This is a genomic window from Mesorhizobium sp. LCM 4577 (assembly GCF_001854795.2).
GTDB classification, from domain to species: domain Bacteria; phylum Pseudomonadota; class Alphaproteobacteria; order Rhizobiales; family Rhizobiaceae; genus Mesorhizobium; species Mesorhizobium plurifarium.
This window is the reverse complement of the sequence record NZ_MDDU01000005.1, coordinates 1-194,707: the sequence shown is the minus strand read 5'-3', so window position 1 is coordinate 194,707 and position 194,707 is coordinate 1. Positions and strand designations below refer to the sequence as shown.

Annotated in this window: 178 protein-coding genes, 1 tRNA gene and 6 pseudogenes; 86 read left to right on the top strand and 99 right to left on the bottom strand. The window is 62.2% G+C overall.

The features are described from left to right. A pseudogene (locus LCM4577_RS10590) lies at positions 1–152 on the top strand (cupin); the annotation flags it as partial. A gap of 640 nt (positions 153–792) precedes the next feature. Here LCM4577_RS10590 and LCM4577_RS10585 read toward each other — a convergent pair. The 8 genes from LCM4577_RS10585 to LCM4577_RS10550 all read right to left on the bottom strand — a co-directional run bounded on the left by LCM4577_RS10585 (position 793) and on the right by LCM4577_RS10550 (position 6,040). Next, positions 793–1,074, bottom strand: a complete 282-nt coding sequence (locus LCM4577_RS10585) for a hypothetical protein (RefSeq protein WP_131803451.1) — start codon at positions 1,072–1,074, stop codon at positions 793–795. 56 nt (positions 1,075–1,130) lie between these two features. Next, entirely contained in the window at positions 1,131–1,442 is a 312-nt protein-coding gene (locus LCM4577_RS10580; protein ID WP_041002680.1) for a hypothetical protein, read from the bottom strand. 177 nt (positions 1,443–1,619) lie between these two features. Continuing rightward, the gene (locus tag LCM4577_RS10575) at positions 1,620–2,315 is read right to left on the bottom strand and encodes an NAD(P)H-dependent oxidoreductase (RefSeq protein ID WP_198541034.1); all 696 of its coding nucleotides are present in this window, start codon (positions 2,313–2,315) and stop codon (positions 1,620–1,622) included. A gap of 26 nt (positions 2,316–2,341) precedes the next feature. Continuing rightward, positions 2,342–2,818: a DoxX family protein gene (locus LCM4577_RS10570; protein ID WP_041002678.1), complete on the bottom strand. Its 477-nt coding sequence runs from the start codon at positions 2,816–2,818 to the stop codon at positions 2,342–2,344. Next, positions 2,815–3,612 (bottom strand): DNA-binding domain-containing protein, encoded by a 798-nt coding sequence (locus LCM4577_RS10565; protein ID WP_041002676.1) that lies wholly within the window; start codon positions 3,610–3,612, stop codon positions 2,815–2,817. Before LCM4577_RS10565 ends, LCM4577_RS10570 begins: the two co-directional genes overlap by 4 nt. Next, a complete protein-coding gene (locus tag LCM4577_RS10560) occupies positions 3,599–4,624 on the bottom strand; it encodes a DUF692 domain-containing protein (protein ID WP_371410040.1) in 1,026 nt (341 codons plus the stop codon). The genes LCM4577_RS10565 and LCM4577_RS10560 overlap by 14 nt, the downstream gene beginning before the upstream one ends. Before the next feature lie 54 nt (positions 4,625–4,678). After that, on the bottom strand, positions 4,679–4,948 hold the full coding sequence (locus LCM4577_RS10555) for a DUF2282 domain-containing protein (protein WP_052467677.1): 270 nt from the start codon (positions 4,946–4,948) through the stop codon (positions 4,679–4,681). A 234-nt stretch (positions 4,949–5,182) separates the two neighbouring features. Further along, on the bottom strand, positions 5,183–6,040 hold the full coding sequence (locus LCM4577_RS10550; RefSeq protein WP_041002674.1) for a patatin-like phospholipase family protein: 858 nt from the start codon (positions 6,038–6,040) through the stop codon (positions 5,183–5,185). A gap of 203 nt (positions 6,041–6,243) precedes the next feature. On the opposite strand from LCM4577_RS10550, the gene LCM4577_RS10545 reads away from it, so the two are divergent. The 6 genes from LCM4577_RS10545 (at position 6,244) to LCM4577_RS10520 (ending at position 10,572) form a co-directional block, all read left to right on the top strand. After that, a complete protein-coding gene (locus LCM4577_RS10545; protein ID WP_041002672.1) occupies positions 6,244–6,519 on the top strand; it encodes a hypothetical protein in 276 nt (91 codons plus the stop codon). 189 nt (positions 6,520–6,708) lie between these two features. Beyond that, positions 6,709–6,984, top strand: coding sequence for a hypothetical protein (locus tag LCM4577_RS10540; protein ID WP_041002670.1), 276 nt, complete (start codon positions 6,709–6,711; stop codon positions 6,982–6,984). Positions 6,985–7,182: 198 nt separating this feature from the next. Then, a complete protein-coding gene (locus LCM4577_RS10535) occupies positions 7,183–8,097 on the top strand; it encodes a LysR family transcriptional regulator (RefSeq protein ID WP_041002773.1) in 915 nt (304 codons plus the stop codon). Between the two features lie 190 nt (positions 8,098–8,287). Beyond that, positions 8,288–8,770, top strand: a complete 483-nt coding sequence (locus tag LCM4577_RS10530) for a cupin (RefSeq protein WP_041002668.1) — start codon at positions 8,288–8,290, stop codon at positions 8,768–8,770. Positions 8,771–8,862: 92 nt separating this feature from the next. Next, a complete protein-coding gene (locus tag LCM4577_RS10525; protein ID WP_041002772.1) occupies positions 8,863–10,065 on the top strand; it encodes an MFS transporter in 1,203 nt (400 codons plus the stop codon). Between the two features lie 42 nt (positions 10,066–10,107). After that, positions 10,108–10,572 carry a DUF302 domain-containing protein gene (locus LCM4577_RS10520; RefSeq protein ID WP_041002666.1) on the top strand — a complete coding sequence of 155 codons (465 nt, stop codon included), beginning with the start codon at positions 10,108–10,110 and terminating at the stop codon, positions 10,570–10,572. A 56-nt stretch (positions 10,573–10,628) separates the two neighbouring features. Here the strand turns inward: LCM4577_RS10520 and LCM4577_RS10515 are convergent, their stop codons facing one another. After that, positions 10,629–11,540 (bottom strand): LysR family transcriptional regulator, encoded by a 912-nt coding sequence (locus LCM4577_RS10515; protein WP_041002664.1) that lies wholly within the window; start codon positions 11,538–11,540, stop codon positions 10,629–10,631. 252 nt (positions 11,541–11,792) lie between these two features. Here LCM4577_RS10515 and LCM4577_RS10510 point away from each other — a divergent pair, with 252 nt between their 5' ends. The 5 genes from LCM4577_RS10510 (at position 11,793) to LCM4577_RS10490 (ending at position 17,387) form a co-directional block, all read left to right on the top strand. Continuing rightward, complete coding sequence (locus LCM4577_RS10510) at positions 11,793–12,575, top strand: 3-hydroxybutyrate dehydrogenase (protein WP_041002662.1); 783 nt, start codon at positions 11,793–11,795, stop codon at positions 12,573–12,575. Positions 12,576–12,597: 22 nt separating this feature from the next. Next, positions 12,598–13,749: a patatin-like phospholipase family protein gene (locus LCM4577_RS10505; protein WP_041002660.1), complete on the top strand. Its 1,152-nt coding sequence runs from the start codon at positions 12,598–12,600 to the stop codon at positions 13,747–13,749. Between the two features lie 32 nt (positions 13,750–13,781). Continuing rightward, on the top strand, positions 13,782–15,176 hold the full coding sequence (locus LCM4577_RS10500; protein ID WP_244508282.1) for an NAD(P)/FAD-dependent oxidoreductase: 1,395 nt from the start codon (positions 13,782–13,784) through the stop codon (positions 15,174–15,176). Between the two features lie 19 nt (positions 15,177–15,195). Beyond that, positions 15,196–16,542, top strand: coding sequence for an NAD(P)/FAD-dependent oxidoreductase (locus LCM4577_RS10495; RefSeq protein ID WP_041002658.1), 1,347 nt, complete (start codon positions 15,196–15,198; stop codon positions 16,540–16,542). Between the two features lie 140 nt (positions 16,543–16,682). Further along, on the top strand, positions 16,683–17,387 hold the full coding sequence (locus LCM4577_RS10490; protein ID WP_052468674.1) for a peroxiredoxin-like family protein: 705 nt from the start codon (positions 16,683–16,685) through the stop codon (positions 17,385–17,387). Here LCM4577_RS10490 and LCM4577_RS10485 read toward each other — a convergent pair. Both LCM4577_RS10485 and LCM4577_RS10480 read right to left on the bottom strand, forming a co-directional pair. Beyond that, complete coding sequence (locus LCM4577_RS10485; protein WP_041002656.1) at positions 17,371–18,276, bottom strand: LysR family transcriptional regulator; 906 nt, start codon at positions 18,274–18,276, stop codon at positions 17,371–17,373. The genes LCM4577_RS10490 and LCM4577_RS10485 overlap by 17 nt on opposite strands. Before the next feature lie 136 nt (positions 18,277–18,412). Beyond that, positions 18,413–19,303 carry a LysR family transcriptional regulator gene (locus tag LCM4577_RS10480; protein WP_041002654.1) on the bottom strand — a complete coding sequence of 297 codons (891 nt, stop codon included), beginning with the start codon at positions 19,301–19,303 and terminating at the stop codon, positions 18,413–18,415. 105 nt (positions 19,304–19,408) lie between these two features. On the opposite strand from LCM4577_RS10480, the gene LCM4577_RS10475 reads away from it, so the two are divergent. Both LCM4577_RS10475 and LCM4577_RS10470 read left to right on the top strand, forming a co-directional pair. Then, entirely contained in the window at positions 19,409–20,071 is a 663-nt protein-coding gene (locus tag LCM4577_RS10475) for a peroxiredoxin-like family protein (protein ID WP_071071060.1), read from the top strand. Then, on the top strand, positions 20,061–21,323 hold the full coding sequence (locus LCM4577_RS10470; protein WP_244508281.1) for an MFS transporter: 1,263 nt from the start codon (positions 20,061–20,063) through the stop codon (positions 21,321–21,323). Before LCM4577_RS10475 ends, LCM4577_RS10470 begins: the two co-directional genes overlap by 11 nt. A gap of 1,036 nt (positions 21,324–22,359) precedes the next feature. On the opposite strand, the gene LCM4577_RS10465 is transcribed toward LCM4577_RS10470, so the two are convergent. Further along, the gene (locus LCM4577_RS10465; protein ID WP_371410042.1) at positions 22,360–22,653 is read right to left on the bottom strand and encodes a cupin domain-containing protein; all 294 of its coding nucleotides are present in this window, start codon (positions 22,651–22,653) and stop codon (positions 22,360–22,362) included. A gap of 231 nt (positions 22,654–22,884) precedes the next feature. Between LCM4577_RS10465 and LCM4577_RS10460 the strand changes: the two are divergent. From LCM4577_RS10460 to LCM4577_RS10450, 3 genes and pseudogenes are all read left to right on the top strand, one after another. Continuing rightward, a pseudogene (locus tag LCM4577_RS10460) lies at positions 22,885–23,283 on the top strand (LysR family transcriptional regulator); the annotation flags it as partial. 70 nt (positions 23,284–23,353) lie between these two features. Continuing rightward, entirely contained in the window at positions 23,354–23,773 is a 420-nt protein-coding gene (locus LCM4577_RS10455; RefSeq protein WP_083354689.1) for a LysR substrate-binding domain-containing protein, read from the top strand. 315 nt (positions 23,774–24,088) lie between these two features. Next, entirely contained in the window at positions 24,089–26,293 is a 2,205-nt protein-coding gene (locus LCM4577_RS10450; protein WP_052468671.1) for a glycogen debranching N-terminal domain-containing protein, read from the top strand. A 245-nt stretch (positions 26,294–26,538) separates the two neighbouring features. Here LCM4577_RS10450 and LCM4577_RS10445 read toward each other — a convergent pair whose 3' ends face one another. Together LCM4577_RS10445 and LCM4577_RS10440 are read right to left on the bottom strand one after the other, a co-directional pair. Then, positions 26,539–27,033 carry an RES family NAD+ phosphorylase gene (locus LCM4577_RS10445; protein ID WP_041002648.1) on the bottom strand — a complete coding sequence of 165 codons (495 nt, stop codon included), beginning with the start codon at positions 27,031–27,033 and terminating at the stop codon, positions 26,539–26,541. Between the two features lie 11 nt (positions 27,034–27,044). Further along, positions 27,045–27,395 (bottom strand): antitoxin Xre/MbcA/ParS toxin-binding domain-containing protein, encoded by a 351-nt coding sequence (locus LCM4577_RS10440; RefSeq protein ID WP_041002646.1) that lies wholly within the window; start codon positions 27,393–27,395, stop codon positions 27,045–27,047. Between the two features lie 223 nt (positions 27,396–27,618). On the opposite strand from LCM4577_RS10440, the gene LCM4577_RS10435 reads away from it, so the two are divergent. Further along, positions 27,619–28,287 (top strand): DUF1236 domain-containing protein, encoded by a 669-nt coding sequence (locus LCM4577_RS10435; RefSeq protein ID WP_041002644.1) that lies wholly within the window; start codon positions 27,619–27,621, stop codon positions 28,285–28,287. A gap of 1,235 nt (positions 28,288–29,522) precedes the next feature. Here the strand turns inward: LCM4577_RS10435 and hxsA are convergent. Genes hxsA through LCM4577_RS10415 form a run of 4 tightly spaced genes read right to left on the bottom strand, consistent with a single transcriptional unit; the run spans position 29,523 to position 32,861 of the window. Continuing rightward, positions 29,523–30,077 carry a His-Xaa-Ser repeat protein HxsA gene (hxsA, locus tag LCM4577_RS10430; RefSeq protein WP_071071054.1) on the bottom strand — a complete coding sequence of 185 codons (555 nt, stop codon included), beginning with the start codon at positions 30,075–30,077 and terminating at the stop codon, positions 29,523–29,525. Next, positions 30,074–31,183 (bottom strand): His-Xaa-Ser system radical SAM maturase HxsC, encoded by a 1,110-nt coding sequence (gene hxsC / locus LCM4577_RS10425; protein ID WP_071071052.1) that lies wholly within the window; start codon positions 31,181–31,183, stop codon positions 30,074–30,076. Before hxsC ends, hxsA begins: the two co-directional genes overlap by 4 nt. Next, the gene (gene hxsB / locus LCM4577_RS10420; RefSeq protein ID WP_071071050.1) at positions 31,180–32,589 is read right to left on the bottom strand and encodes a His-Xaa-Ser system radical SAM maturase HxsB; all 1,410 of its coding nucleotides are present in this window, start codon (positions 32,587–32,589) and stop codon (positions 31,180–31,182) included. Before hxsB ends, hxsC begins: the two co-directional genes overlap by 4 nt. Next, a complete protein-coding gene (locus tag LCM4577_RS10415; RefSeq protein ID WP_131803448.1) occupies positions 32,586–32,861 on the bottom strand; it encodes a hypothetical protein in 276 nt (91 codons plus the stop codon). Before LCM4577_RS10415 ends, hxsB begins: the two co-directional genes overlap by 4 nt. 511 nt (positions 32,862–33,372) lie before the next feature. Between LCM4577_RS10415 and LCM4577_RS10410 the strand changes: the two genes are divergently transcribed. After that, positions 33,373–33,765: an EF-hand domain-containing protein gene (locus tag LCM4577_RS10410; RefSeq protein ID WP_244508280.1), complete on the top strand. Its 393-nt coding sequence runs from the start codon at positions 33,373–33,375 to the stop codon at positions 33,763–33,765. A 372-nt stretch (positions 33,766–34,137) separates the two neighbouring features. Here the strand turns inward: LCM4577_RS10410 and LCM4577_RS10405 are convergent, their stop codons facing one another. The 4 genes from LCM4577_RS10405 to LCM4577_RS10390 form a co-directional block, all read right to left on the bottom strand. Next, positions 34,138–36,747 (bottom strand): TRAP transporter permease, encoded by a 2,610-nt coding sequence (locus tag LCM4577_RS10405; protein ID WP_071071048.1) that lies wholly within the window; start codon positions 36,745–36,747, stop codon positions 34,138–34,140. Between the two features lie 87 nt (positions 36,748–36,834). After that, positions 36,835–37,803, bottom strand: coding sequence for a TAXI family TRAP transporter solute-binding subunit (locus LCM4577_RS10400; RefSeq protein ID WP_071071046.1), 969 nt, complete (start codon positions 37,801–37,803; stop codon positions 36,835–36,837). 44 nt (positions 37,804–37,847) lie between these two features. Beyond that, positions 37,848–39,194 (bottom strand): aspartate aminotransferase family protein, encoded by a 1,347-nt coding sequence (locus tag LCM4577_RS10395; protein WP_071071044.1) that lies wholly within the window; start codon positions 39,192–39,194, stop codon positions 37,848–37,850. Further along, entirely contained in the window at positions 39,191–40,075 is an 885-nt protein-coding gene (locus LCM4577_RS10390) for a MurR/RpiR family transcriptional regulator (RefSeq protein WP_071071042.1), read from the bottom strand. The genes LCM4577_RS10395 and LCM4577_RS10390 overlap by 4 nt, the downstream gene beginning before the upstream one ends. A gap of 58 nt (positions 40,076–40,133) precedes the next feature. Here LCM4577_RS10390 and LCM4577_RS10385 point away from each other — a divergent pair, with 58 nt between their 5' ends. Next, positions 40,134–41,012, top strand: coding sequence for a 3-keto-5-aminohexanoate cleavage protein (locus LCM4577_RS10385; protein WP_244508279.1), 879 nt, complete (start codon positions 40,134–40,136; stop codon positions 41,010–41,012). Positions 41,013–41,256: 244 nt separating this feature from the next. Here the strand turns inward: LCM4577_RS10385 and LCM4577_RS10380 are convergent. Continuing rightward, positions 41,257–41,394: pseudogene (locus LCM4577_RS10380) on the bottom strand (sigma factor); the annotation flags it as partial. A 629-nt stretch (positions 41,395–42,023) separates the two neighbouring features. Between LCM4577_RS10380 and LCM4577_RS10375 the strand changes: the two are divergent. From LCM4577_RS10375 to LCM4577_RS10360, 4 genes are all read left to right on the top strand, one after another. Then, positions 42,024–43,241, top strand: a complete 1,218-nt coding sequence (locus LCM4577_RS10375) for an NEW3 domain-containing protein (protein ID WP_083354688.1) — start codon at positions 42,024–42,026, stop codon at positions 43,239–43,241. Beyond that, entirely contained in the window at positions 43,238–44,179 is a 942-nt protein-coding gene (locus LCM4577_RS10370; protein WP_071033890.1) for an ABC transporter ATP-binding protein, read from the top strand. Before LCM4577_RS10375 ends, LCM4577_RS10370 begins: the two co-directional genes overlap by 4 nt. Next, positions 44,163–45,122: an ABC transporter permease gene (locus tag LCM4577_RS10365; protein ID WP_071071040.1), complete on the top strand. Its 960-nt coding sequence runs from the start codon at positions 44,163–44,165 to the stop codon at positions 45,120–45,122. Before LCM4577_RS10370 ends, LCM4577_RS10365 begins: the two co-directional genes overlap by 17 nt. A 212-nt stretch (positions 45,123–45,334) precedes the next feature. Beyond that, entirely contained in the window at positions 45,335–46,879 is a 1,545-nt protein-coding gene (locus LCM4577_RS10360; RefSeq protein WP_071071038.1) for a Do family serine endopeptidase, read from the top strand. A 415-nt stretch (positions 46,880–47,294) separates the two neighbouring features. Here LCM4577_RS10360 and LCM4577_RS10355 read toward each other — a convergent pair whose 3' ends face one another. Next, positions 47,295–49,883, bottom strand: a complete 2,589-nt coding sequence (locus tag LCM4577_RS10355) for an EAL domain-containing protein (RefSeq protein ID WP_071071036.1) — start codon at positions 49,881–49,883, stop codon at positions 47,295–47,297. Positions 49,884–50,236: 353 nt separating this feature from the next. On the opposite strand from LCM4577_RS10355, the gene LCM4577_RS10350 reads away from it, so the two are divergent. From LCM4577_RS10350 to LCM4577_RS10340, 3 genes are all read left to right on the top strand, one after another. Next, a complete protein-coding gene (locus LCM4577_RS10350; RefSeq protein ID WP_041002614.1) occupies positions 50,237–50,443 on the top strand; it encodes a hypothetical protein in 207 nt (68 codons plus the stop codon). A gap of 346 nt (positions 50,444–50,789) precedes the next feature. Continuing rightward, positions 50,790–50,951 carry a hypothetical protein gene (locus tag LCM4577_RS10345; RefSeq protein ID WP_157900459.1) on the top strand — a complete coding sequence of 54 codons (162 nt, stop codon included), beginning with the start codon at positions 50,790–50,792 and terminating at the stop codon, positions 50,949–50,951. 70 nt (positions 50,952–51,021) lie between these two features. Beyond that, complete coding sequence (locus LCM4577_RS10340) at positions 51,022–51,252, top strand: helix-hairpin-helix domain-containing protein (protein ID WP_082048691.1); 231 nt, start codon at positions 51,022–51,024, stop codon at positions 51,250–51,252. Positions 51,253–51,394: 142 nt separating this feature from the next. Here LCM4577_RS10340 and LCM4577_RS10335 read toward each other — a convergent pair whose 3' ends face one another. Then, complete coding sequence (locus LCM4577_RS10335) at positions 51,395–53,782, bottom strand: membrane-bound PQQ-dependent dehydrogenase, glucose/quinate/shikimate family (protein WP_041002754.1); 2,388 nt, start codon at positions 53,780–53,782, stop codon at positions 51,395–51,397. Positions 53,783–54,471: 689 nt separating this feature from the next. On the opposite strand from LCM4577_RS10335, the gene LCM4577_RS10330 reads away from it, so the two are divergent. The 19 genes from LCM4577_RS10330 to cyoD all read left to right on the top strand — a co-directional run bounded on the left by LCM4577_RS10330 (position 54,472) and on the right by cyoD (position 74,740). Then, positions 54,472–55,128, top strand: coding sequence for a cytochrome c3 family protein (locus tag LCM4577_RS10330; RefSeq protein WP_041005282.1), 657 nt, complete (start codon positions 54,472–54,474; stop codon positions 55,126–55,128). Beyond that, entirely contained in the window at positions 55,112–58,069 is a 2,958-nt protein-coding gene (locus LCM4577_RS10325) for a TAT-variant-translocated molybdopterin oxidoreductase (protein WP_071071033.1), read from the top strand. The genes LCM4577_RS10330 and LCM4577_RS10325 overlap by 17 nt, the downstream gene beginning before the upstream one ends. Beyond that, positions 58,062–59,435: an NrfD/PsrC family molybdoenzyme membrane anchor subunit gene (gene nrfD, locus LCM4577_RS10320; RefSeq protein ID WP_071071032.1), complete on the top strand. Its 1,374-nt coding sequence runs from the start codon at positions 58,062–58,064 to the stop codon at positions 59,433–59,435. The genes LCM4577_RS10325 and nrfD overlap by 8 nt, the downstream gene beginning before the upstream one ends. Further along, entirely contained in the window at positions 59,432–59,959 is a 528-nt protein-coding gene (locus LCM4577_RS10315) for a DUF3341 domain-containing protein (RefSeq protein ID WP_071033902.1), read from the top strand. Before nrfD ends, LCM4577_RS10315 begins: the two co-directional genes overlap by 4 nt. Next, positions 59,956–60,498, top strand: a complete 543-nt coding sequence (locus tag LCM4577_RS10310; RefSeq protein WP_041005285.1) for a cytochrome c — start codon at positions 59,956–59,958, stop codon at positions 60,496–60,498. The genes LCM4577_RS10315 and LCM4577_RS10310 overlap by 4 nt, the downstream gene beginning before the upstream one ends. Next, the gene (locus tag LCM4577_RS10305) at positions 60,495–61,622 is read left to right on the top strand and encodes a hypothetical protein (RefSeq protein ID WP_131803446.1); all 1,128 of its coding nucleotides are present in this window, start codon (positions 60,495–60,497) and stop codon (positions 61,620–61,622) included. Before LCM4577_RS10310 ends, LCM4577_RS10305 begins: the two co-directional genes overlap by 4 nt. Further along, on the top strand, positions 61,615–62,064 hold the full coding sequence (locus LCM4577_RS10300; protein WP_041002602.1) for a hypothetical protein: 450 nt from the start codon (positions 61,615–61,617) through the stop codon (positions 62,062–62,064). Before LCM4577_RS10305 ends, LCM4577_RS10300 begins: the two co-directional genes overlap by 8 nt. Next, on the top strand, positions 62,061–62,816 hold the full coding sequence (locus tag LCM4577_RS10295; RefSeq protein WP_071033910.1) for an SCO family protein: 756 nt from the start codon (positions 62,061–62,063) through the stop codon (positions 62,814–62,816). Before LCM4577_RS10300 ends, LCM4577_RS10295 begins: the two co-directional genes overlap by 4 nt. Beyond that, on the top strand, positions 62,813–63,772 hold the full coding sequence (coxB, locus tag LCM4577_RS10290; RefSeq protein ID WP_071071030.1) for a cytochrome c oxidase subunit II: 960 nt from the start codon (positions 62,813–62,815) through the stop codon (positions 63,770–63,772). Before LCM4577_RS10295 ends, coxB begins: the two co-directional genes overlap by 4 nt. Beyond that, positions 63,769–65,412 (top strand): cytochrome c oxidase subunit I, encoded by a 1,644-nt coding sequence (gene ctaD, locus LCM4577_RS10285; RefSeq protein ID WP_041005292.1) that lies wholly within the window; start codon positions 63,769–63,771, stop codon positions 65,410–65,412. The genes coxB and ctaD overlap by 4 nt, the downstream gene beginning before the upstream one ends. Beyond that, positions 65,409–66,047, top strand: a complete 639-nt coding sequence (locus LCM4577_RS10280) for a cytochrome c oxidase subunit 3 (RefSeq protein WP_071033916.1) — start codon at positions 65,409–65,411, stop codon at positions 66,045–66,047. The genes ctaD and LCM4577_RS10280 overlap by 4 nt, the downstream gene beginning before the upstream one ends. Before the next feature lie 5 nt (positions 66,048–66,052). Next, a complete protein-coding gene (locus LCM4577_RS10275) occupies positions 66,053–66,304 on the top strand; it encodes a cytochrome C oxidase subunit IV family protein (RefSeq protein WP_052467692.1) in 252 nt (83 codons plus the stop codon). A 102-nt stretch (positions 66,305–66,406) separates the two neighbouring features. Further along, on the top strand, positions 66,407–67,369 hold the full coding sequence (locus tag LCM4577_RS10270; protein WP_244508278.1) for a gluconate 2-dehydrogenase subunit 3 family protein: 963 nt from the start codon (positions 66,407–66,409) through the stop codon (positions 67,367–67,369). Positions 67,370–67,372: 3 nt separating this feature from the next. Then, positions 67,373–69,139 carry a GMC family oxidoreductase gene (locus LCM4577_RS10265; RefSeq protein WP_071071028.1) on the top strand — a complete coding sequence of 589 codons (1,767 nt, stop codon included), beginning with the start codon at positions 67,373–67,375 and terminating at the stop codon, positions 69,137–69,139. Further along, positions 69,136–70,389, top strand: coding sequence for a cytochrome c (locus LCM4577_RS10260; RefSeq protein WP_071036147.1), 1,254 nt, complete (start codon positions 69,136–69,138; stop codon positions 70,387–70,389). Before LCM4577_RS10265 ends, LCM4577_RS10260 begins: the two co-directional genes overlap by 4 nt. Before the next feature lie 322 nt (positions 70,390–70,711). Then, positions 70,712–71,662 (top strand): ubiquinol oxidase subunit II, encoded by a 951-nt coding sequence (gene cyoA / locus LCM4577_RS10255; RefSeq protein WP_116390021.1) that lies wholly within the window; start codon positions 70,712–70,714, stop codon positions 71,660–71,662. A 2-nt stretch (positions 71,663–71,664) separates the two neighbouring features. Continuing rightward, on the top strand, positions 71,665–73,668 hold the full coding sequence (gene cyoB, locus LCM4577_RS10250) for a cytochrome o ubiquinol oxidase subunit I (RefSeq protein ID WP_041005689.1): 2,004 nt from the start codon (positions 71,665–71,667) through the stop codon (positions 73,666–73,668). Beyond that, positions 73,665–74,333 (top strand): cytochrome o ubiquinol oxidase subunit III, encoded by a 669-nt coding sequence (cyoC, locus tag LCM4577_RS10245; protein WP_041005691.1) that lies wholly within the window; start codon positions 73,665–73,667, stop codon positions 74,331–74,333. Before cyoB ends, cyoC begins: the two co-directional genes overlap by 4 nt. Then, positions 74,330–74,740 (top strand): cytochrome o ubiquinol oxidase subunit IV, encoded by a 411-nt coding sequence (gene cyoD, locus LCM4577_RS10240; RefSeq protein ID WP_071071026.1) that lies wholly within the window; start codon positions 74,330–74,332, stop codon positions 74,738–74,740. The genes cyoC and cyoD overlap by 4 nt, the downstream gene beginning before the upstream one ends. 848 nt (positions 74,741–75,588) lie before the next feature. Here the strand turns inward: cyoD and LCM4577_RS10235 are convergent. Next, positions 75,589–76,302 (bottom strand): DUF4396 domain-containing protein, encoded by a 714-nt coding sequence (locus LCM4577_RS10235; RefSeq protein ID WP_041005304.1) that lies wholly within the window; start codon positions 76,300–76,302, stop codon positions 75,589–75,591. 459 nt (positions 76,303–76,761) lie between these two features. Here LCM4577_RS10235 and LCM4577_RS10230 point away from each other — a divergent pair, with 459 nt between their 5' ends. Both LCM4577_RS10230 and LCM4577_RS10225 read left to right on the top strand, forming a co-directional pair. Further along, positions 76,762–77,181: a BA14K family protein gene (locus tag LCM4577_RS10230; protein ID WP_082047087.1), complete on the top strand. Its 420-nt coding sequence runs from the start codon at positions 76,762–76,764 to the stop codon at positions 77,179–77,181. Between the two features lie 284 nt (positions 77,182–77,465). Next, a complete protein-coding gene (locus tag LCM4577_RS10225) occupies positions 77,466–80,006 on the top strand; it encodes a membrane-bound PQQ-dependent dehydrogenase, glucose/quinate/shikimate family (protein WP_071071024.1) in 2,541 nt (846 codons plus the stop codon). Positions 80,007–80,086: 80 nt separating this feature from the next. Here the strand turns inward: LCM4577_RS10225 and LCM4577_RS10220 are convergent, their stop codons facing one another. From LCM4577_RS10220 to LCM4577_RS10210, 3 genes are all read right to left on the bottom strand, one after another. Next, complete coding sequence (locus LCM4577_RS10220; RefSeq protein WP_082047064.1) at positions 80,087–80,932, bottom strand: DsbA family protein; 846 nt, start codon at positions 80,930–80,932, stop codon at positions 80,087–80,089. Positions 80,933–80,938: 6 nt separating this feature from the next. Further along, the gene (locus LCM4577_RS10215; RefSeq protein WP_041005693.1) at positions 80,939–81,919 is read right to left on the bottom strand and encodes a manganese catalase family protein; all 981 of its coding nucleotides are present in this window, start codon (positions 81,917–81,919) and stop codon (positions 80,939–80,941) included. Between the two features lie 345 nt (positions 81,920–82,264). Then, positions 82,265–83,155 (bottom strand): YihY/virulence factor BrkB family protein, encoded by an 891-nt coding sequence (locus LCM4577_RS10210; RefSeq protein ID WP_157900458.1) that lies wholly within the window; start codon positions 83,153–83,155, stop codon positions 82,265–82,267. A gap of 212 nt (positions 83,156–83,367) precedes the next feature. On the opposite strand from LCM4577_RS10210, the gene LCM4577_RS10205 reads away from it, so the two are divergent. Beyond that, positions 83,368–84,489, top strand: coding sequence for an AI-2E family transporter (locus LCM4577_RS10205; RefSeq protein WP_157900457.1), 1,122 nt, complete (start codon positions 83,368–83,370; stop codon positions 84,487–84,489). 516 nt (positions 84,490–85,005) lie between these two features. Here LCM4577_RS10205 and LCM4577_RS10200 read toward each other — a convergent pair. From LCM4577_RS10200 to LCM4577_RS10175, 6 genes are all read right to left on the bottom strand, one after another. Beyond that, complete coding sequence (locus tag LCM4577_RS10200) at positions 85,006–85,305, bottom strand: DUF1236 domain-containing protein (protein ID WP_041005312.1); 300 nt, start codon at positions 85,303–85,305, stop codon at positions 85,006–85,008. Between the two features lie 263 nt (positions 85,306–85,568). After that, positions 85,569–86,843 carry a cation:proton antiporter gene (locus tag LCM4577_RS10195; protein ID WP_071071018.1) on the bottom strand — a complete coding sequence of 425 codons (1,275 nt, stop codon included), beginning with the start codon at positions 86,841–86,843 and terminating at the stop codon, positions 85,569–85,571. Between the two features lie 138 nt (positions 86,844–86,981). Beyond that, positions 86,982–87,527, bottom strand: a complete 546-nt coding sequence (locus LCM4577_RS10190; RefSeq protein ID WP_041005699.1) for a general stress protein — start codon at positions 87,525–87,527, stop codon at positions 86,982–86,984. 564 nt (positions 87,528–88,091) lie between these two features. Beyond that, positions 88,092–88,658, bottom strand: coding sequence for a TetR/AcrR family transcriptional regulator (locus LCM4577_RS10185; protein ID WP_041005314.1), 567 nt, complete (start codon positions 88,656–88,658; stop codon positions 88,092–88,094). An 82-nt stretch (positions 88,659–88,740) separates the two neighbouring features. After that, entirely contained in the window at positions 88,741–89,127 is a 387-nt protein-coding gene (locus LCM4577_RS10180) for a hypothetical protein (protein WP_041005316.1), read from the bottom strand. 241 nt (positions 89,128–89,368) lie between these two features. After that, complete coding sequence (locus LCM4577_RS10175) at positions 89,369–90,106, bottom strand: Crp/Fnr family transcriptional regulator (RefSeq protein ID WP_041005321.1); 738 nt, start codon at positions 90,104–90,106, stop codon at positions 89,369–89,371. Between the two features lie 215 nt (positions 90,107–90,321). On the opposite strand from LCM4577_RS10175, the gene LCM4577_RS10170 reads away from it, so the two are divergent. From LCM4577_RS10170 to LCM4577_RS10155, 4 genes are all read left to right on the top strand, one after another. Beyond that, on the top strand, positions 90,322–91,677 hold the full coding sequence (locus LCM4577_RS10170; protein WP_041005323.1) for a substrate-binding protein: 1,356 nt from the start codon (positions 90,322–90,324) through the stop codon (positions 91,675–91,677). A gap of 174 nt (positions 91,678–91,851) precedes the next feature. Further along, positions 91,852–92,727: a branched-chain amino acid ABC transporter permease gene (locus tag LCM4577_RS10165; protein ID WP_041005324.1), complete on the top strand. Its 876-nt coding sequence runs from the start codon at positions 91,852–91,854 to the stop codon at positions 92,725–92,727. 13 nt (positions 92,728–92,740) lie between these two features. Beyond that, positions 92,741–94,579: an ABC transporter permease subunit gene (locus LCM4577_RS10160; protein WP_041005701.1), complete on the top strand. Its 1,839-nt coding sequence runs from the start codon at positions 92,741–92,743 to the stop codon at positions 94,577–94,579. Further along, positions 94,576–95,274 carry an ABC transporter ATP-binding protein gene (locus LCM4577_RS10155; RefSeq protein ID WP_041005325.1) on the top strand — a complete coding sequence of 233 codons (699 nt, stop codon included), beginning with the start codon at positions 94,576–94,578 and terminating at the stop codon, positions 95,272–95,274. Before LCM4577_RS10160 ends, LCM4577_RS10155 begins: the two co-directional genes overlap by 4 nt. 207 nt (positions 95,275–95,481) lie before the next feature. On the opposite strand, the gene LCM4577_RS10150 is transcribed toward LCM4577_RS10155, so the two are convergent. After that, positions 95,482–95,721: a hypothetical protein gene (locus tag LCM4577_RS10150; RefSeq protein WP_041005327.1), complete on the bottom strand. Its 240-nt coding sequence runs from the start codon at positions 95,719–95,721 to the stop codon at positions 95,482–95,484. Between the two features lie 816 nt (positions 95,722–96,537). Between LCM4577_RS10150 and LCM4577_RS10145 the strand changes: the two genes are divergently transcribed. The 5 genes from LCM4577_RS10145 (at position 96,538) to LCM4577_RS10125 (ending at position 100,703) form a co-directional block, all read left to right on the top strand. Beyond that, positions 96,538–97,383: a PRC-barrel domain-containing protein gene (locus LCM4577_RS10145; RefSeq protein WP_071071016.1), complete on the top strand. Its 846-nt coding sequence runs from the start codon at positions 96,538–96,540 to the stop codon at positions 97,381–97,383. An 806-nt stretch (positions 97,384–98,189) separates the two neighbouring features. Then, positions 98,190–98,609, top strand: a complete 420-nt coding sequence (locus LCM4577_RS10140; RefSeq protein ID WP_041005330.1) for a hypothetical protein — start codon at positions 98,190–98,192, stop codon at positions 98,607–98,609. 63 nt (positions 98,610–98,672) lie between these two features. Beyond that, complete coding sequence (locus tag LCM4577_RS10135; protein ID WP_041005331.1) at positions 98,673–98,918, top strand: DUF982 domain-containing protein; 246 nt, start codon at positions 98,673–98,675, stop codon at positions 98,916–98,918. 13 nt (positions 98,919–98,931) lie between these two features. Then, on the top strand, positions 98,932–99,498 hold the full coding sequence (locus LCM4577_RS10130) for an SH3 domain-containing protein (RefSeq protein ID WP_082047067.1): 567 nt from the start codon (positions 98,932–98,934) through the stop codon (positions 99,496–99,498). A 14-nt stretch (positions 99,499–99,512) separates the two neighbouring features. Beyond that, positions 99,513–100,703, top strand: a complete 1,191-nt coding sequence (locus LCM4577_RS10125) for an FAD-binding domain (protein WP_041005332.1) — start codon at positions 99,513–99,515, stop codon at positions 100,701–100,703. Positions 100,704–101,412: 709 nt separating this feature from the next. On the opposite strand, the gene LCM4577_RS10120 is transcribed toward LCM4577_RS10125, so the two are convergent. The 5 genes from LCM4577_RS10120 to LCM4577_RS10100 all read right to left on the bottom strand — a co-directional run bounded on the left by LCM4577_RS10120 (position 101,413) and on the right by LCM4577_RS10100 (position 104,523). Further along, positions 101,413–102,177, bottom strand: a complete 765-nt coding sequence (locus LCM4577_RS10120) for a DUF4336 domain-containing protein (RefSeq protein WP_052467697.1) — start codon at positions 102,175–102,177, stop codon at positions 101,413–101,415. A 34-nt stretch (positions 102,178–102,211) separates the two neighbouring features. After that, a complete protein-coding gene (locus tag LCM4577_RS10115; RefSeq protein ID WP_131803318.1) occupies positions 102,212–102,436 on the bottom strand; it encodes a hypothetical protein in 225 nt (74 codons plus the stop codon). Continuing rightward, complete coding sequence (locus LCM4577_RS10110; RefSeq protein WP_131803445.1) at positions 102,433–102,732, bottom strand: hypothetical protein; 300 nt, start codon at positions 102,730–102,732, stop codon at positions 102,433–102,435. Before LCM4577_RS10110 ends, LCM4577_RS10115 begins: the two co-directional genes overlap by 4 nt. A gap of 500 nt (positions 102,733–103,232) precedes the next feature. Then, complete coding sequence (locus LCM4577_RS10105) at positions 103,233–104,018, bottom strand: anti-sigma factor (RefSeq protein WP_041005336.1); 786 nt, start codon at positions 104,016–104,018, stop codon at positions 103,233–103,235. Next, entirely contained in the window at positions 104,005–104,523 is a 519-nt protein-coding gene (locus tag LCM4577_RS10100; RefSeq protein ID WP_244508277.1) for a sigma-70 family RNA polymerase sigma factor, read from the bottom strand. The genes LCM4577_RS10105 and LCM4577_RS10100 overlap by 14 nt, the downstream gene beginning before the upstream one ends. 398 nt (positions 104,524–104,921) lie before the next feature. Here LCM4577_RS10100 and LCM4577_RS10095 point away from each other — a divergent pair, with 398 nt between their 5' ends. Both LCM4577_RS10095 and LCM4577_RS10090 read left to right on the top strand, forming a co-directional pair. Then, complete coding sequence (locus LCM4577_RS10095) at positions 104,922–105,155, top strand: hypothetical protein (RefSeq protein WP_041005340.1); 234 nt, start codon at positions 104,922–104,924, stop codon at positions 105,153–105,155. Positions 105,156–105,439: 284 nt separating this feature from the next. Further along, on the top strand, positions 105,440–106,633 hold the full coding sequence (locus LCM4577_RS10090; RefSeq protein WP_041005342.1) for a sodium:proton antiporter: 1,194 nt from the start codon (positions 105,440–105,442) through the stop codon (positions 106,631–106,633). Positions 106,634–107,383: 750 nt separating this feature from the next. Here LCM4577_RS10090 and LCM4577_RS10085 read toward each other — a convergent pair. From LCM4577_RS10085 to trbB, 15 genes are all read right to left on the bottom strand, one after another. Beyond that, positions 107,384–107,626, bottom strand: coding sequence for a DUF6894 family protein (locus LCM4577_RS10085; protein WP_041005344.1), 243 nt, complete (start codon positions 107,624–107,626; stop codon positions 107,384–107,386). A 554-nt stretch (positions 107,627–108,180) separates the two neighbouring features. Continuing rightward, positions 108,181–108,390 carry a hypothetical protein gene (locus LCM4577_RS10080; protein WP_082047088.1) on the bottom strand — a complete coding sequence of 70 codons (210 nt, stop codon included), beginning with the start codon at positions 108,388–108,390 and terminating at the stop codon, positions 108,181–108,183. Positions 108,391–109,025: 635 nt separating this feature from the next. Next, positions 109,026–109,223: a hypothetical protein gene (locus tag LCM4577_RS10075; RefSeq protein WP_071035967.1), complete on the bottom strand. Its 198-nt coding sequence runs from the start codon at positions 109,221–109,223 to the stop codon at positions 109,026–109,028. A gap of 184 nt (positions 109,224–109,407) precedes the next feature. Beyond that, positions 109,408–109,797 carry a response regulator gene (locus tag LCM4577_RS10070; protein ID WP_041005350.1) on the bottom strand — a complete coding sequence of 130 codons (390 nt, stop codon included), beginning with the start codon at positions 109,795–109,797 and terminating at the stop codon, positions 109,408–109,410. Positions 109,798–110,469: 672 nt separating this feature from the next. Then, entirely contained in the window at positions 110,470–110,691 is a 222-nt protein-coding gene (locus tag LCM4577_RS10065; protein ID WP_041005352.1) for a DUF2274 domain-containing protein, read from the bottom strand. A gap of 1 nt (position 110,692) precedes the next feature. Then, positions 110,693–111,829 (bottom strand): TrbI/VirB10 family protein, encoded by a 1,137-nt coding sequence (locus LCM4577_RS10060; protein ID WP_041005355.1) that lies wholly within the window; start codon positions 111,827–111,829, stop codon positions 110,693–110,695. Next, positions 111,826–112,884, bottom strand: coding sequence for a P-type conjugative transfer protein TrbG (gene trbG, locus LCM4577_RS10055; RefSeq protein WP_041005357.1), 1,059 nt, complete (start codon positions 112,882–112,884; stop codon positions 111,826–111,828). Before trbG ends, LCM4577_RS10060 begins: the two co-directional genes overlap by 4 nt. Next, positions 112,881–113,570: a conjugal transfer protein TrbF gene (gene trbF / locus LCM4577_RS10050; RefSeq protein WP_071071012.1), complete on the bottom strand. Its 690-nt coding sequence runs from the start codon at positions 113,568–113,570 to the stop codon at positions 112,881–112,883. Before trbF ends, trbG begins: the two co-directional genes overlap by 4 nt. Positions 113,571–113,573: 3 nt before the next feature. Continuing rightward, entirely contained in the window at positions 113,574–114,944 is a 1,371-nt protein-coding gene (gene trbL / locus LCM4577_RS10045; RefSeq protein ID WP_071071010.1) for a P-type conjugative transfer protein TrbL, read from the bottom strand. A gap of 2 nt (positions 114,945–114,946) precedes the next feature. Beyond that, the gene (gene trbK-alt, locus LCM4577_RS10040) at positions 114,947–115,270 is read right to left on the bottom strand and encodes a putative entry exclusion protein TrbK-alt (RefSeq protein WP_052468659.1); all 324 of its coding nucleotides are present in this window, start codon (positions 115,268–115,270) and stop codon (positions 114,947–114,949) included. An 11-nt stretch (positions 115,271–115,281) separates the two neighbouring features. Further along, entirely contained in the window at positions 115,282–116,034 is a 753-nt protein-coding gene (gene trbJ, locus LCM4577_RS10035) for a P-type conjugative transfer protein TrbJ (protein ID WP_041002519.1), read from the bottom strand. After that, the gene (trbE, locus tag LCM4577_RS10030) at positions 116,031–118,481 is read right to left on the bottom strand and encodes a conjugal transfer protein TrbE (protein WP_071071008.1); all 2,451 of its coding nucleotides are present in this window, start codon (positions 118,479–118,481) and stop codon (positions 116,031–116,033) included. The genes trbJ and trbE overlap by 4 nt, the downstream gene beginning before the upstream one ends. 10 nt (positions 118,482–118,491) lie before the next feature. Beyond that, entirely contained in the window at positions 118,492–118,773 is a 282-nt protein-coding gene (locus LCM4577_RS10025; protein ID WP_019863699.1) for a VirB3 family type IV secretion system protein, read from the bottom strand. Continuing rightward, the gene (locus tag LCM4577_RS10020; RefSeq protein ID WP_041005366.1) at positions 118,773–119,105 is read right to left on the bottom strand and encodes a TrbC/VirB2 family protein; all 333 of its coding nucleotides are present in this window, start codon (positions 119,103–119,105) and stop codon (positions 118,773–118,775) included. The genes LCM4577_RS10025 and LCM4577_RS10020 overlap by 1 nt, the downstream gene beginning before the upstream one ends. Beyond that, positions 119,102–120,085 (bottom strand): P-type conjugative transfer ATPase TrbB, encoded by a 984-nt coding sequence (gene trbB, locus LCM4577_RS10015; RefSeq protein WP_071071006.1) that lies wholly within the window; start codon positions 120,083–120,085, stop codon positions 119,102–119,104. Before trbB ends, LCM4577_RS10020 begins: the two co-directional genes overlap by 4 nt. A gap of 409 nt (positions 120,086–120,494) precedes the next feature. Here trbB and LCM4577_RS10010 point away from each other — a divergent pair, with 409 nt between their 5' ends. From LCM4577_RS10010 to LCM4577_RS10000, 3 genes are read left to right on the top strand one after another with little or no spacing between them, the layout of a single operon-like run. After that, positions 120,495–121,154, top strand: coding sequence for an amino acid ABC transporter permease (locus LCM4577_RS10010; protein ID WP_041005369.1), 660 nt, complete (start codon positions 120,495–120,497; stop codon positions 121,152–121,154). Then, positions 121,144–121,803 carry an ectoine/hydroxyectoine ABC transporter permease subunit EhuD gene (ehuD, locus tag LCM4577_RS10005; protein ID WP_041005371.1) on the top strand — a complete coding sequence of 220 codons (660 nt, stop codon included), beginning with the start codon at positions 121,144–121,146 and terminating at the stop codon, positions 121,801–121,803. Before LCM4577_RS10010 ends, ehuD begins: the two co-directional genes overlap by 11 nt. Next, the gene (locus tag LCM4577_RS10000; protein ID WP_041005374.1) at positions 121,803–122,579 is read left to right on the top strand and encodes an amino acid ABC transporter ATP-binding protein; all 777 of its coding nucleotides are present in this window, start codon (positions 121,803–121,805) and stop codon (positions 122,577–122,579) included. The genes ehuD and LCM4577_RS10000 overlap by 1 nt, the downstream gene beginning before the upstream one ends. A 63-nt stretch (positions 122,580–122,642) precedes the next feature. On the opposite strand, the gene LCM4577_RS09995 is transcribed toward LCM4577_RS10000, so the two are convergent. The 4 genes from LCM4577_RS09995 to LCM4577_RS09980 form a co-directional block, all read right to left on the bottom strand. Beyond that, complete coding sequence (locus tag LCM4577_RS09995) at positions 122,643–123,341, bottom strand: response regulator transcription factor (RefSeq protein ID WP_041005376.1); 699 nt, start codon at positions 123,339–123,341, stop codon at positions 122,643–122,645. Between the two features lie 107 nt (positions 123,342–123,448). Then, entirely contained in the window at positions 123,449–124,063 is a 615-nt protein-coding gene (locus tag LCM4577_RS09990; RefSeq protein ID WP_041005377.1) for an acyl-homoserine-lactone synthase, read from the bottom strand. Between the two features lie 67 nt (positions 124,064–124,130). Then, the gene (locus LCM4577_RS09985) at positions 124,131–124,859 is read right to left on the bottom strand and encodes a LuxR family transcriptional regulator (protein WP_041005379.1); all 729 of its coding nucleotides are present in this window, start codon (positions 124,857–124,859) and stop codon (positions 124,131–124,133) included. A gap of 167 nt (positions 124,860–125,026) precedes the next feature. Beyond that, a complete protein-coding gene (locus LCM4577_RS09980; RefSeq protein WP_041005381.1) occupies positions 125,027–125,293 on the bottom strand; it encodes a helix-turn-helix domain-containing protein in 267 nt (88 codons plus the stop codon). A 127-nt stretch (positions 125,294–125,420) separates the two neighbouring features. Here LCM4577_RS09980 and LCM4577_RS09975 point away from each other — a divergent pair, with 127 nt between their 5' ends. Continuing rightward, entirely contained in the window at positions 125,421–126,755 is a 1,335-nt protein-coding gene (locus tag LCM4577_RS09975) for a threonine synthase (protein WP_244508276.1), read from the top strand. Here LCM4577_RS09975 and LCM4577_RS09970 read toward each other — a convergent pair. The 3 genes from LCM4577_RS09970 to LCM4577_RS09960 form a co-directional block, all read right to left on the bottom strand. After that, positions 126,750–127,823 carry a PLP-dependent cysteine synthase family protein gene (locus tag LCM4577_RS09970; protein ID WP_041005383.1) on the bottom strand — a complete coding sequence of 358 codons (1,074 nt, stop codon included), beginning with the start codon at positions 127,821–127,823 and terminating at the stop codon, positions 126,750–126,752. The genes LCM4577_RS09975 and LCM4577_RS09970 overlap by 6 nt on opposite strands. Next, positions 127,817–128,761: a kinase gene (locus LCM4577_RS09965; RefSeq protein ID WP_071071004.1), complete on the bottom strand. Its 945-nt coding sequence runs from the start codon at positions 128,759–128,761 to the stop codon at positions 127,817–127,819. The genes LCM4577_RS09970 and LCM4577_RS09965 overlap by 7 nt, the downstream gene beginning before the upstream one ends. Positions 128,762–128,882: 121 nt before the next feature. After that, the gene (locus tag LCM4577_RS09960; protein WP_071071003.1) at positions 128,883–131,264 is read right to left on the bottom strand and encodes a transketolase; all 2,382 of its coding nucleotides are present in this window, start codon (positions 131,262–131,264) and stop codon (positions 128,883–128,885) included. 127 nt (positions 131,265–131,391) lie between these two features. Between LCM4577_RS09960 and LCM4577_RS09955 the strand changes: the two genes are divergently transcribed. Continuing rightward, entirely contained in the window at positions 131,392–131,859 is a 468-nt protein-coding gene (locus tag LCM4577_RS09955; RefSeq protein ID WP_041002492.1) for an Lrp/AsnC family transcriptional regulator, read from the top strand. 78 nt (positions 131,860–131,937) lie between these two features. On the opposite strand, the gene LCM4577_RS09950 is transcribed toward LCM4577_RS09955, so the two are convergent. Both LCM4577_RS09950 and ligD (LCM4577_RS09945) read right to left on the bottom strand, forming a co-directional pair. After that, positions 131,938–132,375 (bottom strand): hypothetical protein, encoded by a 438-nt coding sequence (locus LCM4577_RS09950; RefSeq protein WP_041002490.1) that lies wholly within the window; start codon positions 132,373–132,375, stop codon positions 131,938–131,940. Between the two features lie 298 nt (positions 132,376–132,673). After that, a complete protein-coding gene (gene ligD, locus LCM4577_RS09945; protein WP_041005395.1) occupies positions 132,674–134,443 on the bottom strand; it encodes a DNA ligase D in 1,770 nt (589 codons plus the stop codon). A gap of 309 nt (positions 134,444–134,752) precedes the next feature. Here ligD (LCM4577_RS09945) and ehuB point away from each other — a divergent pair, with 309 nt between their 5' ends. Beyond that, entirely contained in the window at positions 134,753–135,625 is an 873-nt protein-coding gene (gene ehuB, locus LCM4577_RS09940; RefSeq protein ID WP_041005397.1) for an ectoine/hydroxyectoine ABC transporter substrate-binding protein EhuB, read from the top strand. Between the two features lie 89 nt (positions 135,626–135,714). On the opposite strand, the gene LCM4577_RS09935 is transcribed toward ehuB, so the two are convergent. The 11 genes from LCM4577_RS09935 to LCM4577_RS09885 all read right to left on the bottom strand — a co-directional run bounded on the left by LCM4577_RS09935 (position 135,715) and on the right by LCM4577_RS09885 (position 147,097). Beyond that, positions 135,715–136,155, bottom strand: coding sequence for a hypothetical protein (locus LCM4577_RS09935; RefSeq protein WP_041002725.1), 441 nt, complete (start codon positions 136,153–136,155; stop codon positions 135,715–135,717). A 5-nt stretch (positions 136,156–136,160) separates the two neighbouring features. After that, positions 136,161–138,143 (bottom strand): conjugal transfer protein TraG, encoded by a 1,983-nt coding sequence (locus LCM4577_RS09930; protein ID WP_071071001.1) that lies wholly within the window; start codon positions 138,141–138,143, stop codon positions 136,161–136,163. A 407-nt stretch (positions 138,144–138,550) separates the two neighbouring features. Further along, positions 138,551–140,290 (bottom strand): VirD2 family relaxase/mobilization nuclease, encoded by a 1,740-nt coding sequence (locus LCM4577_RS09925; RefSeq protein ID WP_071070999.1) that lies wholly within the window; start codon positions 140,288–140,290, stop codon positions 138,551–138,553. Positions 140,291–141,209: 919 nt separating this feature from the next. Then, a complete protein-coding gene (locus tag LCM4577_RS09920) occupies positions 141,210–141,986 on the bottom strand; it encodes a lytic transglycosylase domain-containing protein (protein WP_071070998.1) in 777 nt (258 codons plus the stop codon). Continuing rightward, complete coding sequence (locus LCM4577_RS09915; protein ID WP_071070996.1) at positions 141,983–142,312, bottom strand: DUF736 family protein; 330 nt, start codon at positions 142,310–142,312, stop codon at positions 141,983–141,985. Before LCM4577_RS09915 ends, LCM4577_RS09920 begins: the two co-directional genes overlap by 4 nt. Positions 142,313–142,347: 35 nt before the next feature. After that, on the bottom strand, positions 142,348–142,893 hold the full coding sequence (locus LCM4577_RS09910) for a S26 family signal peptidase (protein WP_071070994.1): 546 nt from the start codon (positions 142,891–142,893) through the stop codon (positions 142,348–142,350). Continuing rightward, the gene (locus tag LCM4577_RS09905; RefSeq protein WP_071070992.1) at positions 142,890–143,381 is read right to left on the bottom strand and encodes a DUF2840 domain-containing protein; all 492 of its coding nucleotides are present in this window, start codon (positions 143,379–143,381) and stop codon (positions 142,890–142,892) included. The genes LCM4577_RS09910 and LCM4577_RS09905 overlap by 4 nt, the downstream gene beginning before the upstream one ends. Further along, on the bottom strand, positions 143,378–144,433 hold the full coding sequence (locus LCM4577_RS09900) for a replication initiator protein A (protein ID WP_071070990.1): 1,056 nt from the start codon (positions 144,431–144,433) through the stop codon (positions 143,378–143,380). Before LCM4577_RS09900 ends, LCM4577_RS09905 begins: the two co-directional genes overlap by 4 nt. Positions 144,434–144,450: 17 nt before the next feature. Then, positions 144,451–144,732 (bottom strand): AlpA family transcriptional regulator, encoded by a 282-nt coding sequence (locus LCM4577_RS09895; RefSeq protein WP_041002472.1) that lies wholly within the window; start codon positions 144,730–144,732, stop codon positions 144,451–144,453. Between the two features lie 297 nt (positions 144,733–145,029). After that, positions 145,030–145,356, bottom strand: a complete 327-nt coding sequence (locus LCM4577_RS09890; protein WP_041002456.1) for a DUF736 domain-containing protein — start codon at positions 145,354–145,356, stop codon at positions 145,030–145,032. A gap of 637 nt (positions 145,357–145,993) precedes the next feature. After that, complete coding sequence (locus tag LCM4577_RS09885) at positions 145,994–147,097, bottom strand: LuxR C-terminal-related transcriptional regulator (RefSeq protein WP_041002466.1); 1,104 nt, start codon at positions 147,095–147,097, stop codon at positions 145,994–145,996. A gap of 172 nt (positions 147,098–147,269) precedes the next feature. Between LCM4577_RS09885 and LCM4577_RS09880 the strand changes: the two genes are divergently transcribed. Both LCM4577_RS09880 and LCM4577_RS09875 read left to right on the top strand, forming a co-directional pair. Then, on the top strand, positions 147,270–147,719 hold the full coding sequence (locus LCM4577_RS09880; protein WP_071070986.1) for a cupin domain-containing protein: 450 nt from the start codon (positions 147,270–147,272) through the stop codon (positions 147,717–147,719). A 129-nt stretch (positions 147,720–147,848) separates the two neighbouring features. Then, the gene (locus tag LCM4577_RS09875) at positions 147,849–148,679 is read left to right on the top strand and encodes a class I SAM-dependent methyltransferase (RefSeq protein WP_071070984.1); all 831 of its coding nucleotides are present in this window, start codon (positions 147,849–147,851) and stop codon (positions 148,677–148,679) included. A 199-nt stretch (positions 148,680–148,878) separates the two neighbouring features. Here LCM4577_RS09875 and LCM4577_RS09870 read toward each other — a convergent pair whose 3' ends face one another. From LCM4577_RS09870 to LCM4577_RS09860, 3 genes are all read right to left on the bottom strand, one after another. Beyond that, positions 148,879–149,352 (bottom strand): DUF2285 domain-containing protein, encoded by a 474-nt coding sequence (locus LCM4577_RS09870; protein ID WP_244508274.1) that lies wholly within the window; start codon positions 149,350–149,352, stop codon positions 148,879–148,881. 82 nt (positions 149,353–149,434) lie between these two features. Continuing rightward, positions 149,435–149,629, bottom strand: a complete 195-nt coding sequence (locus LCM4577_RS09865) for a transcriptional regulator domain-containing protein (protein ID WP_071070981.1) — start codon at positions 149,627–149,629, stop codon at positions 149,435–149,437. Positions 149,630–149,757: 128 nt separating this feature from the next. Further along, a complete protein-coding gene (locus LCM4577_RS09860; RefSeq protein ID WP_244508273.1) occupies positions 149,758–150,375 on the bottom strand; it encodes a hypothetical protein in 618 nt (205 codons plus the stop codon). Positions 150,376–150,536: 161 nt separating this feature from the next. Between LCM4577_RS09860 and LCM4577_RS09855 the strand changes: the two genes are divergently transcribed. Continuing rightward, positions 150,537–150,797 carry a helix-turn-helix transcriptional regulator gene (locus LCM4577_RS09855; RefSeq protein WP_244508272.1) on the top strand — a complete coding sequence of 87 codons (261 nt, stop codon included), beginning with the start codon at positions 150,537–150,539 and terminating at the stop codon, positions 150,795–150,797. A gap of 75 nt (positions 150,798–150,872) precedes the next feature. Here LCM4577_RS09855 and LCM4577_RS09850 read toward each other — a convergent pair whose 3' ends face one another. Next, complete coding sequence (locus tag LCM4577_RS09850) at positions 150,873–151,199, bottom strand: DUF736 domain-containing protein (RefSeq protein WP_071070977.1); 327 nt, start codon at positions 151,197–151,199, stop codon at positions 150,873–150,875. A gap of 614 nt (positions 151,200–151,813) precedes the next feature. Here LCM4577_RS09850 and LCM4577_RS09845 point away from each other — a divergent pair. Further along, a complete protein-coding gene (locus LCM4577_RS09845) occupies positions 151,814–152,650 on the top strand; it encodes an HNH endonuclease (protein ID WP_071070975.1) in 837 nt (278 codons plus the stop codon). Positions 152,651–152,906: 256 nt separating this feature from the next. Here LCM4577_RS09845 and LCM4577_RS09840 read toward each other — a convergent pair whose 3' ends face one another. The 4 genes from LCM4577_RS09840 to LCM4577_RS09825 all read right to left on the bottom strand — a co-directional run bounded on the left by LCM4577_RS09840 (position 152,907) and on the right by LCM4577_RS09825 (position 158,839). Further along, positions 152,907–154,871 carry an ATP-dependent endonuclease gene (locus LCM4577_RS09840; protein WP_071070973.1) on the bottom strand — a complete coding sequence of 655 codons (1,965 nt, stop codon included), beginning with the start codon at positions 154,869–154,871 and terminating at the stop codon, positions 152,907–152,909. A gap of 201 nt (positions 154,872–155,072) precedes the next feature. Next, on the bottom strand, positions 155,073–157,013 hold the full coding sequence (locus tag LCM4577_RS09835; RefSeq protein ID WP_071070971.1) for a DUF3732 domain-containing protein: 1,941 nt from the start codon (positions 157,011–157,013) through the stop codon (positions 155,073–155,075). Beyond that, a complete protein-coding gene (locus tag LCM4577_RS09830; protein ID WP_071070969.1) occupies positions 157,010–157,522 on the bottom strand; it encodes a three component ABC system middle component in 513 nt (170 codons plus the stop codon). The genes LCM4577_RS09835 and LCM4577_RS09830 overlap by 4 nt, the downstream gene beginning before the upstream one ends. Then, a complete protein-coding gene (locus LCM4577_RS09825; RefSeq protein WP_244508271.1) occupies positions 157,523–158,839 on the bottom strand; it encodes an ABC-three component system protein in 1,317 nt (438 codons plus the stop codon). A gap of 681 nt (positions 158,840–159,520) precedes the next feature. Between LCM4577_RS09825 and LCM4577_RS09820 the strand changes: the two genes are divergently transcribed. From LCM4577_RS09820 to xth, 6 genes are all read left to right on the top strand, one after another. After that, a complete protein-coding gene (locus tag LCM4577_RS09820) occupies positions 159,521–160,273 on the top strand; it encodes an ImuA family protein (protein ID WP_071070967.1) in 753 nt (250 codons plus the stop codon). Then, positions 160,188–161,708: a DNA polymerase Y family protein gene (locus tag LCM4577_RS09815; protein ID WP_071070965.1), complete on the top strand. Its 1,521-nt coding sequence runs from the start codon at positions 160,188–160,190 to the stop codon at positions 161,706–161,708. Before LCM4577_RS09820 ends, LCM4577_RS09815 begins: the two co-directional genes overlap by 86 nt. Continuing rightward, positions 161,705–164,977, top strand: coding sequence for an error-prone DNA polymerase (locus tag LCM4577_RS09810; protein WP_071070963.1), 3,273 nt, complete (start codon positions 161,705–161,707; stop codon positions 164,975–164,977). The genes LCM4577_RS09815 and LCM4577_RS09810 overlap by 4 nt, the downstream gene beginning before the upstream one ends. Positions 164,978–165,074: 97 nt before the next feature. Next, the gene (locus LCM4577_RS09805) at positions 165,075–165,260 is read left to right on the top strand and encodes a DUF3606 domain-containing protein (RefSeq protein ID WP_041002437.1); all 186 of its coding nucleotides are present in this window, start codon (positions 165,075–165,077) and stop codon (positions 165,258–165,260) included. A 55-nt stretch (positions 165,261–165,315) separates the two neighbouring features. Next, positions 165,316–167,226, top strand: a complete 1,911-nt coding sequence (ligD, locus tag LCM4577_RS09800) for a DNA ligase D (RefSeq protein WP_274535002.1) — start codon at positions 165,316–165,318, stop codon at positions 167,224–167,226. Further along, on the top strand, positions 167,223–168,053 hold the full coding sequence (gene xth, locus LCM4577_RS09795; protein WP_041002435.1) for an exodeoxyribonuclease III: 831 nt from the start codon (positions 167,223–167,225) through the stop codon (positions 168,051–168,053). The genes ligD (LCM4577_RS09800) and xth overlap by 4 nt, the downstream gene beginning before the upstream one ends. A gap of 121 nt (positions 168,054–168,174) precedes the next feature. Here the strand turns inward: xth and LCM4577_RS09790 are convergent, their stop codons facing one another. Continuing rightward, positions 168,175–168,765 (bottom strand): SOS response-associated peptidase, encoded by a 591-nt coding sequence (locus LCM4577_RS09790; protein ID WP_041002433.1) that lies wholly within the window; start codon positions 168,763–168,765, stop codon positions 168,175–168,177. 59 nt (positions 168,766–168,824) lie between these two features. Between LCM4577_RS09790 and LCM4577_RS09785 the strand changes: the two genes are divergently transcribed. Together LCM4577_RS09785 and dinB are read left to right on the top strand one after the other, a co-directional pair. After that, entirely contained in the window at positions 168,825–169,331 is a 507-nt protein-coding gene (locus LCM4577_RS09785; RefSeq protein WP_041002431.1) for an SOS response-associated peptidase family protein, read from the top strand. 41 nt (positions 169,332–169,372) lie between these two features. Further along, positions 169,373–170,458 (top strand): DNA polymerase IV, encoded by a 1,086-nt coding sequence (dinB, locus tag LCM4577_RS09780; protein WP_041002429.1) that lies wholly within the window; start codon positions 169,373–169,375, stop codon positions 170,456–170,458. 171 nt (positions 170,459–170,629) lie between these two features. On the opposite strand, the gene LCM4577_RS09775 is transcribed toward dinB, so the two are convergent. From LCM4577_RS09775 to ftsH, 3 genes are all read right to left on the bottom strand, one after another. Continuing rightward, a complete protein-coding gene (locus LCM4577_RS09775; protein ID WP_071070961.1) occupies positions 170,630–171,559 on the bottom strand; it encodes an ArdC family protein in 930 nt (309 codons plus the stop codon). Positions 171,560–171,832: 273 nt separating this feature from the next. Continuing rightward, positions 171,833–172,018, bottom strand: a complete 186-nt coding sequence (locus LCM4577_RS09770; RefSeq protein WP_041002425.1) for a hypothetical protein — start codon at positions 172,016–172,018, stop codon at positions 171,833–171,835. 546 nt (positions 172,019–172,564) lie between these two features. Then, positions 172,565–174,400, bottom strand: coding sequence for an ATP-dependent zinc metalloprotease FtsH (gene ftsH / locus LCM4577_RS09765; protein ID WP_071071064.1), 1,836 nt, complete (start codon positions 174,398–174,400; stop codon positions 172,565–172,567). 420 nt (positions 174,401–174,820) lie between these two features. Between ftsH and LCM4577_RS09760 the strand changes: the two genes are divergently transcribed. From LCM4577_RS09760 to LCM4577_RS09745, 4 genes are all read left to right on the top strand, one after another. After that, on the top strand, positions 174,821–175,897 hold the full coding sequence (locus LCM4577_RS09760) for an ABC transporter ATP-binding protein (RefSeq protein ID WP_071070959.1): 1,077 nt from the start codon (positions 174,821–174,823) through the stop codon (positions 175,895–175,897). 36 nt (positions 175,898–175,933) lie between these two features. Beyond that, positions 175,934–177,259: an ABC transporter substrate-binding protein gene (locus tag LCM4577_RS09755; protein WP_041002419.1), complete on the top strand. Its 1,326-nt coding sequence runs from the start codon at positions 175,934–175,936 to the stop codon at positions 177,257–177,259. Between the two features lie 183 nt (positions 177,260–177,442). Then, positions 177,443–178,294 carry a carbohydrate ABC transporter permease gene (locus tag LCM4577_RS09750; RefSeq protein WP_371410041.1) on the top strand — a complete coding sequence of 284 codons (852 nt, stop codon included), beginning with the start codon at positions 177,443–177,445 and terminating at the stop codon, positions 178,292–178,294. Between the two features lies 1 nt (position 178,295). Beyond that, on the top strand, positions 178,296–179,189 hold the full coding sequence (locus LCM4577_RS09745) for a carbohydrate ABC transporter permease (protein WP_041002415.1): 894 nt from the start codon (positions 178,296–178,298) through the stop codon (positions 179,187–179,189). A gap of 558 nt (positions 179,190–179,747) precedes the next feature. Here the strand turns inward: LCM4577_RS09745 and LCM4577_RS09740 are convergent. The 9 genes and pseudogenes from LCM4577_RS09740 to LCM4577_RS09700 form a co-directional block, all read right to left on the bottom strand. Then, positions 179,748–180,137 (bottom strand): MAPEG family protein, encoded by a 390-nt coding sequence (locus LCM4577_RS09740; protein WP_041002413.1) that lies wholly within the window; start codon positions 180,135–180,137, stop codon positions 179,748–179,750. A gap of 21 nt (positions 180,138–180,158) precedes the next feature. Then, a complete protein-coding gene (locus LCM4577_RS09735) occupies positions 180,159–182,078 on the bottom strand; it encodes a potassium transporter Kup (RefSeq protein ID WP_071070957.1) in 1,920 nt (639 codons plus the stop codon). 52 nt (positions 182,079–182,130) lie between these two features. Next, the gene (locus tag LCM4577_RS09730) at positions 182,131–182,979 is read right to left on the bottom strand and encodes a DUF4118 domain-containing protein (RefSeq protein ID WP_041002411.1); all 849 of its coding nucleotides are present in this window, start codon (positions 182,977–182,979) and stop codon (positions 182,131–182,133) included. A 453-nt stretch (positions 182,980–183,432) separates the two neighbouring features. After that, entirely contained in the window at positions 183,433–184,020 is a 588-nt protein-coding gene (locus LCM4577_RS09725; RefSeq protein ID WP_041002409.1) for a hypothetical protein, read from the bottom strand. Between the two features lie 509 nt (positions 184,021–184,529). Then, positions 184,530–186,200, bottom strand: a complete 1,671-nt coding sequence (locus LCM4577_RS09720) for a ParB N-terminal domain-containing protein (protein WP_041002407.1) — start codon at positions 186,198–186,200, stop codon at positions 184,530–184,532. A 443-nt stretch (positions 186,201–186,643) separates the two neighbouring features. Further along, positions 186,644–187,549, bottom strand: coding sequence for a DUF3991 and toprim domain-containing protein (locus LCM4577_RS09715; RefSeq protein ID WP_071070955.1), 906 nt, complete (start codon positions 187,547–187,549; stop codon positions 186,644–186,646). A gap of 379 nt (positions 187,550–187,928) precedes the next feature. Next, positions 187,929–188,363, bottom strand: a pseudogene (locus LCM4577_RS09710) (hypothetical protein); the annotation flags it as partial. 102 nt (positions 188,364–188,465) lie between these two features. After that, positions 188,466–188,762, bottom strand: coding sequence for a DUF982 domain-containing protein (locus tag LCM4577_RS09705; protein WP_041002404.1), 297 nt, complete (start codon positions 188,760–188,762; stop codon positions 188,466–188,468). Between the two features lie 197 nt (positions 188,763–188,959). Continuing rightward, positions 188,960–189,496 (bottom strand): annotated as a pseudogene (locus LCM4577_RS09700) (amylo-alpha-1,6-glucosidase); the annotation flags it as partial. Positions 189,497–189,797: 301 nt separating this feature from the next. Here LCM4577_RS09700 and LCM4577_RS09695 point away from each other — a divergent pair. From LCM4577_RS09695 to LCM4577_RS09685, 3 genes and pseudogenes are all read left to right on the top strand, one after another. Further along, on the top strand, positions 189,798–190,535 hold the full coding sequence (locus tag LCM4577_RS09695; RefSeq protein ID WP_116390019.1) for an AAA family ATPase: 738 nt from the start codon (positions 189,798–189,800) through the stop codon (positions 190,533–190,535). Positions 190,536–191,383: 848 nt separating this feature from the next. Then, entirely contained in the window at positions 191,384–191,632 is a 249-nt protein-coding gene (locus tag LCM4577_RS09690) for a hypothetical protein (RefSeq protein ID WP_082048681.1), read from the top strand. 12 nt (positions 191,633–191,644) lie between these two features. Next, positions 191,645–192,637: pseudogene (locus LCM4577_RS09685) on the top strand (tyrosine-type recombinase/integrase); the annotation flags it as partial. A 191-nt stretch (positions 192,638–192,828) separates the two neighbouring features. Here the strand turns inward: LCM4577_RS09685 and LCM4577_RS09680 are convergent. Continuing rightward, positions 192,829–192,904, bottom strand: a tRNA-Ile gene (locus LCM4577_RS09680). A gap of 220 nt (positions 192,905–193,124) precedes the next feature. Here LCM4577_RS09680 and LCM4577_RS09675 point away from each other — a divergent pair. Beyond that, a complete protein-coding gene (locus LCM4577_RS09675) occupies positions 193,125–193,835 on the top strand; it encodes an SIMPL domain-containing protein (RefSeq protein WP_041002396.1) in 711 nt (236 codons plus the stop codon). Positions 193,836–194,034: 199 nt separating this feature from the next. Here the strand turns inward: LCM4577_RS09675 and LCM4577_RS09670 are convergent, their stop codons facing one another. Next, a complete protein-coding gene (locus tag LCM4577_RS09670; protein WP_116390018.1) occupies positions 194,035–194,388 on the bottom strand; it encodes a hypothetical protein in 354 nt (117 codons plus the stop codon). Between the last annotated feature and the right edge of the window lie 319 nt (positions 194,389–194,707).

Below are 194,707 nucleotides of genomic sequence, written 5' to 3'. Positions count from 1 at the left end.
TCGACGGCCGATCGGAGATCCTCGAAACAGGAAGCAGCTTCATCGTGCCGTCCAACCTCGTGCATGGCGTCAAGGCGCTGGAGGCCGGCCGCCTGGTCGACAGCTTCGCGCCTTGCCGGGCCGATTTCCTGACGGCTCACGAATCCACATAGTCCTGCCGCGTGCCGCACTTGCAGTAGGTTCGAGAATCTATAGCGGCCGCATCTCCACTACCGTCATTGCCAGCCGTCCCATCCGGGCGAAAGCCCCAGGTCAGGCGGGATGTTCGTGTAGGGGCTTTGTGACTGCCGGAGAGGATTTCGGCGTCTGTCCAGTCGCCCGCATTGCCGCCTTGCGGGCCGCTGATGCCGGGTCAATCGTCCGCATGAGGTGGTCCATGCTTGCAGGCAGGTGTTTTATTGGGTCGAGTTCTCGCACTTCTGAAGCACCACGGGGTCATCGGCCGCAGCCCCGAAAACCATGCATGAGTCCTTGGCGCAGACTGTCCACCCCTCGCCTGTCGTTCCTGATGCAGCGAGCACGATGCGCATCCTAATGTTTTGGGATAGCAGGACTCTAAGTATTTTCGCCGGCTCGTAGTGGCGAGCTTTTTCCGCGATACGTCCGAGCTCTTTCAGGCCTGGGTGTTCCCTGCCTTCAGCCGAGGGAAGAAGACGACCGCCGAACGGGGGCCGGGGCGTTGTGCGGCTCGACGGTCGTCGGAGTGCAAGAGGCCATAGAGTCAGCAAACTGCGTTGCGGAGGCCTTAACCTATGTATCGTCGATTCGGGCGTCCTTGAAAATCACAAGCGTTTATAAGCCCCGCTCGATCTGGTGGGTCGGTACAAGCGGGCCTCGATTGCGCACGGCAAACAGCAGTTCATCCTCGTCCGTGAGCCCGTTCATGAAGAGCTTGATGATGTGGGCGGCAACTTTCTCGCACCGAGGGCTGTCAACCGGAAGACCGCGCTCCTGGCTGATAGTCTTGTAGACGCGGGTGAGCATGTCGAGTTCGTCATTCGTCACGACCTGGCCGGGATACAACATAGCCTTTCCTCCTCGAAAGCCACCAAGCGCGAAGAGTGCGACAAACATGTGTATGCCACAATCAATTATGATGTGATCGGACATCCACCCCCGGCAGTACGTTTCTAAACGGCCGGCTTCAGGATCGGGAACTCGTTGCGGGTATCTTCACGGACGGAACGGTCCCGCCCACCGGCGAGCAGCGTCCTTGCACCGGCGCATCCCGACCCGTCATGGCACATCTCCGTGAATTGACGGGCGGCAAACCAGGGGCAGAATTCGTCGTCAATGGTGTCCAACCTGGCTAGCGGGTCATCGCGGGCCCGCCCCCAGTCTTGCAGATGCATCTGAAAATCCCTGGCCGGATCGGACAAGCGGCTGGCGAACAGCGAACGGACCTGTCCCTTCTGCTGGATATAAACGGCGGCTAGGGGCATCACCGTGTCTTTCCAACTGCGCCCCTTTGCCACCTCGCTCGCGAAGGTGGGGTCGGCCAGCCCGCGCAGCCGCGCGTTCTCGTCCTCCAGCGCCTACGGGGAAATAGAGATCCTAACGCCCCAATTCGGAATCAGGGTCAACGCGGCGTCATGTCTGGTGAACCAGAAATCTGGATTTCAGAACATATGTGGCATCGAAGTCCGCGAGCTTTGGATAGTCGATGGTTGGAGCATGCGCGAGGCTAAGAACCCTTTCGCGATAAAATTGAGGAAAAGCTGGCGTTCACGGTCGCCGATGCGCGCTGGCGCGTGCACAAGGAAAGGCTCGATCACGGTGAAGCCGACAAAATACAGCATACCGTGATTGATCGGGAAGAGGATTGAACCGATCGGGCCGTTCAGCCCTCCGTTGGAATAGATCGGCGCCGGACCGCCGATTGTGACGGAACACATTGCGCGCTTTCCGGCGAAGACGCCGCGATCATACCATTTGCCGTCGCCATAGATGCGGCCACCCGATGCAAACACGCGGTCAACCCAGCCCTTGAGAATCGCCGGCAGCCCGAACCACCAGAGCGGAAACTGGAGGATCAAGGCGCCGCACCAGAAAAGGTTGTCCATCTCCGCCTGGATATCGGAGGCAAATCCATCGTGAACGGCGGCATTCGCCTCCTCAGCTTGTTGGCGATAGTAATTCGCATTGCGCACGGTCGTGAAGTTGCGGCGATCCGACACCGGATTGAAGCCCATCGCATAAAGGTCGGAGATAACGACCCCGTGCCCGGTCGCAACCAGCGCTTGCTCGGCCGCGCGCGTTAGCGCGCCGTTGAAGCTGTTGGGCTCAGGGTGAGCGTGAACGATGAAGACGCGCACCTTTCGTTTCCACCTAACCGGAATGTCTATTTTCTGGATGCTGAAAGGGTCAGCTCGGCAAAGTGGTCGAGCGAAAAGACGCCGGCGCCGCGTGTCAGCACCAGAAGCAGTAACGAGGCCCAGAGCAGATGCTCGGCCCAGTTTTCCGGATAGACGAAGACCTGGATGACGGACACGACGCCGAGCAGCATCAGGGCTGCGAGCCGCGAGAACAATCCAAGGAAGATCAGAACCGAGCCGGTGATTTCCGCCGTCGTTGCCAGAGGCGCCGCAATCGACGGGTCGATGAAGGGCAAATTGTATTCGTTGGCGAACAGCTGCAGCGTCACTGGCCAGGACGCTAGCTTGCTCTGGGCCGACTGCCAGAAGACATGCGCCACCGCGACGCGAGCGGCGAGTTGGAGGAGCGAAAACGGTATATGTTCGGGCAGCTTGATGATGCGCCTGTAGAGGCCGACAAGGCCGATCGCGCTGGACGAGGAATGATCTGACATTGCGGTCATGACTGTCTCCATGGGTTTGAGTGGGAGTTCGCGACGGCTCGCACGTTGGTGACGAGCCCGTCGCCGAAAAGACGCACGAGCGCGGATACGAGATCGAAACCCGGATCGAGCGCCAGCGCGCGGCCGGCGGCATGTTCAAGGCCGAGGCCATGCTTCAGGGAGTGCAGGAAAGCGAAGTTCGCGCGATCGAGCTGAACGAGCCGGATGCTGTCTCCCGCTCGCCACAACGCCACGCGTTCGGCCCGCCTTGTCCAGCCGCCATGCCGATCGCCGGCGTTCTGCTGGTGCGCCGTCCACACGGACAGGATCGACCAATGCGAAACGATCAGCCTAAGCGATGGCTGCACCAGGATGGCGGGAGATGTGCCCAGATCCGTATTCTCGAAGTCTGCGAGACTACGGGGTGGCAAGGAAGCCGCATCGAGCGCTTCGGCGATGGCCCATTCGAGCCGCGCCGTTTCAGCGACGATCGGCATGTCGGATAACGTGTCAATTGACTTGAGGAAGCGCGGGAAGCCGGCGCCATAGCGCGCCAGTCGCGATTCCGCCGGCGGATGGCGTCGAATGAACTCGCTCGCTGCGTAGCGGAAGAAACGTTCGTCGACCAGGCGAACCGTGACCGGAAAAACCGCCATCAGCACGGCGGTCAGCGAGCTGCGGGTGTTGTTCTGGTAGATGCGCAGGCGTGCCAGCGGGTCGGCCTTGCCGGCGGTCAGCGCTTTCGCGGCGATCGTCGGTTCCATGGCCAGCACGGTGCGCGCCATGTTGGTCTGCAAGTGCTCAAGCGGCAGCATGGTATATCTCTTCAAGCGAGGGCGGCGCCAAGTAAACGGTGGGTTTCGCAACCCTGGCAGCTGCGAATGCCGCAAGGACGGGCATGCTGGTCGCCGTTTCGCGCTCGAAAGAAACTGGGATAGGCCTAGCCCGCGCTTCGGTTGCTTGGTCACGTCGCGCGGCTTGCTTGCGGCTGAACATGATCGAAGCGGTGAGCATGTCGGCCCACATCGCTTCGCCGAGCAGCACATCGAGAACGGGAACGTCGGTATCCCACTCGACCAAGGTTGGGCGCGGCCCGAGCCGCTCTATGGCATGCTGGTAGAGCGCCCAGACCACTGGCGGCACGCGCGAGCCGTGATCGTCGATCAGCACGGTGTCGGTCCCGACCTGGTTGGTCGCATGACCGGCAAGGTGGATTTCGCCGATGGCCTCCGCAGGCAACGCGTCGATGAAAGCCTTGGCGTCATATTGCAGGTTGTGCGCGGAAACATGGACGTTGTTGACGTCGAGCAGCAGACCACAGCCGGTCCGTGCCACGAGCGCTGCCAGGAACTCCGCCTCGTTCATCGAGGAGTCCGCGAAGGCCAGGTATGCCGACAGGTTCTCGATCAGCACGCGCCGCTTCAGCGTGTCCTGCAGCGTCCCGACATTGCGGGCAACGATCGCCAGCGCCTCATCGTCATAGCGCAGTGGTAAGAGGTCGTTGAGATAGGCCCCGTCCGCAACGCTCCAGGCGAGATGCTCGGAGACCAGATCGGGCTCGAAGCGCTCGCAGACCTTGCGCAGTCGCTCCAGATGATCGCGATCCAGGCCTTGCGCGCTGCCGAGCGACAGGCCGACGCCGTGCACGGACAGCGGGTAGATCTGGCGCAGCCTTTCCAGCGCCTCGACGCCAGCGCCGTCACCCATGTAGTTCTCGGCGTGGACCTCGAGCCAGCCAGCCGAAGGGCGCCGCGTGAGCATCTCGGCGATGTGAGGCGAGCGAAGACCGATGCCTGCCGATGCGGGGATTGCGAGAGGTGAAAACATGACGGACATCGGTCTCCTCCATTCTGGTCTGGTTGGCTCGAGGTGGAAGGTTGGTCAGGCCTTCGGCTTATCGCTGCCGCCCGTGATCTTGGCGCAGCTGCCGGCAGGCACGTAGAGCCAGGAATCCGGCTGGTTGTCGGCGGTGGACGTGCCTGCGCAGGAATGCGTGGCGGTCTGGCAGTCGTTCTGGCCGGCTTTGACGACGCCGTAGCATTTCTCAAAGGCGAAGCCGGGCTTGGCGGCCGGGCCGCTGTATGCCGCCGTCGCGGCGAGCGTGGTGGCGGCCGCGAGGGCCGATCCGATGAGGGTCTTGGTGTTGATCACAGGCTTGTCTCCTGGTTGGCGTTTCGAGAGAAAGACCGGCCTAGAGGCCCGTCTGCGGATCAGTCTCTCCGATCGCGATGTCGAGCTGAAATGCTGTCTCGGCATGGAATTGATACGCGGCCACTATGTTCTGAAGAGCAGTGCGAAAAAGGCCCTCCGGCCGGGGAACCGGAGGGCCTGGCGCCTGCATTCGGGAGTATGCGAAGCAGGCGCGGCTAGGCGGGAGGGAAGCGCCTAGATGAATTGGGTTCTGCAGTCGAAAGTCGGGCGCTCATGGACGCGTGAAAGATCGGCCGCAAGCCAGTCGTCGGCAGATTGCCGTCCCCCGTCACGAATGTCAGTCAGCTCGCCCCAGTCGATCCAGGGTCTCAGAAGCAGCGGAGCTGCAGCTCGATATTGGCTGTCGAAGATCGCGTGAACCGCGGCACATCCGGTCGCGCAATGGGTAGAGGCGAGGCTGCGATCCGGACACCGTGCTAGAAATATCGATGGCTTGCCGGTGACCACAACACGTTGCTGAGCTCCGATTGATGCCGAAGACGAAAACTGCGAGATCTCGCCGTCGCCCCAATAGAGGTCGCCGTCGATCTCAATGGCCGGGGAAAGGAACGGAACAGTGGCCGCCGCCACGATAGCGTCGACCGACAGCTGCCCGCCCGAGAAAATCTTCAAAGCGTCTGTTCGAGCATTGATGGCCAGGACGTCCAGTTTCACGGGGCAGCGTTCGTCGCGGATCCGCTTGAGGTCGATCGATTGTTCCAGCATCGAGCGCAGCAGGCTCGTTCTGTCGATGGCAAACATCGAGGCGTGGCTGACGCGCCGCCAGAAATTGGCGAGCGCCGTCCGCCCGCCGCGCCTGCCGCCGACGCTCAGCCCATAGGCAAAGACCGCCGCTTGCATCGCTGCGAAGCCCGACGCGGTAACTCGGCTCACGTTGCAGTTCGGCTCGTCCAGCAGCCGGTCGAGCACACCCCAGACGAAAGCAGCATGCGCGTCGTTTGCCAGCACGATGTCGATCGTCCGATCTTCGACACCAAGATGCGCTGTCGGCGTGGCGGCTGCGACTGTTCTCACTTCCGACTGGGCAAGCATGATCTGGTCTCCATCCCCAAGGTCGCCGGCAAGGGCGATTGGAGAGAGACTGCCGCATCTTCTTGTTCAGCCGAAATGCCAAGGTGGCATGAAGTCCATAGGCAGATTGCATTGGCTGCCCGTCGTCGCGCGCCGCACTCTGTTCTCGATCAGGCTTGGCGCCGTTCACCCAAGCCGCGCCCGGAGTGCAAAGGAGATCAACGATGAGAAGAAAGCTTGCTTGCGTGGCCGTGTTTGCCATCGCCTTTGGCGCGAACCCGGCGTCCGCCAATCCATTTACCGACCTCGCCGCATTGCCGACCTTCTACACGGACGCCACGATGAAGACGATGAAACCGATGGCTGGATTCAAGAAAGCCTGGTTCGCCCTGTCGAAGCATGACCGGGCAAAGATGACGAAGGCATGCGACGACCCGGCGATGCGCAAGCCCCATGCCCAATTCTGTGCCAATGTCCTCGCTTTGAGCGGAGTCAACTAGTGCCCTTGCCAGGAAGCATCTGTGGATGCAGAACCGGCATAGTCTTCATACGCAGATGGCATTGGCGAGTAGGTAGGTGATTGCGGCAAGGTTCGAGTCAGCAAGGAGGAAACCAGTAATTCTGAATTGCTGTCAATCAATCAAACGGTTGTCGATTGGACGACTACCAAACCAGAGAAGGACTTCAAAATGAACCTTAAAGCTATCTGCCTCGGCGCTTTCGCGCTTTCCATCCTGAGCGGCGTTTCCTTCGCCGGCATACTCGACGAGCCGGACAGCATGCGGCCCTTCTTCACTGATGCCAGCATGAAAACCATGAAGCCCAAGGCCGAATTCAAGAAGGCCTGGGAAGCAATGTCGAAGGAGAAGCGGGGCGCTATGATGAAGGAGTGCCAAGACGCAGCGATGAGCAAGCCGCACGCGGAATTCTGCGCCGAGCTCTATGCCCTCCGCGGCTCCAATTGACCTGCGAACTGCGACGGAACACCAGGAGGATGGCGGGCGCATGGCCCGCCATCCCCTTTTGGTGGCAAGAACAACCACATCCGCTGGATGCATGACCGATTGCTATAGACTTCATAGCCCTCCTGCATTGGCGAGCTGAAATCCATTGCGGCACTCTTCGAGCATGCAAATACATCTATGCAGCTGAGGACGATACGCATGGACATCCATCACATCCGCTACTTCCTCGCCGTCTGCGAGACCCGGAATTTCACGCGCGCCGGCGAGAAGTGCAACGTCACCCAGCCGGCGTTGTCGCGCGCCATCCAGCAGCTCGAGGACGAGGTCGGCGGCCTGTTGTTTCGCCGCGAGCGGAACCTGACGCACCTCACCGATCTGGGCGCTTTGCTCCGCCCCCGATTTCAGCAAATCCTGGACGAGGTGACCGGCGTGCGCCAGGAGGCGTCGAGATTCCTCTGCCTGGAGAATGCAAATCTCAAGGTTGGGGTGATGTGCACAATCGGTCCGCGACGATTTACCGGTCTGTTGGCGGATTTCAACCGGCGCCAGCAAGGCATCCAGCTGCAGCTTGTCGAGGGCGTGCCGGCATCCTTGTCGCAGCTGCTGGAAGCGGGCGAGATCGACGTCGCCATCATGGCGTCCAGCAACAGTTTTCCCGAGAGATTCGATGTTACGCCGCTCTATCGCGAGCGGTTCGTGCTTGCGTTTCCCAATGGGCATCGGCTGGCCCGCAACGACAATGTCGCCATCTCGGAACTCGACGGCGAGAACTATCTCAGGCGTTTGAACTGCGAGTATCGCGACTACCTTGCAGGCCTTTGCAATGAACGCGGTGTGAAGCTCAGGATCTCCTACGCCAGCGAACGCGAAGACTGGATTCAGAACATGGTCTCCGGCGGACTGGGTATCTGCTTCATCCCGGAATTCAGCGCCGTCATCCCCGGCTTGCAGATCAGGCCCGTTATCGATCCGGAGGTTTGGCGAGAGGTATCGCTTGTCGTTGTTGCCGGGCGCCGGTTTTCGCCGGCTACATCAACCTTCGTCAACAGCGTCAAGGCACACAGCTGGCCCGAAAGCGGCATCGATCTGTCGGTAAGGAAAACGGCCGCATAGCAAATCGAAGAAAAGAACTGGGCCACGCGTTATGTCGTGGCTCGGAATCTCGCGCCGATAAATGAACCGCGATAGTTTTCAGGTATCGATTTAAGAGCCAGTCAGCATTTCTCTTTCGACGAGGCTCCGGTCACTCTCCTCGTCATGCCCCGCCTTCCGCGAATGGGCACCGACAAAGGAGAAATACGAGATGGCTACCAAGAAACTCAACCTTGCGTTCGCCCTGGGCATGCTGTCCGCGACCGCTGCATTTTCGGCGGCTCCGGCTTTCGCAGGCGACTGCCCTGCCGGGCAGGCCGCCACCACCGATGTCCAGGAACATCCCAGCAAGCCGGTCGGCGTCACCGACACGGTGCTTTCCGCAATCGACTTAAGCAGCAAGGGCGAAGCCTGGAAAGGCAACATGTTGCGCCTTCGCAAGCTCGTCGTTCAGCCCGGCGGCGTCGTGCCGTGGCATGAGCACAATGTCCGCCCGGCCAATATTCTGGTCGTCGAGGGCTCGATCACCGAATACCGCAGCACCTGCAAGGTCGGCATCGAGCATCCGGCCGGCGACGTGACCGCCGAGTTCGGCCAGCTCGCCCACTGGTGGAAGAACAACGGCAAGGTTCCGGCCGTGCTCTATTCGGCCGACGTGCTGCCGCCCGCGATGCACGATGACCACATGATGTGAGCCGCCGCCCGCAGCGGTGAAGTGATCCCAACATAGGAAGCCAAAGGTCCATCCTCGGGCGATTGCCCGAGGAAATGGCGACGGAGCCTGTCATGACGACGAGTGAACAGACCGAACCGACAAGGGTTCGCATTTTTGCAGCAGACAGCTGGCGCTTCGGCCTCATCGCGCTGATTGCGTTCCTGACGCTCGTTGACCTGTTCGCCACCCAGGCCATCCTGCCGTCGCTGGTGGTGAAATTCGGCGTCAGCCGCGCCACCATGGGCTTCGCCGTCAACGCCAGCACGTTCGGCATGGCGGTGGCCGGTATCGCTGTCGCGCTCTTTGGGCGCGGTATCGATCGCCGCAACGGCATCTGGATCAGCCTGGTCATCCTGGCGTTACCGACAACGCTGCTGTCGCAGACGGACAACATCGTTGTTTTCGCCTTGCTGCGCGTGGCGCAGGGCCTTTGCATGTCGACAGCCTTCACGCTGACGATGGCCTATCTGGCCGAGCATTTTTCAGCGCGGCAGACCACGAGCGCGCTTGCGGCCTACGTGACCGGCAATGTGGCCAGCAACTTTTTCGGCCGGTTGATGTCGGCGGCGGTCGCCGACACGTTCGGCATCTCCACCAACTTCCTGACCTTCGCCGCACTGAATCTGCTCGGCGCCGCTCTTGTCTGGTTCACGTTGCAAAAGACCTCGGCAATGATGCGCGCCGACCTGGACGGCCAGCCTGCCCGCACGGCCTGGAAAGCCCCGTTGCGGAATGTGGAGCTGCGCGCCTGTTTCGCGATCGGCTTTCTGATCCTGTTCGTCTTTATCGGCACGTTCACTTACGTGAATTTCCAGCTCGTCGCGGTCCCGCTTTCGCTCACGCCGATGGCCCTGGGCGCAGTCTATTTCGTTTTCCTGCCATCGATGCTGACCACTCCGCTTGCCGGCCGAGTCGCAGCGAGCCTTGGCCCCAGGGGAGGGATCGGAGCGACGCTTGCGGTGGCGATCATCGGTTTGCTTCTACTGCTTGTGCCAAATCTTCCGATCGTTCTCGTCGGGATGGCGCTCGTTGCCGTCGGCACCTTCCTGGCTCAGGCGATAGCCACGGGACATGTCAGCCGGACCGCATCGCGCGATCGCGCCGCTGCCAGCGGCATCTATCTGGCTTCCTACTATGGGGGCGGGCTCGCTGGCAGCTTCCTCATCGGACAGATCTACGACCGTGTCGGCTGGACTGCATGCGTGGCCGTCCTTGCCGCGGTTCTCGCCGGTGCGATCGCGATCGCGCGCGTGCTGCGAACGCCCAAGCCCTGAAACCAAAAACCGCAACTCAGTTATTCAACCAAGGAGACCGACATGAGCAACCATCTCAAAACTCTGCTTGCAGGCGCCGCCATGCTGATGGCTGTTGCCCTGCCGGCTGCCGCTTCGGACGGCGTCGTCACGGTGAAGAGCGACTATTCCGTCGCTGAAACCGTCGCCCGGATTAAGAAGGATGTGCTCAAGAAAGGCATCAAGTTCTTCGGCGTCATCGACCAGGCACAGCTTGGCAAGAATGCGGGCAACGACGTCAGGCCGTCACGGCTCGTCATGTTCGGCAATCCGGCGCTCGGCACGACCTTCATCACATCCAACCCCGAGGCCGGGCTCGACTGGCCCGTGCGCGTGCTGGTCTACCAGACTGCCGACGGTTCGGTTTACGCCGCCTACAGCGATTTCGACTGGATCGCCAAGCGGCATGGCATCACGGATCGTCCCGCACAGTTCAAGATGGCGACCGAGGTCATTCAGTCGGTCACCTCAACGGTCAAGAAGAACTGACGGACGGGCACGTAGCCGGGTATCGCGTAGGCATGCGACGATGCTGCCCGACAAACCTACTCGGCGGCGGACAGCGCCTTCACCCGCTCACCGAACCATTTCTTCTGCGTGGCCTCGCGCACCAATGCGCCGACCGCGGGCGAATGCCTGCGGCCGCGCACCGTGACGAGATTGACCTCGCGCCAGAACTCCGGCTCGGTGATCGGCAGAGGCACCACGCCGGGATGCTTGGCGGTATGTTCGGGCATGAACCCGAACCCCAGCCCCGCAGCGATCATCGCCAATGTCCAGTCGTCGCGATCGCTCCAATAGACCGGGCTGACCGTAACGCCCTGCTCGGCAAGGATGGCATCGGCGTAGCCCGCGAACTCGCAGTTGTTGCGGTGGATATAGCTTTCGTTGCTCATATCCTTCACCCGCACAACGCGCTGGTTGGCTAGACGATGGGCCAGGTGCACAGCCATCACCATCTGCTCCTGGAACAGCGGCAGGGAGTGCACTTCTTCATCGGGAACGTCTGAGGGCAACGCGTATATGGCAGCCTCGAGCTCACCCTCGATCAACCTTTTCCTGAGGCTCACCGCGTCCGCATCGCAAAGATGCAACTCGACGCCGGGATGGTGCTCGCGCACGGCTGCGATAAGCTCGACGATCTCGTCCGGAGCGATCGTGCTCATGATGCCGACCTTGAGCGGCATCTTCTTCAGCGTCACATATTGCTCGGCAATCTGCTTTGCCTGGCGTGAGTTCTCGAAGACGCCTTCGAGATAGCTCTCGACCATGCGGCCGAGCTCGGTAAGATGTGTGAAGCGGCGCTCACGGTGGAAAAGCGGCCCGCCGAATTCATCTTCCAAGAGCTTGATCGCGCGCGACAGCGCGGGCTGCGTGACATTGCACTGCTCGGCTGCCCTGGTGAAATTGAGCTCCTTGGCGACGGCCAAGAAGTATCGGACCTGGCTGATCTCCACTGCACGCTCCCCCTCACTGGACGCGCATACGGCACCGCCCGCATTGCGGCGCAATCTTACTAGCTGCCCTTACGTCAAACAACCCGACCGGTCGATCGGCGTCCGGGCTCGGAGCCAACGATCTGACCGTCAGCTATCGAATCCATGTCTCAACGGCATTTCCGCAGCTTGCGGCGGTTCACCATACTAATCCTCAGATCCAGAGCGAGCCCGCGCCGTGGCTCGTGGCCGCGCAACCAGAAGGAAAAGACGATGTTCAAAGGCAAGACAGCGCTCATCACCGGTTCGACCAGCGGCATCGGGCAAGGTATCGCCGAAGCCTTCGCGGCCAAGGGCTGCAACATCGTTCTGAACGGCTTTGGCGACGCCGCCGAGATCGAACGGCTTCGGGCAAAGCTCGCCGCCGATCATCGGGTCGCCGTTCGATACGACAATGCCGACATGAGCAAGGGCGACGCGATCACCTCGATGATGGACAAGGCCATCGCCGAGTTCGGCGCCATTGACATACTGGTCAACAATGCCGGCATTCAGCATGTCGCTCCGATCGATGACTTCCCGGTCGAGAAATGGGAAGCGGTCGTGGCGATCGATCTCATGTCTTCGTTCTACACGATCCGGCGTGCGTTGCAGGCGATGAAGGCGCGCAAATGGGGTCGCATCATCAACGTGGCCTCGGCGCACGCGCTCGTCGCCTCTCCCTACAAGTCTGCCTATGTCGCGGCCAAGCATGGCGTCGCCGGCCTGACCAAAACCGTCGCGCTGGAGGTCGCCGAACAAGGCATCACGGTCAACGCCGTTTGCCCAGGCTACGTGCTCACCCCGCTTGTCGAGAAGCAGATACCCGACACGGCGAAGGCCCGTGGGATCACCGAGCAGCAGGTGATCAAGGATGTCCTGTTGGCCGCGCAGCCCACCAAGCAATTCGTCACCGTCGAGCAGGTTGCCGCGCTGTGTCTGTTCCTGGCGTCGGACGAGGCGGCCTCGATCACCGGCGCCGTGATGCCGATCGAAGGCGGTTGGACCGCTCACTAGACCTGCACGAGGAGCGAAGGCCATGAACAAGATCACGCAAAACCTATCCGCCCCGCTACCAGAACCGGCGACTGGGCACCAGGGCGACGTCAAACGTCAGACCGTCCTTGTCCTTCAAGGCGGCGGCGCGCTCGGCGCTTATCAGGCCGGAGTCTATCAGGCGCTGGTCGAGGGCGGCATCGAACCGGACTGGGTCATAGGCACGTCCATCGGCGCCATCAACGCTGCGGTGATTGCCGGGAACAAGCCCGGCGATCGCCTGCCCAGGCTTCAGGAATTCTGGGACAGCGTCAGCCGCAGCAGTCCATTCGACGAGTTTTTCCGGATGATGGTGCCGAGCAACATCTTTGCCAATATGGGCACGGTCATGCGCGGCATTCCGGGATTCTTCGAACCGAACCCGAGCGCCATGTTCGGAGTGAACCGCGAGGTCGGTGTCGAGAATGCCTCCTATTACACGACGGATCCGCTCAAAAGGACCCTGAACACCCTGGTCGACTTCGACTACCTCAACGGTCGCCACACGCGGCTGACGGTCGGGGCGGTCAACGTCAATACCAGCGAGCTCAAATACTTCGATACGCGCGAGATGATCCTGTCGGCGGCGCATATCATGGCGTCAGGCGCCTTGCCGCCGGCGTTTCCGGCGGTCTGCATCAACGGCGAGCCCTATTGGGACGGCGGCATCTATTCAAACACGCCGATCGAGGTGGTGCTCGATGCGCGACCCAGGCGAGACGCGCTGATCTTTGCCGTCAACATGTGGCAGCCCCGCGCAACCGAGCCGAAATCGATCTGGCAGGTCATGGGGCGGCAGAAGGATCTCCAATACGCCAGCCGCGGCCGGAGCCACGTTGCGCGGCAGGAGCAGTTGCATCGGTTGCGGCATGTCGTGCGGGAAATGGGCAGGCTCGTGCCCGAGGAGCGTCGCGAGGATCCGATGTTCAAGGAACTCGCCTCCTATGGTTGTCCGTCGGTCATGCACCTCGTCCGCCTGCTTTCCCCGCGACTGGACGGCGAGGACCACACCAAGGACATCGATTTCACCCGCTCGGGAATCCGCACGCGCTGGCAAGCAGGATACGAGCACGGGCAGCGCGTCCTCACCGACAAGCCTTGGGAATGCGAGGTCGACATGCTTCAGGGCATCGTGATCCACGAATCCCAAGAGTGATGCGCCACGCCGAGGAAGATACGGAGATACCGATGCAGATCATCACCCCCGGCATGCGGTTGATTCCGGAAGCCGTGCTCGCCAACGACGCGGCGCTCTTCCGCACGATCCCGGAGACCCCTTCGCACGCGGACAAGTCACTGCACCGCGTCGTCATTGTGGGCGGCGGCGCCGGCGGCCTGGAGCTGGCGACACGCCTTGGCCGCAAGTTCGGCAACCGGCGGCTTTCCGTCACGCTTGTCGACCGTAACCGCACTCATATCTGGAAACCGCTTCTGCATGAGGTGGCATCCGGTGCCTTGAGCGCGTCGCACGACGCGGTTGAATACATCGCCCATGCCAGCCGCCATGGGTATCGATACCGCATTGGCGAGATCGTCGGCATCGATCGTGCCAAGCGCCAGGTTTTCGTCGCGCCCAGTTTCGACGACGACGGCCGCCAAGTCATACCGCCACGTGTTCTGGGTTACGACACGCTGGTCATGGCCGTGGGCAGCGTCAGCAACGATTTCGGCACACCGGGTGCCGCGCGCCACGCCATCTCGCTTGACACCGCCGAGCAGGCCGTCCGGTTCAACAAGCGCATGATCGACGCATGCCTGCGCGCCAACGCGCAATATGAGCAGCTGTCGCCGGGCCAACTCCATTGCGTCATCGTCGGCGCCGGCGCCACCGGCGTGGAACTGGCGGCGGAACTGCACAAGTCGATGCGCGAAATTGCGTCGCACAATCTCGACAATATCGATTTCGAAAGGCTGATCCGCATCACCATCGTCGAAGCAGGGCCGCGGATCCTGCCCGCGCTGCCTGAGCAAATGGCGAGCGCAACGGCACGCTTGCTGATCAAGCTGGGCGTCCAGATACGATGCGGGATCAAGGTCACCGAAGTGACCGAAGACGGTATTCGGCTTGGCGACAAGCTCTTTGTGCCTGCCGAACTGGTCGTCTGGGCGGCCGGAATCAAGGCGCCGGAATTCCTGAAAGGCCTCGATGGGCTCGAAACCGATCGCATCAATCGCCTGATCGTCGACGAAAACTTGCGCGCGGTGGGCGACGAGAATGTGTTCGCGATCGGTGACTGCGCGAACTGCGTGATTCCGGGCGAGGAAAGCGCCTTGCCGCCGCGTGCCCAAACGGCTCATCAGCAGGCAGATCACATGGCCAAGGTGATTGCAGCACGTCTCGCAGGGCGTGCCACGCCAGTGTATCGCTACCGTGACTACGGCTCGCTCGTTTCACTCGCCGACTACGGTGCGTTCGGCAGCCTGATCGGCGGACTAAAGATCGAAGGCCTTGTTGCTAGGCTCGTCTACCGCTCGCTGCACAAGATGCATCTCATGGCGGTGCACGGGCTCGCCAAGACAACGCTTGCTTCGATCGGCGAGATGGTCGTCAGGCGCGCGAGACCGCGAATCAAGCTTCACTGAGGTCGGCGGAGGCGCTGCGATGGAAAAGTATGACGTCGTTATCCTGGGCGGTGGCAATGCCGGCATGGGTGTCACGGTCGCGACGCGTGCCGCCGGGCTCTCCGTCGCCATGATCGAGGCTCGTGATCTTGGCGGCACATGCCCCAATCGCGGCTGCACGCCGAAGAAGGTGCTGGTTGCCGCGGCCCACGCGCTCGACGAGATCGCAAGAGCCGGCAATCATGCAATCGAGATCGAACCGCCGAGGCTCGATTGGCGAGCCTTGATCAAGCGGGAAAAGGGCATCATCGCGGATATCCCAGCCCGGCTGTCCGGATTGATGGCAAAGCGAGGCGTCGACGTCATCCACGGCGAGGCTGCATTTACGGCCAGCAATACCATCCGCGTCGGCACCCGAGAGATCGAGGCCAGAAACATCGTCATCGCCACCGGCTCGAAGCCGCGCCCGCTGTCGGTCCCCGGCGCAGAATTCCTGACCACATCCGACGATGTGCTGAGCGATCCTGTGTTGCCTCGCGCGGTGGTGTTCATTGGCGGCGGTGTTATCGCCTTCGAACTGGGCCACGTCTATGCGCGCGCCGGCGTCGGGGTCACTATCCTCGAGGCGCTGCCGCAACTTCTGGGAGGCTTCGACACTGATGCCGTTGCTCAACTCCGCGGCGAGAGCGAGCGCCTGGGCATTAGCATCCATACCAAGGCTTGGGTTAAAAAGATCGAAGAGGCCAACGGGCGACTGCGGGTGAGCTTTGCGAAGGATGGCGCCGAATGCAGCGTTGACGCGGATCGGGCCGTCAATTGCGCGGGGCGCGTAGCCAATGTCGAGGGCCTCGATCTCGGGGCGGGTGTCATTGTGCATCGCGAAGGCCGCATCGAGATCGACGAGCATCTGCGCTCGCGTTCCAATCCAGACGTCTATGTCTGCGGCGACGCCATGTGGAACTCGCCGCAGCTTTCGCCGGTGGCGACCTATGAAGGCGCGATCGTCGGTCGCAACATAGTCGACGGACCGAAGCATCGGCCGGACTACAGTCACATACCCGCGTCGCTCTACAGCATCCCGGCCGTGGCGGCCGTCGGCTTGACCGAGGCCCAGGCGAGGGAGCGCGGCTTCATGGTCAACGTCCACCTGAACGATATGCAGGGCTGGCTCTCCGCCAGGACTTACGCGGAGCCGGTCGCATGGTCGAAGATCATCGTCGAGGAAACGACAGGCAGGATCCTCGGAGCTCACCTGGTCGGGCATGCCGGCGAAGAGCTGATCCACATTTTTGCGCTCGCGATGAAGCACGGCATCACCGCGCGAGACCTCTCTGAGATGGTCTGCGCTTTCCCGACTTTTTCAGCGGATATCAGGAACATGGTGTAACGCTTCGGCCCGGGTCAGCGAAGCAGACGGAGGCACGGCATGTGTCGATGCACGCAGGGCATCAAAACCATGCAGGAAAAACATGGCAATTGCCGCGGGGTTACGGTGGTAGGCTATGCGGGACGTGTGAAAGTGCAGACATGGCCGCCGACGACCAGGCAATGACATTCGAGCAGTCCGTCCAGGCAGCCATCGAACTTGATGCGCCCCTCAATGAACGGCTGGCAGTCGTTGCCGCGGCGGTTCGCCGCCTAAACTCGGAATTCGCTGACGCGGTCGAGCGACTGGTGGACCGCCTTGAGAAGCAAGGTGCCGGCACAATGGCCCCCGCACCGGGCGAGACTATGCCTGGTTTCCTGTTGCCTGATGATCAGGGCAGGCTAGTCAGCCTCGCCGAGATTTTGGCCAAGGGGCCAGCCGTCATCACCTTTCAGCGCGGCCATTGGTGTCCGTATTGCCGCTTGAACGCCATCGGGATTGTCGAGGTGCACCGCGAGATCGCGGAAATGGGCGGACAGGTGGTCGCGATCATGCCGGAGCGACGCAAATTCGCCAAGGCGATGAAGGCTCTGGTCGGCGCACAGTTCCCATTCCTGATCGACATGGACAATGGATATGCATTGTCGCTCAACCTCGCGATCTGGGTCGGCGCCGAAATGGAAAGGCTCATGGGCCTGGGTCTCGACATCCCTAACTATCAGGGCAACAGCAGCTGGTTTATGCCCATTCCAGCCACCTTCATCGTCGGAACGGATGGGATCATCAGGGATCGCTTTGTCGATCCGGACTACCGCCGTCGCATGGACATCGACGACCTGATCGCTGCGCTCAGGCGGGCTCGCTGACGCCGAAGGACGACCAGTCGGCCGCCCTCAAAAGGTTGAGCAGGGTTGTCGCGACCGGCGAGCGATGCCTGCCGGCAACCGCATAAACCGAAACGATCCGCGACACGTCCAGATCGCGAAGTTTGAGCCGGCGTGTGGTCGGAGATCGCGGAGCAGTAAGGGTGACAAAGCCCACTCCGGCATTGGCCTCGAGCAGCGCGAGCAGATCCTGGTCCGTCTCGACTTCATGCGCGGTCCGAGGCGTATACCCCTTGGCGGAAAGGCAGCGCGCAAGCTCCTCGCTCGTCTCCCAATCGATCCGACTGAGCACAGGTTCGGCGGCGACCTGCGCCAGCGCGACATCAGCCTCATTTCGCCGGGCGAGCGGATGATCTGAATTTACGGCGAGCTCGATTGCTTCCTGGAACAGTGGCCATGTGTCCAGGCGATCCCAGGCCTGTCCGAGCGGACCGGCTATCGCCAGCTCCACTTCACCGCCTTTCAGCGCCTCTATCACAGCTGCCGGCGAGCCACGATGGATCTTGAGATGCACACCGGGATAGGCCCGGAAGAGCTCGGTGAACGGCGAAACCAGAAGCGCAATGTTGATGCTGTTGGAGATCGTGACGTTGAGCGGCGCAACATCACTGCTTTGCACGGCCTTGGCCAGCGACTTGGCGGAAGTGGCCGCATCATAGCATTGCTGCAACAAAGGCAGCATGCGGCGCCCGAGTTCCGTGAGATGCGAATGCTGACGCTCGCGCCGAAGAAGCTCTCCCCCTAGCTCCTCTTCAAGCGTCTTGATGGCACGCGTAAGGGCCGGCTGAGTAACGTTGCACTCCTCGGCCGCTCTCGTGAAATTCAACGTGTTAGACAGGGCCAGAAAATATCGGACCTGCTGCATCTCCATGAAATCTCGTCCCCTCAGCGAAATGGTTTATCAGCGACGGCGCATATTGCGAGACTAACCCAGTTGATCGCGTTGGGCAAAGTGGCGCGCATTGCGGACTAGGGGTGTGATACCGCTGGCCAGTGGCAGCGACTTATCATGACGAACCAAGTGACTTGCTCAACCAGTCGGCAAATCCTCTGGCCCGTTTGCTCGGCTGGCGCCCTGCCGGGAACAGAGCGTGGATGGGTATGGTCGGCAGCGGAAAATCCGGCAGCAGCTGGCGCAGGCGGCCGTCCTGGAGTTCTGCATTGAACATCCAGCCCGAACCGAATGCCACGCCAAGCCCAGCCACAACACATGCCGTAACCCCGGCCGAGCTCGAGACCCTGATACGAGGACTTTCGGGCAGCACAAAGCGGACCTGCGGATCGATCAGCTCCTGGAAGGTCGCGCCGGAACTGTCGGACGGTCCGAAGATCACTTGGTGCTGCGCCAACTCCGCAGGGCTACTTGGTTCGCCGTGACGGGCGATGTAGTCCGGCGCCGCGACGAGCAACCGAGGCGTCTGACCGACCTTGCGTGCCATCATGCTGGAACTGTCGAGCAGGCCAAGCCGTATCGCGACATCGGCACCCTCCTCAGCGAGACTGCGCCGGCGATCGTCCATCATCAACTCGACGGAAAGGTTGGGATGCTCGGCGAGAAGGCTGGGCAGGCGAGGAATGAGCGCGCGCACAGCAAAGGTTACCGACAACTCGACGCGCAGAACTCCGCGCAGCTCCTCATTGCCTGCTGCGGTGTCGGCCGCCGCCCCAAGATCTGCCAGCAGCGGCCGGATCTGGTCGAGGTAGACTTGCCCGGCCTCGGTCAGCCCGACCTTGCGGCTGGTGCGGATGAGCAGGCGGGCACCGATGCGCGCCTCAAGATCGTTCAGGATTCGCGACACGGACGGCTGCGACAGCCCGATCTCACGTGCGACCTGGGAAAGGTTTGCCCGTTCCGCAACCCGCACGAAAACCTCGAGCTCCTGCAGTCGATCAGCCATTCGTTTTCCGGATGATTGCTATGCTTTTTGGCAAGCTACCCCCCTTTCTGGAAATAGGCGAGGACATTCCGCCGCGAGCCACGCGGTCAAGATTTGGAGTGTCTCATGTCTCTTCAGGAAAAGCTCGATGCCTTCAAAGCCGACTTTGAAAGCAAGGCCCCCAAGCAAGCGCTTGAGGTCATGCACCGTGCAACCGCCGAGCTCATAGCATCGGGTCAGGCCGCCAAGGCCCTAAAGGCGGGCGCCGAAGCGCCAGCATTCACATTGCCGGAGGCTGATGGCGGATCTGTCGCATCCAGCGATCTGCTTACCCGCGGTCCCTTGGTGCTCAGTTTTTATCGCGGAGTCTGGTGCCCCTATTGCAACATCGAGCTTGCCGCCTTGCAGGAAGCTTGGCCGGCAATCCAGGCTACCGGGGCACAACTGGTTTCCATATCCCCGCAGTCGCTGGCGAACGGCCGCAAGGCCAAGCTCGACAAGCAGATAGCATTCCCGATGCTGAGCGACGCCGGCGGCAGGGTCGCCGATGCCTTCGGCTTGCGGTTTCGCCTGCCCGACGATCTGATCGGCTTGTATCGCGGCTTCGGCATCGACCTGCCGCTTATCAATGAGGATCGTTCCTGGACCTTGCCGATGCCTGCTCGCTTCGTGGTCGGGCAAGACGGCATCATCGCCTATGCCGAAGTCAGCCCGGACTACACCCGCAGACCCGACCCGGCCGACCTTCTTCCGGTGCTTAAGCGACTGCAGGGCTCTGTTGCTGCCTGAACCGATGGATATGGACCACATCGCGGCCTCCAACGTCACCGCAGCCAGTGCCACCCGGCGCTGGCTGATGTTGATCGTGGTCTCAATCGGCGCCTTCCTGCCGATGACGACATGGTTTTCCGCAACGGCGATCGCGCCGCAGCTGACGCGGCTGTGGGACCTTTCTCCGGCGCAGGGCGCGTGGATAACCGGTGCCGTGCAGATCGGCTTTGCCATCGGCGCGTTGGCCTCCAGCATGGCCGGCCTTCCGGACGTGTTTTCGCTTCGCAAGCTGATCGGCGTCAGTGCCTTGACGGCGGCCGCCGCCAACCTCTGCCTTTTGTTCGCGCCTTCCGTCGGCTTGATGCTGGTCGCCCGTTTTGTCACCGGCTTGGCCCTGGCGGGCGTGTATCCACCAGCGGTGAAACTGGTATCGACGTGGTTTAGTCGCGGACGGGGAAAGGCGCTTGGCGTCCTTCTTGCGGCACTAACGCTTGGTTCTGCCTTTCCTCATCTGGTATCAGCCCGAGTCGACGAATTGGCTTGGCAAAGCGTCATCTTGGCCACCTCTGTCGCAGCACTAATCGGCGCTTTGTTGATCCTTTGGCTGGGGGAGGAAGGACCCCATCCCTTCGCGAGATCGGCATTCGACCCTCGCCACATCAAAGCGCTGGTGCGCAACCGCGCTCTGATGCTCGCCAATCTTGGCTATCTCGGCCACATGTGGGAGCTTTACGCAATGTGGGGCTGGATGCTGGCTTACATCAGGGCAGGTGGCCCCGGCTTGGGCATTGGGGATCCTGGCGCTGCCTCCTTTCTGGCGTTCTTCGTCGTGGCGTCGGGTGGGATCGGCTCGATTGCCGGCGGCATCATGGCGGACCGCATTGGCCGCACCGCAACGGCGGCTGCAATGATGGTTGTATCCGGCTTCTGCGCACTGACGATCGGCCTGACCTTCGCCGGTCCGTTTTGGCTGTTCGCTATCGTTGCCATCGTGTGGGGAGCAACCGTCATCGGCGATTCCGCCCAATTCTCGGCCATGGCAACCGAACTGAGCGATCAACGCTACGTGGGCACAGCGCTTTCCCTGCAGCTAAGCTGCGGCATCGCACTCACCTTCTGCTCTATCCATCTGGTGTCATTCATGGCGGAGACGATAGGATGGCGCTGGAGTTTTTTGGTCCTGGCGCCTGGTCCGTTGCTCGGGGTTGTCGCGATGATAGCTCTTCGGCGAATGCCGAGCGCGCGGCCAATAGCGCATGGCCTTAGATAGAGGTTCGGTCCCGGCTTTTAGGGTCCTTTTATTGGCCTCAAAACGTTACAAAACATAGTATAAGCTACTGATTCATATGAATAATCCAGTTTTCTGATTGTTGCCGAGCATATCGATAAGGTCACGCGCTTGAGCTTCGGCGATGCCGGTCTCCCGTACGAGAAAAGCCCATCGCAGCCAAAGAGCTTGGCGACGGGCATCCCAAGAGCGGCGATCTCTGGAGGACATTAACCGCTCACTGCACAACCACCAAGCCGTGGTCCATTCCACAGCGCGACAATTTTCGCGTCCGAACTCGTATGTGCTTTCCAAATAGGTCGCACCGAGGCGGCGGGAAGATCGGAATCGCATGCAGCGGCATGTATTGTCTGTGATCTGGGTCCCTTGTGCGATGAGCGCCGCCTCGCCAAGAAAGACCGGAAACAGGTGTGAATTCCTGGCTACGGAAATTGTCCGACTTTTCGAGGAGGACACCCATCGACAAAACTGACCTGTTGCGAGCGCTTTCGAGGCGCCGCCCCTCTTCCTTTTGCACATCGTCTCGCTAAGCTCATAATCGCGAGCTTGCAGACTGAAGTCGTCCCTCTCCTTGGAACAGTGCTGCAGCTTCAACAGGGTCGGGTCGCCGCTTAGGCGATTCGACCCTCGTTTGCATTGGAAAGCGATTTTGATTGCTTGCCGGCCCTGCCAGGCCCTTGAAGCAGCTCGTCGCGGAAGATGAACAGAAACAGGTTGCCGCCCTTGCGCATGAGAGCCGGGAAAATCTGGGCCCGCGGCGAGCTAGGTCAGATGGATGAGTTCGTCCCGCGGCTGCTCATTTCTCGGTTCGAGATAACGCAACTCTGCAACCGAGGGTGCCTTCTCGACGAGCGTCGGCTCGTGCCCAGCCCTTCGCCATCCTATAGGCGAGCACCAGATCGACGACGCCCCAGGCGATTGACCGCGATCTTCACGGTCTTGCTCAACACGGGCCCGTAGAACTTGACGGGCGGACTTCTCGTTGTAAGTCCGCTGGCAGCTATTTTTCTACCTGCAGCTAAGCCGTGCTTGCTGGATCGGCAAACGGAACTCCAGGCTCACACACGTAAAAGAGCGTCATGCGCGCGGGTACGTCCCCCTTGTTGAACCCGGTCATGTTGACGCCGGCCGGCTCGATGAAAACCTGTCCTGCCTCGATTGCGACGGGTTTCCGTCCCTCGAGCTCCAGTGTGAAAGTGCCTTCGAGCATGTGAACTGTCACCGGAAACCGGTGTGAATGATGCGGTGTGACATCGCCCGGAAGCAGAGTTGCGGAGAGCACCCGCACCTCCTGGTCAGGTAAGTTGGGCATCCCGTGGACGATCTCGCGGTGGAGCGGCGTCAGCTTCGCGATTCCGCGGTCTTCGGCGCTCAAGGTGAGACCCACAGTCAATCCGGCTATCATGGTTTCGACGCTGCTCTTTGTGTGCATCTTTGCTCCCCTGTTGGCAGACACTAGAGTTGTGCCAAAGTTAGCAAGGCGACTATCCGGGCGGCAGCGGCGAGTTTGCCAAACCTGCGTGCAAAAACGCATAACAGTGCGATGTTCGACTGGAACGACCTGCGCCATCTCATTGCCGTGTCGCGCCATGGCAGCACTCTGGCTGCGGCAAAGGCGCTGGGCGTCAACCAATCTACGGTCCATCGAAGGCTGGCAGAACTCGAAAACCGAATTGGCCTGACGCTCGTCAAACGCTACCCGAGTGGCTACGGCTTGTCGGAACTCGGCGAGGCGGTCATCGACTACGTGCTTGCTGTGGAGGCTGCAGTCGACGCGCTTGAGCGTCAACTGCAAGCGTTGAAGCATGATCTCAAGGGTGTGATCCGTCTCACCTGTCCGGAGCCAACCGTATCGCGCATAGCAGCGACCGGCCTGCTGGACCGCTTCTATGAACGCTATCCAGGCCTCACTGTAGAGTTCGTCACCAGCGACCGGTATCTCGATCTCGGGAAAGGAGAGGCTGACGTTGCCTTCCGCTCGGGCGAGCCGGTAGACGAACGTCGGTCGCAAGATTTGCGATTCCGTTTGGGCGATCTATGCCAGCAGGACGTACGTCCAGGAGCACGGGCGCCCGATGAGCATCGGCGACCTGGCCAACCATGCAATGATCGGGTTCGATGGGATCATGCAGAACCATCGGGTTGCGAAATGGCTGCGGGTCGCGGTGCCTAGTGCGCGGATCGTCAACCGCAACACCAGCATGCTCGGCACCCTGTCGGCGGTGAAGGCAGGAATTGGGGTGGCGGCGCTGCCAACTACCCTCGGCGACGCGGAGGAAACACTCGTTCAGCTCCTTCCGCCGGTAGAGGAGCTCACGCGAAGCTGGTATTTGCTCACGCACCCGGATCTGCGCAAGACGCCTCGAATCGCCGCGTTCGTCGATCATGTACTTGATGACATACCGGCACTAAGGACTGCCTTGATCGGATGACGGCAGCTCGGGCCACCTCTTCCGGGCTTGGCCAGCCATCGTCGGAATAGCTGGGTTTTCAGGCCGTCGCTGCCGGACCCGCCCCCGTAATCGGGCCTTCGACCAAGTCGTCCGGTGTGATCTGCGCTTTCGGCCACGTCCATCTCGGCCTGACGCTGGCGCCGGTTGGCGGAGCGTGGTCGCGAATCTGTTGCCGGACGCGTTTGCGGGCGGGCGCACCGGGCCAACGACAGCGCGACCTTCGAAGAGGATCGCTTGCCGGGCACCAGAGTCGCGCCAGATACATACCTGTCGACTCTAGCTGTGCATATTGTAATGAGCCTTAAGATTGCGATCGGTCCGCCACGCCTGGCGATCAATCACGGCATCAACTTTTTGGTGACAGAGCAGGACGGTCAGATCGAATGGCCCACGCATCAAGGCCTCTACGCCTCCGACACTCGGCTCATATCCAGTTGGCAATTGTTCGCAAACGGAGAGAGCTGGGATCTGCTCAACTCCGGAAATATCGCCCATTTCGCAGCCAAGATTTATCTCGTTAACCGCGCCTTCGCGACTGAGGCCGGGCCGGTGCCGGCCGGCGACCTGGGGCTGATAGTCGGTCGCGCTCTCGACGAGGGAGGACTGCACGAGGATCTGGACCTTGTGAACTATGGTCGCGATACTATCCAGTTCAACCTGGAGCTCGGGATCCGGAGCGATTTCGCCGACCTGTTCGAGGTCAAGGCCGGCGCGATAGTGCGTCGTGGCAGGATAGTCACCGAATGGGACGACAGGAGTTCGCGGCTTCGGACATCTTACGTCAACCAAGATTTTCGGCGCGAAATCGCAATTGCCATTCGAAGAACGCTCACGAAGCCTGTCTACGCCAACGGGCGGATCAGCTTCGACATCAAGATTGAACCAGGCGCAACCTGGCATGCGTGCCTTCTGTATGACTTCGGAAACGATCAGACGACGTCTCATGCTCCTCGCACTTGTGTTGACCAATCCCTACAATCGAAGACCGCCAACCGAGTGGTGGACTGGAGCCGGAACGCGTCTGAGTTCAGCAGTTCGAACGACGAGTTTCGACAGTTGTATGTCCAGGCGATCGAGGACATGGCGGCACTGCGCCTTCCGATCGAGGGCACCGATGAATTGGAATATGTTCCGGCTGCGGGTTTGCCCTGGTTCATGGGTCTGTTCGGCCGCGACAGCCTGATCGCCTCGTTGCAAAATGCCCTGGTGTATCCCGACTTTGCCCGGGGTGCGCTGGACGTGTTGGGGCGATCTCAAGCCACGTCTCGCGACGACTACCGAGATGCGGAGCCCGGAAAGATCATGCACGAGCTCCGGATAGGAGAGCTTGCGCATTTCCACCTCATTCCCCACACCCCCTACTACGGCACCGCCGACGCGACCCCTCTTTATCTGATCGTCCTCCACAATGCCTGGCGCTGTACGGGCGACGCCAGCCTGATCGATCGGCACTTGGAAACTGCCGAGAAATGCCTCGACTGGATCGACCGCTACGGCGATCGGGACGGGGACGGATTTCAGGAGTACGAAACGCGCTCGAAGCTCGGGTACGAGAACCAGAGTTGGAAAGATGCAGCCGAAGCAGTGGTCTACCCTGACGGCACTCCTGTCAAGGGACCCAAAGCCCTCTGCGAGTTGCAAGGTTATGTCTACGATGCATGGCAACGCATGGCTGAAATCTATGACGCCAAGGGCGACCACGATCCGGCCGCCAAGCTGAGAGCCAAGGCCAAGAGTTTGTTCGATCGCTTCAACGACGTTTTCTGGGACGAGGCTCTCGGGTTTTATGCTTTCGCGCTGGATGGAGACAAGAAGCCGGTTTTGAGCATCGCTTCCAATCCTGGCCATTGTCTCTGGTCGGGCATCGTCCCCCGGGAACGAGCAGCGAAGGTGGTAACGAGGCTGATGGAGCCAGATATGTGGAGCGGCTGGGGCATTCGCACGCTTTCAGACCGTCATCCTGCCTACAATCCCAATTCCTATCAGAATGGCTCTGTCTGGCCGCACGACAACGGTTTGATCGCACTGGGCTTCAGACGCTATGGCTTCTTTGAAGAAGCCGCCCGTATCGCCGGCGACGTCAGCGGAGCGGCGAGTTATTTCATGGAACATAGGATGCCGGAGCTCTATGCAGGATCAGCGCGAACGTCGACGACATTTCCAGTGCAGTATAAGAGGGCCAACGTGCCCCAGGCCTGGGCTGCGGGTTCCTGCTTTGCATTTCTACAGGCAATTATCGGCTTCCAGCCGGACGCGCCCAACGGCAAGCTCTACTTCGACCCCAAGTTGCCAGATTGGATGCCTGACCTCAGGCTGAAAAACATGCGCTTCGGAAAGCACCGGCTCGACATTCAATTCTGGCTGGAGAATTCCGCCACGCAGTGGAAGGTCACAGCTGGCGACCCCACGTTGGTGGTGGAGCGGAGCTGTGCAAGTTGCGACCAGCTTGACGTGAGCCGGACTCCCGGCGAATTGAGCGAGCCTGAGGCTAAGTATTAAAATGTCATCTGACGCCGAATCCACAGCTTGAACTGCTTTGCGCAACCCTTTGAAGGGTGGCCAACTGCTTGCGGGGCGACGGTCCGCAGGATCTGTTTGCTAAGAAGAGCTTGCCGGACGATCTGTAGAAGGTCCTTTCCGAACGGATAATGGACGCCGAACTGCGAAAGGATGGCTTTCCAGGCAAACCGCAGGCTCCAGATGCCGCGGCGCTGCCGCGCCAACGCGGGCAGTGGCCAGCTGGATCAACCGAGCCGGTGCTCGTCGTCGATCAGCTCGAGCCTGGATGGGGCAGCGTGACCCCATCGCCACAGAACGAGATTCAAGTCGCCGATTGCCGCGCCCTTGGCAAAGCTCGGCACGAGCAGGCCATTATAGCCTTGCGCGACCAGCTCACGGGCAAATCGCTGCGTATGCGCCTCGCCATGGTCTCTCATCTGATCGCGCCATGTCGGGTCGGCGAGGACGGTCGCATCAAGACCCATTGCTGCAAGAGCAGTGCCGTCGCCCGCATCGAAGACGGCCTCGATCTCGGCACGATAAGCGACCAGCGTCGTCGGCTGCAGATCGCCAACCTGGTTGGCTTCGCGCAAAGCCGTCAGGACCGAGGTCGATGCATAGAGCGCCGCCATGCCCTTGGGGTTGAAACGCCCTCCATAGAGTTCGGCACCGCGTCCCGACATGGGCTGGCGGGCATACACCGGATTCAGGGCGCGGTAGAGCCGGCCCGAATAGGTGATGGCGGCGATCGTCAGGCGTAAATCCCCGCATCGACCGCGTCGATGAAGTCGAGGACCTCATTGGCTCGGCCCTCTCGAACGAGCTGCATCGCCGTCTGCCCCGAAAATCCCGGCAGCGGCTCGGACCGATACCAGGCATAGGCCATGAGTGCGGAGCCAAATCGCGGCTCGACCTTGTTCACGATTTCCACCATTTCGCGCAGGCGACGCTGCGTCTTGTCTGAGCGCACCCGCTCCCGCCGCTGGACCGCGTCTTTGCCCAGACCAGCGGTGCGCGCAATCTCCTCGCTCGTGGTGCGGAAAGCGTCCGCAATCTTCTTGGGTGCGAACAACCCGTCATCCGCATATTGTGCTAGGTCCATCGCAGCAACTCCGTGCACTGCCAGAAACTATGACGCTATATAGCGTCAGCAATGCCGTTATTTCAAGAGCGGCGAGATCGACCGCTTCGATGACGAGCATATGTCGACCAAGCAGGAGCAGCAGAGCGATGCCAATGCTATCCGTTCAGCAATTCCGGCAGCGGAACGCACATCGGTCTTCCTCGTTTTTGGCTCTGAAGGGAACCATGAACGGAGACGAACGATGAGAAGGCTTTTGTTACCTGCAGTGGCAGGCGCGCTTGTCGCCTGGTCTGGCGCAGCTTTTGCCGACACTCCCGTATCCGCCGCGACAAACCTTAACGTTCGCGCCGGTCCGGGCTCGCAGTATCCGGTGATCGGCGTGTTGCGGGCGGGCCAGACGGCCACGCTGAACGGCTGCCTGCAAAACTCGAAATGGTGCACCGTCGCCGAGGCCGGCGGTCAAGGCTGGGTCTATTCCGATTACCTCACTGCAGAATTTGGCGGCAATCGGGTCGTCTTGACCGAGCGGCCGGCCAATTCCGGCATCGCGATCGTGAAAGCTCCTCGCGATCAAGCTAATGCCGCAGCAGTCGCCGGCGGCGCCACCGGAGCGATCGCCGGCGCTATCATCGGTGGTCCAGTTGGCGCTGCTGTGGGCGGCGCGGCGGGGATCGTCGGCGGCGGTGCGGCTGGCACCGTGATCACTCCCCCCGAACAGGTGCGCACTTATATCAGCGAGCATCGGGTCAAGCCTGTTTACCTTCAAGGAAAGGTTGTGACCGGCGCGACCCTGCCTGCGACGGTAGCCCTGCAGAAGATCCCAAACTACCGGTACCGATACGTCTATGTGAACGACCGACCGGTGCTGGTTGAGCCGTCGACGCGGCGCATCGTCTACGTGGAAGGCTGAACGTGCCAATCGGCAAACAAAATAGTGTGACAGCACAGGAGCGGTCTCGACCCCGAGCCGCCCGTGCTAGAGCTGAGAGGCTTTCATGGAAGAGGGCCGGTCGTTGCCCTAGCGGCCGGCCCGCTTTTCTTCGTCCACAATCTGCTATCCTCCCGCCAGCTCGCCACTGGGGGGCCCTCCTTGACGGAGCCGGGCTCGGAGGGTCGGGCCGTCAACACGATTCGGCCTCGTCTGTTTCACACAGGCCTTTGTGATTTCCCGCGACCCTTGACCCGACGGCGGGTGCTTGGGTTTAGAGTGGACTTGGGCTGGTGGACGTTCTCCCAAGGAAATTCCCTCTGGGAACGTCCCTTCCGGGCGAGTTCCGCCCATGAGACCGTCCTGCTGGATACGTCTGCACAAGGTCCACGCTTGACGAGTCTGCCCGGACCTTTCGGCAGTTGGACGCAAACTCGTAGGAACTGAATCCGGCTCGGCCCAGCAAAGCAAAACCCGCCGCAGCTAATGAGCGTACGCGACGGGCTTTTCTGCGACGGAGAGAGCAGCTACACCTCGGCGGATCGACTGCATCTTCTAAATCGCCACGCCGTGAATTCGTTCCAGATTGGGACACTTTTTTGATCGGCTTGGCCTTTCTGTTGACGTCCTAGCGACGGAATTCCTATCCTGACCACCAGCCGGCGCGCTTAGGTGTCCCTAAACTCCTTGGAAAAGCGCTGCGGGCTGTGAGGGTCGAGTCGCAGGGTAGACGATTCGGCCCTCATCCGATTTGATGATGATTGCCAACGACCCTCCGATATCATGAAAATCAGTCTCATTGCAGCGGCACCCCAACGCCCCCGCGTCTAGTCCCCGCCGCTGCAAAGCCCAAGCTCAAGCCCGGCAGCCCCCTGTCGGGCTTTTTCTTTTCATCGATTTTACGGAAACCAGATCAAGGTTCAGATGTTGCGGCAGACCGGGGCGCTGGATGGAGCCAGCCAATATCAGATGAGAACCAGACGACATCGCAGGCTCGTTGAACAAACCGGCATTACCGAGGCGCAAGCGCACGAACTTGCTCTCCAGATCGGTCTGAATTGGAACTCGCTGATGCGGGAGGCGAAGCTCATTGCGGCTGGGGCAAGGGCTGAGGTCGCCCGGATCGGGCACTGGCCGAGGATTGACGGCTCGGGGAACGGAACTCCTATGCTCACCACCAGTCCGCCATGCAGACTGGCTCTGCAACGTGCGGGGACCTAGCGCGCTTCGATCCTCAGCGCAGTCAGCGTCTGCGGCGTGATCGTCCCGGTGACCCTGAGCGAGTAGTCCGCCTGCATGCGCAACAGCCCGGCCCTCAATTCAGGATTCATCTCGCCGTCTATCTCGCCGCTGTAGTAGCCGAATGCGAGCAGGGCGAACTGGACCTCCTGGACGATCTCCTTGAACTTATAGGCATTGCCCGGGAGCGTCTTGAGCGGCGCAGGCGTCGGGGCGATCGCCGGAGTCTGGTAGCTCGGCGTCGGCGTCGAAGGGGCACTATACAACGGAGCCGGTTCGCTCGGCGCCGGCGGGACGTAGGAATAGCCGCCCGTCGACGACCTATGGCTCGAGTGCGAACTATGACTGCTGTGACTGCTGTGGCTTCGATGTCCGGCCAGCGTATACAGGTGGTCGAGCTTGAAGATGTCGAAGAGCGATTTCGTCTTTCCCACATCGCCGTCCAATGTTGGCTTGGTCGGCAGCGCCTGCGCATTGGCTGGCAAGAATCCCGCCGCGAGCAGCGAAGGTATCGCGAAAAGCCGCTTCTTCATTGGACAGCCCCCCATTTGCGGTATCCGTGGTTCGCCGGATGCCACTCGAAAAATCCGCCGCACCGAACCTTCACCGAGCATCCGTCACACCGCTCCCGGTACGCACGCTTCCAGTCGGAGATCGTGGCCGGCGCGAGATGTCGATATGGATCCGGTACGGTGCAGAGCGGGAAATTGTAAAGCCAGGCATCTATTCCCCGGCTCCGTACGAGATCGATCGAACGGCCGACGACGTCGAAGCCTTCCGAACTGTCATAGAAGAGGGTCTTCCAGTTCATGCGACCGAAGCCGATGTTCTCCATCTGCATGATTGCCCACGTCCGGATGAACGGCAGAGTGGCGGCGATGAAGCTTGCGAGTTTAGGCAGCTCGTCCGCATTCGGACGCATTAGCACGGTGCGGAGCTCTACCTGAGTGCCCAGGCGGCACATGAGCGCGAGATTCTCCAACAGCTGCTCGTGCGCGCCCGCCTTCGCTACGATCTCGTCATGAACGGCGGCATCGCGGGAATAGAGGGGTATACCCCAAACCACCCTGCCCCGATCGATACGGCTGATAGCTTCCCGGTCGCCTTCGCCGAAATGTTGGCCGTTCGTCAGGACATGGAAAGAAAGGTCCGGACGCGCGGCCAAGACCCGCTGCAAGAAATCGAAAAGCTGTCCCTTGAAAAGGGTTGGCTCACCGCCGGAAATGCCGATCGTTGCGCCTTCCGGAGCCAGCAACGCCGCGGTCTCGAAATATGGGAACAGGTCGACGTGGTGTCTCTTCGGCGGCTGGGAGCACATCAGGCAGACTTGGTCGCAGCGCTCCGTCACAAGGAACGTGTTGTGTTGCGACGAACTGCGGATGAGGCGATCCGCGGTTCCGCGCCGCGGGTTCACGAGCAGCACGTCTCCATCGACCTTGGCAGGATCGATGCCAAGAATTCGTATCGGACCGCCCTCGCCGACGTAGTGGGCGCCTTCCGGACCGATGCGGTCCAGCACCACGTCGAAAGGGCTCATTTGCTCACTCTTCTGTTCGCGGCCATCGGCCTCAAGCGAGCGAAGCCGGACCACAAAAGGCTGGTCAGCGTTTGCCTCCACCTTGATGCGCAAGGGTATCATTGGTGTGTCGACGCCATGCTGTCGTCCCAGCGGCCGAGCCCGAGCCAGGCGGCCAGGGAAGCGCGCGTCGGCTCGTCATTTCGGTAGAGGACCTCGAAGACCTTGTCGAAGAGCGACAAGTGGCGGCCGCAGAACCATGTGTCAGGCCGCGGAACGTCAATCCGGCCATACCGGGAGATGTCGTCGATCACGTCAGTGCCGCAGAACGGCTGGAAGGCGCAGTGGACGCAATCCGGATCGAAGTGGTTGAATGCCGCCGAATTGAGAAGGTCGACCTTCGCCCGGTCGATGCCAGTTCCGATGTCACCAATGCTGAGATCGATGTGGCCGATCCTGGACAGCATCCGGGCTTCGTCAGTCGGATAGAAACGGCCATCGTGATCTATCACGACATAGTCGGAGGCGAAGAAGTTCGGGTTGCGTATGTCGACATGGTTGTCGGCATCGAACCGGAGCACACGCTTCAGGCACTGGCTGAAGTAGTACTCTTCCATGAAGCGCCCGGTCCGATGGTTGCGGGCGATGAGGAGGTCGATGAACTCGGAATGGAGACGATTCCAGCGCGCGAGGACGTTGTCGCCTTGCTGAATCTTGCGCGCGAACCCTTGATGGTTCATTGGGCGCAAATAAACGGATCTGATTCGATAGCGCTCGTAATTGTCCAGCAGCGCGTTGAAATCGGGCGGGTTGGCGACATCCACCGTGGGCAGGGCCGAGATCTTCCCTTCCGGATAGCGGGAAACGGCCGCTTCGAGATTTCGAAAGAAAACATCGTTGACCGCACTGTTGTGGGTCCGCTGACGCTCATGCGTCGCCCGGTCTCCGTCCAGCGAGGTACTGATGAATGTGTCATCCGCATCCAGGAAAGCCCATGCACGCTCGTCCAGTGCTTGCAGGTTCGTGCAGACGACGAATCGAGATTGCGGAAACCTTCCGCGGCAGAAATCCCGAACGGCCTCCAGGAGATCGATCCGCAGCAAGGGCTCGCCGCCCTGGAATTCGATCTTGACATCCGGACTGTCCAAGCGGCCGAGGAACGAAAGGACGCCGTCAAGGGTCTCGACCGACCAGTCGAAGCCGCGAGCCGTCTGGGCAACCCGGGAAACCTGGCAGTAACCGCAAGCAAGATTGCACCTAAGCGTCGGCACGAGGATGACGTAGTTCATTCTCGTCGGCCTCGCCTGCCGCCGCGCCCACCTGTAGGCGAACGATGTCCAGGGGAGATCGAACTCCCGATCGAAACCGTGATTGCCTTCCCTGAGAAAGCTTTCGTCGACGGTAGTCAGGCTATCGGCGGCGTAGCGATCCAGGAAGCCGTGGCTCGACCTGAAAAATCCGCCTGCATCGTCGCAGAACAATACCGAACCGTCCGGCATGTCGCGGAACTTCAGCGGCCAGACGTTCATCGGGTCGTGACCGCGGCGACGAGCGCCTGGCGCAACGTCAGAGTTTCCGAATAGATTTTCTCGCGATAGACGAAGTGCAGAACATCTTTGCGAAACTGATCTTCGGCAAAGCAGCCGGATGACCTTACTGAGATTTCACCGTCTTGCCTCGCGATGCGGCAAGCGGGGTAAAGTGCCCGCAGCCGAAGCATCGCGGCATCGGCATATTCCTCGAAGTGTGGCGGAATCTCCACCACAAAGTCGGCATCAGTAGCGTCTGGCAATTTCGTCATGTCCCCACCCGTGGAGATAATGCGCGGGTCGGAATAAACAATCAACGGGGTATTTGAGAGACGCTTTAAGAATCGATTTCACTTGCGGCGTTTTCGAATTCCCGGCTCCAGCCCGTACTTGCAAAGTCCGCTACAATACCCGTTTCAAGTATCAGCGTTCCAAACTAGGACGTCACAACGAGCTACCTGACGCTCCGGATCTCGATCGCTCTGACCGTGTTTGCCCAACCCGCCCTTCACGCCCTGTTGCCCAAGAACGCCGGCCGGAACAATCGAGCATACCGCCAGTTTGGGCAGCCCAATGCGCTTGAGGCAGACCACGGCCAACCAAATGGAGCATGTCATGAGACACCCTCGCTGCACGACGGCTGCGGCCGCCGTTCTTGTTTTCGCTACTTTCCCTGCTCTCGCCCAGACAAACGGAACCCCTGCCCCTACCCCGGCGACCGAACAGCCTGGCGCCGGACAGTTGCCGGATGCGAACGGGCAACCGGGAGGCCCAACGCGTGAAATGATCCGCCAGATGATTGACCAGGCCATCCAGGAGCGGATGCAGCAGGATCGAAGCTCTGAGGTCGCCAACAATCGTCAAGACGAGTATGACGACGCTCAGGACAGCGCAGATCGTCATGGCGCCCCGTGGCATAAAAACCGCTATGGCGGCCCGGCCGGCGAGCACAGGATGGCTGGACACCATGGCCCGCGTATGATGATGCGCGGGGCCGGAATGCGACTGATGTTCGCGTTCTTGGACACCAATGGCGACGGATCGTTGTCCGAGAACGAGGTTCAGGATGCTGTCGGGCGCATCTTCTCTGCAATCGACCAGAATGGCGACGGGAAGGTCGACATGGACGAGATCCAGTCCTTCTTGCACGGTTCTGGCGGCGAAGACATGCAGTAGGAGATCTGACGGCGACCAGGCCGAGACGGCTCTTCGCGAGGGAGTCGTGCCAGTCTCGTCATGCCCGAGTTAGGTCCTCACCTGAGCTTCACGTCCCGCGAAAGGGGACCTTGCAATGCCGAAATTCGTTACGAGTCCTGTATGGCGATCGGGCCGGATACGATCGCACGCTGCAATCCGTCAGGGATGCCGCCCATGAACAGGACGAGAGGTTGCGCTCGGAAGGCGCCCTGACAGGGAGGGCGGGGACGCCAGCGTGATCGAAGCTGCTGACCTGGGGCAACGCTATCGACAAAATCTCGCACGACCCCTGCTCTGTCGCGCACGGCGTCGTTGAGGTATGGCCATTCAAATAAAGCACATGGCAACACCTCAGGGAGCGGCGCCAACTGGCAAGCCGGCCCGCTTTCGGCGTCTCTGTAGCCAGAAAACCAGACCGAACAGGCAAAGCGCGGGAAGCACGAACCAGTAGCGCGATGGACGGTTGTTTGGCACCATCACCCCGGTGATTTCGTCACCGGGCTGCAGCCCGAACTTCGCCGCCTGGCTCCCGAGCCGCACGATGCCGACCGTCATGGTATCACCCAGCTCACTGACGCTCAGTCCAGCGTTCTCCAGCCGCTCCGTGGCATTCTTGCCTTCGGCGAGATCGAGCCTGACCAGCTTTTCGATCTCGTCGCCATTGATGTTGACCGTCTTCAACCTGAGGCGGACCGCCTGCCCCGCCGGCGTCGCATCAACAGTCCGGTTCAACTGCGACACCGGTTTTTCAACAAAGGGCTCATCGACCAGATCGAGCCAGTAGCCTGGCCGGAACAGCGTGAAGCAGATCAGCAAGAGGGCTATGGCCTCGTACCACCGATTTCGAACAAGGAACCAGTTCTGCGTCGCTGCAACGAAGGCGATCATTGCCAGCGCGGATGTACCCACGACGAGGACAAAATCCAGCGGTCCCTGCAGGTCGATCATAAGCAGGCCGTTGTTGAAGATGAAGATGAACGGCAACAGCCCCGTCCTGATTTCGTACTTGAATCCCTGAAAGCCGGTCTTCACCGGATCGGCGCCGGAAATCGCGGCGGCTGCGTATGCAGCAAGACCGACGGGGGGCGTCACGTCGGCCATCAGCCCGAAATAGAAGACAAAAAGGTGCACCGCTACCAACGGCACGGCCAGGTCGTTCTGCGCCGCCAGATTCACCATCACCGGAGCCATCAGCGTCGCCACGACGACGTAGCTTGCCGTGGTCGGCATGCCCATTCCCAGAATAAGGCAGATGACGGCGGTGAACAGCAGCATGACCATGAAGCTGCCGGCCGAGATGAATTCGACAAGCTCGGTCATTACCAGACCGACGCCGGTCAGGAGCACCGTGCCGACGATGATGCCGGCCGTTGCCGTGGCAATGCCGACCGTGGTCATATTGCGTGCGGCAGCCGACAGCCCCTCGATGAGATCGATGAAGCCTTCCCGCCAACGCGGCGCAAGCTGGCGCTCCTTGCGGAAGAACGCCGTCAACGGGCGCTGTGTGACGACCAGCGCCATCAGCGCGGCGGAACCCCAGAAGGCGGAGAGGCCCGGTGAAAGCTCTTCCACCATCAGGCACCAGATGAGGAGCACGACCGGCAGCAGGAAATGCAGCCCGGTTCGTGCCGTCTCGCCGAAATGGGGTATTTCCCGAATGTCGCCTTTGAGACTCTCCAGGGGCAGATCGGGATGCTTTGCCCTGTAGGCGACAAGGCCGACATAGACGACGACAAGGGCTGCGACGATCATCCATGTCGCGGCGCTGCCGAAGACGGTCTTTGTCCACCCGATGCCATAGTAGATCAGCCCGGCCAGGATCACGAACGCGCAAATGCCCATCAGCGAGCGCATGGCGCCTTGCAAGGCGGGATGACGGCTGCGCGACGGCAGGCCCTTCAGTCCCATCTTCATCGCTTCGATGTCGACGATGTAGAAGAGCGAGCCGTAGGTGAGCAAAGCTGGAAAGAAGGCGTGCTTGACCACCTCGGCATAGGAAATGCCCACATATTCGGCGATGAGAAAGGCGGCCGCCCCCATCACCGGCGGCATGATCTGGCCGTTGACACCGGCCGCGCATTCGATGGCGCCGGCCTTGACCGGCGTGTAGCCGACACGCTTCATCAGGGGAATCGTGAAGGTGCCGGTGGTGACGACATTGGCGATCGACGATCCGGAAATCATTCCCGTCAGGCCAGAGGCCACGACCCCGGCCTTGGCGGGGCCACCGCGATACTTGCCGAGGATCGAGAAGGCCAGCAGGATGAAGTAGCCACCTGCCCCCGCTCGTTCCAACAGCGTTCCAAACAGGACGAACATGAAAACGACATTGGTCGAGACGCCGAGGGCAACGCCGAACACGCCCTCCGAGGTGAGCCACATCTGCGAGGCAGCGCGCGACATAGTGGCGCCCTTGTGCGCCAGCAGGCCGGGCATGTAGGGACCAACGAAGATGTAGACCAGCATCAGCCCGGCTATGACGGTGATTGCCGGGCCGACCGCCCGCCGGGCAGCTTCCATCAGGACGACAATGCCAACGATGGAGATGATGAGGTCCGGCGTCGTGGGAAGCCCGGGCCGCGCTGCGATGTCGCTGTAGAATATGACGAGGTAGAGCGCTGCGGCGGCCCCGGCGACGGCCAGCACCCAGTCAGGGAGCGGAACACGACTGCGCGAGGAGCTTTTGAAGGCGGGAAACGTGACGAGTGCCAGAAACAGTGCGAAGGACAGGTGGATGGCGCGCGCGATCCCGTCGCTGACGACGCCGAAGCCAAGGATATAAGGGATCGGCGAAGAGTACCAAAGCTGGAACAACGACCAGGCCAGCGACACAGCCATAACAAGATACGCGGCGAGTCCCGTCGGCTTGCGCCCGCCAGTATCGGCCTCCGCCACGATCTCGTTGAGCTTGTCGAGGTCGACGTCTTCAGGCGCATCCGCCTGGCGGAACTGATCTGTCATCGCTCTCCCCTCGACCGAATTTTTTCATCCTGGTCGTTTCGTTTTGCAGCCGGGCTGCCGTCCAAGGCAGCCCGCCATGTCGAAGGTTCAGAGCCAGCCCTTCTCCTTGTAGTAACGCTCGGCGCCCGGATGCAGCGGCGCCGAAAGGCCGGCCTTGACCATCTCCTTCGGGTCGAGATTGGCGAAGGCGGGATGCAGCTTCTTGAAGTCGTCGAAATTCTCGAAAACCGCCTTGACCATTTCGTAGACCACGTCGTCTGGGGTCTTGGCGCTGGTCACTACGGTGGCGCGCACGCCGAACGTCGTCGTGGGATCTGGGTTGTTGGCATACATGCCGCCTGGAATGGTCGCGACGGAATAATAGKGATGCGCCTTGACGAGCGCGTCCACTGCGGGACCGGTCAGCGGAATGAGCTTGGCGCCGCAAGCCGTGGTCGGATCCTGGATCGCGGCGGACGGATGCCCAACGCCGTAGAAGAAGCCGTCGATCTTGTTGTCGCAAAGTGCGCTGCCCTGTTCGTCGGCCTTGAGCTCGGCGGCGAGCGAAAAGTCCTTCAGCGTCCAGCCCATCTGTTTCAGCAGCTCTTCCATCGAGGAGCGGGTGCCTGAGCCGGGATTGCCGACGTTGAAGCGCTTTCCCTTGAAATCCTCAAAGACCTTCACGCCGGCATCCGGACGCGCCAGCACGGTGAACGGTTCGGGGTGGACCGAAAAGACCGCGCGCAGGTCCTTGATTGCCTTGCCTTCGAAATTGCCGGCGCCGTTATAGGCCTGGAACTGAACGTCTGATTGGGCGAGCCCGAAATCGAGGTCGCCGGTAGCGATGGCGTTGACGTTGAAGACGGAGCCGCCGGTCGATTCGGTCGAGCAGCGTATGCCTGTCTTCTGCCGGTCCTTGTTCATGAGCCGGCAGATGGCGCCGCCCACGGCATAATAGACGCCGGTCACGCCGCCGGTGCCAATGGTGACGAATTTCTGCTCCGCGAACGAAGGTGTGGCCGCCAGCAGACATCCCGCCGTGGCGGCGGCTATCAACGTTTTCAGCAAATGACGCATTCGACTTCCTCCTGGTGGTGCCCCGGCCTTGCGCCGGGCTCTGGTCAGGCGCGCCCCGCCAAATCGGGAGCGCGCAAGGCTGCATGGACGGCATCGCCGAGCCGTTCGACGATGGCGTCGATCTCCTGGCTCGTGGAAATGAAGGGCGGCGCGAGCAGCACATGGTCACCGCGGGCGCCATCGATCGTGCCGCCCATCGGATAAACCATCAATCCGTTGTGCATCGCTTCGCGCTTGATGCGCGCGTTGAGTTTCAGCGCCGGATCGAAAGGCTCCTTCGAACCACGATCCGCCACGAGTTCGATCGCCTGGAACAGGCCGCGGCCACGAATGTCTCCGACATGATGATGATTACCGAAACGTTCCCTCAGGCGCCGCTCCAGATGCAGGCCCATCRCCCTGACGTTGTCGAGCAGATGGTCGCGGCGGATCACTTCCTGGACGGCAAGCCCAGCGGCCGCGGCCATCGGATGGCCCATATAGGTATGGCCGTGCTGAAAGAAGCCGGAGCCGTTCGCGAACGCATCGAAGACATGCCGGCCGAGCAGCACGGCGCCGATTGGCTGATAGCCTCCGCCGAGTCCCTTGGCGATGGTCAAGAGATCGGGAACGACGCCTTCCTGCTCACAGGCGTGGAGGGTGCCGGTGCGGCCCATGCCGCACATCACCTCGTCCAGGATGAGCAGGACGCCGTAGCGGTCGCATATCGCTCGGATGCGCTTGAAATAATCAGCCACCGGCGGCACGGCTCCGGCAGTCGCGCCGACCACCGTTTCGGCGACGAAGGCGATGACCTCGCCGGCGCCGAGTTCGAGTATCTTGTCCTCCAGGGCCTGCGCCGCCCGTGCCGCGTAGTCGGCGTCGCTTTCGCCAGGCAGCTGAGAGCGATAGGCGAAACATGGATCGATATGATGGGTCTCGATCAGCAGCGGCTGGAACTGTCGCCGCCGCCATTCATTGCCCCCCGCAGCGAGCGCGCCGAGTGTGTTGCCGTGATAACTCTGACGGCGGGCAATCACGTGGCGGCGCTGCGGCTCGCCTCTCTCGATGAAATACTGCCGCGCCATCTTCAGTGCGGCCTCGACAGCCTCTGATCCGCCGCTGACGAGATAGACATGGCTGATGCCAGCGGGGGCGTCTTCAACGAGGCGGTCGGCCAGCCGCTCGGCAATTTCGGTGGTGAAGAAACTGGTATGGGCATAGGCAATGCGGTCGAGCTGATCACGCAGCGCCGCGATGACATCCGGATGGCCATGGCCAAGGCACGAGACAGCCGCGCCGCCCGATGCATCGATGTAAGCGCGGCCGTCGCTGTCGAATATGCGGATGCCCTTGCCGCCCACTGCGGGGGGGAGCGAGCCTTTGACGGTGCGGTGGAGCAGATGGGTCATTTCTTGCCCAGACGCGGTTTGAGGTGAACGTTAAGCGCTGCGTGATGCTCATCGGTACGTCGCAGTTCCGCCAAGGCCTGCTCGCCGCCGTGGCCGGCAAGGAGCGCAGCCAGGATTTCCGCGACAGCAAAGGCCGGCGCCATGGTGTGGAAGAAGGACGGACTTTGCGTCGGGATGAGGATCACGTTCGTTGCGATCTGAGCGAGCGGCGCTAGCTCGCTATCCGTGATCGCAACGAGGGGGACACCGCGCCTGGCGGCATATTCGGCGATCTCCACCGTCTGGCGCGTGTAGGGGAGCACGCTCGCCACCAGCAGCACGTCGTCGGGGGTGGCGCGGCCTATCGCATCGGCGCCGGTTGCGGCCACGCCGTCGAGCAGCACCGATCGATCGCCGACGAGCGACAGGACGTAGTGCACGTGCCAGGCGACGGGGTGGCTGGAGCGCAGGCCGAGGCAATAGATCCGCCGCGCCGACGAGAGGCAACTCGCGGCCGCCACGATCTGATCCAGAACCTCCGGTCTCGAAAGCCGGTCGATATGGGCGGCGAGCGCATCCATCATCTCGGCTGCCTGGCCGCGATCGCCCCTGAGCTTCTGGCTGAGCACCTGGATTCCGGCTTTTCCGGCAAAGCCCTGGTATCCGCTCCGAACCGCTGCCGCGTAGGTGTCGCGTATGACGTCGTAGCCTTCGAAGCCGAGATGCTTGGCGAGACGCGTCATCGTGGCCGGCTGCACGCCTGCCTGCCGCGCCTGTTCGCGCATCGAAAGAAGCGCCACGTCGCTGGGATGATCGAGCATGTAGCGCGCTGCGGCCTGCAGCTGCGTCGACATGCCGTCGAACTCTGCGATGATGCGTTCCGTCAAAGGCCCCTGACCCATCAAGGCAGTCTGGCGCGCCTTAATCCTATTTGCAACAAGTGATTCACAAGATATCGTAATGATCCAATTGTCTGGTCACGGTACGATGTCCCGATCCTCCGATAGGCCGGTTGCCATTGCCGTTGCGCCGAATGGCGGCCGGCGAACCAAGGCCGACCATCCGGCCTTGCCCATGACGCCTGCCGAGCTCGCTCGATCGGCGGCCGAATGCCTCGATGCGGGCGCGTCAATGATCCACCTGCACGTGCGCGACCGACACGGCCAGCACATTCTCGATCCTGACGCCTATCGGGCTGCCATTCTTGCCGTTCGCCAGGCAGTCGGCGACGCGATGTTGGTGCAGATCACAAGCGAGTCGCTTGGCGCATACGAAGCCGGAAAGCAGATGGACGTGGTGCGCCAGACCAGGCCCGAGGCGGTGTCGCTCGCGCTGCGTGAGCTTGTCCCCAGCAGAGATGCCGAGCCAGATCTTGCGGCATTCCTGGCTTGGCTGAAGCGTGAAAGCATAATGGCGCAGATCATCCTTTATGAGCCTGACGAGGCTTTGTATCTGTTCGACATGCACCGGCGCGGCCTGATCCCCTGGGACCACATTCCCGTGCTTTTGGTTCTCGGCCGTTATACGGCGTCACAGCAGTCTGCCCCGAACGATCTGCTGCCGTTTCTTTCGCCCGGCATGCCACGCTTCCGGTCGTTCATGGTCTGCGCCTTCGGCCGTGACGAGGCTGCTTGCGTATGCGCGGGAGCATTGTTTGGTGGAGACGTCCGGGTCGGGTTCGAAAACAATCTCCTACTACCGGACGGTTCCATGGCGGCATCGAATGCGGTTCTGGTCCATACCGTGGCGCAGCAGCTGCGGGGATTTGGCCGCTCTATCCGGTCCGCCGCCTCGTTGCGCCACGACTGGGAGGCTGGAGATGGCGACGAACCGCCTTGAAAGGCATTGCCGGGCCACTCTGCTTCTGTCGCAAAGACGGGCACCACCGAAGCGAAGGCGCTCAACTCTACTCGGCCTGAATTCGGCCTCGTTCGACGAGAGAGGGCAAGCCAATGAGGGGAGGTCAGCCAGGTAGGTTTCGGCGGTCCTGGCGTCTTGCGCGCCAATATCCGAATGGTCATCCGAAAATTGACGCCGTCGGCACCGTCAAAAGCCGCCTTAACCGTGCCCGTGCGGGTGTTCTGGAGTTCCTCGGGGAAAGCTCGCCGGGGGCGCTGATCGTGCGACGCATGATCGTGAAGAGCCAGGACTTCAGGCGCGTGCCCGGCTCGAACTTGTCCAGGTTGGCAAGTCCCTTGGCCAATGTCTCCTGCTCGAGATCGCCCATTACACGCGCATCAAAGCCGCCGCCAGGGAGGCTCCTGGGCTGCTTGACTGCGCCTCCAGCCGGCCAATTTCGGAGCCGTCGCAGGATTGGTGCGTCCAAAGCAGGGAAGTGCATCAAGCCATCCAGAAACTGCCGTCCCATCAGCGTGAGGTTCTGGTGCTGATCGGTGTGTGAATCATGTAGAAGTAGGATAAAGGATTTTCCAATATTCGAAACTTGTACTTTTTGCCTCTAAACAAGCGCCAGTTACCGTCGGGGAGCGAGACTTGCCGAAACCTCTAGCGCCTACCCGAAAGCCGCGTAGCCGGTTCCTGCTGCTCTTCCGGCGGAGACCGATCAGACGTGGTTTGCCCGCACCTGCCGCGGGGTGAGGTCGCGGTTACCGCAATTCGTCGTTGCGCAGTGTTCTTCTCCACGACCAGTTCCGCCTTTTCGGCGAGAGAGAAACTGGTCGCCGTCATCACGCGTTATTACAAGACAGGCACAAATCCGTGAACATGGCCTGGTCGGCCTGGAATTGCCCAACTCGTGCCACATTGAAGGGTCCATTTTTTCTTCCCTGCAAATGCCTCCAAGGCTTTGCAAGAAAACGACAATTTTCGATTTATGAGCGGGAGGTATCCATGGTTCCTGCGGGTATTCGCGCGCCCTTTTCGACCCCGACGACCTGTATCACAGCAGCCCTGATCGCAATCGGGCTCGCTTCAACCGCACCCCAGGCATACGCACAGTCGGCCGCGAGTGCGGCTGCTCAGTCGCCGAGCGGTTTGTGGCTGACCACGCCCTATCCGGAGTTCTCGGCCCAGGCCGGGAAGAACGTCAGCGTGCCCTTGAACCTGGCTAACCGCGGACTGCCGCCGCAACGCGTCGAGCTCGGTGTCGATGGCCTGCCTGATGGCTGGAAGTGGGAGATCGACGGCGGCGGCAAACCCGTCACCGCGGCAATTGCCGGGTCGGACGGCACGGTCAGCCTCACGCTGAAGTTGAAGCCTCCGCCGGGCGACGTCGGCAAGGCCGTGAACTTTGCCGTGTCCGGCAAGGCTTCTACAGAGGCTTTGAAATTGCCGATGGCGATGACGCTCACCAAGACCGAGCCTGCGAAGCTGACGCTGGAGCCAAAGCTGCCAGCGTTGCGCGGCACCGCCAAATCGGCTTTCGACTTCCAGGTCGATATCAAGAACGACGGCCAAGAGGATTCGACTGTAAATCTACTGTCGAAGGCGCCACCCGGCTTCCAAGTGACCTTCAAGCAGGGCTATGGCTCGCAGGAACTGACAAGCTTGCCGCTAAAGGCGGGAGAATCGAAAACGCTGTCCGTCAGCGTCCAGCCGCCGGACAACGCTGAGGCGGGCCAGTATCCGGTGGCCGTGGCCGCCAGCGGCGGCGCCGCCAACGCCGACACCAAACTGCTGCTCGACATCACCGGCAGGCCATCCGTTTCTCTTTCAGGGCCGCAGGGGCGGCTTTCGGGCGACGCAACGGCGGGTCAGGAGCGTACCTTCACATTCACACTGTCGAACAGCGGGTCGGCCCCTGTCCGCGATCTGAAGCTTTCGGCGAGCCCGCCGTCCGGCTGGAAAGTCACCTTCAATCCTGAGAAGGTCGAGGAGATCGCACCAGGCGGAACATCCGAGGTCGGCGTCTCGATGACACCTTCGGCCCAGGCGATCGCTGGCGACTACATGGTCTCGGTCCGTGCCAATGGAGATGGGGCATCCGATAGCGCCAATTTCCGGGTGACGGTGCGCACATCCACGCTTTGGGGCGCGACTGGCCTCGGGGTTATCGGCGCCTCTGCGCTGATGCTCGCCTTTGCCGTAACGCGGTATGGACGCCGATGACAACGGTCATAGAAGCGCTCGGCCTTACCAAGCGGTACGGCCGTTTTGCAGCGGTTGACGGCATCGACCTCGCGGTCGAGAAGGGCGAGGTGTTCGGCTTGCTAGGCCCTAATGGCTCAGGAAAGACCACCACCATCCTCTTGCTTCTCGGCCTCACGGAACCGACTGCGGGCTCGAGCAGCGTGCTCGGGCTCGATCCGTTGCGCCAGCCGCTCGCCGTCAAGAGGCGGGTCGGCTATCTGCCGGACCAGATCGGCTTTTACGATCATCTGACCGCATGGGAAAATCTCGCCTACACCGCAAGGCTTGCCGGCCTCATGTCGAAAGAGGCCAACGAGCGCATCGCCGGCGCCCTCGGGAGAGTGCGGCTCGAGGAGGTCGCCAATCGCCGCGTCGCGACTTTCTCGCGCGGCATGCGCCAGCGGCTCGGGCTGGCGGAGGTGCTGGTCAAACGGGCCGAGATCGCCATTCTCGACGAGCCGACTTCCGGTCTCGACCCGCAGTCGACGCAGGAACTGCTGGACTTGATCGGCGAGCTGGCGGGCGAGGGCGTGACGTTCGTGCTGTCCTCCCATCAACTCGCGATGATGCAGACGATCTGCGGCCGGGTGGCTCTTTTCCGCAGGGGCCAAGTCGGCCTCGTCGGCCGGGTCGAAGATCTCACCGCCAACGTCCTCGGCGGCACGTTCAGGATCGAAGTCGAAACCGAGAATGCGGAGCTGGTGAAGGTCCTGGCCGGGGTGCGGCACGTGTCCGGCCTGACGCGCTTGCGGGGCCGTCGCTGGCGCATCGACGCCGACGCGGATGTGAGGGCCGATGTCGCGCATCGTATCGTTGGCGCCGGCGGAGCCCTTCATTCCATAACCATGCGCCAGGCCACACTCGACGAGGTCTATGTTCGTTTTTTCGAGGGAGAAAGCCATGACGTCGCGGCGTGAAGGATCGCCGTTTGTTGGCCTGTCGACGGTCGCGCTCAAGGAAGCAGCCGATCATATGAACAGCATTCGCATTCATCTGGTGATGGTTCTGGTGCTCCTCACCGCCATCGGCTCGGTCTACGGCGCAATCGGGCAGATCAAGGCCACAGTCGGCGAGGACCAGTTCCTGTTCCTGCGCCTTTTCACCACCGCGCAGCAACCGTTGCCATCCTTCGTATTCTTCCTCGGCTTCCTTGTGCCTTTGGTGGCTATTGCGCTCGGCTTTGACGCCATCAATGGCGAATATAATCGCCGCACGCTGTCGCGCGTCCTGTCACAGCCGATCTATCGCGACGCGCTTCTTGCCGGCAAGTTCCTGGGCGGTTTGTTGGTGATCGCCATATGCTTGCTGGCTCTGTGGCTGCTGGTGACCGGTCTTGGCATGCTCCTGCTGGGGCTGCCACCGAGCGGTGAGGAGATCGCCCGCGGTCTTGCCTTCCTGTTCGCCTCATTTGTTTACGCCGGCGTCTGGCTGGCGGTAGCGATGGCCTTCTCCACAATCGTCAAATCGCCGGCGACTTCGGCACTTTGCGCCCTCACGGCATGGCTGCTGTTCACAGTGTTCTGGCCCATGCTGGCGCCGCTGATTGCCGGAGCCGTCGCGCCGGTCGATCCGCTCGATCCCTTGACGGCAGTTCATCAGATCGATGTTCAGCAGGCCATCGCCCGCATCTCGCCCAACACCCTCTACGGCGAAACCACGCTGGCCCTGCTCAATCCGGCAACGCGCTCGCTCGGTCTGCTGTTTACCGATCAGTTGAGCGGGGCCCTGATGGGCGCACCCCTGCCCTTCTCGCTGAGCGTCGCCCTCATCTGGCCGCAGCTCGCCGGCATGATCGCAGCACTTCTGGTGGTGTTCACCATCGCCTACGTTTCATTCCAGAGGCAAGAGATTAGAGCGTAAGAGCCGCTGATGAACGGGCTTTGTCTCAGATGGAAGCTTATGATCCCTGCATGAATGGCCGCAGCCAGACCATGTTAGGGCCTGTACTCTACGGATCCGTCAGCAAACCTTACTAAAGATTCATGCGTTGGAAATGAGATCGTAATGTTCCCCTCTCTATTCTTCCTAAACAGGACGCCCTTCAGGGCACATCTTGAAGAGGATACGAGATCATGAAAAACTCCCCCAGTATGTCTTCCAGCACCCGCAAGCGCCTGATGGCCGCCGTCGCTTCCCTGGCCATTGTCGGCACGGTCGGCGCAGGCGTGCTCGCAACCGGCACCGCCCCCGTGCTGGCCGATGCCGTGCGTGTCGAAGCCCCGCAGATGCCGAGTTTCGCCGATCTCGTCGAGCACGTCTCGCCGGCGGTCGTCAGCGTCAAGGTCAAGGCCAAGATCCAGCCGACCGCCGATGACGGCTCGGACGATCAGGACGGCTTCGACAACCTGCCCCCGCAGCTGCGCCGCTTCTTCAAGGAATTCCGCGGCTTCGGCGACCAGGGCGGCCAGTTCGGCATGCGTCGCTTCAACCACCGCGACCATGGCAATGGCCAGCCGCGTCCGATCGCTCAAGGGTCGGGCTTCTTCATCTCCGAGGACGGCTATCTCGTCACCAACAATCATGTCGTGTCGGAAGGCTCCGATTTCAGCGTCGCCACCAATGACGGCAAGGAGTTCGACGCCAAGCTGATCGGCACCGACCCGCGCACCGACCTTGCCGTGCTCAAGGTCGATGGCGGCGGCAACAAGTTCACCTATGTGGACTTCGCCGACGATTCCAAGGTCCGCATCGGCGACTGGGTGGTTGCCGTCGGCAATCCGTTCGGCCTCGGCGGAACCGTCACCGCGGGTATCGTCTCGGCCCGCGGCCGTGACATCGGCGCCGGTCCCTATGACGACTTCATTCAGATCGATGCCCCGGTCAACCGCGGCAATTCGGGCGGTCCGACCTTCAACCTCAACGGCCAGGTGGTCGGCATCAACACCGCCATCTTCTCGCCGTCGGGCGGCAGCGTCGGCATCGCCTTCGACATCCCGGCCTCGACGGCCAAGCAGGTCGTCGAGGACCTGATGAAGAACGGCTCGGTCCAGCGCGGCTGGCTCGGCGTCGAGATCCAGCCGGTCACCAAGGACATCGCCGAGTCGCTCGGCCTCAAGTCGGACAAGGGCGCGCTGGTGTCGAGCGCCCAGGATGGCGGGCCGGGCAAGAAGGCGGGCATCGTCGCCGGTGACGTCATCACCCAGGTCGACGGCAAGGATGTCGCCTCGCCGAAGGAGCTCGCCCGCATGATCGGTGCGTTCGCGCCGGGCAAATCGGTCGATGTCACGGTCTGGCGCAACGGCAAGAACGAGACGGTCAAGGTCGATCTCGGCACGCTGCCCGCGAGCGACAAGCAGGCCTCGAACGACGACAACAGCAAGCAGTCGGCGCCCGCCGCCAAGCCCGACAAGCTCGCCGATCTCGGCCTGACCGTCACGAAGTCCGACAACGGCAAGGGTCTCGTGGTCACCGATGTCGATCCCGACAGCGAGGCGGCCGACCGCGGCATCCAGCCCGGCGACGTCATCACCTCGATCAATTCTCACGAGGTGAACACCACCGACGACGCCTCCAAGGCGATGACCGATGCCGCCAAGGCCGGCCGCAAGGCCGTGCTGATGCAGATCACCCGCGACGATTCGAACCGCTTCGTGGCGCTGCCGGTCGGCAAGGGCTGAGGCATCAGCGTTCAGATTTTCCCTGCGGCGATATCAACCACCTCGCGTCGCCGCCGGGAAACGGAGTTCGGATTCGCTCTGTGCTCCTCCAGGTCACTGCCGACGGTCGCGATGTTGACTTCGCGGCCCTCGCCACCAGACAGGGTTCGCCGGCCAGAAATGCTAGAGGGCAAAGTTTGCTGTTCCAGGAAGGGCTCAATCCCCCTAACTCGACTCGACACCTGCTTTCGCGAGAGGTTCCAGGGGCCAGCAATATCTCTCCCTGACAGAGGAAAGGCGGGCTGGCTTTCGGAGGCGCTCGCCGGCCTGGTTCGGAAGCTGCGGCTGACACTTGCCTTTGATTGCCGCGCGCTCGCCGCAGACGATCAGAACGAGCAGCTTTCGGTTTGTTCGGCGGGCGGGGCGCCTTTGCCCCTCAAGCCCGGGAAGACGCACTTCTGGCTCGCCGGTCGCCAGCAATCAGGTTTTCGTTCCGCTCGCCTGTGATTTCGGGTGCAGGCTCGCTGATTTCGCCCGCCACAACTGCACGCGCCCGCTCCAGCATGGCGGGGATTTCCCGGGCAGGCAGGGGCCGACTGAGCAGGAAACCCTGTGCCTCGGTGCAGCCTTCCCGTCGTACCCGATCGAGTTGCTCGGCTGTCTCGAACCCTTCGGCGGTGGTCTCCATTCCGAGGCTGCTGCCGAGGCTTGTGACGGCCCGAATAATGGCGACGGAGCTGTCGACGCCCCCGGCATCCTTTATGAAGGCCTGATCGATCTTGATCTTGTCGAATGGAAACGAGCGCAGGTAGCTCAAGCTCGAATATCCGGTTCCGAAGTCGTCCATCGCGATATGCACACCCAGCAAGTGGATCTGTTTCAGCATCGCGAGAGTGGCCTCGGTGTCGGCCAGCAGCACGGTCTCGGTGATTTCAAGCTCGAGACGGCTCGCGGGCAATCCAGAGGCATCCAGGGCTGCGACAATCGTGGAAAGCAAGCGAGCGTTGCGAAACTGCGTCGGCGACAGGTTCACGGCAACCCGGATACCTTCGGGCCAGTTTGCCGCGTCGAGGCAAGCTTGCTTGATCACCCATTCCCCAATCGGGACGATCAGGCCGATCTCCTCGGCCAAGGGGATGAACTCAGACGGCGAAACGATTCCCCGGACCGGGTGATGCCAGCGCAGCAGCGCCTCGAAACAGCTGACCTCGCCGTTTTCGAGATTAAGGAGCGGTTGATAATAGATCTCGAACTGCTGCCGTCCCAAGGCGTCGCGCAGATCAAGCTCCAGAAACCGCCGCGCCTGCATACGGGCGTCCATTTCCGGCTCGAAGAACCTGTATGTTCTGCGGCCCTCGGCCTTTGCCCGGTAAAGCGCCATGTCGCCGTTCTTGAGCAGCTGGTCGGCGTTTGTGCCGTCGTCCGGCGCAATCGAGATGCCAACGCTGGCGCTGACCGTGACGCCATGGCCGTCAACGATATAGGGTGCGCTCAGCGCATGGATGACGCATTGCGCAAGGGCGGTGGCCTCGATCGGCTGATCGCTCCCCTTTTGAATGATCACGAACTCGTCGCCGCCAAGCCTGGCCACTGTGTCGTCCTCGCGCACGACCTGCCTCAGTCTTGCGGCGACCTCCTGCAGCAACACATCTCCGACCGGGTGTCCCAGCGTGTCGTTGACGGTCTTGAAATGATCAAGATCCAGGCAAAGGAAGGCTACCTTGCAATCCGTGCGAGCCATCTCGGCCAAGGCTTCCTCGGCGCGTTCGCGGAACAGAATGCGGTTTGGAAGTTCGGTAAGCCCGTCATGGCGCGCCACGTGCGAGATGCGAGCCTCGCTGCGCCGCAAATCTGTCACGTCGTGATGCGTGGCAAGCCATCCCCCGCCTGGCAGCGGCTGGTGAATGAGATCAATGGTGCGCCCGTCCCGGAGTTCGACAAGGCTCACAACCCGCTTGCCGCGGTCAATCGTCGCCGAGAGCTCTTCCAGATATTTTTCGGGGTCATGACCAACGTAAAGCCCCGCCGCGATCCGGAAACGCATCAAATCGGCCCAATGAGAGCCTGGACGAGTCATGCTCGCCGGCAAGTGGTAGAGATCGGCGTAGGTCTGATTGCAAAAAATCAACCGCCGCTCGGCATCAAACATGCACAGGCCCACAGGCATATTCGCGGCAGCGGCAACCAAATGCTGCCGTTCCGATTCAGCCTCGCGAGCCAGGGCCTCGTTGCGCTCCAGGCTGGCGCGGTAACCGGCGAAGGCGGAGAACAGGAGCCCGATCTCGTCGCGTCGGTCGCTTTTCAGCGCAACGAGCGTTGAGGCACGATCGCCCTGCGTCAACCGGTGCATCGCCGCGCTCACCTCGAGGATAGGCCTGCTGACATTATGGCGAATCCAGGCGACAAGCACGCCGAGGCAAACGGCGGCAAAGACGATCGCGGCCCAGGTCAGCCGCTGCGCGAAGGCGTAGGTGCGGTCCGCCATGGCCGCGGCAGCCGTGCTGCGCTGATCGGTGAGCGCCAGGAGGCCGTCGAGCCGCTGAGCCGCGGCCGCAACCGTGGGCAGCGAAACCGCCTCGAACTCGTTAGCTGCCTTCGTCCGCGCCGCGGTATCGAGAAGCGGAATGATCGACGACAGGGAGTCTTGATACGCCGTCCACAGATTGACGAATTGATCGAATAGCTCCTGCTCGGCCGGTGATCCGGCACTCCTGCGGTAGGCGCGGCGATCTCGGAACATTTCTTCGCTCTCTCTCGCCATTTCCTTGTCGATGTCAGCCGTTTGGTGAGCATCGGTGTTACGCACCCGCAGGCTAGCGAAAAGCCGATGCTCCGCCAGGTTGCGCTTCATCTCGCCGACGATCTGGACCTGGGGCAACCAAATTCCGGTGATCTCGCTCGTCACCTTGTTGAGCGACCGCAGCTGCGCGACCCCAAACACACCAACCGTCACCGTGCAAAGCAACGCCAACCCAAAACCCAGCGAGAGCTTGCTGCCGACACTGACGTCCCTGAACCATTTCATTATGAACGCTGACCTGATAAGCTCAGTCCGACCCGCAGGCACGATTAGCGGGCCAATTGGAGGCGCCTCGCCAGACTCGCGCTCAAATATTAAAGCTCACTTAAGGCGACGTTTAGCGCAATTTGTTGCTGGTCATCGTCTGCCTTCAATGATGCAGCGCCAGAACAATTTCCGGTTACCCCCTTGGGAAAAGAGATACTCACCGCTCAACAGGGTTGCGCGAGCTGCGCTAGTATTCTTCTGGACGCTGAGGCTTTTCGCTACATATTTAATGAACGGCAGCTGTCGGAGGAGAGCCTGGAACACGACTGCTGACTAAGCCATGACCCACTGATTTTGGATGGAGGAAGGCCGTGGAAGATCAGGCCGGCTCGGTGCCCAACAAGGCTGATTTCTTCGTTCACAACGTTCTTGACACGTTCGAATACTCCGACCGCGGCGCGGTGGTCACGGTGATCGATCAGCAAGGGGCATGCATCCGTCTCCACGTCACCATCGCCACCGGGGAGCTGCTTTGCGAGCACATAGCCGACGCCTTGGAGCAGCGATACGGGAAATAACACCTCCAATCGCCGGCATGATGTCGCCGCCCAGCAGCCGGTCATGTCGAAGGTCATTCAGCGGAGCCGGTACGAACAGCTCCTTTGATGGAACCTTGTCACAGCGACCCAGTTTGGCTGCATGGCCCCCTCCCTCATTACTTCGCCTCTGTCCACACGTTCGGCCCAACAGGTGTTTGAGGATCATCTCCGGCTGAGGCTGCAAGGTCGTCTCGAGGAGGATCTGGCGCGCAACTACGCTACTGATGTTGTTCTCCTTACAGTCAATTCGAATGATTGTGGGCATGACGCGCTGAGGAACTCGGCAAGAAGGTTGAGGGAACAGTTGCCTCACGGGAAGTTCGAGTTGATCAAGAAGCAAGTGCGTGAACGCTTCGCATTGCTTATCTGGCGTGCGACCTCCGAGCGCTTCGACGCTGCAGACGGTGCCGACACCTTTTTCATTCAAGACGGTTTGATCCGCCTTCAAACGATCCACTACCGGCTGCTGTTGAGCGCCGACTACTAGTGCGTTGGAAGCGCGCGGAACTTCTTCTGAGTGGGTTGGTTGCACGTTGGTAACGACGAAAGCAGTGGCAATGTCAGGTCCGAAAACGCGCGAGGCTCATCACGCCGGAGAAGTGGTCGATCTAAATTCAGCGACCATTGACGAACTGATGGCGGCCGGAGGGCTCAACCTTGCGCAGGCAAATGCAGTTATCGAGGCCAGGCCGCTTGCGAGTTGGCGCGACGTTGCGCAGCTCCCCGGATTTGACCCGGAAACGATCAGTCGCCTGAAGGCAGGCAGACTAGAGATTCGAACGCTCTAGCTCCCGCTCGTCGAGCTGCCCGATGGCGTCGCTGAAGGCGGGTAGCTGGTCCTGAGCAGAAAGACCGCCATGCGCACGGCACGCACGGCCGGTGAGGACCCGACCGGAGCCGCGCCGTTGCCGTACCCCGTGTCGATCACGCTCATTGGATGGGCAGCGCGTACGCGATCACGGCGTCGCCGTTGCGCGTCCCCAACCCGCCATGACCCCCAGCGGCAATCGCTATATATTCGCGACCATCGCGGCCTTGATAGACCGCCGGTGTCGCCTGCCCGCCAGCCGGCAGCCGCGCCCGCCATACGACCTTGCCACTCCGCTCGTCGATCGCGCGGATGTAATCATCGGCATAGGCTCCCACGAAGATCAGTCCGCCTGCGGTAATGGACGACCCGCCGATGTTGAAGATGCCGGTCGGCAACGGCAGGTCGTAGCGGGTCTTGAACAGCCCCATGTCGCGTGTGGTTCCGACGGGCCGCTCCCAAACGATCTGGCGAGTGGAGAGATCGATCGCGACCATTTTGCCCCAGGGTGGCCGCATGCACGGGGCGTCCAGGACGTTGAGCCACGGCCTCACAGTGACTTCGTAAGGTGTTCCGTATTGCGGGCCGTTGGCGAATTCAGGCGGTTGCGGATAAGGCTGGCCGCTCTGCCACCCGGCCCAAGGGTAAATCAGTCCCTTCCTCACCGCCTCATCGTGCGGCGTCGCTTTGGACGTGAAAGGGATATAGCTGGTGTTGGCGATGAACAGATGGCGCGCAGGGTCGACCGCTCCGCCTTGCCAGTCGATCACGCCGTCGAAAGCCGGGTAGAGGATGGAGCCTTTCGTCGTCGGTGGCGTAAAGAGCCCATCATTTCGGCTGCCGGCGAGCTTGATGCGGCACAGCATCTGGTCGATCGGGGTCACACCCCAGGTTTCTGCACCAGTCAGCTTGGCGGGCGTCAGGCTTGGCATTCCCGCGGAATAGGGCTGGGTCGGAGAGAGCCTATCGCCCGGCAGGCCGTCCTGCGGCACCGGCTTCTCCTCAACGGCGGCGAGCGGATGGCCGTCGCGCCGATCGAGCAGGAACAGCTGGCCATGCTTCGTGGTCTGCACCATCGCTGGCGTGCCGTCAGGCAGGTCCACAAGGCTGCCGGCGATCGGCAGATCGAAATCCCACACGTCGTGATGGACAGTCTGGAAGTGCCAACGCTCACGCCCGCTGTCGATCTCGAGCGCCACAATGGCGGAGCTGTACTTCTCGTCGAACGGCCGTCGTTTGGCGCCCCAGTAGTCAGGGGTGGCATTGCCCATCGGCACGTAGACCAACCCAAGCTTGTCGTCGGCCGTATATGCGCCCCAGCCGTTCGGGGTGCCGCGGGTATAGATTTCCCCGGGCTTTAGGGGCGACGTTGGATCGGCGCGACCCATGTCCCAGGCCCAGGCGAGCTTGCCGGTCCGGGCATCGAACGCGCGGATCACGCCTGACGGCTCTCCCTCCGTTTGATTATCATACACCCAGCCGGAAAGGATGATCTTGCCGCGGGCGACCATCGGCTGCGAGGTTATGAAGTGGAAACCGGGTGGCACCACACCCATGCCCTGCCTCAGGTCCACATAGCCGTTCTCGCCAAAGTCCCGACAGAGTTGGCCCGTTCCCGCATCCAATGCGAACAAACGCGCGTCCGCTGTCGTCGAGATGATCCGCTCGGAGCAGGTGTCCCCTGTCGCGCCGACCGTCGCGTGCGCCACGCCTCTGCAGGCGAGATAAATATTGGACCTGGTGTCGTTCTGCGGGCGGAAACGCCAGCGCTGATCACCGGTAACGGGGTCGAGCGCCACGACATCGCGATGCGGCGTGCACAGATACATGGTGTCGCCGACCTTGATCGGCGTCGCTTCGAAATTGAACTCGTGGCCATGAGCGTTTTCTCCAGGGCGGGGCAGGTCGCCTGTGTGGAAAGTCCAGGCAACCTCAAGCTGGTTGACATTGGCGGGGGTGATCTGCGTGAGAGGCGAGTATCGATGCCCGTCCGCAGTGCGGCCGTAATACACCCAGTCGCCAGGCGCGACCCCGAACTCGGGATTGCTCACGGCTGAGGCCGATGCGATCTGACCGTTCTGCCGCCACCGTTGGGCGGTTGTGATCCAACCGGCGGCGAACACGAGCGCGATCAGCGCAACGCACACGCCGGCGCCGATCCAGCGGTCTGCCGCGCGAAGGCCGAGCCGTCCGGCGACCCAGGGCATCGCTATCCACAGACCCAGGACTGCTGGCGCTAGCAGCCGCGGCAGCAACGCCCAACCATCGAGCCGCACCTCGTAAAGGGACCAGGCCAGGGTGAAGGCGAGGACGACGCCGTAGAGCCAAAACCCGAGCGGTCGCTGCAGAAGGATCAAGACTCCCGAGGCGATGAGCAGGAGTCCGGTCACACCGTAGTAGGTGGTGCCGCCGAGCCACGCAAGATCAGCGCCGCCCACCGCAAGCACGGCGCCAATCAAAGCGACCAAGAGACCTGTGACCCCGGTAAGGCTCAGGAATCGAGCGCGCATCGTAACCTCCATCGTTTCCGGTTGGCGCCATTGCCTCCCCATGAACAGAACGCAGGGATTACGGGACCGCCAACCGCGGTGTCCCTGCTTTGCGGGTTTGCGGTTATCGCTGGCCCCCGCCGACCGCAGATCTTCTAGCTGCGAAGCAGCCACCGAACACAGGGCGGGCCCGAGCTCGCGCGGTGGTAGCCATCGGATTCACGTCCCTTCCGACTTGCCTCCGTTTTTGTCTGGGGGCACTCTCGGATCGGGCCAGGCCGCAGGCCGTGAAGCGCATGCCGTTGGATCCGAGTTTCGTCCTTTCGCAGCCCTGCCCCAAACCGCGCCGACATCATAAGGTTCCTTGCTCTTGCCGGTAGCGAGCGAAACGCATCTCGCCAGGTTCGCCAAAGGCTCGAAAGGGAATGCCGTGCTCGAGGCCGCCGCGAGCTCAAGCGCATGGGTACCTCGCCGTGTGGCGTGCACCCCGGCACTCGCCCGGCTCGAGGCTCACAAGACCAAGGGAGCCTTTTGAAATTTGCGGCGCGCCCCAGTGCCGCTTTGACGAGCTGACACAGTCAAGAGGGCGAACAGCGCTGCGGCCAGTTCTGCCTGCCTAGTCACCAATGCGTGAACGCAGGGCGATTTTTTGGAACTCCTGAGCGATTGCGAAGTTCGGGAGCCGGAGAGCAATTCAGGTTCCGGAGGGGATGCCCCAGGTTTTCGCCAGAAGCGCAGACGGCGCCGTGCGTTTCGTGCTGTGGGGCACGCTCGCGGCATCGATGGCGGCGGCGACGCTCGGGACCGCATGGCTGAGATCGCACTTTGTGACGGGAGTGGGGGAAGCGATGGCGCAGCCTGTGCCTTTCAGCCACAAGCATCACGTGGGAGAGCTGGGCATCGATTGCCGCTATTGCCACAACGGCGTCGAGACCTCCGCCTCGGCTGGCCTTCCAGCCACGGAGGTTTGCATGACCTGCCACTCTCAGCTCTATACCAACGCCGCCATGCTTGCGCCGGTCCGGGCAAGCTTGGCCAGCGGCCAGCCCTTGCGGTGGCATCGCGTCAACTCCGTGCCGGACTACGTCTACTTCAATCACTCCATCCACATCGCCAAAGGCGTTGCGTGCGAAACATGCCACGGCGAGGTCGACGACATGCCGTTGATGGCGAAGGCGCAGCCACTGTCCATGGAATGGTGTCTCGGCTGCCATAGAAATCCCGGGCCGAACCTTCGTCCTCCTGGCGATGTCTTTCTACTGCACTGGAAGGCACCCGAGGACATCGATGCCATTCGCAAGCAGCTCATCAGCGCTCTTGGCATTCACCCCGACACCATGACGGATTGCTATGTCTGCCATCGGTAGCGAACCCGCTGCGCGGGAGAACGAGCGGCTGTGGCGCAGCCTGGAGCAGCGTGCCGGAACGGCTGAGCTGGACGCCTATCTACAGGCGGAATTCCCGTCGCTCGCCCGCAGTCTCCCGGTAGACGTCGACCGGCGCACCCTGCTGCAGCTGATGGGCGCATCGCTGTCGCTCGCGGGGCTGGCCGCCTGCAGCCCGGCCCGGGAAATCGTGCCCTATGTCCGCCAGCCGGAAATCGTGATCCCCGGCAAGCCGTTGTACTATGCGACCGCCCTGTCGAGCCAGGGCTATGGGATCGGTGCCGTCGTCGAGAGCCACGAGGGCCGCCCAACCAAGATCGAGGGCAATCCCGATCATCCGAGCTCGCGCGGTGCTACCGACGCCCTCATGCAAGCCTCTGTCCTGGAACTGTTCGATCCCGAGCGATCGCGAACGCCGCTCAAAGACGGGGATCCCGCCTCGTATGGCGACTTCCTCCGCGACATGGCCGCGTTGGGCACGCGCTTGGCAACGAGGCAGGGAGAAGGCTGCGCGATCCTGATCGGGGCGACAACCTCTCCCACGCTCAAAGCCCAGATCGAGCGGCTCTGCTCGCGTTACCCATCTTTGCGAATCTATGGTCACGATGCCTTGGCCACGCCCGGTGCCGAACAAGCGGGGCAATCCCTGTTCGGCCGAGCCTGCATTCCTGTCTACCATTTCGACAAGGCCGATGTGGTCCTGTCGCTGGACTCCGACTTCCTCGCGCAGGGTCCCGGTCGTCTCGCCTACGCAGCGGATTTCGTCTCCCGGCGGCGCGTACGCGCCCCCGGCGACCCGATGAGCCGGTTTTTCGCTGTCGCCACGACGCCGAGCATCACGGCGGCGGCGGCCGATCACCATCACGCCGTCCGGCCAAGCCGGGTGGAAGCGCTTTCACAAGCGCTTGCCACCGCCATGGGCGTCGCACCCACCAGCAACACGCCCGATGTGGAACGTCCTCCATGGTTTGCCGATGCGACCGCCGAACTCCGGTCCGCCGGAGCGCGAGCTCTCGTTGTCGCCGGCGAGCAGCAAAGCAATTATGTCCACAGCGTCGCCCTGGCGATCAATGCTCGTCTTGGCGCGCTGGGCAGCACTGTCCACCTGATCGATGCCCCGCATGCAATGCCGGTGACCGGTGACCTGGCCGCTATGTGCCGGGACATCGAAGCCGGTTCGGTGAGCGAGCTTTTCGTGCTTGGCGCCAATCCCATGGCGACGGCCCCGGCCGACATCGACGTTGTGAAGGCCCTCAAGCGCCTGACCCTGCTCGTCCATTGCGGTCTTTATCGCGACGCCACGGCCATGCTGTCCCACTGGCACATTCCGGCCGCTCACGACCTCGAGGCATGGAGCGACGCGCGAGCTCATGACGGCACCGCCTCGATTATGCAGCCGCTGATAGCCCCTCTGTTCGGCGGCAGGACGTTCCACGAAATCGTTGCCGCCCTGGAGGGGGATTTCAATTCCAACCCGCTGTCACTGGTCCGCGCGACATGGGCGACATCGCTGGACGACGAAGCCTGGCGCAAGACGCTCCGCGATGGGGTGGTCGCGGCGACGGCGGCGGCGCCGATAGCCGTCTCAACGTCAGGCGCCCTTCCCCCGCCCGGCGGCAAATCCCTCGCCAACGGCCTGGAGGTCCGGATAGTCGCCGATCCGTATCTGGGTGACGGACGACATGCCAACTGCGCCATGCTGCAGGAGTTGCCGCATCCCCTGACGAAAGTCGTCTGGAGCAACGTGGTCATGATCGCCCCGGCCAACGCCAGTAAGCTCGGGCTTCGCAACGGGCAGACGATAAGGCTGGAAAGCAATACGCAATCGATCGAAGGGCCGGCATGGATCATGCCGGGTCAGCCCACTGATACCGTGACCCTTACGCTCGGCCGCGGCCAGTTCCCATTGGGCGGCGTAGCGGCGATGGCGGGGGGCTATGACGCGTTTCGGTTCCGGACGGCCGGCGAACCCTGGTCCGCACAGGGCATTACGATGACCGTGGGCCAACGGGTTGCTCCCCTCGTGACCACGCAGGAGCATCAGACGATGGAGGGGCGCGCGATCGTGCGCTTTGCCTCGCTGGATCATTTCAAACAGGCACCGGATTTCGTGCGCGACGGCGTGCCGCCGCCACCGACTGAATCCGTCTACCCCGATTGGGCCTATCCTGAAGAGGCCTGGGCGATGTCGATCGATCTGTCGGCCTGCATCGGGTGCATGGCCTGTGTCGCCGCGTGCCAGACGGAGAACAACATCCCGACAGTCGGGCCGGACCAATGTGCCCTTGGCCATGAGATGCACTGGCTACGCGTCGACCGTTACTATCACGGACCGCCGGAGGCACCGGAAACACTGTTCCAGCCTGTACCCTGCATGCAGTGCGAGAAGGCGCCGTGCGAAGTCGTCTGCCCGGTCAACGCCACAGTCCACACCCATGACGGACTGAACGCCCAAGTCTATAACCGCTGCATCGGCACCCGCTACTGCTCGCAGAACTGTCCCTACAAGGTGCGGCGCTTCAATTTCCTCGAGTTCCAGAACTTCGACAAGGAGACGGCCGGCCCGCGTCAGGCTGCATACAATCCCAATGTCACGGTGCGCTCGCGCGGCGTGATGGAAAAATGCACCTATTGCGTCCAGCGCATCAGCGCAAAGCGCATCGAGGCGCAGAAAGACAACCGGCCTATCCAGGACGGAGAGGTGGTCACCGCCTGCCAGCAAGCCTGCCCGACGCGCGCCATCACCTTCGGCGACAAGAACCGCGTGCAGTCCCAGGTAAGCCGCGAGCGAGCCGCACCTCATTCCTATGCTTTGCTGGAAGAACTGAATACCCGTCCTCGAACCACCTACCTTGGACGCATCCGCAACACGGGCAGCAGGGACGCTACCGTCTCGCGCCGTCAGGGGGAGGCCGATGGCTGAGGCTGCAGCAGGCACCAACAAGACACCGCCGCGCCCGCCCAATCTGTTGGGCCGGCACGACTTCCCCGAGATCAGTGGGCGTATCGCTTCGGTCGTGCTGCAGGGGCGGCTGCCGCGCTACTTCTGGACAGCCTTCTTCCTGTTCTTCCTCCTTGTCCTGCTCTTCCTCTATTCGATCACATATCTGATAGCGGTCGGCGTCGGCGCCTACGGCATCAACATTCCCGTCGCGTGGGGCACCATGATCTCGTCCTTCGTCTGGTGGATCGGCATCGGGCATGCCGGCACGTTGATCTCAGCGGTGCTTTTGCTTCTGCGCCAGCCATGGCGCGCCTCGATCAACCGCTTTGCCGAAGCCATGACGCTCTTCGCCGTTGCCATGGCGGGTCTCTATCCAATCCTGCATCTTGGCCGGCCCTGGTTCTTCTACTGGCTCCTGCCGCTGCCCGACACGCATATGCGCTGGCCGCAATGGCGCAGCCCCCTTGTCTGGGATTTCGCGGCGATCGCCACCTATGCGACCGTCTCGCTGCTGTTCTGGTATATGGGCCTGCTGCCTGACCTCGCGATACTGCGCGACCGGGCACGCTCGCGTGCCGCTCAGATCTTCTACGGCCTGCTTGCAATGGGATGGCGCGGCTCAGCCTATCACTGGGCGCGCTATGAAAGTGTCTATTACCTGATGGCGGCGCTTGCGACGCCGCTGGTTGTCTCGGTCCATTCCATCGTCTCGCTCGACTTCACCTTCGCCATCGTGCCCGGCTATCATTCGACGATCTTCCCGCCCTATTTCGTCGCTGGCGCGCTGCTCTCTGGTTTCGCCATGGTGCTGACCATCGCCATTCCGTTGCGGTGGGCCTTTTCCGTCGAAGACCTGATCACGCTCAAGCACATGGACAATGCCGCCAAGCTGATGATCGCGTCAGGCATGGTCGTCGCCTACGGCTACGTCTCCGAGGCCTTCTTCGCCTGGTACTCCGGCGAAGCCTACGAGCGCACCATGATGGTCGAACGGGCCATCGGCCCCTATGCGTGGATGTTCTGGGCGATGCTGGTCTGCAATTGCGGCGTTCTTCAACTGCTGTGGCTTCGCGCGGTCCGGCGCAACATGCCGGTGCTGTTCATAGTCGCCGTGATCATCAATGTCGGCATGTGGCTGGAGCGCTATGTGATCGTCGTCAGCGGTCCCAGCCGCGACTTCCTGCCTTCGGCGTGGGACGAGCAATCGCTGACCTGGCTCGACTACGGCATCCTGTTCGGCTCGCTGGGCACTTTCTTTGCTCTGGTGTTCCTGTTCATTCGCATCCTGCCGGCGATCACGATCTTTGAGGTCGAGGAATTGGCTGAAGAGGGCAAGGGATCATGACGCTCTACGGCATCATCGCATCATTCCCAGATGCCGATCGCCTTGCCGATGCAGCCAGGGCCATGCGCAAACGCGGCTATAGCCGCATGGACGGCTACTCCCCTTATCCCGTCCCGGAGCTCGCTGAGATCCTGGGCATGCCCAAGACCAGAATGCCGCTTGTGGTCCTTGCCGGCGCGATCCTCGGGGCAGCTTTCGCCTACGGACTGATCCTCTACTCTGTAGAGATAGACTATCCGATCAATGTCGGCGGCAGACCGCTGCATTCGTGGCCGGCTTACATCGTCATCGCTTTCGAAGCCGCCATCCTCGGCGCCGCCGTTGCCGGATTCATCGGCGTGTTTGTCGCCAACGGCCTGCCGCGCTACTACCATCCGGTCTTCAACGCGCCGATCTTCACTTTTGCCGAAGGGGGCAACTTCTACCTTCTGGTAAGAGCCGACGATCCGAAATTCAGCAAGCCCGCCACCAGAGCCCAGCTCGAGCGGCTCGGCGCCGAGCAAATCTCAGAGGTGGAGGCATGAGGGCGGCCCTCGCCGTGCTGGTCGGCATGGCACCGTTGCTTGCCGCCTGCAAGCAGCAAATGGCCGAGCAACCGCGCTACAATCCGCTCGACGCAAGCAACGAGTTTGCCGATGGCGCATCGGCGCGCATGCCGATACAGGGTACAATCGAGCGCGGTGAAGATCTCGCGGCGACCCCCCAGACGATTCCCTATCCAATAACATTTGCCCTGCTCCAACATGGACGCCAGCGGTTCGAGATCTTCTGCGCGCCCTGCCACGGGCGCGCCGGCGATGGCCGCGGGGTCATCCCGAGGCACGGCTTTCCTTCGCCGCCAAGCTACCATCAGGACGCGCTGCGCCAGGCTTCGGATCGCCATTTCTATGATGTCATCACCAACGGATACGGAGTGATGTATTCCTACCGATCGCGGGTGCCGCCGGCGGATCGGTGGGCGATCGTTGCCTACATCCGTGCGCTGCAATATTCGCGCGATGCACCGGTGGCTGAACTGAGCGAGGATCTGAAGGCCAAGCTCCGGAGCGAGGCCGTACCATGATCCGGCTTCCCGACCACGGCCCCGCAAGGGCGGCATTAGCGGTAGGCGCAATCGGCCTCGTTGTCTGTTTGGCCGGGGCGGTCCTCAATCTGCGGGTGCTGCTTGCCGCCTGGATGACGGCCGCGATCCTCGCGGTTGGCTTTCCGCTTGGCGCCATGACGCTGCTGATGATCCATGGCCTCACGGGTGGCCGTTGGGGAGACGCGATGCGGCCCTGCTTGCGGGCAATGACCTGCACGCTGCCGCTGGCGCTTGTCCTCCTCTTGCCTGTTGCGGCCCGCCCCGACCTTGTCTTTCCCTGGGCGGTCGGTGACACCGCAACTTTGCCCGACGTCATCCGCGAGAAACTATCATACCTCAACGTTCCGTTCTTCCTCGTTCGGCTCGGGGCTTGTGCCGCGATCTGGCTGGTGCTGGCCGCCTTGATCCTGAACTGGACCGATGGCGACAAGCGTACCCGTTCAAGCCGCGGCTTCGCGCTTGGTCTCGTGCTGCAAGGGGCAGCGGTGTCGGTTTTCGCAATAGACTGGATGCTGTCGCTCGACCCGGAATTGAGCTCGACCGTCTACGGCATGTTGGAGGCATCTGCCGAGGTCGTCGGCGCCGCGTCGTTGACCTTGCTGGTCCTTGCTGCAACCCAAGCCGTCGCGGCTTTGCCGGGCGGAGGCGAAAAGACCTCACTCGGCGAGGACGTGGCCAATATGCTGTTCGGCTTCATGCTCACCCTGGCCTACCTCGCCTATATGCAATGGCTGGTCATCTGGGCGGGTGACCTGCCAAACGACATTCACTGGTACGTGCTGCGCACATCAGGCATCTGGCTGGTCGTGCTTTGGCTGATCATCCTGCTGCAGTTCATCCTACCGTTCGGCGGGTTTCTTGTGCGCGACGTCAAACGCAGCCACCGGGGCCTGATGTCGTTGGCGGCGGCGATGCTTGCCGGGCACATATTCGAGACCCTGTGGCGCGTCCGCGCGCCGCTGGTCGCACCGAAACTGTCGTCAATCTGGATCGAATTGGGCGCCTTTGCCGGTGCCGGCGGGCTGTGGCTCGCGGTGTTCCTGTTGCTGTTGCGAGAGCCTCAGCTTCAACTTTTCTGGCGCCGGGTGGGCATTCATGACTGAGAATTCGCGCCCTCCCGAGACGCGAGACGTCTGGCCCGGAACCCTGCTTCTTTTCGCAGGGGGACTGGTCGCGTTCCTGCTTGTGGCGAGCGGGCTGCTCTATGCGCTCTTCGTCCTGCCTCCACGGTGGCCGCCGCCCGGTGCGGCGTGGCGTTCAAACGATGCAACCCCGAAGCTCTCGACGGCGCCCGGACAGGAGCTCGCCTCGACCCGGAAAGAGGAAAATGCCGAGCTGAACAAGCTTGGTTGGGTCGACCGCACGGCTGGCATCGCTCGCATTCCGATCGACGACGCCATGAAGCTCGTCGTTCGAAACGGCTTGCCGGTTTGGGACAAGCCCGCGGCGGCGCAGGGAGAGTGCGCCCTGCTGAGCGCGGACGTGCCCCGTTCAAAGCAAGCGCAGCAATGCCGTGACACGACCACCAAAGGGACGGCCCAATGAAGTCGCTGCTGTTGGCCGCATTGCTTTTGCTTGGAAGCGCCGTGACGGTGCGCGCTGTCGAGCGACCCTCCTTCGATCCCAAGATCGGAGCGCAGTTCGACCTCGGCCGCAAGCTTCGCGACTCCTCTGGAGCCGAACGATCCCTCGACGAGATTCTGTCCGGGAAGCCGGCACTCGTCGTGTTCGGCTATAATAAATGCCCGAACCTATGCGGGCTCACGCAGCAAGCGGTCGCCTCCGACCTCCAGAACACTGGCCTTGATCCGGCGGACTACCGGGCCCTGTTCATCTCGATCGACGGGACGGAGACGGCAGAAGACGCCGCAAATGCCAAAGAGGTCGTTGCGCAGTCAACGACGCCCGCCGGGCTGAAGGCCTGGCACTTTCTGACCGGCGCGGACGGCGCCGGCGCATCGCTGGCGGCTGAGGCGGGCATTCATTTCGACACCCGACCGCGCGTGGAGCAATTCGTCCATCCGATCGCCGTCCTGGCTGTGACACCCAAGGGGCGCATCTCTCGCGTTCTGCCCGCCCTGACCTTCGAGCCACGCGACCTGAGGCTGGCGCTCGTCGAGGCATCCGCGAACAAGCTCGGCTCGATCGCGGATCATGTGTTCTTGCTGTGCGCCGGGTTCGACACCTCCAAGGGGCAGTATACCGCGCCTATCTGGGCCGCGCTCAAGATCGGAGGTATCGCGACGCTGCTTGTGCTTGGCAGCGGCATCGCTCTGCTTGCGCGGAGGCGGGCATGAGCTTCGCAATCCATTTCGCGCCGCCGGAAGCCTCTTCGGTCGCAGGCAGGGTCGACGTCTTGTTTTATGGAGTGCTGGCATTCTCGACAGCGCTCACTCTGCTCCTGACAGGCCTTGTCGTGTACTATGCGGTGAAATACCGGGCAGGCACATCGGCGGATCGCACCGGCGCGCGCGGCCGTAGCCTGCCGCTGGAGATCGGCTGGACCGGCGCCAGTCTGGTCGTTGCGTTCATCATCTTCGCCTGGGGCGCTGAACTCTACGTTTACCGCGATCAGCCGCCTGCCGACGCTTTGGAAATAGCCGGGCTCGGCAAACAGTGGATGTGGACGTTCCGCCATGCCGGCGGGCAGCGTGAAATCAACGAGCTGCACGTACCGGCCGGCAAGGCGGTGGTCGTGTCGCTTGCCTCCCAAGACGTGATCCACTCGTTCTACGTTCCGGCATTCCGCTTGAAGCAGGACGCGGTGCCCGGCCGAACCACGCATCTGTGGTTCATTGCCGACAAGCCGGGGCGCTATCACTTGTTCTGTGCCGAATATTGCGGCACCCAGCATTCGGAAATGGGTGGCTGGGTGACCGTCATGCCGCCTGAACAATTCGCGCAGTGGCTCGCCGCGCAAGGCCAGGACGAATCCCTGGCCGAAGGTGGCGCGAGACTCTTTCGCGCCTTGGGCTGCTCGGGCTGCCACGGACCCTCGAGCAAGGTTCGCGCGCCCGACCTTGCCGGCGTCTACGGCAAGCCGGTCGCCTTGTCGGACAGGCAGACAGTGGTTGCCGACGAAGCCTATCTCAGGGACTCGATCCTGCAGCCCGCGAAACAGATCGCCGCCGGCTATGATCCGATCATGCCGAGTTTCGACGGCCTGATCGATGAATCGGAATTGCAGATGCTGGTGGCCTATTTGAAGTCGCTATCCGCCAGTTCACCCGGTCGCAGCGAGACGAGCCAATGAGCAGCCAGAGCGCGCATGTCGAGACCTATTTCGCGGAGGGCGCTGGCATACGGTCCTGGTTGCTGACCACCGACCACAAGCGCATCGCCTGGCTCTATCTCGTGTCGTTGACGGGCTTCTTCTTCCTGGGCGGGTTCTTCGCCGTTCTCATGCGCATCGAGCTTGCGACACCGGCGGGCGACCTCGTCTCCGACGCCGTCTACAATCGCCTTTTCTCCCTGCACGGCATCATCATGGTGTGGTTTTTCCTGGTGCCATCGATCCCGGCCAGTTTGGGGAATTTTCTGCTGCCGCTGATGATCGGCGCCCGCGATCTCGCCTTTCCGCGTGTCAATCTTGCGAGCTGGTACGTCTTCATCATCGGCAGCGGGTTTGCGCTCGCTTCGGTCGTGGCCGGGGGTGTCGACACCGGTTGGACGTTCTACACCCCGCTTTCCAGCCTCTATTCCGACAGTTTCGTTTCCACAGCCGCGCTTGGCGTGTTCATCGTCGGCTTCTCCACCATCATGACCGGCATCAACTTCATCGTCACAGTTCACAAGCTCAGGGCTCCCGGCCTGACCTGGTTCCGGCTGCCGATCTTTGTGTGGACGTTGTATGCGACCAGCCTGGTGATGGTGCTGGCAACGCCGGTGCTTGCGGCTTCCCTGATCCTGATCGTGCTGGAACGTGTCTTCGGGATCGGCATCTTCAACCCGGACCTCGGCGGCGATCCTCTGCTGTTCCAGCATCTGTTCTGGTTCTACTCGCATCCGGCCGTCTACATCATGATCCTGCCCGGAATGGGTGTCGTCTCGGAGGTGCTGCCCTGCTTCAGCCGGCGGCCGCTGTTCGGCTACACCTCGGTCGCGCTCGCCTCGATGGCCATAGCCGTTCTAGGCTTCCTGGTCTGGGGACATCACATGTTCGTCTCAGGACAGTCCACCTATGCAGGGGTGGTCTTTTCGTTCCTGTCGTTCTGTGTGGCCATTCCATCCGCCATCAAGGTCTTCAACTGGAGCCTGACGCTTCGCAAGGGCGAGATCACCTTCGAGGCGCCGATGCTTTATTCGCTGTTCTTCCTGGCGCTGTTCACATTCGGCGGACTGGCGGGTCTCGCGCTCGCCGCGCTGGGCTTCGACGTGCATGTGCACGACACCTATTTCGTTGTGGCGCATTTCCATTACATCATGGTCGGCGGCATGGTGATGGCGTTCATGGCCGGCATCCATTTCTGGTGGCCGAAGATGACCGGGCGGCTCTACGCGGAAAACTGGGGGCGTGTCGCTGCGGTCACGTCCCTGGTCGGGTTCAATCTGACTTTCTTTCCGCAGTTCGTGCTGGGCTATCTCGGTATGCCGCGCCGCTACCATACCTATCCGCCGGAGTTCCAGTTCTGGCATGTGCTCTCTTCGGCCGGAGCGGTGGTGCTCGCAATAGGCTACCTCATGCCGCTCTTCTATCTTGGCTGGTCGCTGTTTCGCGGGGCCAAGGCCCCGGCCAACCCCTGGGGTGCGACCGGTCTCGAATGGCAGACGAGCTCGCCGCCGCCCCCGCACAATTTCGAAGTGACGCCGGTCGTCACGCGACCTGCCTATGATTATCCTATGAAGGGACTGCAGCACGAACGCTACAGCCCGCATCGGCGGGAGGATGCATGACCCGGGCACCCGAAAGTGTAGCCTTCGATACGGTACGGCGCGAGGAAGCCGCCGACCGTTTCGGCATGTGGATTTTCTTGGGCTCTGAAGCGATGCTTTTCGGCGCCATCCTGCTGGTCTTCCTGGTGGCGCATATCCGCTATCTTCCCGCCTTCGCAGCTGCCTCAAAACATCTGTCCTTGCCGTTGGGCACTCTCAACACCGCAGTGCTCATCACGTCGAGCTTCACCATGGCGTTTGCGCATGAGAGCGCGTCGGCACGCCGTTGGAACACCGCGGCCTGGATGCTGGGCATCACCGCTTTTTTGGGCGTCGCTTTCCTTTGCATAAAGGGGGCCGAATACGCCAAGGAGTTCCACGAAGGCATCGCGCCGGTTCTGGGGGCGCCTTTCTTCTACCAGGGGCCGGATCCCGTTCACGCGCAGTTCTTCTTCAGCCTCTATTTCGCGTTGACCGGCCTGCACGCAGTGCATCTGGCCAGCGGCATAGCGGTCGTTGCAGGCCTGCTTTTGTCGTGGCGGCGGACCGACATCGACAGCCGCGTGCGCCGTACCCATGCGATCGGGCTTTACTGGCACTTCGTCGACATCGTGTGGATATTCCTGTTTCCCGTCCTCTATCTGGTTCACGCGTAGGCGCCATGGAACACATCCGCAAGCTCGCCTTCGCTTATGTCGCATTGCTGGTCCTTCTTGGGCTGACGGTCGCGTCATCCTTCCTCGATCTTCATGGTGCCAACACAGCCGTTAACCTTTTGATCGCGGCGATGAAGGCAGCTGTCGTCGCCGTGGTGTTCATGAAGCTGACCGGAGAGGAAACCCTGCCGCCGCTGGTGGCGGTGGCGGTCGCCTTGTGGCTGGCTATTCTCTTCGGGCTGACCCTGATCGGCTGAAGAACCGAGCGCAGGTGACGCGCAGCTTTTCGCCGCCCGTGCGCCAGCAAGAGATCTAGCGAACCGCCAGACAGTCTTGCTGGGATCGGGCCGACCACAACGGTGCAACTGGTTGCAGCAACTTCGGCGCTGCGGACGGTCTGGCACGACCTCCGCCACAACGCCGTGGTCCGCGCATCGCTGACGACCTGCCCGGTCTCCCCTCCGCTCGGCGTTCAATCGCGCTGCGAAAAAGTGACCCGCGGAGGGAACATTTCCCCGATGCCCCAGTTTGGCTCCGCACGCACTCGCAATCATGGCCGCGTCGTGAAACCGAAAAAAGTCAGCCGCCGCCAATTCCTGGCGGTCAGTGCAACCGCCGCAGCGGCAGCCGGAGGCGTTGGCACGGCACCCGCCTTTTCACGTGATGTTCATGGTGGCGACAAAGATCCGTGGCTGCCGCATCAGGCCGACGCTCCGCATCCCCTCCAGGCCCCTGACTACAAGTTTTTTACACCCGAGGAGGCGGCTTTCATCGAAGCCGCTACCGAAAGGCTCGTTCCAGACGACGCCATCGGGCCCGGAGCCAAGGCATGCGGGGTTGCGCTGTTCATCGATCATCAATTAGCCGGTGCCTACGGTCGGGCACAGGGCTGGTACATGCAAGGCCCCTGGTCAAAGGGAGAGGAGACGCAGGGCTATCAATCGCGCCTGACCCCTTCTGCGCTCTATCGGGCAGCCATCAAGGCTATAGAGGACCACGTCGCGTCCTCGCATTCTGCCGCGCCTTTCGCCGGCCTGGCACCAGACCAACAGGACGCGATCATAAGCGATCTCGAGAAAGGCAAGCTCGACCTTGGCGGGGTGGATGGCAAGACCTTTTTCAAGATGCTCTGGCTGAACACCAAGGAGGGCATGTTCAGCGATCCCATCTATGGCGGGAACAAGGATATGGCGGGATGGAAGATGCTTGGGTTTCCCGGCGCGCGGTACAATTATCTCGACTGGGTCGACCGGCACGGACAACGCTATGATCAACCGCCAGTCGGGATCCGCGGCCGTCCGGAATGGAACGGGGAAGGCTGACGCATGGTCAACAGGCTTCCGTCCGTCGACGTGGTCCTGGTCGGCTTCGGCTGGACCGGAGCGATCATGGCGCAGGAGCTTACGGAAGACGGGCTCGAGGTGCTCGCGCTGGAGCGCGGCAGCTGGCGCGACACGGGAACCGACTTTGCCCCCAGCTTCATTCAGGACGAGCTGCGCTACCGCTATCACGGGCATCTGTTCGAAGAGACCGCTCAGGAGACCTTGACCTTCCGCAATACCCCCGAGCAGACGGCGCTTCCGATGCGGCGGCTCGGCTCGTTCCTGCCCGGCACCGGCGTCGGCGGATCCATCATCCACTGGAACGGCCAGGCCTGGCGCTTCCTGCCCTATGATTTCCAGATTCGCAGCCAGACCGTCGCGCGATACGGGAACGCCGCGGTTTCGCAGGACATGATGCTGCAGGACTGGGGCATCACCTATGACGAGCTAGAGCCCTACTACATGCGCTGGGAGGAACTGTGCGGCATCGCTGGCCAGGCCGGCAACGTCAAGGGACAGAAACAGGCGGGCGGCAATCCGTTCGAAGGGCCTCGCTCGAAGCCCTACCCCACCCCACCGATGAAGCAGACCTACGGGCCGACGCTGTTCGGTCAAGCGGCGGCTTCCCTCGGGCTGCACCCGTTTCCATGCCCTTCGGGCAACATGTCGCAAGCCTATACCAATCCGCTCGGCGTCACGCTGGCGCCCTGCACCTATTGCGGCTTCTGCGAGAAATTCGGCTGCGGCAACTATTCCAAGGCCAGTGCCCAGACGACCATCCTGCCCGTCCTGATGCGGAAGAAGAATTTCACCGTTCGCACGGAAAGCGAGGTCACGCGGGTCAACGTCGACGCTTCCGGCAAGCACGCGACCGGCGTCACTTACGTCGACGCCCAGGGCAACGAATTCGAGCAGCCGGCGGATCTCGTCATTGTGTGCGCCTATGCCACGCACAACGTGCATCTGCTGATGAGCTCCGGCATCGGCAAGATCTACGATCCAGGTACTGGCCAGGGCACGCTCGGTAAGAACTACTGCTATCAGCTCACGCCTTCCGTCGACCTGTTCTTCGATGACAAGCTCCTCAATCCTTTCGTCGGGGCGGGCGCGTTGGGCGTCATCGTCGACGATTGGAACGGCGACAATTTCGACCACACCGGCCTCGGATTCATCCATGGCGGGTATATCGCCGGCTACATGACGACGGGACGTCCAATCGAAACGGAGCTGTTGCCGGAAGGAACCCCGAAATGGGGCGCCAAGTGGAAGAAGGCCTTCGTCGAGAATTATCTCAAGTCGATGTCCGTGTCGCTCATGGGGGCGGTCATGCCGGACAAGTCTAACCATCTCGATCTCGATCCGTCCTACCGCGATGTCTATGGCCGGCCGCTCATGCGCATGACCTACGACTTCAAGCAGAACGAACTGAAGATGCAGGATTTCGCCATGGGCAAGATGGTGGAGATCGCGCACGCCATGAAGCCTCGCGAGATCAAGAAGTCGGCGCGCGGACCGCACTATGACATTGAGCCTTATCAGTCGACGCACAACACCGGTGGCGCCATCATGGGCGCCAGCCCGGCCGACAGCGTGATCAACAGATATCTCCAGCACTGGGACGTGCCCAATCTGTTCGTGGTTGGCGCCAGCGCCTTCCCCCACAATAGCGGCTACAACCCGACCGGAACGGTAAGCGCTCTTGCGCTGTGGGCAGCGGATGCGATCCGCCGCCAATACCTCAAGCATCCCGGCCCACTGGTGCACACATGATCACGCGACGCGCAGTCGTTCTGGTGGCAGGTGCCGCAGCGCTCGGCGCGGTGCTCGTGACGCTGGGTCCCTTCGCATATGCTCAGATCGGTGATTTCGCCAAGCAGGAGCGTGGACGGTATCTGGTGGCGGCGGGAGATTGTGAGGCTTGCCATACTGCCGATGACGGCAAGCCCTTCGCGGGCGACAGGCCAATCGAGACGCCCTTCGGCACGATCTACTCCGCCAACATAACGCCGGATCCCGAGACCGGCATCGGGGCATGGACGGAAGAGCAGTTCTACCGAGCCATGCATGAGGGGCTGGCCGCCGATGGCCGGCGCCTTTACCCGGCCTTCCCTTATCCCTGGTTCACCAAGGTGACGCGCGAGGACGTCGACGACATCCGCGCCTACCTGCGCACCCTGGCCCCGGTGCGGGCCGAACCGCGCGACAACGAATTTATCTGGCCACTCAATCACAGGTTTGCCATGGCGGCATGGAATGGCCTGTTCTTCAAGCCCGGCGAATTCCAGCCCGGCAAGGACCAGTCCGCCGAATGGAATCGCGGTGCCTACCTGGTTGAGGGGCTCGGCCATTGCGGCGCCTGCCACACGCCCAAGAATATTCTCGGCTCATCGAAGACGTCGGAAGCCTTTCAAGGCGGCGAGGTGCAGAACTGGTTCGCGCCCAACCTGACGGGCGACAAACGCACGGGCCTAGGCTCCTGGAGCGAAGAGGACATCGTGGCCTTTCTCAAAACCGGCCACAATGCGCGCACGACTGCCTATGGTCCGATGGGCGCAGTGGTCAAGGACTCGACCTCGAAGCTGACGGACCAGGATCTGCAGGCAATCGCCACGTTCCTCAAATCCTTGCCTGCCTTCACCCCCAATTCTGCTGGCAGTGCCGATCAGAAGATGCTCAGCGCCGGAAAGGCAATTTATGGCGATGATTGCGCTGCATGCCACCAGCTCGGCGGCGAAGGTGTCGAGGGTGTGTTCCCTTCGCTGAGGGGCGGCGCGGTCGTGCAATCGGACCAACCGCTGTCGATGCTTCGCCTCATTCTGAACGGCGGCCATGCCGCAGCGACGGCGCAGAACCCCAACGACAAGACGATGCCATCGTTTGGCTGGAAATTGTCGGACGACCAGATCGCTGCGCTCGCCACCTATGTTCGTAACGCCTGGGGCAACCAGGCCGCTCCGGTAACTGCGGAAACGGTCCGGAAACTGCGCAGTTCCACCGACAGCGTCACGGGCGCTTACTGATCTGGCGCCCTGGCCTCGGACGTCCTCTCATTCGCGAGATAGCGTCGCCGATGCCGTCGATCAGAGCGGCCATGCCCCGCGATCGGTTTACCCAGTGACGCGCTCAACCTCACCGCCATATCGCCATCGCAAGCGAGCTGTTCGTTCCAACGCCCGATGCCCGCGAAAGTAATGGAACAACCGCCTGCTGTGACAGTTGGGGCGTGTCTCCCGGAGTTGCAGGGTGTCGGCAGAAAGACCGCGTCAGCGCTCGGGAGACCTGATCCGAGATTTCCACGCGCCCCTTGATGGACGCTCTGTCTCAAACCCGTGACCAACCGTTGTGCTTTTGCCCAGTAGATCTCAGTCACTGCGCCCGCTCTTCTGGTTGCCCGCAGTCTCGGCTCTGCCCGGCTGCGCGGGAGGCGTGCTCGATCCGCAGGGACCGATCGGGGTCGGCAACCGCACCATCCTTCTGAACTCGCTTGCCGTGATGCTGGTCATCGTCGTCCCGACCTTGATCGCGCTGCTGGCCTTTGCCTGGATGTTTCGCGCCACCAACCGCAATGCGCGCTACGACCCTAATTTCACCTATTCCGGCAAGATCGAGTTGATCGTCTGGTCGATCCCGACGCTCACAATCCTCTTCCTTGGTGGGCTGATCTATTACGGATCCCACCACCTCGATCCGCGCCGGCCGATCGCGTCCGGCCAGCGCCCCCTGGAAGTGCAGGTGGTGGCGCTCGACTGGAAATGGCTGTTCCTCTATCCGGGCCAGGGTGTCGGAACTGTCAATCAGCTGGTCATTCCCGCTGGCACGCCGGTGCATTTCAGGCTTACCTCGGCCAGCGTGATGAACACCTTCTTCGTGCCGCAGCTCGGCAGCATGGTCTATGTCATGAACGGCATGCAGACCGAGTTGCATCTGCAGGCCGACCGCGAAGGCGATTATTTCGGCCTGTCGGCTCATTTCAGCGGCGACGGCTTTTCCGACATGAACTTCCGTGTACGGGCGGTCTCCGCGGACGCATTCGCCAGTTGGGCTTCATCGCTGCATGGCAAAGGCGTCTTGGATGCCAACGCCTATCGCGCGCTTGCCCGCCAAAGCATCAACATGCCGCCTGCCGCCTTCGGCCAGGTCGAGCCTGGCCTGTTCGACGCAGTGCTGCGCCAGACCCTGCCGCCCGGACCGGGGCCAGCCGAAACCGCCGCCGGCGAGCCGCAGGTGAGCCCGAAGGCCGAGCCGAAGGCGGCGGCGCCGGCCTTGACGCACCCGCCCAAAGAAGGAGGATGACGATGCTCGGCAAACTCGACTGGTCGGCCATTCCCTTCGACCAGCCCATTCCACTCGGCGCAGCCCTGGTCGTCTTCCTGGCGGCCGCCGCGGTGCTGGTCTGGATCACGGTGAAAGGCTACTGGCCCTATCTGTGGCGAGAATGGATAACCTCGGTCGATCACAAGCGCATCGGCGTCATGTATATCGTGCTGGCGGCACTGATGCTTCTGCGCGGCTTCGTCGATGCCATCATGATGCGTACCCAGCAGGCGCTCGCCATCCATGCGCCGGGCTATCTGCCGCCGGAGCATTACGACCAGATCTTTTCCGCGCACGGCACCATCATGATCTTCTTCGCGGCGATGCCGTTCATGATCGGCCTGATGAATTTCGTCGTGCCGCTGCAGCTCGGCATCCGTGACGTCGCTTTCCCGACGCTGAATTCGGTGAGCTTCTGGCTGACCGCGACCGGCGCGCTGCTCGTCAACATTTCCCTCGTCGTCGGCGAGTTCGCGCGCACCGGCTGGCTGCCCTACGCGCCCCTTTCCGAGATGACCTATTCGCCGGGCGTCGGGGTCGACTACTATCTCTGGTCAATCCAGATCTCCGGCGTCGGCACGCTGCTCACCGGCGTCAACCTGGTGACCACCATCCTCAAGATGCGCGCGCCGGGCATGGGTTATCTGCGCATGCCGATGTTCTGCTGGACCTCGCTCGCTTCCAACCTGCTGATCGTCGCGGCCTTCCCCATCCTGACCGCCACGCTGGCGATGCTGACGCTCGACCGCTATCTCGGCTTCCATTTCTTCACCAACGAAGCCGGCGGCAACCAGATGATGTTCGTCAATCTCATCTGGGCCTGGGGCCATCCGGAAGTCTACATCCTCGTGTTGCCCGCCTTCGGCATCTATTCGGAGATCTTCTCCACCTTCTCGTCGAAGCCGCTTTTCGGATACCGCTCAATGGTGGCGGCGACGCTGTTCATCTGCATCGTCTCCTTCATGGTGTGGCTGCATCATTTCTTCACCATGGGCGCCGGCGCCGACGTCAACGCAGCCTTCGGCATCGCCACCTCGGTCATCGCCGTCGGCACGGGGGTCAAGATCTACAACTGGCTCTTCACCATGTATGGCGGACGCGTGCGCTTCGACACGCCGATGTTGTGGGCGCTGGGCTTTGTCACCACCTTCACCGTTGGCGGCATGACGGGTGTGCTGCTCGCCGTCCCGCCGGCCGACTTCATGCTTCACAATTCGCTCTTTCTCGTGGCGCATTTCCACAACGTCATCATCTCGGGCGTGCTGTTCGGCGCCTTTGCCGGTTTCACCTACTGGTTCCCGAAGGCCTTCGGCTTCCGCTTGCACGAAGGCTGGGGCAAGGCGGCATTCTGGACCACGCTTGCCGGCTATGTGCTGGTCTTCGTGCCGCTCTATATCGTCGGGCTGCTCGGGATGACCCGCCGGCTCCAGCACATCGATATGGACCTCTGGACGCCATGGCTGATGGTCGCGGCCTTCGGCATTGCGGTGATGATCGTCGGCGCAGCCTGCCAGATCACACAGTTGATCGTATCGATCAGGCAACGCGAGGCCTTGCGCGACCAGACGGGCGATCCCTGGGACGGGCGCTCGCTGGAGTGGTCGACGCCCTCGCCGCCCCCCGTATTCAACTATGCGCGGCTGCCGCATGTCGAAAATGAAGAGCCTTATTGGACCATCAAGCAAAGGGCCGCCGACGAGCAGGCGCCGGAGAGCAAGCGCAACTACGAACCGATCGAGATGCCGCGCAACAGCCCGACAGGTTTCGTCACCGCCTTCTTCAGCACGCTGATCGGCTTCGCGCTCATCTGGCACATCTGGTGGTTGGCGATCGTCGGCTTCATCGGCGCCTATATCACTTTCGTCGTGTTCGCGTGGCGCGAGCATGGCGATTATGAGATTCCCGCCAGCGAGGTCGAACGCATCGATCGCGGCGGCCGGGCAGCGCAGCTTGCATGGATGCGCAGCCGGGAGCGTCCGGCATGAGCGACATCACGGCAGGCAGCGCACCGCGCGATCCCTATCGGCTGGGCCGCAGCCAGGCCCATGGCCTGTTCTCGGCGACCGGACACGGCGAAGGCGGGCCGGCGTCGAAGTTCGTCACCGTAGCCTATGGATTCTGGATCTTCCTCCTGTCGGACATCATCATGTTCTCGGCTTTCTTCGCCGCATACGCTGTCCTGTCCAAGCAGACGGCCGACGGGCCGACAGGCAAGGACCTGTTCGAGCTCACGCGCGTGGCGGCGCAGACGGGTCTGCTGCTCACGTCGAGCTTTACCGGTGGCCTGGCAATGCTCGCGACGCGTCGCCGGTCGATGGCTGCCGCGCAATTCTGGCTGCTTCTCACCGGCTTGCTCGGCGCGGCCTTCCTGTTCCTGGAAGTGCAGGAATTCGCAACGATGGTGAACGAGCAGGCCGGCCCGTCGCGCAGCGCCTTCCTTTCGGCCTTCTTCGCCCTCGTCGGCTGCCACGGCACCCATGTCGGGCTGGGTCTGCTGTGGCTCGGCACAATGATGGCTCAGCTTTGGGTGAAGGGGTTCCGGCCCGAGATCTTGCGCCGGGTGCATTGCTTCAGCCTGTTCTGGCACGCGCTGGACATCATCTGGGTCGCCATTTTCACACTAGTCTACCTTCTTGGAGCATCATCATGAGCGAAACGGACACTCGCGACGACAAGGCGCTCGATCATCGCGACGCGGCACCGGGTGAAGAGCGCATCGAGGAACATGAGATCGCGGGCGGTCTTGCGGGCTACCTGCTTGGCTTCGGCCTGGCGATCCTGTTGACCGTCGCTTCCTTCCTCGCCGCGCAGACCGACGTGATCTACCAGCCGGCGGTGATCTCGGCCCTGACGGTGCTCGCCATCGCGCAGATGGGGGTGCACCTCGTCTTCTTCCTGCACATCACCACCGGGCCCGACAACACCAACAATGTCCTCGCGCTTGCCTTCGGCGTTCTGATCGTGGCGCTGGTGGCTTTGGGCTCAATCTGGATCATGGGTCACCTGAACCAGAACATGGCCGCCGTTACGGCCCATCAGGCAGCAACGATGCCTTAGCCTGGCCGAGGGTGATCGCAGGCTCGGTGAACAGCAGGCCCCGCAGCATTAGCGTCAACCCAAAAGTTTGTCTCCACAGGCTCCCTGCCGCAGTGGCTCCGGCTTCGGGTGGAGGTCGGTCCGATGAGCGGCTGCTCAAATGGCGCCGAGAGCGCAGGCCAAACAGTTCGATTCTACGGCTCTACATCGATTGCGGCCAACACAGCTATCGCGGTCCACGCAGGTAAATTCGGCCCCGGATCGGGCAACAGCGATTTAGTAGGGCATTTGCAGTTCATCAGATTTTCTTGAACCGCCCCCACTCTATTCGAAAGGCACCGCGACAGCCACCCTGCCTTTCGAAGGCATCCTGCAACTCCCCCCACGTTCCCAGATATTCTGCGCAGTCACTGCAGACGATCGGAGTGCCTGGGGACACGCCTCTTGGGATCCGCAGCCTGGTTGTCCGGCAGCGGGGGCACTCCAATTGTTGATTGAGATATTGATCCGCAGACATGTTGCCAGCGCTCCATGCAGTTTTCGGGCTGTGCGGACGCGAATGTTCCCGTGTCACCCGATGGTCATTGCAGTAGGGACTCGTAGTCCCACTGCTCTGTCGGACAAACCGGTACGCCGCCCCGGGGCGGGTATCCATTCGAGCGAAAGTGTCAAGGAACCACTGCGTCGCCCGGAATTTGATCGACGACCATACGGAAGTTAGGTCATGCGATGCTGGCTTGAAACCCGCTAAACGCCGAACACGCAGAATTGACGGGCCGTGCCTCGCAGCGACGGCAGCGCCCATACATCTGTCGGCCGACACATCGGCCTGACAGGAGGGCTGGCCATCGCGGTTTGCCGGCCCGCGACTACATCTTTTCCTTGACGCCGGCCTTGAGCAGCCACCAGTTCACGGGATAGCTGGTCAAGAAACCGGCGATCATGGCGAATTGCATCATGAACCAGAACTCGACCGTTTCAGCTGTCAACGAGACGCCGAGAACCGGTCGAAAAACCCCGAACTGGGCGAACGCCATGAAGCCGTACATCCCGACTTGCCATGCCGTCAGCGACAGCGTGTCAGCCTTCAGCGCCTCAATCAGGCCATCCTTCACCGAGAGGCCGCGCATCGGCCTGATGGTGAAATATTGAAAGGCGACGCCGAGGAAGAAGGCGAACAGGAAGTCCAAGATCCAGACCGCGAACATCTTCTCGTCGAACAAACTGCGCCACCCGAACCAGAGTGCCACGCCGGGAAAAAACGTTGCGAGCGATTCCGCCACGATGTCACCCAAGGTGCAACCGGCTCCGCAATGCAGCGCGCCTTTGCCGACCATCACGGGGAAGGGTGTGTCGGGCGTGCGCCGCCGAGACTTGGCCGCGCTGTCGCCAGCCGATCTTCCGAATTTCAGGTAGCCCCACAACACCAGCACCGTTCCGAAAAGCGCGGCGACCGGCCAGACGACGTTCATGATCCACATCGGCTGCGGTCGGCGCGTCTCATCCCACCCAATCCAGCCTGCCACCAGGAGGGCGCTGACCAGCGAAACCACACCAAGCACATGCAGCCAGAGGGGTACCATGTCGTTCCGGACCTTTCGCAAATCTAGTCCCGGTGGATCCCAAGCCGAATTCGGCTTGCGGTCGCATCATCACCCCAGCCCTTGCATCGCGAATCAATCGCCCACCACGCCGAGGAATCTCGTCACAGTCGGGCGAACAGCAGATGCATCGCAGCGGCCCGACCGTCCGTCGACGAGTGCTCACGCGTTTGGGAGCCAAGCGCCTAAAGGATTGAGGCCGGATTTGTTCCAGAGACGGTCACTCTCGAGCTGTCGTTTCCCTTGCGTCGAAAACCGGAACCGCAATGGCGCTGTTCAAATCGATCGCGGGCAAGCCTGGCGCGGATGTCGATGCTTAAGGGTGTAAGCGCTTCAGCGTGATCGGGGCCAGAAAAGATCTCAAATAAACTTGAGCGCTCGAGCGGAACAAAGGCAGTGCTCTCTGGTTCGCCCTCTATGGAACGTATCGGGAGGAACTCAATGTTAGCTCGTTCTACAATCATCAGCGGCCTTGTCGCGTGCCTGCTCCTGGCACAACCCGCCGGTTCAGCTGTCGCGGCGCCACCCGTTGTCTCAAGCGCACCGGTGCCTTCTTATGTGACRCAGGCACGCTACCACCATGGCCATCGCTTCATACTGCGACGAAACCATGCATACTGGCATGGGCACAGAGGCTACCGGCACTATCGGCCGGGTTATCGCCGATACAATGGATGGTGGTTTCCACCAGCCGCATTCGCCTTAGGTGCCATTATCGGCGGCGCCCTCAGCCAGCATGGCCCCGTATCCAGCCGCCACGTCCGATGGTGCTACGACCATTACCGGTCCTACCGGGCATCGGACAATACATTCCAGCCCTATCACGGTCCTCGCCGGCAGTGCCGGTCCCCTTATGAATAGGTTCTAGACCGCCACGATCAGGTGGACGACCTCAAGCCAAGCAAGTGTGGAGCCGAGACGTGACCCGCGGAATAGCAATTGCCCTGATTGTTGTCGTCGTCCTGTTCGCCGGCTTTGTCGTGCTTCGGGGCGCGGGGTCTTCCGCGGGCGGATCTGGCGGAGAGACCCCGCACGCCCTCGATACGCGCCCCTAATGGCAGGTTCGCCGGCTCGCCAGGCGCACATTGCCCTTCGCCCCGCCGCGGGAAGGGGCCGATAAACCATTTCCAACAGGAGGCTGCCCGATGTATCGGCTTGCGCTTTCGGCAATCATCATATTGACAGGCGCTGTCCTTGTCCTCGGAGGCCTCTGGTTGGCTGCCCTGGGCGGCAGCTGGTTCTACGTCGTGCTGGGCGCGATGCTCGCTGCATCTGGCGCGCTGATCGCCATGCGCAGACCGGCTGGAGCTGGCCTCTACGCCGTTACGATCCTCGTCACGCTATGTTGGGCCTTGTGGGAAGTCGGCTTGAACTGGTGGGCGCTGGCACCGCGGGGCGGGCTGTTGCTCGTTCTCGGTATTCTCGTGCTCCTGCCTGCCATCGTAAACGCGTTCAATCGGCGCTATCGGATCACGGCCGGGTTTGACGCCAACAATGCAGCGCTGACCGCAGTCATCGTGTTGGCGGCGGCCGTCGGCATCTATTCGATGTTTCAGGATCCAGACGACGTTTCCGGCACATTCAATCAGGAGCGTATGGCGGCAGCGGCGGCGGCAACGGACGGGGGAATTCCTCCCGGGCAATGGGTTGCCTACGGCCGCACGTCGATGGGCCAGCGCTTCTCCCCGCTCGCCCAAATCACGCCGGCGAACGTCGACAAGCTAAAGGTCGCGTGGACTTACAAGACCGGGCAGATCCGTGACCAGAACGATCCTCAGGAAACGACCTATGAGGTCACTCCGCTTATGGTCAACGGCACGGTATATATTTGTACTCCGTTCAGCACGGTGATCGCGCTCGATCCCGAGACCGGCAAAGAGAAATGGCGGTTCGACCCCAAGCTCAAGCAGCCGCCTCGGGACACCACGCAGCATATGACCTGCCGAGGCGTGGCCTACCAGGAGGTCACACCGGCCGACGTGCCGCCGGAAGTCTCTCTCGCACCTGACTCGGCCGCGGCCGGCACCCAGGCTGCCGCCGATCTCCAGCAAAGCGTCGACGAAGTGACGACCCAGGCCGCTGGCGTACCGCAGAATGTGGTGACCGGGCACGCGCCGGCCGGAGCTCCCAATCCGGTGGTCGACCGCGAGCAGCCCCCGGCGCACGTGACCCTGAGCGCCGAATGCACCAAGCGACTTTTCGTCCCCACGTCGGATGGCCGGCTGATCTCGATCAGCGCCGACACCGGCAAGCTTTGTCCCGGATTCGGCGGTTCGGACGGCACGGTAAACCTATGGGCCAACATGCCCAACGTGACACCCGGCTCGTTCTATTCGACGTCTCCTCCAGTTGTCGCCGGGAACCTGATTGTCGTGGCTGGAGCAGTCAACGACAACGTTGCGACGACCTCGCCGTCAGGCGTGATCCGGGCCTTCAACGCCTATACCGGGGCACTGGTTTGGAATTTCGACAGCAAGAACCCAGATGCGACCGCTCCAATTCCCAACGGCCAGACCTATTCCCACAATGCTCCCAATTCGTGGAGTGTCGCCAGTTACGACCCCAAGCTCGGGTTGATCTATTTTCCAATGGGCAACGAATCGCCCGATCAGTTCGGCGCCAACCGCGGACCGAACACCGAGCGGTTTTCGTCCTCGATCCTGGCGCTGCATGCGGACACGGGACAGGTGGCGTGGGTCTTCCAGACGGTTCATCACGACCTGTGGGACTACGACGTGCCAGCCCAGCCGAGCCTGGTTGATCTGACCATCAACKGGCAACAAGTTCCGGCCCTGGTGGCGCCCACGAAGCAGGGCGAGGTGTTCGTCTTGAATCGCCTGACCGGCGAACCCGTTTTGCCGGTCAAGGAGGAGCCTGCGCCGCAAGGTGCTGTCGGCGGAGACCATACAGCGCCAACGCAGCCACACTCGGCGGTGTCGTTCAGGCCAAAACCACTGACCGGAGCCGACATGTGGGGCGCCACCCCCATAGACCAGCTTTACTGCCGCATTCGCTTCCATCAACTGCGTTACGACGGTGCGTTCACCCCGCCTTCCCTCGGCGGCAGCATTGTTTATCCGGGAAACTTCGGCATCTTCAACTGGGGAGCCATTGCCGTCGACCCACAGCGCGACATTGCCTTCGCCATGCCGGTCTATCTGGCTTTCACCTCGCAGCTGCTGCCCCGGCCGGACGACACAACCCGCGTCGTCAGCAAGAAAGGCGCGCCAGTGTTCAACGAAAACTTCGGCGCTCCGTTCGCCGCCAAGATGGGCCCGTTTTACTCATTTCTCAATCTGCCGTGCCAGCGGCCACCATGGGGGTATGTCGCTGGCGTGGATTTAAGAACGGGCAAGACGGTGTACCGCCATGTCAATGGCACCGTCCGCGACCTGTCTCCTGTCCCGCTGCCGTTCAAGATGGGAGTGCCAGGGATTGGCGGCCCCATTATCACCGCGGGCGGCGTCGCCTTCTTGAGCGGCACGATGGACAACTACGTTCGAGGCTATGACCTTCGCACAGGTCGCGAGATTTGGCGCGATCGCCTGCCGGCGGGCGGGCAGGCCACGCCGTCCACGTATCAGGCTGCAGACGGCCGCCAGTATCTGGTCGTGGTGGCGGGGGGTCATGGGTCGACTGGCACAAAGGCAGGCGATTCGATCATCGCCTACGCGCTGCCTCGTTGACTGCTGCCCTTTCCCGTGTAGAGCGCGCTCCGCGCGACGTCCAGGCTGCGCGGTCGCCTGGGCGTGTCCTCGGGCGCCGACTAGCCGCCACCTGACGAGTTCGCAATTTGAGCATTGAACAAGGCTTCTCCGTCCGACACACCGAATGCCACTTCAACCTCTCGCTCGACAACCCCGCCCCAATAGGAAGAATAGGCCTCGCGGCTGGACGGGGTCCGCTCCGAACCGAGTTCAGGCGCGTAGGCGCGCACTTGTTCCAGCAGCGCCTGCCAGGGCAGCCAACCAACAATCCAAACCGGAATCTTGTGAGGGCGGCTCAAGCACAGGCAGGGAAACCGTCCCACCCCGCGAAATCGTGCCTCACGTACATCGTCTTGAAGGGCCGCTTTGGCGTCGCGCCCGGCGAATTCCTTCACGAAGAGGGCATGATCGAACTGCTCGGGGCGAGCTTTGGCAAGCTCACAGGCAAGCTCAACCAGCACTTCGTCGCGCGCTACATTGCGCCCTTCGAGCATCAGTGCTTGCCGGACGTGGCGGAGATAAAGATCGCCGGCGGCTGGCGACTGAAGCCCTGCGGCCTTGACCGCAAGGCAGGCAGGCCATGACGAGGCGGGCGGGTCTTGCGCCCAGATCGCCGGCTCAAGGGGCATTCCAGTCACAGCGCTGGCCTGGATCCACAGCGGGCCCATCTGGATCGGCCGATGCATGTCGTGCACCGGATCACAGAACCTGTCCCAGCCTCCAATCATGCCGCCCATCCGCAGCCGCAAGGCGACCTTGCCCCGAAACCCGTAACGCAGTCGCCGCAGCTGGGGCTCAAGGCCCCAGCTCCAGCAACACAGCGGATCGGTGAAATAGGAGATTTCCAGGACCGGTTGCTGCCCCGGCGGCGCAGCTGGGCGACCTGCCGCGAATGTGTGCGTCACGCCATCTTAGACCTGGGAAGTGTCGGGCCTCATGGGACTCTCCAGTTTGTCCTGCGGGTATGAGGACCATTGTGCCGGTGCGGAAGCCGTCTTGGACTTGACCTCCTCACTGCGCTTTTTCGACATCTCCTTGTTTTTTGCAGCGACTTGCTCCTGCGTCGTCTTCACTCCTTTGGGCTCATGATTGATCTCGCCATCGGTGTCGATGACGTGCTTGAGCGGCTCCTTGACGTACTCCCAGCTTTCGCCCTCGTCCCATGGACCCTGCCCTTCGTTCCAAGGTCCTCGCGCATCAGCACCGTTCGAAAGATTGAAGTAGGTGTGCGTGTGCCGCGGGTCACCCTGCAGAACCCCCATTGGGAAGTTCGGTTGAATGGTGTCCAAGGCTGCCCCGAACATCTGAAAATGCGCAATTTCCCGTGTCATCAGAAAGCGCAAGCTGTCATGCACCAGCGGATCGTCAGTGAACTTCATCAGGTATTCGTAGGTTATCTTCGCGCGTGCCTCGGCGGCCATGTCCGAGCGCAGATCGACTGTCAAATCTCCATTGGCATCGATGTAGCTTCCTGAGAACGGGACGCCTTGGCTGTTGGTCAAAGTAGGCCCGCCGCCAGATTGTATAAGGAACAGGGGGTTGGTAAGCGCCTCATGCAGCACCTCCTCCTTACCCGCCTTGCCTTTGGTCAGTTTGTTAAGAGGGCAAGCCTCGGCGGCGTTCTTCAACTCGCCGTTCACGCCATCCAGAAGCATGGTGATCGTGGCGCCGACGATCTCAAGATGGCTGAATTCCTCGGTCGCGATGTCCATGAGCATGTCATACTTGTCAGGATAGGGTTTGCGCGTCGAAAAGGCCTGCGTGAAGTAACGCATGGCAGCGGCAAGCTCGCCATTCGCACCGCCAAACTGCTCAAGCAGAAGGGCGGCAAACTTCGGGTCCGGTCCGGACACGCGTGCGTTAAATTGCAGTTCCTTGACGTGATAGAACATGATCGTCTCCGTGATTTTAGGGGATAGGATCGCTCCAAGTGGGAGGACAGCGAACCCGACGCTGGAGCGGATAACCGAACCGAGCGACTGCAACCCGAACTTGAGCGGGCCCAGCTTGTTCCACGGCCCGGGGGCACTTTGTTCACGTCGCAGGCCGCTTCCGCTCGCCGATCCTGTCGGTGTGCGGGTTTTGGTCAAAACCGATGTGCGTAGAACGATGTTCCCATCGTCGGAGCGACAGGTGCTGTGTTGCGCGCAGCGACAGGCCTCACGTAACCCGCCTGATATGGCCGGGTAGGCCTTTGCGATGAAGGGATGGGTGGGGCCGCCCTCCAGGCCCGCGAACTACTGTGGCGGCGAGCCTTTAGAGCCGCGCTGCTTGCCATTTCCGAGGGCCACGTCAAGCTCTGCGCCGACCAGTACCAGCGTTGTGGACAGCCAGAGCCATATCATGAAGGCGATGACGGTACTGAGGGATCCATAGGTGATCGACAGGCTCGCCACGTGAGCAAGCACGCGCGAGAACAGGGCGGAACAGGCGGTCAGAGCTGACGCCGCTGCGAACGAACCGAATGTCACCAGCGAGCCCTGCTCACCCTCGCGATTAGGAGCAAAGCGGTAGAGGATTCCAACGCCGACGGTGGAGAGCGCGACCAAGGCAGGCCATCTGCAATAGGTCAACAGCACCGGCCATTTCGGCGAAATCCCGCCAAGCGCAACCAAGGACGGGCCGATCACAATCAGCGCGATGCCGATCACCGACAGAAAAAGAATGCCGCCAGTAAATGCCATCGTGACCACTGTAAGGCGCAGGAAACCTCTGCTCTCCGTACGCTTAAAAATCGTATTGAGTGCGACCAGCAATGCCTTGACGCCGCTGCTTGCGCTCCAGATGGCCAGAGCAAGGGCGAAAAATGGACCAAGGAAGCCCGAAGAAGCCCCTCCGTCCGCGCTCTGCGCAAGTTGGTTGTTCACGGCCATTCGGATGATTTCCTGCGTGCTCTGCGGCATCACCGTGGCAACAGTCATCACTGCAGCCCGCAATTCGTCTGGGCTTATGAACTGGCTGCTTGCCCATACCAGCACGGCAATGCCGGGGAAGGTCGCCAGGGTCGCGCAAAATGCTACACCCGACGCGATGCTGGAAAGCCCGTGCGTGTGGAATGCGATCGCGGCTTGACCGACGGCTTGCGCCCAAGACCGCAGCTTGGCTGAGGTGAACCATGGCTCCGGCATGCTGCCTCCGACCTGGGAACCATTCATGCAGCGCATCGTTCCACGGCCATAAGGTGCCTCACCAAGCCTGATCGCTTCTTGGCCATGCCTTCGTCGGTTGTCTCCTGAAGTTTACCGGTTTCGACTGCACGAAACAGCTTCTGGCGCCCCCAGGTGTGGCGTGGCATGGAAGACAATCCGCGCCGCGGTTGAACCGAAGGGATGGTGCACACGTGCCAGCTGGCGATCATCCAAAAGCACTCATCCGCTATGGGGTCTTATACGCCGGCTTTGCCGGCGCGGTGCTCTTTCTCATTTGGCGCGTGAGCGAGGCGCTGCTGCTTCTCTTTGCCGGCGTCGTATTTGCGTCTTTTCTCGACGCCCTCACGTACATGCTCGGGAAGCTCGTGCATTGGCCGCGCGGCGTCCGGCTGATGATCGTCTGTGTGGCCCTGTTCGCCTTCGTGTTGGCCTGCGTTGCATGGGGCGGAGCCGCGATCGGGGTGCAAGGCAGCGAACTGGCTGCCACCGTGCGCGAGCAGATCAACAACGGCTTGGCTTGGCTGCAGCAACACGGCTTCAAATTCCCTCGGGACACCGCGGATGATTTGACGCAGCCGGACCTGCGCGAGGCGACCCCGACGTTGAAGTCTATGCTCCCTAACGTCGGCGGGTTGTTTGGGCCGGCCTGGACCGCCGTTGCAACATTGGTAGCCGGGCTGGGCGACGGTATGATTATTGTTTTCCTCGGACTCTTCTTGGCCGCACAGCCTGTCGTATATCGCGACGCCGTTCTCCTGCTTGCCCCGCCGGATCGCCAACACGGCTGGCGCGTGACGCTGGACGAATGCGGACAAGCCCTGCGGCACTGGATTGTCGGCCAACTGATCACGATGACCTTGATCGGGCTGATCGTCTGGGTTGGGTTGACGTTCATTGGAGTCAGTCCGGCTGCTCTTCTCGGCCTGCAAGCGGCCCTGCTTGCCTTTGTACCCACGTTGGGGCCGCTGGTCGCTGGCGTTGTAATCATCGTCGCCAGCTTGCCCTTGGGCATTTGGGCAGTGATCGGCGCAGCTGTGACATATCTTTGCGCGCAGACGCTGGAGAGCTACGTCTTGACCCCGATGATCCAAAGGCGAGCCGTTTCCGTGCCTCCTGCATTGCTGTTTTCGGGCCAAATTGTGCTTGGGGTCATGTTTGGAATTTATGGCTTGGCCCTTGCGACACCCTTGGCTGCGGTCATCCGAATTCTGATGTTGCGGCTATACGTGGCACCCACGCGTCGCAGCAACGATGTCTCAGCGTTGGCGGCTTCCGACGGACAAGTGAAGCCTGGTGAAACGGGGGCTGGCTAGGACACTCCCGACCRGTCCCTCCGTCCATTGTTGCCCGTTCCGCTCGCCGCGCGCCGGCCGGCCCGATTGACCTGGCAAACACCTCTGAGACTATCTCCGGCGGTCGAGGCTGAGATCGGTTGGTCGAGAAGATCGCAGGATCAAAAATCTCGGGCAGGAAACGCCTCCACATCATCTCGACCTGCTCCAATGCGCATCATCTTGGCGGCTCGTCCATCCGCGCCGGCCGGAGGGTGCGCTTCGATGCCATCCCCCGGTCGGGAACCGGTTGCGGACGGCCCGGTGCAACTTCGCGCGGGACTCCTGGGAAAACATCGAGACGAGCAGCTTCGACGAGTGAGGTGCCACGACACGTGATGGACGCGAACAGTGGGCAAAACCCATCGACGCCAGCAGCATCAGCCAGTCATCGACGAATTTGCCTCGATTGCCGCTCGGATTTTCTGGCCTGTGCGACAGGGGTCGCACGGCCACGTGCAACAGCGGGAGCGCCGGATGGCGCTGCCCGCCGGACTGTCAGTCGAGCACTTTGACGATGGTGTGCGTTTCGGGATCAACGACCACGGTCCGATTATCAATCACGGTATATTCGTACTTTACGTTCGGCACTTTATGGAGTTCCACCTTTTCCGGCAGCGTGCTCCCGACCTTCAGCTCCACCCCCGGCAACTTGATGGAAGCCAGCGGTTCTTTCTTCACGTATTCGCGGATGGTCGTTTCCTGTTCCGGGGCCAGAACCACCGTATCCGCGATTGCGACGCTAACGCCCGACAAGAGCAACAGGCCGGCGACAGAGTTGGTGATCAACGTCTTCATTTTCGATTCTCCTTCTATGTGCCCTTCTTCAACGCTGGCCGATGCAGCGGAACCGCCGAGGGGCCTCTGGGCAATTCATGACTCAACGAGATTGTCGCAGCCATGTTTCGGCACAAAAAAGTGAAGGGGTTAATGCGCTTGCGCGTCCGACTTAGGTCCACGACTTAAGAGTCGACCGCCAGCTCAAAGACCAGCCGGACGAGCGCCACACTCGCGCACCGCGACGGCGTTGGACTTTGCTTGTCCTGGGCAAGGCCCGGCTTTTACTCACGCAAGTCGGCGGTTCCCGGCGGGCCGTGATTGCGCTCTGGTTTGCTTCGTATTCTTCGCCCGATCAGGTGCGTGAGGGGCGTCGCAGACGTGCCGTGCACCAGCACGGATAAAAACACCGCCGTGGTGCCAATTCCCCATACCTGGTCCAAGTCTGTTCGTTCGCGGATCAGCAGAAGATAGTACACTGTGGAGACGCCAATTGGACCGAACCAGCCAAGGAACACCGCCTCAGACGCTGTTTTCACCCCTGGTACCGCGCGATACAATATAACCCACCATGGCACTCGCCTCAGAAAGAGTACCGCTACCGCAAATGCCAAGCCCCTCCAGCCAAGCTCGTTCCAAGCTGTCCAAGGGAGCATCGCCCCGACCAGGATGAAGACCGGGAGGTCAAAGAAGCGGCTAACCGCTACCTGGATCTCTTCCTGGCGCGCCTCCCCGCTCGAGGCGGCGGGATTGAAGGCAAGCCCTGCAACAAAAACAGCAAGAATTCCGTCGCTCCCCATCAGCCGAACGACGGCAAGCACCGCGAGCGACAAAGCCACGGCTATGGTGGCGAGCGAATGGCGCTCGGAGAAGGGCTGGCGCCGAGCCCATACCAGAAGCTGGCCAGCCAGCCACCCCAACACGAGCCCTGTTGAAACGCCTCCCACAACCTCCCAGATCAGAACGCGCATCAGCCATTCCGAAAGCGCCTCTACCGGAGCGCGGGCGAGAAACAGAATTGGCAGCGTCACGAAAAGAAGTGCCAGGCCATCATTGGCACCGCTTTCGGCTGTCAGTAGACCGCGCATCCGGGTCGGAATCAGGCGCTTGGCGGCTGTTCCGCCGGTGATGGCGCCGGCTACGACCGGATCCGTCGGCGCAAGCGCCGCGCCGACCAGCAGAGCGACGTGCGGCTCCTGGTTGAGGACTGTCAGGGCGAGGAGTGAGCCTGATAAGAACATCAGCAGCATTCCTGGTCCTAACAAAATCGCCAAGCCAACAGCACGCTGGCACACGAAACGCGGCGGCAGCCGCAGGGCGGCAGCCATGACGGAGATCCCTAGCGTGAGCCGTGCCGCTTCCTTGAGGAGGGCGAATGGGTCGAGTGACACCGCAGCAAGATCTGCCCATCCAAGCATCAATGGCCCTAAAATTACGCCAAGCATCAGGCAGATGGTACTTTCGGCCAGCCACAGCCGGTTCCGGACATAACCGCCGACCAGGCCAAGCGCCAGCACGGTGCCTGCGCCGAGTGCCAGCGCTCCACTGAGACTGCTCATCAGTTGGCCTGGTGATCTTGCAGGGTGCCGCACTGATCCTGCCGGACAGAACAGATCGACAGCCGACGAAGAATGGAGCATACGGCGAGTAGCCGCGGCGCCTGTCCGGCAGATTCGAGCGCGTGCGGCGGGGCCGTTCTATCCCGCATACGGATCGAAGCCGGTCCACCCCGCAGCCTCATATTCGCTGCGCCGTTCCGCCAGATTGACTGACCTGGCCCGCAGAATCTGTTCAGCGTCTGGGATCGCTGGGTCCTTGACCCTTGCAACGACAAGAGTGCCGCCGCGGCGAATGCCTTCCGCGTAAACGCCGGCGTCCTCTTCAGCGAGGCCTGAACCGATCAACGCGCTGGTGATGCCGCCGGCTGCGCCAACTGCCGCCGCGCCGGTTAGGGCTCCCGCTGTGGTCGCGGCGAGCCACCCGGCCGCCGCCAGCGGGCCCAAGCCTGGAATCGCGATCACGCCAAGGCCGGCCAGAAGGCCTGCCGTACCACCGACCAGACCGCCGAGGCAGGCGCCGGCGACAGCGTCCTCTGCCACCTGCGACCGATGGTGCGCGTACCAACGGTTTGCCCCATGGGCAACAACGCTGATGTCGGACGGTGAAACGCCCGCCGCGCCCAATTCGCGAATCGCTTGGTCGGCATCGTCGTAGGTATCAAACAGCCCGATTACCACTTTCATATGGGGCTTCCTGTCCTGCACCGTGCGATTGGCGGCTCGCGGCATCGCACCTCTCGTCCAGGACCGCTCAACCATCTGCGGCCCTCCGGACCAGATTTAGGTGCATTGTTACGCAGCGACAGCGCCAAATGTCCTCCCGATGCGAAATGCCATGGAAACGCGCCTTTACCCGAATTCATAACATCAAAATCGACGGCCCAGCGGTCAGGGTAAGGACCGGGACAGCAACCGCTGGGCCGGACGGGAGCCTGCTCCTCCCGATGGCGAAATCTGAAAATTCCGCAGCTTCAGAACTCGCCGCCGCTCCCTGTCTACAAGGGCGGCCTTGCCACGTTGTGTTCACCCTCGTTGCACCATTTACTGAGCCCGGCCGGAAACTATTCCAGACGGGACGATCAATTTCCTAGCGTTTGTCGGGCGGGTGCGGTGATGGCAAGTCATCACTGCTCAGCGCATGTCACCCGGCGTCGGGAGCCGCTAGGAATCGTTACGGCAGTTGAGCCACCCTGGATCCGCGCCCGGTTCGCTCAGGCCCTAGGTCGAAGCTCGCTGGCCAAACGAATATCAAACCGAGCGCAAAACGAAATCCAGCATTGCGGCAAGGGGTTCGGGGCTTTTCCTGAGGCGGCTGCGAAGCGCGGCCCCCTCCCAGCAATCCACCAGGAGATCCGCCATCCTTGCCGTGTCGACGTCGGCCGCGATGGCGCCCTCTTTCTTGGCCGCGTCGAGGCACAGTTGGAGCCTTTGGGCAATCGAGGAGAAGCACCATTCGATCTTCTCCCTGAAGACGTCACTGATGCCTGAGAGCTCCTGTCCGAGTCCGCCCATGAGACAGCCCAGATACCCTTCCTGTCGATAGCTCTCCTCCACCTGCCGGAAGAAGGAGCGAATGCGCTCCAGCGGCGGCACTGCAACATCGGCAATGCAAGCGTCAAGCGTTGCATGAACGCCGGCGATGTAGGTGTCGATTACCTGGAGGGCGAAATCCTCCTTGTCGGAGAAGTGATGATAGAACGAACCTTTCGGCACCCCTGCCGAATCGAGCAGCGCCTGCAGGCCGAGATTGTTGTAGCCCTGCCTGAGCAGCATGGGCAGGCCTTCGCCAATGAGCCGTTGCTTCGTCGTGTGCATCGCTTGTCAGAATGATCGCGCCGGGACGGCGCGACCATTACACCCAACGAGAACGGATTTCCAATTCCGGCGATCGCCCGCGCTACCGTTGGGTCTTTTTGACCATGTGATCGATCACATGGCTGTGCTCGTGCTGTGGGCTGAACATGATAATGGCGGCATCCTCCACGACGCGCACATTGTGTCCGGGAGGCCAGTAAAAGAGGTCGTCCTTTCGCACCGTCTCCTGCCGCCCCTGCGCATTCGTCGTGGTGATCTCGCCCTCGAGCACATAGCCCCAGTGCGGGCACTGGCAGCAGTCGTGGTCGAGGCCTTTGAACAGCGGCGTCGTGTCGACACCCTTGGAGAGAGAGAAATGTTCGGCGCTGATCTGATCGTAACCGGCGACGCTGCCGAAGCCCAGGCGCTGCCTTATCACTGCTCCCGGAAGCTGAAGACGCAGGTCAACGTCATCTTTTGCAACTTTCATCGCGTTCCTCCATATTAGACCACTCAGTCTAGACTGAGTGGTCTAATATGCGCGGTCGATTTAGTCAAACGAAAAAGCATCCCGAGGCGATCGCCCGCGCGGCCTGCAGGAGCGCCAAGAGCTGACGCGCCCCTATCCATCGCGGCGGAACCGCCGCCGATCATGGGGCCGTTTGAGGGTTCACGCCTGTATGAGTATGTGCAATGCTGCCAGATCGCGCTGAGTGCACAGCTTCATGCGGCTAGTGGTGGCGTTGAAGCAGAGGGATCGGGGCAAGATTGATCGGCTGGTACTGCGCCAGTCTTCCTAGTGCCTCGGAGTCGCTCAACACAATCAGCCGCGCGTTGCTGCTGATCAGCTGTTCGGCTCGCAGCTGCTGCATGACGCGGTTCAGATGCGGCACGCTCAGCCCGAGGGCGTCTGCCATGACTTGCTGGGAAAAGGGCAGATCAAAACTCGTCTCCTGCGCCAGACCCACTTCGAAAAGGCGCGCATGAATTTCAAGCAAAAGGTGAGCCAGCCGCTCTATCGGTGTGCGCCTGCCGAGATTGACAATGTGCTCCGCATAGCTCGCCGCCTCCTGTGCTGCCAGCCAGCTGAGCACCAGGCCGAATTGCGGCTGGTCGTAGCAGAGACGGGTGTAGCGATCGATCCCACACACGGTGTACGTCAAATCCGTCAGCGCCTCGACGGCGTAGGTTGACCGATCGAAAAAGCTCACCGGAAATCCGATGACGTCCCCGGGCAGGATGAGCTTGAGAATCTGGCGCTTGCCGCTGCGGAGCACCCTGTAACGTATGGCGTAGCCATCCTGGACAAAGCACAGGCTCCGAAACGGGGAACCTTGGATGATGAGTTCTTGCCGTTTCTTGATGCAAACGTCGCGTTCGAAAATCGCTTCAAGCGCTTCGACGTCGTCTGCGTTCAGTCTCATGACGCGGGTCAGTCTGGTCTTGATCGCGTGACCGTTCAACGGCATGCGGCCTCCGATGCCCCGGGTCGTTGGGCCACCGCATCATGCGGCGACTTGTTAATCTAGATCATTAATCGAAATCATCCAACGAAAGTTGCATTGACCGGACCGCCAGCGCGGCTGCGAATGGCCTTCGGATCCGACCTGTTTCCTTGTCGGTTGGACGAAGCGGGGCTACGAGGAAAGCCCCAGAGGCTTTTTGGCCTAGGGAGGAAAATCCAATGCCATTCAACGATGACAAACGAGCCGGCCTGTCTCGCCGCACTTTGCTGCACGCCGGTGCTGGCCTTGCGGGCAGCATGATGCTGCCTGTCTCGCTCATCAGCCCGGCCTCTGCCTCCGGCGATCAGCCGGCGCTGGGCACATGGCCGGCAGGCTCGCAAGGCGATACGGTCTATATCGGTGCTACTGTGCCGCGCACCGGCGCCTACGCCGTCCAGGGCGAGGACGAGCTCAAGGGCATGCAACTGGCCGTCGAGCACATCAACGAGGGGAACGACCTGCTCAAGCAGATAGCGCCGAAGATCGACAAGGGCGTTCTCGGCAAGAAGGTGGCCCTGGTCGTTGCCGATTCAGCCGCCAAGCCGAACAATGCGGTGCAGTCGCAGCAGACCTTCATCAACGACAACAAGATCATCGCCATGACGGGATCTACCTCTTCGGCAGTGGCGGTCGCACTCAACAAGTTCGCTCAGCGCGAGAAGATCCTCTATCTGGTGGCAATCTCCGGCTCCAACGATACCACCGGCAAGGACTGCGCGCGCTATTCGTTCCGCCAGTGCGTCTATGGAGAGACCTGCGCCAATGCGATCGGCCCGGTGCTGGTCAAGAATTTCGGCAAAGGCAAGAAGGCGGCCTTCATGACGCCTGACTATACCTACGGCCACACCGTCACCAAGTCGGTCAATGACTATCTCACATCCCAGGGCGGTTGGGAGATGGTCACCAACCAGGTTTCGCCGCTCGGAACGCAGGACTTCAGCCAGTATCTCACCAACATCGCCAATTCCGGCGCTGAGTTCATCGTCAACGTCAACTGGGGCCGCGATGCCGTGCTCTCGGTGCAGCAGGCAAAGCAGTTCGGCCTGACGCCAACCATGAAGATGGTGATCCCCTACCAGATTCCGTTTCTGGCAAAGGAAGTCGGCCCGGACCTGACCGAGGGGGTCTTCGCCGCCACAGACTTCTGGTGGACGATGGAGGACAAATATCCGCTTGCAAAGGCCTTCGTCGATGCCTTCCAGAAAAAATACGATTACCGCCCCGAATGGGGTGCGGAAAACGCCTACATGCAATTCGCCATCTGGGCGCGGATGGTCTCTGAAGCCGGCACTTTCTATCCGCCAGACGTCATCAAGCAGTATGAAAAAGGCGAGACCTTCCCCTCGATGGTCGGAGACGTCAAATTTCGGCCCGAGGACCACCAGCTCATCCGTCCCGTCGTCATCGTCAGCGGCAAGGCTGCCAAGGACATGAAGAACCCGGAAGACTTCTGGGAGGTCGTGGAGATCGTGCCCGGCGAAGGCCTGATGCAGAAGCCCGATGCCTTTGGGTGCCAGCTTGGTGACTACACCTGACGCTCACGAAAATCCTCTTCGCATCGCCGGCGCCAACAAGGATCGTCGCTGCGTCACGGCCAGCTCAAAAGTGCGCCAAGCAATGTCTTCGCGCACTGAGCTCTGGCCGACCGACAGTCGCGGGGCAGCCGGCGATGCGACAGCCAATTCGTCAACCTCAGTTCGGGCGACAGCGTGATCAATTGGGCTAACTTCCTATCGCAATGCTTCAACGGGCTGGTGCTTGGCGGGCTGCTGGCGCTGATTTCGTCCGGCCTGACGATCATCTACGGCACGCTTGGCGTCCTGAACCTGGCGCATGGCGCCATGTTCATGCTCGGCGGCTATGCCGGTTGGGTGGCCTATCAGTACACAGGCTCTTTCCTCGTCGCGCTGATTGCCGGTTCGGTCTTCGTCATGCTGGTCGGCGTGCTGATGGAGCGGCTGATCATTCGCTATTTCTACTCGCGCCCGCAGGAGGATCAGATCCTGGTTACCTTCGGTCTGGGCATCGTCTTCGTCGAGACGGTACGCTTCTTCTTCGGCAGTCTGTCCAAGACGGTGCCGCCGCCGGCGCTGTTCCAGGGCATCACCAATCTGGGTTTCATGGTTTATCCGACCTATCGCCTCGCCTCGCTCGGCATTGTCACGGCGGCGCTGCTGGCCCTCTATCTGGTCCTCTACCGCACCCGCCTCGGCATGATCGTGCGTGCCGGCATAGAGGACTCCGTCATGGTCGGATCGCTGGGGATCGACGTCTACAAGGTGTTCATGCTGGTGTTCGGCATCGGCGCCATGGCGGCTGGGTTCGCCGGCATCGTCAATGCGCCAGTGGTGTCGATCGCGCCGGACGTCGGCGAGGCAATCCTGGTCCAGACCTTCGTCGTGGTCGTCATCGGAGGTGTCGGATCATTCCCGGGTGCGGTGCTGGGCGGCCTCATCGCCGGCGAGATCATCTCCATCACCTCGATGTTCAACCCTGGCTATTCGTATGTCATGCTTTTCGTGGCGATGACCCTCGTGCTGGTATGGCGTCCCTACGGATTGCTTGGCACGGCAGGCCGCGAGTGAACGCAATCCGCTCATGAACCAGAAACATCCCTTTCTCGTCGAGGTGCTGACGGCGATCGCGTTGATCGCCGCACCGTTCATCCTGCCGCACTTCGGCTTCGCACCGACCACCATCAACCGCATCCTGATCTGGGGGCTGTTCGGGCTCGGGTTCGACATCCTTTTCGGCTATACTGGCCTGCTTTCCTTCGGTCAGTCCGCCTTCTTCGGTACCGGCGGCATGTTCGCTGCCTACCTATTGACCGAGCTGGACTTTCCCTACGTCATGGTGGCGATCATCGTCGGCGCCATCGTCGCCGGCCTTGTCGGCTACCTCGTTGGGCTGGTCGCGCTCAGGCGGACCGGCATCTATTTCGCCATGATCACCGTAGCGATTTCGGAAGTCTTCTTTTTCGTCGAATTCAACCCGCTTTCTCGCTACACCGGAGGCGAGAACGGCCTGCCGGGGGTCCCGACGCCGAGCGTATTCCTTGGGTTCACCACGCTGACGTTCCATTCCGACAGGGCCATGTATGCTTTCCTGGCGTTCTGGTATTTCGTCGGCTTGGTCGCGGCGCTTCGCATCGTGCACTCCCCGGTTGGGGCGATCCTTTCTGCCATCCGCGACAATCCGCAGCGCGCGGCGGCACTCGGGCACAACATCCACGCCTATAAACACGCTGCCTTCGTGGCAGCCGCGATCTACGCCGGTTTCGCCGGCGGCCTGCTTGGCGTCATGCAGGGATTCATGCCGCCGGACGCTTTCATGTTCGACACTTCCGGCCAACTCGTGATGCAAACCGCAATAGGCGGAGCCGGGTCGTTGTTCGGGCCGCTGATCGGCGCGACGGTGTGGCTTTTCCTCAGCGATTTTTTCCAGAACACACTCCATTTGGGTGCGACATGGAAGCTGGTGCTCGGCATCGTTTTCGTGCTGCTGGTCGTGTTTCTGAGGCGCGGCATCGTCGGCGGAATTGCGGATCTCTACCGCATGGCTAAAGGCGCAAAGAAATCGGCGGAGCCGGCCGGGAACCCGGCGGCTGCCTCGGTGATCACGCCGGCCGCCACCGAGCCGATGCTGTCGCCAGCCCGTCCGACGCACCGCGCTCCCGGCCCTATCCTTCGGGCTACAGGGTTGAGCAAGCGCTACGGTGGCCTGATGGCCAACAGCGATATTGATTTCACGATCAATCATGGGGAAATCCGCGGTATCATCGGACCCAACGGCGCCGGTAAAAGCACGTTCTTCAAAATGCTTACCTGCGAGGTCCCGCCAAGCTCGGGCAAGATCATGTTCGAGGACCGTGATATTACCGGCATGAGCGTGACGGACGTCTGCCAACTCGGACTGACCAAAAGCTACCAGATCAACCAGCTCTTCGATCGGCTGACGGTCCGTCAAAATCTCACGATTGCTGCTCTCGGCGAAATCCGAGGCAAATTCAGACTGGACCTTTTCCGCAATATCCTCAAAATCCCTGGCCTTGCCGAGCAGGTGGAGCGTACGCTGGCTCTGGTCAACCTGATGCACCGCGTAGACACGCCGGTTTCGGAACTTGCCTATGGCGAGAAGCGGCGGCTGGAGATCGGGCTAGCGCTTGCGACGTCGCCGAGCCTGCTGTTGCTGGACGAGCCGCTTGCCGGCATGAGCCCGAGCGAACGCATCGAGACGGTGGCGCTGTTGAAGTCGATCGCGCGCGGTCGCACGATGATCATCATCGATCACGACATAGATTCCCTGTTCGAACTGGTCGAAACGGTCACTGTCCTGCAAGAGGGCCGCGTGCTCGTTCATGGCACCCCAAAGGAGATCAAATTCAATCCACGGGTTCAGGAAGCCTATCTCGGCGGCGTCCACGGAGAGATGGCATGAGCCTTCTCGAAGTCAAAGGACTGAATAGCTACTATGGGGACAGCCATATTCTGTTCGACGTGTCGCTACGCGTGGAGAAGAACGAGGTTGTCGCGCTTCTCGGCCGCAATGGCGCCGGCAAGTCCACGACCCTCAAGAGCCTGATGGGTGTCGTCACGCCGCGCTCAGGCAGCGTCAGGCTGGGCGGCGAGGAACTGGCAGGCAAAACGGCGCATAGCATCGCCCGGCTCGGCATGCAGCTGGTGCACGAGGAGCGGCGTATTTTCGGCAGCCTGAATGTTGAGGAGAACCTGATCCTCGCCGGCCTGACAGCTGAGAACAGGTGGCCCCTCGACAGGATTTACGAGATGTTTCCGCGTCTGAAAGAGCGGCGCGCCAGCCGCGGAACCGACCTCTCCGGGGGCGAACAGCAGATGCTGGCGATCGCCCGCGCGCTCATACGTGACCCGAAGATCATACTGCTCGACGAGCCATTCGAAGGGCTTGCGCCGGTCATCGTCCAGGATCTCGTCAAAGCCTGTCGCGAACTTGCGGATGCCGGGCGGACCATGGTCCTGGTGGAACAGAATCTTGCCGCGACGCTGACGCTTGCAGAGCGCGTTTATGTCATCAACAACGGGCACATCGCCCAGGAGTGGACGGCCGCCGAGATCAAGGCCAGGCCGGAACTCCTGCAACGCTATCTCGGCGTTTGATGGGAGCTGTCCCAGCAAGTTGCGGAAAGCCAATTCGCTCGCCCGTTGCGTTAACGCGAGTTTCCCAACAAGCCGCAAAGGCCTGGCGCCCCAGGCGCGGGCCCTTGGCGTGGTCTTCTTTGGAAAGCAGGCCAGCTGTCTATTGTCTATCCAAAGGCCTGGCCAATCAGATGACAGCGGAAATTCTCCTTCCTGCTGCAATTCCATTCAATAGTCCCGAATAGCGACGAGACGGCTGCCTCGGATAGTGGCCACCACGAGCCGGCCGTTCGGAGGGTATTTCGGCAATGCAGCCGCCTGATCCTCTATGGTTGCGCCATCGATTTCGCACAACGCGCCCCCGAGCAGCCAGTTCTGACCAGTCCTGTCGCCCACCACAGCTATGTAATCGCCGTCGGCCGGGTAACCCATCAAACCTATCTGCTCATATTCTTCCAATTCGCGCATGTGAGTTTACATCCCTCCAAACGACATCGTTTCAAAATCTATGGATGGCAAGATCCCGCGCCTGTCGTGCGCGGCCCGGCACCACCCCAACGGGTGCCGGGCCGCAAGGAAGTGCCCGCGCGGTCGCACTTCCTCGATACAGGCCTGATGGATCATCAAGAGCTGCTCGACCGAGGCATCGACGACTCGTTGGCGCAAGCCACGAGCGCAAGCTGTCGCGTGGCTCCGGCTTGTTGCCGGGCTTGAGACAGCCATACGGCTCTATGCTCCTGAGCAAGACCTCTCATGGCCGAGCGCGCCGCGGGGGTGATTTCGTACGCGCCGCAAAAAGCGCATTGGAATTCTGCCTGCCGGTGCGCCAGATCGGCTTCCAGGGCGGCTCCCTCACAAATCGGGCAAGTTGATGGATAGTATTTACGGCCTTTGTCAAACGGCAAAACGTTCATTCGCGGGCACCGCCTTTTTTCGGCATTAAGTTCTGTCATACACTTGCGCACCCTCCGGAGGCCCAGCGGCTGCATGGAGATAACAACCGCTGGGCTCGACGGGAGCGTCGTTCCGAACGCAAGGCGCTCGCCGTCATGACTCCGTCACCTCCGATATCTCCGGCAGGCAGACTGGGTTTGCCGGACAGGCCGAAGGTTCATCCCTACTTCTCGACTTACCAGGCAGGGGGGCGAACTATTCCCAGCCATAAGGCATTTTTTTCCATACACAATTTGCTCGGAACCGGCCGGGATAGGTCTCGTTGTGCCCGTAGTCCATCAGCCGCCTGCGAGGGCGAAATGGGCTTCATTGTCAACAGGAGATTCCCTCATGATCCGTACCATTTTAGCGACGACGGCATTGGCCACATTCGTTTCCTTGTCCAACTTCGCATATGCGGCGCAGCCGGCCACAACCCAGCAGGCCCAAGCCGTGCCTGGCCGCTTGGCCTCCAATATCATCGGCGACAAGGTTTATAACGGCACCGGCGACAAGGCTGACAATGTCGGCTCCGTCGATGACCTTTTGATAGGCGAGAACGGCGCCGTGGATTCGGTTATCGTCAGCGTTGGAGGATTTCTCGGAGTGGGGGAAAAGGACGTGGCCATCCCCTTCAGCGCCGTCAAATGGGCAGACAATGACGGCGGGCGACGGCTCGTGATCAATGCGACGGCCGACGACCTAAAGGCGAAACCGAGCTTCGACCGCAAATCCTATGACACGGCCAGCGCAAACAGCGCCGCGACCACCGAGACGAGGACCGACAGCATGGCAGCGGCGCCGGCGACCACCTCGACCGAGCCGGCCACGACCGCCGCGATCGGCTCGAAAGACAAGGCTTCGATGACCCCTGTCGATCCTGGAAAAATCCGCGCCGAGGAACTTGTCGGCACGACCGTATATGGCGCCAACAACGCTAAGGTAGGCGAGATCGGCGATGTGGTCCTCACAAAGGATGGCAAGGTTGACGCGGTCATCGTCGATGTCGGCGGTTTCCTCGGCATCGGTGAAAAGGAAGTGGCCGTAGGCATGGACAAGCTTTCATTCATGCAAGATCGCAGCGGCAGCAAATACCTCTATACTAATTTCACCAAGGATCAGTTGGAGGCCCAGCCCGCGTACGACAAAAGCACATGGGCCGAAAACCGCAACAGCCAGCGCATGATTGTGCAATAGTCATTCGAGGGCCGCTCCGATCCCGAGCGGCCCTCGCCACCGATCGACTTTCCGACGGCACACGTTCGAGCACGCTGCCGACGCGAGCCGTGTCCGTGATGCGGGCTGATGCTGGCGTCTCTCGGGAAGCCTGGGGTAAAGCGCAAACCCAATCTTGCCTCACCGCATCCGACGCCGTCCCTTGATTCACGCAGATGCCGGCCCGTGCGCCAGGTTGAGCCGAATGCCCACGGCGCGCCATGAAGCTCGGGAATGGCAGATTTTATCGCGCGCAGCCAATGAACTCAGTTTGCTGCCGATGGGATTTCGTCCGCGGCCGTCACGTTCCGGCCAGCCACCTGGCCGGCGCCGGTTGCCGCTCGGTCGCCGTCCGTGTGGTCTCCTGACTTGCCCCCCAGTTGCACAGAGCTTTCGCGACAAGGCCTGAGGGCCCACGGAAGCGACCGAGCCCGCCGCCCACACATATCTGCGACTGTCGTGGAATAGTTTCTGCTCGGGATCGGTAGATGCAGCAACGAGGTGAAGTTTGTCCGTGCTCGCCACTTTGAACAATTTTCGGATGCTCATGCCGAGCGTTTCTCGGGCTGCAATATGGAAGACGAGCGCTCGAGGATCTGCACCGAAGCGCTCAAGGCCGAAACTTCTGCCTCTCGGACCCAGCATCCCCCTACCCCGCATCTTGATCTGGATCGCCCCCGCCGAGAAAACCCCATCATCTCGGTCGATCGACCGATCGCCACACGACCAGCATCCACGAGGGCGCTGGAAAGCAACCTGAGACACAGGCGTCTCAAAGGGAGGAAACTATGGAACAAACATTTTCGCAACGCTTCGACGCTTACCAACCGTCAAAGAAGCTGTGGTTCTGGACGGTGGTATGTGCCGTTGTGCTGACGATGATCGTCGGCTTCACGGCCGGAGGCTGGACGACGGCTGGAACGGCGGCGGAGATGGCCAAGACATCGGCCATCAAGGCAAAGGCCGAGCTGGCAGCCAATCTGTGCGTCCAAAAATTTATTACAGCGTCGAATGCCAGCGACAACCTCGCCAAGCTGAAGGAAACCTCTTCTTATCAGCGAGACAGCTTCATCAGCGATGGCGGATGGGTGAAGCTGGCCGGGATAAAAAAGGATGTGCCGGGTGCGGCGGATCTGTGTGCCGACAAACTGTCGGCGATGGACACGATCCCGACGAACAGCGTGGCTCAGGAGAACACCAAAAGCTGATGACTTTGGTTCGCCCCGGCCGACGGTGTGTCGCCGGGCGCTACTCGCGACGGAGGCGCAGCCATGGACGAAGCGTGGTTTTCAAGGCCCGTGCCAGTGGCTAACGGCATATCAGGGGAGATCAACAACGTCCTCAATGCCAACCAGGCGATCGACCTGCTTACCAGGCACTGGCGCGGCGCGGGAAGCCAGAAGCACAAGACGGCGCTGCGAGCCTGCCGGCAGGCTATGAACGGCGGTATCGCGGCCGACCTTGCCAGGGACGCTTTGATCGACGCGGCTCGAGAGGCGCACATGCTCGTCGAGTAAGCAGCCCGTCGTCATGGCAAAACGCGTAGCTCCGTTCGGTTTCCTGCCGGCCAGACGGCAAACTGGCTGTCGCGGGCGGCTTGCCTTCGTCCGTGGCGTCCTTGCAATTCTGTTGCTCGCGGCGTCGGCCAACACCACGGGCGCCCTGCGAGCGGACGCTGGCTCGTTTCCCCTGCCTCGTTTCGTCTCGCTAAAGGCTTCGTCCGCCAATCTGCGGGTTGGGCCAGGTGTCGGCTATACTATCGAATGGGTCTTCAAACGACGTGGCATCCCCCTGGAGATCTATCAGGAGTACGGCAATTGGCGACGGGTGAGAGATTGGGACGGAAGCTCCGGCTGGATCCATCACTCGCTCCTGTCAGGGCGCAGAACCGGCGTCGTCGCCCCCTGGTCCAGGCAGCCGCTTGCCTTGTACGCGAAGCCGGCGGCGGACAGCGCCATCCTTGCGTGGCTCGAGCCGCGCGTGGAAGTCGAGCTGACCCGATGCGACGGACAATGGTGCGCGGTCGCATCGCGTGCCTCAACGGGTTTCATGAAACAAACCGGGCTATGGGGCGTCTACCCGGGCGAAGTGCTCTAACCTGGTGCTTCTGGATGGCCGAGCGAACGGTGTTGATTTCAGGCGGAGGAATTGCCGGACCGGCACTGGCTTTTTGGCTTGCAGCCGCCGGATTCCGGCCGACGCTGATCGAACGGGCGCCCCAATTGCGCACTGGGGGCTATGTCATTGATTTTTGGGGCCTTGGCTATGACATCGCCTCGTGGATGGGCCTTGAGGCAGATATCAATCGCCTAGGATATCACGTGCGCGAAATGCGCATCGTGGGTGAGAACGGCAAGCGCGTCGGAGGCTTTGGCACGGACGTCTTCGGCGAACTGACAAACGGCCGCTACGTGACCCTCGCACGCAGCGATCTCTCGCGACTGCTCTTCAAAAAGATCAAAGACACCACCGAAGTCATTTTCGACAATGAGATCGTTGGGCTCGAAGAAAACTCGCACGGTGTTCGGGTGCAACTGGAACGTGGAGGCGAACGCGACTACTCGCTGGTAGTCGGCGCCGATGGCTTGCATTCAGGCGTTCGGCGGCTCGCGTTCGGACCGCAGCATCAGTTTGAGAAGAAGCTCGGCTACGCCGTCGCGGCATTCGAGGCCGAGGGCTACCGGCCACGCGATGAAGACGTGTATTTGATGTACGGCCTGCCGGGGCGGATGCTCGGCCGTTTCACGTTGCATGGCAACCGCACCCTTTTCCTGTTCGTCTTCACCGTTGGTGAGAGTCCGTTGCCAACGGCGCTGGACCTGCAAAAGGAAATGCTGCGCAACAAGTATGCCGATGGCGGATGGGAATGCCCACGCATCCTGGAGGAACTGGGTCATACCGATGAGCTCTACTTCGACAGCGTCAGCCAGATCGCGATGAACAGATGGGCCAAAGGTCGCGTAGTGTTGACCGGCGATGCCGCCTTTTGCGTTTCCCTGCTAGCTGGGCAGGGCTCGGCGCTGGCCATGATTTCCGGCTATGTTCTGGCAGGGGAACTCTTAAAGGCCGATGGTCGACATGAGGAGGCTTTCGGTCGCTACGAAGCGCTTTTGCGGAACTACATACGAACCAAGCAGCAGGGAGCAGCGAGATTCGCGAGCGCCTTGGCGCCCAGGACGCGGCTCGGACTTTTGTTCCGCAACCTGGTGACAAAGGCTTTCTTAATACCCGGCCTGGCGCGTCTGGTGATCGGAAAAGAAATTACTGACGCACTGCACCCCCCCGACTATCGCTGGCGTTAGCCGGTCCCGGCTGCAGCACTACACCTCTCTCTTCGGAAAGCGATTCCCGAACCCGTTGCCTGGCGGACGATCGGGGTGCAAGCCTCCACTTCCTGGAAGACGAGTTGCCGCTGCTCTGGTCGGTGCCCTTCCCGGGTCATGCGGATGAATGCCAAGCCTGGCGGCGGAGACCGCCGTTTGATCCTCATTTTCAGTTCTTTGCCGCGAGCTTGGCTGGGCGGATCCAGCGCCGTGCCTGTGTTAGGGTAGGCTTTTCCTCAAGGACAGGCATGGCAGGCATCTCGCGGAAATACCCCATGCTGCGGCGCTCGCGGGCAGGACTTCGCGTCGCATCCGGCAACCGCGCGTTGTTTTCTGAGCTGGAGCCATATCGACCGGATTGATCAGCGTGCCGTTCGCGGCTCTCGGATGTGTGCGGCGATGTTGGGCTACGGCACGGCTGGCCTCGTTTCGCGCGAGCCTCTTTATCACGCGCTATCGCGCGTGTTCGTGGCCGAGGCGATCCGGGGGCGCAGGCTGGATGGCGCTGACGATGCAGTAAAAGCCTAGTCAGGACAGCAAAACACTTGCGTTCGACCGATTAGAAATGGCCGCTCCAACCGGATTTCGAGGAACGGCGCCGATGGGTGTCAGCTCTGCGGTCAACAACGAGCGTGATTTTCTATCAGCCACCGCCGGCGTCTGAGTTCCAGTCAAATGAAGCAAGGCCTCACAGCACCCAGCGGAACGCTCGCCTCAGCTCAGCAGTGCCGTCTTTGTCATACCATCGCCCGTGCGAGATGATGACACGCTCCGGATGCCAGGCCAGCATCTCTTGGACTGCCATGCGCAGCGCTCTGCGGCGTCGGAAGAAGCTCAATCGCATGTCGATCGGTGCCTTGCCGTCGGGGTCGGCGGCGCCTGCGAGTCTTACGAACAGTCTCAAGAACCAGCTGTGTATCCGCTTCGGCTCGAAGTTCTCGATCAGGTCGGTGAGGATCAGGGTTCGCGTGGCGCGGTGGAACAACACAGCTTCCGTCAGCACATCGCCTCGAACGACCAAAAGGTCGACTTCGCCAGGCCATGGCGAGTGCCGCCCCACCAGAAGCCGGTCCACGGCAATCGGACGCTTGGCCCGCTTCTGCAAACCGCGCACGGCCATAACTTCGGCATTGGGAATGGCCGCCTTCCAGTCCGGTACCCACCAATAGTGCAGCGAGTTCGGAGCAATCAAAAATCGGACCGGGCCGAGCACATCGACCGCCGATCGCAGCGCCGGGGTCAGAGCTACCGGCGAGTGGAGCGCCAGATCGCCATTGCGGAGCCGCAGAACTGTCATACGGGTACTGAAGGGAAATCTCATCAGGCCGAGGTCAAAGTCTATCGGCGGTCCATCCACGATCCACACGTCCGGTGCGACCGGCTTGAGAAGATTGATCGGCTCGTACAGGTTCAACGCGGACTGGCCGTTCAAAGTTTCCTCAGGGCTCGGCATCAGCTCTCAATCCTTCGGAGTGGCTCGGCGTGGGTCAGCAACCACTTCCGCGCTGGCGCGCCGCCAGCCATTCACGAACAGCCAGGCGGACGACTTCCGATCTTGCGACCCTCATTTCGGCGGCGGCTGCGACCAACGCCGCTTCGACGCCGGCGTCGAAGGACATCGACCCGGTTTCTCGCAGCATTGCCGCGGCGCGGATCTCGGAAGGCGCATCATCAAGGGCGAGCGCGTCTCGGGCGTCTGATCCGCTCGTCATGACCGCAACTCCGGCCGCTCGTTGGCCTGAGTGTCATCGTAGCTCCGGATGGCAACAACCCTGTCCTTCCTGATCGTGGCGAGCACGAGACGGCAACCTTGCGGATAGTAGCGCGGCAGCGCCGCAGCCTGTTCGGCAATAACAGCACCGTTGAAGCCGCACAGCTCGCCTCCGAGCAGCCAATCTTCGCGATCGTTTGCGCCAACCACCGCGATGTAGTCTCCATCGCAGGGATAGCCGATGAGCCCAACTTCTTCGTAGTCTTCAAGCTTGCGGATGGCGTTTGCTGCACTCAAGCCGGACACCTCTCGGTACAAGATCGGACACAAACACATCTGGAACGGCCCGGAACCCCCCACCTCGATGCCGGGCCGCAAGGAAGTATCCGCGCGGGCGCACTTCCCAAGTGCCATGACGCGGATTCACGATCCGCCCCGCGACAGCGTCTCGTTTGCACAGGCAACAAACGGGACAGTCGAATTCTGTTGCCTGGCCTGCGACAGCCACATCCTTCGGTTCTCCTCGGAGAGCCCCTTCATTGCGACGCGCGCTGCCGAAGTGATTTCAAAGGGGCCGCAACAAGCGCATTGGAACTCGACCTTGCGCAGCGCGATATCAGCCTCCAAGGCGGCGCCAGCACAGATCGGACATTTTGAGGGATAATATCGTCTCTCAAACGACAAAATGTTCATCACACGAGCCTTCTTCGGGCCTTATCGAGAGCGACGCACCGAGACCGAGGCCGCCGCTGCGCCGATGGTGGAGGATGGGAACGCGCGTCAACGTTAGGCGACGATCAACCTCGAGTCTTGGGAGCAACATTCCTGCGCGTGGCGACTTCAATCTGCTTTGCTTCCACCTCGAGCCGGTCCGGCGCGGCGGATCCCATCAAGGCATAGGCGGTGCCTCCAGACTGCCAGTAGACCGTTGGCACGCGTCCGTCCGTTGCCGGGGTGGGAGGCACTGCGTCCTCGCCATTCATGGGGGCTGCCACCAGCGTGATGCGACCAACGCTTGGCGTATCTGCCGTGACGACGAGGCTTTGTTTCCCGTTCCACGGCTGCACCTGGACGTCCTTCACCACCCACACCGACGGCAGGGTCGGCATGCTGACGTTGACGGCACCGACCAGCCGTTCGATCTTGTCCTGCTTCGGCTCGACGCCTCTCTCCGGGCCCGCATTCAGTTGCGCGACCCGCAACGCGTCTCGTGCGGCCAAGATGAAGGTCTCATCAGCCGTCTTGCCGCCTTGGCGGAGCGGCACAGTCAACGAGTTCGCGCCCCAGCCGATCGCAACCAGCACGACGGCGGCGACCTGGAGCCTCAGTAGTGCCAACATCTTTCCGCGGCGAAAGGCACTCTCCAGTCGCTTCGCCTTCTCCATGCTCGCGGCAGGCGGAAACAGCCGCTGTGGCTGTGAGGCGCGCAACGCCTCCATACGTTGTGCATGAGCAAAGACCTCCGCCGCCAGCTCCGGCTCACGTGCGAGGCGGGCTTGCAGGTCCGATCTCTGCGACGCTGAAAGCTCACCGTCCAGAAGGCGACCGATATCCTCTTCGGAAATCCCATCAGTAGGCCGCATCGCGCCCTCCCACGATCTTGAGACGGGAAGACCCGTCCTCTTTGTCTTCCAGGTTATGCTTCAACGCCGCTCGGGCGCGGCTGAGGCGCGACATCACGGTCCCTGCCGGCACGCCCAGAAGATTGGCGGTCTCTGAATATGTGAACCCCAGCACCGCAACCAGATGCAGTATCTCCGCTTGCTCGGCCGGCATTCGCGTCAGCGCCCTTTGTACCTTCGCGAGTTCAGCCGAATGCTCCTGCGAGGGCGGCAAGGCCGATTCTGCTACTTCCGCAAATGATGCCATGCGCTGCCGGGTGGCAACGGCCCGGCTGGCGTTCGTGAGGAATGTGTTGCGCACGATGGTGATGAGCCAGGGCAGCAAGGGACGTGAGGTATCGTAGCTGGCGGCCATCGTCAGTGCGCGGGCAAGCGCCTCCTGGACCAAGTCGTCCGCATCAGAATCGTTGCCGGTGAGGACGCGACCGTAACGCCAAAGATCCTCGAGGTGCGGTATGACGTCCAACCTGGTTTTCATATCACCAAGATATACTTTTTTGCGTCACTTCAGGATCTCCATTTTGAATCTGGCTGACGGGTAGACGGCCCAGCGGGCAGGGACAGCTTCCGCTGGGCCGACTGGGAGCGTGCTCCTCCCGGTTCCAAGATCTGGGTGCCATGTATCCTCAGATGCTTGCGCCGCTCCCGTGTCCGATATTGGCTTCGACAGGTCTTGTGCTCACCCTCCTTGCACCATTTACCAAGGCAGGCCGGAAACTATTCCAAGCAACAGAGAAAATATTCCGGAGTGCGAGCCGACCCTCATCACTCTAGCAAGCCGGAATAGAATCCGCTGCTCGACGGTATCAACGAGAGCCGGCTCGTCGACAACGCCGGCCGGAGCAAGAATGAGGACGGGTCGCGATGCGGGTGGGCGAGATCATTGCAAACACCTTCGCTGCTGTGTTGCTGGTAGGTGGCCTCGCGGTGGTTTTCCTGATTGCCGGCAGGCCGCTCGTCCCGAGGCGCCAAGCACGAATGGTCGTCCTCCTGCCAGCCGATCCGGATAAGACGGCCTCGATCCGCGACAAGCGCCAGCAACTGCCAGGCTATTTCAACCTTGCGCTCGCCCCAAGAAGACCAACGGCATTGCGATAGACCGTCTCCCGCGTCCAGGCGACCGTTTTGGCGGCCCACCTCCGCTGCGTGCGCAGGCAACGGGCGGCGGCACTTGCCTCTTGGAGGCGCCATGCGTGCGCGGGCACCGGTACCCGGCGGGTTTGACCGGTGTCGATCTCGCGTCATCAGACGGCATGTTGATCCGTCCGTGAAGGGGCCGAGACCTTCCTTGCCTGTCAAGAGTAGCCGCCGTCCATGACCGCGCTTGTTGGTGGCAACGGCTTTTGCTTGCCGAATCCGTTCCCAGCTAGCCATAATCCGGAATGGACGAACTCTCCATTCCCACGCTCGGGCTTATACTCCTGACGGCCTCGCTCGTCGCGATGATCTCGAGGCGGCTGCGCCTTCCCTACAGCGTCGGGCTGGTAGCTGCCGGCATAGCGCTGGGCTTTGTCCCGGGTGTTACCGAACTGCCACTCAGCCGGGACCTGATCTTCACGGTATTTCTGCCTCCGCTGATTTTCCAGGCGGCCCTTGAAATCGAATGGCGTCATTTCCGCGTCAACCTGCCGGTGACTGCTTTGCTTGCCTTTCCGGGGGTGGCGATCGCTGCGGCTGTTGTAGCACTCGGGATGCATTGGCTGCTCGGATGGAGCTGGACTGGCGCAAGCCTTTTCGGCGTGCTGATCGCGGCGACGGATCCGGTTGCGGTGCTGGCGGCCTTCAAGGAGATGAGGGTGCAGCCGCGGCTTGGGCTTCTGGTCGAATCCGAAAGCCTGCTCAACGATGGCGCGGCCGCCGTCGGTTTCACCATCCTGGTTGCGGTGGCATCAGGCGCAAGCGCCACGCCCGTGGCCATCGCCTCTTCCTTCGTGTGGATTGTGGCTGGCGGCATCGCGGTGGGTGCGGCCGTCGCAGCGGTTCTTCTTCTGATCGCGGGGCGGACCGAGGACCATCTGGTGGAAATTACGCTGACGACGATCGCGGCCTATGGGTCGTTCCTGATCGCCGAGAAATTCGGCATGTCAGGCGTTCTTGCGACGCTCACCTCCGGCCTTCTGGTTGGCAATGTGGGCTGGAAAGGCGCGATATCCGCCAACGCGCGAAGCCACGTGCTGGCATTCTGGGCCTATGCCGCCTTCCTCGCCAACTCGATCGTGTTCATCCTGATCGGCGGCCATGAGGCGCACCAGCCGCTCGGGATTTTTGCGGGTAGCTCGGCGGTCGCCGTAGCACTCGTACTGCTCGGCCGGGTACTGGCCATCTATCCGCTCTGCGCCCTGCTCAAGCCGACTTCGCTGAAGGTGGATCTCAACTACCAGCATGTCCTCGTTTGGGGCGGCCTGCGCGGCTCACTCGCGCTTGCGCTGTCCCTTGCCCTGCCGCAGGACATAGCTGAGCGTGGCGCGATCATCGTCACGGCGTTTGCCGCGGTGGCGTTCTCGATCTTTGTCCAGGGCCTGACAATGCCATGGTTTATCAAGAAGCTGGGACTGACGGCCGAGCAAAAAGCGTAAGGGCGCGCCGGCTGCCGTGAAGGGGGACTTCGCGCTTCGGCAGCCGGCACTGCACGGGCCGTGCGGGACGGCCATCCCTCCCGTGGCCGAGAGGATGGGCCTGAATTCCTTTTTCATCAAGAGCGGCTTGCCTCTTTGAGATGATGACAGCGTGCCCGAGCAAAGCAGCGGTCCAGGAAGTGCGATTTGCTAGGAGCAGCGACCGAGAGGCGTGCGAGAAAGCTTGGTCAATTCAGCTTTGTCCACTATGCGGTGTCGGTCTGATCGTAGGCCAACGCGGGCAGCCGTTGGCTCCCGCTCGTCAGTCATTCCCGGCAAGTTCGTCTGCCCGCCGAAGGCTCTACCAAGCGGCGCCAACTCTATCGAGGAAAATGCGCTTCTCCCTGGGAGCATCATCGCCTCCGCAGTGCTTTTCCCCTGGCCTGATCATAGCTGCTTTGCTCGTGGCGTCGAACCGTCGCGACCTCCTGAAGAATCGGTCGAGCTCAGACCGGTTCCTACAGGCGCGGGAGCGCTGCACAAGCATGATGGATCCGCTTAAACCAAAGTATTACCGCGCCGCCATGGGCGATCTAACATGACGCGCTGTTGGAGGCGGTGAAGGAAATCACCGGGAAGGATGTTCATCCGCTGGTTTGGGGCGGTTCGCTCTAAGCAAGCCCGCCCGAGCAAACCCGGGCGGGCGGTCAGGTCATCCCCAACGGCGGCACGTTAGCTAGTGTTCCAGTCCTACGAAATGCGCCGCGTTCCCTAACGGGCGCGGTTTGGCAAGGTTCCAATCTGGGTCTGATCGCCATCCACCGTGATTTGCATCAGCCGTTTGCCGTTCGCGTCGCGGACAGTGCAGGCGATGTCCTGGCATTTCTTTTCCACTAATTTGCTGACGATCTCAAAGGCCCTGTCCTTGGCCTTTTTGACGTCAGGCAAGGCAGTTCCCATGGCGTCGTGATAGACGTCGCCACCATAGGCGAGATCGAAGTGAAACCGGAGCATCTGCCGAGTAAACGCCTATCGACGCGAAAAGGGCCCCTCATCGTTTTGCGTTATGTTGGTCTACCGGCATACGCCGTAAATATAGCTTACGCCGGAACCGATGTCATTTGATAATCGCTGCTGGATCAGCATAGGGGTAACGCGATATCGGGGGATGGTGAGACGCCGCTGCAGGAGCGATGCCCAGTCAGTGCCGATCATCTCGACGAGCTCTCCGGCTTGGTGTTCGGAAATCTCTGTCTCCTTAACCAGCCGCCGAACCAATAGGGCAACCCGGTTTTCCTTGTCTTCGCGACACGTTGGACATCCATGAATCGCGTCGAACTGGTTCTGAGCGGGAAGCTTTCAGGTGCGGATCAGGCGTAACAGAAAACCCGCCGACCGAGGTCGACGGGCCCTCTTCCCTCAAACTGCTTGTGCTCCGCTTCCCGGACGGACCGCCAGACCCAGGAGCCCGCACAACGCTCTTCCTAACGCAGTATTGACCGACGGGGCTGTAGCTCGGGAGCAACGACGAGAGGGGATTCGCCGCCAGCACAGAGCAAGGATACTGTCTAGCGCCCGAGCGGACGTTTTGAAACGGACAGCAGTTCAGCCTCGTCCCTGATCCCCGCCAGGTAGTTGGCCAGAACACGAGAAGCGAGAGCTTCACGTCGCTCGGGGGACTGATGTTCATCTTTCAATCTGTCGAACACGCGAGCGAGTAGTGCGACTTCTGACGAACTGAAGATGCCTGCTTCTCTGGCTCTCGCAAAAATTGGCATGAAGTCCCTCCCTAAATAGGTCGATCCCTCAAACCCCGCCAATCTGGGCTTCATGAAAGTTAGCTGTCAACAAAAAGCCCACCGGCAGAGCCGCGCTTGCCTGGTGTACCATCGCATTCGGCCCCCGTGCAGAGACTGATGGTGCAGCCTGCCGTCATCGTTCTGTCAATCCTGTTCTGCTCGGCCAGTGTCTCACCCTGCGCGCCCGCCCGCCTATTACCCAAGGCTCGATCTAATCGGCTGACAACACTGTTGACGCCGGAAGTCGTACACATCCCAGTGCGGATGCGGGCCGATTTCACAGCGCCGTCGAAAACGGCATAGTCAGCGCCGGCCGGCAGTTAGTCCCCCTTCACGGCCTCCCAACACTGGCGCTCATAGATTTCGAAGAGTTGATCGATCGAAACGCCCTTCACCGAACCCACAGCCTGGCATTCGCTCTTCCAGCATCTGCGGATCAGCGCACCGATGCGCATAGGTCCTGGCGATCATGCCCGCATGAGCTTGCAGTAGTGACGGGCGAGCAGCGCGATGGCGTCGTGCCTTCCGCTCCGACGATAACGGTCTCGGTCACGGGTTTGGCAGTTTCAAGGCCCGGGACTTCGGTGCGCCCGCCAAATGGGAGGATGGGACGGCTACCGCGTCTCGGCGCGGCTCTGCAGTTCGCGCAGAACAAGCATCCGCAGCACCATTTGAGCGCTGGCCGGCGGCGCGTCGTTGCCTAGCCGGGTTTCGAGTGCTTTCAATTTGTAGTCTTCGAGTTTTGAGACACGATCGCTCAGGGCGTCGATCACGTCACGAAGCCTGCTCATCAACTCCAAAGACACCAGCATCAAAGCGCTCCATCCATAAGGCATTTCTAATATATAGGCACGACCGGTTTACAAATGTTGAGTTGGGACGACTGTCGCCGCCGCAACCAGCGAGAACAGAGACAAGAAAAAATCAGCCGGCACGACAGCGCCGCCTTCCGTCTTGACCGCGACAGCGGTCTCTCCAGGCTTGCCGTCGGAGTATTTAGCTGACTGGCATAAGACGCTGCTCGTTAAGCAGCGTGGCCAAAGCCGTTATGACCTGCGGCATGAAAAATGGCTTCGGGATCATAATGCTGCCGGGCACACCTTTGACCGGCCATTCGTGGGCGCTGTCGCCGCTCATGTAAATAACAGGCATGATCGGGTTGACTGCGCGCACGTACCGGGTCAAATCCCACCCGGATTTGCCGGGACCCAGTCGGATGTCGGCGATGAGAGCTCTAAATCTATCGGGTTCTGCGTCGAAAGTGGCGAGTGCGCGCTCGGCATTGCTTTCCGAACAGACCTTGAACCCTGCTTCCTCTAAACCCGCTTCGATTTCGAGGAGGATGAGAACCTCGTCTTCAACGATCAGAATCTCGCCCTCGCCCATGGTTGGCCGGTCCCCATTTGATCCAATACGCGTTTGGTACACTCTCGGTTCCAGGTAAGTAATCGTTTTTTTCTGCGGACTCGCGGCCCCAACGATGTGAACGGGCCGACTTCAGCCCGGCAACGAGAACGGCAAGGCGAAGAAGTCGTCCCGGTGCCGGAGCGGCTGACTTCTGAAGCTTGACGGCGATGTCGGCGAGCTGATCGACGCCGTAGCGGTTTCGTCGTTGACTGACTGAATGACGTGGAGGCCGAAGACGCTGCCGTCGTCACGGATGACGAGCTATGGCGCACCGGCGGATTGAGCGCCGCGCGAGGATGTTGCGCGTGCCCAGGCCGCCGAGCTTGGTCGGCAGCAAGCGCATCTGTCGATGAGACGGCGATCGTCAGCCATTTCCGGCTGATCCATGCTTCACCAGTTGTGGGACGCCAGACAGAGCCCCGCTGCAGGCTTCTCTGGTTACGCCCCAATACAGTCGAAACCGCCGGTGTTTCCCCTTTCCGAGCGGCGTCGGGTTCTCGCGCCCCCGACGCGCAGGATCCAATCGATCCAGGCCTTGAGCACCGAGGGAACGGGCCGTCCAAGCCTCGTTGGCCGTAACATCGACAGAGCATCCCATCGTCGTCTCGGCACAAGGCACTCGGCGGTTGGCGGCCGTCGGAAAGCTCGGATTCAAGCCTGCTCCTTCTTCGCTTTCGCAAAGCCGCGGTCGGTTGCGATGAATCGTTCAAGCATCGGCGCGATCAAGCGCGATGGATCGGCAGATGGCCGCCCGGTCTCGCGCCCGAGGATCTCCGCGTATTTCACCAGATCGCGATGGAGCGCCGCCGGCAGTTCCACCGTAATCTTCACCGGCTTGTCGTCGGCAATCGTTGCGAGCTTCAACTTGGTCATGTCAACCTCGGTATGGTTCAAGGGCAAGGTCGCGGGTAACGAGGACGCGGACGGGAAACCCGGGCCGGATCGTAAGCGTCGGTGCAACAGAGAGTTGGCGCTGAACGACCTGTTGGCCTACCTGGCTGACGCTATCGGAAGCTCCGCTTCGCAGGGCACGCACGATATCGCTGTCCTGATCGGAAGAACCGGCCTGCGCGCCAACGCTCAGAACGGTCGACAACACCGCGGCCTTGAACAACTCGCCCCAGTGATAGTCGACGGCATCCTCCAGGCCGGCATAACCCTGGGCGTCCGCGCCAGGTTGCCGCTCCAGCACGATGGAGCGTCCGTCGGGAAAGATCAGCCTGTTCCAGACAAGCAGCACGCGGCGCTGCCCGGAACCAATCCCGCTATCGTATTGCCCAACAATGCGAGTGCCTTGCGGGATGAGCAGCGAGCGCCCGGTAGGACTATCATAGACGTTTTCGGTCACCTGAGCGCTGATCTGCCCGGGAAGGTCCGACCGGATGCCGGTAATGAGCGCGGCTGGGATCACGGCACCGGCTTGCAGCACATAGGGCGACACAGGAGGCGTGACGTGATCCGGGGCCACCGTCCGCCGGTCAGCGGCGGCGGACAGGAAGGAAAGCTGGCGATCCTGCGCATTTGGCGCAGCGTTCTGACTGGCGAGATCGGCAATAGCAGGGGCGGACGCTTCGGCGGTCCTGGGATCTCGTGGCGCTGTCTGGAAGAAGACACGCGAGGTTCTGGCCGCTTCCTCTTCGGCTCGCCGGCGCTGCTCGGCTTCGTCAATCGAGGGGCTTGGGATTGAGGGGGGCACGATGGCCTGCCCCTTGTTTTGAGCATCGAGGATCGGCCTGCCGAGATCGCCGGGCAGCGGCGGCCCAAGGATCGGGCCGGCGTAGTCGCGCGGCAGTCTTGCCAGTCCGTCGGCCGGCGGCCGATTGGAGGTGGGGTAGAGCTCCTCGCCCTGCTTGAACGTGTTGGCGTCCTGCAGAGCGTAAATCAGCGCGCCGCCTATACCGAGCGAGGCGACGAAGCCTATACCCGCGAGCATTTTGCGCGACAGACGCGTCACACGCGGCGGTTCGGGGCGAAGCCGCATGGGTTCGACGGCCATATTCCTCTCGTTCATGGCTGCGGCGCTCCCCTGCGTATTGCGTTCGGCAGCGTCGACGCGGCGCCATCGCTTGGGCCTCGCCCCACCCCATCGGTTCTTCTGTCGATGCGCACGATCCTGACCGTCTGCTGCCGCTTGCCGGCGCCAAGACGCAGTTCGGCCGCGCCAAAAAGACGGTCGACGATGAGGATATTTTGATGGACGCGGCTGTTGGTGATTTCAGCCTCGCCGTCCGGGCCGATGACGAAAATCGGCGGCATCTCGCCTTGCACGATGCCGCGCGGAAACTCGACGTAAACCCGGCGGCCATCGTCGTAGGCGCTCACCGGCTTCCAGGGAGGGCTGTCGCCGGCGATGCCGTAGCGATAGTTTCGCGCCGTAAGCTGCGGTATGACCGGCATCGTGGCGATCGTCTGCAGCAGGCCCGATTTCGGAGCCGGATAGGACCAGGCAACGGCGGGCATGTAGGGCTTCGCGCCTGAGCGCAGCTCAAGCATATAGCTGCGCCGGTCCGTGGCGATGATAAGGTTCGTTGCGATGTCAGCCCGCGAGGGTTTCACCAGGACGTGGACGCGTCGGGCAATGCCGGACCCGCTTTCGGTGTCGCCTATGATCCAGCGCGCGGTGTCACCAGCCGCGATCGGGCCGTCTCCGGTCAGGCTCTCTCCCGGCTCAAGCGCGATGTCCGTTATCTGGCCAGGTGAGGCGTAGACCTGATAGAGCGCTCCCTCGCTCCAGGGGTAGATCTGAATTGCGTTGTAATAGCCCTCACGGCGCGGTTCCACGCGTGCCGCGGCGTTTGCGTTCTCGACACGGGCGGCCGGCGTTTGCCCGATGGCGCCGCCCCGCGCGGGCGCCCACCTTGGGGGGACGCGAAGAGGCTTCAGTCGTTGGTCGGTCGAGGCGGCCGGAGCCGGCGGCAAGGGCGGAACGGAGCTATCGTAGCTGATCGTCGGCGGCTTCTTCGCAGGCGTGGCGCAACCCGCAAGCAGCGCTGTCGCCGAGACCAGCGCCGACAGCAGATGCCTCGACAAATTCGTGCCCGCCACAAGACGCGATGTCGGGCTCATTGGCTCATCTCCCGCGACCAGTTGATGGCGTTGACGTAGATGCCAAGCGGATTGGCGCGAAGCCGTTCGGCGTCGCTTGGCATCTGCGTCGCGATCGTCAGGATCGCGGTCCAGCGCTCGGTGCCCGAAAGTTGACCGTTTTCATAGTGGTGCTCGATCCAGGCGACACGAAAGGAGCCCGGCGAGGCTCTGATGACCGACGAAATGTCGACCGCGACCTGCTGCTTGCCGACCTTGGAGAAGGGATCCGCGGCGCGCGCATAATCGTTGAGCGCCGCAGCACCCTGGTCGGTGGTCCAATCATAGGCGCGCAGCCAATCCTGGCGCAGGATGATCGGGTCGGCCGGGATCGAGCGTACCTGCTCGACAAAGCGGGCAAGATGCCACGCGATCTGCGGATCGGTCGGCTTATAGTCGGCGGTCGCTGGCGCGATCGCTTGAGCCTGGCCGAGCTTGTCGACCTGCACGACCCAGGGCACGACCGTGCCGCGGCCCGACTGCCAGAACAGTGAAGTGGCGAGCCCCGCCGACAGGATGAGCGAACCGAACGCCATGGCGCGCCAGTTACGTGCCTGCACACGTGCGGAGCCGATGCGTTCATCCCAGATCTGCTGCGCCTTCTGATAGGGGGTTTCCGGTCGAGGGCTCTTGCCGTAGTGGACGGCGGGGCGCCTGAAGATGTTCATGGATCATTTGCCTTCAGAAAGAGAAATCGAGGCTCCGCCGCCATGGCTGTCACCGGCGCGCACCGCATGGGCGGCGGTCTGGGCGCCGTGGGCGAGGCGTTGGGAGCGATGCAGGCGTCTGGCCCATTCGGGCTCTTCTTGAGCACTGGATGGCTTGCCCGCGCTGGACGCTTCCACCGCCGTTGGCGCAGCGGCGCCGCCAATCGTTCCCATGGTCGACGAACCGCCGGTGATTTCAGCGGCCGCACGGGCCCCAGTGGCGAAGCTCGCGTTAAGTGATTGAACTGTGTTTGCGGCGGCGCGCCTGAGTGGAGAGGCTGCCGCCGAGGCGCCAGCGCGCGCAATGCCGCCGAGGCCGGAGGCGATGCCTGCCACGCGAGGCTGGCCGGCAGCGCCAAGCCTATAAGCGGCCAAACCGCCACCGGCGAGTGATGTCGCGCCACGCGCGGCCGACGCCACTTCCGCGGATGCGGCTGTCCCGCCTCGCCTCGCGAGGCTGGCTGCTCCGTAGCCGGCAACTGCGATACCGCCCGCGGCAAGGCCGGTCCCCACGGCCGCACCGGCGCCGAGCTGCGGTCCACCCGCGACGAGCCCGTTGGCGATGCCCGGACCGAAAATGCCGAGGCCAAGCAGCGACAGCGCCGCCAGCACGATGGCCATCGCCTGGTCGATGGTGGGGTTCTCGCCGCCGAAGCCTTGGGTGAATTCGCCAAAGAGCGTCGATCCGATGCCGATGACCACGGCAAGCACCAGAACCTTGATGCCGGACGAGATGACGTTGCCGAGCACGCGTTCGGCCATGAAGGCCGTCTTGCCGAAGAGGCCGAAAGGGATCAGCACGAAGCCGGCCAGCGTCGCCAGCTTGAACTCGATCAGCGTCACAAAGAGCTGCACCGCCAGGATGAAGAAGGCGAGCAGCACGAGCGCCCAGGCAAAGAGCAGGCAGGCGATCTGGATGAAGTTCTCAAAGAAAGAGATGTAGCCCATCAAGCCGGAGATCGCTTCGAGCAACGGTCGTCCGGCATCGAGACCGGTTTGCGCCACCTTGCCTGGGTGCAAGAGGTCCTGTGCCGAAAAGCCGGTTCCACTCGCCTTGAGGCCAAGACCGGAGAAACTCTCGAAGACGATCCGGGCAAGACCGTTCCAGTTGGAAATCAGATAGGCGAAGACACCGACGAAGAGCGTCTTCTTGACGAGCCGCGCAAGGATGTCGTCATCGGCGCCCCAGCTCCAGAAAAGCGCGGCAAGCGTCACGTCGATGACAATCAGCGTGGTGGCGACGAAGGCGACCTCACCGCCGAGCAGGCCGAAGCCGCTGTCGATATAGCGGGTGAAAGTGGCCAGGAACTGGTCGATGACGCCGGTATTGCCCATGTCTATCGGACCTCGTGCAACGCTGGATCTGGCGAGCGCGAAGCGGCAGGCCCGATTGTCGAATCCCGCGGGGACTTTTCGAGACCGAGGAAGCGCTCACGCTGTTCGGCCCACAGCCGCGTGCATCCTTCCTCACGCAGGGCAGCCTCGCCGAGGATCTGGCAACGGCGCAGGCCATCGCGGAGCGGATCAGGCAAAGAGCCCGCCGCTGTGAGCGATCCCTCCCCCACCGCCTTGTCATCCTTCCGGCTCATCTCGAGCGCCGTCGCCGTCACGGCGGCGACGAAGACGGCGGCCACGATGCGAACGAGGTTTTTGCCGTCCATGGCGATCGACCTCAGCGGTTGAACATCTGGACAGAGCCTGCCTGATAGCCTGAACCAGGCGCCAGGAAGCGGCGACGTTGTTCGCGCCCTTGATCGGCCGCCGCGGCACGTTCGGCTTCCGTCAGCGCCTGGGCACGACCATTGGCGGCTACCAGCGCGGTCAGGTCCGCAAGCTGCTGGCCCTGAAGCGCAAGCAGCTGGTTGCCGGCCTGCGTCGCCTGCAGCGCACCGGTCGCCGACTGGCTGGCGCCGACCAATGCCGACATCTGCGCGCGACCGGTGTCGATGTTTGCGACCACGCCCGCCTGGACTCGCATTGCGTCCTGGAGGCCGCCCACCGTGTTTTGCCAGCGCGAGCGCGCACCCGTGACGAGTTGCTGGTCGGAGGAAGAGAGCGAGACGCTGCTGTATTGCTGCTGAAACGCCTTGTCGACCTGCTGCACGTCGAAGGCGATGTTTTGTGCTTCGCCGAGAAGCTGTTGCGTGCGCTGCACCGACTGTTGCAGTTGCTGCAGCGAAGACAATGGCAGGCTCGCGAGGTTGCGCGCCTGGTTGATCAGCATCTGGGCCTGGTTCTGAAGCGAGGTGACCTGGTTCGTGATCTGCTGCAGCGAGCGCGCAGCCGTCAGGACATTCTGGGAATAATTCGACGGATCAAACACGATCAAAGCACTTGCTGGCGCAGTCATCATCGGCACGATCGGCGTGGCGAGCGTCGACGCGACCACAAGGAGGACGCGCCGGCGGCTTTGACGAACAGTCATGGTTTGGAATCCTTTTCAGGTTCGGTAACGGTGAGGTTGGGAATGAGGTCGGCGGCCCAGCCGAGGTCGCGCGCACGCAGCCAGGCCGACAGGAACCCGTCGCGGCCATGCTCGGCGATGATGCTGCCGATCAGGGCCTGATCGCTCTTCGAGGACGCGGCGCAAAGCGCAAGCCCGACCTCGGACAGGCCGAGCTCGAAGAGACGGTTGCCGCGACGGGACTGGCAGTAATAGTCGCGCTTTGGCGTGGCTCGCGCCAGGATCTCGATCTGGCGGTCGTTCAGGCCGAAGCGGCGATATATGGCGGTAATCTGCGGCTCGATCGCGCGTTCATTGGGCAGCAGCAGCCGGGTTGGACAGCTTTCGATGATCGCCGGCGCGATAGCCGACTTGTCGATGTCGGAGAGTGACTGGGTGGCAAAGACGACGCTGGCATTCTTCTTGCGGAGCGTCTTCAACCATTCGCGCAACTGCCCCGCGAAGGCATCATCGTCGAGGGCAAGCCAGCCTTCGTCGATAATGAGCAGGGTCGGACGACCGTCAAGGCGGTCGCCGATGCGATGAAACAGATAGGAAAGGACGGCCGGCGCGGCTTGCGTGCCCACCAGACCTTCGATTTCGAAGGCCTGCACGGATGCCTGACCGAGCTGTTCGGCCTCTGCGTCGAGCAGCCGCCCGTTCGGGCCACCAACACAGTAAGGACGAAGCGCCTGTTTCAGGTCGCTGGCCTGCAGAAGCACGCTGAGCCCGGTCATGGTGCGTTCCTCGACCGGGGCCGAGGCGAGCGAGGTCAGCGCCGCCCAGATATGCTCCTTTGCCTCCGGCGTGATCTGGATGCCCTCGCGCGTCAGGATCGCGACGATCCAGTCAGCCGCCCAAGCGCGCTCATATGTGTCGTGAATGCGGGCGAGCGGCTGCAGCGAAACGGACGCGTCCATGCCCTCGGTGAGATGACCGCCGAGATCGTGCCAGTCGCCGCCCATGGCGAGCGTCGCCGCGCGGATCGAACCGCCGAAGTCGAAGGCGAAGATCTGTGCGTTGCGGTAGCGGCAGAATTGCAGCGCCATCAACGCCAGCAGCACCGATTTGCCGGCGCCGGTCGGGCCGACGACCAGCGTGTGACCGACATCGCCGACATGAAGGACCAACCGGAACGGGGTCGAGCCTTCGGTCTTGCCGTAAAGCAAGGGAGGACCGACCAGATGCTCGTCCCGTTCCGGCCCCGCCCACACGGCAGAAACAGGGATCATGTGGGCGAGATTGAGCGTCGAGATAGGCGGCTGGCGCACATTGGCATACGCGTGTCCGGGCAACGAGCCGAGCCAGGCGTCGACGGCGTTGACGGTCTCGACAATGGCCGTGAAGTCGCGGCCCTGGATGACCTTCTCGACGAGCCGCAGTTTCTCGTCGGCCACGCGCGGGTCGCTATGCCATATGGCGACGGTCGCGGTGACATAGGCCATGCCCGCCATGTCGGCGCCGAGCTCCTGCAACGCCGTGTCGGCGTCAGCTGCCTTGTTGGCGGCGTCGGTGTCGAGGAGTGCTGATGCCTCGTTGGTCATCACCTCCTTCAGGATCGTGGCGATGCTCTTGCGCTTGGCGAACCATTGCCGCCGTATCCGGCTGAGAAGGCGGACCGCGTCGACCTTGTCGAGCAGGATTGCGCGGGTCGACCAGCGGTACGGGAAGGCCAGCCTGTTGAGGTCATCAAGCAGGCCAGGTGTCGTGGCGGTCGGGAAGCCGATGATGGTGAGCACGCGAAGATGCTTGCCGCCAAGCCGCGGTTCGAGCCCGCCGGCGAGCGGCTCGTCGGCCAGCAGCGCATCGAGATAGATCGGGGTCTCGGGAACGCGCACCGAATGACGCTTGGTCGAGATGGTCGAATGCAGGTAGCTCAGCGTTTGGCCGTCGTCGAGCCAGTGGCATTCAGGCATGAACCCGTCGAGCAGGGAGAGCACACGCTCGGTCCGGTCGACAAAGGCGCGGACCATCTCGCCCGGATCCGCGCGCGACTGGTCGCGGCCCTCATAGAGCCAGCCTTCGGCGCGCGTGGCGTCTTCGGGCGGCGGCAGGAACAGGAACGTGAGAAAGTAGCTCGATACGAAATGAACCCCCTCCTCGTCGAAGTCGGATTTGCGCTCGGCATCGAGCAGGCCCGAGGCCGCATTGGGAAACTGGCTTTCGGGGTAGGAAGCCGCTTCGTGGCGCTGCGCTTCGACGAAGATGCTCCAGCCCGAACCGAGACGACGAAGGGCATTGTTGATGCGCGATGCCACCGCGACGAGTTCGGCCGCTACGGCGGAGTCGAGATCGGGTCCGCGAAAGCTGGCGGTGCGCTGAAAGCTGCCGTCCTTGTTGAGCACGACCCCGGGGGCGACGAGTGCCGCCCAAGGCAGGAAGTCGGCAAGGCGAGCAGCAGTCCGGCGGTATTCGGCAAGGCTCATCATGGCGGCGCCCTCAAACCGACAGATGCCCGGGCAGCCGCAGGTGCCGGCGGCCGACTTCGAAAAAAAGCGGATCGCGCCTGGCAGCCCAGACCGCCGTAAAATGTCCAATCGCCCAGATGAGAAGGCCGACCAGCCAGAGCCGCAGTCCAAGACCGACAGCGCCGGCCAGCGTGCCATTCAGGATCGCGATTGCACGCGGCGCGCCGCCGAGCAGGATCTGCTCGGTTAGCGCCCGGTGCACGGGCACCGTCCATCCCGGCACCGCGTCGAGCTGTTCGAAAGCGGTTGTCATCAGATCAACGCTCCGCCGCCGAACGAGAAGAACGAAAGGAAAAAGCTCGACGCCGCGAAGGCGATCGAAAGGCCGAAAACGATCTGGATCAGCCGCCTGAAACCTCCCGAACTGTCGCCGAAGGCCAGCGTCAGGCCGGTGACGATGATGATGATGACGGCGATGATCTTGGACACCGGTCCTTCGACCGACTGCAGGATCTTCTCGAGCGGCTGTTCCCACGGCATCGAGGAGCCCGACGCGAAGGCCACCGGCGCGAGCATGAAGTTGAAGGCGACGGCGGCGCTGGCCACGGCAAGCCTGACCTGGCAGCGCGAAGAGAGGCGGGTCATGAAATTTCTCCTGTGTTGATCGGTGTGACTTCGGCGATGCGATAGTCGCCATCGGGGCCCAGACCCTCGACCCTGACCAGCTCGACAAGCCGTCGCGCGGCGCCGCGACCGGCGAGCACGGCAACAAGACCGATCGTGTCGGCGATCAGCGCACGCGGCACAGTGACGACGGCCTCCTGGATCAGCTGCTCAAGCCGGCGCAGAGCGCCGATGCCGGAGCCGGCATGAAGGGTGCCGATGCCACCGGGATGCCCGGTGCCCCATGCTTTCAAGAGGTCCAGCGCCTCGGCGCCGCGCACCTCGCCGATCGGAATGCGATCGGGCCGCAGGCGCAGCGAGGAACGAACCAGATCTGAAAGCGTGGCGACGCCATCCTTGGTGCGCATCGCCACGAGGTTGGGGGCAGCGCATTGCAGTTCGCGGGTGTCCTCGATGATGACGACACGGTCCGTCCCTTTCGCCACTTCGGCGAGCAGCGCGTTGGTCAAGGTCGTCTTGCCGGTCGACGTGCCGCCGGCAACAAGGATGTTTGCGCGGTCGGCAATGGCGGCGCGCAACGCGGCGGCCTGGCAAGAGGTCATGATGCCCGCCGCGACATAGTCATCGAGCGTGAAGACGGCGACCGCTGGCTTGCGGATCGCGAAGGCCGGCGCGGCGACCACCGGCGGCAGCAGGCCTTCGAAACGCTCACCGGTTTGCGGCAACTCGGCCGAGACGCGCGGCGAACGGGAATGGACTTCGGCGCCGACATGATGGGCGACCAGCCGCACGATCCGCTCGCCAGCGGCAGGCGCGAGCATTTCCCCCGTATCAGCCAAACCTTCCGCAAGCCGATCGACCCAGATCCGGCCATCCGGGTTCAGCATGACCTCGATGATTGCGGGGTCGTCCAGGAACCGGGCGATGGCCGGCCCGAGCGCGGTGCGCAGCATACGCGAGCTGCGTGCGCGTCCTTCGGTATCGTTGTGCAAGATGGCCATCGGGTCCCCGTTTGGCCCGGGAACTCGTCGAGCAGTTCCCGGTCGCAGACAAGCAAGAGCGGCCTGGAGCAGTCCGATTCAACAGCTTTCGACCGCCGTCGTAGCGCAGCGAACAAAGACCGGCGAACGGCGGCGCCGAACTCGGGAAGTTTTACGGCGGGGTGTCCCCGTGGTCCAAACCTCGGCAGAGGATGAACTTCCGCAATATAATGTACATGTTTATTGACACACGACTCTCGTCGGGTTTATGAAACGGCCTGGCAGTGGCGGCGATCGCCCTTTCCACGGCGCGGAGGATTGTCATGCGGTTCGGTCCGGAGGGCTCGGTTTCGCGGCGCCAAACAGGCGGCTCCAAAAATCCGGCAGTCGCTAGACCGCGACGCTTCACGGCAAAGGGCGGCGAAGCTTCATGAGCATGCTCGACATCTGGCTTGGGATCCTGCACGGGCTGCGCATAACGGCAGCGGTCACCGCCTATGGCCTTGTCTTCGCGGTGCCCTTCGCGCTTGTTTTCGGCGTCGCGCAGTTTCTGACCACCGGGTTGACGCGCTTTCTGGTCACGGCAGTCATCGAATTCTGGCGCAGTTCGGCGGTGGTCGTCCTGCTCTTCGTCTTTTACTACGTTCTGCCAGTCATGGGGGTCACCCTCTCAGCGATGACCGTCAGTGCATTGGTGCTCGGCCTCAACAGCGGCGGCTATGCCAGCCAGGCGGTGCGGGCCGGGCTCCAATCTCTTCCGGCCGGCCAACGCGAGGCTGGCATGGCGCTCGGCCTCTCGCGCCCGGCGATCCTGCTCCTGATCGAGCTGCCCCAGGCGTTGGTCGCCATGAGCCCCACATTCGTCAACAATCTTATTCAGCTGGTCAAGGCAACTTCCCTTGTCTCCTTGGTCACGCTGACGGACATGACCTTCCGCGCCAAGGAAATCTCCCAAACCGAATACGACCCGGTCGCGATCTATTCGGCATTGTTGCTAGCCTTCTTCGTCGTCTGCTATCCGATCGCGCTCGCCGGCCGCTGGCTCGAAGCGCGGGTCAATCCCGAAAGCGGAGCGCCTCGTGGGATTTGACCTCGACTTCGCGCTCTCGACCGTCCCGATCATAATCGGCGCGATCGGGACTACCCTGCTCGCGACGGTCTTGAGTTGCTTCGGCGCGTCGGCGCTTGGCTTCACGTTCGAGATGATCCGCCGTGGCGGCGGCGTGCCTGGCTTCGCCGTGCGCTTCCTCATCGATTTCATCCGCTCGACGCCGGTCTTGGCGTGGCTCTATTTCCTGTATTTCGTCATGCCCTTCTACGGGATCCGGCTCGGCGCCATGACGGTGGGCATATTGGGGCTAAGCCTCTATTACAGCGGTTATCTGGCAGAGGTGTTCAAGGCGGGCATCGACGCTATTCCGAAGGGCCAGCAGGAAGCAGCCAGAGCCCTGTCGCTCACCCGCCGCGATACGGTCATCTTCGTCATCGCACCCCAGATGCTGCGCAACATCGCCGCGCCCCTGGGCAACTACCTGGTCTCGATCCTCAAGGCGACGCCTTATCTCGCGATCCTGGCGGTGCCGGAAATGCTTGGGCGTGCCTTCGACATCGCATCCCAGACCTATCGCTACGCGGAGCCGCTGACTGTCGCGGGCGTTCTGTTTCTCGCGCTGGCGCTGATCGTTTCTTATGGGGTCAAGCGCATGGAGAAGCTCCTGCTTGCGAGCGGGCGCCGCTGATGCTCGACCGGCGGACGCATCCGACCCCGACGCCTCAATCCGTCCCGCTCGTACGGATCGACGGCCTCAACAAGTGGTTCGGTGCGCTGCAGGTATTGAAAGACATCGATCTGACCTTGCGGCCGGGTGCGCGCGTCGTCGTCTGCGGACCCTCGGGGTCGGGCAAGTCGACCTTGATCCGCTGCATCAACGGTCTCGAGCCCTTCCAAAAGGGGACGATAGAGCTTGCAGGAAGACGCCTCGGAAAAAGCGATCGCGATGCGGCGATCGCGCGCCGGCTGACCGGCATGGTGTTCCAGAGCTTCAACCTCTTCCCTCACCTCACCGTGCTTGCCAACTGCACGCTGGCTCTGCGCCGGGTCCTTTCGAAATCGGCGCGGGAGGCCGAAGAGATCGCGATGCGGCATCTGACGGCGGTGCACATCGCCGAAAAGGCGCGGGCCTATCCGGCTGAGCTGTCGGGCGGCCAACAACAGCGGGCGGCGATCGCGCGCGCGCTCTGCCTCGATCCCCGCATCATGCTTTTCGACGAACCCACCTCGGCGCTCGACCCGGAAATGATCAAGGAAGTGCTCGACGTCATGATCGCGCTCGCGAAAACCGGCGTGACCATGGTCTGCGTGACGCATGAAATGGGCTTCGCACGCGAAGTGGCGGATGAGATCGTGTTCATGGACCAGGGCCGCATCGTCGAGCACGCGTCTTCCAGTGGCTTCTTCTCCGGAGCCGCTCATCCGCGCGCCAGGCTATTCCTGGACACAATCCTGAGCCATTGAACGTCGCGCACTTAATCGCGGCGCGATTGGCAACATGGATCAGCGCCGGGATCGCGGTGCGCACTACCAGTCGGGCGCGAATGCGTAACCGGCAGAGCGGACGGTCCGGATCACATCGCTTCCCACAGATGCCCGAAGCCTTTTGCGCAACCTGGCAATATGAACGTCGACACCGCGTATGTCGGTTGCGGCGGCGTGTTCAGGCCATGCGGTCGCGACCAGTTCCTCCCGGCTGAGCACCTTGCCAGGTTGCGCCAGCAGGCTGCGCAAAAGCCTGAATTCGATTGGCGGCATAACGATTTCTTTTTGCTTGAAGAATGTCCGGTGGGTCTGTCGGTCCAACCGGAAATCGCCCTGCACCAGATCGCCTGCCTTGGTTTGGCGCGCAAGCCTGGCGGCCCCTGCCTTGCCATGCAGCCAGGTCAGAAGCTGCTCGGGCGCAAAGGGCCGGGAGAATATCTCGTCCACGCCCGCCTTGATGAGGTCCAGGTGCAGTTTGCCGGAACGAGGCGCGACCAAACCTGCAAGAGGCGCTGCACTTGTCGCTTCGGACGATTTGAGCGACAGGCATAGCTTGGCGACTGCGCGGTCCCCCGGCTGACAGTCCAGGATGACCGCAAGCGGCGCTTCGGCCTTAATGGCGCGCGCAATTTCCTTGTCCGCCGTGATCAAGCGGGTTTCGAAGCCGGCTACTGAAAGGATATGCCCGAAAACCAGAAAGAAATCCGGGTCCTTCGAAGCGATCAGGACCAGCGGCATCATGAGTTCATCAACCGAATTCGGTGCACCATAGGGCTGACTACCGCGCAAATGGGCGCGATGACAATATCCCCTGGCGGGCGAACCTCCAGCTGCCGGAGGCAATCAGCCTAGATTTTGTCCGCCAGTATGGCGCCGGGGATGCCGTAAGCCTGGCGCGTCTGCTCAATGGCCTCAGGCGTGACATCGATCAGCAGCGCGATGATGTCGCCATCGGGATGTTCGAGAGCGTTGCCGAGTTCGTAAAGCGTCCAGCCAAGGGCACGCAGGCGTTTCGGCCAGAATGTTTCGCACACGACGCTGATTTGTCGAATCCCCAGACTTTGCGCCGTCTCAAGGAGGCCGCACAGAACAAAGCCGGCGATCGGCGACGACGCTCCATGCGTGCGAAGCGATGGGACGACAAAAAAGCGCGTCCATTCGAAAATGTCAGCCGCTCGCGGAGGCGTGCCGCCGGCGAGAACCGGGAAAACCTCGCTCATGAGATGCGGCTGCAATGTCGGAACGAGACGCGAGCCGCCGACGATCTTGCCATTTGTATCGAGCGCCAGAACGTAAAGCGCATGCTCGTTGTCGAAGGCGTCGATCTCGATGTTGATGGGCCGGGCGACGGCGCGCCAGCGTCTATGCTTGACGTAAATGTCGTAGCGGATGCGAAAATAGCGCTCCAGCACTTTTCTATACTGCTTCCTGTTTTCCCAGGTGACCAGATGAATACGGACCATGACGCCTCCAAAAGTGGAGGTCGTAGGAAAACACGCTTCATGCCCGTATGATGGTATTCAGGTATTGCTAAATCTGGATTTCCTGCCGTCGCAGAGCTTTGACGATGGCATGCGAGACATTGGCCGCGTCGAGCTTTCCTCGAATGTTGCGCTGATGGCTTTCAACTGTGTTCCTTGTGACGCCCAGGATGCAGGCGATGTCTTCGTTCGACTTGCCTTCCGCACTCCACTCCAGGAGTTCGCGCTCGCGCGGCGTCAAGGGCGCGGCATCGACGGCCTGGCCGGATTGTTCCAGCCCTGACAGACGTCGGAAGGTATGCACGCAAAGCGTCTCGATGAATGGCACGTCGCTCGGCGCTATTTCAATCCGATCGCCCGCTGCCGTGACGACGCCTGGCCCTGCCAGCGGCACGTGGACGGGAACGCAGAGACCTTGGCCCATCCCGAAGTCCGCCGCTTCATCCATCACCAGCTTTGCGCGCGCAGAAAGCTTTGCCGGCGGAAGTTCGTCCCATAGGAATGGCTTCGGCGAGTGCCGGCACTGCGCGACGCAGGGATCATGCGAGAAATAATCCTCCGACATGTAGCGAAGGTACCATTCGGGCGGCCAACCATCGACCAGGATCTGTCGGCTCCAGTCGGTGTCGTGCGGCACGGGCAGGCCGGTGATCAGAAAATAACGCAATCCGTAGCGCTCGATGGCAGAGCGGAATTCTTGGAGGATGTCATCCACCGAGCACGCGGCATCGATCCTTGAGATCGCTGCAAACAACCCGACAAGACTATCGATCTCCATCGGCAGACCTCGACAAGTGTCAGGCCCCATCCCGGTCAGGAACTTAAGGTCACAAATACGGTATATTCAATGGGACTTGCGCCGAATGTACACTTCAGGAGTCAATTAGCCGGCGCAAAGATAAAGACCCTGAAGGCCGCATCAATGTTGGCTCAACAGACCGCGCTTCATTCGGATGACCTTGGCGTCGTCTGCTTTGTCCCGCGGGCTGCTCGCCGAATCGCGGGAACAGCCGTGATCAACTCTTGCGGCTCGACATCCAAGGCCTTCGCCAGGATTTCGACTGTATCCAGCGTGGCGTTGCGCCGACCGGCCTCGACGCTGCTGATATAGGCCCGCGTGCGGCCCGAGACGAAAGACAACTGCTCCTGCGACAGTCTTCTTTCTCTCCGTAGCCGCTGCACGTTCAAGCCAAAAACGCCGCGAAGTTTCATCAAACAACGGATGCTACGACGCGCACTATGGTGCGACACACTATAGTGCACATTCCGCATTGACAGCGGTGCCGCGGGCTGTTTGAAACAACCGGCGAATTCATCGTTTCCTGACACAGGAATAGCCATGCCGAGCCGGCCGTTTCGCGACCTCGCGCACGACATATCCGTGCATGCCTCAGGCGAGATCAGCCGACCCCGAACGGACAAGAGCCGGGTCCTGGAATTCGTCTGCATCCGTTGCGGTGCCTCCTACCCCGCCGATATCAGCATCGACTCCAAAGGGTGCGCACGGTGTCAGGCGACCGCACCAGCAAATCTTCGGCCGGTTTATGCGGATCCTGCTCATCCCCTGGAGGGCGCCACGCCCTCGCGCTCATTGTGGCGTTTTGCGCCTATGCTGCCTTGCAATGCCGCGGATGCAGTGAGCCTTGGCGAGGGTTTGACGCCCCTAATCGCGGCGCCGCGCATCGGCGCGGTTCTCGGCGTGCCCAATCTCGCAATCAAGGACGAAGGTCGAAACCCGACCTGGTCGCATAAGGATCGCTTCTCGACCGTCGCTGTCAGCGTGGCGCGCGCCCGTGGCGCGAAGGTCGTCGCGACCGCCTCCTCTGGCAACGCCGGCGCTTCCCTGGCGGCCTACGCTTCCAGAGCCGGGTTGAAGTGTGTTGTCACTACTTTCGCCGGGTCAGCCGGCGCGATGCTGGCGCAGATCCGAAAATATGGCGCAACGGTGCTGCCCCTGGTCAACAAGATGGACCGATGGTCGCTGCTGGAACAAGCGGCTGCCCGCTATGACTGGTTCATCGCCTCGCCCTATCACGGTCCGGTGGTCGGCAGCCATCCGCTTGGCATCGAAGGCTACAAGACGATCGCCTACGAGATCGTCGAGCAGTCGGATGGCAAGGCGCCGGACTGGTGCGTCCTTCCGGTCTGCTATGGCGATGCATTGTCCGGCGTGTGGGCTGGCTTTTGCGAATTGCATGCGCAAGGGGCAATCACCCAGCTGCCCCGTCTCGTCGCCGCGGAGGTGCACGGGTCGTTGGCGGACGCGCTTGCCAGCGGCGCCGATGCCTTGAGTGAACGCAAGCTGCTTTTCGACAGCCTTGCGGTATCAATAGGCACGCCGCGCAGCACGTTCCAGGCTTTGAAGGCTCTGCGCGAATCCGGCGGGCACGCCGTCCCCGTCGACAATCACGGCCTTGTCGCGATGCAGGAACGCCTTGCGCGTGACGAAGGAATCTTTGCCGAACTGGCATCGGTTACGCCGCTGATCGCCATATCGATGTTAAAGGATCAAGGGGCTATCGCGGCCACAGACCGCGTCGTGGCCGTCGTCACCGCAAGCGGTCTCAAGGACCTCGATAGGTCCACCCGATCGAACGAACACGGCGAGATCTTCCAGACGACGCAAGACGCCTGGCGCTGGCTCGACAAAAGCGGGCCGGATCTCGTCTCATAGATTCTCCGCCGCACCAATAGCCGATGGCACCACAGTTGCTGCCTGGGTTTTGAGCACATCGTCGAGACTGCGCCGCATCCAAAGAAATCGCGTCCATTGCGTCTCCGCGGCCGGTGCGATTGTCGTCAGCGTCCTCGGCTCCGACGGTTCCTTGCAGGGCCAGCCAGGCAGGGTTGCAAGCCAGTCGTCATTGTAGACGGTCTCGGCATGGCGATGGCCTTCGTCAGGCATGATGACCGCGACCTGTGCGTCCGGAAGGGTCTCTGCAACCCAACGCGCCACCAACGCGGCGGCGCCGCTGGTCGGACCCATGAAGATACCGTGCTCGCGCAGCAAACGGTGCGCGCTCAGATACGCCGGATAGGCGCCGACCCAATGGATCTCGTCGACAAGCTCATGCCTGACGTTTTTCGGCAGAACGCTGTTGCCCAGGCCCCGCAGCATGCGTTTGCCGACGGGCTGCCCGAACAGAATGCTGCAATGGGTATCGACGGCAAACACCGTCAGGTGGGGAAAGACCGTTCGCAGAAAGGAGGCCGTGCCGCATAACGAACCGCCGGTCCCTATGCAGCCGACCAGACAATCGACCTTTCCCATCGCCCGAATGAAAAGTTCAGCCAGCCGCGCATAGGCAAGCCAGTTCCCCGGACTGTCATATTGGCGGGTCCAGAAGCCGTCCGGCTCCTTGGCGAGGATTTCCTGCAGGCGCTCAAGCCGGCCAGGCTGGTTGCCGTCGCCGCGCGGATCGTCAAGCGCGATGACCGTGGCGCCGATGCGCTCCAGCCGGGCTTTGTATTTGGCGTCGATAAGCGTCGAAGCGGTGACGAGGGTAAGGCGATAGCCACGCGCCGCCGCCAGCAGCGCCACCGCCATGCCGAACGTGCCGGATGTCGTTTCGACGATGTGGGAGCCTGGCTTCAGTTCGCCATTCGACGCTGCCCGATCGAGAATGTAGCGAGCCGGCATCAGCTTCATCAGCGGAAAAGCCGCCGCGACCAAATTTGGCGCCAGGCGAGCCAGGCGTGGAGTTTCGAGGTCCCTGAAATAGTCGACGGCGAGGGTCACCATGTCCAGCCCTCCGCATTGACCAGATGGACCTCGACGTCCTTGAAGCCGGCGCGTCTAATCTGTTGTGCGACCAGAGCTGCCCGTCGCTTCAGATTCGATGCGAAAAGATCGAAGATGAGACCAAACAACGACCCGCTATGGGCGACTTGCACGCCGCACGCCCCGGCCCGCCTGGCGATTTCAGCGATCTCGTCGAAACCCTGTTTCGGCAAGTGGCGTTGACTGATCAAGGCACTGGCCGAGGCGGCACGTCCAAGGAGATTGGGATCCTGAAGGGAAATCGCCCGCGCCACCAGCGCCCGAAGCACGCCGAATTCCTGGATTTCGGCACTGTCGTAGCGCGCCGGCGGCAGCTGCAATGTGTCGACCGGGACACCGCCATTCGCCTTGAACCCGACCAGTAGCAGCGGCGGCAGCGAGCCGCCGAAATTCTCGATCACCCGGCCCTCGCGTTGCGCGAACAGGACCGCATGCTCATCGAATGCGATCGCGTCGCTGGCGCGCTCGGCGGCTACGGCGAGACGGCCGATGGTCGAGGACCGCAGCTGCACCTTGAGGGCCGCGGCAACCGCGCGAATGGAAGCGACGACGTCCGCGGTCGACGAGCCGTAGCCGTGCCCCACGGGAATCGAACTTTGCAGCGTCAACACGCCACCACCGGTCGCATTCAAGAAATCGAGCGTGAGCCGCGCGGCTGCCGACGCCTTGATCTTGTGATCCGGGTGGACAATGACTGCATCTTCGTCGCTCCTGGCAAAGATCGCCTCGGACCTCAAACCGGCAATCGGCAGCGTGACGAGCCCGCGATGAAGGCGCCCGCCATCGTCCTTGAAGACGCCCTGGATGAGTTCGCCGTGATGCCCAATAGCCGCTCCCCTTCCGGTCGAAGGCCGCGGCGTTTCACGGCTCACAAGGTCGCCGGCGCCAGCCATTTTCATCTCCCCCACGCGTTGTCGCAGCGGAGGAGGATGGCGGTGACGGCTGACACCCGCTCTCAAGGAATTCCGGTATTGACGGCTTGCTGTCGAACGAGCCAGCCGGGAGGCGCACGATCCATCGTCAGGCAGCGGAGCCGAGATGCCTCAGCGGCCGGCCAACCGAAATCGATTGCGCCGCAGCCATGATACCCTCGGCATCGATCGCGTAATGCCGGTAGAGATCCGCGATCGTGCCGGTCTGGCCAAAATGCTCGACCCCCAAAGCGCGCGTGCGGTGGCCACGGACCGACCCCAGCCAGGCGAGCGTCGCGGGGTGCCCGTCCAGCACCGTCACCATGGCACAGGAAGCCGGAAGACCGGCCAGAAGCCGCTCGACATGACTTGAGGCGCGCGGATGGCCGTACTGGCGCGCCCGGGCCGCGGCTGACCAGCCGGCGTTCAGCCGATCGGCCGAGGTCACGGCCAGAAGCCCGATGTCGCGGCGATCGCCGGCCATCAAGCCCACCGCCTGTACCGCTTCGGGCGCGACTGCTCCGGAGTAAGCTATCACCAGTTCGGCGTTCGGCCCGGGCTCGCGCAGCCAGTAGGCGCCATCGACGATGTCGCGCGCCAGCTTGCTTTCCATCGGGCGTGCCGGCTGCTCGATCGAGCGCGTCGAGAGCCTCAAGTAGACCGAACCTCCGGTCTGATCGCGCAGCCAGCTATGGTCGTCAGGCTCGGCTTCGCCGGTGCGCTGCAGATAGTCGAATGCCCAACGCAGGATGACTGCCAGTTCATCGACATAGGCCGGCTCGAACGTCGCCAGACCGTCCCGCGCCATGCCGATCAGCGGCGTGGCGATCGACTGATGCGCTCCGCCTTCGGGAGCCAGCGTCACGCCGGAGGGCGTCGCGGCCAGAATAAAGCGGGCGTCCTGGTAACAGGCATAGTTGAGCGCATCGAGGCCGCGCTCGATGAAGGGATCGTAGAGCGTGCCGACCGGAAGCAGGCGCTCGCCGTGAAGCGAGTGTGACAGGCCGAGCGCGGAAAGCATCGTGAAAAGGTTCATCTCGGAGATGCCCAGTTCGATATGCTGTCCGGACGCCGCAAACGTCCAGTTGAAGGTGGAGGGGATGCGCTCCTCGCGGAAAATGTCCGCCTGATCGCCGCGGGCGAACAGACCCCGCCTGTTTACCCAGGCGCCGAGATTGGTCGAGACAGTCACGTCGGGTGATGTCGTGACGACACGGCTGGCAAAATCGCTGTCCGACTTTGCGATCTCATGCATCAAAAGCCCGAAGCCTTGTTGTGTGGACATGAACGGCTGAGCGGCGAAGCCGATGCGCGCCGGCACCGGAATGGCAGGGGCTTTGTGACGACGCGGGGCTGCCTGTGCGAAAGGCGAGGACGCAAGGAAAGATCGTATCGCAGCCTCGTCATAGGCGAGCCCCTCGAACATGTCCCATTCGCGCCCCTCGCGGACACCCATGCCTTGCCGGAGCGCGTCGACTTGCGCCGGTGTCATCAATCCGGCGTGGTTGTCCTTGTGGCCGGCGAGCGGCAGGCCGAAACCCTTGATCGTATAGGCGATGAAGCAGGTCGGGCGATCATGCCCGCGCGCTTCCTCGAAGGCATCGATGATGCTCTCGAGATCGTGGCCGCCGAGATTTGCCATCAATGCGGCAAGCTCTTCGTCGCTGCGCTTCTCGATGAGACGGCTGACCGGTCCCTGATCGCCCAGATCGTCCAGCAGGCGCCTGCGCCATGCAGCGCCGCCCTGGAAGGTCAGCGCGGAATAGAGCTGATTGGGGCATGCATCGATCCATGCCCGCAGCTTCTCGCCCCCCTCCTCCTCGAAGGCGGCCTGCTGCAATTTGCCGTGTTTGAGGATCACCACATCCCAGTCGAAGTTGCGAAAGATGGTTTCGAAACGCTGCCACAGGCCTTCGCGCACCACCGCGTCGAGGCTCTGCCTGTTGTAGTCGACGACCCACCAGGTGTTGCGCAGGCCGTGCTTCCAGCCCTCGAGAAGGGCCTCGAAGATATTGCCTTCATCCATTTCGGCGTCGCCGAGCAGAGCGACCATCCGGCCTTCCGGCTGGTCGGTGTTCCAGCCTTTTGCCCTGACATAGTCCTGGACCAGAGAGGAGAACAGGGTCTGCGCGACGCCCAGTCCAACCGACCCGGTCGAGAAATCGACATCGTCGATATCCTTGGTCCGGGACGGATAGGACTGCGCCCCGCGATAGGCACGAAAATTCTGCAGCTGCTGAAGCGTTTGCTTGCCGAACAAATACTGGATGGCATGGAAGACCGGGCTGGCATGCGGCTTGACGGCGACGCGGTCCTGCGGCCTCAGGATCTTGAAATAGAGCGCCGTCATCAAGGTCGAGGCGGACGCCGACGACGCCTGGTGGCCGCCGACCTTGAGGCCGTCCGCCGACTCGCGAAGATGATTGGCGTGATGGATCATCCAGACGGCCAGCCAGAGGACCTTGCGCTCAAGCTCGGAAAGGATCGTCATCGTCGGGCTCCTGTGAAATCTCGCCTCAACGATACCTGCGTCGATCTTCCAAATGTGGCTATTCTTGCGCAAAGCGATCGATGATATTGGCTGATCCAGCCAATTGGGAGCCATCGATGAGGGAAACATGCCAAATCCGGCGCTTGACGCAATCGACCTGAAGATCATCGCTGCGCTGCAGAAGAACGCCAAGGCGACTTCGAACGACCTCGCCGAAGCCGTCGGTCTTTCGCCCTCGCCTTGCGCCCGGCGCGTCAGGCTCCTGGAGAACGCCGGCGTCATCAAGGGCTACACCGTGGTGGTCGACCAGAAGAAGCTCGGCCTGCCGATCAGCGCCTTCGCGTCGATCAAGCTTGAACGGCAGCGCGAGGACGATCTCGACCGGTTCTCGCAAGCCGTGCTGCGCTGGCCGGAGGTGGTCGACTGTTATCTGATGACCGGCCAGCGCGACTACCTGATGCGCATCGTGGTGCGCGACCTTGAAGCTTATGAGCGGTTCATCAAGGACAAGCTGACGCGGCTGGACAACATCGCTTCGATCGAAAGCAGTTTCGCCCTGGGTCAGGTCAAGCGCTCGGAAGTGCTGCCAATCTGATCGAGCGATTGTTCCGCGACGGCCATCGCGGCTGCAGCCGGTCTGCGTGACCTTGCGCTGATCGAGGGCGGATGCGCCTCATGATCGGCGGTCCCTGGCCGCATCCTCGATCAATCTCGCCAGTAACTGGCGGAATCGTTGGTCAGACTTGTCCCCAATGTTTCCTATATCTTCCGCAACCATGCCGGGCGCAGAAACCGACGCCTCCCCACTTATCGAAACGCTGACCTTGAAGGCCCTTGCGTGGTTTTTCTCCACCGCTCCATTCCCGTAGATTCGGAATTCAACAGATGGCGCAACGGCGCTATCCTCGGGGCGTGGGATGGGTTCTATATCGATGATCACCTCTCCCGCCACGTCTGCCTTGGCCGCTTCCAATGACGCGACGACGACCTCCGTTAGCCAAGCTCTGGCTTGGGTGCCAAAGTCCACCTTTGGAGTATGCCCATCCGCGCTCTCGTCCTGCCGACGGTGAGCTTTCTTGCCCCGCTCAAGGGCCTCTTTGAACTTGGACATTTCCGGCCGCCTCCGACCTGTCATCGCATGAAGTACGGCAGATCGGCCGCAGCTCTCCAATCTAAGAACGCACACGATCCTCGGATGTTGCGCCTGGACGAGATTGGTGCTTTGGCCCGCATAACTGATGCGCTCTGCGGGCTCGCTTACCGGGTGCGTGGCTGGACCGTCAGTTCTGATGGCTTTTCGCAAGCGCACGTGATCGGCATCGAAGTGGCGGAGATCGTCAACGTCATTAGGCCGCGTGGCTACTCGCCTTGGTGTCCAGGGAAGGTGAGCGAGCGCGACACGTTAAGCACTACGCTACCTTTCGAACAGCAGCCCTGAACGGGTGATCGATGGTGAAAGCGTCCGGCTGGATTCCCCGCTCGATCTGCGTCCATGTGACAGGATGGGCAATAGGAAAGCCGGGCCGCGCTCGTGGCGAAAACGTACCGACTGCAGTATTGCCGCGCCCGTTGCGAAGATAGTCGAGGAAGATGCGACCCCGTCGGGCTGCTGGATTGGCTGACAAGAGGTAACGGTCCGGCTTGGCATCGATGAGGCACTGGGCGAGCGATTTGGCCATTTGCCGCGCCTTGTCGTGGGTCACACCCGAAGCCAGCGGAGCCGTCAGGTGAATGCCTTTGCCCCCGGTGACCTTCGGCCAGCTCCGCAAACCAGCCGCTTCCATGATGTCACGTAGCGACAGCGCCGCCTCGATCACCGCATCCCATGGCACGCCTTCGCCAGGATCGAGATCGAGCACGAGCTGGTCGGCATGCTCGATGTCGTCAACCGTAGCGTTCCAAGGGTGCAGCTCGACAGCGTCCATTTCGACCAACCCAAGCAGCCCGTCGAGATCGTCTACCCAAACCCGAACACCTTCGCCGCCCTCGCGCTTCTGAACGCGTAGCTGGTGCACCGGTCCTGGTATCAGAGGCAGCGGTCCCTTGTGATAGAAGGTGGCCCCGTGCGCATGACGTACCAGCTTCAGTGGCCTTCGTCCCAAATGGATCAGCGCCCGGTCGGCCACCCGCCGCCAGTAGTCCACAAGCTGTTCCCTGGAAGGTGCAACAGCATCGGGTAGCAGCTGGAGAATGTTCTCGCGAGGAACGCCATGCTGGCCCTCCAACCTGCGCTTGGAGGGCGACGGCGGCTTCGCCGGGATCACCTGGAGATCCTCGCGTAATCCCTTGAACACGGCCTCGCGCAAGATGCCCCGGTCCGTCACGCCACTGAACTGCACCTCCGCCAGCACCTCCGGCCGGACCCACGTTGCCTTGGGCTTTTTGATCGGCTCCGAGAGAGGTGATTTGCTGATGATGAGCGGATCAAGCCGCTCGCGAACCCGCCGGGCTTCCTCCAGCGTATAGCCGCTTTGCGCTTTTCCAGCATAGAGCAGCCGCTCGCCCTGCCACCTGCCGATATAGAGCGAAGCAATGCGGCGTGGCCGCGCGCCAAGCTTTTCGACGAAAGCGACAATCGGGAACGTGTCGCTCTTGACGCACTTGACCTTGAGCCAGCTCGTTTGGACACCGGAGCGGTAGGGAGAATCAGCCCGCTTTGAGACCACACCCTCCAGGCCCATGCGGCAGGCATGGTCGAACACGTCCTTGCCGCTGATTTCCAGGTGTTCGGCATAGGTGAGTGTTGGAGCCGTTTCCTGCAGCAGCCCGTGCAGAGCGGCTTTGCGCTCAATTAGCGGCTGCTGTCGAAGGTCGCGGCCGTTGAGGTGCAGAAGATCGAACGCGAAGAACATGAGCTTCGGCGAGTTCGGGTTTCCCAGCTCCCGCTCGAGAGCTTGGAAATCCGGTAAGCCAGTCTTGCCGAGGACGACCGCTTCGCCATCGAGGATAGCGGATCGGACCGGCAGGTTCGCCGCCGTCTGGACGATCCGTTTGTACCGATGCGACCAGTCATAGCCGCGACGCGTGAAGGCACGTGCCGCACCACCTTCAACGATAAGCTCGGTCCGGTAGCCATCGTATTTGATTTCGTGCAGCCAGTCCGCGTCGGCAGGAGCGTTCTCGACCAGCGTCGGTGATTGGAATTCGATGAAGGCGAGGTGACCGGTCGATTTACGCATGCACTCGAACTCCTGGACCGGGATTCAAACCGGGCCGGAGCAATCGGTTCCGAAGATTTTAGCAAAATTGAATATGGTTGCCGGCCGCCGACGCGGTCGGCTGCTGCCTCTGAAGTTCTTGGACTTTGAGGCGATGATCGTGCGCCGTTCGCTTAACGGTCACTCCAGCGGTGAGCCATTTCTCGTTGCCGCAATATTTTGTACATATTTTGTATATATATATTGACGCAAGAGCAGGCCTCAACGTAGCGTTGAAGGGCTGGGGCCGGGGTCCCTGCGCGCAACTCAATCTCACGGGAGGACTGCACGATGAAATTTCGAGCCCGATCGGCCGCCATTGGCCTCGCCTGCATCGCCTATGCCGCGATTGTCGGATCTGTGCTGCCGGCCACGGCGGAAACGACAAAGGAACGCGTCTTGAGAGAGGGCCGGATCGTGATCGGCATCCACAACCGCGCGCCATGGGGCTACAAGAAGGAGGAAACCGGCGAGTTGCTCGGCTGGCACCCGGACCTGCTTAGAGCGGCGTTCGCCGACCTCGGCGTCAAGCAGATCGACTTCCAGGTCACCGAGTTCGGCGCGTTGATTCCTGGCTTGATGGCCGGGCGTTTCGACGCCGTGGCGTCCGGCTTGTCGATAACGCCGCCGCGGTGCCAGCAGGTCGCCTTCGGCGCTCCCGACCTGAGGCAGGACGACGCGGCGATCGTTCTCGCCGGCAACCCCAAGGCGATCCATGGCTATGCGGATCTTGCCAAGAAATCCGACACCATCATGGGTGGCGGCCGCGGCAGCAACGTCATCCAGAACGCCATCGCCGAGGGCGTCCCTCAGGATCGCATCCTGCAGTTTCCCGACATCGAGACCAACATCGCGGCACTACGTGCCGGCCGCATCGACGCCGCTGTATTTTCTTCGCCGACTGCGATCGGGCTGCTGGCCGGCAAAAAGAGCCCCGATCTGGAGCGCGCCAACCCATTCACGACCGACGAGAAGTCGATCAGCTACGTCGCGATCGCGTTCAGGAAGGATGATGGCGACCTGCGCGACCTTTACAATCAGGGGCTGGCCAAGGTCATGTCGAACGGCACGATTGCCACGATCATGGCGAGGTACGGATTTGGTCCCACGGAAAACGTGCCGCCAGGATTGACGACCTCACAGTTGTGCGGAGCTCCCAACTGACCGGTTCGGCAACGGGAAGACGCCCAGCAATCGCAGGACCTAACGGCGCCGCGCGGCCCGGGCGGCGCCTTCGCCCGCAGACCCTCATATCACTGTCGCTCGGGATCGCCGGATGGCACGACGTCCTCGGGGATCTCCTGCCGCAAGCTCGGCCCATTCGCCAGCCGCCTGCCAAGCGCGGAAACGAAGGCGTCATAACGCTCGCTTGCCTTGGCGCGCGCCGCCTGGGCCAGCGGCTCAGGCAAGGCCGGAGTGGTGGCAAGCCAGAAGCGGATGAAGACCGCGTGGGTTTCAACCGAGATGCCGACGTCGCGCTCCAAGCGTGCAATCCGGCGATCGATCCGGTCGAGACGTTTGGAGATCGCCGCCTCGCGTTGCGCGTCTGCATCCGGAGAGAGGAACGAGGCGATCGCCGCCTCAGCAATGAGCGACTGCGGGCGATCGCGCCGGGCGGCATAATCAACCAGCAAGGCCATCACGGCAGGATCGAGATAGACAGAAATTTGGACCTTCTTCTTTCTTGCTGTCATGACCTTCACAGCTCCATGCCGTCGTTCGGGTCGAGCGCGATCTGACGTGCCACGCCCCGAACAAGGCGAGCCATCCGGCTGCTCTTCGCAGCGAGATCATCCGTCTCATCAGGCGCTTCGAGCTCGAATTCGTTCACGGGCGGCAGCTCGGCAGCCGGGAGAAGAGGATCGAGCTCCGGCTGACGTCGCAATTCGGACTCGGTCGACGCGTCCGGGACTTTCGCCAGGGCAGTTGCGGCTGCCATCCCCGGCGGCGGAGCCGGCAACGGAAGCGCCGTCCAATCGTCAGGCTCCGCCTCGGCTCGAGCCGCGACAGCCGGTGGCGGCATGACGCGCTCCCGCAACCGCGGGTCTTCGAAATAGCGCGCCTTCTTCGCCCGGATAGGCGGCGTGCCCGCCAGCATGACGATCTCGTCGCCGGCCGGCAGTTGCATGATCTCGCCGGGCGTCAGCAACGGTCGCGCCGTCTCCGAGCGCGACACCATGAGATGACCGAGCCAGGGCGAGAGGCGGTGACCGGCATAGTTCTTCATCGCCTTCAGCTCGGTCGCTGTGCCCAGGGCATCGGAGACGCGTTTGGCGGTGCGCTCGTCATTGGTCGCGAAGCTGACCCGTACATGACAGTTGTCCAGAATGGAATTGTTCGGGCCGTAGGCCTTCTCGATCTGGTTGAGCGACTGCGCGATCAGGAAGCTTTTCAAGCCATAGCCGGCCATGAAAGCGAGCGCGGATTCGAAGAAGTCGAGGCGTCCCAGCGCCGGGAACTCGTCCAGCATCAGGAGCAATCGATGGCGATCCGTCCTGGCCTGCAGATCCTCGGTCAGACGGCGGCCGATCTGGTTGAGGATGAGACGGATCAGCGGCTTGGTGCGGCTGATGTCGGAGGGCGGCACGACGAGATAGAGCGTCGCCGGACGAGGACCGGCGACCAGGTCGGCGATGCGCCAGCCGCATGCGCGCGTCACCTCCGCCACCACCGGATCGCGATAGAGGCCAAGGAAGGACATCGCGGTCGAGAGCACGCCCGAGCGTTCGTTGTCGGACTTGTTCAACAACTCACGGGCGGCGCTGGCGATGACCGGGTGCGAACCGCCCTCCCCCAGATGCGGCGTCGTCATCATCGCGGCCAAGGTCGATTCGATCGGCCGCTTGGGATCGGACAGGAAGGCGGCTACGCCGGCGAGCGTCTTGTCCGGTCCGGCATAGAGCACATGCAGGATCGCGCCGACCAGCAGCGCGTGGCTCGTCTTTTCCCAATGGCTGCGCCGTTCAAGCGAGCCTTCGGGGTCGACCAGGATGTCGGCGATGTTTTGCACATCGCGGACTTCCCATTCACCGCGGCGAACCTCGAGCAAGGGATTGTATGCATCCGATCTTGCATTGGTCGGATCAAACAGCAGCACCCGGCCGTGGCGAGCGCGGAAGCCTGCGGTCAGACCCCAGTTCTCGCCCTTGATGTCATGAACGATCGCGGAGCCCGGCCAAGTCAGCAGCGACGGCACAACAAGCCCGACACCCTTTCCCGAACGCGTCGGCGCAAAGCAAAGCACATGCTCCGGTCCATCGTGCCGCAGATAGTGAGTTCCATAGCGCCCCAGCACCACGCCGTCGGGGGCGAGCAGGCCTGCCGCCTGCACCTCGCTTCTTTCGGCCCAGCGCGCGGAGCCATAGGTCGCGACCTCCCTAGCCTCGCGGGCACGCCACAGCGACATGCCGATTGCTACGGCGATCGCGATCAAGCCGCCCGAGGCGGCAATCAGACCGCCGCGCGCGAAGATGGCTGGTGCGTAGGCGTCGTAGAAATACCACCACCAGAAGATGGCGGGCGGATAGTAGACCGGCATGCCGCCAATGACGAACCAAGGCGTTCCGAGCCGCTCCTGATAGCCAAGCTGCCAGGCCGCCCATTGCGTCGAGGCCCAGATCGTGAGGAGCACGATCAGGAGGACGACGACGATCTGTCCCCAGAGGACTTTCGTTCCCGACATTCGCTTCTCCTCGTGCCGAGAGTTCGCCAAGGTGGCTGCGAGATGCAACCGCCGGCTGACGCCGATCGCATCGCGTCGTATCGTCGGCAAGAAAGACAGGGAATCGGGAAGTCCAAGAGCGCCTCCTCGATTGCGGGTTTGAGCGGCAGATATCATACGCGATCGCGTATATCCAACTTCTATACGCGTTCGGGTATAGTGCACATTTATACTGCGCGCGCAGATGCATAAGTTGACGGGCAAGCCGGCGCCATCGAAGCCTGCGGCCCGAGATGCGGACGAACGCCAAGTCTCCATGCCGCGATTGTGTTGCGGTCCAAGTCGTCAGCGCCACGGCTCAGGAAAACCGTGAGGATCTGCTCCCAAGGGATTTTCGCGGCCGACATGGCAGGATTTCCTTTCAGCTGCTAGAGACCTAGCCCGCGCTTGCGGGCGAAGCTCCATTCGACACTGCCGTCGCCGCGAGTGCTGCCGCTGACATGCTGGCCCAGGTGCCTTTCGAGCGAAGGTGTCCAGGGCACGAGCTGGAACCCGAGGCCATCATCGATCATCGCGAAGCGGCCGGACGCGAGCGCAAAGCGCTGGCTGTAGGTACCGGACACGGATTCGCCAGGTGCGGCACGGTTGAACGAGCGGCCGGATTGGGCCGCGATCCTGCCGCCCAGCGCCTCGAGCTCCCTTCGGCGCAGCGTGTCGATCAAGTTGCCGGCAAAGACGGTCCCGCTCGGCTGCCGCTTCGCCAGCCCCAGCCCGACCAGATGCTCGACGCGCCGATCGAGCGCCTGGCGCACCTCGGCGCCGAAGCCGCCATCGGAAAGAGCTGCCGCAGTACGGGCAAGCGCCTGCCGGTCGAGCCAGGTCGCCCCCTCCGCAACCACCTGTCTGTCGATGTCGAGATCGGAGCGCACGGCAAGCGCCAGCCGCCGCCGACCCTGAGCGTCCTCGAATGTGCGCAGTTCGACGATTGCGCCTGGCGCACCATCGCCCGCCGCCTCGAGATCGGCGAGCCGGACGTGATGACAGCGGCCGTCGACGCCATCGATGACCGCATAGGCACTGCCGCTCAGTTCGTCATCCAGTCCGCGCTCGATCAGACGGCCGGTAATCCTCTCGCCGATGCTCTCTGCGGCCAGCACATAGCTGGCGCTCGGGCGTTCGATGTCGCGGGCCGAGAATGCGCGATGCATGCGTTTGATGATGTCGGCGCGCTCACCCATCTGGCGCAGCGTCGCCTCGGCTCTCTCGCTGACGATCCATTGGCCAGGGCCTATCTGCTCGGCGAGGCCAAGCGTTTCCAGCCTGCGCACCCGCCCGATCTGTGGCGCGATGAATTCGTCAGGCTGGCGATCGGCGCGTGGCGCGAGATCGACGACGCCGTTCTCGCCTGCGTCGCGGAGCAACTGGCGGTCCAGCCCGGTCCACCGCTCGGCCTCGACCTGGCGCTCGACATGCCGGCGGATCTCAAGCTCCGACCGGGGGCCAAGCTCCTGCGTGACGAGCTCGCTGGCGCGATCGCGCATGCCGCGGCTGATGTAGTCGCGCGAGATCACCAGGTCTTGGCCGTCGTCGGCCCGGCCCCGCAGGATGACGTGGACATGCGGATTGTCGGTGTTCCAATGATCGACCGCGATCCAATCGAGCGAGGTGCCGAGATCCTTCTGCATGCGACCCATGAGATCACGGGTGAAGGATTTCAGGTCGGCCATCTCGCCGGCATCTTCGGGCGAGACGATGAAGCGGAAATGATGTCGGTCGTCCTTGCAGCGATCGACGAAATCCGCGGTCGACGCATCGTCGACCTCCGGTCCGAACATGCGGGCTCTCGCATCATCGCGTGTGACTCCCTCGCGGCGCAGATAGTTGAGGTGATTCGCCAGCGGCGCGCCGCGTTTTGAATGGCGAACCACGCGGGTCTTGATCGTGGCTAGGCGGGAGCGGCCGGTGAGGAATCGATTGGCCTGAAGGCTCGCTGCGCTGCCGCGCCCGAACCGCGAACTGTTGCCTGTCCCGATCCGGCCTGAGCGCGACACGCCGCCGCCAGCCTTTTGCGCCGCCGCAAGCGCCTGGGCGATGAAGGGCCGCGACGATTGGGCTCGCGTCGAGCGAATGCGGCCTGGACGGATACGGAACTCGTGCTCATCGGACACGGCACACGCCCTCACCTTGCCATAAGTACAGCGAATACAGCGGCTTGCCTGTTCTCAGCACATTGCGCCGTGGCGCTGCAATGTGCGGGAAGCGGTAAAAAACCCAGCAAATACAACGAGCCGACCGCAGCACAATGTGCGCCCTTTTATCTTGCCGTCCCTCGGTTGTTGCCGTAACCGTCTGGTCCCTGCAAATATTTGAAGCAGTGCATGCTCGCGTCATGTCGGGTTCCTTCGCTTTGTGGAGGACAATCGGATGGCGCCTCGCCGCTCCTGGGCCAAGGCCAAGAGCGCCTACTGGTCGTCGCAGGTCGATAGCTGGCTCGGCAGCAGTCTGAGCGCGCAGGGATTCTGCCACCAGGCCATCTCTCGAACAGGACGTTCGATCCGTCGATGGACCATCTGGCGAGCAGCGAAGACCCACGTAAACGCGCGCTGGCTCTCGCCGAATGATGAGGATTGGACAACTCACAATGGCGGTGGTCGTATGTTGTTGCGACCCCGGTGGATGGTTCATAGTTGCAGCGTGATGGGGATAAACAGATGACCCAGTCTTCCGCAAACGGAGTAGAGACAAGACTGCTTGCCGAGGCCATTGCCGCGCTTCGTGAGCTGACGTCGCGGGCGCGGGAGACGCACGACCGATCGTTCGACGATGGCCATTCCGCCGATTCATGGCAGAGCGATGAGCTGCGTGCCGCGATAAAACGTGCTGAGGCAGTAATCGCGAAATCGGAGGCTCCCCGAGAATAACAAGCAGCGTCGAAAGTCTGCTTACTTGAACCTGCAAACTCGGGATTCATGTCAAGCCGGACCTGACGTGCAGCGGCCGAACGCTTACTTGTTGCCCCGTGTCCCATGCGCAGCAAAGGCGGCGACGTCCAACGGGAGGCCGGGACGCGATGTGACGGAGACTTCGTCATCGCTGCGATATCCGCAGGCCGGACCCAGTGAACAGCTGCCGCGGCTGCGAACCGGCCGCGAAAAGTTCGCGCACGAACGGTGACGATGAGACCCCCAGGGAAGCGTGTTCACCGGACGAACGACCGGCACTGCCCAGGTGGCCGGACCGCGCTGTGAACAGCGGCGCGGTCTTCCATCTAGTGGCCTTGCTATTGGCGGCGGTGAGCGCGCCGGTCGCATCACCGCCGCCCGACAAAGGGCGAAGCTTCGCGACATAGGCGCGGGTTTCGGCCGGCAGCGGGCGGCCCCTCAACGAGGCTTCATAGCGCCCCGGCCCCGCATTGTAGGCGGCGAGAAAACCCGGTGAACCGTATTGATCATAGAGCTCGCGAAGATAGGCAGCGCCGGCAAGGATGTTGTCGTGCGGATCGAACGGGTCGCGGCCCAGTTGGTGACGAAGGCGCAGCTCGGCCCATGTTTCGGGCATGATCTGCATCAGACCCACCGCGCCCTTTCGCGACACGGCGCGCGGGTCGCGGGCGCTCTCGAGGTGCATGACCGCGCGTATCCAGAGCTGAGGAACGCGGAAGCGACGCGACGCCTCGACGATATGTGCCGCGTATGGATCGTGGGCGGATTTGCGGGAGACAGGCGCGGATTGTGCGGCGGCTCCCGTGATCGCGTGGCAGAAAATCAGCATGCCGGCGACGAGCCGACGTGCTTGCCTCCAACCAGACAACCAGGTGACGGGGCGGCGTTCGTGCGCACGGTTCGGCGCCGACGGCCCGCTCATCGAGCGCGCTCCGGCCGCCATTTCGGCCGGATCCAGCGCAGCGACCAGGAACCGTCGTCGGATCGGAAGAGACCGGCGCGAAAGCGCCGGCCAAACATTGGATCCTCCAGCCGGCACGACAGATAGTCACCAGCCGTCTGCCCGGTTTCCTTCCAGGCCGCGCCGACCTCGGGGCCGCTGCCATCGCCGATGTGGATGCGAAAATCCGGCGCGTTGCCGCTGGACGTCCTGATCGGGACAAGCATCAGTTCGACATCGACGAGCAGTGTTCGAATGCGTCCGGCGTAACCGGATTCTGTTTCCTTGAAGACGCCGATTTCGGCCATGGACTATCTCCTTCCTCTGTTGGCTGGGCTGAATTTCAGTTCGCGGGAGCAAGCCAGGTGTAATGGCCATTGCCCTTCTCGTCGGTCCAAAGCGGTACTGCGCGCCCAACGATCGAGCTCACCGGGAACGGGCCGAAGTAGCGCCCGTCGAGACTGTCCTGGACACGCCGGTTCATGACGAAGACTTCGGCGGCGGCGAGCGTGCGGCAGCCCTGCCAGTCAGGCAGCGCGCGTCCCTTGCGGTCGCGCTCCAGCGCGCCGCCAATGGCAAGCCCGTTCACCGTGACGAGCCGGCCGAGGCGACAAATTTGCTGTCCAGAAAGTCCCTCGATGTGCTTCAGCATCGGCACGCCGAGCGGAAGGTAGCCACGCTTGGCGGCGAAGCGTGCGACCGGGTCCGGCGACTTGATGACAACGAGCGCGCCAGCCGTAGGAACGGCCATTGTCCTGATCGCGTAGAGCCCGATTGGTGCGCTGGCCGATGCGTTCCATAGCAGCAGCGGCGGCATCTTGCCCAAAGCCGGAGCGACCGTTGCGGAGACAGCCGCAAGCACCGCGGCCATGCAAGCGGCGCGGCTCATGAGGTGGCTCGCTTGCGCAACAGAAAGGCGCGATGCTGCGCGAGCGAGTAGGCAGGCGGCGTTCCGCCGGCAATCAGTCGGTTGTGGGTCTGACGCCAATAGTCCGGTGCGACCTCAACCGGATCGAGGCCGCTCGCCTCGATCGCGTCGATGAGTTGCAGGACCCGCTCAACCTTGTCCCAACCTGCGATCTTGAGCAGGATCTCGCCGCCTGGCCGGATGTAAGGCATCGTCTGAAAAGCTTCAGCGGGCAAGACGGCGCGCACGATGTCTATGCGCGAAACGACGGTGCCAAAATCATTCGCCGCCCAGCGCACGAAGGCAAAAACACTGCCTGGCGCAAATCCCACGACGCGGCGGCGCTTGTCGATGATCGTCTGATCAGCAGGGCGTCCGAAGCGAATGCGACGCTCGATCCGCTTCTCGATCCAGATCAGCTCGACCGTGGTGAGATCGGCACCCGGCACCGATTGGGGAGACGGCGTCATGTGTCGGCTCCCTCGCGCCGCCCGATGCACCGTCGCTTCTGCTCCCCGCCGCCAGTCCGCGGCTTGCCCGCAAGACTGTTAGATTGAGAGTTAGACTCTAAGTTAGGAGCGCGATTCCCCGTTTCGGGGCCGTGCCTTAAAGCCGATGGCGGTTCCCGAAAGCACGAGGATGCGGTTCCCGATGGCACGATAGTTCGGGTTCCCGATGGCACGACGCTGTCCACAGGCCCCGGCGCCGGTTCGAAAGCCAGCAACACTCGGCCGCCAGCTTCCACCTCCGTCAACAGAAGGTACCCAGGAAGCGGTTGGCGCCGCACGATGTCGCGCAACTCGAAGGCGAAGCGCTTGAGCGGCGAGAGGCTGCCGGACTTGCGATGCAGGTGGCTGATGTCGAAGCGCCAGCCGGCGCGCTGGCGACCGCCATGCTTGCGCACCAGTCGATAGAGCCAGCGCTCCAGGCCGCCGGTCAGCCCGAAATAGGCCCGATCTATGGTCAGGATCAGCGCGTCGTCCATGACGGCGCGGTAGAACCAGTCGGGCAGGATCAGTTCGAGGCCAAGCGGGCGACCGTTGCGACCCGAGCGCTCCTGCCATTCGTTGATCCACGAGAAGCGATGGCGACGGCCTTCGGCGGGTTGGCGGATGGAGGTGACGACGCTGGTCGACTGCAGGCGATCGAGCGCCGCCTTGAGGCGCATGTAGTCTCGCTTGGAGACGCCGCGGCCGATGAAGGTAAGCATCTCGTAGGGCGTCGCGGCCATCAGGCGCGATGTGCGCAACCCGGCGTCTCGCGCGCTGACGATCTGGCTCGCGGCCCAGATCAGGATATCGGCATCCCAGATCGTCGCCATGCCGTGGTCGGGCATCGCTTCGACACGGATCGCCACATCGCCCGCGCGAAAGTCGATCGGCGCGATGCGCCTGGTTTTTGCGAGGGAGAAGAAGGGATAGGCCATGAGGTCCTGCGCATCGCGTGGCGCGACCACGCCCGGCAGCGCCTGGAACAGGTCGAGCTGTTCGCGCTCCAACGGTTGACGTGGTCTGGCCGACAAAGGGGAAATCAGCGTACTCAGCGCCTTTCGCGCCCGGCATAGGGGATCAGGCGGGCGGCTTGAGGCTTTGCGGGAAGCACCGAGCCATGCGGATCGGACGTCGATGTCATCGCGCCGCGCTGGACCCAGAGCTGGAGGTCGTCGACGGCGTAGACGACGCGGCCGCCAAGTTTGCGATAGGCAGGCCCGGTCCCGTAGGTGCGATGTTTCTCGAGCGTGCGCGCCGAGAGGCTGAGGAAATGCGCGGCTTCAGAAGTGCGCAGGTAGCGCGGCGGCAGTGGCGCTGCGTCGGCGTTCATGAGGTCTCTCCTTCCGGCCGTTGCGGTTGAACGGCGATCGATGGCCAGGATGGAGGAGCAAGGGCACGGTGATCAGGTGCGCAATCGAGGAGCGCTATTTCGCACCGCTGAGAGGCCTTCGGGAGTGGCGCGAGCGCGTGCATCGATCGGCGGTAGCGGCGCTCGACCATCTTCGCACCATCTCGTATCAAGCAGCGCAGCCGCTCACGGGAAGTCCGCTCGGACAGGCCGGCGCCCGGAAGGCTTTCGCGCCATCAGGAGACGCCTCGCCCGGTGCCGGGCGAGGCGTCTTCTAGGTCACTCGCCGTTGCGGCGGCTGGGGCGTGACCAGATGAGGCTGTGGCCCTCACCTTCCTCGTCGGCGAAGAGGTTGGCGTAGATCGGAGCGGTGAAGCTCGGGTCGTCCAGCTTGAGCCCGAGATAGTCGCGGCCCTCGTTGGAGCGCTTGGACCAGGCGGCGCCGATCTCGGCCTTGCCGACCACCACGCGATGGCTTGGAGCATTCTCGCCGCTGGCCCGGGTGTCGGGGACGATGCGTACGCTCTTGGCCTGGACGCTGAGGGTGACGATCTCGCCGGTGAACTCGTTCGCATTGGTCTTCTTGAAGGTGCCGATGGTAGCCATTTTCAATCTCCGTTTTCGTTTCCGAGCCCGCACCATGCGGCCTCGATGGCGATCGTGAGGCCGAGGCAACCGCCGCCGCATCGCTTGCGACCGAAGCAGAGCGGAGGATGGCGCAGGCGCGCGTTTCTTGAGTTGCGCGAGGAATGGGCTTCGCCCAGGGGAAGAAACTCGCGACGCGCCATTGCGGCATAGGCGGTCGAGGCTTCAGCCGTCCTTCGGCCAGATCAGTCCGTTCGAGAGGTCGTTGGTGCGCTCTGAGAAACTGCCGACGGAGACGATGGGATCATCTGCGAGTAAAGCGATGGTGTTGGCCGTTTCGCCCGTGCTGATGTTACCGCGCCTGACATGTGCTGCATCAGAGGCTGGACCCATCTGGCGATCGCGGACGGGATCAGCCTCGGCTTCGGGTGATGACTGGTGATGCCGTTGCTGGAGCCTATCGAAGCTGGTCCGGACACGCGCTCTCCAATGCCGGCCTTTGCGCTGGAGCGGCCGTATGTTGCGGACGTCTCACTTGGGCCGACAGCGGACCGGCAGGCCGTAGAGGGATAAGTGAGGATCTGCCATGGGTGCGCGGGGGCTCGCCATGTCGAAAGCTTTGCAACCAGCTTGCGCAAGTCTTGCTGCGCTCCAGATGTCACTCGTAAACGACACTCGCCGCGATGAGACGCACCAGCTCCGCCTGCCGCCGTGTCTCGGTCTTCTCGAATGCGTGCTGCAGGTGGGTGCGCGCGGTGGTCAGGCTGATGCGGAGCTCGTCTGCGGCCGCCTGCAGCCCTTCGCCGCGGGCGATCGCGATTGCCACGGCCGCCTCGGCCGGGGTCAGCCGATAGAGATTGCGCAACTGGCCCTGCGCGGTCCGCGGCGCGCTGTCCGGATCGGCCACGAACACGATCGCGGCGGGGCAGCCGACCACGAACCAGGTCGGCTCGACCTTCAGCGGTGCCACCAGCACGCTCAGCGGTCGCCGCGGCGCCGGCCGCGCGAGCGCCATCACACCGCCTGCTGTATCCGACCGCTCCGCGGCCGCGACGATCAACCGTTGAAATTGCGTAGCATCCGCGCGCCTGGCTGCGCGCAGCGCCGATTTCTCTGTCCTGATTCCGTCGGCTTCAGTGAGCAGCGCTTCGGCCGTCCGGTTGGCGAACAGGATCTCGCCGCTTGCCGCCACGATCAGCACGCCTTGGGCGACGCGGTCGAGCGCCTCGACATTGGCACTCCTGGCGATTTCCGAACGCGAGAGGCGCAATCCCACGCTCGCCGCGCGGACCAGATGCGGCCCGATACGGCGCAACCGGTCGAGGTGCTCGGGCTCGAACTCTCCTGTCGTCTCGGCGCGTCCGCAGGTGAACACGACGCGCGTGTCCGCCTCGTTCGCCAGCACGACTCCGATCGAGTGGCACATGTCGCCAGGCCGGCAGAAATCGTTGTAGAATTCGGAGCGCCGGTAGACCTCGCGCGGCAGGAGCTCCCAGATCGGGATCAGCGTACCGGCGTGCAGGCGCGCGATGCGCGGCAGGAACACATTGGTCTTGTAATAGTACCTCGCATAGGTGAGGTCCGCCTCGGGCGGCATGCGCACCGAATTCGCTTCGCTGCGCAACGTTCTTGTGTTCTGGAACGTGAGCTTGGTGGCGGCGCCTTCGAGGAAATCGGACAGCGTCTCGAGAACCTGGGGCCAGCGGCCGGGTTCGACCGCCGCATCGTAGATCTGCCCCACCATGCCGTCGAAGTCGTGCATGTGTGCCCGCTTTCACCGCTCCCTCGCCTGAAGGGACTTGCAGTTTGCCGGAAGCCGGCTTCACTGACAACCATTCCCCGCCGCATCTCGTATGTTCATACGAGGCAACCGCCTGAGTCCAGCGTGTAGCTAAGACACCATCAAGCTTCACATCAACCATATGTGGCGAAAGATGCAAACGCGGGCAGCACCTGGTACTGAAACCGACTGGAATGGTACGCATTACGAAACGCTGCTGACGGCGCGCGAGACCGGCGGCAAGCTCGGGGCATTTGCATCCGATGCTGGTCCGGGCGATGGACCGCCACGCCATCGCCACCCGAAATCCGACGAAGTCTTCATCGTTCTCCAAGGGCGGCTGCGCTTCTGGCGTGCCGGGGAAATTTCCGAGCGTACCGCCGGGGCATTGTTCTACATTCCCGCTGGCGTCGAGCACACCTTCGTCGTCGTTGAGCGTGCGCGATGGATCGCCATCCTGTCCCCAGGTGGCCTCGAAAGCTTTTTCCCGACGGTTGCCGCGCAGGGACTGGAAATTCCGCGCGACCTCGCGGTGATCAAGGCGATTGCGACCGAGTTCGACATGGAAATTACCGGGCCACCCTTCTCGATCGCTGGGCCATAACGCACTTGGCGTGTCCGCGCATTTGGCTTCACCGGATCGACTGGTATGATCGTCGGGCCGACCGAATTCGGGAATGTCGATGGTCGGCTGAGATGATCCGCGAAGTTGCCGGCAAAAAGGGGCGATGACATGGAAGCGGCGCCGCGTTCACAGATTGCAGAGCACTACGCGCGAGGCACCCTGATCGCAGATATCCGTGATGGTCTTGCCGCCTTGGGGAAGACCGAAAGCACGGTCACGGCCGAGGACCTCTCGCCGGTGGACGAGTTTCACATTGGCGGCCGCGCCGCCACGGGAGAGCTGGCAGGGCAACTTGCGCTCACCACCGGGGATCGAGTGCTCGACATCGGCTGCGGCCTGGGTGGCCCGGCCAGACAGATCGCTGAGCGCTACGGCTGTCAGGTGACCGGCATCGACCTCACTCGCGACTACGTCGAAGCCGGCGCCGTCCTCTCCAGTTGGCTTCATCTCGAGGACCGCGTCTGGTTGCAGCAGGGCGATGCTTTGGCGCTGCCCTTCGCAGATGGATCATTCGCTGCCGCATATATGTTGCACGTCGGAATGAACATTGCCGACAAAACCGCACTATTTTCGGAGGCAGCGCGGGTCCTGCGCGCGGGTGCCCGGTTCGGTGTCTTCGACGTCATGCGCACCGGAGCCGGCGAGCTGTCTCATCCGCTGCCATGGGCGAGTGCGGCAGATGCGAACGCGATCGCCACGCCAGAGCAGTACCGCGACGCGCTTTCCGCGGCAGGGTTCGAGGTCTTGTCGGAACGCGAGCGGCGCGATGTTGCGCTTGACCATTTCGCGCGGCAGCGCGCCCAGGCGGCCACAGGGCAGCCAGTACTGGGGATCCAGACGCTCATGGGAGCGCGGCGGCCGCAGATGGTCCGAAACATGGTCGAAAGTATTTCAGCGGGCCAGATTGCACCGGTCGAGATCATTGCCCGAAGATGGTGATGCCTCAGTTCGATCGCTGGCTCTGGCTGCTTCGGGTCAGAACTTCAACGAAGGAGCCCTGCCCTGGCACCGTCGGCTTGGGTGAGCAGCAGAGCTGACCTCAGCGGCCGTAAGGCGGCGCAAAAAACGTCATTCAATTCACGATCATAACCATGGGCTTGCAGAAGACGCGTTAAGTGAACCAAGGCGTCGGAACCCTTCAGGAATGACGCCGTCGCGCGCGAAGCAAATGGCGATAGCCGCGCTCGACCATCTTCAGGCCGTCACGAACTAAGCGATGCGTCTGATAGCGAAAAGCCGAGTCGTGCCAGTCGGCGGCGCTGACCAGCCGCCGGCCAAACAAGGCGGTCGCGACTTCGAAGTGGGATGCCTTCTGGTCGCGGCCATCCAGGCATCGCAGCATGTGGCTAAGGCGGCGCCGCTGGGCGTCGGTCAAGCGGGAGTCGGGAAGATGTCGCCTGTGCATCGAGCGGATGAACCGCTCGATCGCCAGGAGCCGGTCATGCGCCATCTCATCGAGCGGGATAATCGCGGCCAGCGGTTCGCCTGGCCGCGCATCGCTTAGAACGGCCAGTTGTGTTCCGCCTGGCGAAGAGCGCAAATGAAGGCCGAACTCGTCGTGCCGGCCCCCGGCCAGCGCAACGTCGTATGCACCGCCCTGCCCCGCGCGCAAACCGGTCGGAACCTCGACAAGATTGACAACCCCTGGGTCGATCTGAGGCGCCCAATAGACGGGCTGCTCGACCGCGGACTGATCAGGCCGGGCGGCGAAACTGCAAACCCCAGCGTTTGCGCAATGCGCGCATGGCCTTGGCAGAGCGGGAGGCGGCGAAGTCCTGCTGATACTGCGGATTGCGTCGCAGGAACTCCCAGGCGATCACATCGGCGGCCGCGCCGTTGAGGAACGCATATGCCTGTGGGTCACGCCACTGCGATGTATCCGGCTTCATCCGCATCCTTCCCTTCTCAAGGATCTGATAAGGGGATGCGGTTTTGAGCGAAATCCTTGGATTCCGTCATTGACGAATGACGATGACAGGCCTCAGCGCGGAGCGGTCAGGCTCGAACTTCCGAGAGCCTATTGGCTTGCGCCCTGCAGTGTCTTGAATGTCTTCGTCCAGCTGCGATACGCCTCATCGTCGCCCTGGCTCCACGCTGCGAAAGCGCGCCAGGCCGCGAATGACGAGGCGGGCTTCTCGAACAGAGCGCCGATCGACTGATCGCCGGCGGCCCAGCCCGCGGGGCGATCGCCTATCGGTTCAAGCGCAAGACGCCGCAGATCGGCCAATGCCGAGCGGATGTGCTGCAGCGGAAATTCGCAAAGGTCGGTGTTGTCAGTCGCTTCGCGAACGACAACCGCAAGCTTGGCGACCACACCAGCCAAGGATTGGGCGGGCGTTGTCGCAATCTCCGCCAACAAGACGTCGGCCTTTTCAGCGTCTTCCTGCTCCGCCGTCCGGGCATTGAAATAGCCGACGTCGGCGTCAGCCCCCTCCCCGAGCGGGAACGCTCCGTCGACGGACACGAGCGCGTCGCGGTCTAAGACCCCCTCCTCCGCTTGCTGTTGTCTGATACATGAGGCTAGCATTGCAACGTGTGCATCAATCCAGGCAAGCGAAAGTAGGATCGCGGGATCGGCTGATGGCTGATCCTCGGCTGCATGGTCGGCAGAAGGTTTAGGATGCTTTCTGGTCAAGGGAGATCAGCTCCCGTCCAGAGCGTGACGGAAGGCAAAGTCGTGGTATTGTCGGAATCAGCCATGATCCGAGCTCCACACAGCTTGGCTTTGGTCAGGTCGAAAAGGGTGTTCGCGCACCCTCTTCGACCGCAAGTTCGCAGACAGGGATATTATACAAATTGATTGAGGTCAATCATAATATTGCGGAGAAGGCGGCGAATTTCAGCGCCGAACAGTGTCGCGGCGCACGTGCAATGTTGGGATGGAGCCAAGATGATCTGGCACGGGAGGCGAACGTCGCACGTCAGACAATCGCTGATTTCGAGCGCGGCGCCCGAACTCCGATCGCAAACAATATATTAGCGATTGTGAATGCTCTTGAGAGAGCTGGCGTCGAAGTACTTCCCAACAATGGGATCCTGTTGCGAAAGAGCAGTTGATAGGGCACCTTCGCAGAAAAGCGGCGTCAGATGGGCCGAGCCCGCCGACCGAGGTCGGGACGGGCTCGCTTACTTTTACTCACCGTTGCGGCGGTTGGGGCGGGACCAGATGAGGCTGTAGCACTCGCCTTCCTCGTCGGCGAAGAGGTTGGCGTAGATCGGAGCGGTGAAGCTCGGGTCGTCGAGCTTGAGCCCGAGATAGTCGCGGCCCTCGGTGGAGCGCTTGGACCAGGCGGCGCCGATCTCGGCCTTGCCGACCACCACGCGATGGCTCGGAGCATTTTCGCCGCTGGCCCGGGTGTCGGGGACGATGCGTACGCTCTTGGCCTGGACGCTCAGGGTGACGATCTCGCCGGTGAACTCGTTCGCATTGGTCTTCTTGAAGGTGCCGATGGTAGCCATTTTCAGTCTCCGTTTTCGTTTCCGAGCCCGCACCATGCGGCCTCGATGGCGATCGTGAGGCCGAAGGCGACCGCCGCCGCATCGCTTGCGACCGCAGCGAAGGCGGAGGATGGCGCAGGCGCGCGTTTCTTGGTTGCGCGAGGAATGGGCTTCGCCCAAGGGAAGAAACGCGCGACGCGCCATTGCGGAAAAGGCGGTCGAGGCTTCAGCCGTCCTTCGGCCAGATCAGCCCGTTCGAGAGGTCGTTGTGCGCTCCGCGAATGAGGTCCGAAGACAATGCCAGCATCGGTGGCTCAGAGCCAAAGCGGATTAGTTCGTCAGGATGTCAGCCTGGCTCTGCATCAAAGCCCTTGCCCATCCGGTGCAACGCGCACGAGGACAGAGCACAAATGTCTCATTCGGGGCCGATCCCAGACAGTCCGCTTAGGCGTGACAAATCGCGGAAAGCTGCCATTCTGCTGCCGACCCCCTCTCTGTCGTTCCGAAGCCACTGACGATTTCCCGAAGTATGCCATTGCGGGCACGCCCAACTTTGGACTTGATCGGAGGCGCGTAAGACACCGTCATCGCGTGGCTATAGCCTGCCCGCTGGCAAGCACTCTGGGAGATGCCAGATGGGACAAGCGAAGCAGAAGAAGAGCCGCTATCAACAGCTGCTGGAGGATCATCCTCTGTGCTGCCTCTGCGGCGGCGCGACCAAGTCGTCCACGGTCGATCACATCCCGCCTCAGGCGTGTTTTCCGAAAGGCTACTTCCCCGAGGATTTTGAGTTTCCGGCGTGCGAAGCCTGCAATCGGTCGAGCAAGAAGGAAGACCAGATATTCGGCTACTACATGCAGATGGGGAACCCTGATCTGTTCACCAAAGACCTGTGGTCGATGTGGAAGCTACGGGACGGCATCAAGAACAACTACAAATCGGCACTCTTAAACACTAAGCTGAGCAATAAGGCCAAGGCGGAAGCGCTCACTAAGATGGGTATCGAGGTGCCGCCGGATGCCGACCTGACCAACTTGCCACTTGCGGGAGCGTCCGAGGAGTTCTTCGAGGCCGCAAAGGTCATCGGTCGGAAGCTAGCTTGCGCGATCTACTACAGGGAGACGGGCGGCAAGTTCCTTACGAGGAAGCACTACATCTGGACGGGCATAGTGCATGGCCGCCATCCGCGGGCTTCGATGCTGACGGACTACCTGAATCGGATGCTGCCCGAGACAGAGGAGGGGACCCGGCGCAACATCAAGGAGTACGGGCGCAGATTCGGCTACCGCTACGGCTACAAGGAGAAAGAGGACTTTATGATCTCCGCGTGCCAATTCGGAATCGGCTTTATCTGCCTTACCTCCAGCGGCTTGTTTGAACAGGGCTCAAAGAATATTCCTCCTGAGGAGCTTCTAACTATCTTTCCGACGCCCGATGAGCGGGCAGCTGCTGCGGCAGAGGCGGAGAATTAGATAGCGGCCGAGACTGCCCTCACTGCCTAACCGCCGCCTCATCCCGGACGAACTGGTCAAGGCCCCAAAATCCTGTCGCGATCTCACAAAAGCTGCCGCGCGCTCAGTGAGCGAGAGTGACAATATATGGGCTGACTTCTGCCTGCTCGTTTTTCGGGCGCACGCACCGGGCAGGTAGACATCAACGCGAACCGCGCGGCGTTCGATGTAGAGGTTACAGAAGTCGTTCCTCTTAATGCCGGCAGGCCCTGCGACGCTACAGGAACTTCGAAATGCGGTCGAAAGCCGCCTCGAAGCGGCTCAGCGTCTCCTGAACCGGCTTGCCCTTGCCGGCGAGCATCTCGGGATTCTGTAGCAAGTACATCGACGGGTCGAAGTGGCTGAACTCGGGAATCTCCTGAGGGAGAAGCCTGAAATAGGCCTCTGCCTTCTTGACCAACCGCGTAGTGCCAGTGTCGGCGGCCTCAAGTTTTTCGACAGTGAGCTCATGGCGCCCTGTTAGGGCGTAGGTCTTGTTGACCAGATCGACGAATAGCGCTGGGTCAAAGAAGTCCTCGATATCGGCCTCATCCTTGCCGGCAATGTCGGTCGCGAGGATGATCCGCTCCTCGTCGAGCAGCGCGGCCTTGTGTAGATCGTCGAGTTTCCTCTTCTGACCACGCTCGAAATCGGTGAGCACTGCGATGTTGAGCTTGTTGCCGTAGAACAGTCGGACGAACGGCAGCACCTTGTCGATCCCACCCGAGGGGCAAATCGCCCACGCTGGCGCAAGATGCGAGCGTCCGGCCCCCTTAAGCGCCGAGGACGCGGCTTGCAGGTAGAGGATGTCGCTCGGCCCCTCGACGAGAAGCGTATTCTTGCCGATGACAAGTGTCTGCGTGACCTCGAAGCCCATGGCCCCGAAGATTGGGAAATTAGTTTGAGGATCAGTCGTCAGCACGTCCGACCGGATCTTTGTGCCGATCGACTTCTTCCGGTTGCGCTCGTCTAGCCTAACCACGTCCTCGACCGTCCGCACGGATGCTAGGTCGTCCGGCGGCACCATGAACGGCGAATGGGTCGACCAGATAACTTGGTGATGCGGTGCGATCTCTTTGTAGAAATAGCGCAGAAGATCGAGCTGGGCCGTGCCATGCAGCGTCAAGCCTGGCTCATCAAGCAGCAGGATGACGTTACCGTGGCTCTTCTTGATCTGGGCGAATTTCACCAGGAACGAGAAGAACCAGATGAAGCCCGCAGACCTTTCGGAGAACGGTACGGTGACCCCATGCAGACTATTCTCCACACGCGCGCGCGCAACGGGGCCGGCGTTAAACGGCACCGGGTCGCCCGACTTGCCCTCGGATAGCACGACCTTGATCTTGAGCTCGTCATTTTGCGTCCAGTAGTCGAAGATTTGGTCCGTGATCTTCAGCGCGGCCGCCTCGCACTTGGCGTTGAGTTCTTCGAACTGCGTGGTCTGCACCAAGTCGTCAAGGGTGGTGCCGGCATACTCCAGGAAATCGAGGAACACCCGGTCGCCGCTCGACATCGGCCGGCTGTTCTGTTTGTCGTCGTTAAGCTTGTTGATCGAAAGCTCGCCGCTCATCCGGTCATAGTGCGAGAAGTACATGAACTTCGGCGCCAGATCGCTGAGGATGTCGATAGCCTTAAGGGATGCCGACTTCTTTCGGAACTTGGTGATGGCATCAAGCAGGCCCTGCTGCGGAGCAGTCCGGCTTGCTAGGCTCTCGAGCGCCTCTGCCGCCCTCTCGGTCGTCGACGCCGTACCGAGGACGGACCGTTCCTCGTCAGTGAGCCCGTGCTTGGCGACGAGGTGGTCGAGTGCTGCTTTGTCGACGAACGGCACGTTCCAGGTGGTATTGGTCTGTTCGTAGGACTTGCTAATCGTGACCTCTCCGCCGCTCAGCGCTTTGGCTCCGAATACGGCCGCAATGGCCGCGACGTCGGCGGGCTCCAGTTTCCATTTGGTGCGCATCACCCGAGCCTGACCGTCACCATAGTCCGAATCATACTCGGACAGCATTCTGCGAGGGTAGTTGGTGATCTTGCCGTATTCGTTGAAGTCGGGGTCGGTAGACCGAATGCCTTCCAGTGCCTTTAGGAAGGCGGACTTCCCCGCCTCGTTCTTTCCCACAAGGCAGGTCGTCTGACCGATTGCGACAGGATCGGCGTCGATGATGTTCCGGTAGTTGGTCGCGTGCGCCTCGATCAGCTTCAAGTTCGCCCCCCTTCTATCGTTATACTTTGCACCAAGAATATCGTTTCGAGTTCAAAAATATTCAACTAACAACCCGACCCTTTTGCACGTGTACGTGATCGGCGACGGTGTAATGCAGCACGGCGAGGCGGGCTTCCGGCGAGAGTGAGCGCACCTGTTGGGACCGGCCGGTGCCACTGGCCTTCTTTCGACATCGTGCTTTTAATTCTGCAGCCACGACACCGGAATTAGCGCAATTCCGTCACGCCACCTCTCGGCGATCGCGCCACGGAACCACTCGTCGAGCAATTCCACGTGGTCGGAAACAATGATCTGCATGTTGGGCGTGTCATCGGTGAAGCGGTACAACAGCCTGAACAGCTTGCGCACAGCCTCCTGGTCGTCGTCGGCAAGCCCTTCGATAAGACCATTCTGATCGCGGTCGGGTGGATAGTGGGCCTGCGACGGCTGATCTAGCATCAAGAACCCCGGCAAAGGTCGGTTGCGCCTGCGGAACAGTTTATGGAGGCTGAGATGTGCCGCAACGTGATAGCCGACCCAGTTTTCGCCACTGCCCATCTGCGCGAGGGACAGAGGCCCGTCATCTGTGTCGGCAATGACGGAGAGGTTCTTCAGGTCCAGCCGTAAAGGATGATTGCCGTGCTCAAGGCCGAGATCTGTCGCGAACGCGGTAAGGTCGCGACCCACGAGATTGAGTGCCGTTGTCAACCGCTCCTCGGCCGCATTGGCGTCCAGCGCCTGCTGCAACGCCTCCATCTCTGCGCGCAGCGCGCGGATTTGGCTGGGAAGCTGACTGGCGGGCGCGGTCGTGTCAGCGTTCTCCAGATAATAAGCGATCCGTCCCGCGACACGCGCCTGTTCGACGAACTGGTTTTGCGCCGCGCGCAGACGCTCGTTCTCCTGAATACGCTGCGCAATGCTCGCCTGGACGCCGCGGAGTTGCTCTGACACGGCCGCGCGGCGCGCTTCGAGTGCCGCCATCCGCTCTTGCAGCCTGGGCGCGTCCCGACGCACGGACTGAAGCTGCTTCTGTATACCCGCAAGCGAGGCCCGGATTTCCGTTACGGACGGCACGGGCACCGACAGACGACTGTCACAAACCGGGCAGACATCGTTCGGACCATGCCCGTCATGGGCGACGAGTCCTATGGAGGCGAGCCGCGCCTCTTGCTCCTTCGCCTCGGTTTCGAATGCGGAGGCTTCCTTATGGAGCCTCTCGATATCCCCGATTTCGTCCCGTATTTCCTGAAGCTCGGTGAGGAGGCCGCGCCGACGTTCGTCCAGCGCCGGCAGATCCGCACCGGAGCCTCCCGCGTTCTCGAAGTCCATGCCCGCCGGACGGCCCGCAGTACGCAGCAAGGCGACGGCAGCGCGCGTGTCTTGCGGCGCCGCGCCAGCGGGCAGCAGTCTGCTGCGGCGCGCCTCATCGATCAGGGCCAGCGCAGCGGAGGACGTCTGTCGCGACAGTGCCACCGCCTCCGCCCGATCACGCTCCAGCCTGCGTAGGCGCGTGCGAGCGTCCTGGTACCGTTTGACCGTGAGGAAGTGATCTTCGTCGACGGCGCCCATGAAATAGGGCAACGAATCCCGGATCGCCGCCGGGAAGAACTGCTCACCCTGGCGGTGGAAAAGGAAACGGCGGTTGGCAATCTCGTCCTGGTTCTGCAGACAGAACAAGATCGCGTGCCGTGATGAGGCTTGGAGCGGGTCGCGTGTGGACGTGCTCTCGGGAATGTTGACATTCTCGGCAATGCCGAGAATGGACGACAGTTGGGCCCGCAGTCCCTCCTCAGTAATATTTTTTTCGAAGTCCGCGTCTGTATCAGGTACGGCCTCGACGCCGCGCTTGAAAAAGACCTCGTCGCTCTTCTTGCCGGCAGGCCCAGGGTTCTTCCGGGCAACGAGGATGCCCTCGCCGCCATGGTCAAACAGGACGGCAAACCACGACGCCGTGCGGCGTATCGCGCCCTCGGCCACCGTGCATTCGTCTCGCCCCCAGCAATAATCCACGATATCGAGGAGTGCCGATTTGCCGGTCTTCGACTTGCCGGTGACGATATTGAGCGTCCCAAGCCTGAATGCTACGTCGCGACGCTCGCCTTCTGGCGAATACACGGAGATCGATCGTATTTGCAGACTCATGGCAGCACCCCGAAGCCCTGAAGCACCGAAGGCGCATCACCCTGCGCACCAAACCAGCGCCCGAGCAGCATGGCTGCGCTCCGCGCCTGATCGGTATCGTCGGTGCTGATCGTGGCCTTGGTGGTTGACGAAAGTTTTGAGGATCCGGGCACAAGCCCGCCGTTTTGAACGGCCAGGCGGTTTTGCCGGATCGAAAAGATCATGGCCTCGCGAACGACAGGACGGAGCCGCTCCACATGCAAGGGAAGTTCAGCGATGATGTTGTCGTGCGTCGCGACCCACCCAGCGAACGCCGTGCTCGCCATCTTTGGCAGTTGGTCACGCGATCCCCTGTGTAGCGCGAGCGGGAGAACGACGAAGGCAAGCACAACGCTCATAGGCTGCCCCGCCTTCTTGTAGTACTCACCCACGCTTCTGCAGAGCAATTCTCCGCAGAAGGCCGGATTGAAGTTATTGGCCTCTTCCGTGGGTCGCTCAGACCAGCCGAGGCTCCAGCGCGAGGAGGACATCTACGCATCCTCCAGTTGCTTAGCGAAAAGTGTCACGTAGTCGCGATGCCAACCCACGCGCAATCTGTCTGCGAGGATATGATACGAACCGACACTGAGAAAGCGGTTGGTGAGCGTGCGGAACGGAAAGCGCGCTTCGTTCTCGACCCACGAGTAGAGTCCTAAACCGGCCTGCTTGAGCTCAGGCTCACCGCAGCCCGCTGTGAGGCCGTCGCGCATTTGCTCAAAGCGCGGTTGCCATTCTTCGATCAGATTGCGCTCAAAGTGGCTGACCTCATCATCCAGCACAAGGCTCTCGCGAACCCAATGGGAGCGCTGTGCAAAGGCGCGGTAATAGTCCTGCTTTGCAAGTTCCAAGCGGCGCTGTCCCAAGCCGATGCCGCGGAGTTGTCGAACGAAGCAGAAGTCATCCAGCTTGCTGAGTTCAGCGTCGTTGACTTCCGCATCATCCATGATTAGCGGCAACGCGTCCCGCTTCATGCTCTCCCGGATTTCGTCGAGTTTTTGTTCGAGCGAAGTCACGGCGATCGTTCCTGGAGATATCGACTGGAGGAGCGCGCAGACGCGCGGCCACCACCAACCTTCAAGCTGTTCTCGGGCGAGGGCCGCTTTGCCGCGTGGCGCGAGAAGTGCAATCTGGTTTTCGATCACCGCTTCCAAGTCCGCAATGAGCGGTGCACCGTCCAGGATTTGTACGGCTGAAAGCAATTCCTTCTGGAGCGCGGTCGGCAACGCTGTGAATGACACGATGGATTTTGCAATCGCAGCATTTTTCGAGGCCGCTGCAGCGGCCAAAAGCAATTCGTGCGCTTTGTCGATGTCACGCGGCCCCTCGCCGATCGTCGCCGGGCGGAGGAGATGGGCGGCCGTCCCTTCGGACACGGCGGATGTGGTCACAAGTGCAAATCGAGTCCTGCCGGGAAGAGAGGGGTTATCTTTCGTTTTTTCGGCCCATATGCCGAGCGTCTTCCAAAGATCCACCGACCCGTCGGTGAGGTTCGCGGCCTGGTGCAGGTGGTGCTTGGTCTGGAGCAGATCGATGGCCGCACCGTCCTTTTCGAACGATACGTCGTCCAGCTTTTCAATAGAGACCTCGACGCTGGAATCGACGTTGGCGTACTTCAACGCTTCGGACAACGCGAGGCGCGCCTGATAGAGGTATCCTGCCGCGACGTGCGCGACACTGTGCTTGTCGGAACTACTGCTCACGCCCCCTCCCAATACTTGGGGAATAGATATCACGGCGCGCACGTTCGCCACCAAAAAATGCCCGTTGAATGGATTCTGGGTGTGGATAGTTTGCATTAGGGCGATCATTTCAGGGCTTCAGCATTCCGTAGCAGACATAGAAAAAGCCGCCAGTGCACCAGCGTCAGGCGCGGAGGCCGCGTTAGCAGGATACGAGTATCAGTTGTCCGTGTCGCGGATGTTGCTATTGACCAAGTCCGCGACCCGCATCGTGCTAGAGCCAGCCAACGAAGAGGACCTTCAGGCCGACACCGAAGACGCCCGTCCCGGCCGCGTCGTACCAGCCCATCCTGCCCGCTAGTTGTTGGCGGGAGTTCCGCTCTCCGATCTACCTGGACGACCTTGGGAGAGTGCGAGTTCGACGATAGTCGAAGCTTTCTTGAGCGAGTACTGGGTCGATGAAGGACCTAAAGCCGCCGGTCATTGACCCTTGGCTGGTATCGACGAGCCGCCAGCAGCACGTCCGCAACAGGCATTTTCTCTATCTCTGCTTCAAGGTTGGCGACTCAGATGCCGTCAATGCGCAGTCCGCACGTTCGATACCTTGACACCGCGAGTGGCATGGCAGCTTTCGAGAATTTGCCTCGGTTGCCTGAACGTCCGCGATGAAGGCGCAAAGCTGCCTTTGCTCAGGCAGAAGCTAATGCCTCAAATCAAGGGGACAGGACAGGCCACTTGACTCTCGCTGCTCAATCATAGAACAAATAGAGAACATGCTTATATACGCTTTCCTGGAGGTCAACGACCATCTTGCGGCCGGAGCCCGCCATAGAATCACTGCGCGCGCGGATCGAGAAGATCCAGGGCCGAAGCCGACCCGCCAGATCGGTGCTTCCGTTCGGGATCACCGAAATGGATGCGCGCCTGCCGGGCGGAGGGCTGGCGCTCGGCGCGCTGCATGAAATCGCGGGCGGGGGCAATGGCGCCATCGATGGCGCGGCGGCGGCATTGTTCGCGGGCGGCGTAGCGGCGCGCACGCGCGGCAAGGTCTTGTGGTGCATCGCCCGGCCCGACCTGTTCGCCCCGGCGCTGGCACAGGCCGGCCTTAAACCGGACCGCGTCATCTATGTCGAGGCCGGCGACGACAAGACGATCCTCGCATGCATGGAAGAAGGCATCCGGCATGGCGGGCTGGGCGCGGTCGTCGGCGAGGTCGCCCGCCTGACCATGACGGCTTCGCGGCGACTGCAGCTCGCCGCCGAGGAAGCCCGCACGATCGGAATCGCGCTGCGAAGATGGCGGCGGCAGACGGAGGCGGCCGATTTCGGCCAGCCGACGGCCGCGATGACCCGGTGGCGCGTCTCGGTCCTGCCCTCGACGCCGCTGCCCGTGCCGGGCGTCGGCCGTCACCGATGGCTGGTCGAATTGATCCGCGCCCGCGCGGGCGAAAGTGCGGATTTCGAATTGGAGGCGTGCGATGGCACGGGTCGTCTCGCTGTTCCTGCCGACCTGGCCCACCGATCGGGTGCGGCGGAAGGCCGGCGACGCGGCGCCGCCGGCTGAGGCCCCGCTGGTTCTGATCGGCCGCGACAAGAACCGGCGCGTGGTGCTCGCGGCCGACGCAGCGGCGCTCGCCGCCGGCTTGCGCCCGGGCATGCCCGTGACGAAGGCGCAGGTGCTGGTTCCGGGGCTTGCGATCCAGGACGCCGACCGCCAGGCGGATGCCGAGGCGCTCGAGCGGCTCGCCGTCTGGATGCTGCGATTTGCGCCGATCGTAGCGCCCGATCCTCCCGACGGGATCGTCATCGACACGACAGGCGCCGACCACCTCCATGGCGGTGAGGTCGCGATGCTGGACGGACTGGTCGGGCGTCTGGCGATGTCCGGCATCGTAGCCCGCGCGGCGATCGCGGACAGCTGGGGCGCGGCGCATGCGCTGGCCCGGTATGGCGATCAAGCCATCCGCATCGCGCCGGCTGGCCACGGCCATTTGGTCCTCGAGCCGCTTGCGCTTGAGGCGTTGCGGATCGCGCCTTCGACGGCGGCAGAGCTGCGCAGGCTTGGCTTCCAACGGATCGGCGATCTCCTGAAACAGCCACGCGCTCCGCTTGCCTTGCGTTTTGGCCCGGAGATCGGCCGCCGCATCGATCAGGCCCTCGGCAACACAGCCGAGCCGATCGACCCGGTTCGCCCGCCCGACATCGTGGAAGTCCGCCGTGCCTTCGCCGAGCCGATTGGCGCGGCCGAGACAATCGCGCGCTACATCGGCAAGCTCGTCGACAAGCTCTGCAGCCTGATGGAACAGCGCGGGCTTGGCGCGCGTCGTCTCGATCTCATCTGCCAGCGGGTCGACAGCCAGGCGCAGGCGATCCGTGTCGGCATGGCGATGCCCGTTCGCGATGCCAAACGGCTGACCAAGCTGCTTTGCGACAAGGTCGAGACCATCGCGCCCGGTTTCGGCATCGAGATGATGATCCTGGCGGCCACATCGGCCGACCCCCTGGAGCGCAGCCAGGCCGTGAGTTCCCTCGTCGAGGAAACTGTGCCGGACGTGTCCGACCTCATCGATACGCTGATGAACCGCGTCGGCGAGCGCGCCGTCTACCGCCTTGCGCCCGTCGCCAGCGACGTGCCGGAGCGTTCGGTTACCAAGATCCCGGCGATGGCGGCCGACACCGGCGCGGCCTGGCCTGGCCACTGGCCGAGGCCAGCGCGCCTGCTGCCGCAGCCGGACCCGGTCGAGACGGTGGCGCTGTTGCCCGACCATCCGCCGGCGTCCTTCACCTGGCGCGGGGTGCGCCGGCGCGTGAGGCGCGCGGACGGTCCGGAGCGGGTCTTCGGCGAATGGTGGAAGCGCGACGCCGAACTGGTGGCGGTGCGCGATTATTTCCGGGTCGAGGACGACGATGGCGAGCGCTACTGGCTCTACCGCGCCGGCGACGGTGAGGATGCGGCGACGGGCTCGCACCGGTGGTTCCTGCATGGAGTGTTCGGATGAACGACGTGCGTTATGCCGAGCTGCAGGTCACCTCGCATTTCAGCTTCCTGCGCGGCGCATCCTCGGCCGAGGAGCTGTTTTCGCAGGCCGCACTTCTCGGTATCGAGGCACTCGCCGTCGTCGACCGCAACAGCCTCGCCGGCATCGTCCGTGCCCACGAGGCGGCCAAGACCACCGGCGTGCGCCTCATCGTCGGTTGCCGCCTCGACCTCACGGACGGCATGTCACTGCTCGCCTACCCGACCGACCGTGACGCCTATTCCCGGCTGTGCCGGCTGCTCTCGCTCGGCAAGGCCCGGGCCGGAAAGGCGAAATGCCATCTCGAATGGAGCGATGTCGTCGCCTATGGAGAAGGCCTCATCGCCGTGCTCCTGCCCGATATGGCCGATGAGACCCTGGCGATGCGCCTGAGACATCTGCGCGAGGCATTCGGCGACCGCGCCTACATGGCGCTGACGCTCAGGCGCCGGCCCAACGACCAGCTTCGCATCCATGACCTGGCGACGCTTGCCGTCAAGATGAAGGTGCCGTGCGTCGTCACCAACGACGTGCTCTTCCATGAGCCGGGCCGCCGCATCCTGCAGGACGTCGTCACCGCGATCCGGCACAATGTCACCATCGACGCGCTCGGCGAGCGCCGCGAGCGGCATGCCGACCGGTACCTCAAGCCGCCTCAGGAAATGCACCGGCTTTTTGCACGCTACCCGGAAGCGCTGGCGCGCACGATCGAGATCGCCGACCGCTGCCGGTTCTCTCTCGGCGAGCTTGCCTACCAATATCCGGAGGAGCGCGACGACCCATCGCTGACACCGCAGCAGGCGCTCGAAAAGCTGACATGGCAGGGCGCCGCGACGCGCTACCCGGAAGGCGTGCCGGACAGCGTCGCCCGCTCGCTACGCCACGAATTGCGGCTCATCGAGAAGCTCGGCTACGCACCCTATTTCCTGACCGTGAATTCGATCGTGCGTTTCGCGCGCTCGAAGGACATCCTTTGCCAGGGCCGCGGCTCCGCCGCCAATTCGGCAGTCTGCTACGTGCTCGGCATCACCTCGATCGATCCCGGGCGCAACGATCTGTTGTTTGAGCGTTTCGTCTCCGAGGAGCGCCGAGAGCCGCCCGACATAGACGTCGATTTCGAGCATGAGCGGCGCGAGATCGTCATGCAGTGGGTGTTCGACACCTATGGACGCGACCACGCGGCGTTGTGTTCGACGGTGGTGCGCTACCGCACCAAGGGCGCGCTGCGCGACGTCGGCAAGGCGCTCGGCCTGCCGGAAGATCTCATCCGCACGCTCTCCGGCCAGGTCTGGGGCTGGTCAGAAGAGGGCGTCGAGGAGCGGCATGTCGAGGAACTCAATCTCAACCGTGCCGATCGCCGCCTGCGACTGACGCTCGACCTTGCGCGTCAGTTGATGGGCGCGCCGCGTCACCTCAGCCAGCACCCGGGCGGCTTCGTGCTCACCCATGACCGCCTCGACGATCTGGTGCCGATCGAACCGGCGAGCATGAAGGATCGTCAGGTGATCGAATGGGACAAGGACGATATCGACGCGCTCAAATTCATGAAGGTCGACGTGCTGGCGCTCGGCATGCTGACCTGCATGAAGAAAGGCCTCGATCTCCTCGCCGAGTGCAAGGACATACGCCTCGACCTTGCCACCATACCGGCGGAGGATCCGCGCACCTATGCCATGATCAGGAAAGCCGATACGCTTGGGACTTTCCAGATCGAGAGCCGGGCGCAGATGTCGATGCTGCCGCGGCTGAAGCCAAGGACTTTTTACGATCTCGTGGTGCAGGTCGCGATCGTGCGCCCCGGGCCGATCCAGGGTGACATGGTCCACCCCTATCTGCGCCGCCGGGAAGGCATCGAGCCGGTGCACTACCCAAGGCCGGAGCTCGAGAAGGTGCTCGGCAAGACGCTCGGCGTGCCGCTGTTCCAGGAGCAGGCGATGCGGGTTGCCATCGAATGCGCGGGCTTCACGCCAGGCGAAGCGGACATGCTTCGCAAGTCGATGGCCACCTTCAAGTTCACCGGCGGCGTCTCATCCTTCAAGACGAAGCTGATCGACGGGATGGTGGACAATGGCTATGAGCGCGCCTTCGCCGAGCAGACATTCAAGCAGCTCGAAGGTTTCGGCTCGTATGGTTTTCCGGAGAGCCACGCCGCTTCCTTCGCGCTGATCGCCTATGCCTCGGCCTGGCTCAAATGCTGGCACCCGGATGTCTTCTGCGCGGCGCTGTTGAACAGCCAGCCGATGGGCTTCTACGCGCCCGCCCAGATCGTGCGCGACGCGGCCGCGCACGGGATCGAGATCCGACCGGCCTGCGTCAACGCCTCGCGCTGGGACTGCACGCTAGAGCCTATTTCTGATGATGGACATTTCGCCGTCCGGCTGGGCTTGCGCATGGTGCGCGGCCTCGCAAATGCCCATGCAAGCACGATCGTTGCCACGCGCGCCGACCAGCCCTTCGCCTCGGTCGACGATCTGTGGCGGCGTGCTGGCGTGCCGCAGGCAGCACTTGTCCAGCTCGCCGAGGCGGACGCGTTCCGGCCAGCACTTGGTCTTCCGCGCCGCGAGGCGCTTTGGGCGATCAAGGCGCTGCGCGACGAGCCCTTGCCGCTGTTCGCGGCTGCATCGGCCCGTGAAGCGGAGCAGGTGCCGGAGATCCACGAACCGGCGGTGGCGCTTCGGCCGATGACGGCCGGCGGCGAGGTCGTGGAAGACTACCGCCATATCGGCCTGACGCTGCGCAGTCATCCGATCTCTTTCCTGCGCGACGACCTTCGCCGTCGCCGCATTGTTTCCTGCGCCGAGGCGATGGCGGCGCGCGATGGCCACTGGGTGGAAACGGCAGGCATAGTGCTCGTGCGGCAGCGCCCGGGCTCGGCCAAGGGCGTCATGTTCATCACCCTTGAGGACGAGACCGGGATCGCGAACCTCGTCGTCTGGCCGAAAGTGTTCGAGCAGCACCGGCGCACGGTTCTGTCGGCGGGCATGATCGCCGTAAAGGGCCGGATCCAGCGCGAGGGCGAGGTGGTCCACCTCGTGGCTCGCAAGATCAGCGATCTGTCAGCCGAGCTCGCCAGCGTCGGCGAGCGCGAGGGCAGCTTTCCCGTGCCGCACGGCCGCGGCGACCAAGTGCGCAATGGCGGCTCGGGACCCGATCCGCGCGAGCTGCCGCCCAAGGCGCTGCGCGGCCGCGACATCTACGTACCCGACCTCCACATCGACAACATCAACGTCAGGACGCGGGATTTCAGGTGAAACGCCGAATTTCTTGCCCGGCTCAGGATCGCAAGACGGTCCAAAGCGTTACAGGTCGAACGTCGTGACCGCGCGGGCGATCGAACAGGAGACTATAATGGCAGACGACAAATCGAAGCGAGGCGCCGCAGACCGTCGGCAGGTCTCCGGCGGTGAAGGCTACGAGGTCAATTATTTCGCCCGCAAGCACGGTATCAGCAAAGAGCAGGCCGAAGCCCTGATCAAGCAGGTCGGCAACGACCGCGACAAGCTCAATGCCGCCGCGGAGAAACTGAAGAAATAGGCTGCGAATTACGAATGGCGCATCGGGCAGTTGGGTTTTGTTTGAGTGAGGTCAGGTGAGCAAGTCAGCTTTGCGTCGGCCGAGAACCAGAGGATCTTCAACTCCCCTTGCGAAGCCAGCCCCGCGCGGCGCAGCCAAACTCGCACCGCCCGCGTTCCGGCCGCTCCAGCTTGCAAAACTGGTGGACACGGTTCCTCCTGGCGACCGCTGGATCCACGAAATGAAATATGATGGCTACCGCATTCTCGTCGCTGTGGGCGGAGGCGAGGCGCGCGCCTATACGCGCTCCGGCCTGGACTGGTCCGACCGCTTTCCGTCCATTTTGGCGGAGGCGCGCAAGCTCAACGTTCGCTCCGCCCTGATCGACGGAGAGGCGGTTGTCATGGACAAGGAGGGCCGATCCAGTTTCCAGGCGCTGCAGAACGCATTGAAGGGCGCTCCCGCGAGCATCGATTTTTATGCCTTCGACCTGCTCCAGCTCGATGGGGAAGACCTGAGGAGGCTGCCGCTCCTGCAGCGCAAGCAGAAACTGGAGAAAATCCTGCCGGCGAAGCACCCCGTCCTGCGCTACTCCGATCATATCCAGGGCCGCGGGGAAGAGTTGCTGAACCGCTTCTGCGACGCCGGCCTCGAGGGGGTGATCTCGAAGCTCGCGGACTCGCCCTATGTCGGCGCCCGCGATGGAAGCTGGCTGAAGATCAAGTGCATCAAGCGTCAGGAATTCGTGGTCGTCGGCTGGACGCCGTCGGACAAGGATCGCGCGTTTCGATCGCTGATCCTCGGCGTCTATGACGGCGGAAAGCTGCGCTATGCCGGCAAGGTCGGGACCGGTTTCGATGCCGCCGGGATGGCCCGGCTCATGCAGACCATGGCGCCGCTCGAGCAGAAGGCTGCCACGGTCGAGGCGCCGCGCGCGGAGGTCCGCGGCGCGCACTGGCTGCGTCCCAGGCTTGTCGCCGAGATCGCCTTCACCGAGATGACCAATGAAGGAACACTGCGCCATCCAAGCTATCTCGGCCTGCGCGAGGACAAGAAGCCGGAAGCGGTCGTGCTCGAGACGGAACACCGCACAGCCGCCTTGCCGGCGCCTGCGGCAAGCGCGGTCGCGATCAGCAATCGCGGCCGCGTGATCTACCCCGAATCCAACATCACCAAGGGTCAGCTTGCCGATCATTATTCCGACGTTGCCGCGATCATGCTTCCCTGGGCCGCCAGCAGACCGATCAGCCTGGTCCGCTGCCCGCAGGGGCGAGCCAAGAAATGTTTTTTTCAGAAGCATGACGCCGGCAGCTTCGGCGACAAGGTCCATCACGTCGGGATCACCGAAAAGGATGGCCATGAGGAGCCCTATCTTTACGTCGACGATGCCGAGGGGCTTCTAACCTGCGTCCAGATGGGAACGATCGAGTTCCATGGATGGGGAGCGCGCATCGAAGACGTCGAGAAGGCCGACCGCCTCGTGTTCGACCTCGACCCCGACGAGGGACTGGATTTCGAGGCGGTCCGCGCTGCCGCATTCCAGTTCCGGGATATTCTGAAATCCATCGGCTTGACCACCTTCCCGATGCTGACGGGCGGCAAGGGCGTGCATGTGATCGCCCCGCTCACGCCGCGAACCGAATGGCCCGAGGTGAAGGCCTTCGCCTCCGGGCTCGCTCAGGCGGTTGCCCACAGCGACCCCAGCCACTTCACGGCGGTGATGTCGAAGGCCAAACGCAAGGGGCGGATTTTCGTCGACTACCTGCGCAACCAGCGCGGCGCCACGGCGATCATGCCTTACAGCGCCAGGTCACGGCCGGGCGCCCCGGTCGCAGCACCTGTCACCTGGGCGGAGATGAAGACGATCGATGCGCCCTCGCATTTCCATGTTGGCGACGCGTCCGAGTTGAAGAAGCGCGCCGCATCGAAGGCCCTCGCGGACTGGGGCCGGGCCGATCAGTTCCTGCCGGACCTCATGAAGCCATGAGGATCGCCACCTACAATGTCAACGGCGTCAATGGCCGCCTGCCGGTGCTGCTGCGCTGGCTTAAAGAGGCGGCGCCGGACATTGCCTGTCTGCAGGAACTCAAGGCGCCGCAGGAGAAGTTCCCGGAAGGGCGTATCCGCGACCTCGGCTATGACGTGATCTGGCATGGCCAGAAAAGCTGGAACGGCGTCGCGATCCTGAGCCGGGTCGGCAACATCCACGAAACGCGGCGCGGCCTCCCCGGCGACCCCGATGACAGCCATAGCCGCTACATCGAAGCAGCAGTCAATGGCATCCTGATCGGATGCCTTTATCTTCCCAATGGAAATCCAAGGCCCAGCCCGAAATTCGACTATAAGCTGCGTTGGTTCGACCGCCTCATCGACCACGCAGCCGAACTCGTGGCGTCCAGACAGCCGGTGGTGCTGGCAGGCGATTTCAACGTCATGCCGACCGAACTCGATGTCTACAAGCCCGAGCGCTGGCTGGACGATGCTCTGTTCGCGCCCGAGGCGCGCGCCGCCTATGCGACGCTGCTCGAACAAGGCTGGACCGACGCACTGCGCGCGCGTCATCCCGGCGAGAAGATCTACACGTTCTGGGATTATTTCCGCAACGCCTTCGGTCGCAACGCAGGCCTGCGCATCGACCACCTTCTCGTGAGCCCGTCGCTCAGAAAGCGGCTGATCGATGCCCAGGTCGACGTCGAGGTGCGCGGCTGGGAAAAGAGCAGCGATCACGCGCCGGTCTGGATCGAGCTCTCGCAAAAGTCAGCGCCTCGCGGCCGTTCAATGCCTGACGAACGAAGCAGCCCCGGGAGCGGCTAAGCGTCGGTTGCTCGCCAATGATGGAACCGTCACGATGTTTAGCTGCGGCGTCAACAGGCTTCGTGCGCCTAAAATGCTTACGCCCGTGTCGCGGCCGCATTCAGCAGCGCACCGCCTCGCTTCACCCGACCTGCTCCACGAGCAGCGTCCCCGGCTGAAGCGGCTTGATCAGCGATTTGGCGGATACCGACGGGTCAAGCCAGCTCGCCCAATCCTTGCGCTCCAGGATCACGATCTGCCGATCGTGATACGGCGCGATATCGGGACCGGGTTCCATCGTGAGCATGGTGAACGCCTCCCCGACATCATCGGCGTCGCGCCAGATCCCGGCGATGCAGAAGATCGGCTCGTCGCGCTTGGTGAAGAGCCACTTGTCCTTGCGCTTTTTGCCCTTGTCTGTCGGTTCGGTGAATTCGTAAAATCCATCGGCTGGTATCAGGCAGCGGTTCGAGGCGAACTCGCGACCGTCCGAGCGGAAGTTGTAGACCGGCCTCTTGTTCGGTCCAGGCCAGCTCCACCGGCGCTGAACAAGGTCACCCTCGCCGACCGCTCCGTCAACCGGGCGGATGATCGGCCCGATGTCGGTTATCTTGATGTCCTCGCGCGCCTGGATGTTCGGCGCTCCTTCACTGAAGCGGATCTTGATCTTGAGATCGGCGAAGTCCTCCACGATCGAGGCGACATCCACCATCAGCCGATAATCATTGCACATGTCTCACCTGTCTCTGCGGCATTGCGCGGCGGCTTCGTTCCTGTTATGTTCTTTTGGCTATGAGCGCAACAGTTTTCGATTCCGACAGCCCGCTCGACGAGCCCCGCGTCATCATAAGGCGCTACGGCGGCGATGTTGAGATGCTCAAGCTGCCATGGGGACTTCAACCGAAGGAAGCAGGCGGGCGCCCCTTCACCGTGGTGCGCGCGGAGGACCGATCGTTCCCGAGCCATCGCTGCCTCGTGCCGGCGTCCGAATTCCGGCACCGAAGCCAGGGGAAGAACTACAGCTTTCGCCTCGCCGACGATGACTGGTTCTGTTTCGCCGGCATCTGGCGGCCGGCGAGCCGCGATTGGCCGGAAGCCTACGCGATCCTGACGATCGAGGCCAATGACGACATCGCGCCCTACCATGATCGCCAGATGGCGGTGCTGCGCCGAGACCAGCGCTCGGCGTGGCTCGACATGACGCGTCCCGAACACGAAGTGCTTCGTCCTCTTCCTAAGGACAGTTTTCGCATTTCCCGCTTCCATCAGGGCCGCGCGCAGGCTGAATTCGCGATCTGAGCGTTGTAGATCCGGCAACACGAAGCACATATGCTGGCGACATGGCCCCCGACCGCAGCGCCGACCAGCGTAAGATCATTCATGTCGACATGGATGCGTTCTACGCGTCTGTCGAACAGCGCGACAATCCGGAGCTGCGCGGCAAGCCGCTGGCCGTTGGCGGGGCTGCGGAGCGCGGCGTGGTGGCTGCCGCGAGCTACGAGGCTCGCGCCTTCGGCGTTCGCTCCGCGATGGCTTCGGTTACGGCAAAGCGCAAATGCCCCGAGTTGGTCTTCGTGCCGCCCCGCTTCGACGTCTACCGGTCCGTTTCGGCCCAGATCCGCGAGGTGTTCGCCGAACACACCGATCTCATTGAACCGCTCTCGCTCGACGAGGCCTATCTCGACGTGACGCGGAACAGGCTCGAAATTTCGTCTGCCACGACGATCGCCGAGATGATCAGAGCGAAGATCCTGCTGGTGACCGGTCTCACCGCTTCCGCCGGCGTCTCATACAACAAATTCCTCGCCAAGATGGCCTCCGGCCAGAACAAGCCAAACGGCCAGTTCGTCATCACGCCCCGCCATGGGCCGGCCTTCGTCGAGGCGCTGCCAGTCAAGAAATTTCATGGCGTGGGTCCCGCAACGGCTGGCAGAATGGAGGCGCTTGGCATTAAGACCGGCGCCGATCTCAAGGACCGCTCGCTTGCCTTCTTGCAGCAGCATTTCGGGAGGTCTGGGCTCTGGTACTATCAGATCGCGCGCGCCATCGACGAGCGCGCGGTCGAGCCGGATCGGCCGCGCAAATCGATCGGCGCCGAGGATACGTTCGCAGCTGACATCTTCGAGTTCGCTGCAGCAAGCGCCGAACTTAAGCCGCTGACAGCCAAGGTGTGGGGGCACTGTGAAGGCAAGGGCATCCGGGGCCGGACGATCACGCTGAAGGTCAAGTTTGCCGATTTCCATCAGATCACGCGCAGTCGCACCGTGTCGGTGCCAATCGAGCTCTCTGACATCGAGCGTGTCGCAGCCGATCTCCTGAAGTCGGTGTTTCCGGTACAGAAGGGAATCCGGCTGCTGGGCGTCACGCTTTCGTCGCTAGGCGATGTGTGGCCGCCGGAACAACGGCAACTTCGGTTCGAACTTTAGGATGAGCGCAAAAGGAGAGGCGGCCGCAGGCTATGCGGATCAGCCCGCGTGGGGATCGGATTTGGCGGTTATCCTGGATAGCTAATCCGGCCCAATCATCGGCCGGCACGGTCGTGTGAAGCAGAGGGGAAGGCACATGGCCTCCCCTTCCGAGGGTTGATGCGCGAAACATCAGGCGGCCTCGCATTCTTCCGCGGCCTCCGGCTGGAGCCCGTGCAGGAAAGCGACGGCGCGCTGCGCATGGGCAGCGGCCGAGAAGATCGCTCGCTTATCGCAGCCTAGGATTTTCAGCCACGAGCCGAGGTAGCTCGCATGGTCCGGCCGGGGCTCGAGTTCGGGCGCGATGCCAAGATCGGCGCAGAGGAAGCAGCTTCCGAGCTCGGCGATCAGTTCCTCGCGCGCTCGCTCGCTGGAATCCTTGGCGTAGCGACTAAGGTCGCGGTTCACGCGATGCGGCGCTGAAGTCCAATGGGTAAGCTCGTGACTGAGCGTGGCGACGTATGACGCGGCGTCCCGGAACGTCTGTAGCGGCGGCATCTGGATGTGGTCCGTCGCCGAGGCAAAGTAGGCGCGATCCCCGCCGTGCCGGATTACCGCCCCAGTGTTGGCGAAGAACCGGTCGGCGTGCTCGATCCGGTCGATGGGATCGCGCACCGGCTCCGCCTGCCTTTGATAGAACTGGTCCGGCAGGCCATCGATTTGCGCAATGTTGAAAACGGAATACGCCTTGAGGAACGGGATCTCGCGGTCGATTTCCTCGCCCCTGGTGTCCGTCTCCGTCCTCGTAAAGCGGCTGGCGAAGACCACCACCGAGCCGGTCTCGCCCTTGCGCACCCGACCGCCAAGTTCGAGCGCCTGCCTGAATGTCATCCACATCGGGTTGGAAAAGCCGCGCGCGACAGCCTCCGACCAAAGCAGCAGGACATTCATGCCGCTATAGGGCAGACCATTGTGCCTGAGCGGCCGGGTGACGCGGCCGGAGCCATCGGTCGATTGCCACGGCTGCATCCAAGGACGGACACCCATCTCCAGCTCGGCTACGATGCGGCCGGTGATGCGCGCATAGAGATCGATACGTTCTGCTTTTTCGTTCCTGCTCATTTCATGAACCTCCAGTTGGAGGCCGCGCCGATCGCGGCCCCGTCACGGAGGTCCGCCTGGGCGGAGCAGGAGGGCGGCAGCGCACCCGACCGGGTCCCGTCGTGCTCGCACGATGGGTAGTCATGGGCCGCAGCGACAGCGGAGGACGGCAAAGCCGTTGCGCTGACTGCCTGGATCCGCCAGGACCTCGGGGCAGGACGGGGCGCGAGCGGACGTCAGAAAACAGAAAGGCGGCGCTAGGCGCCGCCTGACTGCAGTCGAGGGAAGGCCGGTTCAATGAACCGAGTGGCCGCCGCTATAGGGATCGTATTCGAAGAGGATTTCGACATTGGCGTCGTCGAGCTCATCGGCGGGCATGACGCCAAATTCGTTGTCGACCTGGAAGAGGATAACCGGGACCATAAGGGTGCGGGCGAGAGACCAGGCGGCCTTTTGGGCGAGTATGAGATCGTGGGACATCTGAGGGCTCCATCTTGGAGCGGGCCAATTCCCGCTCGATGGCTCCGTCAGTGTGTGGAAGCGGGCGCGATCACCCGAAGGCGTCAGCCGAGCGGCCGCAGCATGCTAGCGGACCCCTTGCGGGTTGATCGGGGAAGATCCGCAGCCGCACCAGGAAAGCCATTACGAGAGAGCGGGATTGGGCCGTGAAGGAGCCCAGCATGCCAATCGGGCCGAGGCTGGCGAAAGGGCCGGCATCGGCGGCCGTCTCCCAAAACGTCCGTGCGCCGAAAGCAACATCCGAACCCGGTGCAAGGTCGCGCACACGAAATCGCTGGAACAAGAACTTGACCTGTCGAGGGTGGTGGCCCTGAGCGGAAAGGTGGGAGCTTTGCGCCTGAACTTGCTCGATGAGATCGATTTGTTCGCTACCCGGCCGGGATCATCGGCTGGAGGCTTACGAATGGTCAAAAATCGGACCTGGCTCCCCGATTTGTCCATGAGCACCCCCAATTCGGGCTTGTGGCCGCGTCGACGCCTAGCTCAGGTCGAGACCGGCTGCCAGGCTCAGATAACCCGCTCTCGTGGCACTGGCTGCTTGCTTTCCCGGACCAACTCAGCCAATTCCCTTTCGTCCAGCGTCTCCTTTTCCAGCAGCCGGCGCGCCGCCCGCTCCAGCGTATCCCGCTGTTTTTCGAGCAGGCCGACAGTGCGCTCGAAAGCCGCGTCGACGATCCTGCGCACCTCCTCGTCGACCATTGCCGCCGTCTGCTGTGAGTATTCGCGCTCCTGCGGCGCCAGCGGCAGCTCGTTGGGCGTCAGGAACGAGCGGCGGTCACGGTCGAGCGCGACATGGCCGAGCCGCTTGGTCATCCCATAACGTGTGGCCATCGCGCGGGCGATATCAGTAACGCGGACGAGATCGTCCGCCGCACCGGTCGACAAATGACCGAACACGATCTGCTCGGCGGCGCGCCCTCCGAGCAGCACCGCCATCTTGTTCTCCAGCTCCTCCCGCGTCATCAGGAAACGATCTTCGGTCGGACGCTGGATCGTGTAGCCGAGCGCGCCGACCCCGCGCGGGATGATCGACACCTTGTGCACGGGATCGACGCCCGGCAGGGCGATCGCGACCAGCGCATGGCCCATCTCGTGATAGGCGACGATCTCGCGCTCGCGCGGATTTAGCAGCCGGTTGCGCTTCTCCAGGCCAGCGACGATGCGCTCCACGGCATTGTTGAAGTCGGCCATGGCGACGGCATCAGCTTTGCGCCTAGTCGCAAGCAGCGTCGCCTCATTGACAAGGTTGGCGAGGTCGGCTCCTGTGAAGCCCGGCGTCACCGCGGCGATCTTCTCTGCATCGACGTCCGGCGCGAGCTTGACCTTCTTCAGATGAACCTGCAGGACCTGGATGCGGCCTGTCTTGTCGGGCCGGTCGACCAGCACCTGGCGGTCGAAGCGTCCGGCGCGCAGCAGCGCCGGATCGAGGATTTCGGGACGGTTGGTCGCCGCCAGCAACACGAGCCCCGTGGTCGGGTCGAAGCCGTCGAGCTCGACAAGCAACTGGTTGAGTGTCTGCTCCTTCTCGTCGTGGCCCGCCACTGCCCCCAGGCCGCGGGCGCGGCCGAGCGCGTCGAGCTCATCGATGAAAATGATGGCCGGGGCCTTGGCACGCGCCTGCGTGAACAGGTCGCGCACGCGCGCGGCACCCACGCCGACGAACATCTCGACAAACTCCGAGCCGGAAATGGAGAAGAACGGGACCCGCGCCTCGCCGGCTACCGCCTTGGCGAGCAGGGTCTTTCCGGTCCCGGGCGGGCCGACCAGGAGGACACCCTTCGGCATGCGGCCGCCGAGCCGTCCATAACTCTTAGGATCCCTGAGGAAATCTACGACTTCCTTGAGTTCGTCCTTCGCCTCGTCGACGCCGGCTACATCCTCGAAGGTCACCCCGGTATTGGCCTCGACATAAACCTTGGCTTTGCTGCGGCCGATCTGCATGAGGCCGCCGCCCAGGCCGCCGCTCGCGCGCCTCATCATGAAGAACCAGATGGCGGCGAACACCGCCATGGGCACTACCCAGGACAGGAGGTCGCGCAGGAAGGTGCTCTCGACGGCCCCGGTCACGACAACCCCGTGCTGCTGCAGCTCGGCGGCAAGATCGGGCTCGACGCGGGTCGTGATGAACATTGCGCGGCCGTCCTGCGGCTGCTTGAAGCGGCCCTGGATGAAGCGATTTGAGACAGCAACCTCGGCGATCTTGCCTTGCTTCAGGTCAGACTCGAACTGGCTGTAGGGTATCTGTGCGATCTGCTGGGAAGTGACGAACAGGTACTGGAACAGCATCAAACCCACAAAGGCGGCGATCCAGTACCAGATGTGGAAGCGGGTTCTCGTGTTCATCTTCACTCGAGGCGTTTGATCCGTCTGGAACTATACGGGCGAAGGCGGCACCGGTTCCCTCTCGTGTGATGATCGGCCGATAGGTTGCAAATAGGAGCGGCCCGTCCGGAGGTGCGCGCCGGACTAGCCGCCTCAGGTGTTGCTTCTCTCTTCCTTCGTCCTGTTCGATGGAACGCCTCGTGGGACGCTGTGGCAGCTTTGGGGCATTGGCTCGCATCGAGGCGACCCGAGGACGGCGATGATCGGTGCTGCTTTACAGGCGGCTATGGTAGCGCTACCGTTTCACAGTCGCGTGACCCGGGGGGAGCTGGGGCGAATGTCGCCGACGCCAGTGGTGGGTGCTTGCCGGCATCCGTTTCAGCCACACTTTGATTGGAACGGCTCCCCGCGAAATTCGCAGGGACCATCGGGAGGAGTTCGATGGCGTCTGTCGCGATTGGCGATGTCTACAAATCGTTCGGTGCCACTCAGATTCTGCATGGCGTCAGCGTCGATATTGACGACGGTGAGTTCGTCACGCTGGTGGGACCCTCGGGCTGCGGAAAATCGACGCTTCTGAGGATGATTGCAGGCCTGGAAAAAATCTCCCGGGGCCAAATCTCGATCGGCAGCCGTATCGTCAATGACGTCGCACCAAAGGAGCGCGACGTCGCCATGGTCTTCCAGAACTACGCGCTCTACCCGCACATGACGGTTGCAGAGAACATGGCGTTCTCGCTGATGCTCAAGGGTGTTCCGAAGGCAGAAATCGATGCCGGGGTGAAGCGGGCGGCCGAAATCCTCGGGCTCGTGCCGCTTCTGTCGCGCTATCCCCGCCAGCTTTCGGGTGGCCAGCGCCAACGCGTCGCGATGGGCCGGGCAATCGTGCGCAATCCGCAGGTGTTCCTGTTCGACGAGCCGCTCAGCAATCTCGACGCCAAGCTGAGGGTCCAGATGCGGGCCGAAATCAAGGAACTGCACCAGCGGCTGAAGACGACAACGGTCTATGTCACCCACGACCAGATCGAGGCCATGACCATGGCGGACAAGATCGTGGTCATGCATGACGGCCTCGTCGAGCAGATCGGACCGCCGCTCGAGCTATACGACCGGCCGGACAACCTGTTCGTTGCAAGCTTTATCGGCTCGCCCGCCATGAACCTGCTCAAGGGCGCGTTCGCCAATGATGGCCCCACCGTCTTTTCGGGGCGGGGGGGCATTTCCGTGCCTTTGGCGAAGCCTCCCTCCATCGGCAACGGCGAAGCCATGGTGCTTGGAGTACGACCCGAGCACCTGCGGCTGGCCGAAGACGGCATTCCGGTCAAGGTAGCGGTGATCGAGCCGACCGGGTCGGAAGTGCAGATCATCGGCCGGACGCCCGGCGGGGAGGACATCGTCGCCAATTTCCGCGAGCGCCATTCCTTCGCGCCGGGAGAAACCATTCGGCTGTCGGTCGACCCCGGCCCGATCCACCTCTTCCACGGCGAAACCGGCAAGCGAATCGAGACGGCGCGATAAAAACAGGCAACGACAGAGCAACAGGAGGAAACGAGCATGAAGTTCACCAGACGCGATGTAATCCGCACGACCGCGGCCGCGGCGGCCGGAGCCCTGGGCAGCCGCTTCGCCGGCTCGAGTGCCTTCGCCCAGCAAGGCCTGACGTATAAGCCCGAGGAAGGTGCCAAGCTCAGGCTGCTGCGGTGGTCGCCCTTCGTGCAAGGCGACGAGGACCAGTGGCTGAAGAATACCAAACGGTTCACCGAGGCGACGGGCGTGGAGGTGCGGATCGACAAGGAAAGCTGGGAAGACATCCGTCCCAAGGCGGCGGTCGCCGCCAATGTCGGCTCCGGCCCCGACCTGATGTTCGTCTGGTTCGACGATCCGCACCAATATCCCGACAAGCTGCTCGATGTGACGGAATTGGGTGATTATCTCGGCAAGAAGTATGGCGGCTGGTACGACGGCCCGAAACAATATGCCACGCGCGAGGGCAAGTTCATCGGCTTGCCGCTGGCCACCATCGGCAACGCCATCGTGTACCGAGAAAGCTGGATGAAGGAGGCAGGCTTCTCCGAATTTCCCAAGGACACGGCCGGTTTCCTGGAACTTTGCAAGGCCTTGAAGGCGAAAGGGCATCCCGCCGGCTTCACCCACGGCCACGGCGTTGGCGACGGCAACAATTACGCGCATTGGCTGCTCTGGAGCCATGGCGGCAAGATGGTCGATGAAGCCGGCAAGGTCACGATCAACAGCCCGGAGACGCTCAAGGCGATCCAGTATGCGCAGGAGCTCTACAAGACCTTCATCCCCGGCACCGAAAGCTGGCTCGACGTCAACAACAACCGGGCATTCCTGGCCGGGGAAGTGAGCGTGATCGCCAACGGCATCTCGGTCTACAACACAGCAAAGGTCAACAAGGACAAGGACCCGAAGCTGGCCGAGATCGCCAAGGACATCCGCACGACAAACATGCCGATCGGGCCGGTCGGGAAATCGGTCGAGCTTTTCCAGGTGACCACGGCTGTCATCTTCAACTACACGCCCTACCCCAATGCTGCCAAAGCCTATCTGCAGTTCATGTTCGAGGACCCGCAAATGTCCGACTGGATCACTTCGTCGGCGGCCTATTGCTGCCAGACGCTGAAAGCCTTCGACAACAACCCGGTCTGGAAGGCCGACCCTAACAATGCGGCCTATGCGAAAGCCTCGGCGACGCTGCGCCCCAACGGCTATGCCGGGCCGCTCGGCTATGCATCCGCCGCGACAATGGCCGACTACGTGCTGGTGGACATGTTCGCCAAGGCGGTGACGGGCCAGGCGACGCCGCAGGAAGCGATGGAAGAGGCCGAAAAACGCGCCAACCGCTATTACCGCGTCTGATCCTGGCGCAGTTGAAGCAGGCTGACCGCGTTTGCGGGCTTACGCAAGCCGAGCGCGGTCAGCCACAGTTCCACCCCACAGCAAGGAGCTCGCGCCATGGCCGTGCCGTCCGTTGCCGTTCAATCGCGCCCGTCGATCCTGTCCCGGCTCGCCGAGAGCAGGAATGCTCTCGGCTTCGGCTTCATGCTGCCTGCGGCGGCGCTGCTCCTGGTCTTTCTCACCTATCCGCTCGGGCTCGGCGTCTGGCTCGGCTTCACCGACACACGCATCGGCCGACCGGGCATCTTCATCGGCCTCGAGAACTACGAATATCTGTGGAGCGACAGCGTCTTCTGGCTCTCGGTGTTCAATACGCTGCTCTACACGGTCAGCGCTTCGATCCTGAAATTCGTGCTCGGCCTCTGGCTGGCTCTCATCCTCAACGAGAAGCTGCCCTTCAAATCGTTCTTCCGCGCGGTGGTGCTTCTGCCCTGGGTCGTACCGACGGTGCTCTCGGCCATCGCCTTCTGGTGGATCTACGACTCGCAGTTTTCGATCCTGTCCTGGGCGTTGCAGCAGATGGGCCTGATCGACCACCGCATCAATTTTCTTGGTGACCCGACCAATGCGCGCGCCTCGGTCATCGCGGCCAATGTTTGGCGCGGCATTCCTTTCGTCGCCATCACGCTGCTTGCCGGACTGCAGACCATTCCGCAATCGCTCTATGAGGCCGCCACGCTCGACGGCGCCAGCCGCTGGCAGCTGTTCCGCTACGTGACCCTGCCGTTGCTGACGCCGATCATAGCCATCACCATGACGTTTTCGGTACTGTTCACCTTCACTGATTTCCAGCTGATCTACGTGCTGACCCGCGGGGGGCCGGTGAACGCCACGCATCTGATGGCGACATTGTCCTTCCAGCGCGGTATCGCGGGCGGCCAACTGGGCGAAGGCGCGGCAATCGCGGTCGCCATGATTCCTTTCCTGCTGGCTGCGATCCTGTTCAGCTATTTTGGACTGCAACGGCGCAGATGGCAGCAAGGCGGCGGAGACTGACATGGCCGCGATCAAGGAAGTCGAGCGCCTGGAGACCGACGAAGGCGGCATGGGCTACCTGCAAAGCCTTCCGCGGCGTGTGGTGACGGTCTATCTGCCGCTGCTGGTGTTTCTGATCGTTCTCCTGTTTCCCTTCTACTGGATGACAATCACGGCGGTTAAGCCCAATCTCGAGATGACCGACTATGTGAACTACAATCCGCTCTGGGTCGTGCATCCGACGCTGGAGCACATTCGCTATTTGCTCTTCGAGACCTCCTATCCAGGTTGGTTGCTCAACACGATCATCATTTCGACCGCCGCTACTTTCCTGTCGCTGGCGGCTGCCGTGCTAGCTGCCTATGCGATCGAGCGGCTGAGGTTTTCGGGCGCGCGGCAGGTTGGCCTCGCCGTCTTCCTCGCCTATCTCGTGCCGCCCTCTATCCTGTTCATTCCGCTATCGGTGATGGTGTTCAATCTCGGCCTTTACGACACGCCGTTCGCGCTGATCCTCACCTATCCGACCTTCCTCGTACCGTTCTGCACCTGGCTTCTGATGGGCTACTTCCGCTCGATCCCCTTCGAGTTGGAGGAATGCGCGCTCATCGATGGCGCGAGCCGCTGGCAGATCCTCACCAAGATCGTGCTGCCGCTGTCGGTGCCCGGTCTGATCTCGGCTGGCATCTTCGCCTTCACCTTGTCGTGGAACGAGTTCATCTATGCGCTGACCTTCATCCAGTCTTCGGAGAAGAAGACGGTGCCGGTCGGCGTGCTGACCGAACTCGTTCGCTCCGACGTCTACGAATGGGGCGCGCTCATGGCCGGCGCACTGATCGGGTCGCTGCCGGTGGTGGTGCTCTATTCCTTCTTCGTCGAGCACTATGTTTCGTCGATGACGGGCGCGGTGAAGGAATGACGCCGTACGACCGGACCTTGGGACCGGCGAAGTGGATTATCGTGCCGTCGCCCGGCAACAACGACACTGCATTGGCGAAGAGGGCTGCACGGGAAGCTTATGATAGGTCATGAGCGGTTTAGGCATTCTCGGATTTGTAGGCAGGTTCGTGGAGCCGGACTGATTGAATAGATAGATTTATGGAGATCGCGCGCGCATATTATGCGCTCGAATTCCGTCACGGAGGACGAGGTGATGCGCCTCGGATTGAGAAGCATCCCTGTTGAGTATTTTATTCTCCGGGTTCTGGAGCCCGACGCTACCCAAGAGGGTGCCGAAGGTAAGGTGGTCGGCCACGTCGGAGGTCGGCCGATTTTCGAGACCGTCACAGATTGCTTCGGCGAGCGGTTTCACTATGTCGGGCTCGCACCGCGAGATTCTGAGCGGCGTTACGACATAGAGGCGCTTTCCCCCGGTGAATGGATTGTCGAGCCAGGTTTGATCTATCGATCGGAGAGTGCTTTGATCTCTGAAAGCTTACGAAACAGATCAGCGTGACAATATCGCTGTTGCATCCGTTCAGACTAGCGACAAAAGGATCAGAATGATCCCGAGGGTCGCAACGTTCCATATAAGAGAGCGCAGTAGAAAGACCCCTGCTGCGTATGATGCCAGATAGGCAACGCGACCCCAGAAATAGAGTTGAACGCCCCATTCGGTCATCAAACTGTTTGCGGAAGCCGCGTGAGAAATCAGAACAGCCGCCGCGAAAAGCGGAAAAGTTTCGACAAAATTCTGCAATGCTCGCGCCAGTCGGCCCGCGACTCCTCTCAACGGGGGCATAGCTTCATCGCGAGAGCTCGCTGTCCAGATATAGCCGCGCTGTAAGCTTGCGGCATGCGAAGCCAGCACGATCTGAATCAACCCGAGAGCGATACTTAGGACAAGCATCTTGAGCTCAAACGTCATGTTTACCTCGCTGCGGTCGGATCAGATCACCACCTGGGTGCCGATCTCAACGACTCGCCCGGTCGGTATCTGGAAATACTCCGTCGCATCGGCCGCCGTCCGCGCCAGGCTAATGAACAGCTTGTCCTGCCACACCGGCATGCCGGAATTGGGCGAGGCCTTGAGCGAGCGTCGGGACAGGAAGAAGGAGGTCGACATGATGTCGAATTTCCAGCCCTGCTTGCGGCATATCGCGAGCGCACGCGGGATATTCGGCTGCTCCATATAGCCGAAGGTCAGCGTCACTCGCATGAACAGCTCGTTAAGAATTTCCATCTTCACCCGCTCCCCGTCGGGCACTACCGGCTGTGGTGCCGTGACCACCGAAAGGATGACGTTCTGCTCGTGCAACACCTTGTAGTGCTTGAGACTGTGCATGAGCGCGGTCGGGGCGCTCAGCGGATCGCTGGTCAGGAACACCGCCGTGCCCGAGACCAGATGGGGCTTCTTCTTCAACAGATTGCCGGCAAGAAAATCGAGCGGGATCTCGTTGCGGCGGGTCTTGTCGAATAGGTAGCGGCCGCCGCGCACCCAGGTCCAGATAATGATGCACATAACCAACGCAATGGTCAGGGTGACCCAGCCTCCTTCGATCACCTTAATGATGTTCGAGCCGAGGAATACCAGGTCCACGATCAGAAAGAGTGCCGCCGCTGCAAGGGCGCCGGTGAGTGACCAGTTCCAGATTCGGCGCATGACGATGAAGAGAAGCAGGTCCGTGACCACCATCTGGCCGGTGACGGAGATACCATAGGCCGACGCGAGGTTACCCGACTTCTGGAACCCCAGCACCAGCATCATGACGCCGATGCCGAGCAACAAATTGACCCTCGGAAGATAGATTTGGCCAACTTGCGTCTCGGATGTGTGCAGGATGCTGAATCGGGGAAGAAGATTCAGCTGAACGGCTTGACGCACCAGCGAAAACGCCCCGGAAATCACAGCTTGACTGGCGATGATCGTGGCGGCGGTGGCCAAGGCGACCATCGGCACCAGCGCCCAGCGAGGCTGCATGTCGAAGAAAACATTCTCAGGCAATTCGGTGCGGGTCAAAACAAAGGCGCCTTGCCCAATGTAGTTCAGCAAAAGGCACGGGAACACGGTCCACAACCAAGCCATAACAATCGGTCTGCGGCCAAAGTGGCCCAGATCGACATAAAGCGCTTCAGCGCCGGTAACAGCTAGAAAAACGGCGCCGATTGTACTGAGCGCAAGTGCTGGATTGGCCACGAGATAGTGGACGGCGTGGTAGGGGTTGACGGCCCACAACACTCCGGGATTGGTGGCGATATGGCTTACTCCGGAAACCCCTAGCGCGAGAAACCATGCGAATGTGATCGGCCCGAAAACGCCTCCAATGGCGCCGGTTCCGAATCGTTGGACCGCGAAGAGCCCAGCAAGAATGACAAGCGTGACTGGTAAGACGTACGGCTGAAGGGCCGGCGTAACGGTCTCAAGACCTTCCACCGCAGCGAGCACCGAGATCGCTGGCGTGATCATAGAGTCTCCCGTAAACAACGCCGCGCCAAGCACGCCCAAGACCAAAATGGCAGCTGAGCGGGCCGGAAAACGACTGCCGGCCAGGGACATCAGGGAGAGCGTGCCGCCTTCGCCCTTGTTGTCCGCTCGGAGAACAAATGTGACGTACTTAACTGTCACGATGAGGATTAACGCCCAAACGATCAACGAAAGAATGCCGAGCACATCCTCACGTGTCGCCGATCCGTCCGATGCCGCAACAAGCAGCGCTTCGCGAAACGCGTAGAGAGGACTTGTCCCGATATCGCCGTAAACGACGCCGAGAGCGCCGAGAATCAATATCCGCACGCTCTGCTGCGAGTGGGCATGCGCAGCGGATTGTGCTGCTGCACCCTCGCCGTCGCTTGCATCGGCATTGCTCATGAACCCGCTCCTCCGGCTCGCGCCGTTTTCTGACCTTCGCCTTCCCGGCTGCTTACGGTCGAGCATGCCGGAAATGTTGACGATCAAGGGCCAGGGCCAGAAAGCGACCCACGACATCGACGAACGTCGAAGGGGTCGCGGGACGTTCATCGGGGTTGAATGCGAGCCCAATGACCGCGCGCGGGCCCCCTGCCGTTGTTTTTACAGGCCAGAAGTCAAAGCGCGAGGTCAACGCCGGATAGACTCCGGCGCGCACGACATGTCCTGCGGCCAATGACGATTGCGCCGCCTCAATCTCGGCTTCCTGCGGCTCAACATTGCCGGCTTTCTCGACGGAAACCCTCTTGCCATCCAAAACGAGAATGACGACTGGAACTTGGAAGAGCGCTGCAAGCATGTGGCAGGTGATCGAGACGATCGCCTTCGCATTGTCGATAGCCGCGACGTCGCGACTATAGTTTTGCAGCATCCTTTCCTGTCTCCTCAGGAGCGCGGCTTCGATTGCGCGGCGCCGGGAGGTAAAGGCCACGCCGCTGACGACAAGTCCGACGAAGAAAAGCAGTCCGATCGCCCAGACGTTGGCCGGTTCATCGACGATCAGCGTGTAGCGAGGCTCGGTGAGGAAGAAATTGTAGGCGAGTGCACCAAGTATCGCCGAAAAGAGCGAGGGGCCCAAACCAAGCCCGACGGCCCCTATGATCACCGGCACCACAAATATGAGCGAGATGTTCGGGATCGCCACCTGGCTGTCGACACCGGCAGCCACCACCGTCGCGAAGGCGGTCATTGCAAACGAAGCAACATAGCGCACTGCAGCGGGAGCATCGGCCAAGCCGAAAAGTGAATCGGCACCCGGAGACGCTGTAAATTCCTGTTGTATCCTCGGATTGATATCGGCCATCGCTTCACTCCCCGCCGGGGTTGCCGAACGCCCAAACGTAGGCCGACACGCATAAAGATTCCATTCGTGAGACGGACCCAAGATATAAAGATTCCATAGTCGAAATCCGGCGGATCCGGGAACTCAGTGCGCGCTTGCCGCCCTCGGCGGTAGAGCGCCCACAACGGCAGCCGGCGCCTCTCTCGTAGGCAGAAAAGAGGGAGGCCTGCCCCCCCGCGCGGGGGCGCGCGAGAGCAGGGCGTCCTCGTTTAGCCGCCGCTTTGCAATCGGCAGCCCCAAGGCGCTCCCCCCGGGCCCCTGGAATCTGGCACGGCAGAACCGCTCCAAGATGCCAGGAGGGGTGTCGTGGACTTCGATGGCTCGAGTAGGCCCTGCGCAGTCGACGCGACGGGCGATTGAGCCGGACATGCTCGACATGGCAGGAGGGCGGGACCGGAACCCCGCCCTCGGCGTTCATCCGAGAGCTGCCATCTGCATTTCGGCCGCCTTGCGGTCGACGGATTGGCCGGGGTTTTCGACCGGACGCTCGAACGGCTTCCAGGCCTCGCCCACAACCTGCTCGTAGGCCGCGATAGCCCCCTCGGCGGCCATGCGCAGCGCATGGGCTTGTAGTGCCATATCGGCGGCGAATTCGCGCTTGCGTTGGGCAGCGCTGTCGAAGCCGACCGGTCCTGCGACGTCTTCGTTTCGATCGTTGCAGGCCGACTTGGCCGTTGCGTCCCGTGCTTCGGATACCGCCCGGCTGTAGAACTGGCCGGCCCCGTAGGCGGATCCAACAAAGGCACCGACGACGCGTTGCAGGTGTATCTGCATGGCGCGTTCCCCAAGCCCTTCGTCGAGCGCCGCGGCCGTGTCCAGGACGAGCTTTTCGTGCAATTCGCGAATGCCGTCGCTGTCGAGAACCGGAAGGCCAAAACTTTCCGAGACGAGCGAGGACTGTGCGGCGTCGGGACACACGAGCCGGACCATTTGGAAGGTAGTGCCCTTGCGCGGCGGGGCGATACGGGCTGTTGCGCGGGAATTGGCGGCTTTGCTGGTCATTGGCATCTCCTTTCTTCAGCTTCTCGAGGCCAGGACCGGCTCCGTGCCGGCCCTCCCTCGGGCGCGGACCAAAAGAACCGGCGGGATAACGGGCGCTTCAGGGTCCGGGCGGACCGAGACGAGCATGGAAGGTTTGCGGCCAAGCAGGGCTTCCTTCAGCCCTCGCGCGAGACGCGGGCCTGCCATGTCGAGACCGGACCGATCCGGCCGCCCCGCGGCGCGGAACGCGGCCTTGAAGCGGACGGCCGCAGGTTCAGGACCGCCATGAAGCCCGAGTGAGGACCGGCAGGGCCTCGACTTCGACATTGGAACCTAAGGACAGATGATCATGACCTGCCGATTCGCCGACCGGAGGTGGCTCGGCATGCATGCCATGCTGACCCGATCTGTGATCGTGGGCCCGACGCCGGAGGGACCATCATCGGCAGCGCTCGCTCGCGGTCGCGGCCCTACACCTGCCGCCGCAAGGCGAACCTGACGGCGGCAGAGCGATCAACAGGAGGCGAGGTCTATTCGGCAGCCTCCCGGTAGCCATCATCGAGCCCGCCTTTCTCGGGACGTTGATCCTGGCCGCTCAGACTCTCGACTTCGGGCCCGAGGTCGTCATCGACTTCGGCGACGGTGCTCTTGGACAGCCATTCGGTCAGGCTCGCCGCATCGGGAGTGAACAGCGCAGCCGGGTGGACGAAGGGCCTCTCTTTGAAGTGCTCGACGAGCGCGGCCCGCGTGTCCCTTACGCGCGCCCGCGGCAGGACCGGCGTGTCGGCGCAGGAGCCCTCGAGTGCCGGACGCGAGAGACAGGAGAGGAAGTCCTCGGTGCCCATATTGGCGAGGAAGCTGTCTGCCCCAATCGCGCCGCCCGCGACGAGTGCCACTACGCCGGACTTGCTCATGCCCTCGCGGCAGGAGAGTGCATCGATGAGGACGCCCCGGGCGGCAATGCGCAAGGTTTCGGCGTCGAAGGCGAACTTCCCCTCGGCATCGAAAAGTGTGGCTGCGTGCCGAGGCATGCAGCGACCGAACCCATGATTGCCGCCAGCACCGGAATCGACGCGTACGTTCTGGCCAGCGAAGGCGAGAACGAGCAACGCCAACAGCGTGTGGTCCGTGATCGGCGCCCGCGACAGCGCCTCGTGCAGAGCATCGGTGCGCAGGTCGCCGATCATCTCGATTCCCTTGCGGGTCATATCGGGACGGGACTTCGGGATCACGACCGCCTCGGCGGCTTCCGTCGAATTGGCCTTCTTCTTGGCCTCGGTCAGGCGGAACTGGACGGTCTTCACCTTTCCCTCGCGGTCGAGATACATCGCGGTGCGATCCGACTTCTTCGGCGTGCCATAGACGCGCTCCGCCTTCGGCGGCAGCTTCACCTCGCCATAGGCGTTCGGTTCGGTGATGACGCCCTTCTTGGGCAGGTTCTGCGTCATCCATTCCTGCTGGGCGCCGAGGAAGGCCTCGACGTCAGTGGTGTACCGGCTGTCCTGGTCGGCCGGCGCGAACAGATCCTCTACCCAGGCGATGCCGTAGGCCTCGCGCAGCTCGTCGCCAAAGCTTGCGTCGCGCGCGTACATGCGTCGCTTGGTTAGACCGTTGGCGATGCTCCACCACGACACCTGCGGGTCGTCCTTGCTGGGCCTTTTGGCCTTCCAGACCTCCTTCTGCTCCTCAAGCGAAGCGGCCGCAATGGTGCGAAGCTGCTGCTCGTTCGGCATATCGCCCTTGGCCATTGCCTCGAGCATCGCCGGCAGCACATTGGCGAGCAGGCGCAGCTTCTTGATCTGGCGCACCGACTGCGCGAGCGCGATCGCAACGGACTCTTCGGTCCAGTTCAGCGCGACGAGACGCTCGATGGCACGCCAAAGATCCACCGGGTTGAGCTGCTCGTGCGTGATGGAAGTAGCCAGCGAGCGCATCGCGCCGCCGTCCTCGGCTCGAGGCACGACCAGAACGGCGACCTCTTCGATACCCGCAGCGATCGCCTGCTTCGCGCGCCGATGACCCTGATCGATGACGAAGCCATTGCCGCCATCGGCTTCAGCGAAGACGATCAGTGGTTCGACGACGCCGATGGCCTTGATCGTTGCGAGCAGCAAGGCGTCCGCCTGCGGGCTCGACTTGGAGCGCCGGGCCTTGTCAGGATTGTCCTTGAGCGAGCGCGGATCGACAAACTTCAGTTCCATTGGAATGCTCCTTGGGGGTTATGGACAGGCCCTTCGCCAGTCCTTTCTGGTCTTCTTTCCGAAGACATCCTCCGGACCGCGGAGCGGGTGGGACGAGGCAATTGCGCTGGAGCATCCCTGCCCGGCTGGCCAAGCGGGGCTTCTTCAGCCTTGCGCAGGACGACGGGCCGGGATTGCGACCGGCGCGGTTGAGCGTCAGCGTCGGCGGACCACCCGATCTGCGAGCAGTCCTCCTTGTGTTTTCGCTTCTCTCCTCTCTGGAACTCCCTTCAGGTCGAGCCGGCGAAAGCTCAGAACGTGGAGGCAAGCTACGTCGCCTGCACCTCATGCTCGACGTCTCGACCTTCCGAGGGATGTCCGAAAAAACTTCTGACGCCCGGGTCGAGGAGAACGGCCGTGATCTGATCAATCGAGAACAATGGCTATTCGCAACGTCGTGCGTGTCAGCTCGTCGGCGGCGCTCTCATTCTCAGATCGGCGTTCCAATCATCCGCTACGGGTCGAAGGCGATCACTGCAGCACCGAGCTTGCTCCCTCAATCCGAACAGCCGGTCGGCATAGATTTCGCCTTGTTTGTTGTTGTCGGTAGCCGCGACGATCTCAACACCGGGCTTGGCGGCAAGCGCGCGGAGCGCCGCATCGGTCGCTGGCGACCAGCCGCCCCCGGTGCTGAGATAGAAGGTGTCGCCGCGAAAGCCCTCTAGCGCGGCAAGGCTCATGGCGTCGATGGCCGCTTCGGTCACGCAAAGGCGTAGCGCATCAGGGCTACCGAGGCGGAACAGCACCTTGGCGCCGCCGGTGGCAAAGCCGCGCCAGTCCGGTCCTCGTTCCTCCCAGCCAGTGACGGTGCCGTTGCTGTCGACATGGGCGGCCCACATCGAGCCGTGCGGGCCTTCGCGCAGGGCGCCGGCGCTGATTGCGGCGCGGACGATGCGGTCGGGAAGATGGCGGGCCCCGGTCAGATAGCGCCAGGTGGCTGATCCGCGCCATGGACTGCGCCGTGCGTGCCAGCGCTCCGGTATCGACAGATCAGGCTCCCGCTCACGCGACACCCGCTGCCAGACCGGCTGGCACGGCACGAACCCGACGAGGCTGGCGACCTCGTTCATGGCTTCTACGAACGGCACCTTCTCAAGATGTTCGACCAGGCGAAAGACATCGCCTTTGCCGTCGCCGAGTGGGTCAAACCAGCCCTTGCCGCTGTGGATGACGATGATGATTGAAGCCTCACGGCGATACTTCATCGCCTTGCGCGTGCTCTCCTTGACGTCCAGGGCGAACCCCGCGCGCTCCAGCACCGCAGCGCAGGGTACCTCATCCTTTAGCCTTTCAAGTTCTGCTTTTTCCATTTCGCCCGCGCACCTTTGCGGCGCCTCCCTTCCATCCGGTTCTCGTCCCAAATGATTGGGCAGGGACAGGAGGCCGCGAAGAGCCAGGCGGGCAAGGGCGCGGCATACAATGCCGTGATGGTGGCGGGTTGCGCCGCGGCGCAGCTTCCCTTGCCAGCCTTGGCGCGCAAGCGGCACGGTGGGCCGCGCCGTTCTCTGCGACACTCTGCTTCCGCGACGACTGCACGCCCCGGGTCTTTGCTCCTCTTTTCCCTCGGCAATCCGTCGGTCAAAATTCCGCCCTTGTCGGCCTCTCCGTCGGGAGAGCCAATGCTCTCCCGACCAATGTGAAAAGGGCGTACAAAGTGGAGGCACCGAAATGTCCGTATGCGCAAACAAGTCAGTTCGGTGCCGGAGCAGGTTCGTGGCCCTGAGACCGGTTCAACAGGGCGGCCGAAGGAGCATCAGCATAGCGCCGCCGTAAGGCGGGATGCGGGACCGACAGCCCCCGGCGAAGGGCGCCGTATGAAAACGACCAGTCCGGTTCTGTGATAATGGCCTCAACGTGATAGATACCAAATGAAAATCGAGTGAGAAATGCCGCAGAAGCGTGCGTCAAGAAGCCGATTTCTGGACGGTCGGGGTGTCGGCAGGCCGCCAGGTTTCCATGGCATTGTAGCGGGAGCTGATACTTCCGACTTCCTGCAACGGGTGAGTGGTTGAGGCTGGCGTATTTGGCTTGGACCCTGCCTGAACGACTGCTTTGTGTCGTTATCATCTCGCCAGCAGCACGCACCGCTTCCAGTCGCGCCGCTCCCAAATCCGCGAGATCGACCCCATCGGTGCCTGGGTCCGATAGACGCGCCCCCTGACGCGGCGTTTGGCACCGACACGTTTCGTCGCAAGCTGCGTCTGATGAAGAGTCCTTTCGCGCCCCTCACAAGAGGTTTGCGTTGCTGATCTTTGGCCCAGTCATCCACGGCGGCGCTGTGGGCACGTCCTCGATCACGCCAACCTTGCGGGCCCAAGTCGTAAAGGCCTTGTGCGCGGCCTCGACCGGTTTGCGACCGTCATAAGCCGAGTAGCACGCTTCGCAGGCCGCCGCGTGAAGCAGGCCGCGTCTCTCCACAGGCCATTCTTCCAAAAACTCAATGGCATCCATCAGGCAGTCGATCTTTTGGATGTAGCCGTCCTGCCCTACGAAAACCGGCTGCTTGAAAGCATCACTTTCCATAGTGACCTCCCTTCAACAACTAACCCGTTGATCGTTACCCAAATGCACCGGTAATGTTCGAACACCTGCACGCCCGGCTGGAGACCAAGAGAAAAGATTGGAAGGAGCTCTTCTCGGTTCAAGAGGTTCCCGCGAGACCTCACCGGCAGCACCTGAACGCCCAGTGAACATCGATGGCAGGCCCTGCTGCCCGGGTGCTAGGAGCGAACGACCAGCGGCACAAGACCCTCGTGCCGGTCGTCGAGATAGCACACGACCCGGTCGCCGACGCGTTGGAAATTGAGGTCGACCTTCGCCTCGCCCACGGTTAAGTGCCGGATGACGATGTTGTCGATGCCTATCGGCAACCGCGGCCGTTCGACATTGATCTCGCGCTTCCAACCGTCGATGCGGATTCCCAGGCAGGCCTGCAGCATCATGAACGCGGAACCGGCCGACCATGCCTGCGGCAGACAGGCGACGGGATAGGCAATCGGCGCATCGCCGATGGCCCGCGTAAAGCCACAGAACAGCTCCGGAAGCCGCATGTTGAAGCGGACGGCCGCCTCGAACATGCTGCTCATAAGCTTCACGACACTGGTGCGCTCCTGGTAGCGGGCTAGCCCGGCGGCACAGATTGCCGTGTCGTGCGGCCAGATCGAGCCGTTATGGCAAGACATCGGATTGAACGGAATCTCGTCGACGGCCAACGTGCGAACGCCCCAACCCCTGTGCAGATGGCCCGACAGCAACTGCCCCATGAGACGAATCATAGCACATCTCGGGGCGAAATGCCGCCTGAAGGCCATCGCCCATGGCACCGAACTTGCAGAAAGCGCCGTTGTTTCACCGCGCCTTCGTAAAAAACACATCTCTTTGCCGGCTAGGTACATTGGCCCTCCGAAGAAGGAGCGGACGGCGTAGGTGCTCCTCGGACAAACGGAGGGGTGGCCCCAGGCATTCGGTCGTGATTGAGGCGAGGCATATGCCGCTACATAATCGCCAGAAGCTCCCGGCCTTTTTTCAGTCAGGGATCATCAGAGAAGGTCCCGTTGCATGATTGTCGAATTCGTGGGTCCGGCGGGCTCTGGGAAGACGACAATCGCACATGCGCTCTGTCATCATTTGCGAGCCCACGGGCATCCTGCCAGCGTTGTTCTCACTTACCGGCCCGGCGGTTATCAATCCATGCTGGACCCCGGGGGCATCATACCCGCCATTCACCGTGTTGCCCGTGCGATTGCAGGACCGATCAGCATGGCGTGCCGACCGGTTACGAACGCCGCCGACTTCAGAGTTAGCACGCGCCTAATGAATACGCTGCCGCCTCAGAATCTGATTTGGCGCATCAGACTGGCTCAATACGTACTCCGACTGGCCCGTGCATGGCGCCAGTCAATCGGTTGCGAGGACATTCTGATTTTTGATCAAGCATTCGTTCAAGTCGTGTCGACACTTGCTCTCTTGAGCGGATCTGCGAACGAAAAGTCGCTGGCCAATGCGTTAGACATCGTTCCCACGGCGGACATCGTGGTCCGAATCAATGCTTGCGAAGGTCTGCGCATAGAGCGCCTCAGGGACCGACAGCGGCGCCAAAGCTTTGCCGAGCGCTTGTTCGAGGCCAAGTTGGAGGCGAATCTCCGATCGGCACAGACTGTCGACCAGGTATGTGGTTTGCTGAAAGCGCGCGGTCGATCCATCGTAGACGTCGACACAAGTCGTCGGCTTTCGCCAACTCTGGCGTTGGATGATATCGAGGAGCAAATTTTTGAGGCGCTCTGGCGCGCCGGCTGATATCAACTGCACCTGCCGGCTGATGTTCATTAGCAATCGCTTGACGAGGCCCTCAGCCGCGCCAGACTCCTCGTATGGCGACGGGCTCTTTCAATATCGGCGATGAGTCGCCATCACCGCGACCGTACGCAGGCGGGTGACAGAGGATCGGGTGAGCGTTTGGCTCCCATCCTATGGCCAGCCGCATTCCATCGTTGACCGAACATAAAGGTCAAGCACGGCCAGCCGATCCTGATAGGGGACGTGACGCGGCTCCGGGATTTGTGTCCGGACATTCAGATCGCGCTCTTCGAGAGCTGAACCGTTCAGTCGGAGACGCAAACGAAGCTGCGCGGTGGTTGAATGTCAGCCGGTCCTTTTCGTAGAGAACATCGCGCTACCCGAGACCTTGGTTCGCCAGGGCATCGGTCTTCAGCGCAACGGACCGCGGGCAGCAAAGTCGTCGAGACGCTTGCCCCACGACATGGTCAGCACCGTGTCGAAAACTGGCATCCGGCATGCGACAGAAAGGCTGCGAACTCGCCGCTACCAAGTGGAAGGCCAGTGTGGGCGCAAAACTGTCGCTCATGTCGTGGACAGCTTCGTGTCAACCGTGCGCTACCGGTCTTTGCAGCACCGAGGCACCCCACCATGCCCGACACTGTAGAAGGGGTCGTGCGCTCTCCGACTGGGAAGGCGGCATGCTCCCCACTCGAACCCCTGAAGTTGCACAAGCCTCCTATTTGTACGCCAAGACCGCAATTTGCCGCAGTGCTTGATCGGCGTGCTTTCGTCGGAGGTTGATGCAATCTAGATCCTGACCTCTGAACGGAAGTCCGTGGGCTGGGCGGACATGTGCCGGTGAAATCATGAAAAGCGACTCCCTCTCCTATCCTCCTCGTGGCCTCTCACGCGAAGAAGCCGCCCGATATGTTGGTGTGGGAATAACCAAATTCGACCAGATGGTTGCTGACCGCCGCATGCCGAAGCCGAAGAAAGTTGACGGTCGCGTGATTTGGGATCGGCTCAAACTCGAAGCGGCCTTTGGCGAACTACCTGGAGACGATGAAGAAAATATCGTCGACTTCCTGTTGCAAGGGAATCATCGCAGGGAATAGATTCATTCTGCCATGACCGACAAATATCCCGGCCTCTCCTCCTACACCGACCGCCATGGCAAAGTTCGCTGGCGCTATCGGACGAAGGAGCGTGTGGTTAGTCTGCCGGCCCCCAATCAGGCGGGTTTCAAGGAGGCCTACCAAGCAGCGGTCGAGGGCCGGAAAGTCCCCAAGGCTCCCGTCGTCCGTATGCCTGGAGCCGCCCTGCCCGGCACGTTTGGAGCGGCATTTCAACGGTTGAAGATCTCGGTCAAGTGGCTGGCGCTTGACGAAGCCAGCAAGCGCAAGAACACGCAGCTGATTGAAGAGTTCCTGGAACTCCGGGTGGTCGCAGATCACCCGCTCATCTGGCGGGATGTAGCGGTAAAGAACCTTCGACGTATTCATATTGAAGAGCTTCTTGGCCGCTTCATCGCCACGCCCCACAAGGCCAAGCATCTTCTGGTGGGCATACGCAAGCTGGTCTATGTCGCGCTGCGGCAAGACTGGATCGAAATCGATCCCACAGCGGCGGTCGAATGGCGTCCCGCCTATGCCGGTTGGAAAGCTTGGTCGCGCGAAGCGATGGCGCAATTCGAAAACCGTTGGCAACTCGGCACCGCGGCACGCACTTGCTACGGCTTGGCGCTCTGGCTGGGCAACCGTCGCGGCGATGTCGCGGGCCTGCGCTGGGATCAGAGGGTGACCCGCCGTGTCTTCATCGACGGTGTCGAACGTCACTTTGACGGGTTTGATATCGTTCAGAGCAAGAACAAGGGACGAACTGGCGGCAAGCGGCTTTTCGTGCCGATCACACCGATGTTGTCTGAGATCCTGGATGCGGCCGACAGGCGCGGCGAGACCGTTCTGGTCAACGGCTATGGTGAACCGTTCTCCGCCAAGTCGCTGACAGGAATGATGGCGCATTGGTGCAAGCTTGCGGGTCTGCCGAAGGGGTTGACCCTGCATGGACTGAGGAAGTCGCTTGGCGTCTATCTGGCGGAGGCCGAGGCCTCGACCAGGCAGCTCATGGACGTGCTGGGTCACGACGATATCGATCATGCCGAGCTCTATTCGCGTGAGGCATCGCAGGTTCGGCTGGCGGTCCAGGGAATGGATCGAGTCGTGCGCCTTGTGACGCGCAAGCCGATGCTTGGCGAACCTATTGGCGAACCTCGTGGCGAACCACCCTATAAAGCATTAATAAATAACGATAATGGTGGGCCCGGAGGGACTCGAACCCCCAACCAAGCGGTTATGAGCCGCCGGCTCTAACCATTGAGCTACAGGCCCCACGCGGGCTGGCTTAGTGTTTTTCTTGTCGTCGCACAAGGCTTTCGAAAGCGCTGGCGCAAAACGCCAAAATCAGCCCATATTCGCGCCGTAGAGCGGCCTGCGCCCATAGGGCGCGAAACAGGTCCGGCCCTTGCGCCGCACTGCCGGGAATCGATGCCTTTGCGGGTCGAGGCAGATGCGGCTCGGGGCTGCGGACCGCAGACTTCGAGGAGTTTTCATGACCAGACATCTTTTGCCCATCGCGCTCGCTGCCGCGGTCGCGTTTCCGGCGCTGGCAAGCGCCGCCGACACCCAGCCTCCGCCCCGCATCATCGTGTCCGGCGAAGGCGAAGCGACGGTGGCGCCGGACATGGCGATCCTTTCACTCAGCGTCATGCGCGAGGCCAAGAGCGCGCGCGAAGCGCTCGATGCCAACAACGACGCCATGGCGGCGGTGATCGCGGCGATGAAATCCGCGGGCATTGCCGAACGCGACCTGCAGACTGCCGGCATACAGATCAACCCGCGCTACAACTACACCAACAAGGCCGACGGCAGCCAGGAGGCGCAGCTCGTTGCCTACCAGGTGACCAACACGCTGTCGGTGCGCGTGCGCGATGTCGACAAGACGGGCGAGATTCTCGACAAGGCGGTGTCGCTCGGCGTCAATCAGGGTGGCGGCATCGCCTTCACCAATGACGATCCGAAGGCGACGATCACCGAGGCGCGCAAGAAGGCCGTCGCCGACGCCATGGCCAAGGCAAAGACGCTTGCGGAAGCGGCGGGCGTCAGCCTGGGCAAGGTGCTCGAGATCACCGACCAGAATATCGCGCCGGCGCCGATGCCGATGGCGGCCAAGTCGTTCGATGCGGCGCGTTCGGCCGTCCCGGTGCAGGCCGGCGAGAATTCCTACAACGTCCAGGTCACGGTCACCTTTGAGTTGAAGTAACGACCGGCCGGCGCCGCAGGCGCGCCACCGACACGCAAAAAAGCCCCGGAGGGTCGACCCTCCGGGGCTTTTTCGAGCCGCGCCTCACCTCGAAGGGCTCCGCTAGTCGATTGATCTTCGCAGAAGATCATATCTCATAGGCGATCCCGCGGGGGATCGTCCGCACAGGCGATCCTCGCGAAGGGTCGCCCTTTCAGCCTCAGCGATAGATGATCGGGCAGCCGCGCTCGTTGGCGAACACCACCACCACGCGGTCGCCATACTGGCGGCCGGCGACCTTCACCGTGCGACGGCTGATGTCGACGATGCGGACGCGATGCAGACCCATGCGCTCGGCTTTGTCGAGGGCGCGGTCCGGCGAGCAGCCACGCCAGTCCCGATCGCGACGCCAGTCGCGGCGATAGCCGTCGTCGTCGCCGGTGTAGATGCCGAAACGCGGGTCGTGCCTGTCCCCGAAACCGAGATAGAGGCTGTCCGCATGCGCCGGAATGGCGGCCAAGGCGCCAAGTCCGACCAGGGCCGAAAGAGCTGCCGTCTTGATCGTGTTGAACATCGTCTTCTCTCCTTGTTGTGGGCTGTCGCCCTTAGAACCGATGATGGGAAAATGCCTTTTTGCGTCTGAATTTTCCGCGAACCGGCCATTCATGTCCGGTTCATGTAAGCGCGAACCCGTCAGGGTTCGTCGCCCTTGGTGCCAAATGCGGACCTGATAAGTCCGCCCTCAAACGCGAACCCGCCCAGGTTCGTTGCTCGTAGTGCTTAAACGCGAACCCCATACGATTCGTCCTTAAACGCGGACCCTTCAGCTTTCGTCATCAATATGCGTTGCGAGCCGGTTACGGTTCGTCATCAAGGCGCGAGCCCGTCAGGGC

Excerpts from the sequence above, each read along its gene's own strand:
- LCM4577_RS10585 (WP_131803451.1), bottom strand. The coding sequence starts at position 1,074 with ATGTTTGTCGCACTCTTCGCGCTTGGTGGCTTTCGAGGAGGAAAGGCT.
- LCM4577_RS10580 (WP_041002680.1), bottom strand. The coding sequence starts at position 1,442 with ATGCCCCTAGCCGCCGTTTATATCCAGCAGAAGGGACAGGTCCGTTCG.
- LCM4577_RS10570 (WP_041002678.1), bottom strand. The coding sequence starts at position 2,818 with ATGACCGCAATGTCAGATCATTCCTCGTCCAGCGCGATCGGCCTTGTC.
- LCM4577_RS10565 (WP_041002676.1), bottom strand. The coding sequence starts at position 3,612 with ATGCTGCCGCTTGAGCACTTGCAGACCAACATGGCGCGCACCGTGCTG.
- LCM4577_RS10560 (WP_371410040.1), bottom strand. The coding sequence starts at position 4,624 with ATGTTTTCACCTCTCGCAATCCCCGCATCGGCAGGCATCGGTCTTCGC.
- LCM4577_RS10550 (WP_041002674.1), bottom strand. The coding sequence starts at position 6,040 with ATGCTTGCCCAGTCGGAAGTGAGAACAGTCGCAGCCGCCACGCCGACA.
- LCM4577_RS10545 (WP_041002672.1), top strand. The coding sequence starts at position 6,244 with ATGAGAAGAAAGCTTGCTTGCGTGGCCGTGTTTGCCATCGCCTTTGGC.
- LCM4577_RS10540 (WP_041002670.1), top strand. The coding sequence starts at position 6,709 with ATGAACCTTAAAGCTATCTGCCTCGGCGCTTTCGCGCTTTCCATCCTG.
- LCM4577_RS10535 (WP_041002773.1), top strand. The coding sequence starts at position 7,183 with ATGGACATCCATCACATCCGCTACTTCCTCGCCGTCTGCGAGACCCGG.
- LCM4577_RS10530 (WP_041002668.1), top strand. The coding sequence starts at position 8,288 with ATGGCTACCAAGAAACTCAACCTTGCGTTCGCCCTGGGCATGCTGTCC.
- LCM4577_RS10525 (WP_041002772.1), top strand. The coding sequence starts at position 8,863 with ATGACGACGAGTGAACAGACCGAACCGACAAGGGTTCGCATTTTTGCA.
- LCM4577_RS10520 (WP_041002666.1), top strand. The coding sequence starts at position 10,108 with ATGAGCAACCATCTCAAAACTCTGCTTGCAGGCGCCGCCATGCTGATG.
- LCM4577_RS10510 (WP_041002662.1), top strand. The coding sequence starts at position 11,793 with ATGTTCAAAGGCAAGACAGCGCTCATCACCGGTTCGACCAGCGGCATC.
- LCM4577_RS10505 (WP_041002660.1), top strand. The coding sequence starts at position 12,598 with ATGAACAAGATCACGCAAAACCTATCCGCCCCGCTACCAGAACCGGCG.
- LCM4577_RS10500 (WP_244508282.1), top strand. The coding sequence starts at position 13,782 with ATGCAGATCATCACCCCCGGCATGCGGTTGATTCCGGAAGCCGTGCTC.
- LCM4577_RS10495 (WP_041002658.1), top strand. The coding sequence starts at position 15,196 with ATGGAAAAGTATGACGTCGTTATCCTGGGCGGTGGCAATGCCGGCATG.
- LCM4577_RS10490 (WP_052468674.1), top strand. The coding sequence starts at position 16,683 with ATGGCCGCCGACGACCAGGCAATGACATTCGAGCAGTCCGTCCAGGCA.
- LCM4577_RS10485 (WP_041002656.1), bottom strand. The coding sequence starts at position 18,276 with ATGGAGATGCAGCAGGTCCGATATTTTCTGGCCCTGTCTAACACGTTG.
- LCM4577_RS10480 (WP_041002654.1), bottom strand. The coding sequence starts at position 19,303 with ATGGCTGATCGACTGCAGGAGCTCGAGGTTTTCGTGCGGGTTGCGGAA.
- LCM4577_RS10475 (WP_071071060.1), top strand. The coding sequence starts at position 19,409 with ATGTCTCTTCAGGAAAAGCTCGATGCCTTCAAAGCCGACTTTGAAAGC.
- LCM4577_RS10465 (WP_371410042.1), bottom strand. The coding sequence starts at position 22,653 with ATGCCCAACTTACCTGACCAGGAGGTGCGGGTGCTCTCCGCAACTCTG.
- LCM4577_RS10450 (WP_052468671.1), top strand. The coding sequence starts at position 24,089 with ATGAGCCTTAAGATTGCGATCGGTCCGCCACGCCTGGCGATCAATCAC.
- LCM4577_RS10440 (WP_041002646.1), bottom strand. The coding sequence starts at position 27,395 with ATGGACCTAGCACAATATGCGGATGACGGGTTGTTCGCACCCAAGAAG.
- LCM4577_RS10435 (WP_041002644.1), top strand. The coding sequence starts at position 27,619 with ATGAGAAGGCTTTTGTTACCTGCAGTGGCAGGCGCGCTTGTCGCCTGG.
- hxsA (WP_071071054.1), bottom strand. The coding sequence starts at position 30,077 with ATGAAGAAGCGGCTTTTCGCGATACCTTCGCTGCTCGCGGCGGGATTC.
- hxsC (WP_071071052.1), bottom strand. The coding sequence starts at position 31,183 with ATGATACCCTTGCGCATCAAGGTGGAGGCAAACGCTGACCAGCCTTTT.
- hxsB (WP_071071050.1), bottom strand. The coding sequence starts at position 32,589 with ATGAACGTCTGGCCGCTGAAGTTCCGCGACATGCCGGACGGTTCGGTA.
- LCM4577_RS10415 (WP_131803448.1), bottom strand. The coding sequence starts at position 32,861 with ATGACGAAATTGCCAGACGCTACTGATGCCGACTTTGTGGTGGAGATT.
- LCM4577_RS10410 (WP_244508280.1), top strand. The coding sequence starts at position 33,373 with ATGATCCGCCAGATGATTGACCAGGCCATCCAGGAGCGGATGCAGCAG.
- LCM4577_RS10405 (WP_071071048.1), bottom strand. The coding sequence starts at position 36,747 with ATGACAGATCAGTTCCGCCAGGCGGATGCGCCTGAAGACGTCGACCTC.
- LCM4577_RS10390 (WP_071071042.1), bottom strand. The coding sequence starts at position 40,075 with ATGGGTCAGGGGCCTTTGACGGAACGCATCATCGCAGAGTTCGACGGC.
- LCM4577_RS10385 (WP_244508279.1), top strand. The coding sequence starts at position 40,134 with ATGATCCAATTGTCTGGTCACGGTACGATGTCCCGATCCTCCGATAGG.
- LCM4577_RS10375 (WP_083354688.1), top strand. The coding sequence starts at position 42,024 with ATGGTTCCTGCGGGTATTCGCGCGCCCTTTTCGACCCCGACGACCTGT.
- LCM4577_RS10370 (WP_071033890.1), top strand. The coding sequence starts at position 43,238 with ATGACAACGGTCATAGAAGCGCTCGGCCTTACCAAGCGGTACGGCCGT.
- LCM4577_RS10365 (WP_071071040.1), top strand. The coding sequence starts at position 44,163 with ATGACGTCGCGGCGTGAAGGATCGCCGTTTGTTGGCCTGTCGACGGTC.
- LCM4577_RS10360 (WP_071071038.1), top strand. The coding sequence starts at position 45,335 with ATGAAAAACTCCCCCAGTATGTCTTCCAGCACCCGCAAGCGCCTGATG.
- LCM4577_RS10355 (WP_071071036.1), bottom strand. The coding sequence starts at position 49,883 with ATGAAATGGTTCAGGGACGTCAGTGTCGGCAGCAAGCTCTCGCTGGGT.
- LCM4577_RS10340 (WP_082048691.1), top strand. The coding sequence starts at position 51,022 with ATGTCAGGTCCGAAAACGCGCGAGGCTCATCACGCCGGAGAAGTGGTC.
- LCM4577_RS10335 (WP_041002754.1), bottom strand. The coding sequence starts at position 53,782 with ATGCGCGCTCGATTCCTGAGCCTTACCGGGGTCACAGGTCTCTTGGTC.
- LCM4577_RS10330 (WP_041005282.1), top strand. The coding sequence starts at position 54,472 with ATGCCCCAGGTTTTCGCCAGAAGCGCAGACGGCGCCGTGCGTTTCGTG.
- LCM4577_RS10325 (WP_071071033.1), top strand. The coding sequence starts at position 55,112 with ATGTCTGCCATCGGTAGCGAACCCGCTGCGCGGGAGAACGAGCGGCTG.
- nrfD (WP_071071032.1), top strand. The coding sequence starts at position 58,062 with ATGGCTGAGGCTGCAGCAGGCACCAACAAGACACCGCCGCGCCCGCCC.
- LCM4577_RS10315 (WP_071033902.1), top strand. The coding sequence starts at position 59,432 with ATGACGCTCTACGGCATCATCGCATCATTCCCAGATGCCGATCGCCTT.
- LCM4577_RS10310 (WP_041005285.1), top strand. The coding sequence starts at position 59,956 with ATGAGGGCGGCCCTCGCCGTGCTGGTCGGCATGGCACCGTTGCTTGCC.
- LCM4577_RS10305 (WP_131803446.1), top strand. The coding sequence starts at position 60,495 with ATGATCCGGCTTCCCGACCACGGCCCCGCAAGGGCGGCATTAGCGGTA.
- LCM4577_RS10300 (WP_041002602.1), top strand. The coding sequence starts at position 61,615 with ATGACTGAGAATTCGCGCCCTCCCGAGACGCGAGACGTCTGGCCCGGA.
- LCM4577_RS10295 (WP_071033910.1), top strand. The coding sequence starts at position 62,061 with ATGAAGTCGCTGCTGTTGGCCGCATTGCTTTTGCTTGGAAGCGCCGTG.
- coxB (WP_071071030.1), top strand. The coding sequence starts at position 62,813 with ATGAGCTTCGCAATCCATTTCGCGCCGCCGGAAGCCTCTTCGGTCGCA.
- ctaD (WP_041005292.1), top strand. The coding sequence starts at position 63,769 with ATGAGCAGCCAGAGCGCGCATGTCGAGACCTATTTCGCGGAGGGCGCT.
- LCM4577_RS10280 (WP_071033916.1), top strand. The coding sequence starts at position 65,409 with ATGACCCGGGCACCCGAAAGTGTAGCCTTCGATACGGTACGGCGCGAG.
- LCM4577_RS10275 (WP_052467692.1), top strand. The coding sequence starts at position 66,053 with ATGGAACACATCCGCAAGCTCGCCTTCGCTTATGTCGCATTGCTGGTC.
- LCM4577_RS10265 (WP_071071028.1), top strand. The coding sequence starts at position 67,373 with ATGGTCAACAGGCTTCCGTCCGTCGACGTGGTCCTGGTCGGCTTCGGC.
- LCM4577_RS10260 (WP_071036147.1), top strand. The coding sequence starts at position 69,136 with ATGATCACGCGACGCGCAGTCGTTCTGGTGGCAGGTGCCGCAGCGCTC.
- cyoB (WP_041005689.1), top strand. The coding sequence starts at position 71,665 with ATGCTCGGCAAACTCGACTGGTCGGCCATTCCCTTCGACCAGCCCATT.
- cyoC (WP_041005691.1), top strand. The coding sequence starts at position 73,665 with ATGAGCGACATCACGGCAGGCAGCGCACCGCGCGATCCCTATCGGCTG.
- cyoD (WP_071071026.1), top strand. The coding sequence starts at position 74,330 with ATGAGCGAAACGGACACTCGCGACGACAAGGCGCTCGATCATCGCGAC.
- LCM4577_RS10235 (WP_041005304.1), bottom strand. The coding sequence starts at position 76,302 with ATGGTACCCCTCTGGCTGCATGTGCTTGGTGTGGTTTCGCTGGTCAGC.
- LCM4577_RS10215 (WP_041005693.1), bottom strand. The coding sequence starts at position 81,919 with ATGTTCTATCACGTCAAGGAACTGCAATTTAACGCACGCGTGTCCGGA.
- LCM4577_RS10210 (WP_157900458.1), bottom strand. The coding sequence starts at position 83,155 with ATGCCGGAGCCATGGTTCACCTCAGCCAAGCTGCGGTCTTGGGCGCAA.
- LCM4577_RS10200 (WP_041005312.1), bottom strand. The coding sequence starts at position 85,305 with ATGAAGACGTTGATCACCAACTCTGTCGCCGGCCTGTTGCTCTTGTCG.
- LCM4577_RS10195 (WP_071071018.1), bottom strand. The coding sequence starts at position 86,843 with ATGAGCAGTCTCAGTGGAGCGCTGGCACTCGGCGCAGGCACCGTGCTG.
- LCM4577_RS10190 (WP_041005699.1), bottom strand. The coding sequence starts at position 87,527 with ATGAAAGTGGTAATCGGGCTGTTTGATACCTACGACGATGCCGACCAA.
- LCM4577_RS10185 (WP_041005314.1), bottom strand. The coding sequence starts at position 88,658 with ATGCACACGACGAAGCAACGGCTCATTGGCGAAGGCCTGCCCATGCTG.
- LCM4577_RS10180 (WP_041005316.1), bottom strand. The coding sequence starts at position 89,127 with ATGAAAGTTGCAAAAGATGACGTTGACCTGCGTCTTCAGCTTCCGGGA.
- LCM4577_RS10175 (WP_041005321.1), bottom strand. The coding sequence starts at position 90,106 with ATGCCGTTGAACGGTCACGCGATCAAGACCAGACTGACCCGCGTCATG.
- LCM4577_RS10170 (WP_041005323.1), top strand. The coding sequence starts at position 90,322 with ATGCCATTCAACGATGACAAACGAGCCGGCCTGTCTCGCCGCACTTTG.
- LCM4577_RS10160 (WP_041005701.1), top strand. The coding sequence starts at position 92,741 with ATGAACCAGAAACATCCCTTTCTCGTCGAGGTGCTGACGGCGATCGCG.
- LCM4577_RS10155 (WP_041005325.1), top strand. The coding sequence starts at position 94,576 with ATGAGCCTTCTCGAAGTCAAAGGACTGAATAGCTACTATGGGGACAGC.
- LCM4577_RS10150 (WP_041005327.1), bottom strand. The coding sequence starts at position 95,721 with ATGCGCGAATTGGAAGAATATGAGCAGATAGGTTTGATGGGTTACCCG.
- LCM4577_RS10145 (WP_071071016.1), top strand. The coding sequence starts at position 96,538 with ATGATCCGTACCATTTTAGCGACGACGGCATTGGCCACATTCGTTTCC.
- LCM4577_RS10140 (WP_041005330.1), top strand. The coding sequence starts at position 98,190 with ATGGAACAAACATTTTCGCAACGCTTCGACGCTTACCAACCGTCAAAG.
- LCM4577_RS10135 (WP_041005331.1), top strand. The coding sequence starts at position 98,673 with ATGGACGAAGCGTGGTTTTCAAGGCCCGTGCCAGTGGCTAACGGCATA.
- LCM4577_RS10130 (WP_082047067.1), top strand. The coding sequence starts at position 98,932 with ATGGCAAAACGCGTAGCTCCGTTCGGTTTCCTGCCGGCCAGACGGCAA.
- LCM4577_RS10125 (WP_041005332.1), top strand. The coding sequence starts at position 99,513 with ATGGCCGAGCGAACGGTGTTGATTTCAGGCGGAGGAATTGCCGGACCG.
- LCM4577_RS10120 (WP_052467697.1), bottom strand. The coding sequence starts at position 102,177 with ATGCCGAGCCCTGAGGAAACTTTGAACGGCCAGTCCGCGTTGAACCTG.
- LCM4577_RS10115 (WP_131803318.1), bottom strand. The coding sequence starts at position 102,436 with ATGACGAGCGGATCAGACGCCCGAGACGCGCTCGCCCTTGATGATGCG.
- LCM4577_RS10105 (WP_041005336.1), bottom strand. The coding sequence starts at position 104,018 with ATGCGGCCTACTGATGGGATTTCCGAAGAGGATATCGGTCGCCTTCTG.
- LCM4577_RS10095 (WP_041005340.1), top strand. The coding sequence starts at position 104,922 with ATGCGGGTGGGCGAGATCATTGCAAACACCTTCGCTGCTGTGTTGCTG.
- LCM4577_RS10090 (WP_041005342.1), top strand. The coding sequence starts at position 105,440 with ATGGACGAACTCTCCATTCCCACGCTCGGGCTTATACTCCTGACGGCC.
- LCM4577_RS10085 (WP_041005344.1), bottom strand. The coding sequence starts at position 107,626 with ATGCTCCGGTTTCACTTCGATCTCGCCTATGGTGGCGACGTCTATCAC.
- LCM4577_RS10080 (WP_082047088.1), bottom strand. The coding sequence starts at position 108,390 with ATGCCAATTTTTGCGAGAGCCAGAGAAGCAGGCATCTTCAGTTCGTCA.
- LCM4577_RS10075 (WP_071035967.1), bottom strand. The coding sequence starts at position 109,223 with ATGCTGGTGTCTTTGGAGTTGATGAGCAGGCTTCGTGACGTGATCGAC.
- LCM4577_RS10070 (WP_041005350.1), bottom strand. The coding sequence starts at position 109,797 with ATGGGCGAGGGCGAGATTCTGATCGTTGAAGACGAGGTTCTCATCCTC.
- LCM4577_RS10065 (WP_041005352.1), bottom strand. The coding sequence starts at position 110,691 with ATGACCAAGTTGAAGCTCGCAACGATTGCCGACGACAAGCCGGTGAAG.
- LCM4577_RS10060 (WP_041005355.1), bottom strand. The coding sequence starts at position 111,829 with ATGAACGAGAGGAATATGGCCGTCGAACCCATGCGGCTTCGCCCCGAA.
- trbG (WP_041005357.1), bottom strand. The coding sequence starts at position 112,884 with ATGAGCCCGACATCGCGTCTTGTGGCGGGCACGAATTTGTCGAGGCAT.
- trbF (WP_071071012.1), bottom strand. The coding sequence starts at position 113,570 with ATGAACATCTTCAGGCGCCCCGCCGTCCACTACGGCAAGAGCCCTCGA.
- trbL (WP_071071010.1), bottom strand. The coding sequence starts at position 114,944 with ATGGGCAATACCGGCGTCATCGACCAGTTCCTGGCCACTTTCACCCGC.
- trbK-alt (WP_052468659.1), bottom strand. The coding sequence starts at position 115,270 with ATGGACGGCAAAAACCTCGTTCGCATCGTGGCCGCCGTCTTCGTCGCC.
- trbJ (WP_041002519.1), bottom strand. The coding sequence starts at position 116,034 with ATGACTGTTCGTCAAAGCCGCCGGCGCGTCCTCCTTGTGGTCGCGTCG.
- trbE (WP_071071008.1), bottom strand. The coding sequence starts at position 118,481 with ATGATGAGCCTTGCCGAATACCGCCGGACTGCTGCTCGCCTTGCCGAC.
- LCM4577_RS10025 (WP_019863699.1), bottom strand. The coding sequence starts at position 118,773 with ATGACAACCGCTTTCGAACAGCTCGACGCGGTGCCGGGATGGACGGTG.
- LCM4577_RS10020 (WP_041005366.1), bottom strand. The coding sequence starts at position 119,105 with ATGACCCGCCTCTCTTCGCGCTGCCAGGTCAGGCTTGCCGTGGCCAGC.
- trbB (WP_071071006.1), bottom strand. The coding sequence starts at position 120,085 with ATGGCCATCTTGCACAACGATACCGAAGGACGCGCACGCAGCTCGCGT.
- LCM4577_RS10010 (WP_041005369.1), top strand. The coding sequence starts at position 120,495 with ATGAGCATGCTCGACATCTGGCTTGGGATCCTGCACGGGCTGCGCATA.
- LCM4577_RS10000 (WP_041005374.1), top strand. The coding sequence starts at position 121,803 with ATGCTCGACCGGCGGACGCATCCGACCCCGACGCCTCAATCCGTCCCG.
- LCM4577_RS09995 (WP_041005376.1), bottom strand. The coding sequence starts at position 123,341 with ATGATGCCGCTGGTCCTGATCGCTTCGAAGGACCCGGATTTCTTTCTG.
- LCM4577_RS09990 (WP_041005377.1), bottom strand. The coding sequence starts at position 124,063 with ATGGTCCGTATTCATCTGGTCACCTGGGAAAACAGGAAGCAGTATAGA.
- LCM4577_RS09985 (WP_041005379.1), bottom strand. The coding sequence starts at position 124,859 with ATGGAGATCGATAGTCTTGTCGGGTTGTTTGCAGCGATCTCAAGGATC.
- LCM4577_RS09980 (WP_041005381.1), bottom strand. The coding sequence starts at position 125,293 with ATGAAACTTCGCGGCGTTTTTGGCTTGAACGTGCAGCGGCTACGGAGA.
- LCM4577_RS09975 (WP_244508276.1), top strand. The coding sequence starts at position 125,421 with ATGCCGAGCCGGCCGTTTCGCGACCTCGCGCACGACATATCCGTGCAT.
- LCM4577_RS09970 (WP_041005383.1), bottom strand. The coding sequence starts at position 127,823 with ATGGTGACCCTCGCCGTCGACTATTTCAGGGACCTCGAAACTCCACGC.
- LCM4577_RS09965 (WP_071071004.1), bottom strand. The coding sequence starts at position 128,761 with ATGAAAATGGCTGGCGCCGGCGACCTTGTGAGCCGTGAAACGCCGCGG.
- LCM4577_RS09960 (WP_071071003.1), bottom strand. The coding sequence starts at position 131,264 with ATGACGATCCTTTCCGAGCTTGAGCGCAAGGTCCTCTGGCTGGCCGTC.
- LCM4577_RS09955 (WP_041002492.1), top strand. The coding sequence starts at position 131,392 with ATGCCAAATCCGGCGCTTGACGCAATCGACCTGAAGATCATCGCTGCG.
- LCM4577_RS09950 (WP_041002490.1), bottom strand. The coding sequence starts at position 132,375 with ATGTCCAAGTTCAAAGAGGCCCTTGAGCGGGGCAAGAAAGCTCACCGT.
- ligD (WP_041005395.1), bottom strand. The coding sequence starts at position 134,443 with ATGCGTAAATCGACCGGTCACCTCGCCTTCATCGAATTCCAATCACCG.
- ehuB (WP_041005397.1), top strand. The coding sequence starts at position 134,753 with ATGAAATTTCGAGCCCGATCGGCCGCCATTGGCCTCGCCTGCATCGCC.
- LCM4577_RS09935 (WP_041002725.1), bottom strand. The coding sequence starts at position 136,155 with ATGACAGCAAGAAAGAAGAAGGTCCAAATTTCTGTCTATCTCGATCCT.
- LCM4577_RS09930 (WP_071071001.1), bottom strand. The coding sequence starts at position 138,143 with ATGTCGGGAACGAAAGTCCTCTGGGGACAGATCGTCGTCGTCCTCCTG.
- LCM4577_RS09920 (WP_071070998.1), bottom strand. The coding sequence starts at position 141,986 with ATGAGCGGGCCGTCGGCGCCGAACCGTGCGCACGAACGCCGCCCCGTC.
- LCM4577_RS09915 (WP_071070996.1), bottom strand. The coding sequence starts at position 142,312 with ATGGCCGAAATCGGCGTCTTCAAGGAAACAGAATCCGGTTACGCCGGA.
- LCM4577_RS09910 (WP_071070994.1), bottom strand. The coding sequence starts at position 142,893 with ATGAGCCGCGCCGCTTGCATGGCCGCGGTGCTTGCGGCTGTCTCCGCA.
- LCM4577_RS09905 (WP_071070992.1), bottom strand. The coding sequence starts at position 143,381 with ATGACGCCGTCTCCCCAATCGGTGCCGGGTGCCGATCTCACCACGGTC.
- LCM4577_RS09895 (WP_041002472.1), bottom strand. The coding sequence starts at position 144,732 with ATGAACGCCGACGCAGCGCCACTGCCGCCGCGCTACCTGCGCACTTCT.
- LCM4577_RS09890 (WP_041002456.1), bottom strand. The coding sequence starts at position 145,356 with ATGGCTACCATCGGCACCTTCAAGAAGACCAATGCGAACGAGTTCACC.
- LCM4577_RS09885 (WP_041002466.1), bottom strand. The coding sequence starts at position 147,097 with ATGCACGACTTCGACGGCATGGTGGGGCAGATCTACGATGCGGCGGTC.
- LCM4577_RS09880 (WP_071070986.1), top strand. The coding sequence starts at position 147,270 with ATGCAAACGCGGGCAGCACCTGGTACTGAAACCGACTGGAATGGTACG.
- LCM4577_RS09875 (WP_071070984.1), top strand. The coding sequence starts at position 147,849 with ATGGAAGCGGCGCCGCGTTCACAGATTGCAGAGCACTACGCGCGAGGC.
- LCM4577_RS09865 (WP_071070981.1), bottom strand. The coding sequence starts at position 149,629 with ATGAAGCCGGATACATCGCAGTGGCGTGACCCACAGGCATATGCGTTC.
- LCM4577_RS09850 (WP_071070977.1), bottom strand. The coding sequence starts at position 151,199 with ATGGCTACCATCGGCACCTTCAAGAAGACCAATGCGAACGAGTTCACC.
- LCM4577_RS09845 (WP_071070975.1), top strand. The coding sequence starts at position 151,814 with ATGGGACAAGCGAAGCAGAAGAAGAGCCGCTATCAACAGCTGCTGGAG.
- LCM4577_RS09835 (WP_071070971.1), bottom strand. The coding sequence starts at position 157,013 with ATGAGTCTGCAAATACGATCGATCTCCGTGTATTCGCCAGAAGGCGAG.
- LCM4577_RS09830 (WP_071070969.1), bottom strand. The coding sequence starts at position 157,522 with ATGTCCTCCTCGCGCTGGAGCCTCGGCTGGTCTGAGCGACCCACGGAA.
- LCM4577_RS09825 (WP_244508271.1), bottom strand. The coding sequence starts at position 158,839 with ATGATCGCCCTAATGCAAACTATCCACACCCAGAATCCATTCAACGGG.
- LCM4577_RS09815 (WP_071070965.1), top strand. The coding sequence starts at position 160,188 with ATGGCACGGGTCGTCTCGCTGTTCCTGCCGACCTGGCCCACCGATCGG.
- LCM4577_RS09810 (WP_071070963.1), top strand. The coding sequence starts at position 161,705 with ATGAACGACGTGCGTTATGCCGAGCTGCAGGTCACCTCGCATTTCAGC.
- LCM4577_RS09805 (WP_041002437.1), top strand. The coding sequence starts at position 165,075 with ATGGCAGACGACAAATCGAAGCGAGGCGCCGCAGACCGTCGGCAGGTC.
- xth (WP_041002435.1), top strand. The coding sequence starts at position 167,223 with ATGAGGATCGCCACCTACAATGTCAACGGCGTCAATGGCCGCCTGCCG.
- LCM4577_RS09790 (WP_041002433.1), bottom strand. The coding sequence starts at position 168,765 with ATGTGCAATGATTATCGGCTGATGGTGGATGTCGCCTCGATCGTGGAG.
- LCM4577_RS09785 (WP_041002431.1), top strand. The coding sequence starts at position 168,825 with ATGAGCGCAACAGTTTTCGATTCCGACAGCCCGCTCGACGAGCCCCGC.
- dinB (WP_041002429.1), top strand. The coding sequence starts at position 169,373 with ATGGCCCCCGACCGCAGCGCCGACCAGCGTAAGATCATTCATGTCGAC.
- LCM4577_RS09775 (WP_071070961.1), bottom strand. The coding sequence starts at position 171,559 with ATGAGCAGGAACGAAAAAGCAGAACGTATCGATCTCTATGCGCGCATC.
- LCM4577_RS09770 (WP_041002425.1), bottom strand. The coding sequence starts at position 172,018 with ATGTCCCACGATCTCATACTCGCCCAAAAGGCCGCCTGGTCTCTCGCC.
- ftsH (WP_071071064.1), bottom strand. The coding sequence starts at position 174,400 with ATGAACACGAGAACCCGCTTCCACATCTGGTACTGGATCGCCGCCTTT.
- LCM4577_RS09760 (WP_071070959.1), top strand. The coding sequence starts at position 174,821 with ATGGCGTCTGTCGCGATTGGCGATGTCTACAAATCGTTCGGTGCCACT.
- LCM4577_RS09755 (WP_041002419.1), top strand. The coding sequence starts at position 175,934 with ATGAAGTTCACCAGACGCGATGTAATCCGCACGACCGCGGCCGCGGCG.
- LCM4577_RS09750 (WP_371410041.1), top strand. The coding sequence starts at position 177,443 with ATGCTGCCTGCGGCGGCGCTGCTCCTGGTCTTTCTCACCTATCCGCTC.
- LCM4577_RS09745 (WP_041002415.1), top strand. The coding sequence starts at position 178,296 with ATGGCCGCGATCAAGGAAGTCGAGCGCCTGGAGACCGACGAAGGCGGC.
- LCM4577_RS09740 (WP_041002413.1), bottom strand. The coding sequence starts at position 180,137 with ATGACGTTTGAGCTCAAGATGCTTGTCCTAAGTATCGCTCTCGGGTTG.
- LCM4577_RS09735 (WP_071070957.1), bottom strand. The coding sequence starts at position 182,078 with ATGAGCAATGCCGATGCAAGCGACGGCGAGGGTGCAGCAGCACAATCC.
- LCM4577_RS09730 (WP_041002411.1), bottom strand. The coding sequence starts at position 182,979 with ATGGCCGATATCAATCCGAGGATACAACAGGAATTTACAGCGTCTCCG.
- LCM4577_RS09725 (WP_041002409.1), bottom strand. The coding sequence starts at position 184,020 with ATGACCAGCAAAGCCGCCAATTCCCGCGCAACAGCCCGTATCGCCCCG.
- LCM4577_RS09720 (WP_041002407.1), bottom strand. The coding sequence starts at position 186,200 with ATGGAACTGAAGTTTGTCGATCCGCGCTCGCTCAAGGACAATCCTGAC.
- LCM4577_RS09715 (WP_071070955.1), bottom strand. The coding sequence starts at position 187,549 with ATGGAAAAAGCAGAACTTGAAAGGCTAAAGGATGAGGTACCCTGCGCT.
- LCM4577_RS09705 (WP_041002404.1), bottom strand. The coding sequence starts at position 188,762 with ATGGAAAGTGATGCTTTCAAGCAGCCGGTTTTCGTAGGGCAGGACGGC.
- LCM4577_RS09695 (WP_116390019.1), top strand. The coding sequence starts at position 189,798 with ATGATTGTCGAATTCGTGGGTCCGGCGGGCTCTGGGAAGACGACAATC.
- LCM4577_RS09690 (WP_082048681.1), top strand. The coding sequence starts at position 191,384 with ATGAAAAGCGACTCCCTCTCCTATCCTCCTCGTGGCCTCTCACGCGAA.
- LCM4577_RS09675 (WP_041002396.1), top strand. The coding sequence starts at position 193,125 with ATGACCAGACATCTTTTGCCCATCGCGCTCGCTGCCGCGGTCGCGTTT.
- LCM4577_RS09670 (WP_116390018.1), bottom strand. The coding sequence starts at position 194,388 with ATGTTCAACACGATCAAGACGGCAGCTCTTTCGGCCCTGGTCGGACTT.